184 protein-coding genes, 1 tRNA gene and 12 pseudogenes (2 of these 197 cut by a window edge) are annotated in these 230,686 nt (G+C 58.4%); 108 read left to right on the top strand and 89 right to left on the bottom strand.

The window, feature by feature from the left end; all coding sequences use genetic code 11:
* The 4 genes from ACA051_RS15580 to ACA051_RS15565 all read right to left on the bottom strand — a co-directional run.
* Positions 1-23, bottom strand: the 5' portion of a protein-coding gene (locus ACA051_RS15580; protein ID WP_497302911.1) for a (R)-mandelonitrile lyase. 475 nt of this gene lie to the left of the window's left edge; 23 of the gene's 498 nt are visible here — the first part of the coding sequence; its start codon is at positions 21-23; its stop codon lies beyond the left edge, outside the window.
* Positions 24-101: 78 nt separating this feature from the next.
* Positions 102-590: a cyclophilin-like fold protein gene (locus tag ACA051_RS15575; RefSeq protein ID WP_497370745.1), complete on the bottom strand. Its 489-nt coding sequence runs from the start codon at positions 588-590 to the stop codon at positions 102-104.
* 24 nt (positions 591-614) lie between these two features.
* Complete coding sequence (locus tag ACA051_RS15570; RefSeq protein ID WP_497375575.1) at positions 615-1,745, bottom strand: MFS transporter; 1,131 nt, start codon at positions 1,743-1,745, stop codon at positions 615-617.
* A 123-nt stretch (positions 1,746-1,868) separates the two neighbouring features.
* Positions 1,869-2,897 (bottom strand): alpha/beta hydrolase, encoded by a 1,029-nt coding sequence (locus tag ACA051_RS15565; protein ID WP_497370743.1) that lies wholly within the window; start codon positions 2,895-2,897, stop codon positions 1,869-1,871.
* 181 nt (positions 2,898-3,078) lie between these two features.
* Here ACA051_RS15565 and ACA051_RS15560 point away from each other — a divergent pair, with 181 nt between their 5' ends.
* A complete protein-coding gene (locus ACA051_RS15560; protein WP_497370741.1) occupies positions 3,079-4,008 on the top strand; it encodes a LysR family transcriptional regulator in 930 nt (309 codons plus the stop codon).
* Positions 4,009-4,726: 718 nt separating this feature from the next.
* Here ACA051_RS15560 and ACA051_RS15555 read toward each other — a convergent pair.
* Positions 4,727-4,868 (bottom strand): annotated as a pseudogene (locus tag ACA051_RS15555) (IS3 family transposase); the annotation flags it as partial.
* 1,330 nt (positions 4,869-6,198) lie between these two features.
* Between ACA051_RS15555 and ACA051_RS15550 the strand changes: the two are divergent.
* The 9 genes and pseudogenes from ACA051_RS15550 to ACA051_RS15510 all read left to right on the top strand — a co-directional run.
* Positions 6,199-6,726, top strand: a pseudogene (locus ACA051_RS15550) (methyl-accepting chemotaxis protein); the annotation flags it as partial.
* Positions 6,727-7,011: 285 nt separating this feature from the next.
* The gene (locus tag ACA051_RS15545; RefSeq protein ID WP_497302903.1) at positions 7,012-7,476 is read left to right on the top strand and encodes a thiol-disulfide oxidoreductase DCC family protein; all 465 of its coding nucleotides are present in this window, start codon (positions 7,012-7,014) and stop codon (positions 7,474-7,476) included.
* Positions 7,477-7,620: 144 nt separating this feature from the next.
* On the top strand, positions 7,621-8,181 hold the full coding sequence (folE, locus tag ACA051_RS15540) for a GTP cyclohydrolase I FolE (RefSeq protein ID WP_497302901.1): 561 nt from the start codon (positions 7,621-7,623) through the stop codon (positions 8,179-8,181).
* A 35-nt stretch (positions 8,182-8,216) separates the two neighbouring features.
* The gene (locus ACA051_RS15535; protein ID WP_497302899.1) at positions 8,217-8,927 is read left to right on the top strand and encodes an SDR family NAD(P)-dependent oxidoreductase; all 711 of its coding nucleotides are present in this window, start codon (positions 8,217-8,219) and stop codon (positions 8,925-8,927) included.
* 14 nt (positions 8,928-8,941) lie between these two features.
* Positions 8,942-9,247 carry a DUF6482 family protein gene (locus ACA051_RS15530; protein ID WP_497370739.1) on the top strand — a complete coding sequence of 102 codons (306 nt, stop codon included), beginning with the start codon at positions 8,942-8,944 and terminating at the stop codon, positions 9,245-9,247.
* A 25-nt stretch (positions 9,248-9,272) separates the two neighbouring features.
* A complete protein-coding gene (locus ACA051_RS15525) occupies positions 9,273-10,811 on the top strand; it encodes a cryptochrome/photolyase family protein (RefSeq protein ID WP_497302896.1) in 1,539 nt (512 codons plus the stop codon).
* Entirely contained in the window at positions 10,808-10,921 is a 114-nt protein-coding gene (locus ACA051_RS15520) for a DUF2256 domain-containing protein (RefSeq protein WP_497302894.1), read from the top strand. The genes ACA051_RS15525 and ACA051_RS15520 overlap by 4 nt, the downstream gene beginning before the upstream one ends.
* A gap of 653 nt (positions 10,922-11,574) precedes the next feature.
* On the top strand, positions 11,575-12,033 hold the full coding sequence (locus ACA051_RS15515; RefSeq protein ID WP_497370737.1) for a hemerythrin domain-containing protein: 459 nt from the start codon (positions 11,575-11,577) through the stop codon (positions 12,031-12,033).
* A gap of 80 nt (positions 12,034-12,113) precedes the next feature.
* Positions 12,114-12,566 carry a PAS domain-containing protein gene (locus ACA051_RS15510; protein WP_497302889.1) on the top strand — a complete coding sequence of 151 codons (453 nt, stop codon included), beginning with the start codon at positions 12,114-12,116 and terminating at the stop codon, positions 12,564-12,566.
* Between the two features lie 661 nt (positions 12,567-13,227).
* Here the strand turns inward: ACA051_RS15510 and ACA051_RS15505 are convergent.
* Both ACA051_RS15505 and ACA051_RS15500 read right to left on the bottom strand, forming a co-directional pair.
* Positions 13,228-14,446, bottom strand: a pseudogene (locus ACA051_RS15505) (IS3 family transposase).
* Between the two features lie 160 nt (positions 14,447-14,606).
* On the bottom strand, positions 14,607-15,728 hold the full coding sequence (locus ACA051_RS15500; RefSeq protein ID WP_497370735.1) for a formylglycine-generating enzyme family protein: 1,122 nt from the start codon (positions 15,726-15,728) through the stop codon (positions 14,607-14,609).
* A gap of 183 nt (positions 15,729-15,911) precedes the next feature.
* Here ACA051_RS15500 and ACA051_RS15495 point away from each other — a divergent pair, with 183 nt between their 5' ends.
* Complete coding sequence (locus ACA051_RS15495; protein ID WP_497370733.1) at positions 15,912-18,398, top strand: arylsulfatase; 2,487 nt, start codon at positions 15,912-15,914, stop codon at positions 18,396-18,398.
* Positions 18,399-18,699: 301 nt separating this feature from the next.
* Here the strand turns inward: ACA051_RS15495 and ACA051_RS15490 are convergent, their stop codons facing one another.
* Positions 18,700-19,311: a dTMP kinase gene (locus tag ACA051_RS15490; RefSeq protein WP_497370731.1), complete on the bottom strand. Its 612-nt coding sequence runs from the start codon at positions 19,309-19,311 to the stop codon at positions 18,700-18,702.
* Between the two features lie 106 nt (positions 19,312-19,417).
* Between ACA051_RS15490 and ACA051_RS15485 the strand changes: the two genes are divergently transcribed.
* Together ACA051_RS15485 and ACA051_RS15480 are read left to right on the top strand one after the other, a co-directional pair.
* Positions 19,418-19,555, top strand: coding sequence for a hypothetical protein (locus ACA051_RS15485; RefSeq protein WP_497302881.1), 138 nt, complete (start codon positions 19,418-19,420; stop codon positions 19,553-19,555).
* Between the two features lie 43 nt (positions 19,556-19,598).
* Positions 19,599-19,748 (top strand): annotated as a pseudogene (locus ACA051_RS15480) (DoxX family membrane protein); the annotation flags it as partial.
* On the opposite strand, the gene ACA051_RS15475 reads toward ACA051_RS15480, so the two are convergent.
* On the bottom strand, positions 19,696-20,508 hold the full coding sequence (locus tag ACA051_RS15475) for a PAS domain-containing protein (RefSeq protein ID WP_497302879.1): 813 nt from the start codon (positions 20,506-20,508) through the stop codon (positions 19,696-19,698). The pseudogene ACA051_RS15480 and the gene ACA051_RS15475 sit on opposite strands and share 53 nt — an antisense overlap.
* A 290-nt stretch (positions 20,509-20,798) precedes the next feature.
* Between ACA051_RS15475 and ACA051_RS15470 the strand changes: the two genes are divergently transcribed.
* The 4 genes from ACA051_RS15470 to ACA051_RS15455 all read left to right on the top strand — a co-directional run bounded on the left by ACA051_RS15470 (position 20,799) and on the right by ACA051_RS15455 (position 24,835).
* Positions 20,799-21,725: a 4-hydroxyproline epimerase gene (locus ACA051_RS15470; protein WP_497302878.1), complete on the top strand. Its 927-nt coding sequence runs from the start codon at positions 20,799-20,801 to the stop codon at positions 21,723-21,725.
* A gap of 60 nt (positions 21,726-21,785) precedes the next feature.
* Complete coding sequence (locus ACA051_RS15465) at positions 21,786-22,733, top strand: dihydrodipicolinate synthase family protein (RefSeq protein WP_497302877.1); 948 nt, start codon at positions 21,786-21,788, stop codon at positions 22,731-22,733.
* Between the two features lie 26 nt (positions 22,734-22,759).
* Entirely contained in the window at positions 22,760-24,046 is a 1,287-nt protein-coding gene (locus tag ACA051_RS15460; RefSeq protein WP_497370729.1) for an NAD(P)/FAD-dependent oxidoreductase, read from the top strand.
* A gap of 144 nt (positions 24,047-24,190) precedes the next feature.
* Positions 24,191-24,835 carry an MliC family protein gene (locus ACA051_RS15455; protein ID WP_497302873.1) on the top strand — a complete coding sequence of 215 codons (645 nt, stop codon included), beginning with the start codon at positions 24,191-24,193 and terminating at the stop codon, positions 24,833-24,835.
* Positions 24,836-24,846: 11 nt separating this feature from the next.
* Here the strand turns inward: ACA051_RS15455 and nirD are convergent, their stop codons facing one another.
* The 11 genes from nirD to ACA051_RS15400 all read right to left on the bottom strand — a co-directional run bounded on the left by nirD (position 24,847) and on the right by ACA051_RS15400 (position 38,017).
* Positions 24,847-25,224 (bottom strand): nitrite reductase small subunit NirD, encoded by a 378-nt coding sequence (gene nirD / locus ACA051_RS15450; RefSeq protein WP_497302872.1) that lies wholly within the window; start codon positions 25,222-25,224, stop codon positions 24,847-24,849.
* Entirely contained in the window at positions 25,224-27,785 is a 2,562-nt protein-coding gene (gene nirB, locus ACA051_RS15445; protein WP_497370727.1) for a nitrite reductase large subunit NirB, read from the bottom strand. The genes nirD and nirB overlap by 1 nt, the downstream gene beginning before the upstream one ends.
* A gap of 349 nt (positions 27,786-28,134) precedes the next feature.
* The gene (locus ACA051_RS15440) at positions 28,135-29,475 is read right to left on the bottom strand and encodes a glutamine synthetase family protein (RefSeq protein ID WP_497370725.1); all 1,341 of its coding nucleotides are present in this window, start codon (positions 29,473-29,475) and stop codon (positions 28,135-28,137) included.
* 20 nt (positions 29,476-29,495) lie between these two features.
* A complete protein-coding gene (locus ACA051_RS15435; protein ID WP_497302867.1) occupies positions 29,496-30,050 on the bottom strand; it encodes a helix-turn-helix domain-containing protein in 555 nt (184 codons plus the stop codon).
* Positions 30,051-30,075: 25 nt separating this feature from the next.
* The gene (locus ACA051_RS15430; RefSeq protein WP_497370723.1) at positions 30,076-31,365 is read right to left on the bottom strand and encodes an NAD(P)/FAD-dependent oxidoreductase; all 1,290 of its coding nucleotides are present in this window, start codon (positions 31,363-31,365) and stop codon (positions 30,076-30,078) included.
* 68 nt (positions 31,366-31,433) lie between these two features.
* Positions 31,434-32,618 carry a patatin-like phospholipase family protein gene (locus tag ACA051_RS15425; protein ID WP_497302863.1) on the bottom strand — a complete coding sequence of 395 codons (1,185 nt, stop codon included), beginning with the start codon at positions 32,616-32,618 and terminating at the stop codon, positions 31,434-31,436.
* Between the two features lie 101 nt (positions 32,619-32,719).
* Entirely contained in the window at positions 32,720-33,184 is a 465-nt protein-coding gene (locus tag ACA051_RS15420) for a MaoC family dehydratase (protein ID WP_497370721.1), read from the bottom strand.
* Positions 33,185-33,205: 21 nt separating this feature from the next.
* Positions 33,206-33,937 (bottom strand): hypothetical protein, encoded by a 732-nt coding sequence (locus ACA051_RS15415; RefSeq protein ID WP_497370719.1) that lies wholly within the window; start codon positions 33,935-33,937, stop codon positions 33,206-33,208.
* Positions 33,934-35,022, bottom strand: coding sequence for an AI-2E family transporter (locus tag ACA051_RS15410; protein WP_497302857.1), 1,089 nt, complete (start codon positions 35,020-35,022; stop codon positions 33,934-33,936). The genes ACA051_RS15415 and ACA051_RS15410 overlap by 4 nt, the downstream gene beginning before the upstream one ends.
* Positions 35,023-35,100: 78 nt before the next feature.
* Positions 35,101-35,736 carry a response regulator transcription factor gene (locus tag ACA051_RS15405; protein WP_497370717.1) on the bottom strand — a complete coding sequence of 212 codons (636 nt, stop codon included), beginning with the start codon at positions 35,734-35,736 and terminating at the stop codon, positions 35,101-35,103.
* 4 nt (positions 35,737-35,740) lie between these two features.
* Entirely contained in the window at positions 35,741-38,017 is a 2,277-nt protein-coding gene (locus tag ACA051_RS15400) for a PAS domain-containing sensor histidine kinase (protein WP_497370715.1), read from the bottom strand.
* A gap of 230 nt (positions 38,018-38,247) precedes the next feature.
* On the opposite strand from ACA051_RS15400, the gene ACA051_RS15395 reads away from it, so the two are divergent.
* From ACA051_RS15395 to phaR, 6 genes are all read left to right on the top strand, one after another.
* Positions 38,248-39,870, top strand: coding sequence for an acyl-CoA synthetase (locus tag ACA051_RS15395; RefSeq protein ID WP_010460312.1), 1,623 nt, complete (start codon positions 38,248-38,250; stop codon positions 39,868-39,870).
* Between the two features lie 114 nt (positions 39,871-39,984).
* A complete protein-coding gene (locus ACA051_RS15390; RefSeq protein ID WP_109631221.1) occupies positions 39,985-40,311 on the top strand; it encodes a DUF485 domain-containing protein in 327 nt (108 codons plus the stop codon).
* Positions 40,311-41,981 carry a cation acetate symporter gene (locus tag ACA051_RS15385; protein ID WP_497370713.1) on the top strand — a complete coding sequence of 557 codons (1,671 nt, stop codon included), beginning with the start codon at positions 40,311-40,313 and terminating at the stop codon, positions 41,979-41,981. The genes ACA051_RS15390 and ACA051_RS15385 overlap by 1 nt, the downstream gene beginning before the upstream one ends.
* A gap of 63 nt (positions 41,982-42,044) precedes the next feature.
* Positions 42,045-43,817 (top strand): acyl-CoA dehydrogenase C-terminal domain-containing protein, encoded by a 1,773-nt coding sequence (locus ACA051_RS15380; protein WP_497370711.1) that lies wholly within the window; start codon positions 42,045-42,047, stop codon positions 43,815-43,817.
* A gap of 128 nt (positions 43,818-43,945) precedes the next feature.
* Complete coding sequence (locus ACA051_RS15375) at positions 43,946-45,214, top strand: OprD family porin (protein WP_497370709.1); 1,269 nt, start codon at positions 43,946-43,948, stop codon at positions 45,212-45,214.
* A gap of 232 nt (positions 45,215-45,446) precedes the next feature.
* Positions 45,447-45,995, top strand: a complete 549-nt coding sequence (phaR, locus tag ACA051_RS15370) for a polyhydroxyalkanoate synthesis repressor PhaR (RefSeq protein WP_497302847.1) — start codon at positions 45,447-45,449, stop codon at positions 45,993-45,995.
* 38 nt (positions 45,996-46,033) lie between these two features.
* Here phaR and phaP read toward each other — a convergent pair whose 3' ends face one another.
* Complete coding sequence (gene phaP / locus ACA051_RS15365; protein ID WP_497302845.1) at positions 46,034-46,603, bottom strand: TIGR01841 family phasin; 570 nt, start codon at positions 46,601-46,603, stop codon at positions 46,034-46,036.
* 243 nt (positions 46,604-46,846) lie between these two features.
* On the opposite strand from phaP, the gene ACA051_RS15360 reads away from it, so the two are divergent.
* Entirely contained in the window at positions 46,847-49,303 is a 2,457-nt protein-coding gene (locus ACA051_RS15360; protein WP_497370707.1) for a DUF3141 domain-containing protein, read from the top strand.
* Positions 49,304-49,497: 194 nt separating this feature from the next.
* Here ACA051_RS15360 and ACA051_RS15355 read toward each other — a convergent pair whose 3' ends face one another.
* A complete protein-coding gene (locus ACA051_RS15355) occupies positions 49,498-50,535 on the bottom strand; it encodes an AraC family transcriptional regulator (protein ID WP_497302842.1) in 1,038 nt (345 codons plus the stop codon).
* A 281-nt stretch (positions 50,536-50,816) separates the two neighbouring features.
* On the opposite strand from ACA051_RS15355, the gene phbB reads away from it, so the two are divergent.
* The 5 genes from phbB (at position 50,817) to ACA051_RS15330 (ending at position 56,791) form a co-directional block, all read left to right on the top strand.
* Positions 50,817-51,563 carry an acetoacetyl-CoA reductase gene (phbB, locus tag ACA051_RS15350; protein ID WP_497302840.1) on the top strand — a complete coding sequence of 249 codons (747 nt, stop codon included), beginning with the start codon at positions 50,817-50,819 and terminating at the stop codon, positions 51,561-51,563.
* Positions 51,564-51,620: 57 nt separating this feature from the next.
* A complete protein-coding gene (locus ACA051_RS15345; protein WP_497370705.1) occupies positions 51,621-52,799 on the top strand; it encodes an acetyl-CoA C-acetyltransferase in 1,179 nt (392 codons plus the stop codon).
* Positions 52,800-52,901: 102 nt separating this feature from the next.
* Positions 52,902-54,605: a class I poly(R)-hydroxyalkanoic acid synthase gene (gene phaC / locus ACA051_RS15340; protein ID WP_497302837.1), complete on the top strand. Its 1,704-nt coding sequence runs from the start codon at positions 52,902-52,904 to the stop codon at positions 54,603-54,605.
* 144 nt (positions 54,606-54,749) lie between these two features.
* Complete coding sequence (locus tag ACA051_RS15335) at positions 54,750-55,403, top strand: hydrolase (RefSeq protein ID WP_497310604.1); 654 nt, start codon at positions 54,750-54,752, stop codon at positions 55,401-55,403.
* A gap of 65 nt (positions 55,404-55,468) precedes the next feature.
* Positions 55,469-56,791 carry an OprD family porin gene (locus tag ACA051_RS15330; RefSeq protein WP_497370703.1) on the top strand — a complete coding sequence of 441 codons (1,323 nt, stop codon included), beginning with the start codon at positions 55,469-55,471 and terminating at the stop codon, positions 56,789-56,791.
* 55 nt (positions 56,792-56,846) lie between these two features.
* Here the strand turns inward: ACA051_RS15330 and ACA051_RS15325 are convergent.
* From ACA051_RS15325 to fdnG, 7 genes are all read right to left on the bottom strand, one after another.
* A tRNA-Sec gene (locus tag ACA051_RS15325) sits at positions 56,847-56,942 on the bottom strand.
* Between the two features lie 6 nt (positions 56,943-56,948).
* The gene (gene selB, locus ACA051_RS15320; RefSeq protein ID WP_497370701.1) at positions 56,949-58,856 is read right to left on the bottom strand and encodes a selenocysteine-specific translation elongation factor; all 1,908 of its coding nucleotides are present in this window, start codon (positions 58,854-58,856) and stop codon (positions 56,949-56,951) included.
* Complete coding sequence (gene selA / locus ACA051_RS15315; RefSeq protein ID WP_497370699.1) at positions 58,853-60,274, bottom strand: L-seryl-tRNA(Sec) selenium transferase; 1,422 nt, start codon at positions 60,272-60,274, stop codon at positions 58,853-58,855. Before selA ends, selB begins: the two co-directional genes overlap by 4 nt.
* A 50-nt stretch (positions 60,275-60,324) precedes the next feature.
* Positions 60,325-61,251: a formate dehydrogenase accessory protein FdhE gene (gene fdhE, locus ACA051_RS15310; protein WP_497370697.1), complete on the bottom strand. Its 927-nt coding sequence runs from the start codon at positions 61,249-61,251 to the stop codon at positions 60,325-60,327.
* A 4-nt stretch (positions 61,252-61,255) separates the two neighbouring features.
* Complete coding sequence (locus ACA051_RS15305; protein WP_497370695.1) at positions 61,256-61,909, bottom strand: formate dehydrogenase subunit gamma; 654 nt, start codon at positions 61,907-61,909, stop codon at positions 61,256-61,258.
* Complete coding sequence (gene fdxH, locus ACA051_RS15300) at positions 61,906-62,841, bottom strand: formate dehydrogenase subunit beta (RefSeq protein WP_497370693.1); 936 nt, start codon at positions 62,839-62,841, stop codon at positions 61,906-61,908. Before fdxH ends, ACA051_RS15305 begins: the two co-directional genes overlap by 4 nt.
* Positions 62,842-65,907: a formate dehydrogenase-N subunit alpha gene (gene fdnG, locus ACA051_RS15295; protein WP_497370691.1), complete on the bottom strand. Its 3,066-nt coding sequence runs from the start codon at positions 65,905-65,907 to the stop codon at positions 62,842-62,844.
* Positions 65,908-66,217: 310 nt separating this feature from the next.
* Here fdnG and ACA051_RS15290 point away from each other — a divergent pair, with 310 nt between their 5' ends.
* The 4 genes and pseudogenes from ACA051_RS15290 to ACA051_RS15275 all read left to right on the top strand — a co-directional run bounded on the left by ACA051_RS15290 (position 66,218) and on the right by ACA051_RS15275 (position 69,598).
* Positions 66,218-67,372: a MalY/PatB family protein gene (locus ACA051_RS15290; RefSeq protein ID WP_497302823.1), complete on the top strand. Its 1,155-nt coding sequence runs from the start codon at positions 66,218-66,220 to the stop codon at positions 67,370-67,372.
* A 133-nt stretch (positions 67,373-67,505) separates the two neighbouring features.
* Positions 67,506-67,721 (top strand): annotated as a pseudogene (locus ACA051_RS15285) (hypothetical protein); the annotation flags it as partial.
* A 45-nt stretch (positions 67,722-67,766) separates the two neighbouring features.
* The gene (locus ACA051_RS15280; RefSeq protein ID WP_497302821.1) at positions 67,767-69,110 is read left to right on the top strand and encodes a cation:proton antiporter; all 1,344 of its coding nucleotides are present in this window, start codon (positions 67,767-67,769) and stop codon (positions 69,108-69,110) included.
* Positions 69,111-69,301: 191 nt separating this feature from the next.
* Positions 69,302-69,598 (top strand): hypothetical protein, encoded by a 297-nt coding sequence (locus ACA051_RS15275; protein ID WP_497375573.1) that lies wholly within the window; start codon positions 69,302-69,304, stop codon positions 69,596-69,598.
* A 49-nt stretch (positions 69,599-69,647) separates the two neighbouring features.
* Here ACA051_RS15275 and ACA051_RS15270 read toward each other — a convergent pair whose 3' ends face one another.
* Positions 69,648-70,184, bottom strand: coding sequence for a hypothetical protein (locus ACA051_RS15270; RefSeq protein WP_497302819.1), 537 nt, complete (start codon positions 70,182-70,184; stop codon positions 69,648-69,650).
* A 151-nt stretch (positions 70,185-70,335) separates the two neighbouring features.
* Between ACA051_RS15270 and ACA051_RS15265 the strand changes: the two genes are divergently transcribed.
* Positions 70,336-70,569 carry a hypothetical protein gene (locus ACA051_RS15265; protein ID WP_497302817.1) on the top strand — a complete coding sequence of 78 codons (234 nt, stop codon included), beginning with the start codon at positions 70,336-70,338 and terminating at the stop codon, positions 70,567-70,569.
* A 12-nt stretch (positions 70,570-70,581) separates the two neighbouring features.
* Here ACA051_RS15265 and ACA051_RS15260 read toward each other — a convergent pair whose 3' ends face one another.
* The gene (locus ACA051_RS15260) at positions 70,582-72,504 is read right to left on the bottom strand and encodes a hybrid sensor histidine kinase/response regulator (RefSeq protein WP_497370689.1); all 1,923 of its coding nucleotides are present in this window, start codon (positions 72,502-72,504) and stop codon (positions 70,582-70,584) included.
* 146 nt (positions 72,505-72,650) lie between these two features.
* Here ACA051_RS15260 and ACA051_RS15255 point away from each other — a divergent pair.
* Positions 72,651-72,833: pseudogene (locus ACA051_RS15255) on the top strand (hypothetical protein); the annotation flags it as partial.
* Positions 72,834-72,952: 119 nt separating this feature from the next.
* Here the strand turns inward: ACA051_RS15255 and ACA051_RS15250 are convergent.
* From ACA051_RS15250 to ACA051_RS15240, 3 genes are all read right to left on the bottom strand, one after another.
* Positions 72,953-73,855, bottom strand: coding sequence for a zeta toxin family protein (locus tag ACA051_RS15250; protein WP_497310515.1), 903 nt, complete (start codon positions 73,853-73,855; stop codon positions 72,953-72,955).
* 128 nt (positions 73,856-73,983) lie between these two features.
* Entirely contained in the window at positions 73,984-76,263 is a 2,280-nt protein-coding gene (locus tag ACA051_RS15245) for an ATP-dependent DNA helicase (protein ID WP_497370687.1), read from the bottom strand.
* Complete coding sequence (locus tag ACA051_RS15240) at positions 76,260-77,927, bottom strand: VRR-NUC domain-containing protein (protein ID WP_497370685.1); 1,668 nt, start codon at positions 77,925-77,927, stop codon at positions 76,260-76,262. The genes ACA051_RS15245 and ACA051_RS15240 overlap by 4 nt, the downstream gene beginning before the upstream one ends.
* Positions 77,928-78,098: 171 nt before the next feature.
* Here ACA051_RS15240 and ACA051_RS15235 point away from each other — a divergent pair, with 171 nt between their 5' ends.
* On the top strand, positions 78,099-78,323 hold the full coding sequence (locus ACA051_RS15235) for a YgdI/YgdR family lipoprotein (protein WP_497310512.1): 225 nt from the start codon (positions 78,099-78,101) through the stop codon (positions 78,321-78,323).
* Positions 78,324-78,433: 110 nt separating this feature from the next.
* Here the strand turns inward: ACA051_RS15235 and ACA051_RS15230 are convergent, their stop codons facing one another.
* The 14 genes and pseudogenes from ACA051_RS15230 to ACA051_RS15165 form a co-directional block, all read right to left on the bottom strand.
* Positions 78,434-80,287, bottom strand: a complete 1,854-nt coding sequence (locus ACA051_RS15230; protein WP_497370683.1) for a polyurethane esterase — start codon at positions 80,285-80,287, stop codon at positions 78,434-78,436.
* A gap of 96 nt (positions 80,288-80,383) precedes the next feature.
* Complete coding sequence (locus tag ACA051_RS15225) at positions 80,384-82,072, bottom strand: polyurethane esterase (protein WP_497370681.1); 1,689 nt, start codon at positions 82,070-82,072, stop codon at positions 80,384-80,386.
* A 24-nt stretch (positions 82,073-82,096) separates the two neighbouring features.
* On the bottom strand, positions 82,097-85,144 hold the full coding sequence (locus ACA051_RS15220; RefSeq protein ID WP_497370679.1) for an autotransporter domain-containing protein: 3,048 nt from the start codon (positions 85,142-85,144) through the stop codon (positions 82,097-82,099).
* Between the two features lie 221 nt (positions 85,145-85,365).
* Complete coding sequence (gene eprS / locus ACA051_RS15215; RefSeq protein ID WP_497370677.1) at positions 85,366-88,323, bottom strand: autotransporter serine peptidase EprS; 2,958 nt, start codon at positions 88,321-88,323, stop codon at positions 85,366-85,368.
* 191 nt (positions 88,324-88,514) lie between these two features.
* Entirely contained in the window at positions 88,515-89,897 is a 1,383-nt protein-coding gene (locus ACA051_RS15210) for a TolC family outer membrane protein (protein WP_497370675.1), read from the bottom strand.
* 2 nt (positions 89,898-89,899) lie between these two features.
* Positions 89,900-91,249: an HlyD family type I secretion periplasmic adaptor subunit gene (locus ACA051_RS15205; RefSeq protein ID WP_497310507.1), complete on the bottom strand. Its 1,350-nt coding sequence runs from the start codon at positions 91,247-91,249 to the stop codon at positions 89,900-89,902.
* A complete protein-coding gene (locus ACA051_RS15200; protein ID WP_497310506.1) occupies positions 91,246-93,021 on the bottom strand; it encodes a type I secretion system permease/ATPase in 1,776 nt (591 codons plus the stop codon). Before ACA051_RS15200 ends, ACA051_RS15205 begins: the two co-directional genes overlap by 4 nt.
* A gap of 210 nt (positions 93,022-93,231) precedes the next feature.
* Positions 93,232-93,654 (bottom strand): AprI/Inh family metalloprotease inhibitor, encoded by a 423-nt coding sequence (locus tag ACA051_RS15195; protein WP_497370673.1) that lies wholly within the window; start codon positions 93,652-93,654, stop codon positions 93,232-93,234.
* 75 nt (positions 93,655-93,729) lie between these two features.
* Entirely contained in the window at positions 93,730-95,187 is a 1,458-nt protein-coding gene (locus ACA051_RS15190; protein WP_403097716.1) for a serralysin family metalloprotease, read from the bottom strand.
* A gap of 568 nt (positions 95,188-95,755) precedes the next feature.
* Positions 95,756-96,203: pseudogene (locus ACA051_RS15185) on the bottom strand (REP-associated tyrosine transposase).
* 92 nt (positions 96,204-96,295) lie between these two features.
* Positions 96,296-97,381 (bottom strand): polyamine ABC transporter substrate-binding protein, encoded by a 1,086-nt coding sequence (locus tag ACA051_RS15180; protein ID WP_497370671.1) that lies wholly within the window; start codon positions 97,379-97,381, stop codon positions 96,296-96,298.
* 67 nt (positions 97,382-97,448) lie between these two features.
* Positions 97,449-97,790 carry a cupin domain-containing protein gene (locus tag ACA051_RS15175; RefSeq protein ID WP_497310504.1) on the bottom strand — a complete coding sequence of 114 codons (342 nt, stop codon included), beginning with the start codon at positions 97,788-97,790 and terminating at the stop codon, positions 97,449-97,451.
* Positions 97,791-97,833: 43 nt separating this feature from the next.
* On the bottom strand, positions 97,834-99,240 hold the full coding sequence (locus ACA051_RS15170) for an NAD(P)/FAD-dependent oxidoreductase (protein WP_497310503.1): 1,407 nt from the start codon (positions 99,238-99,240) through the stop codon (positions 97,834-97,836).
* Positions 99,241-99,290: 50 nt separating this feature from the next.
* A complete protein-coding gene (locus ACA051_RS15165; RefSeq protein WP_497310502.1) occupies positions 99,291-100,106 on the bottom strand; it encodes a helix-turn-helix domain-containing protein in 816 nt (271 codons plus the stop codon).
* 263 nt (positions 100,107-100,369) lie between these two features.
* Between ACA051_RS15165 and ACA051_RS15160 the strand changes: the two genes are divergently transcribed.
* Positions 100,370-100,645 (top strand): DUF1652 domain-containing protein, encoded by a 276-nt coding sequence (locus ACA051_RS15160; RefSeq protein WP_219094110.1) that lies wholly within the window; start codon positions 100,370-100,372, stop codon positions 100,643-100,645.
* Positions 100,646-100,702: 57 nt separating this feature from the next.
* Here ACA051_RS15160 and ACA051_RS15155 read toward each other — a convergent pair whose 3' ends face one another.
* Complete coding sequence (locus ACA051_RS15155) at positions 100,703-103,177, bottom strand: UvrD-helicase domain-containing protein (protein ID WP_497370669.1); 2,475 nt, start codon at positions 103,175-103,177, stop codon at positions 100,703-100,705.
* 279 nt (positions 103,178-103,456) lie between these two features.
* On the opposite strand from ACA051_RS15155, the gene ACA051_RS15150 reads away from it, so the two are divergent.
* Complete coding sequence (locus tag ACA051_RS15150; protein WP_497370667.1) at positions 103,457-104,152, top strand: pirin family protein; 696 nt, start codon at positions 103,457-103,459, stop codon at positions 104,150-104,152.
* A gap of 186 nt (positions 104,153-104,338) precedes the next feature.
* On the opposite strand, the gene pgm is transcribed toward ACA051_RS15150, so the two are convergent.
* From pgm to ACA051_RS15130, 4 genes are all read right to left on the bottom strand, one after another.
* Positions 104,339-105,985, bottom strand: coding sequence for a phosphoglucomutase (alpha-D-glucose-1,6-bisphosphate-dependent) (gene pgm / locus ACA051_RS15145; RefSeq protein WP_497370665.1), 1,647 nt, complete (start codon positions 105,983-105,985; stop codon positions 104,339-104,341).
* A 120-nt stretch (positions 105,986-106,105) separates the two neighbouring features.
* Positions 106,106-107,506 (bottom strand): aminotransferase-like domain-containing protein, encoded by a 1,401-nt coding sequence (locus ACA051_RS15140; RefSeq protein ID WP_497310499.1) that lies wholly within the window; start codon positions 107,504-107,506, stop codon positions 106,106-106,108.
* A 67-nt stretch (positions 107,507-107,573) separates the two neighbouring features.
* A complete protein-coding gene (locus tag ACA051_RS15135; protein WP_497375571.1) occupies positions 107,574-109,046 on the bottom strand; it encodes a hypothetical protein in 1,473 nt (490 codons plus the stop codon).
* 556 nt (positions 109,047-109,602) lie between these two features.
* Positions 109,603-110,625 (bottom strand): zinc-dependent alcohol dehydrogenase family protein, encoded by a 1,023-nt coding sequence (locus tag ACA051_RS15130; protein ID WP_497310497.1) that lies wholly within the window; start codon positions 110,623-110,625, stop codon positions 109,603-109,605.
* Positions 110,626-110,894: 269 nt separating this feature from the next.
* On the opposite strand from ACA051_RS15130, the gene ACA051_RS15125 reads away from it, so the two are divergent.
* Positions 110,895-111,809: a LysR family transcriptional regulator gene (locus tag ACA051_RS15125; RefSeq protein ID WP_461982098.1), complete on the top strand. Its 915-nt coding sequence runs from the start codon at positions 110,895-110,897 to the stop codon at positions 111,807-111,809.
* A 256-nt stretch (positions 111,810-112,065) separates the two neighbouring features.
* Here ACA051_RS15125 and ACA051_RS15120 read toward each other — a convergent pair.
* The 3 genes and pseudogenes from ACA051_RS15120 to ACA051_RS15110 form a co-directional block, all read right to left on the bottom strand.
* A pseudogene (locus ACA051_RS15120) lies at positions 112,066-112,289 on the bottom strand (IS66 family transposase); the annotation flags it as partial.
* A 16-nt stretch (positions 112,290-112,305) separates the two neighbouring features.
* On the bottom strand, positions 112,306-113,676 hold the full coding sequence (locus ACA051_RS15115; protein WP_497375569.1) for a heavy metal sensor histidine kinase: 1,371 nt from the start codon (positions 113,674-113,676) through the stop codon (positions 112,306-112,308).
* The gene (locus ACA051_RS15110; protein WP_283184464.1) at positions 113,673-114,344 is read right to left on the bottom strand and encodes a heavy metal response regulator transcription factor; all 672 of its coding nucleotides are present in this window, start codon (positions 114,342-114,344) and stop codon (positions 113,673-113,675) included. The genes ACA051_RS15115 and ACA051_RS15110 overlap by 4 nt, the downstream gene beginning before the upstream one ends.
* A gap of 150 nt (positions 114,345-114,494) precedes the next feature.
* On the opposite strand from ACA051_RS15110, the gene ACA051_RS15105 reads away from it, so the two are divergent.
* The 7 genes and pseudogenes from ACA051_RS15105 (at position 114,495) to ACA051_RS15075 (ending at position 123,678) form a co-directional block, all read left to right on the top strand.
* On the top strand, positions 114,495-114,998 hold the full coding sequence (locus ACA051_RS15105; RefSeq protein WP_497370663.1) for a GlcG/HbpS family heme-binding protein: 504 nt from the start codon (positions 114,495-114,497) through the stop codon (positions 114,996-114,998).
* Between the two features lie 10 nt (positions 114,999-115,008).
* On the top strand, positions 115,009-115,419 hold the full coding sequence (gene uraH / locus ACA051_RS15100; protein ID WP_497370661.1) for a hydroxyisourate hydrolase: 411 nt from the start codon (positions 115,009-115,011) through the stop codon (positions 115,417-115,419).
* A gap of 769 nt (positions 115,420-116,188) precedes the next feature.
* Positions 116,189-116,914, top strand: a pseudogene (locus ACA051_RS15095) (PAS domain-containing protein); the annotation flags it as partial.
* Positions 116,915-116,995: 81 nt separating this feature from the next.
* The gene (locus ACA051_RS15090; RefSeq protein ID WP_497310599.1) at positions 116,996-117,505 is read left to right on the top strand and encodes a methyl-accepting chemotaxis protein; all 510 of its coding nucleotides are present in this window, start codon (positions 116,996-116,998) and stop codon (positions 117,503-117,505) included.
* A 303-nt stretch (positions 117,506-117,808) separates the two neighbouring features.
* Positions 117,809-119,062, top strand: a complete 1,254-nt coding sequence (gene mexE, locus ACA051_RS15085) for a multidrug efflux RND transporter periplasmic adaptor subunit MexE (RefSeq protein WP_497310495.1) — start codon at positions 117,809-117,811, stop codon at positions 119,060-119,062.
* Positions 119,063-119,077: 15 nt separating this feature from the next.
* Positions 119,078-122,260, top strand: coding sequence for an efflux RND transporter permease subunit (locus ACA051_RS15080; RefSeq protein ID WP_497375485.1), 3,183 nt, complete (start codon positions 119,078-119,080; stop codon positions 122,258-122,260).
* Complete coding sequence (locus ACA051_RS15075) at positions 122,257-123,678, top strand: efflux transporter outer membrane subunit (protein WP_497299010.1); 1,422 nt, start codon at positions 122,257-122,259, stop codon at positions 123,676-123,678. Before ACA051_RS15080 ends, ACA051_RS15075 begins: the two co-directional genes overlap by 4 nt.
* 204 nt (positions 123,679-123,882) lie before the next feature.
* Here ACA051_RS15075 and ACA051_RS15070 read toward each other — a convergent pair.
* Positions 123,883-123,993, bottom strand: a pseudogene (locus ACA051_RS15070) (HlyD family secretion protein); the annotation flags it as partial.
* A gap of 229 nt (positions 123,994-124,222) precedes the next feature.
* On the opposite strand from ACA051_RS15070, the gene ACA051_RS15065 reads away from it, so the two are divergent.
* The 3 genes from ACA051_RS15065 (at position 124,223) to ACA051_RS15055 (ending at position 128,575) form a co-directional block, all read left to right on the top strand.
* A complete protein-coding gene (locus tag ACA051_RS15065) occupies positions 124,223-125,278 on the top strand; it encodes a tetratricopeptide repeat protein (protein ID WP_497375483.1) in 1,056 nt (351 codons plus the stop codon).
* A 127-nt stretch (positions 125,279-125,405) separates the two neighbouring features.
* The gene (locus ACA051_RS15060; protein ID WP_497310491.1) at positions 125,406-126,908 is read left to right on the top strand and encodes an ATPase domain-containing protein; all 1,503 of its coding nucleotides are present in this window, start codon (positions 125,406-125,408) and stop codon (positions 126,906-126,908) included.
* A 14-nt stretch (positions 126,909-126,922) separates the two neighbouring features.
* The gene (locus ACA051_RS15055; RefSeq protein WP_497310598.1) at positions 126,923-128,575 is read left to right on the top strand and encodes an ATP-binding protein; all 1,653 of its coding nucleotides are present in this window, start codon (positions 126,923-126,925) and stop codon (positions 128,573-128,575) included.
* Between the two features lie 30 nt (positions 128,576-128,605).
* Here ACA051_RS15055 and ACA051_RS15050 read toward each other — a convergent pair whose 3' ends face one another.
* The 5 genes from ACA051_RS15050 to ACA051_RS15030 form a co-directional block, all read right to left on the bottom strand.
* On the bottom strand, positions 128,606-128,983 hold the full coding sequence (locus ACA051_RS15050) for a response regulator (RefSeq protein ID WP_059405185.1): 378 nt from the start codon (positions 128,981-128,983) through the stop codon (positions 128,606-128,608).
* Positions 128,984-129,060: 77 nt separating this feature from the next.
* Positions 129,061-130,242: a hybrid sensor histidine kinase/response regulator gene (locus tag ACA051_RS15045; RefSeq protein ID WP_497310490.1), complete on the bottom strand. Its 1,182-nt coding sequence runs from the start codon at positions 130,240-130,242 to the stop codon at positions 129,061-129,063.
* Entirely contained in the window at positions 130,236-130,829 is a 594-nt protein-coding gene (locus tag ACA051_RS15040; protein ID WP_497375481.1) for a chemotaxis protein CheB, read from the bottom strand. The genes ACA051_RS15045 and ACA051_RS15040 overlap by 7 nt, the downstream gene beginning before the upstream one ends.
* Positions 130,826-131,659 (bottom strand): CheR family methyltransferase, encoded by an 834-nt coding sequence (locus ACA051_RS15035; protein WP_497310488.1) that lies wholly within the window; start codon positions 131,657-131,659, stop codon positions 130,826-130,828. The genes ACA051_RS15040 and ACA051_RS15035 overlap by 4 nt, the downstream gene beginning before the upstream one ends.
* The gene (locus tag ACA051_RS15030) at positions 131,659-135,150 is read right to left on the bottom strand and encodes a response regulator (protein ID WP_497310487.1); all 3,492 of its coding nucleotides are present in this window, start codon (positions 135,148-135,150) and stop codon (positions 131,659-131,661) included. The genes ACA051_RS15035 and ACA051_RS15030 overlap by 1 nt, the downstream gene beginning before the upstream one ends.
* A gap of 258 nt (positions 135,151-135,408) precedes the next feature.
* On the opposite strand from ACA051_RS15030, the gene ACA051_RS15025 reads away from it, so the two are divergent.
* The 25 genes and pseudogenes from ACA051_RS15025 (at position 135,409) to ACA051_RS14905 (ending at position 166,525) form a co-directional block, all read left to right on the top strand.
* Positions 135,409-135,768 (top strand): response regulator, encoded by a 360-nt coding sequence (locus ACA051_RS15025; RefSeq protein WP_149660337.1) that lies wholly within the window; start codon positions 135,409-135,411, stop codon positions 135,766-135,768.
* A 115-nt stretch (positions 135,769-135,883) separates the two neighbouring features.
* Positions 135,884-139,798 (top strand): M35 family metalloendopeptidase, encoded by a 3,915-nt coding sequence (locus ACA051_RS15020; protein WP_497375479.1) that lies wholly within the window; start codon positions 135,884-135,886, stop codon positions 139,796-139,798.
* A gap of 161 nt (positions 139,799-139,959) precedes the next feature.
* Positions 139,960-141,252 (top strand): glycosyltransferase, encoded by a 1,293-nt coding sequence (locus ACA051_RS15015; RefSeq protein ID WP_497375477.1) that lies wholly within the window; start codon positions 139,960-139,962, stop codon positions 141,250-141,252.
* 150 nt (positions 141,253-141,402) lie between these two features.
* On the top strand, positions 141,403-142,269 hold the full coding sequence (locus tag ACA051_RS15010) for a phosphatidylinositol-specific phospholipase C domain-containing protein (protein ID WP_497375475.1): 867 nt from the start codon (positions 141,403-141,405) through the stop codon (positions 142,267-142,269).
* A 188-nt stretch (positions 142,270-142,457) separates the two neighbouring features.
* A pseudogene (locus ACA051_RS15005) lies at positions 142,458-143,343 on the top strand (phosphatidylinositol-specific phospholipase C domain-containing protein).
* Positions 143,344-143,424: 81 nt separating this feature from the next.
* Positions 143,425-144,330: a helix-turn-helix domain-containing protein gene (locus tag ACA051_RS15000; protein WP_497310482.1), complete on the top strand. Its 906-nt coding sequence runs from the start codon at positions 143,425-143,427 to the stop codon at positions 144,328-144,330.
* 228 nt (positions 144,331-144,558) lie between these two features.
* Positions 144,559-145,869 (top strand): ABC transporter substrate-binding protein, encoded by a 1,311-nt coding sequence (locus ACA051_RS14995; protein ID WP_497310481.1) that lies wholly within the window; start codon positions 144,559-144,561, stop codon positions 145,867-145,869.
* 255 nt (positions 145,870-146,124) lie between these two features.
* Positions 146,125-147,024, top strand: coding sequence for a carbohydrate ABC transporter permease (locus ACA051_RS14990; RefSeq protein ID WP_497375567.1), 900 nt, complete (start codon positions 146,125-146,127; stop codon positions 147,022-147,024).
* Positions 147,025-147,034: 10 nt separating this feature from the next.
* Positions 147,035-147,865, top strand: a complete 831-nt coding sequence (locus tag ACA051_RS14985; RefSeq protein WP_462010068.1) for a carbohydrate ABC transporter permease — start codon at positions 147,035-147,037, stop codon at positions 147,863-147,865.
* 126 nt (positions 147,866-147,991) lie between these two features.
* Positions 147,992-149,095, top strand: a complete 1,104-nt coding sequence (locus ACA051_RS14980; RefSeq protein ID WP_497310479.1) for an ABC transporter ATP-binding protein — start codon at positions 147,992-147,994, stop codon at positions 149,093-149,095.
* 15 nt (positions 149,096-149,110) lie between these two features.
* On the top strand, positions 149,111-150,583 hold the full coding sequence (locus tag ACA051_RS14975) for a mannitol dehydrogenase family protein (protein ID WP_497375473.1): 1,473 nt from the start codon (positions 149,111-149,113) through the stop codon (positions 150,581-150,583).
* Between the two features lie 155 nt (positions 150,584-150,738).
* On the top strand, positions 150,739-152,235 hold the full coding sequence (gene xylB / locus ACA051_RS14970) for a xylulokinase (RefSeq protein WP_497375471.1): 1,497 nt from the start codon (positions 150,739-150,741) through the stop codon (positions 152,233-152,235).
* A 13-nt stretch (positions 152,236-152,248) separates the two neighbouring features.
* Positions 152,249-153,193 carry a carbohydrate kinase family protein gene (locus ACA051_RS14965; RefSeq protein ID WP_497310476.1) on the top strand — a complete coding sequence of 315 codons (945 nt, stop codon included), beginning with the start codon at positions 152,249-152,251 and terminating at the stop codon, positions 153,191-153,193.
* A 367-nt stretch (positions 153,194-153,560) separates the two neighbouring features.
* Positions 153,561-155,615, top strand: coding sequence for a type VI secretion system Vgr family protein (locus tag ACA051_RS14960; RefSeq protein ID WP_497375469.1), 2,055 nt, complete (start codon positions 153,561-153,563; stop codon positions 155,613-155,615).
* Complete coding sequence (locus tag ACA051_RS14955) at positions 155,606-156,469, top strand: DUF4123 domain-containing protein (protein ID WP_497375467.1); 864 nt, start codon at positions 155,606-155,608, stop codon at positions 156,467-156,469. Before ACA051_RS14960 ends, ACA051_RS14955 begins: the two co-directional genes overlap by 10 nt.
* Before the next feature lie 36 nt (positions 156,470-156,505).
* Positions 156,506-159,751: a hypothetical protein gene (locus tag ACA051_RS14950; RefSeq protein WP_497375465.1), complete on the top strand. Its 3,246-nt coding sequence runs from the start codon at positions 156,506-156,508 to the stop codon at positions 159,749-159,751.
* 19 nt (positions 159,752-159,770) lie between these two features.
* A complete protein-coding gene (locus tag ACA051_RS14945; protein WP_497375565.1) occupies positions 159,771-160,745 on the top strand; it encodes a tetratricopeptide repeat protein in 975 nt (324 codons plus the stop codon).
* Between the two features lie 322 nt (positions 160,746-161,067).
* Positions 161,068-161,655 carry a hypothetical protein gene (locus ACA051_RS14940; protein WP_497375463.1) on the top strand — a complete coding sequence of 196 codons (588 nt, stop codon included), beginning with the start codon at positions 161,068-161,070 and terminating at the stop codon, positions 161,653-161,655.
* 75 nt (positions 161,656-161,730) lie between these two features.
* Complete coding sequence (locus tag ACA051_RS14935) at positions 161,731-162,255, top strand: hypothetical protein (protein WP_497375461.1); 525 nt, start codon at positions 161,731-161,733, stop codon at positions 162,253-162,255.
* 134 nt (positions 162,256-162,389) lie between these two features.
* Positions 162,390-162,752 carry a hypothetical protein gene (locus tag ACA051_RS14930; RefSeq protein ID WP_497375459.1) on the top strand — a complete coding sequence of 121 codons (363 nt, stop codon included), beginning with the start codon at positions 162,390-162,392 and terminating at the stop codon, positions 162,750-162,752.
* Positions 162,745-163,617, top strand: coding sequence for a hypothetical protein (locus ACA051_RS14925; protein ID WP_497375457.1), 873 nt, complete (start codon positions 162,745-162,747; stop codon positions 163,615-163,617). The genes ACA051_RS14930 and ACA051_RS14925 overlap by 8 nt, the downstream gene beginning before the upstream one ends.
* Before the next feature lie 10 nt (positions 163,618-163,627).
* On the top strand, positions 163,628-164,617 hold the full coding sequence (locus tag ACA051_RS14920; RefSeq protein WP_497375455.1) for a phospholipase effector Tle1 domain-containing protein: 990 nt from the start codon (positions 163,628-163,630) through the stop codon (positions 164,615-164,617).
* Positions 164,610-165,263, top strand: coding sequence for a DUF2931 family protein (locus ACA051_RS14915; protein ID WP_497375453.1), 654 nt, complete (start codon positions 164,610-164,612; stop codon positions 165,261-165,263). The genes ACA051_RS14920 and ACA051_RS14915 overlap by 8 nt, the downstream gene beginning before the upstream one ends.
* A 17-nt stretch (positions 165,264-165,280) precedes the next feature.
* A pseudogene (locus ACA051_RS14910) lies at positions 165,281-165,934 on the top strand (DUF2931 family protein).
* A gap of 57 nt (positions 165,935-165,991) precedes the next feature.
* On the top strand, positions 165,992-166,525 hold the full coding sequence (locus tag ACA051_RS14905; protein ID WP_497375451.1) for a hypothetical protein: 534 nt from the start codon (positions 165,992-165,994) through the stop codon (positions 166,523-166,525).
* 75 nt (positions 166,526-166,600) lie between these two features.
* On the opposite strand, the gene ACA051_RS14900 is transcribed toward ACA051_RS14905, so the two are convergent.
* On the bottom strand, positions 166,601-166,897 hold the full coding sequence (locus ACA051_RS14900; protein ID WP_497310471.1) for a hypothetical protein: 297 nt from the start codon (positions 166,895-166,897) through the stop codon (positions 166,601-166,603).
* A 508-nt stretch (positions 166,898-167,405) separates the two neighbouring features.
* On the opposite strand from ACA051_RS14900, the gene ACA051_RS14895 reads away from it, so the two are divergent.
* Both ACA051_RS14895 and ACA051_RS14890 read left to right on the top strand, forming a co-directional pair.
* The gene (locus ACA051_RS14895) at positions 167,406-167,672 is read left to right on the top strand and encodes a DUF2790 domain-containing protein (protein ID WP_497310470.1); all 267 of its coding nucleotides are present in this window, start codon (positions 167,406-167,408) and stop codon (positions 167,670-167,672) included.
* A 90-nt stretch (positions 167,673-167,762) separates the two neighbouring features.
* Positions 167,763-168,158 (top strand): hypothetical protein, encoded by a 396-nt coding sequence (locus ACA051_RS14890; protein ID WP_497310469.1) that lies wholly within the window; start codon positions 167,763-167,765, stop codon positions 168,156-168,158.
* On the opposite strand, the gene ACA051_RS14885 is transcribed toward ACA051_RS14890, so the two are convergent.
* Positions 168,155-168,430: a DUF1652 domain-containing protein gene (locus tag ACA051_RS14885; RefSeq protein ID WP_497310468.1), complete on the bottom strand. Its 276-nt coding sequence runs from the start codon at positions 168,428-168,430 to the stop codon at positions 168,155-168,157. The two genes, ACA051_RS14890 and ACA051_RS14885, sit on opposite strands and share 4 nt — an antisense overlap.
* A gap of 382 nt (positions 168,431-168,812) precedes the next feature.
* On the opposite strand from ACA051_RS14885, the gene eco reads away from it, so the two are divergent.
* Together eco and ACA051_RS14875 are read left to right on the top strand one after the other, a co-directional pair.
* Positions 168,813-169,295 carry a serine protease inhibitor ecotin gene (gene eco / locus ACA051_RS14880; RefSeq protein WP_497310467.1) on the top strand — a complete coding sequence of 161 codons (483 nt, stop codon included), beginning with the start codon at positions 168,813-168,815 and terminating at the stop codon, positions 169,293-169,295.
* Between the two features lie 48 nt (positions 169,296-169,343).
* The gene (locus tag ACA051_RS14875; RefSeq protein WP_497375449.1) at positions 169,344-169,679 is read left to right on the top strand and encodes a DUF2834 domain-containing protein; all 336 of its coding nucleotides are present in this window, start codon (positions 169,344-169,346) and stop codon (positions 169,677-169,679) included.
* 118 nt (positions 169,680-169,797) lie between these two features.
* On the opposite strand, the gene ACA051_RS14870 is transcribed toward ACA051_RS14875, so the two are convergent.
* Together ACA051_RS14870 and ACA051_RS14865 are read right to left on the bottom strand one after the other, a co-directional pair.
* Positions 169,798-170,721, bottom strand: coding sequence for a magnesium transporter CorA family protein (locus tag ACA051_RS14870; protein WP_497310465.1), 924 nt, complete (start codon positions 170,719-170,721; stop codon positions 169,798-169,800).
* 7 nt (positions 170,722-170,728) lie between these two features.
* Positions 170,729-172,303, bottom strand: coding sequence for a RimK family ATP-grasp domain-containing protein (locus ACA051_RS14865; RefSeq protein WP_497310464.1), 1,575 nt, complete (start codon positions 172,301-172,303; stop codon positions 170,729-170,731).
* Positions 172,304-172,395: 92 nt separating this feature from the next.
* On the opposite strand from ACA051_RS14865, the gene rimI reads away from it, so the two are divergent.
* On the top strand, positions 172,396-173,493 hold the full coding sequence (gene rimI, locus ACA051_RS14860; protein ID WP_497310463.1) for a ribosomal protein S18-alanine N-acetyltransferase: 1,098 nt from the start codon (positions 172,396-172,398) through the stop codon (positions 173,491-173,493).
* A gap of 118 nt (positions 173,494-173,611) precedes the next feature.
* Here rimI and ACA051_RS14855 read toward each other — a convergent pair whose 3' ends face one another.
* Positions 173,612-174,763, bottom strand: a complete 1,152-nt coding sequence (locus tag ACA051_RS14855; protein ID WP_497375447.1) for a PQQ-dependent sugar dehydrogenase — start codon at positions 174,761-174,763, stop codon at positions 173,612-173,614.
* Between the two features lie 51 nt (positions 174,764-174,814).
* The gene (locus ACA051_RS14850) at positions 174,815-175,162 is read right to left on the bottom strand and encodes a hypothetical protein (protein WP_497310461.1); all 348 of its coding nucleotides are present in this window, start codon (positions 175,160-175,162) and stop codon (positions 174,815-174,817) included.
* Positions 175,163-175,353: 191 nt separating this feature from the next.
* On the opposite strand from ACA051_RS14850, the gene ku reads away from it, so the two are divergent.
* Positions 175,354-176,202, top strand: coding sequence for a non-homologous end joining protein Ku (gene ku, locus ACA051_RS14845; RefSeq protein WP_497375445.1), 849 nt, complete (start codon positions 175,354-175,356; stop codon positions 176,200-176,202).
* 120 nt (positions 176,203-176,322) lie between these two features.
* Here the strand turns inward: ku and lpxO are convergent, their stop codons facing one another.
* A complete protein-coding gene (lpxO, locus tag ACA051_RS14840; protein ID WP_497310459.1) occupies positions 176,323-177,222 on the bottom strand; it encodes a lipid A hydroxylase LpxO in 900 nt (299 codons plus the stop codon).
* A gap of 495 nt (positions 177,223-177,717) precedes the next feature.
* Between lpxO and ACA051_RS14835 the strand changes: the two genes are divergently transcribed.
* Both ACA051_RS14835 and ACA051_RS14830 read left to right on the top strand, forming a co-directional pair.
* Positions 177,718-179,307, top strand: coding sequence for an ABC-F family ATPase (locus ACA051_RS14835; RefSeq protein WP_140668786.1), 1,590 nt, complete (start codon positions 177,718-177,720; stop codon positions 179,305-179,307).
* Between the two features lie 264 nt (positions 179,308-179,571).
* The gene (locus ACA051_RS14830; RefSeq protein WP_497375443.1) at positions 179,572-180,759 is read left to right on the top strand and encodes an MFS transporter; all 1,188 of its coding nucleotides are present in this window, start codon (positions 179,572-179,574) and stop codon (positions 180,757-180,759) included.
* 89 nt (positions 180,760-180,848) lie between these two features.
* On the opposite strand, the gene ACA051_RS14825 is transcribed toward ACA051_RS14830, so the two are convergent.
* Entirely contained in the window at positions 180,849-181,886 is a 1,038-nt protein-coding gene (locus ACA051_RS14825) for an alpha/beta hydrolase family protein (RefSeq protein WP_497375441.1), read from the bottom strand.
* A 168-nt stretch (positions 181,887-182,054) separates the two neighbouring features.
* Positions 182,055-182,666: an FMN-dependent NADH-azoreductase gene (locus tag ACA051_RS14820; protein WP_077747806.1), complete on the bottom strand. Its 612-nt coding sequence runs from the start codon at positions 182,664-182,666 to the stop codon at positions 182,055-182,057.
* 130 nt (positions 182,667-182,796) lie between these two features.
* On the opposite strand from ACA051_RS14820, the gene ACA051_RS14815 reads away from it, so the two are divergent.
* Both ACA051_RS14815 and ACA051_RS14810 read left to right on the top strand, forming a co-directional pair.
* Positions 182,797-183,705, top strand: coding sequence for a LysR substrate-binding domain-containing protein (locus ACA051_RS14815; protein ID WP_109630931.1), 909 nt, complete (start codon positions 182,797-182,799; stop codon positions 183,703-183,705).
* Positions 183,702-184,061, top strand: coding sequence for an MmcQ/YjbR family DNA-binding protein (locus ACA051_RS14810; RefSeq protein WP_497310457.1), 360 nt, complete (start codon positions 183,702-183,704; stop codon positions 184,059-184,061). The genes ACA051_RS14815 and ACA051_RS14810 overlap by 4 nt, the downstream gene beginning before the upstream one ends.
* An 11-nt stretch (positions 184,062-184,072) precedes the next feature.
* Here ACA051_RS14810 and ACA051_RS14805 read toward each other — a convergent pair whose 3' ends face one another.
* Positions 184,073-184,504, bottom strand: a complete 432-nt coding sequence (locus tag ACA051_RS14805; protein WP_497375439.1) for a DUF1294 domain-containing protein — start codon at positions 184,502-184,504, stop codon at positions 184,073-184,075.
* Positions 184,501-185,331 (bottom strand): undecaprenyl-diphosphate phosphatase, encoded by an 831-nt coding sequence (locus ACA051_RS14800; protein ID WP_497310455.1) that lies wholly within the window; start codon positions 185,329-185,331, stop codon positions 184,501-184,503. The genes ACA051_RS14805 and ACA051_RS14800 overlap by 4 nt, the downstream gene beginning before the upstream one ends.
* 291 nt (positions 185,332-185,622) lie before the next feature.
* Here ACA051_RS14800 and ACA051_RS14795 point away from each other — a divergent pair, with 291 nt between their 5' ends.
* The 9 genes from ACA051_RS14795 to fapF all read left to right on the top strand — a co-directional run bounded on the left by ACA051_RS14795 (position 185,623) and on the right by fapF (position 194,162).
* Positions 185,623-187,257 carry a methyl-accepting chemotaxis protein gene (locus tag ACA051_RS14795; protein ID WP_497375437.1) on the top strand — a complete coding sequence of 545 codons (1,635 nt, stop codon included), beginning with the start codon at positions 185,623-185,625 and terminating at the stop codon, positions 187,255-187,257.
* Between the two features lie 135 nt (positions 187,258-187,392).
* Positions 187,393-187,956 (top strand): nicotinamide riboside transporter PnuC, encoded by a 564-nt coding sequence (gene pnuC, locus ACA051_RS14790; RefSeq protein ID WP_497310453.1) that lies wholly within the window; start codon positions 187,393-187,395, stop codon positions 187,954-187,956.
* The gene (locus ACA051_RS14785) at positions 187,953-188,477 is read left to right on the top strand and encodes an AAA family ATPase (RefSeq protein WP_497375563.1); all 525 of its coding nucleotides are present in this window, start codon (positions 187,953-187,955) and stop codon (positions 188,475-188,477) included. The genes pnuC and ACA051_RS14785 overlap by 4 nt, the downstream gene beginning before the upstream one ends.
* A gap of 331 nt (positions 188,478-188,808) precedes the next feature.
* Positions 188,809-189,246 (top strand): functional amyloid chaperone FapA, encoded by a 438-nt coding sequence (fapA, locus tag ACA051_RS14780; RefSeq protein ID WP_497310452.1) that lies wholly within the window; start codon positions 188,809-188,811, stop codon positions 189,244-189,246.
* A 1-nt stretch (position 189,247) separates the two neighbouring features.
* Positions 189,248-189,820: a fibril amyloid subunit FapB gene (gene fapB / locus ACA051_RS14775; protein WP_497375435.1), complete on the top strand. Its 573-nt coding sequence runs from the start codon at positions 189,248-189,250 to the stop codon at positions 189,818-189,820.
* A 52-nt stretch (positions 189,821-189,872) separates the two neighbouring features.
* Positions 189,873-191,300: an amyloid-like fimbrin subunit FapC gene (gene fapC / locus ACA051_RS14770; RefSeq protein ID WP_497375433.1), complete on the top strand. Its 1,428-nt coding sequence runs from the start codon at positions 189,873-189,875 to the stop codon at positions 191,298-191,300.
* Positions 191,301-191,362: 62 nt separating this feature from the next.
* Positions 191,363-192,043, top strand: coding sequence for a fibril amyloid maturation endopeptidase FapD (gene fapD, locus ACA051_RS14765; protein WP_497375431.1), 681 nt, complete (start codon positions 191,363-191,365; stop codon positions 192,041-192,043).
* Between the two features lie 33 nt (positions 192,044-192,076).
* The gene (gene fapE / locus ACA051_RS14760) at positions 192,077-192,835 is read left to right on the top strand and encodes a fibril amyloid subunit FapE (protein ID WP_497375429.1); all 759 of its coding nucleotides are present in this window, start codon (positions 192,077-192,079) and stop codon (positions 192,833-192,835) included.
* A 46-nt stretch (positions 192,836-192,881) separates the two neighbouring features.
* Positions 192,882-194,162, top strand: a complete 1,281-nt coding sequence (gene fapF / locus ACA051_RS14755) for a fibril amyloid transporter FapF (RefSeq protein ID WP_497310447.1) — start codon at positions 192,882-192,884, stop codon at positions 194,160-194,162.
* A gap of 172 nt (positions 194,163-194,334) precedes the next feature.
* On the opposite strand, the gene ACA051_RS14750 is transcribed toward fapF, so the two are convergent.
* The gene (locus ACA051_RS14750; RefSeq protein ID WP_497310446.1) at positions 194,335-195,660 is read right to left on the bottom strand and encodes a sigma-54 dependent transcriptional regulator; all 1,326 of its coding nucleotides are present in this window, start codon (positions 195,658-195,660) and stop codon (positions 194,335-194,337) included.
* Between the two features lie 342 nt (positions 195,661-196,002).
* Between ACA051_RS14750 and ACA051_RS14745 the strand changes: the two genes are divergently transcribed.
* The 3 genes from ACA051_RS14745 (at position 196,003) to nhaB (ending at position 199,415) form a co-directional block, all read left to right on the top strand.
* Entirely contained in the window at positions 196,003-196,269 is a 267-nt protein-coding gene (locus ACA051_RS14745; protein ID WP_497310445.1) for a hypothetical protein, read from the top strand.
* A gap of 276 nt (positions 196,270-196,545) precedes the next feature.
* Complete coding sequence (locus tag ACA051_RS14740) at positions 196,546-197,835, top strand: NHL repeat-containing protein (protein WP_497375427.1); 1,290 nt, start codon at positions 196,546-196,548, stop codon at positions 197,833-197,835.
* A gap of 77 nt (positions 197,836-197,912) precedes the next feature.
* Positions 197,913-199,415 (top strand): sodium/proton antiporter NhaB, encoded by a 1,503-nt coding sequence (gene nhaB / locus ACA051_RS14735; RefSeq protein ID WP_497310443.1) that lies wholly within the window; start codon positions 197,913-197,915, stop codon positions 199,413-199,415.
* Between the two features lie 98 nt (positions 199,416-199,513).
* Here the strand turns inward: nhaB and ACA051_RS14730 are convergent, their stop codons facing one another.
* The 3 genes from ACA051_RS14730 to gnd are packed head-to-tail and all read right to left on the bottom strand — an operon-like array spanning position 199,514 to position 202,835.
* On the bottom strand, positions 199,514-200,338 hold the full coding sequence (locus ACA051_RS14730) for an HAD family hydrolase (RefSeq protein WP_497310442.1): 825 nt from the start codon (positions 200,336-200,338) through the stop codon (positions 199,514-199,516).
* On the bottom strand, positions 200,335-201,858 hold the full coding sequence (gene zwf, locus ACA051_RS14725) for a glucose-6-phosphate dehydrogenase (RefSeq protein WP_497375425.1): 1,524 nt from the start codon (positions 201,856-201,858) through the stop codon (positions 200,335-200,337). The genes ACA051_RS14730 and zwf overlap by 4 nt, the downstream gene beginning before the upstream one ends.
* Positions 201,855-202,835, bottom strand: a complete 981-nt coding sequence (gene gnd / locus ACA051_RS14720; RefSeq protein WP_497310440.1) for a phosphogluconate dehydrogenase (NAD(+)-dependent, decarboxylating) — start codon at positions 202,833-202,835, stop codon at positions 201,855-201,857. The genes zwf and gnd overlap by 4 nt, the downstream gene beginning before the upstream one ends.
* A gap of 272 nt (positions 202,836-203,107) precedes the next feature.
* On the opposite strand from gnd, the gene ACA051_RS14715 reads away from it, so the two are divergent.
* The 4 genes from ACA051_RS14715 to ACA051_RS14700 all read left to right on the top strand — a co-directional run bounded on the left by ACA051_RS14715 (position 203,108) and on the right by ACA051_RS14700 (position 208,112).
* Positions 203,108-203,290, top strand: coding sequence for a DUF6026 family protein (locus ACA051_RS14715; protein ID WP_077747795.1), 183 nt, complete (start codon positions 203,108-203,110; stop codon positions 203,288-203,290).
* A gap of 203 nt (positions 203,291-203,493) precedes the next feature.
* Complete coding sequence (locus ACA051_RS14710) at positions 203,494-205,239, top strand: phosphoethanolamine transferase CptA (protein ID WP_497375423.1); 1,746 nt, start codon at positions 203,494-203,496, stop codon at positions 205,237-205,239.
* A 327-nt stretch (positions 205,240-205,566) separates the two neighbouring features.
* Entirely contained in the window at positions 205,567-207,804 is a 2,238-nt protein-coding gene (locus ACA051_RS14705) for a TonB-dependent siderophore receptor (RefSeq protein WP_497310438.1), read from the top strand.
* A gap of 98 nt (positions 207,805-207,902) precedes the next feature.
* Positions 207,903-208,112 carry a hypothetical protein gene (locus ACA051_RS14700; RefSeq protein WP_094467355.1) on the top strand — a complete coding sequence of 70 codons (210 nt, stop codon included), beginning with the start codon at positions 207,903-207,905 and terminating at the stop codon, positions 208,110-208,112.
* A gap of 56 nt (positions 208,113-208,168) precedes the next feature.
* On the opposite strand, the gene chrA is transcribed toward ACA051_RS14700, so the two are convergent.
* From chrA to ACA051_RS14670, 6 genes are all read right to left on the bottom strand, one after another.
* Complete coding sequence (gene chrA, locus ACA051_RS14695; protein ID WP_497375421.1) at positions 208,169-209,377, bottom strand: chromate efflux transporter; 1,209 nt, start codon at positions 209,375-209,377, stop codon at positions 208,169-208,171.
* A gap of 6 nt (positions 209,378-209,383) precedes the next feature.
* On the bottom strand, positions 209,384-209,875 hold the full coding sequence (locus ACA051_RS14690; RefSeq protein WP_497310597.1) for a GNAT family N-acetyltransferase: 492 nt from the start codon (positions 209,873-209,875) through the stop codon (positions 209,384-209,386).
* Positions 209,876-209,977: 102 nt separating this feature from the next.
* Positions 209,978-210,559, bottom strand: coding sequence for a DinB family protein (locus ACA051_RS14685; RefSeq protein ID WP_497375419.1), 582 nt, complete (start codon positions 210,557-210,559; stop codon positions 209,978-209,980).
* Positions 210,560-210,577: 18 nt separating this feature from the next.
* Positions 210,578-211,696, bottom strand: coding sequence for a cell division protein ZapE (gene zapE, locus ACA051_RS14680; RefSeq protein WP_497310435.1), 1,119 nt, complete (start codon positions 211,694-211,696; stop codon positions 210,578-210,580).
* A gap of 27 nt (positions 211,697-211,723) precedes the next feature.
* Complete coding sequence (locus tag ACA051_RS14675; protein WP_131058650.1) at positions 211,724-212,065, bottom strand: nuclear transport factor 2 family protein; 342 nt, start codon at positions 212,063-212,065, stop codon at positions 211,724-211,726.
* Positions 212,066-212,117: 52 nt separating this feature from the next.
* Entirely contained in the window at positions 212,118-212,834 is a 717-nt protein-coding gene (locus tag ACA051_RS14670) for a helix-turn-helix transcriptional regulator (RefSeq protein WP_497375417.1), read from the bottom strand.
* A 201-nt stretch (positions 212,835-213,035) separates the two neighbouring features.
* Between ACA051_RS14670 and ACA051_RS14665 the strand changes: the two genes are divergently transcribed.
* Entirely contained in the window at positions 213,036-214,088 is a 1,053-nt protein-coding gene (locus ACA051_RS14665) for an aldo/keto reductase (protein WP_497310433.1), read from the top strand.
* A gap of 101 nt (positions 214,089-214,189) precedes the next feature.
* On the opposite strand, the gene speB is transcribed toward ACA051_RS14665, so the two are convergent.
* A complete protein-coding gene (speB, locus tag ACA051_RS14660; RefSeq protein ID WP_497310432.1) occupies positions 214,190-215,149 on the bottom strand; it encodes an agmatinase in 960 nt (319 codons plus the stop codon).
* On the bottom strand, positions 215,116-216,255 hold the full coding sequence (locus ACA051_RS14655; protein WP_497375415.1) for a polyamine ABC transporter substrate-binding protein: 1,140 nt from the start codon (positions 216,253-216,255) through the stop codon (positions 215,116-215,118). Before ACA051_RS14655 ends, speB begins: the two co-directional genes overlap by 34 nt.
* Positions 216,256-216,356: 101 nt before the next feature.
* On the opposite strand from ACA051_RS14655, the gene ACA051_RS14650 reads away from it, so the two are divergent.
* The 3 genes from ACA051_RS14650 (at position 216,357) to ACA051_RS14640 (ending at position 219,469) form a co-directional block, all read left to right on the top strand.
* Positions 216,357-217,250, top strand: a complete 894-nt coding sequence (locus ACA051_RS14650) for a LysR family transcriptional regulator (RefSeq protein ID WP_497310430.1) — start codon at positions 216,357-216,359, stop codon at positions 217,248-217,250.
* Between the two features lie 215 nt (positions 217,251-217,465).
* A complete protein-coding gene (locus tag ACA051_RS14645; RefSeq protein WP_497310429.1) occupies positions 217,466-218,932 on the top strand; it encodes a nucleobase:cation symporter-2 family protein in 1,467 nt (488 codons plus the stop codon).
* 66 nt (positions 218,933-218,998) lie between these two features.
* A complete protein-coding gene (locus ACA051_RS14640) occupies positions 218,999-219,469 on the top strand; it encodes an LEA/WHy family protein (protein WP_497375413.1) in 471 nt (156 codons plus the stop codon).
* 137 nt (positions 219,470-219,606) lie between these two features.
* Here ACA051_RS14640 and ACA051_RS14635 read toward each other — a convergent pair whose 3' ends face one another.
* The gene (locus ACA051_RS14635; protein WP_497375411.1) at positions 219,607-220,530 is read right to left on the bottom strand and encodes a carbon-nitrogen hydrolase family protein; all 924 of its coding nucleotides are present in this window, start codon (positions 220,528-220,530) and stop codon (positions 219,607-219,609) included.
* Between the two features lie 85 nt (positions 220,531-220,615).
* On the opposite strand from ACA051_RS14635, the gene ACA051_RS14630 reads away from it, so the two are divergent.
* Positions 220,616-221,524: a LysR family transcriptional regulator gene (locus ACA051_RS14630; RefSeq protein ID WP_497375409.1), complete on the top strand. Its 909-nt coding sequence runs from the start codon at positions 220,616-220,618 to the stop codon at positions 221,522-221,524.
* Between the two features lie 8 nt (positions 221,525-221,532).
* Here the strand turns inward: ACA051_RS14630 and ACA051_RS14625 are convergent, their stop codons facing one another.
* Positions 221,533-221,784, bottom strand: a complete 252-nt coding sequence (locus ACA051_RS14625; protein ID WP_461960113.1) for a hypothetical protein — start codon at positions 221,782-221,784, stop codon at positions 221,533-221,535.
* A 164-nt stretch (positions 221,785-221,948) separates the two neighbouring features.
* Here ACA051_RS14625 and ACA051_RS14620 point away from each other — a divergent pair, with 164 nt between their 5' ends.
* Positions 221,949-222,266: an ElaB/YgaM/YqjD family protein gene (locus ACA051_RS14620; protein WP_497310425.1), complete on the top strand. Its 318-nt coding sequence runs from the start codon at positions 221,949-221,951 to the stop codon at positions 222,264-222,266.
* Between the two features lie 96 nt (positions 222,267-222,362).
* On the opposite strand, the gene ACA051_RS14615 is transcribed toward ACA051_RS14620, so the two are convergent.
* Positions 222,363-223,403 carry an Ldh family oxidoreductase gene (locus ACA051_RS14615; protein ID WP_497375406.1) on the bottom strand — a complete coding sequence of 347 codons (1,041 nt, stop codon included), beginning with the start codon at positions 223,401-223,403 and terminating at the stop codon, positions 222,363-222,365.
* Positions 223,404-223,630: 227 nt separating this feature from the next.
* Here ACA051_RS14615 and ACA051_RS14610 point away from each other — a divergent pair, with 227 nt between their 5' ends.
* Both ACA051_RS14610 and ACA051_RS14605 read left to right on the top strand, forming a co-directional pair.
* The gene (locus tag ACA051_RS14610) at positions 223,631-228,466 is read left to right on the top strand and encodes a dermonecrotic toxin domain-containing protein (protein ID WP_497375404.1); all 4,836 of its coding nucleotides are present in this window, start codon (positions 223,631-223,633) and stop codon (positions 228,464-228,466) included.
* A gap of 96 nt (positions 228,467-228,562) precedes the next feature.
* A complete protein-coding gene (locus ACA051_RS14605) occupies positions 228,563-229,564 on the top strand; it encodes a FecR family protein (RefSeq protein WP_497375402.1) in 1,002 nt (333 codons plus the stop codon).
* A 57-nt stretch (positions 229,565-229,621) separates the two neighbouring features.
* On the opposite strand, the gene pvdQ is transcribed toward ACA051_RS14605, so the two are convergent.
* Positions 229,622-230,686: the end of a bifunctional acylase PvdQ gene (pvdQ, locus tag ACA051_RS14600; RefSeq protein ID WP_497375400.1), read on the bottom strand. The gene runs 1,281 nt beyond the window's last position; the window shows 1,065 of its 2,346 coding nt (coding positions 1,282-2,346); its start codon lies off the right edge, out of view — the gene reads right to left on this strand; it ends in the stop codon at positions 229,622-229,624.

The raw sequence follows: 230,686 nt of genomic DNA, 5'->3' as shown, positions 1-230,686 counted from the left end.
AAGGTAGAGCGTGTGGGCGTCATGGAAAACTCCTGTGTCACGTTTAAGTGGGGCTGACGTGCAGCACTTGAGCAGTGCTGGTCGTGCTAACCATGGCAGCCCTAGTCAACGGAAAACGTCACCTGAACATCGTCGCGGCCCAGGGACTCGGCCAGGCCTGCCGGGTTGTTGATGCGGCCGAGACGGGAATAGGAGTAAGACGAGGTGAAGGTTTTATAAAAGACCACCAAGGTGTCTGCACCGTACAAGAGCAAATCGCCGCTGTGGATGGTTCCGGGCCGGGAGGCTTGGGTGGGCAACGGATGCTGCAAGTTGGCGTACTTTTCGTTGTTATGCAGCTCGGTCATGTCCAGGCTGAGCGGCAATCGGGCGACAAGCTCCCGAGTGGTCGGGTTATCTTCAAGGGATATGCCGAAACGCTGTTGGCCGACGGTCATCCACATCGTGGTTTTCTCCATGCTTGTTGACGGGCCTGCGATAGCCGTCGCAGCCGCGAGGGGTAAAACCGATAGGGTCAATGGCATCAATGCCGCCAACCAGAAGCCCTTCCAGCCTTGGGAGTAATCGGTGCCTAGACTGCGCGTATGCATGGCCTTGCTCCGTCGAATGGAGGGTCACCGGGTGTGCGACACCGGCGAACGGGAGGTTAGAAACGTCAATAAGGCGGCTAGCATCAGCAGCGCTGCGCTGGCGATGAAAGTGCTCTGGTAGCCGAGAGTGTCAAACAGTACGCCACCCACGGTGGAGCCCAATGCGATGGCCAACTGCACGATTGCCACCATCAGTCCTCCGCCCGCCTCGGCGTGGCGTGGCAAGGTGTGCGCGATCCAACTCCACCAGCCCACTGGCGCTGCCGTTGCGATAAATCCCCAGAGCCCCAGTAACACCGCCACGGCGATCACCCCAGTGCCAGCAGGAATCAGCGTCAAAGCAATCACGGCCATCAGCAGTGAAATCGTACTCAGGGTGCCGTAGAGGCTGCGTCTCAGCACTGCGCCGATCATCGTCGTGCCAAAAAAGCCAGCCACGCCGAGCGCCAATAGCAGCAAGGAAAGCGTCGGCACGTTGACCAGGGTGACTGTTTCCAGAAACGGGCGCAGGTAAGTGAACAGCGTGAACTGGCCCATGAAAAACAGGCCGCTGGCGGCCATGCCCAGCGCCACCGTGCGATTCTTCAGCAGTTTGAAAACATTGCCTGCACCTGGCGAGCGCTCCTGCGTTGGCATACTTGGCAGGCTGATCCATTGCCAGACCAGGGCGATCAGCGCCACCGGAACCAGACAGAGAAATGCGCCACGCCAACCTAAGACCGATCCCAGATAACTGCCCAGCGGCGCAGCCACCACCGTTGCCAGGGCGTTGCCGCCGTTGAAAACCGCCAACGCCCTGGGCACCTGCGTGGCCGGAACCAAGCGCATCGCGGTGGCTGCCGACATCGACCAGAAGCCGCCGATCACCATGCCAATCAGGGCCCGCCCGACCATGTAGGTCAGGTAGTTCGGGGCGAGTGCCACAACGGCGCCCGACACTGCCATCAAACCGGTCAGCGCCAACAGCAGGGTCTTTCTGTTGACGCTGCCGGCGATCCAACTGATGGATAGGCTGGCCAACACAGCAAACGCGCCGGAGATGGCCAGCCCCTGGCCTACCAAGCCCTGGCTCACCTGCAGGTCGTCTGCCAACGGCGTCAACAGGCTGACGGGCATGAACTCCGATGCGATCAGCGCGAACACGCACAATGTCATCGCATAAACGCCGCCCCAGCTACTGGCACGCGTGCCTGTTTCAATGGCGGAGGTAGCGCCCAATTGGGTGTCAGCGCAAGTGTTGTTCATCGTAGATCGAATAGCCTCTGTGGAGCTTGCCGGTTACTTCAGGTGGGTTTGGAAGAACTGGGTCAGCTTGGCGAAAGGGATCAGGTTTACCCGGTCATACAGATCGACATGGCCGGCGTTAGGCACAATGACCAACTCTTTAGGTTCACCCGCCAGGCGGAACGCCTCTTCGCTGAACTCGCGGGAGTGGGCGTTTTCACCTGCGACAAACAGCATCGGGCGGGGCGAAATACTCTCGATATCTACGAATGGGTAGAAATTCATGAACTTGGTGTTGCTGCTCAGCGTCGGGCGGGTGATCTGTTGCGGCGAGGAGCTTGTTGGAGTGAATTCGCCACGCGGGGTGCGGTAGAAGTCAAAGAACTCGCGCTGAATGGGGTGGGTATCGGTATTGAGCTCCTGCACAGTGCCGCCGGTGTATTCGATCTTGCCGCCCGTGAATTCCACATAACGCTGCTCGGCCGCAGCTGCGATGACCTGCTTGCGCTGCTCAAGGGTTTGCGAATGCTTGAGACCGTTGCGGTTGGCGGCGCCCATGTCGTACATGCTGACAGTGGCGATGGCTTTCATGCGCGGGTCGATCTTGGCCGCGCTGATCACAAAGCTACCGCTGCCACAGATACCCAGCACGCCGATGCGCTGACGGTCGATAAAGTGCCGCGTTCCGAGATAATCCACAGCGGCGCTGAAGTCCTCGGCGTACATGTCCGGCAGCACCGCATTGCGTGGGCTGCCTTCGCTTTCGCCCCAGAACGACAAATCCAGCGCCAGTGTAACGAAGCCCTGTTCCGCGAGTTTTTGCGCATACAGGTTAGAGCTTTGCTCCTTTACCGCGCCCATGGGGTGGCCAACGATAATGGCCGGGCTGCGGGCAGCGTTGGCCAGACCTTTAGGGATGAAGAGATTGCCCACCACATTGAGCTCGTACTGATTTTTGAAGCTGACCATTTGCACGGTCACCTCGTCACTTTTGAAGAAGTTATCTGCACCGTTGGACATATCGGCTCCTGACGCGGTGAATGAACTGAGCAGAAACCCGAGCATTACGAGAAGTCTTTTCATGGGGCGTCCTTTTCAGAGGAAAGCTAACGGCGACGCAGGCAGTTAGCACGAGGCTTGGCCCTCTTTCACACAGAGGGACTGGGATGCCAGCTATTGTTGCTGCATAACTAGATTTTGATTAGCTAATGAGTACTTAATGCGGATATAAGAAGCCCTAATTAATCTCACGAGTGCCATCGCTATGGCTAAACATAATTTCAACGATTTGCTGTCCTTTGTGACCGTGGCGCGCGTGGGCAGCTTTACCCGCGCTGCGGTGCAACTTGGGGTGACCCAATCGGCAGTAAGCCAGGTGGTTTCGGCCCTGGAAGCACGTCTAAAAATTCGCTTGCTTACCCGCACCACGCGTAGCGTTTCTCTGACTACGGCGGGTGAGCGGTTGCTGGAAGCGGTGGGCCATCGCTTTGATGAAATCGAAGCCGAACTGGAAGCCTTGACCGAGCTGCGCGACAAACCGGCCGGCACAGTGCGGATTACCTGCGGTGACAACATCATCAAGACCACGCTGCTTCCCAAGCCGACGCCGCTGCTGCAGATGTACCCGGATATCAAGCTGGAATTCGATATCAACTATGGCTTTCGCGATATCGTCGCTGACCGCTTCGATGCTGGCGTGCGCTTTAGTGACACGGTGGCCCAAGACATGATTGCCGTGCCCATTGGCCCGGCTATACGAATGGCCGTAGTGGCGGCGCCAAGCTATTTCGCCAAAAACCCTGTCCCTGAACACCCTCGCGATCTGGCAGCACATCGCTGCATCGACATACGTTTCCCCACCTATGACGGCATGGACGCGTGGGAATTCGAGCGCCAGGGCAAGAAGCTGAAAGTTCGGGTAAACGGCCAATTGCTATTTAACTCCACCACCCATATCGCCGATGCAGCCGTGAGCGGGCTGGGCATCGCTTACCTGCCCGAGGACGAGTTCGCCTCACAACTGGCTCAAGGGCGCCTGGTTCGGGTACTGGAAGACTGGTGTGAGCCTTTCGGAGGTTTTCACCTGTACTACCCCAGCCGCCGGCAACCCTCCCCGGCTTTTTCGCTAGTCGTTGATGCACTGCGGGTGGATCGGTTGCCACCAGATGACACAGTGACTTCAAGGGATGCGTGACCACGACGAGTCGGGCGAGCACGGAGAAACGCCTCGCGTCAAAATTGAAAGTCGGTTTAATGGCTATGGGATGCTACGAGCAGACGAAGACTGGTAGTCACGCGAGATCCAGACTGTTCGAAACCACCACACTGGACGATGGCAGCAAGCGATACAGGGTTGTTGATCTTGTCGAGGGAGGGTCAGCCAGCAAGCATGGCGTGTTCAAGCTCAGGGCAGAGGCAGACGCTGTTTGTTCGATTCTGAATGCCTAGCATCCACGACAGACAGGTGTAGGTCGTGCTTCCCCGAGCTCCTGATCCACTCGTTCGGAAACCGGGCGCCTGATGACTATGCAGGAGTGAATGCCTATAGCGCAGTCACGGATTCCCGTTCCGAAAGGACGCTTTGAAGCCGCTCAAGGTTAAGCCGCTGACACTCTCCCTCGGCTTCTTCTCGGGTCTGATAGGTAGTCTTCAGCCGAAGCTTCTCCTCATTGTCATAGAGGTTAAAGCCTATAGGTGCAGTCTGGCAGTAGAAGCGCGATCCGTTACGCATTGATCCCGTTTCCGTTGGGATTGCAGGGACAACAACAAATCTCGACATCCTCTCCAAGCACCTCCTCACTATTAGCGGCTATGAGCCACCATCGCAAGCGACCGCAGTCAATTTCCGATGAGAAGCACGACCGGACATGAGTCGATTGAAGCATCGTAAAAAAGGTTCACCGTCGCTTTTAAGCATACGAGCCCGGGTTCTCGCTGACCAATCCCAGTTCCCTCATCGGGCCACATCGCTTTTTACGAGCCGATCCGTTCGCCGTCTTGGTGCATCACCGAAACCAGACTGCTACTGCCAGCAGCGCTTCGACTTTGCGAGAAGCAATAAACCTATACAAAATTAAATTCGTGTATAGGTTTTCAGCGATGTGTGTCACTCTGCCATCAGCCAGCTATCACCAGCTGCTCGCGCTCGTGCCTCGCCAGGCTGTCGTCACTTTCAAATCGGCGGTAGAGGCACACAAGCAGCCCTTGACATGGATAGCAAAATGGAACCACCAAGTCCTGCCCTTACAGGGTCTATCTAAGAGCTCAGCCCATGAAAAACTCAATCTCACTAGCCTCGCGCATAGGGCTTGGCTTCGCCGTAATTGTGTCGTTGCTCATACTAATCACCGCCGTGGGCATTCAACGTGTGGGTTTTATCGATTCCACCCTGGAAGACGTAAGCAAAAATGCGGCAAAGATTCAACGCTACGCTATTAACTTTCGCGGAAGCGTGCACAACCGGGCCATTGCTATTCGGGACGCAGTGTTGGTGGATAGTGAACAAGACTTAAACGTCCACCTCAATGAAGTTATCAATCTAGAACAGGCTTACTCCGATTCAGCCATACCAATGGATCAGCTATTCGCAATTGCAGGAATAACATCGCAGGAGCAACAGTTGTTACGGGCGATTAAAGACATTGAAAAGCAAACGCTAGCTTCTACTAAATCGGTAATTGCCCTGCGTCGCGCCGGGGATATTTCTGGTGCACAGGCTTTGCTGCTGCGCCAAACCTCCGGTGAATACAGCGAGTGGTTGAAACGAGTGAATGCATTGATTGACTATGAAGAAGCCTCAATCAAAAGCCAACTCAGTGCGGTACAAGCCACCGCTAGTGAGTTTCGCGGACTGATGCTCATGGCCACCGGGATAGCGCTGCTGCTGAGCATCATCCTGGCAATCTCTATTATTCGCTTCGTCAAGTCAACGCTGGGTGCTGATCCGACTCAGGTTGCACAGGCCATCCAACGGTTGGCCGCGGGCGATTTGCAACAAACGATTGATACCGATTATCCGAACAGTGTGATGGGCGTTTTGAAAACCGCCCTCAGCCGCTTGGCTGACACCATCAGTGAAGTACGCATTGCTGCTCAAGAGGTCAACAATTCATCCAGGCATATGTTGACCACATCGTCTGCCAATAACAGCCAAATCAGCCTGCAGACCCACGAAGCCGAGCAGGTGGCAACAGCAATCACGCAAATGGCGGCAACGGTCAATGAAGTTTCGAGCTATGCATCTCAAGCAGCGGACGCAACGCGTCTAGCCGATGCTGAAGTTGTAAGCGGTAATCGCGTCGTTGCGGACACCACTCTCGCTATTGAACAATTAGCCAACACACTTGTTGAAACTACCAATACCGTAGAACAGGTGTCCAAGCGTAGTGAAGAGATTGAAATAGTGATCGAGGTAATCAATTCAATTGCCACGCAAACTAACCTGTTGGCGCTGAACGCGGCCATCGAAGCGGCCCGAGCAGGTGAGCATGGCCGAGGGTTTGCAGTTGTGGCCGATGAAGTACGCTCTCTAGCTAATCGAACTCAGGAGTCGACGCGGGAAATTCGCGAAATGATAGGCACCTTGCAGAGCGGTACTGAAACTGCTGCACAAACCATGCGTAATAGTTGCGAACTGGTAAGCCACACCGTTGCGCAAACCCGCAACGCCCAGACGGCGTTAGCTAAAATTAGCCAGCAAGTCGGCGCTATAAACCACATGAATGCCCAAATCGCCAGCGCTTCTATCCAGCAAAGCGTCGTGGCCGAAGACGTTGCGCAAAATATCACGCGCATCCATAGCTCAACGGTGCAATCGGCAACTGGCTCTCGTGAAGTTGCTACGGCCAGCCAGGAGTTAGCGCTGCTTGCTGATCGTCTTACCCAGAAGGTCGCATTTTTCAGCGTGACTTAGGCGAGCCCGCAGGCTCAGTAATACAAGAACGATTCTATAAAGCCCGCTTACGGAGCGAGTCTTGAGGTCAGCGAGGTGGTCATGAAAGGCTCGCGCCCCTATGTAGATGATCTCTTGGCGATGGTTTGATCATGTTGATCCCAAGCGATAAGCGCGACCAAGAATACAGGCAAACCATCCCCGGGATTGAGCGTAACGACCAATCTCACGGCAAAAGGATAGAACCCATTGTCAGTCCTTTTCTTTCAGCATATCTTGTAAAAAACCTATACAAGGTCGCTTGAAATGTCCAATAAAAAGGATTGGCCACTGACGCTGTACTTTGACGGTCAATGTCCGCTGTGTGCGCGCGAAATCAAGATCCTGCATCGACACGCCGCAGAGAGTCGACTGCTATTTATTGACATCAGCAGCGGTGCGTTCGACGCCAAGGCACTCGGGTTCACGTTCGAGCAAATGCAGTCCTCGCTGCACGCCCGTTTCGCCGATGGCCGCTGGGTAACCGGCCTGGACGCCACCCTGTGGAGCTGGCGAGCCGCTGGTTTGGGGTTTTGGGCAGCGCCACTGACATGGCGTGCCATCCGACCGCTTCTTGCTTTAGGTTATCGCCTCTTCTGCCGCTTACGCCCCCATTTGGCGTGGCTTCCTCACCCTGATGGCCGCCGTCGCTGTGTCGATGACCGTTGCGGGGTGCCGGAGTCAAAACCCGCACCTGACGAGCGGCCCACTTTGAAAACAAAGCAGACCTAGAAAGCTTCGCTTTGTCATGGCCGGACGAAGAAGCTGGGTCATAGCTGATCTGGTGAACAACGTTTTTTCTGGTTAGCAGCAGGCACTCCCCTACTGCCAAGGATTGCCGCCACATTAAGCGCAGCATGTCTGCGAGGAGTCTAAATGAACCCATCAATAGCCGAGCATTACCGGGAAATTCTCGTCGCCGTAGGCGAGAACCCTGAGCGTGAAGGACTGCTGGACACGCCCAAGCGCGCAGCCAAAGCGATGCAGTACCTGTGCAACGGCTACACGATGAATCTGGAGGAAGTCATCAACGGCGCACTGTTCGAATCGCTAAACGACGAAATGGTCATCGTGCGTGACATCGAACTGTATTCATTGTGCGAGCACCACATGCTGCCCTTCATCGGCAAAGCTCATGTCGCGTATATCCCCACAGGAAGGGTATTGGGCCTGTCCAAGGTCGCACGAGTGGTCGATATGTTTGCCCGCCGCTTACAGATTCAGGAAAACCTCACCAAACAAATTGCCGACGCCCTTCAGCACATGACCGATGCCGCCGGTGTGGCTGTGGTTATTGAAGCAAAGCACATGTGCATGATGATGCGAGGCGTGGAGAAGCAAAACTCTGTGATGACGACCTCAGTGATGCTCGGGGCCTTTCGCGAGTCATCTGCTACGCGTCTAGAGTTCCTGCAACTGATTGGGCGACGCAGTTAAGGCCCAAAATCCGCAAAAGGTGTGGGAGAGGCGAAATGAACAGTTCCTTTGAGATGAACTCACTCGGCTACGGCTACCGTGCCTTGGTGATAGGCGCCAGTGGAGCGCTCGGCGCGGCGTTTTGTGAGTTGCTCAACGAAGATCCAAGATGCTCGGTTGTTCGTGAACTGGGGCGCAACAGTGCTCCAGGATTGGATCTGGAAAAGCCCGACAGTATCGCCAGGGCGGCCGCCGAACTAGCTGAAGAAGCCCCGTACCAGTTGATTTTACATGCTGCCGGTCTGCTTCATCGCGAAGACATCAAGCCTGAAAAAAGTTACACCTCTATTGAAGCGGATGCGCTTCAGGCGATATTCCAAGTCAACACACTCGGGCCTGCACTGGTTTTGCGTCACTTCCTGCCCTTGCTTGACCCTCGTGGTGCGATGGCAGTGCTCTCCGCCAAGGTGGGAAGCATCGGTGATAACCGTTTGGGCGGCTGGTATGCCTATCGCGCCTCCAAGGCAGCGTTGAACATGTTGATTAAAACGGCTGCGATTGAACTAGCCCGAACACGCCCTCAGACCCGCTTGCTGACTCTTCATCCAGGTACGGTCATCTCGGGCCTGTCCCAACCCTTTAAAGGCGCTTCTGCCGCCAGGCCCGCAAGCCTCGCTGCCCGCGAATTGTTATCACTGATTGACCGTTTGGCACCTGCCGACAGCGGCAATTTCTTTGCTTATAACGGAGAACGCCTACCGTGGTAGGCAGGGAGTGAACCTTGAATCTGCAAGCGTTGACCGAACGGGCCGCGAATGGCGAAGTACGAGAGTTGGAGCTGCTGTCTCTGGAAGGCGGTGTTTATCTGGCGCGAGTAGGGCTGGATCACGGCCAGTTCACGCTGCTGGACGATACAGCGAAGCCTATGCACCTTCGCTCCATCAATCACCTGCGTGAGCTGTTACAGCTTGTGCCGCCTTTCCCCTGCGTGCTTGTGCAGCAGTGCGTCCATGACGAGATGTGCGGTTCACGTGCAGAGCCCATTGGGCCGTTACGCATTCCTTTTTCGCTGACTGCGCCTTGGTGAGTCACCTTCCGTTGGACTCTGTCGAATGAACAAGACTCACCGACTATGCCTGGTCTTGGGCGACCAGTTGTCTTTTGACCTGGCCTCATTGAAGGGGCTGGACAGCGAGCGCGATACGGTTTTGCTGGTCGAAGTGATGGAGGAAGCCAGCCATGTGCCCCATCACCCGCAAAAAATCGCACTGATCTTCAGTGCGATGCGCCATTTTGCTGAGGCGTTGCAGCAGCGTGGCATCCGCGTGCAATACGTCACGCTCGATGATCCGCAAAATAGCGGATCGGTACCGGAAGAGTTACGGCGCTGGCAATCACTGCTGCAACCGGATGAGTTGCACCTGACAGAATGCGGTGACTGGCGCCTGGAGCAGTCGCTGAAAGATTGTGGCTTGGCGATCCAGTGGCATACCGATACCCGTTTTCTCTGCACCCGACTCGAGTTTGCGTCCTGGGCCGAAGGCAAAAAGCAGCTGCGCATGGAGTTCTTCTACCGCGAGATGCGACGCAAGAGTGGCTTGTTGCTCAACGGCGATGGTAGCCCGGTCGGCGGCGCCTGGAACTTTGATGCCGAAAATCGCAAGGCACTGTCTAAAGGGGTTAGAGCCCCCTCACCCCTCCGTTTTTCGGCCGATGCAATCACCCAGGACGTGCTGGCGCTAGTCGCAAAAAACTTTTCCAGCCACTACGGCGCCCTCGACACCTTTGACTACCCGGTGACTCACGCCGATGCCCAAGCTCTGTGGGACTACTTCCTCGACTGGGGGCTGGCAGCCTTCGGCGACTACCAGGATGCGATGGCCAGTGATGAACCTTTCCTGTTCCATGCGCGGATCAGCGCCGCGCTGAATATTGGCCTGCTGGATCTGCGTCAATTGTGCAGCGACGTCGAGGCTGCGTATTGGTCGGACAGAATTCCATTAAACGCCGCCGAAGGCTTTATCCGTCAACTCATTGGCTGGCGTGAATATGTACGGGGCGTCTACTGGCTGAAAATGCCCGACTACGCCGGCGGCAATCTGTTTGGCAACAGCAGACCGCTTCCAGAGTTCTATTGGACGGGCGACACTAAGATGAATTGCATGGGCCAAGCGATCGGCCAAAGTTTGAAACATGCCTATGCCCACCACATCCAGCGGCTGATGGTGACCGGCAACTTTGCACTGCTGGCCGGCATCGCGCCGAGCCAGATTTGCGACTGGTACCTGGCGATCTACTTGGACGCGTTCGACTGGGTCGAACTGCCCAATACGTTGGGCATGGTCATGCACGCCGATGGTGGTTACCTGGGCTCCAAGCCTTACTGCGCCAGTGGCCAATATATAAAGCGCATGTCCGACTACTGCCGTAATTGTGCGTACAAAGTCAGTGAAAGCACGACGGACGACGCCTGCCCTTTCAATTCGCTTTACTGGCATTTTCTAATGCGTCACGGCGACTTTTTGCGCCGCAATCAGCGCATGGGCATGGTATACAAAAACCTCGATCGCATGACTGAATCCAAGCAGCAGGCGCTCTGGGATCGTGGCCAGATACTGCTTGCCAAACTGGATGCCGGGGAGTCGTTTTGAAGAAGAGTGTACTCCCGGTTAAAACCTGTACAGTCTGCAGATTGCCCTTCGCCTGGCGCAAGAAATGGGTGCGCTGCTGGGCTCAGATGCGCTTGGTAAATGCCTATTGAGAATTCATAGCCTACCACTGCAAAAGCACGTCTTTAGTCGCTACAGGTTCAACCGTCGGCACTAAAATTCAGCTTCAACTCGCGTCTGGTAGATGGTCTTCAGTCGCAGCTTCTCCACATTGTCATAGAGATTAAAAGCTCTGGTCGTGGTCTCGCAGTAGAAACTCGTTCCGTTTCGCATGGATCCCATTTCCGTTCGAATTGCCGGGACAACAACAATTCTCGATATCATCTTCACGCCCTCTCCAAGCCCCCTTCACTATTAGTGGCCATAACCCACCATCGCAAACGACCGTTGTCAATTTCCGATGAGGAGCACGAGCGGACATGCGTTAATTGGAAGCTTCGTAAAAAGGCTCGGGATCTACCTTATGGGCGGCACTGCTCTCTCCCTCCGTATCCGCTGGCCGACATCCGAAAGATCAAAATGGTGCATATGATTATTCATTTAATATTTAATTTTTCCAAAGGGCGCCAAATTTTCGGGGATGAGAGCTCTGTGCTCGCCTATACTAAAATTGTTAAATCATGCTGGTGAGCTCGACAAACAAGGCATTGATAAATATGGATATTTAAGAATATTGGTTACCTTGGAGGTTGCTGGTTAAGAAATATTTCTCTGTGATGGTTCGGCGTCGTGACGAGGTTTTGATATGAACGTCTTGTTGAAAGAACTTCAGGCCTATCATCATGAGGCGGCTATAAAAATCGCTCAAATCAAAGAGTTGCTGAGGGAGATGAGGCGTGAATCCGATGGTGCTGCTGACTGCAAGCTGTTGTTCAATATGCTGGAAACCATGCATGGAGATGCAGAACAACAACACCATGAAAATGAAGAACTTATTCGGCTGGCTTTGCTAGGGACTGATGCACCGATCCACCACCGGGTCAAGGATATCGAGCGAGATCATCAAGCATTTGGGCGAATTGCTGGACAGTTGAAGATGTTGGAGGACACAACTCAGGAAACGAGAGTAATTGCTGACACTATCGATGACTTTATCAAAAAATATTTCGATCATATGGACTCGGAGGAAAATATTTTCTTTCCGTTGGCAGATAAGTGGCTGTCAGACGAGCAGTGGCAGGAAATAAAGCGTCAGTGGCATTAATTGGGTCTTACCGTAGACCTTAAAAATTTAGCTACTACTCAACCGCTAAAAATGAGATGTCACTCACTGGGGCTCTGAAAATGATCGACGCAGAACTGCTGAAACTGGTGGTTGAAGCATCCAACGATGGCATCGTGGTAGCAGAGCAGGAAGGCGACGAAAACATCCTGATCTATGCTAACGCCGCCTTTCAGCGCCTGACGGGGTACAGCGTTGACGACATCCTGTACCAGGATTGCCGCTTCCTGCAGGGTGATGACCGTAACCAAGCTGGTTTGACAGTCATCCGCGAGGCGTTAAGGAATCAGCTCCCCTGTCGCCAAGTCATTCGCAACTATCGCAAGGACGGCAGCGCCTTCTGGAACGAACTGTCGATCACCCCAGTGTTCAACGACACCGATCAACTCACCTACTTCATCGGTATCCAGAAGGACGTCAGCGTCGAAGTTGAGGCCAAGGAACGAGTGCGTGAACTGGAAGCTGAAGTCGCACAACTGAAGACCCAACTGGCTCAATTTCAATCTAAAGCCTAGATGGATCCGCACTTGATGGGTTAACGATCCAGTATCCACTCGTAAAAACGTCCCTGTTTCTGAACCAGGGACTGGTGAGTTCTCAAGCAACGTGCCAACCCAACCCCCTCGCAATGTTCCGCTAGAACTCGTGCACTGCCGTAATCGTAATCAGATGGTGCACAAGGTCATGACCCATTCCAGCTATCCGGCGATATGCCAATGGCCCGGCTTTTCGCCGAGTTTGGTGTATGCCGATGCCCTACGTCATCGAAAGACAAGCGTGGTGCTTAAGGATGGCTGGGCTGCACGGATGTTCTGGTATAGAACCTCCTGAAAGTAATCGCTCAACTTGAGTATTCGAGCCCGCCAACTGATGGCATTACTGGGCTGAAAGACCATTTTTCGTCTGTCTTTCGCAGAAAACAAACACCCTGAAAAAGTCGGGGGCGTTTGTTGGGCGGGCCTTCAGCCCATTTTCACACAGTCTGTCGAAGGGCCCTTTCTTGTACTCAAACCAAACTCACTTAATAAGCCAAGACTCGACGATGTCCGAGCCGCGTCCGGCTTCCCAGACCTTTTGCTACGCTGACCTCTTTCATGGAGGATTCGCGATGCCAAATTCAGACCTGCTCCCTTCCCTGCTGGACTTGCCCCTGCAAAACCGGACACCAACTCCCCGTTAAATTGATGCCACTGCCAAGCGCCTGAACTCCCTCGGTGAGCGATAGTTCAAGGCGCTATGCGGATGCTGCTCGTTGTAATGTTCGAAGGCAATTGCCAGGTTACGCAGCGCCGTTTCTCGATCCGGCTTGGGCATGTGCGCCACGTAATCACGCTTGATCGTCTTCACGAAGCTCTCGGCCATGCCGTTGCTCTTCGGGCTGCGCACAGGTGTGGTCACCGGCTGCAAGCCGATCTGTCGAGCAAACAGGCGTGTCTGTTCGGCGGTGTACGCCGAACTGTTGTCGCTGAGTCATTGCACCGGCGTGACGGGCAGTTGATTGCCGAAGCGCTTCTCCACGCTTTCCAGCATTAAGTCGCGGATATCATCGCCGCTGTACCCGGTCGGGCTCGCGACCCAGCCGATGGCCTCGCGATCACAGCAGTCCAAGGCAAAGGTCACGCTCAGTTTCGCGCCGTCCTCGCAACGGAACTCAAAGCCGTCCGAGCACCAACGTGTATCGCTGGTTTGCACCGCAATACGGCCTTCGTGCCGACGCGGCACGCCGGGCTGTTTGATCCGGCGTTCAAGCAGCAGGTTGTGATCACGCATCACCCGGTAGACCCGCTTCACGTGGATCGCGGGTAGCAACTGGGTTTCACGTGCGCGACGCAGTAATCCCCAGACACGACGGTAGCCATAGCTGGGTAGTTCGCTGACCTGTTGCTGGATTTCGGCCACCAACTCAGCGTCGTTCACAGGCCTGCTTCGCCGTGTCTTGGCGATACCGATTGCTTGATTCGAACCGTTAATTACGAGCGCGCCACACCGAGACATTCGCTGACCAGCTTCACTGGTCGTCCCCCGGCAACAAGGGTGAGTGCGCAATCCATTTTCGCGACCGGGCGATCTCCACGGCCTCTTTGAGGATTTCTGCTTCCATTGTTTTCTTGCCCAGCATCCGTTGCAGTTCACGGATCTGCTTGAGCGCATCGCTCAGCTCGGAGGCAGGCACCACGGCTTCGCCCGCGCTGACCGCCGACAGGCAGCCGTCCTGGTAAAGCTTGCGCCACTGGAACAGCTGGTTGGCATTGATGCCATTGCGCCGAGCCACCACCGAAACGCTTTGCCCTGGCTCAAGACTCTCGCGAACCATGGCCAGTTTTTGCTCTGGGCTCCAGCGGCGCCGCCGCTCCTGGCCCAAAAGCTCCCCACTCTTATCGTTGCTGTTAGTCATAAACATAACCGTTTGCCTATCCCTTATCGTAAGGGGGAAACGGTGTCCTGTCTTTCATGGGGCTCGTTCACAAAGATAAGAAAATGGAACCTGTCGGTCCAATGGCAGGATCTAAAACGCCACAGGTATTGCACTCGGATACGTGCTTGATCGCCGCGAGTTACCTTCTGCGATGTTGCTCCCACTGCTCATTGCTCATCGCCAGGCGAAAGCCCAGATGCGACATGGAGTTCATGGGATCTGCGCCCTGCCTTGCGCTGGTTCGAAAGCTCGTGCAGTAGCTGTCGCTACACAAAAATGATCCGCCACGAACGACACGCTGTGGCGCATTGGCCGTCACCCCGAGTTCGGGGTCATAGCTGTCGGAAGGTCCTTCCGGGTTGACTACTGCTTCACCTACCCCTTGTCGATTGAGCCCAACGCGAAACGCGTCGGCACGATACCAGTCGGCGACCCACTGCCAGACGTTCCCGGACATATCGTAGAGCCCATAGGCGTTAGGTCTGTAACTGCCTACCGGCTTGGTGCCAATCTTGAATGTGTTACTGGCCCCGGTCACGGGAAACGGTTGAACCTCATCCCAGGTGTTGGCCATCTTCTCCCCGCCTGGCGAGAAGTCATTGCCCCACGCATAAGTTGCTTGTTCCAGGCCGCCTCGTGCGGCGTATTCCCACTCGGCCTCAGTCAGCAGGCGTTTGTGAGCCCATGCGGCATACGCCTGTACATCTTCACGCGAGACCTGAACCACCGGATGGTTGTCCTTGCCCTCGATGTCACTGTCCGGCCCCAACGGATGACGCCAGTCAGCCCCTGGGACAAATGCCCACCATTGGCTGAAATCACTGAGCGGGATCGGTCTGTCCGTGCCCACAAAAACCAATGCACCTGGCACCATGACACTGTCATCTGGCTCAGGCGTTCCCGGCGGCAGTTGTACTTTCAGATCTTCCCATTTGGGTTTGCGTTCAGCGGTGGTGACATAATGGGTTTCAGCAATGAAACGGGCGAAATCGGCGTTGGTAACGTCGTAGCGGTCGATCCAGTACCCGTCGAGTCTGACCTTGTGCGCAGGCCCCTCGTTGGGACGTGCCTGCTTATGATCGCTCCCCATCAAAAATTCGCCGGCAGGAAGCCAGACCATTTCCAAGGGGCCATTTTTTCCATCCCCCAGCGTCAACGGCACGGGGCCGCGAATGTTCTGGTACACAGCAAATGCCAGGCCGGCCGACAGGATCCCGGCGCAGACGATGGCGATACCCAAACGCCGTTTACTGATAAGCATGTGTGCTCCCCTTGATTTCAGGCAATGCGGCCATTGCCGAACCTTCCTGACATCAAGATCAGGTATAGACAGCACTACTCCAATGTCAACGCCCGCTCGCGAGAACGATGAGATGGACTGGCGAGTGAAAAAATCGGTTCTACACTTCGGGCTTGGGGTTTCGGGGGATTACGGGAGCTGGCCATGGCCATTGCACACTGGAATCAATCTTTATGCCTGCGCCTACGCATCAGTTCAGGGCTGGCAGTCTCCTTGCTGGCCTGTGCTTGCGCCAATGCAGCGACACAGGAAGTCACCGGTACGCCCGGTTCCCCCAGCGCGACCACAACCATCGACGGGCGATACCTCCCCAATCCTCCAGACGCGTTTCGAGGCGTTATCAACCTCGACGCCGAGAGCTCGACACCCTATTGGTCGCCCACCGTCGTTCCGCCCAAAGACGCGCCGAATATCTTGTTGATCATCACCGACGACGTCGGCTTCGGCGCGCCGAGCACATTCGGTGGGATCATCCCGACGCCGGCCATGGATCGCGTGGCGGCGGCCGGGTTGCGCTTCACGCAATTCAATTCGACGGCGCTGTGCTCGCCGACACGCGCCGCCTTGATTACCGGGCGCAATCACCATTCCGTCGGTTTCGGCGTCATCACCGAAATTTCCACGGGCTATCCCGGCTACAACAGCGTCATTACCAAGGACAAGGTGACCATTGGCAAAATCCTCAAGGACAACGGCTATGCCACCTCGTGGTTCGGCAAAAACCACAACACCCCGTCCTTCCAGATCAGCCAGGCCGGCCCGTTTGATCAGTGGCCCATTGGCATGGGCTTTGATTATTTCTACGGGTTCATGGGGGGCGAAACCAACCAGTGGCAACCGGGCAATCTGATGCGCAACACCACCCCGATCCATCCTTACGTCGGCAAACCGGGTTGGAACCTGATCACCGCGATGGCGGATGACGCCGTCGGCTACGTCAATCAATTGAACGCGCTCGATCCGAAGAAGCCGTTCTTTCTTTATTACGCACCCGGTGGCACCCACGCGCCGCATCACCCAACGCCCGAATGGATTGACAAATTCAAGGGCAAATTCGACATGGGCTGGAATGCCACACGCGAGCAGATCTTCGCCAATCAGAAGCGCCTCGGCGTCATCCCTCAGGAAGCCAAGCTCACGCCATGGCCGGATTCACTGAAGAAGTGGGACGAACTGCCTGCGGAGGAGAAAAAACTGTATGCCCACCAAATGGAAGTCTATGCGGCCTATCTCGCGTACACCGACCATGAAATCGGCCGGGTAATCCAGGCGGTCGAGGACATCGGCAAGCTCGATAACACGCTGATCATCTACATCAGCGGCGACAACGGCGGTAGCGCCGAAGGCACCCCCAACGGCACTCCGAATGAGATGACCACCTTCAACGGTATCAACGTGCCGGTGGCCGACCAGATGAAGTATCTGGACGTCTGGGGTTCGGATCAGACCTATCCGCATATGGCGGTGGGCTGGACCTGGGCCATGGACACCCCCTTCAAGTGGACCAAGCAAATTGCATCGCATTTTGGCGGCACCCGCCAGGGCATGGCCATCTCCTGGCCGAACCGGATCAAGGATGTCGGCGGCATCCGTAACCAGTTCCACCACGTCATTGATATCGAGCCGACGATCCTTGAAGCCACAGGCATTGATGCACCGCTCCAGGTAGACGGCATTGCGCAGAAACCCATCGAAGGCACGAGCTTGGCTTACCTCTTCGACAAGCAAAATACCGAAAAGCCTTCTACTCGTACCACGCAGTATTTCGAGATGTTTGGAATGCGCGCGCTTTATCACGAGGGCTGGATGGCATCAACGACGCCCTACCGCGCACCTTGGGACATCACCGTTCAACCACCCAAGGACATCGTCAATGGCGTCAAATGGGAGCTGTACGACATCTCCAAGGATTGGACTCAGAACGACGATGTAGCCGCTGCCAACCCTCAAAAGCTGAAGGAGCTGCAGGACTTGTTCTGGGTGGAATCGAACAAGTATCAGGTGCTGCCGCTCGACGCATCCGGTTTTACCCGCGTTGTTGCGCAGCGGCCGAGCATCGTGGCCGGACGCACCGAGTTCAACTACTTGTCGCCAGTGACCGGGATACTTCCAGGCAACGAGCCCAATGTGTTGAACAAGTCCTACGTCATTACCGCTGACATCACTGTTCCGGACAATGGCGGCGACGGTGTGTTGGTGACCGACGGCGGCCGGTTCGGGGGTTATGCCCTCTACCTTCTGAAAGGTAAGCCGGTGTTCAGTTACAACCTGGAAGGCGTGGCGCGATTCCGTTGGGAAGGCACCGAGGCACTCACGCCCGGCAAGCACAGCATCAGTTTCAATTTCAAATACGCCGGGCCGGGATTCGGTAAAGGCGGCACCGGCGTGCTGTCGGTGGACGGCAAGCAACTGGCTAGCCATACGATCCCCCACAGCGTTCCATTCGTCTTTGGCGTCGATGAGAGTTTTGATGTCGGCTCCGACACCGGTACCCCCGTCGATGACAAGGATTACCAGGTTCCGTTCGCGTTTACCGGCTCGCTGCACAAACTCACCGTCAAGCTCGAACCACCGCAGTTGAATGTGGCGGGCCAGCAAGCAGCTCAGAACAAAATCGGCAACAAGGACTAGGAACAATCAAGCGGGTCAACTCACACGAGACGACCCGCGATTGCTCTGCCGCTGATTGAGAAGCCCTCGATAGCCGTAGACCCGCCCGTCAGATGCTCAATCCAAAAGCAAGCTGCCTTGGCGACGACTGTGTTGTCGCAATTGCGCATTCCACACCACTACTCTTTTACCTGCCAGCCCCTCGTCTGGCATCCAGATCAAAGCGTCAGCCGGCTACCGCTGCGGCGATAAATCACCCCGTCGATGGATCTACGGCTTTCTCAACCGCATCAAGGCCGGCGCAGCGAACTTCGCCTGCAGGTCATCGAAGGACTTTATAGATCTCAGCAATCACCTGCATCGTTGCGTCTGCTATCGTTCCTTCATTGCGGCATAAAACCCAGCCGTGATCTGCAATCGCTCGCTCGAACGCTTCGGTACAAGCGACATGTTCTTCCAGCTTATGGATCACAGTACTGCTCAGCCCACGCCGTCGTGCCGCCGCCCTCGCCCATGAAATTTCAGGGGCGGTGACAACCCCGACATGCAGGTCTGGCACTTGCACGTTTCGATTGATGTTCAACTGTAGAATCTCTGCAAACGGGACTATCCGGCGAAACGCGGCATCAGACGGGTACCAGCGATCAATCAAGATGATGCTGCCTGGTGGCTGTTTAGCCAGCACGTGCTGGGAAATCCAGGTACGGCTATCAGCAAAGCGCTCACAAACCTCCAACTCCAAATCCCGGGTGGGATTTCTGACGAGTCTGTTAACGAGGGCCATTGTTTCACCCCTATAGGGATCGCTTTTTTTCTCGCAAAGTCGGATCACCTTTTTGTTGTCAGCCCTCAGTCCTTTCGTAACGGCCTCCAACAGTGTGGTTTTGCCGGCGCCCTTGGGCCCATCTAGAGAAACAAACAGCGGACGATTCATTCTTCACATAACGATTGATATACGGTTTTATTTGCCCTGTTGGTTCGCTGGAACCGCTTGGCGCGAGTAAGCGAATCGAGTGGAGGGCCCTTATGAACAGACATTTATGAGCACTCTAACCTGGTTTCTGCCTGCTTCGATATCGCCTTGGAACAGGCTGCGTGGCGTCTGGCACAAATCCGTGCTCTATGACATGGCCAACGAGATCGTCGCTGAAGAACTGGCGGACTTCTCGCATGGCTGACCACGATGCCGTCACTCTCCAAGTAAACAAAAGCAAGTGCGCCATGATCGACTCACGCACCGCCCCGTATGCCGCACTCGTTATGCGCCTGGCCCTAGGCGTCATGTTCATTGCTCAGGGCCTGACCAAAGTCTTCGTGTTCACTCCACCAGGCCTTTTCGAATCCGTCGGTTTTCCGGGCTTTCTCGCCTACTCTGCCGATACTGGCGCGGCGTGAACCCGGTCAATGCCTTGAACTGCCGAGTGAACGCACTGTGGTCCGTGTAGCCGCACTGCAGTGCGACTTCCGTGATGGGGACCTCGGTGTTCAGCAGACGGTGCGCATGTTCCAGCCGAACCTTTTGAATCATCTGCCGCGGCGTCAGGTGGAACACTCGCTTGCAATACCGTTCCAGTTGCGCCACTGAAATGCCGGCGATCCGCGTCAGTTCACCCAAGGTGATACGGCGGTTGAAATGCGCGCGAATGTATTCATCCACCGCTGCCAGGCGCTGATAGGCCGGGTGCGTATCACTGGCCGATTGCAGGTCAACCGAAATTCCCGCCAGGCCCATGATCTCACCGCTGCGGTTGTATAACGGGCGTTTATGCGTCAGGCACCAACCGGGCTCTCGACTCCCGTATAAGTGCAACTCCAGTTGGTCTTCCAGGACAAAGCCTTGCTCCAGTACACGACGATCCTGTTCGGTGTAACCAGGCCCCAGTTGTGCTGGAAAGACTTCGGCGCTGGTTTTTCCAAGCAGCGGTTGCAACTGTTTCAAACCGCAGCGCTGGACCAGTGTGCTATTGGCCATGACATAACGCGCCTTCATGTCCTTGATAAAGATCGCGGCATTGGGGATCACGTCCAGCATCGGCAACAGAAGTGCCACGCCCGCGAGTAACTCTTCGAGAGTATCGGGGCGATTCAGGTCGTTTCCTTGGCACAGGATCGCCAATGCGTTCTGCGTCATGACGCTTGTTCTCCCACTCTGCGGACAAGCAAAAATCCTCCCTTGCGCCCTCTCCGCTCCGCAGCTGGCCTTCACTGGCCGGTCACTTCGGAGCCGATGCCGAGGCGCGCGCAAGCAGATTGCCCCAAGGTTTACCCCTGTGTCGAGGCCCTCGGCATTGTGCCGATTTCGTCATTTGCAGCCATGGAAAACATCAATCGCAATCGCCCCTGACGCGTTCACTCTATCGGCAGGTTCGGTGGCCTGGTGGTGGCAACCGGCGGACCGGCACACTTCGAAAGGATAGGTAGATGAAACGAGTGCATGTCATCGACTCCCACACCGGCGGCGAACCGACTCGCCTGGTGATGAGTGGTTTCCCCCAACTGCCCTGCCAGACCATGATCGAGAAGCGTGATGCCCTGCGCGATCAGCATGACCACTGGCGCAGGGCTTGCCTGCTGGAGCCCCGTGGCAACGATGTGCTGGTCGGCGCGCTGTATTGCGAGCCGGTCTCGCCGGATGCCACTTGCGGCGTGATTTTCTTCAACAATGCCGGCTACCTCGGCATGTGCGGTCACGGCACCATCGGCCTGGTCAACTCATTGCATTACCTGGGGCATATTGCTCCCGGTGTACACAAGATCGACACGCCAGTCGGCCCGGTCAGCGCCACGCTGCATGACGACGGCTCGGTGACCCTGCGCAATGTGCCCGCCTACCGCTACCGCCAACAGGTGCCGGTCGACGTCCCCGGACACGGCCGCGTCTACGGCGATATCGCCTGGGGTGGCAACTGGTTCTTTCTGGTGTCCGACCACGGGCACGTGTTGCAACTCGACAACGTCGAAGCCCTGACCGAGTACACCTGGGCGATGCTCAAGGCTCTGGAAGCCCAAGGCATCCATGGCGAGGACGGCGCCGCCATCGACCATGTCGAGCTGTTTGCCGACGACGACCAGGCTGACAGCCGCAACTTCGTCATGTGCCCGGGCAAGGCCTACGATCGCTCGCCCTGCGGCACCGGCACCAGCGCCAAACTGGCATGCCTGGCGGCGGATGGAAAGCTGGCCGCCGGTGAGCCGTGGGTACAAGCCAGCATCACCGCCAGCCAATTCGTCGGCAGTTACGAATGGGAAGGCGAGCGTGTCCGCCCGTTCATTACCGGCCAGGCCTTCATGACCGCCGACAGCACGCTGCTGATCGACGAACAGGATCCCTTCGCGTGGGGCATTTGAGCGAACACGCTGCACTTCCCTCTCAAACACATTGAATGAACGCTGCAAGGAGTGACAACAATGAGCGCCAACATCTTCACGGGCTGCATGCCTGCACTGATGACCCCCTGCACTGCCGAGCGCAAACCCGACTTCGACGCGCTGGTGGCCAAAGGTCGCGAACTGATTGATATCGGCATGAGTGCTGTCGTGTATTGCGGTTCCATGGGTGACTGGCCCTTGCTCACTGAGGCCGAGCGCCAGGAAGGCGTGGCGCGTCTGGTTGCCGCCGGTGTTCCGACCATTGTCGGGACCGGCGCCGTCAACAGCCGTGAAGCGATTTCCCACGCGGCGCATGCGGCCAAGGTCGGCGCCCAGGGCCTGATGGTGATCCCTCGCGTCCTCTCCCGGGGTGCCTCGCCGGCCGCGCAAAAAGCTCACTTCGCGGCGATCCTGGAGGCTGCTCCAAATCTGCCGGCGGTGATCTATAACAGTCCTTACTATGGCTTCGCCACCCGTGCGGATCTGTTCTTCGAACTGCGCCGCGAACACTCGAACCTGATCGGCTTCAAGGAGTTCGGCGGTGCTGCCGACCTGCGCTACGCTGCCGAAAACATCACGTCCAAGGACGATGACGTCACCCTGATGGTCGGTGTCGATACGCAGGTGGTCCATGGCTTCGTCAACTGCAACGCCACCGGCGCGATCACCGGCATCGGCAACGCACTGCCGCGCGAAGTCCTGCAATTGGTGGCCCTGAGCAAGCAGGCGGCCAAGGGAGACGCCAAGGCCCGCCGCTTGGCCAGAGAGCTGGAATCTGCGCTGCATGTGCTGTCGTCCTTCGATGAGGGCTGCGACCTGGTGCTCTATTACAAACACCTGATGGTGCTCAATGGCGACCAGGAATACACCCTGCACTTCAACGAATCCGATGCGCTCAGCGATGCCCAGCGTCATTACGCCGAGCACCAGTACGCGTTGTTCCGCCAGTGGTACAAAAACTGGTCGGCAGAGCAGAACGTCGACTGATCCCACCCCTCTCGGCGGCCCGAAAAATGTCTGACTCCCCCGACACACACAACCCGCACGACAACGCGGACATTGCCGTGGTCGGCGCCGGCATTGTCGGCGTTGCCTGCGCTTTGCGGCTGGCACGCCAAGGTCTGCGAGTGGTGGTCATCGACCAGCAAGAGCCTGGCCGGGGCGCCTCGTTCGGGAACGCCGGGCATCTGGCGACCGAACAGGTGTTTCCAATCGCCGACCTGTCCATCCTCAAACGCCTGCCCGCCATGCTCATGGACCCGATGGGCCCGTTGCGCCTGGACTGGAAATACCTGCCGCGCGCCCTGCCCTGGTTCACGCGGCTGTTGCTGAACCTGCGCCCGGCGCCCTTCCAACGGACCGTCGCCGGCCTGCGCGCACTCAACGAAAGCAGCCTGGGCGCCTGGCACCGACTGCTGGAGGACATTGCCCGCCCCGATCTGCTGCGCGAGGACGGCTCGTTGCTGGTGTTCGAGCGCCCCGACTCGCATCCGGCGATCAAAGCGCTACAGGCCCGGATGCGCCATCAACACGTCCCGGTCGACTATTGGCAGGCCAAGGCGGTGCGCGAGGCCGCACCACAACTCACCGAGCGAATTCAGGGCGGTCTGTTTTTCCCGCGCACCGGGCATTTCCTCGACCCCTACCAAGTGGTCTGCGAACTGGTGCATGCCGCCAAAGCCAGCGGCGTGCATTTCCTCAAGCAACAGGTTCTGGGTGCACACCTGCATGAGAACGGCGTCTCGCTCATCACCGACCAGGGGCGTTTCACCGCCCGCCAGACCCTGATCGCCTGCGGTGCCCACTCCGCGAAGCTGACAGCAGCGCTGACCGGCAAAAAAGTACCGCTGGATACCGAGCGCGGCTATCACCTGATGTTGCCCCATGAACACGGGCGGTTGCCGTTCGCCGTCACCTCGCTGGAGCGCAAGTTCATCATGACCCCGATGGCCGATGGACTGCGCTTGGCTGGCACCGTCGAGTTCGCCGGCCTCGACCGCGCTCCGGTCATGGAGCGTGCCTGGCAGCTGCACCGGCTGAGTAAAGACCTGTTCAAGCGCGACTTGAACGCTGAGGCGGCGACGCCTTGGATGGGGTTTCGCCCTTCCTTGCCGGACTCGCTGCCGATCATCGATCGGGTGTGCGGCGGCAAGGTTTTGCTCGCCTTCGGTCACCAACACCTGGGCCTGACGCAGGCTGCGGTCACTGCCGAGCTCATCGCCCAACTCGCTTCGCCGGCAACCGCCAACCAATCCCATGGATTACCTGCCATCGAACCCTACAGACTGGATCGATTCTGAAGAACGCCCGCCGCCAGGCGGGTGTGGCAACTTTTGAACACTGACTTACACTGCGATACACCCAATGCAAACCAAATAACTGTTCAACGGATCGCCAGGTCCAAGGCAATCCGGGCATCCCGTCATGATCTGGGTAAAGCCAACATGAAAACGGTCACGGCCCATTTCACCTGTCTACTCGCTGCCAGCCTGTGCGTGGCGGCGAGCACCTGCGCACAGGCTGCGTCCCCTCCCGGCATCGACTGCGCCAAGACCAGGGCCTCCGTCGAAAAGCTCATCTGTCGCGATCAACAACTGACGCAGATGGATATCGAACTGACGCGTCTTTATCGCCTGGCGCTCACGGATCAACACTCCGTTCCGCCCCCGGACAAAGTGATCATTGACCAGCAATTCTGGATCGACGCCCGCAACGGATGTACCACCGGGCCGGAACTCAAGGCGTGCATCATCCGAAGTTATGCCGAGCGTGCGCACCAGCTACGCCAGGGCTCGGCCATTGTCAGAACCAAGGACCCAGACCGACTCACCGAAGGCCCGCTGGCGTTTCGTTGCACTGGCTTTAACACGCTGATTACCGCCACCTTCTTCAGTACGCAGCCGGGTGTCGTGTACCTGAAATGGGCGAACACCGCGATCACCCTGAACCAGGTACAGAGTGATTCTGGAGCCCGATACACCGGCAAGGATTACCAGGGCAATTACAGCTTCTGGCAAGACGGCAACGCGGTGCTTTTCCAGAAGCCCGGCTCAAGGGAAATGAGTTGCACGGTCGAGCCGGCTGGATAATTGAACCGTCCTCAAACCATCCCTATTTCCACCACCCCACCATTCAACCGAACCGGCCAGACCCGCAAACGCTGTTGCGGGTACTCCAGGCAACTGCCGTCCTCAAGCCTGAAATGCTGCTTGTAGATCGGTGAGGCCACCACCAGATCGCCCTTGATGCTGCCAACCAAACCGCGACCGATGACATTTGCCCCTGATTGCGGGTCGTGGTTGTCGATGGCGTAGAGGGTCTGCCCCTCAACACCCGGCAGGTAGAACAGCGCCACTTGCGCGCCGTCGAACCAGACGACGACGCCGGAGTTGCTGACCAGGTCCTGTTGCTCGCATACGGTTTGCCAGGCGTCGGTGTTTTCCAGGGAAGCGATGCCTCGGGTAGTGGACTGGCTCATCAGGCAATCTCCTCGGTGACAGGGATAAGGTTGAGTTCGGCGGCCATGATCGGACGCCGTTGACCGCGCTCCTGGACGAAGTGGATGTCCGGGTCCGGGCGTTTATCGTTGACGAAGGTGCGGAAACGCTTGAGTTTTTCCGGGTCCTTGAGGGCGTTGGCCCACTCGCATTCGTAGCGGTCGACCACCAACTGCATCTGCGATTCGAGCTCTTCACCCAGGCCAAGGCTGTCGTGAATGATCACGTCCTTGAGGAAACCGAGGCCGCCTTCCAGGCTTTCACGCCATACCGAGGTGCGCTGCAATTTGTCGGCGGTGCGGATGTAGAACATCAGGAAGCGGTCGATGTAACGGATCAGGGTTTCATCGTCGAGGTCGGTGGCGAACAGCTCGGCGTGACGCGGGCGCATGCCGCCGTTGCCGGCGATGTAAAGGTTCCAGCCTTTCTCCGTGGCGATCACGCCGACGTCTTTGCTCTGGGCTTCGGCGCACTCACGGGTGCAACCGGACACTGCGAATTTAAGTTTGTGCGGCGAACGCAGGCCCTTGTAGCGGTCCTCGATGGCCAGCGCCATTTTCACGCTGTCCTGCACGCCATAACGGCACCAAGTGCTGCCGACGCAGGACTTTACCGTGCGGGTCGATTTGCCGTAGGCGTGCCCGGTTTCGAAACCCGCTTCGATCAGCTCGGCCCAGATGTCCGGCAACTCGTGCAACTGCGCGCCGAACAGGTCGATGCGCTGGCCGCCGGTGATTTTGGTGTAGAGGTCGTATTTCTTCGCCACCACGCCGATGGCGATCAGTTTGTCGGCGGTGATCTCGCCACCGGGGATGCGCGGCACCACCGAATAGGTGCCGTTTTTCTGCATGTTGGCCATGAAGGTGTCGTTGGTGTCCTGCAGCGGTACCAGCGAGGCGTCCATGATTGGCTGGTTCCAGCACGATGCGAGGATCGAGCCCACCGCCGGCTTGCACATGTCGCAACCGGTATGGCCACGGCCATGTTTGGCCAGCAGTTCTTCGAAGGTGATGACGCCTTCAACCCGTACCAATGCGTAAAGCTCCTGACGGGTATAGGCAAAGTGTTCGCACAGGCTCTTATCGACGCTGACGCCACGGGCCATCAGCTCATGCTCGAACACCTGCTTGAGCAACCCGGCACAACCGCCGCAGCCGGTGCAGGCCTTGGTTTGCGACTTGAGCAGGCCGAGGTCGGTGCAGCCACCGTCGATGGCCGAGCAGATGGAGCCCTTGGTGACGTTGTGGCACGAGCACACCGTGGCCGACTCGGGCAACGCGCCCGGGCCCAGGGTCGGCGCGCCTTCGGACGAGGGCAGAATCAGGCTGGCGGGTTCCGCCGGCAAGGCAATCGCGTTCTGCATGTATTGCAGCAGCGTGTCGTAATAGCTGTTGTCACCAACGAGCACTGCGCCGAGCACGTGTTTGCCGGTCGCATCCACTACCAATCGGCGGTAGCTGGCGGTGGTTTCGTCGATGAACTGATAACTGCGCGAGCCCGGTGTGCTGCCGTGGGCGTCGCCGATGGAACCGACGTCGACGCCCAGCAGCTTGAGCTTGGTCGACATGTCCGCGCCCAAGAACGGCTCGGCCGCTTCGTTGCACAGCCGTGCGGCAACACCGCGCGCCATCTGGTAGCCCGGGGCGACCAGGCCAAAAATGCTGCCATTCCACGCAGCGCATTCACCGATGGCGTAGATGTGCGGATCGCTGCTCAGGCAGTGGTCGTCGACCACCACGCCGCCACGCGGGCCGACTTCCAGCGAGCACTGGCGGGCCAAGGCATCTTGTGCGCGGATCCCGGCGGAAAACACGATCAGGTCGGCCTCGAGAAATTCGTCATTGGCGAAATTCATCCGGTAGCGATATTCCTCGCCAGGGCTGATCGATTGAGTGCCACGCGACAGGTGCACGCTGACGCCGAGGCGTTCGATTTGGGCCTTGAGCGCACGACCGCCCTGCTCGTCCAGCTGAACCGGCATCAGGCGCGGGGCGAATTCCACCACATGGGCTTCCAGGCCCAGGCTTTTCAGGGCGTTGGCGGCTTCCAGCCCGAGCAAGCCACCGCCGACCACCACGCCACGTCGGGCATTGGACGCGGCAGCACGGATCGCATCAAGGTCTTCAAGGGTGCGATACACCAGGCGCGAATCACCCTCGGCGCCTTCGATCGGCGGCACAAACGGGTAGGACCCGGTGGCCAGTACCAATTTGTCGTAGGCGACGCAGCCTTGCGCGGTGATCACCTGGCGCCGGGCGCGGTCGATTTCCAGGACCGGCACACCCAAATGCAAGGTCACGCCCGGGGTCTGGTACAGCGAGGCGTCACTCAAGGCGAGCGATTCGGCGTCACGGCCGGTGAAGTATTCGGAAAGGTGCACGCGATCGTAGGCACGCATCGGCTCCTCGCTGAAGACGTGCAGCCGATAGTGATCAAGCGCCCCGCGCTCGATCAGCTGTTCGACACAATGATGTCCGACCATGCCATTACCGATCACGATCAGCGTTTGCAGCGTGTTCAACGCGGCCACATTGGAATTCATAAGAAGCACCCGGCTAAGCCCATCACGGTTCAAAAAGCAAAAAAAAACGCCTGAAACCTTGCGGTTCCAGGCGTCTTTGCCTGTTCTTTTGCGGTGTTGAAACCAGACGTCTCTGCCTGACCCCACCGATGTTGCCCACGAATCGATCGTCGTTGACCGAGGGGGCTGCCCACTCGATTGCGTTCACGGTGGGCCTGATCGATGTAATGCAGCGATTGTGCCAAACGCTGAATGTCAGTGTTTTACCGCTCCTTCCAGGGTTTTACGAAGATGAACGCTGCGGTTTCTGCCTTGGCTTAGTGCATGCCGCCGCACGAAAGCTTTATTAAAGTGCATTGGCACGCTTGGCTTACAGATACCAGCGATACTCCCGCGCACTGATCTCCTGCATGAACGCCAGATGATCCTGGCGCTTATTCTCGCAATACACGTCCACGAACTCCGCGCCCAACCCTTTGCGCAGGTGAGGTTGATGCTGCATGGCGCGCACCGCTTCGAGCATCTCCAGCGGGAAGTCGACCCCACTGTTGCGGTCTTCATTGAGCGGCTGGATCGGTTCGTTGCCCGCTTCCAGGCCATGTTCGAGTCCCACCAGAATCGCCGCCAACACCAAGTACGGGTTGGCATCGGCACCGGCCAGGCGGTATTCGATGCGCAGGTTTTTCGCATCCGATTCCGGAATGCGCAGGCACGCATCGCGATCCTCGAAGCCCCAGCTCGCCCGGGTGGCGATGTTGGTTGTGCCGCCCAAACGGCGAAAGGCGTTCTGGTTCGGCGCGAAGATCGGCATGCAATGCGGCAGCAATTCCAGACAGCCGGCCACGGCATGGCGCAGTGATTGCTGCTGGTTCGCTGCGAGGAGGTTATTGCCGGCGGCGTCATACAGGCTGACGTGCACATGCATACCGCTGCCCGGGTGCTGCAAGTAAGGCTTGGCCATGAAGCTGGTGCGGTAACCGTGTTTCAGGGCGACACCACGGGTGCTGCGACAAAACAAGGCCGCCCAGTCCGCTGCGCGCAAACCATCATCAAGATGGCCGAAATTGATTTCGAACTGGCCCGGGCCGAGCTCGGCGGTGATCACCGTGGTATCGATGCCTTGCGCCCGCGACACCTCGACCATCTCATCAAGCACCGGCGCAAAGCGTGACAGGCGCTCGATGTGCATGTTCGGCTGATCGTCGGCATCGTCCGTCAGGTCATCCCGGGGGAATTGCGGCAGCCCGTCGCGCAGTTTTTTATCGAACAGATAGAACTCCAGTTCGAACGCCACCACCGGATGAATGCCTTTGCCGGCGAGCCTGTCCAGCACCTGCGCCAGGACCTGCCGCGGCTCGAATACGATCGGGTTCTCGGTGCCGTCCGAGGTGATCAGCATTTGCCCCAGCGGTTGTGCTTCCCAGCTGACTGGTTTGAGCGTTCCGGGCACCAAGCGGCGCAGCGCATCCGGGTCACCGTCGTTAAAGCAGTAGTCGCCAATCTTGAACAACCCGCCTTGCACGCCCAGCAGCACACAGTTTTGCGGCAGTTTCAGCGCGCTGCCGGCTGCGACCTTTTCCAGCATGTCCACAGGGTAGCGCTTACCGTAGAAGTGCCCCGGAATGTCCAGGGAAATCAGGTCGACATAACGTACATCAGGGTAGCGTTGGCGAAAGGCGCGCACCTCGGCCAGCAGATCAGCGTCCATCATGGTAGGTCCTATTGTGGTTATCAGGTGTAGACCCAGAGCACTCGCGTGAGCTGCTCGGTGAGGTTGCCGTAACGGCAACGGGTATGGCTGTCGAACTGAAAGCTGTCGCCAGCGTGCAAGGTGACGGCATCGTCATCGCCCAACCACAGCGTCAACTCGCCTTCGAGCACGTAGCCGCCCTGCTCCGAGCTGTCACTCAAGTGCCGCTCGCCACTGCTTGCGCCGGCTTCGAGGTGACTTTCGAGCATGGAAAACGAAGCGCGCATCTTCGGCGACACCAGAATGTCGGTGATGCCATTGGCGTAATACAGCGTGCGGCGTTCATCTGGCCGGGTGACCCACGGCAGTTCCTTGGGTTTGGGCAGGCTGTAGAAATAGGTGGTCGGCACGCCCAGGGTTTCGCTGATCGCCGTCAGGTCGGCCACGGTGGGCCGTGACAAGCCGCGTTCGACCTGCGAGAGAAAGCCGACGGAACGACCGATCTGGTCGGCCAGGTCCTTCAAGGTGTACTTCTTGTGCTTGCGCAGATCGTGGATAAGGATCGCCAGCGCAGCGATTTCTTCTTGCTTGTTCATGCCTGGAATTCCGCCAAGTGATTCATCAAATGCTGTCGCGCAGTCGATACCACGCCTTGCCGATGGCTTCCAGCGGCGCCGCCAGGTATTTACCGCCCGGGAAGCTGCCGTTACTCAAGCCCTGATACAACGCCAGTTCATCGCTCTGGGCGAGAATTGCGTCGGACACGGCGCGGGCGGCGGCCAACGTCGGAAGCACACCATGCCCGGAATACCCCTGGAGCCAGTAGCGATCACCGCTGCGACCGATATCCGGGGTTCGTTTGAGCGTCAGGTCGATATGCCCGCCCCAGGCGAACTCCAGCTTCACGCCTTTGAGCTGCGGGAAAACCCGTTCCAGAAACGGCCGGGTCGCGCTGGCAATGTCCTTGGGCATACCGCCCAGATACGTGCAGCCACCGCCGAACAGCAGACGGTTGTCCGGCGTGCGACGGAAGTAGTCGAGGACGAATTGGTTGTCGGTGACGCAAACATTGCTCGGCAACAACGCCGTGACCTGCTCGGCCGTCAGCGGCGCGGTGGCGACTTGATAAGTGCCCACCGGCAACACACAACTGGCCAGTTGCGGGTCGAGCTCGTCGAGATAGGCATTGCAGGCCAGCACCAGCACATCCGCGCGAATCGATCCGCGTTCGGTGTTTACCAGGAACTGACCGCCCTGCTCTCGATAACTCAACGCCTTGCTTTGCTCATGGATACGGCCGCCCGCCCGTTCGATGGCGGCAGCGAGGCCGAGGGCCAGTTTCAGCGGGTTCAGATGCCCGCCCTCGGGGTCATAAAGGCCTGCCTGGTAGCGCTCGCTGGCCACCCACTCCGGCAACTGTTCACGGCGGATGAACTGCAAGCCGTTGTGGCCCCACTTGTGACTGGCTTCGTGCTGCCACTCGGTCAGCTGACTGACCCGACGGGGCATGACCGAGGTCCACAAGTGGCCGGCGCGGTAATCACAGTCGAAACCATGGCGAGCCGGCAACTCACGCAGCTCTTGCGCGGCCCAGCGCATGCCGTCCCACAACCGTCGCGCACGCTCGTAGCCCAACGCTGCTTCCAGAGGCGGCATGTCGCACGACCAGCCGAGAATCGCCTGCCCACCATTGCGCCCCGACGCGGCCCAAGCCACGCGGCTGGCTTCCAGCAGCGTCACGCGCTTGCCGGCCAAGGCCAGGCGCAACGCAGTATGCAGGCCGCTGAAACCGGCACCGATGATCACAACCTCAGTGGTTTGCTCGCCGGCAAGCGCCGGTCGGGTGGTCAGGTGATCAGCGCAACTGTGGGCGTAGTAGCTGGCGACATGCTGCGTGGACTGCTGAAACATACAAGCCTCATGAAATTATGTTTTTATAATTTCATGAAAAAATACAGTATTAATTTCACGCTGGCAACTCAGGTGTGCGGCGATTTATGCCACGGATAGCCTTTCGCGCTAAGTTGAAAGGCGTAATCGAACAGACGCTTCATGTATTCGCCATCGAATTTCTGGTTGCGAGGACAAATAAAATCAGCGCCGATGTGCGCCAGATTGAAGTCTGCGCCATCCTGCTGGGCGATCCGGTAAATGTGATTCAGGTCGCTGATCCCCTGAGTCTGGATCAAGGTGCTGATGGCTCGCCCGCCGATGCTCAAGGTCCGGCGCTTGGTGCCGGACCACTGAGGTTCCAGTTTGCCGTTGCGGATGACATAAAAATGCCGGTCCCGGCGGATGCGCGCGCCGGCCACGCTGTTCAGCGCCATCACAGTGCCCGGCGGATAAAGGAACACTTGAGTGAGGACGCCTCCGTCCACGTGCATTTCCTGAAACTCTTTGCCGTCGACCTCCACATCGATCATGACCGGTGAAACGGCGCCGGGAATGCTCATCGACGCGATCATGATGTTGCGAAACAGGTGCAGCGCGCCTGGAGCCCCGCTGGAAGCAATCGCGCCCATGTTCCAGGTGACGGGCCGCCCGGCATCGAGGTCGGTAGTGCCGATCATCAGCAGTCGTCCTTTGGCGTATTGCGCGGCGATGGCCGCGAGAACGTCGGCGGTGATGTATTTGGCAATAAGGCGCGCCAGGGGCTTGCTGTCCGCGATGCCGTCGCTGGCCAGGCGGGTCAGCACACTTCGCGCATGGAACACATCTTTCGGACCAATTGCGCTGCAGATCCCCAGGATGATCGGGTCGTACTCAGGCCCCAGGTAAGCGAACGGTGCGACCAGGGCGCCCGCGCTGATGCCGGTGACGACTTTGAAAGCAGGTCGGCTCCCATGCAAGCTCCAGCCGGCGATGATGCCCGCCGCGAAGGTGCCGGCGTCGCCGCCCCCCGAAATGGCCAGATAGTAGGCCAGTGGCAGCGCGTCGGCCGGCAAGTCTGTGTCGGCGAGCGCCTCGACCTCTCGATCGTTTGCCAGGCTGGCATCCCGGATGAACGACGTCAGGTCCCGGTCCAGCCAGTAGCGCGCATTCGGGATGCCCGGGATGACCGCTTGTTCCGTCAGCTCTTGCGGCACCGCATCACGGCGTTGCAGGCACCCTTCACGCAACATGTTCATCGTTGAGGCGCTGGGCCTGGGCAGAAATGGTTTCACAACGCCTCCTCCGGTCGCTGCCATCGACAGAGCTCGCTCGACTGACTGGGTGAAAACCGGCCTCCGCCATCATGCGCGCGCCCTAAACCCATGACTACTTTTCAGTCAGGCGGCGGTCTCCTGAAGACCAGCAGTTTGCCGGTGGCTCGCTGCACCACCTTGTCATTCTGATTGAGGGTTTCCATGAACATCGTCACCACGCCCCGGTCGGGCTTGGAACTCGACGGGTCGATGGCCTGCACGGTGCATTGCAGGCGCAGCACGTCATCGGGGTAAGTCGGCGTCGGCCAGCTCAGCTCGATGCCCAACCCGATGATGCCATCCGCCAACGGCACGCTGTCCACCAGCAACTTCATGGTCAGGGCGGCGGTGTTCCAGCCGCTGGCGGCCAGGCCGCGGAACAGGCTCAGCTCGGCGGCTTCAGGATCGAGGTGAAACGGTTGCGGGTCGTACTCCTGGGCGAAGGCCAGCATCGACGCGCGATGGACACGCAGTCTGTCGCTTTCGAATTGCTGACCCAGGCTCAGGTCATCGAGGTAAAGTTTTTCCCAGGAATGTACGGTCATGATTCATCCCTCCGCAGTGCATCAGGAATAGCCGATTTCGCTGAGATCGATGGCCACCAGCAAGGCATCCATGTCGGCCTGGCCGTCCTTCCCGCGTCGGTAGGCACGACGCTTGCCGGGCATGCGCAGCCCGTCAGCCTCGATGTAGTCAGACACATACTGGGCGGCAGGCATGCCCCCACTGACGTCTACGTTGTAGTCGTGTCGCCGCAGCAGGAAGTCTTCGCTGAAGTAGAAATCCTGTAGGGCGCTGTGCGTGGCGATGTGGTCAGGGAAGTGCACCCGCAAGCGGCGCCAGTGCTGTGCGCCTTCTTGCCAGGGTTCGATTTCCTCGGTCAGCACACCCGGCCACGTGAACAGAAAAGGCATGGTCAGGTAGGACCAGAGCGCATAACCGTTGAAGTACGCGCGATGCAGTGGATCCCAGGGCGTGTTTTCGTCGTGGTCGCGGAAGGACTCCCGGGGCGTCTGGCGCTCGGCAATCACTTTGCCGTCTGCGGTTTCAATGGCGATTCTGTCGGGAGTGTAGGCCGTCCGCTTGTCGGGCCCGCCGAAGGGGGTCACCGAGGCTTTCTGCTCGTGCAGCCAAACAGTCATCTGGCGAGGTGCGCTGTCCTGGGTCAACCCTTTCGCGCCCCAGAGCGAACCACCGGTCACGAGGGTGGCGCGCATGGTGTTTAAGCTGTTCCAGCGGTCCAGACCACCATGGGCGATCAGTACCTGATCCAGCAGTTGATGATCCTGCGCATTCACAGTGGAGGCCCTCCTCCTTCCGACGGTCGATCCTGCACCCACTGCCAGAATAATTGATAGCCGACGGCAAGGACCACCGGGCCGATGAACAGCCCGATGATGCCACTGGTGACCATACCGCCCAAGGCGCCAATCAGCACCACCGGCATCGGCACATCGACACCGCGCCCCAGCAACAAGGGTTTGAGGACGTTGTCCACCAGGCCGGCAATGAACACATAGATGGAGAAAATGATGGTCACGGTGCTGGCGCCTTCGGTGGCAAAGACGAAGGCAATTACCGGCAGCGTAATCAGCGTCACCGGCAACTGCATGATGCCGAGCAGCAGCACCGCCAAAGCGAGCAGACCGGCACCGGGGATGCCCTTGAAGACAAAACCGAGCCCCACCAGCAGCATCTGGATGAACGCGATGCCGACCACGCCCAGCGCTACCGCACGGATGGTGGCGGTGCAGAGTTCGGCGATTTTCGGGCCCCGGGCCGGGTCGCTGACGCGCGAGGCGATCTGTACCGCAGCGCGGCTGCCGCTTTCACCATGGGCCATGAAAATCCCGGCAATGATCAAGGCGAAGATGAACGTCAGGAAACCCATGCCGACGCCCGCGAGTTTGCCCAACAGGCCCAGGCTGACGTGTTTGATCTGCGGTACGTATTTGGCGGTCAGGTCGGGGAGATTGGTTGAGGCCTGCAGCCATAAATCAGAGAGTGGCTGGCCCACCAGCGGCCAACTGGCGACTGACTCGGCCGGCGGCGGAATGTGAAAGCCTCCGCCCTTGACGATTTCCATCGCCCGTTCGACCGAGTCGGCAATCGAGGTGCCCAGCAGGTAGATCGGCACCATCAGGATGACGATGGCGGTCAGAATGATCAGCGTCGCCACGTGCCCTGGCTTGTGCGTCCCCCGCAGCCGCTCTTGCAGCGGATAGAGGGTGATTGCCAGGATCAGCGACCACAGCATCAAGTCGCGGAACGGGCTGAATATTTCGAAACAGAAAAGCACCAGAACGGCAATCAACCCGGCACGAATCAGCACATCAAGCAGGGTGCGGGTGAGCGTTTTTTCGGTAAAGGGCGTGGGCTCCACGGGTGCCTCCTTGCAGATCACTGCAACGGTTGCGGATCGGTTAGCCCAGCATAGACGCTGAATACCCGGCGCGAGGCCTCAACGCAGTTTCAGTGGATCGACCAGTCCGGCGGCAATGGCCATGCCCACCAGGTCCGGCAGGGTGTTGGCCTGCATGCGCTTCATCACCCGCGAGCGATACAGGTCGACGGTTTTTGCGCTGACGCCCAGTTGCTCGGCGATTTCCCGGGTGGTGTAACCCTGCACCAGCGGCAGCAAGACATCGCGCTCGCGGGGGGTCAGTGTCAGCAAACGGGCTTGCAAGGCGTCATTGCCCTCATTACCCGAACGGTTCGCCGCGCAGTTGCTCAGCGCCTGCTGCACGCTGTCCAGCAACAACTGCTCGTTATAGGGTTTTTCGATGAAGTCATGGGCGCCGGCCTTGAACGCGCGCACCACGATGGGCACATCGGCGTGGCCGCTGACGAAGATAATCGGCAGGTTCAGCTCCCGAGCGCGCATTTCTTCCTGCACGTTCAACCCGCCCATGCCGGGCATGCGCACGTCAAGCAGCACGCAGGCGTCGAGCGTGGCATCACAGGCACTGAGGAACTCTACGCCACTGGTAAACGGCAAGGCCTTGAGCCCGACCGATTCCAGCAACCAGACCGTTGAATCGAGCATGCCCTGGTCATCGTCGACCACATACACCACGTGCTCCGTCACACCTGCCATTGCATTATTCCTGTTGTTGTTTTGTTGGGCCGGCAAGCGGCAAGCGGCAACCCATCAGCAGCCCGACCGGTTGGCGCCGGGCCTGCAATTCACCGCCGAAACCTTCGATGATGCTGCGGCTCATGGACAAGCCAAGACCCAGGCCATCGGCCTTGCTGGTATAGAACGGGGTAAATATCTGCTCCAGTTCGGGCTCGCTGACGCCCGGTCCCTGGTCTTGCACACGGATTTCCACGGTGGCACCACCGCCCTGCTCCGCCGTCATCACGATCAGCGAGGGCTGCCCCGGATGTTGTTCGCGGTTGGCGTCGATGGCATTGCGCAACAGATTGAGCAGCACCTGCTCGAGCAGCACCCGGTCGGCATAAACGGGCGGCAGATTATCCGGCAGTCGATCCTCGATTGTCACTTGGCAATTGCTCGCTTCCCAGGCACACAAACGCACGGCTTCACGGGCGACATCGGTAAAGTTCAGCGCCTGCATGCGCCGCTGGCCCTTGCGCAGAAACGCCCGTAACCGTTTGATCACTTCCGAGGCATGGGTGGCGTGCTGGGTGATGCGCTGCAACCCTTGCGCCACTCGTTCGGCGGCCTGGGGATTGGAATCGAGCGTCTGTAAATAGCGTTGGCTGGCATTGGCGTAATTGACCACGGCGGCCAATGGCTGGTTGATTTCGTGGGCAATGCCCGAGGCCAGTTCCCCCAGCGTGACCAACCGTGCGGTGTGGGCCAATTCGTCTTGATGACGTCGCTGTTGCACCTCGCGCAATTCGCGCTCGGTCATGTCCCGCGCCACCAATGAGTAATAGCGCTCGCCGCCGGCCGAACGGTGCGCCAGCAACACCAGCGACACCGGCACCGAAGTGCCGCCACCGGGCGGCTGCAAGCGTGCATCGGTGCTCCACACGCCGTCGCGTTCGGCGCTGCTCCAGCCGTCACGTTGCAGGCGCGTCAGGTCAGCGCTGGCAAACAGCTGCGCCAGGGCCGGCATCGGTTGTTGCTCGTCGATGCCGAGGATGCGCCGCGCGGCCGGGTTGAGGTAAGTGACTTGCCCGTCAGGGTCGATGAACAACACCGGATCGGTGTTGGCCTCGACCACTTCCGCCAGGCGCCGCTTGTTCTCTTCGGCCTGCACCCGGGCCGTGATGTCCCGCGACACGCTGACCACTTCGACCACCGCGCCGGTGTAGGTTTCACGGATCGCCCGACTGGCAGTTTCAAACCACAGGTAATGCCCGGCACGGTGGCGAATGCGGTACGTCATGGTGTGATAACCGTCCTGCTCCAGCGCGTCCCGCGCACGCTGCACCAGGTTGGCGAGGTCCTGGCCGTGGAACAGGCCTTGGGCCATTTGTCCGCGCAATTCTTCGGGCCAGTAGCCAAGCAATGTCCAGGATGCCGGCGAGGCATCGAGAAAACGTCCGTCAGGGGTGTGCCGGGAAATCAGGTCGGTGGTGTTCTCGATGATCAGCCGGTACAACCGGCGTGCCGTGGCCGCTTCGCGTTCGGCCAGCACTTGTACCGTGGCGTCGCGGCAACGGGCGAGCACGCGGTTGTCCTGGGGATCGGGAATAAACGTCCAGATCAGAATCTGCGCCTCGAACTGAGCTTCGACCCCTTCGATGGCGCGTTGCTGGTCAAGGCAGGCACGCACCAACACGCGGTGATTGACCGGCAAAAAGCCCAGCACCTCGGTCAGCGGCTTTTCCGCGAGCAAGGCCAGCAGCGCCGCATTGAACTCCAGCGGCCGCCCCTGCGCATCGAGCAACAGACTCGGTTGTGGGTCGTGCCCCAACAGCGGCGACCCCCGCAGCATGCCGTTGACGCTGCTGAGCAAGGTGGTCAACAAATCCTGCACCCAACCCAGCCAGTCCAGGCTCACACCGTCGCAGACTTCCACCAGCAACAGGCCTGCCTGCCCCGCCTGCAAGGTCAGATCAAACACCTGGCCATGGCTGATCGCGGCACGGCGCAATCGGCCGGACAGCCAGCAATCGAGTTGCCGGACCTGGGCCAGGTCCAGGCGTCCGGTCTCGCCCAGCCGATCAAAAAGCGGTTGATCGCTGGCCAGCGACGGATCGCCCAGGCCAGGCGGGAAATGCTGGGCGGCACCTTCGTGGCTGTAAATTCGCGCAGTGGGTTGCCAGCTCAGGTAAACCGCCCGGCGCACCTCGGGACATTCCTGCAACGCACGGCACAACGCATCCGCCCGAGCGGCCAGGGACACGCCCTCGCGCTGGAGGCGCAACCAGCTGTGCAATCGAACGGGAGTCAGGGTCATCACAGGTCCGCGTTGTCGGGGGAGCCAAGAATATACCGGCGCTAGAGGTATCGCCGCATTCATTTGGAGGAGGAAGAATCAAATATAGTACATATACTATACTGCGTAGGTTGTACTTCCATGTGCGTGGCAGACTGTTATATAAAGCAGGCCGGACATAAAGGATGACCTCAGCGGCTACGCTGAACAGGTCATCCATAGAGCTAACAATCAGCCACCGAGTACCCGTCATGTCGATCTATGAACAAGGGCTAGGCCCTTCGGCTGTTAATCACATTGCCTTGTCTCCGCTCAGCTTCATCGAGCGCACTGCCAGCGTTTACCCCCACTACCCGGCCGTCATCCACGGTTCGATCCGTCGTACCTGGGCGCAAACCTACACCCGCTGCCGGCGTCTGGCCTCAGCGCTGGCCGGTCGCGGCATCGGCAAGAACGACACGGTGGCGGTGATGCTGCCCAACATTCCTGAGATGCTTGAAGTGCATTTCGGCGTGCCGATGATCGGTGCGGTACTCAACCCGCTCAATGTGCGCCTGGATGCCGAAGCCATTGCCTTCATGCTGCAGCACGGTGAAGCCAAGGTGCTGATCACCGACCGCGAATTCCATGACGTGATTCACGCGGCCATCGGCATGCTCGATCACCCGCCGCTGGTCATCGACGTCAATGACCCGGAGTACGGCGAAGGCAAGGCCGTCAGCGATCTGGACTATGAAGCGCTACTGGCCGAAGGCGACCCGGATTACGCTTGGCAATGGCCGGACAACGAGTGGCAAGCCATCTCGCTGAACTACACGTCCGGCACCACCGGCAACCCCAAAGGCGTGGTTTATCACCATCGCGGCGCGTACCTGAACTCACTGGGCAACCAGATGACCTGGGCCATGGGCAACCATCCGGTCTACCTCTGGACCCTGCCGATGTTCCACTGCAACGGTTGGTGTTATCCGTGGATCATCACTGCAATGGCCGGTGTGCATGTGTTCCTGCGCCGGGTCGATCCGCAGAAAATCCTCACGCTGATCCGCGAGCATCAGATCACTCACCTGTGTGCCGCGCCTATCGTGCTCAATGCACTGGTCAACATGCCGGAATCGGCGAAAGCGGCCATCGACCACCCGGTCAACGCCATGGTTGCCGGCGCTGCACCGCCCGCCAAAGTCATCGGCGCCGTGGAAGAAATGGGCATCAAGGTCACCCATGTCTATGGCCTGACCGAAACCTACGGTCCGGTGACGCTCTGCGCCTGGCATGCCGAATGGGATGAGTTACCGCTGGACGAACGGGCGCAAATCAAGTCCCGTCAGGGCGTGCGCTACCCGACACTTGAAGGCGTGATGGTCGGTGACTCGAAGACGCTGGAACCCACCCCGCGGGACGGTCAGACCATCGGTGAGATTTTCATGCGCGGCAACACCGTGATGAAGGGCTATCTGAAAAACCCGACCGCCACGGCCGAAGCGTTCGAAGGCGGCTGGTTCCACACCGGTGACCTGGCGGTGTGTCATCCCAACGGTTATGTCGAGATCAAGGATCGACTCAAGGACATCATCATTTCCGGCGGCGAGAACATTTCCACCATCGAACTGGAAGGCGTGCTGTATCGCCATCCGGGTGTGATGGAAGCGGCTGTGGTCGCCCGTCCCGATGAAAAATGGGGTGAAACGCCTTGTGCCTTCATCACCTTGAAGGCGGACCACCAGGACGTTCGCGAGGCCGACATCATCAGTTTCTGCCGCGAGCATCTGGCGGGTTTCAAAGTCCCGCGCACGGTGATCTTCACCCTGTTGCCGAAAACGTCCACCGGCAAGATCCAGAAGTACGTCCTGCGCGACAGGGCTAAAGCGCTCTAACCCGAACCGACGTTTTACCCACCCGGCGGCAGGTGTTTTACCTGCCGCTTCGGGCTCGTGCACGCCGAATTCTGCCCCGTCAAAACGCCTATAACAACAAATGTGGAGCCACCCATGATCGACATCCATTCAACCGATACCCAACGTTGTGAACGCATTCGGACCAATCCGAAGTTCCTGCAATTAGTCAGCAGCCGTTCGCGTCTGGCCTGGTCGTTGAGTGCCGCCGTGCTGGGCACTTACTACGGGTTCATGCTGGTGGTGGCGTTTGCCCCGCAATGGCTGCATGCGCCGCTCGCCGAACATCGGATGTTGACCCTGGGCATGCCGGTGGGCGCGGCGATCATCATTTTTTCCTGGCTGCTGACCGGTTGGTACGTCTACCGCGCCAACACACGTTTCGATGCACTGGGCGCCGCCATTCTTGAGGAGAGCAAGTGATGAACCTGCTTCGTAAGCTCATCCTCGCCGCTGCCGGTCTGTTGCCGGCCTCCATCGTCCTCGCGGCCCCGACAATGGGCGCAGTGGAAAAACAACCGCTGAACCTGCATGCGATCGGCATGTTCTTCGTCTTCGTGCTGGGCACGCTGGCGATTACCTGGTGGGCCGCACGGCAAACCAAATCGACGTCGGACTTCTACACCGCGGGCGGTGGCATCACCGGGTTTCAGAACGGTCTGGCAATTGCCGGTGACTACATGTCCGCCGCCACACTGCTGGGGCTGTCCAGCCTGGTGTTCGCCAAGGGCTACGATGGTTTCATCTACACCATCGGCTTCTTCGTCGGCTGGCCGATCATTACCTTCCTGATGGCCGAGCGTCTGCGCAACCTGGGCCGCTACACCTTCGCCGACATCGTTTCCTATCGACTGGACCAGAACAAGGTGCGGATTTTCGCCGCGTTCGGGTCGCTGACGGTGGTGTGCTGCTACCTGATCGTGCAGATGGTCGGGGCCGGTCAGTTGATCAAATTGCTGTTCGGTCTCGACTACCCGGTCGCGGTGGTGATCGTCGGTGCGTTGATGCTGGTCTACGTGATCTTCGGCGGCATGATCGCCACTACGTGGGTGCAGATCATCAAGGCTGTGCTGTTGCTCGCCGGCGGCACCACCCTGGCGGTCATGGCCATGTCGCAGTTCGGTTTCAGCTACGAAACCCTGGCCGACAAAGCTGTCCAGGCCCATGCCAGCGGCTGGAACATCATGGGCCCAGGCTCGATGCTCGCCGACCCGATCAACACCGCGTCGATGTCGTTGGGCCTGGTGTTCGGGATTGCCGGTCTGCCGCACATCCTGATGCGTTTCTTCACCGTGCCGAACGCCAAGGAAGCGCGTAAATCGGTGTTCTACGCCACAGGCTTTATCGGTTTCTTCTTCCTGGTTGTCTGCACCCTGGGCTTTGCCGCGATGGTGATCATCGGCACCGACCCGCAGTACTACGTCAACGGTGAAGTCGGCGGCGCCTTGATCGGCGGCGGCAATATGGTCGCCATGCACCTGGCCAAAGCGGTGGGCGGCAACCTGTTCTTCGGTTTCCTCTCGGCCGTGGCCTTCGCCACCATTCTGGCGGTGGTCTCCGGGCTGGCCCTGGCGGGCGCCTCGGCGATTTCCCATGACCTCTACGCCACCGTGTTCAAGAAAGGCAAGGCCAGCCAGAAACAGGAAATGCGTGTGACGCGCATGGCCACCGTGGGCCTGGGCATCATCGCGATTCTGCTGGGCATTCTGTTCGAGAAGATGAACGTCGCATTCCTCGTGGGCCTGACCTTTGGCATCGCCGCGTCGACCAACTTCCCGGTGCTGATCATGGCCATGTACTGGAAAGGCCTGACCACCAAAGGCGCGATCCTCGGCGGTTTCGCCGGGCTGATCTGCGCACTGGTGCTGGTGATCCTGTCGCCAGCGGTCTGGGTCACCGTGCTCGGTCACGCTCACTCGATCTTCCCCTACGACCACCCGGCGCTGTTCTCCATGCCGCTGGCGTTCTTCGTGATCGTGGTGGTGTCTAAGCTCGACCGCAGCGTGCGCGCCGACAAGGAGCGTGATGCCTACGCCGACCAGTTCGTTCGCGCCCAGACCGGCCTCGGCGCCGCCAGCGCTTCCGCTCATTGATTGAAAGGGCACGGCCTGCCGTTACGGCGCCGTGCCCATCGCACACCTTTTGAGGTTCACGCTATGCCCGAATTCAACGCCCCGCTGCGCGACATGCGCTTTGTGCTGCATGAAGTGTTCGACGCCCCGGCCCTGTGGGCGCGCTTGCCGGCCCTGGCCGACACGGTCGACGCTGCCACCGCCGATGCCATTCTTGAGGAAGCGGCGAAAGTCACTTCGCACCTGATTGCGCCGTTGAATCGCAGCGGCGACGAAGAAGGCGCCCAGTGGCTCGATGGCCAGGTCAGCACGCCGATCGGCTTCAAACAGGCCTACGCCACCTACATCGAAGGCGGCTGGGTGGGCCTGTCCGGTAACGCCGATTTCGGCGGCATGGGTATGCCGAAGATGCTCGCCGTGCAGTTCGAAGAAATGCTCTACGGCGCCAACTCAAGCTTCGCCCTGTATTCGGCGTTGAGCTCCGGCGCCTGCCTGGCACTGGACGCCCACGCCAGCGCGACCCTGAAAAACCTCTACCTGCCGCCGATGTACGAAGGCCGCTGGGCCGGTTCCATGTGCTTGACCGAAGCGCATGCTGGCACTGATCTGGGGATCATCCGCACCCGCGCCGAACCCCGGGCCGACGGCAGTTTCAGCATCACCGGCAGCAAGATCTTCATCACCGGTGGCGATCAGGACCTGACCGAAAACATCGTCCATCTGGTGCTGGCCAAACTGCCGGATGCGCCGGCCGGGCCGAAAGGCATCTCACTGTTCGTCGTGCCCAAGGTGCTGGTCAAAGCCGACGGTTCCCTCGGCGACGCCAACGCCGTGAGCTGCGGTTCGATCGAACACAAGATGGGCATCAAGGCCTCTGCCACCTGCGTGATGAATTTCGACGGTGCCAGCGGTTGGCTAGTCGGTGAAGCCAACAAAGGCCTGGCGGCGATGTTCACCATGATGAACTACGAGCGCCTGTCCATCGGCATTCAGGGCATCGGCTGTGCGCAAGCGTCCTATCAGAGCGCCGTGGCTTACGCCCGTGAACGTGTGCAGAGCCGCGCACCGACCGGCGCGATTGCCCCGGACAAAGTGGCTGATCCGATCATCGTCCACCCCGATGTGCGCCGTATGCTGTTGAGCAGGAAGGCCATGACCGAAGGTGGCCGTGCGTTCGCCAGTTATGTCGGGCAGCAACTGGACCTGGCGAAGTTTTCCGATGACGCCAAGGAGCGCGACAGTGCCCAGACGTTGGTCGCGCTGCTGACGCCAGTGGCCAAGGCGTTCTTCACCGACACCGGACTGGAAAGCTGCATCAACGGCCAACAAGTGTTCGGCGGTCATGGTTACATCCGCGAATGGGGCCAGGAGCAGTTGGTCCGTGACGTGCGCATCGCGCAGATCTACGAAGGCACCAACGGCATTCAGGCGCTGGACCTGCTTGGTCGCAAAGTGCTGGCTGACAGCGGTGCCGCGCTGCGCCAGTTCACCGGTGAAATCCGTCATTTCGCCCATCAGCCCGACGCGCCCTACTCCGTGCAACTGTTCGATGCGGTGCAGCGTCTGGAAAACCTGAGCGACTGGCTGCAAGACCAGGCCGCGACCAATCGCAATGAAATCGGCGCCGCTTCGGTCGAGTATTTGCACCTGTTCGGTTACGTCGCCTACGCCTGGCTCTGGGCGCGCATGGCGCAGGTCGCGAAGAAAAAACTCAGCGAAGACCCCAAGTTCTATGGCGCGAAGATCGCCACCGCTGATTTCTACATCCGCCGCCTGCTACCACGCACTTTGAGCCTGGAGCATTCCATTCTCGCCGGCAGTGCCTCGTTGTATGGCCTGAGCGCCGAACAGTTCTAACGATTGAACCGCACGCGGCGCCACGCTCCTCTCGATTCGGCGTCCGCGTTTTTTATTGATAAGCCCTCGTCCACCTGACGAGGGCCGCGGGACCTGTCTTTCCATAATAAAAACAAAGGGGCTTCACCATGGACCGCAACACCCGAACCCTCGCTACCCGCCTGTTGCTGGCCGGCGGCGTCATCAGCCTCTCGGCCCCCGCCGCTGCTGACTTTGTCAAAGACAGTAAGGCCAGCCTTGAGCTGCGCAACTTCTATTTCAACCGTGACTATCGCCAGGACAACGCCGCTCAATCCAAACAAGAGGAATGGGCCCAGGGTTTCCTGCTGCGCTATGAATCGGGCTTCACTGAAGGTTTGATCGGCGTGGGTTTCGATGCCATTGGCCTGGTCGGCGTCAAGCTCGATTCCAGCCCTGATCGCGCAGGTTCCGGCCTGCTCAAACGCCACCGCGACACGAGCAAAGGGGCGCAGGACGAGTACGGCGAACTGGGCCTGACCGCCAAAGTGCGCGCCTCCAAAAGCACCCTGAAACTCGGCACGTTGCTGCCGAAACTGCCGACGGTACTGGCCAACGATTCACGGCTGTTGCCACAAACCTTCAAGGGCGGTCAGTTGACCTCGCTGGAGATTGAAGGCTTGACCGTGGATGCCGGGCGGCTGACCCAGGTCAATCAGCGTGACTCCTCGGACTACGAGGACATGGGCATCACCCGGACCGGCGCCAAGGGCATCACTACGCGGCATCTCGACAGCGACAGCTTTGATTTCGCCAGCCTGAACTACAAATGGACCAGCAACCTCGCCACCGGCTACAGCTACGGCCACCTCGACAATTTCTACAGTCAGCACCTGGTGAACCTGACCTACGTGATGCCGGTGACGACGGGACAATCGTTCAAGACGGATCTGCGATTCGCCCGTTCCACGGATGATGGCGGCAGCAATGTCGACAACAACGCGATTGGCGCGATGTTCACCTACAGCCTCGGCGGGCATGCGTTGGGCCTCGGTTATCAAGGCATGAGCGGCGACACCGGCTACGCCTACGTCAACGGCACCGATGCGTTTCTGGTCAACTTCGTGCAGATCGGTGACTTCGCCAGCAAGGACGAAAAGTCCTGGCAGGCGCGTTACGACTACAACTTTGCGGCTATGGGCGTGCCGGGCCTGACCTTCATGACGCGCTATATCACTGGCGACAACATCGACCTGGGCGGCAACCGTCCCGAAGGCAAGGAATGGGAGCGTGATACCGACATTGGTTATGTCGTGCAGAGCGGTCCGCTGAAGAATGTCGGGGTGAAATGGCGTAATGCGACGGTGCGTTCGACCAACTTCGGCAGTGATCTGGATGAGAATCGCTTGATTGTCAGCTACACCCTGCCGATCTGGTAAACCCGTTCAGGTTTCACAAAGGGGGGGACTCGCTTGGCGGCGCAGTCCTCTTTTTTATTGTGGATTTTCGCTGTGATGACGGGCCTCATCGCGGGCAAGCCCGCTCCCACAGGGATCTTCAGTGTCCCCAGATCCCTGTGGGAGCGGGCTTGCCCGCGATGAGGCCTCAGAAGCACCGAAGATATTGCTCCCGACCTACCCCATCCCGCGGCAGTGGCCATAGTAGGTTAAGATGCCTGCAAACCAGGCCCGCCGCGAGACGCCCCGCATGACTGATACCACCCCCCGCCTGATCAAGAAGTACCCCAATCGCCGACTCTACGACACCCACACCAGCAGTCATTTGACGCTGGCGGACATCCGTCAGTTGGTCGTCGATAAAGTTGCGTTTCAGGTGGTCGATGCCAAGAGCGGCGAAGACTTGACGCGCAGTATCCTGCTGCAAGTGATTCTGGAAGCCGAAAGCGGCGGTGAGCCGATCTTCACCAGCGAGATGCTGATGGGGATTATCCAGTTCTACGGTCCGTATCAGGGTGTGCTCGGCAGCTACCTGGACAAAAGCATCCAGACCGTCATCGACATCCAGTCGCAGACCGGCGCGCAGTCGTCCGAAGCCTGGAGCGATTTCATGCATCAACAGGCCCCGGTCATGCAGGACCTGATGCGCCAGTATGTCGACCAGTCCAAGGCCTTGTACCTCAATACCCAGAACCTGTTCGGCATGTTTGGCGCCAAGCCCGGCACCGATAACGGGCCGAAAAAAAATGGCGATGGGGAGTAAACCCATCGCCATTTTTTGTGCCGCTGGCCTGAAATGACTTACTTGTTGCCGCTGGTGGCCTTGGTGCCCGCTTCTGGCGCTGCTTTGGTGGCAGCGGCAGTGGCGGCGTCAAAATTGCTCTGAGCCACATCGGCAGCCTGTTTCACCGCTTTCTGTGCGCTTTCAAACACCGTGCCGGCATTCGCCAGGCCCGACTTGAACGCCGCCACGACAGGCTCGGAGCCGGCCGGTGCATTCTTGCTGATCGCGTCAACAAACTCATTGACCTGCTGGGTGCCTGCCTCGACCTGACTCGACGTCAGTTTGGCGATGTCCGACTGCGTGCCCACGATCAGCGCTTGAACCTGACGATTGAACTCGGCCAGACGTTCGGTCTGGACGCTCGGCTGGGTGAACGACGCCTGCAAATCGGCAAAACCTTGTGGATCACGGACGGCCAGCAGCTTGCGCACGCCCTCGAAGTGCTCTTCGGTGGAGTCGCGCAGTGCCTTGAACTGCAACTGGCTCAGCTGTTCAACGCTGGCGAAGACTTTGCCGCTGATCTGCTGCAAAAGATCGAGGTTGGCTTTCTGAGCGGTTTGCAGTTTTTCCGAATTGAAAAAAGACATGCTTGAATCTCCTGGTACTGGAAGGCCCGAATGGACCAGAGGACGCGATAGCGATCCTGCCAGACATCGCGCTAGCCTTGATATTGCAGCGCACAAAACTATTTGGCAACGCCTATTTTGTGCAGCGCACAATAAAGTTCACTTCCTTGACCGTTATTCCCTATACGCTCGTGACAATCGAACGGCCGGCTTGGCTGCTATTAGTCAGGGCAACGTTCCCACGCGTGGCGTCAGGAGTTCACAATGGGTCAGGAAGAAAATATTGCGCTGCAAGATGAAGGGCTTTCGACTCTGTCCGGTTTGTTCGAGCACCTGAACCATCTGCAGCGCCTCAACACCCACAACGTGCTTGACGCCGTGCAACAGCGCCAGGCCAAAACCTACGCACCATCAAGCCTTGAACAACTGAGACAGCCGACCCCCGCTGACTGGCAGGAATACTTCACCGACCTTGGCCAACGCAGCGTGCTGTTCTGGGACACCTTGCGTCAGCGCGGCGACAACACCCTGGCTCACGAACGCGCCGGGTATCCGCTGCTGCTCAAGTTCAATCATGAAACGCTGATCGCCGGCGAAGACCTGCCGCGCCCGGTCAACTACTCGCTGCTGCAGATCCTCGCGGGCCCCGGACAACAGCTCGACAGCCAAAAGCAGCCGGTGATCATCATTGACCCGCGCGGCGGCCACGGTTCGGGGATTGGCGGTTTCAAACAGGACTCGGTGATCGGCGAAAGCCTGCGCGCCGGTCACCCGACCTATTTCATCTCATTCAGCCATTCACCACGTCCGGGGCAAACCCTGGCGGACATCGTTGAAGCCCAGGCGCGGTTTATCGAAGAGGTCAGCGCGCGACATCCCGCCAGCGCCAAACCCGTGGTGATCGGCAACTGCCAGGCGGGCTGGGCCTTGATGGGCCTGGCGGCGACCCGCCCGGAACTGCCGGGGCTGATCATCGTCAATGGCGCGCCTTTGTCGTACTGGGCGGGCGTCAATGGGCGCAATCCGATGCGCTATACCGGCGGTTTGCTGGGCGGCGGCTGGATGGCACGCCTGGGCAGCGACCTGGGCAATGACCGTTTCGACGGCACCTGGCTGGTGAGCAATTTCGAAAGCCTCGACCCGGCCAACACCTGGTGGGGCAAGTACTACCACCTGTTCAGCGAAGTCGACAGCGAGGCTCCGCGCTTCCTGGATTTCGAACGCTGGTGGGGCAGCCCGACCCTGCTCAATGGCGAGGAAATCGAGATGATTGTCGATGACCTGTTCATCGGCAATCAGCTGTCCGGCGGCCTCGGTCGCAAAAGCAGCGGGCTTGATCTCAAGCTGATCGAAGTGCCGGTGGTGGTGTTCTGCTCCTATGGCGACAACATCACCTCGCCACAACAAGCGCTGGACTGGATCACCGACGTCTATCCCAGCGATCTCGCCCTGCAAAATGCCGGTCGCACCATCGTTTACCTGCGGCACGCGAGCATCGGTCATCTGGGCATTTTTGTGTCGGGTGAAGTGGCGCGGCGTGAACACCGTGAGTTGTTGGGCGCCGTCGACGCGATCAATGAATTGCCGGGCGGGCTCTATGAAATGCTCATCGAGGACCTGCCGGAATATTCGCAATCGCCCTACGCCGTGCGTTTCGAGCGACGACGTATCGCCGACATTCACGGTGACGTGCAGCCGCCCCGTGACGACGATCGCGAATTCGCGCTGGTCGAGCGTGCCTCTGATTTCAACAACACGCTTTACGACGGATTTGTACGGCCGTGGTTGCGCCAGTTGATCAACGAGCCGACCGCCGAGCTGATGCGCAAGGCCCACCCGTTCCACCAGCAACAGGTGATGTGGAACAGTTTGAATCCGGCACTCTGGTGGCTGCCAGGCAGTGCCGCCCATGTGAGCAAGGATCGACACCCGGCAAGCCCGTCCAATCCATTGCTGGCTTGGCAGGCATTGTTTTCCAACCAGATACAGGACGCCTTGAACGGCTATCGGGACCTACGTGATGCCGCTCAGGAAATGAGTTTTTACGGCGTGTATGGCGCGCTCATAAGCCTCACCGGCAATGCACCGGCACGCAATCTCCAAGCGCACGCCGAGCAGCACGATAAAGTCCTGATCGAACGCCTTCAGGACGCCCTGCCCCTCGGCGGCTTGATGGAAGCCTTGATCCGGATCCTGTTCCTGCTGGGCCGCGATAGCGACGAACCAGGCAAGCAAAGCGTCGAGAAATTACAGGTGCTGCTGCAGGACTACAGTGCCGAGCCGCTGGACCTGCGCGAAACCCTGCGCCTGCAAAAACTGTTGGTCGCCACCCACCCGCAGGAAAGCCTGAACAGCTTGCCCCTGATGCTGGCCGAGGTCGAAGAACGCCAGCAGGTGCTGGCGGCCGTTGCCAATCTGCTGCCGGAGTTGCTGACCAGCGGCGCAGACAACCCGTTCTGGTGTGAGCTTCACACGCTGCTCGATGTGCCGCTGCCGGGTTTCAGCCTGACTCAACCTCCGGGTGAAGCCGATGTTGTCGAGGAGAAAGCCCCGGCGGCGACCCCGGAGCCGATCAAGCCGAAAACTCCGGTCGTCGTGCCAGAGCCCGTCAAACAAAAGGCCGCAGTGGTCGTCGCTGAGCCGATTGCACCGGTAGCACCGACAAAAACGCGCAAACCCGCCAAGGGCAAAAAAGGCACGAAGAAACCTCCTGCACCATGATGAGCAACTTGTGGGAGCGAGCTTTTTTGGCGAGGGAGCTTGCTCCCGCCGGCCGATCCGCGTCCGGGCGAAGCAGTCGCAAAGCTTTTGGGGCCGCTTCGCGACCCAGCGGGAGCAAGCTCCCTCGCCACAAAAGCTTGCCCCCACAGCGGATTCGTTGCTCGCAAAAGGTTCAAGCGCCGTCGAGCACCGCGTCACACCGGCGCGGCTTCCTCGATCTCAAACGATTCATCGGAGCGGTACTGCCCCGGCGTCATGCCAAACCAACGGCTACAGGCTTTGTTGAAGCTGCTGTGGTCATGAAAACCAAGGAGGTACGCGACATGCTTCATGTTGAAGTGAGAGTGGCGCAGGTAGAAATCGGCCAGTTGTCGGCGTACCGCGTTCAGCACGTCCTTGAATTGCGTCCCTTCCTTTTCCAGCGCCCGTTGCAGCGTGCGCTTGCTGATGTTCAACGCCGCTGCGATCGACTCCATGTCGCACTGCCCATGGTCCTGACTCAAGCGCTCGGTGATCAGCGCACGAATTCTGCCGACAATGCAAAAACCAAACAGCAGGTCCAGTTGAGCCTCGGCAAAACTGTCATGCAGCACTGCCAACGCTTCGTTGGCCATGCTCAACGGCCGCATCAGCTCCTGCCCGTCAAACAAAATACTGTCGTAAGGCGCGTCGAAACGCAGATCGCAGCCAAACAGCCGTCGATGCTCGGTGGTGTCTTCGGGTTCGGGATAGGTGAATTCGACGCTCAAGGGTTGCGGTGCGTTGCCGCCCGACAGCTTGCGGCAGAAACCCAGCAATGACGCCAATCCGGCGTCGGTGTACTGGCGCGGTTTGTCCGAACCCTGTTGCTGATGGTCAAGCCCGGACAGTCGGTAATGTTGCTGTTCGGCGGTAAAGAAAAGGCTGAACCCGGTGCCGATCAACGGACTGAAACGGACCAGGCGTTCAAGGGCTTTTTTCAGGTTCAAGCTGGACATCATCGTGTAGCCGATGATCTGAAAGCTGCCGGGGTGGAAGCTTCCATAGGCCCTTAAGCCAATGTCTGGGTCGCCCGAGGCCTCCGCGGCCAGTTCCCATAGTCGATAGATGGTATTGCGCTCGCAAAACGCTCCTGGTTGGTCCGCGAGATTACTGTCTAGTCCAGCCTCCTGACACAGACTGGCAACATCCAGTCCTTGAGCCGAGAGCGTATTTACCAGCACGCTGGCATAGCCTGAACTCATTCTATACATGGCGTCCTCAATGACCTGTGGAACCGAACATCCTGTCCGGAGCCATGACTGATCTGCGGTGAATCTAAGACTAACGGATGCGTCAGTTACCAATATTGACCCCAGTATAGGTAATTCTCACCTTTAGCCATTATTTGCGACCATTCGTCGCGCGGATGCAACTAATCCGGACATGGCACCGTTGGACACCAGCCCGTCACCTTCCAACACTTCCGCATCCCCCGCCAATACCGAACAATCCCCCCATCTTGCAGCGCAAAACAAATAAAGGAACGAAGCTTATGAAGTCGCTTGGTCGTATTGCGTTGGTCACGGGTGGTATGGGTGGGATTGGCACGGCGATCAGCCAGCGCCTGTACAAGGAAGGATTCAAAGTCATCGTCGGTTGCAGCGCTGATTCCGCCCGCAAGAACGACTGGATTGCCGGTCAACTGGCGGCGGGTTATCAGTTCGAATGCATCTACGGCGACATCACCGATTGGGAGTCGACGCGCAAGGCCTTCGAGATGGCGCGGGAACAATTCGGCCCGATCGACGTGCTGGTCAATAACGCCGGCATCACTCGTGATGCCTCCTTTCGCAAACTCACCCCCGAAGACTGGAACGCCGTGATCGGCACCAACCTGACAGGCCTGTTCAACACCACCAAGCAGGTGATTGAAGGGATGTTGGCCAAGGGCTGGGGACGGGTGATCAATATCTCCTCGATCAACGGTCAACGCGGCCAGTTCGGCCAGACCAACTACAGCGCTGCCAAGGCCGGCATCCATGGCTTCACCATGGCCCTGGCACGGGAAGTGTCCGGCAAGGGCGTGACCGTCAACACCGTCTCCCCGGGTTACATCCAGACCAGCATGACCGCGGCCATCCGCCCGGACATCCTCGACACCATGATCGCAGCCACCCCCGTCGGGCGCCTCGGCCAACCCGAAGAAATCGCCTCGATCGTCGCCTGGCTGGCTTCCGATGAATCGGGATACAGCACCGGCGCCGACTTCTCGGTGAACGGCGGCATGAACATGCAGTAGACCGACCAGGGCAGGGACGCCCTGCTCCCGCTGGACAAAATCTTAATGAGGTCACGCATGAACGAAGTCGTAATCGTTGCCGCTACTCGTACCGCCATCGGCAGTTTTCAAGGCGCCTTGTCCGCTATTCCGGCCACTGAGCTCGGTGCCGCAGTGATCCGCCGTCTGCTGGAAGAGACCGGCCTGGATGCCGCGCAAATTGATGAAGTGATCCTCGGTCAGGTGCTCACCGCAGGCTCGGGGCAAAACCCGGCACGCCAGACTGCAATCAAGGCCGGACTGCCGTTTACCACCCCTGCCCTGACCCTGAACAAGGTCTGCGGCTCGGGCCTCAAGGCCGTGCAACTGGCGGTCCAGGCGATCCGCTGCGGCGACGCCGAGTTGGTGATTGCCGGCGGTCAGGAAAACATGAGCCTGGCGCCGTATGTGCTGCCCAAGGTACGCACCGGTTTGCGCCTGGGTCATGCGCAATTGCAAGACAGCGTGATTCAGGACGGTTTGTGGGACGCCTTCAACGACTACCACATGGGCATCACCGCTGAGAATCTGGCCACTCAGTACAGCCTCAGCCGCGAAGATCAGGACGCCTTCGCCGCCGCCTCGCAACAGAAAGCCGCCGCCGCCATCGAAGCGGGCTACTTCAAGGGTCAAATCACCCCGATCCTGATCCCTCAGCGCAAGGGCGATCCGCTGGTGTTCGATACGGATGAACAACCGCGCCCGGGCGGCACGCTGCAAGCACTGAGCAACCTCAAACCGGCGTTCCAGAAAGACGGCAGCGTGACCGCCGGCAATTCGTCGACCCTCAACGATGGCGCCGCCGTGTTGCTGCTGGCCAGCGCCGCCAAGGCCAAGGCCCTCGGTTTGCCAGTGCTGGCGCGCATCAAGGCTTACGCCAGTGCGGGCGTGGACCCGTCGATCATGGGCATCGGCCCGGTCCCGGCCACTCGTCTGGTGCTGGAGAAAGCCGGCTGGAGCCTGGAAGACCTCGACCTGATCGAAGCCAACGAAGCGTTCGCCGCGCAATCACTGGCGGTCGGCAAGGAACTGGGTTGGGACACCAGCAAGGTCAACGTCAACGGTGGCGCGATTGCGCTGGGTCATCCGATCGGCGCGTCAGGCGCGCGGATTCTGGTGTCGCTGGTGCACGAACTGATTCGCCGTGACGGCAAGAAAGGCTTGGCCACGTTGTGCATCGGTGGCGGCCAAGGCGTCAGCCTGGTCATCGAACGATAAAAATAAGAAACACAGGACTGCTTGCTTGACTGCTGACGCGGTGCCGAATTCCGGCACCGCGGTTTTTTTCTGCCCGGTTTTCCGATGTGGGCAAGGAGTTCCATGGACAATAACGCGCACACCTTCAACACCTTCTGGTCAGGCCAGGTCCCGTTCATTGCCTCCTTTGCAGTGCAACAATTACGCCTGTGGGTCAGCACCAATCCATGGTTCACCGGCCAGGAATACGAGGAGTGGTTCGACCTGCCGCGCACAACCCTGGAAAGCCTGCAAGCCGAGTATCAAATCCAATGGGGTGATCTGGGCCAGCGTCTGCTGACAGGCCAGCCGTTTTCCTTTGAAGATCGACGTTTTGCCAGCGGCAACTGGAGCACACCGCTGTTCGGCTCCCTCGCGGCGTTCTACTTACTCAACGCCGGTTTTCTGCTGAAGCTGCTCGATAAACTGCCGATCAAAGACAAGAAACCCCGCCAGCGTCTGCTGTACCTGGTGGAGCAAGCGATTGCCGCCGGAGCCCCCAGCAACTTTTTGGCCAGCAACCCCGACGCCTTGCAACGCGTCGTCGACACTCAGGGCGGCAGCCTGTTCACCGGCCTGTTGCACCTGGCCAGCGACCTGCAAGAAGGCAAGATGCGCCAGTGCGACAGCGGCGCTTTCAAGGTCGGCGTCGATCTGGCCAACACCCCTGGCGAAGTGGTGTTCGAGAACGAACTGTTCCAGCTGATTCAGTACTACCCGCAAAGCGAAACACAGTACCGGCGCCCGGTGTTCATCGTCCCGCCGTCGATCAACAAGTACTACATCCTCGACCTGCGCCCGGACAACTCGATGGTTCGGCATCTGTTGGAACAAGGCCACCCGGTGTTCCTGATGTCGTGGCGCAACTTCGATCAGGCGCACGCCGCCACCACTTGGGATGACCTGATCGACACCGGCATCATCAAAGGCCTGCAAGTGACCCGCGAGATCAGCGGCGAACAACGCCCCAATTGCGTGGGTTTCTGCATCGGCGGCACGCTGTTGAGCTCGGCGCTGGCCGTACTGGCGGCGCGCGGCGACAAGGACATCGGCAGCGTGAGCCTGTTGACCACGTTCCTCGATTACCTCGACACCGGCCCCATCGACATCTTCGTCGACGAACAACTGGTGGCCTACCGCGAACGCACCATCGGCGGCCAGGAGGGCCCCATCGGCCTGTTCAAGGGCGAAGACATGGGCAACACCTTCTCGCTGCTGCGCCCCAACGATTTGTGGTGGAACTACAACGTCGACAAATACCTCAAGGGCCAAAAGCCGATCCCCCTCGACCTGCTGTTCTGGAACAACGACAGCACCAACCTTCCGGGGCCGATGTACTGCTGGTATTTGCGCCACACCTACCTGCAGAACGACCTGAAATCCGGTGAGCTGGACTGTTGCGGGGTCAAACTCAACCTGCGCGCCATCGATGCACCCGCGTACATCCTCGCCACCCATGACGATCACATCGTGCCGTGGCGCAGCGCTTACGCCAGCACCCAATTGCTTTCCGGGACCAAACGCTTTGTGCTGGGTGCCTCAGGGCACATCGCCGGGGTGATCAACCCGCCAGCCAGGGAAAAACGCCATTACTGGACCAACAATCGGGTTTCGAAGGAGCCCGACACCTGGTTCATGAATGCCCAGGAGCATGCCGGTAGCTGGTGGAATGACTGGTTCGTCTGGCTGGCAGACCAGTCCGGCGAGCGCCAGCCTTCCGTGCTGCACACCGGTAACGCGCAATACCCGGCGCTGGAATCCGCGCCCGGGCGTTATGTGATGCAATGACCGACGGCCCCGCGCACTGACCGGTATTGCGCGGGGCCGTTCTTCGCGCGGCCTCGCAAAAACCCAAACACAGCACATCGACTCAATATCCCCGCCAGAATCTGCGTAACCATGGCCTCCTCACTCACCCGTAAGGACCTCGCCATGGCCATCGCCAAAGCTGTTCCCGGCAAAACCCTGCTGACCCCGACCGACCACACCCTGATCATGATCGACCACCAGTCGCAGATGTCCTTTGCGACCAAGTCGATCGACGCCGTCACCTTGCGCAACAACGCCGCCCTCGTGGCCAAGGCTGCGCGGGGCTTCAAGGTCTCGACCATCCTGACCACCGTTGCGGAGAAGAGCTTTTCCGGGCCGATCTTCGACGAAATCAAATCGGTGTTCCCGGAACACAACGTCATCGACCGCACCAGCATGAACACCTGGGAAGACGAGCGCATCGCGGTCGAAGTCAACAGGTTCGGCAAACAGAAAATCGTCCTCGCCGGCCTGTGGACCTCGGTGTGCATCGTCGGCCCGGCGCTGTCGGCCATCGACCAGGGTTTCGAGGTCTACGTGATTGCCGATGCCTGTGGCGACGTCAGCACCGAAGCCCATGAAATGGCCATGCAGCGCATGATCCAGATCGGCGCCCGTCCAATGACCTCGCTGCAATACCTGCTGGAACTGCAGCGCGACTGGGCACGTACCGAAACCTATGAAGAAACCGTGAAAACCTCGATTGCCAACGGTGGCTCCTACGGTCTTGGCCTGATCTACGCCAAAACCATGTTCGGTGCCTCGGAAGGCCATTAAGCGGTTTTCCTCTAAAAGCGAGCGGCTGCGCACTTTGCGCAGTCGCCGCTGCGTGGTGATTGACGATGAAGTTTGGCAAGCAAGACCTTCGCATCGGACTGCCCTTTTGGTTGTCGGTGCTATTCGTCGGAACCGCCTTGGCGGATGAACCCGCACAAGGGTTCCTGGACGGCGCGACGGTTGACGTGCTCAGCCGCAACTTCTACCTCAACAGCGACTACCGGTCCCCTTCGCCGACAGGTAAAAGCTATAAAGCCGAGTGGGCTCAAGGCTTTATCAGCGCTTTTGAATCTGGATTCACACCTGGCACGCTCGGCTTTGGCCTGGATGCCCATGCTTTTCTGGGATTGAAACTGGATGGCGGCAAGGGACATTCCGGGACCGGATTGCTGCCCGTGAATGATGACGGCCGTAGCGAAGACAGCTATTCCAGTGGCGGTGGCGCGCTGAAAATCAGAGCCTCCCGAACCACCTTGGCCTTCGGCGAAATGATGGTGGAAACCCCAGTGTTCGACACCGCGGACAAACGCCTGCAACCGGAATACGCCACAGGTTTTCTGTTGAACAGCCGCGAAATCGATGACGTGAATCTGCTGGCCGGGCATTTCACCGCGTTCAAAAACCAGGACAGTTCTTCGAGCAAAGGCAACTTCTACGGCTACGGCGCCAACACCGAAGCCGGCGGCATAACGTTTCTGGGCGCTGACTTGTTCACCCAACGCCCCGTCGGCGGCGCGCTCTATGCCTCAGAACTCACCGAAACCTGGCATCAGTACTACGCCAACTTGCACCTGATGCAGCCCGGAGTCTTCCTCGACGCCAATCTCTACCACACGCGAGACACCGGCAAAGCGCTGGCCGGCGCCATCGACACCACTGCGTTCAGCCTGTCGGGCAAGTACACCGTCGATGCCCATGCCTTCACCCTGGCCTATCAAAAAATCAATGGCGACACGCCGTTCGATTTTGTCGGCGGCGACTCGATCTACCTCGCCAACTCGATCAAGTACGCCGACTTCAACGGCGCCCACGAACGCTCATGGCAGGCACGCTACGACCTCGATTTGAGCACCTTCGGCATACCCGGCCTGAATTTCATGACGCGTTACGTCATGGGCAGCCAGATCGACGGCACCCATGCGCCCAAGGGTGGCGCCTACAACCCTTTCGATGCGTCCATTGGCGAATACGTGCCGCAACAAGGCGATGGCGGCCGGCATTGGGAGCGCGACATCGACCTGCGCTATATCGTGCAGTCCGGCGCGGCCAAGGGATTATTTCTGCAACTGTCCCATGTGTCGCATCGGGCCAATACGGCGCAGGCGGGCGATGATATTGATCGGGTGTACGTGGTCATCCAGTACCCGCTGAGCTTCGGGCATCCGTGAAGGGAATGTGATGCAGTGACCACCGCTCCCACAGGGATAGGGGGTGTTTGGGAAATGGCGGAAGGCAGCCGGAGTCGAACCTGCCCGGGAACGGATGCCGTCCCCAACCGGGTTTGAAGCCCGGCCGCGCCACCGGGCGCGATTGCCTTCCTTGAAGTCAGTTTCCTGATGGCTGGGCCAGGGCATTGTCGAGACGCAAATGGCGCTTGTCGCCAAAGCGTCGGGTCAGGCCCAGCCGGTCGAAGTATTCGAGAATCTGGATGCTGCGCTTACGGCCAAGACCCACTGCATCGCGAAACGCCGCGACCTGAATCACCGGGTCCTGCGCGGCCAGTGGCACAAGCATAGCCGCCAATCGGCGGATGATTGCATCGGTGTAGAACAGGTCGCGGACCACTTGATGCACCAGCCCCAACCTCGCCATTTTGCGCAGCAGCAAACGCACAGTCACTTCGTCATGACCAAGATCGCGCACCCAAGGCGCATTGAACCCGGCCTGTTCGAACAACGGTTGCAGCTGTTGCCACAACGCTTCGTCCTCTTCGCTCAAACGCACCTGATGTTCGGGCAAATGCAGCCACGGCCCGCTGGCAAGCATGGCGCCGCTGGCCAGTAACTCGTCGAGCAGGCTGATGAACGTGGGCCGAGCCAGCGCGGTGCCGGCGAAGCGACGCAGGCGATCCCGGTCTGGCCCCATCTGATCCGGTTCGAGTTGATGGAAGCGTGCCAGATGCTCCAACAACGGCGCTTTCAGGGACTCCCAACGGTCAGCGCTGAACAGCAACGGACCTTGGCGCGTATCGATCAAGCGAATATCGGCGGGCAGGACCCAGGCGTCACGCGGCCGGTTGAACTGACGCTCCAGACGTTGCGGGTCAAGCCCGGATTCGCTGTTCAGCAGTAACGCAGGCAGCACGTCTTCCAGATCGTTGCGGGTGGCAAGTGCCTGGAGCTGCGCCAATCGCTCGGGACTGCGACGGTGTCGGGTTGGTGCGAACGGGTCGAGCACCCGGCCACCGCCGAGGGTTCGTCGGGCGCTCTGGTCACGCAGAATCAACGGATCGCCCTTCACCGCCTGCACCGGCGCATTCAGCAGGATTTGCGCGAACATCCGTTCACCCGGCGCAACGCTGGAACCTTCCAGCAGCGCCACGCGCCCCGTGACGTCCTGGGTCCCCAAATGAACATGCACCGGCTGAAAATGCTCGAATGCCCTGGCTTCGCTGACCAGCAACTGCAGGTCGATGTCCAGGCGCTGATTCGGTGCATACAGCCACTCGGACACCAGCCAGTGGCCACGGTGAATCTGCTCCAGTGCCAAGCGCTCGGCACTCAGGTTCAGCGCGACTCGCTGACCCGCCAACCCGCTGTCTGCAGCCTGGTTTTGCGCATGCAAGCCACGCACCCGCACGATTTTGCCCAACGGACCGAGCATCAGCGTATCGCCCACGGCGACTTGCCCGGACAGCGCCGTGCCGGTCACCACGATACCGGCGCCGGCCACGCTGAACGCACGATCAATCGCCAGACGAAAGCCGCCACGGGTGCTGCGTTGGAGCACATCACGCTGCGCATCCAGCAAGGCCAGACGCAGTGTCTCGATACCCTCCCCGGTCACGTTCGACAGCGCAATCTGCCGCGCGCCGGCATACGGTCCGGGCGCGAGCAAGCTTTCGATTTGTTCTCGGACGGCCTGCACCCGGCCCGGATCGACCCGGTCACATTTGCTGATCGCCACCAAGGCCCGAGGGATACCCAGCAGTTCGACGATTGCCAGATGTTCGCGGGTCTGGGGCATGACGCCGTCATCCGCAGCGACCACCAGCAATACCAGATCAATGCCCTGGGCCCCGGCCAGCATGTTGTGGGTGAAACGTTCATGACCGGGCACGTCGATAAACCCGGTCAGTGCGGCGCCCGGTTCTAGCGCCGCGTAGAGATAACCGAGGTCGATGGTCATGCCACGTTCACGTTCTTCGCGCCGACGGTCGCCGGCCTGTCCGGTCAAGGCCTGGAGCAACGCCGTCTTGCCGTGGTCGATGTGCCCGGCAGTGCCCACGATCACCTGGGCACCTGCAACTGATCGAGTTGCGCCAGCCACGCGGTTTCATCGTCCAGTTGGCGCAGATCCAGCCACAACGCGTCGTCGTCAATCCGGCCCAGCACCGGGATGGCCAATTGACGAAGCGCCGCTTCAAGGGCCAGTAATTGCCGTCCACGCAATCGTTTAGAAACATTTGGCCGCAGACATAAAGCGGCACTCGGCAGACGAGCCACCGGTTGGCTGCCGCTGCCGATCATGCCCAGCGCCGCCACCACGCTGACGCTCCAGCCATCGCCCACGGCCTGCGCCAATGACGGTTGCAGGCGTTCGGCTTGAGCAAGGATGTCGGCTTGCGGTCGGGTCAACAGGCGCAGACTCGGCAGCCGTTCGGCCAGTTGGTCGGGATTGCGGTACAGCCCCAAAACCGCTTCGAGCGCCGCCAAGGTCAGCTTGTCGACCCGCAACGCACGCTTGAGCGGGTTCTTTTTGATCTTCGCGATCAGGTCTTTGCGGCCGACGATCAACCCGGCCTGGGGACCGCCCAGTAACTTGTCGCCGCTGAAGGTGACGATGTCCGCGCCATCGATCAATGCCTGGCGCACCGTGGGTTCGGCGGGCAGCCCCCAACGGGTCAGGTCCAGCAAACTGCCGCTGCCGAGGTCTTCGAGCAGTGGCAGCCCGTGTTTGTGCGCCAGTTCAGCCAACTCGGCCGTCGGCACTCGGGCGGTGAAGCCTTCAATGGCGTAATTGCTCGCATGCACCCGCATTACCAGCCCACTGCGCGGGCCAATCGCCGCTTCGTAATCCCGGGCATGGGTGCGGTTGGTGGTGCCGACTTCGTGCAGTTTGACTCCGGCCCGGGCCATGATGTCGGGAATGCGGAAGGCGCCGCCGATTTCAATCAGTTCGCCCCGGGAAATGATCCCTTCCTTGCGCGCGCCCAGGCTGTTGAGCGTCAGCAGCACGGCGGCGGCGTTGTTGTTGACCACGGTTACCGCTTCGGCGCCGGTCAGTTCGCGGATCAGGCCTTCGATCAGGTCGTCACGGTCGCCGCGCTTGCCGCTTTGCAGGTCGAATTCCAGATTGAGCGGGTAGCGAGCGGCCATTTGCACCGCTTCGATGGCCTCCTCGGGCAACAAGGCGCGACCGAGGTTGGTGTGCAGCACCGTCCCAGTCAGGTTGAACACCCGGCGCACGTGGCTGCGATGCTGAAGGGCCAGGCGTTCGCCCACTCTGCCGGCCAAGACGTCGGGGGTGATTTCAACGGCGTCGAGCTGGTTAGAAAGCACCGGTTCGCGCACGTCATCCAGCAGTTGCCGCAGAGTGGCCAGCAGCGCGTCACGCCCATAGCGCTCGGCCAAAGGCAGGCACGCCGGATGGCGCAGCAAGCTGTCGATGGAAGGCAGCCGCAAGGCTGGGCTGGCGGATCTGGCAGGCATCAGGCGCTCCCGCAATCGGTGACTGTCGCGCCTGAGTGTAGCCGTTGTGCTTAATCGCCTCCCGGAGCGAGCAGAAGATTCGGCGCCGGGCGCACGTAACCTTCCTGTTCCAGACGCATGTCCAGTATCAGGCTGGTCAGGTCAGTTGAAAGTGCTTCGGCCTCTGCGTCGTTTTCCAGGTACAGCAGTTTCAGGTAGCTGTGGCAGCCGGGGCAGGTTTCGGCGCGCAACGGCGCCTGATTGGCGGCATGGCGGTCGTCATCGAGGCTGACGTATTCCAGGCCTTTGCTTTGCTCGCAATACACGCATTTGACCCGCACCACGTGCCATTCGCAGGCGCACAACGAGCACACCAGATAACGCAAACCGTTGTGTTTGCCGCGATGACGAATGACCCCGGCCATGGCCGGCGAACCACAGGCCGGGCATTGGCTGAGGCTGTCGCCGGGTTTCAGTGCAAGGCCTGGCGTGTTCAGCAGCCAATGACTGAAAGCCGCCTGCAACGCCGCGCCGAGAAACGGCACCAGCGCCGCCGGCAGCAGCGAATATTGGCCGCTGACCAAGGCAATCGCCCAGGCTTTGCGTTGTCCGTTATTGGCGTTGCGCAAGGTTGTGACAGCGTTCTCGACGGCAGAGTGTGGCGGTGGCGGGTATCGCTGCAACAAGGCGTCGAGATACGGCAACCAGATGTCCTCGCGCACCAGACTGTCGGCGGCGAACGGTGGCAAACCGTGCTGCTGGCACATCCGCAGGCGCTCGGGGTCGAGCGGCGCAGCATTGGGTGGATCGTCAAACAGGCTCTGCTGAACACGGCAAAGGTCGACCACCAATCGCAGGTAATCGGCCAGTGGATGCCCGTCCGCCAGTTTTTCCAGGCGCAGCGCCCGCAACGCGAACAGGTTGTTCGGTGGCAGGTGCAGGAACGGCGGTGAACCCGCCGCCGCTTCGATCTCTCCAGGCTCGAGGATTGTTGCCAAGGGGTTATCCTTTTTTGCTGATCGGACGCTCAGGATGCTCGTCCCGGGTCACGTCCCGATACCAGAGTTCATGGTGCTTCTTTGCCCAGGCGCGGCTGACCCCGCCATGCACCATGGCGCTGACCGAGCCTTTGATCCAGAGGCCGGCATAGATGTGGATGATGATGCTCAACACCAGCACAAAACCGGCCAAGGCATGCAGCAGCATCGCCCAGCGAATCGAGGTGATGCCGAAATACTCGCTGAAATACGCACGCCAGATCACCAGGCCGCTGAACAGCAACACCAGCATGCACAGCAGCAAGGTCCAGAACAGCAACTTCTGCCCCGGGTTGTACTTGCCAACCGGTGGCACGCCCTCCTCCTCATTGCGGATTACCCGCCCGACGCGCCGGAGCCACAACCGGTCATTGCTGATAAAGAAGTTCGCCCGAAAGAACTGGATCACCAGGCCGAGGAACAGCACAAACATCACCACGCCCATGAACGGGTGCAGGATGCGCGTCCACGGCCCGCCGCCGAACAGGTGGCTGAGCCAGAACAGCGCCGGATGAAACAGCGCCAGGCCCGACAGCGCGGCCATGAAAAACAGGATCGCCACCAGCCAGTGATTGGTGCGCTGGTTCGCGGTATAGCGCAGGATCTGTCTGCGGATCATGGTCTGTCCTCCCCACGCGGATCAAAGGTGTGCACCGACGGATCGACCTCATGCACCGAAGGATCCTTGAGCGGCGGCAATTCATCCTCCTCGACCAACTGCGGCCCCACGCGCACGTAATGGAAGAACCCGGCCAGTACCGCCAGGCCCATGGCTAATAACCCCAAGGGTTTGCTTACGCCTTTCCACAATTCCACCAGCGGGCTGATTGTCGGGCTGCTCGGCAAACCGGCGTAGAGCGTCGGCGTGTCCGCGTGATGCAGCACGTACATGACGTGCGTACCGCCCACGCCCTCGGGGTCGTACAGACCGGCGTGTTCAAAGCCACGACTTTTCAGGTCGACGATGCGTTCGGCGGCGTGTTCCTTCATGTCTTCCTTACTGCCGAAAACAATCGCGCCGGTCGGGCAGGTCTTCACGCAGGCCGGCTCCAGCCCCACTTCCACCCGATCCGAGCACAGCGTGCATTTGTAGGCCTTATGATCCTTTTGCGAGATCCGTGGAATGTTGAATGGGCAGCCGGTGATGCAATAGCCGCAGCCGATGCAATGGTCCTGATCGAAATCGACGATGCCATTGGCGTGCTTGATGATCGCCCCCGGGCTCGGGCACGCCGCCAGGCAACCGGGCTCGGCACAGTGCATGCAGCCGTCCTTGCGGATCAGCCATTCGAGGTTGCCGGCGTCGGTTTCATGCTCGGTGAAGCGCATCAAGGTCCAGGTTTCTGCGCTCAGGTCCTGAGGGTTGTCGTAGGTGCCGAGGTTGTGGCCGACCTCGTCGCGCAGCTCGTTCCATTCCGAGCAGGCGACCTGACAGGCCTTGCAGCCGATGCACTTGGTAGTGTCGATCAGCTTGGCCACTTCTTCCTGATTGCGTACCGACGACGGCACGGTGGTGGTGGCCGAACGGGCGATGATGTCTTGGCTGGCCATTTAGACTTTCTCCACGTTGACCAGGAATGACTTGGATTCCGGGGTCTGAGTGTTGCCATCGCCGAGGAACGGCACCAGGGTGTTGGTCAAGTAACCGTGGCGCGTGAGGCCGGTAAAACCCCAGTGCAGCGGGATACCGATCTGGTGCACCACTTGATTGTTGACCTGCAGCGGACGAATCCGCTTGGTCACCACCGCCACGGCTTCGATATGCCCGCGCTTGGAGCTGACCCGGACCCGGTCGCCGGCCACAATGCCTTTCTCCTTCGCCAGCACTTCACCGATCTCGACGAATTGCTCGGGTTGGGAAATCGCGTTGAGCTTGCAATGCTTGCTCCAGAAGTGGAAATGCTCGGTCAGCCGGTAGCTTGTCGCCGCATAGGGATAGTCTTTGGCCACGCCGAGGGAATCCCACACCGAATCGAAGATCCGTGCCGCCGGGTTGCTGGTGGCTTTCTTGTTTTCCGGGTGCAGCGGGTTGATGCCGATCGGCGTTTCGAACGGCTCATAGTGCTCGGGGAATGGACCCTCGTTCATCTTGTCGACGGCGAAAAACCGCGCGATGCCTTCTGGGTTCATGATGAACGGATTCATCCCGGCTTCCGGCGGCGAGTCGGCCTTGAAGTCCGGCACATCGGTGCCGCCCCAGGCTTTGCCGTTCCACCACACCAGGCGCTTTTTCTCATCCCATGGCTTGCCTTGCGGGTCGGCCGAAGCGCGGTTGTAGAGAATCCGCCGGTTGGCCGGCCAGGCCCAGGCCCAGCCCAGATGTTGATGCATGCCGTAAGGGTCGCTGTTGTCGCGCCGTGCCATCTGATTGCCCGTCTCGGTCCAGCTGCCGCAGAAAATCCAGCAGCCGGACGCGGTGCTGCCGTCGTCCTTGAGCTGGCCGAAACCGGCGAGTTGCGCGTTGCTCTTGATCGTTGCGCCGGTGGCGTCGGTGAAATCGGTAATGGCATAGCCATTGATTTCTCGCGCCAGTTCTTCCGGCGAGGGTTCGTCGGCGATCTTGTACGGCCATGACAGTTTGAGGATCGGGTCGGGATAAGCGCCGCCGTTGGCTTGATAGCGCTGGCGCAGCCGCAGGAACAGCTCGCTCATGATCTGCACGTCGGTGCGTGCCTCGCCCGGGCCGTCGGCGCCCTTCCAGTGCCATTGCAGCCAGCGGCTGCTGTTGACCAGCGAGCCGTCCTCTTCGGCGAAACAGGTGGTGGGCAGGCGAATCACTTCGGTCTGGATACCGGCGGTTTCCACATCGTTGTACGGACCGACATTGCGCCAGAACTCCGAGGTTTCGGTGGACAGCGGGTCCATCACCACCAGCCATTTCAGCTTGGCCAGTGCCGCCATCACGCGGTTTTTGTCGGGCAACGCCGCGATGGGGTTGAAGCCCTGGCAGAGGTAGCCGTTGACCTTGCCCTGGCCCATCAGGTCGAACACTTTGAGGATGTCGTAGTTGGGAATGTCCAGCTTCGGCAAGTAGTCGTAGGCCCAGTTGTTCTCGAGCGTGGCGTTGTCGCGGTACCAGGCTTTCATCAGGCTGACGTGGAATTTGCTGTAATTCTGCCAATAGGACAGCTGCCCGGGACGCAACGGCATTTGCGTGCGCTTGGTGATGTAGGCGGTGTAATCCTGCTCAGCGTCGCCCGGCAGGGTCAGGTAGCCCGGCAATGAGTTGGACAGCAGCCCGAGGTCGGTCAGGCCCTGGATGTTGGAGTGCCCGCGCAAGGCATTGACGCCCCCGCCCGGCATGCCGACGTTGCCCAACAGCAGCTGCACCATCGCCGCGCTGCGGATGATTTGCGAGCCGATCGAGTGCTGTGTCCAGCCGAGCGCATAAAGAATCGTCATGGTCTTGCCCGGTTGCGAGCACGTGGCGATTTCTTCCCAGATCTTCTGCATGGCATCGACTGGCATGCCGCAGATCTGGCTGGCCAACTGGATGTTGTAGCGGCTGTAATGCTGCTTCATCAGCTGGTACACGCAATGCGGGTCTTGCAGGCTCGGGTCGGTTTTGACGAAACCGTCCTCGCCCAGCTCGTACCCCCAGCCGGATTTGTCGGTGTAGCTGCGCTTGGCGGCGTCGTAACCGCTGAAGATGCCGTCCTCGAAGCCATACCCCGCTTTGACGATAAACGACACGTCGGTGTAATTGCGCACGTACTCGTGCTGGATTTTGTCCTCGGTCAGCAGGTAATTGATCAGCCCGCCCATGAAGGCGATGTCGGTGCCGGTGCGAATCGGCGCGTAATAGTCGGCCACCGAGGCGGTCCGGGTAAAACGCGGATCGACCACGATCAGCCGCGCCTTGTTGTGCGCCTTGGCTTCGGTCACCCATTTGAAACCGCACGGGTGCGCTTCTGCTGCGTTGCCGCCCATCACCAGGATCAGATTCGCGTTGGCGATATCGGTCCAGGTATTGGTCATGGCACCACGGCCGTACGTCGGGGCAAGACTTGCCACCGTCGGACCGTGTCAGACACGCGCCTGGTTATCAAACGCCAGCATGCCGAGACTGCGAATGACCTTGTGGGTGATGTAACCCGCTTCGTTGGACGCCGCCGAGGCCGCGAGGAAACCGGTGGTCAGCCAGCGGTTTACCGTTTGGCCCTGGTCATTCTTCTCGATGAAGTGGGCATCGCGGTCGGCCTTCATCAGGTCGGCAACGCGATCCATCGCCTCATCCCAGGAGATGCGCGTCCATTCGGTGCTGCCGGGCTTGCGCACCTGCGGATATTGCAGGCGCCCGGGGCTATGAATGAAGTCCAGCAGGCCCGCGCCTTTGGGGCACAGGGTGCCGCGGTTGACCGGGTGATCGGCATCACCTTCGATGTGGATGATGCTTTGCGCGACGTTCTTGGCGGTATCGCCCTGGCTGTACATGATCAACCCGCAGCCGACCGAGCAGTACGGGCAGGTGTTGCGGGTTTCATGGGTGTGGGCGAGTTTGAAATGGCGTACCTGCTCGGCGAAGGCAGGCGCGGGAAGCATGCCCAGCGCGCCGAGGCTCGAGCCCGCAAGGCCGATACCGGCGACCTTGAAGAACTGACGACGGTTGAGGTCCATCGTGCACTCCTGATCAGGTGGATACCCGGTACTTTTGCCGGGTTTTTCTGGACGATCACGGTGGCGGTAGCGTGGGTACCGACACTTGAAACGTTAGCCAATGGGAGAACTGACTGCATGAAAACCGACCATCGGGCAATCCGGATGTCAGCCATCACACCAAACCTGTGGGAGCGAGCCTGCTCGCGATAGCGGCGGTTCTACTTGCATAGATGTTAAATGACCCACCGCCATCGCGAGCAGGCTCGCTCCCACAGGGCTTGGCGATTATCATGGGCGCCATATTCAACCGGCCTTTATGAGACTGAGCATGACCTTCGATTTTGATCAGGTGTTTGACCGCCACAACACCGGCAGTACCAAGTGGAGCCGCTACCCGGCCGACGTGTTGCCGATGTGGGTCGCCGACATGGACTTCGCCGCGCCGCCGGTCATCCTTGAAGCCCTGCGTAAACGCCTGGAACACCCGATGGTCGGCTATAGCGTGCCTCAGGACGATTTGCGCGCCGCCATCGTGGCCGACCTCTGGAACAAATACGCCTGGCGCGTACTGCCGGAGGAACTGATCTTCCTGCCGGGCGTGGAGTCGGGCTTCAACATGGCGCTGAAGGCGCTGGTCGAGCCGCAACAGAACGTCGTGGTTCAGGTGCCGAACTACCCGCCGCTGCGTCATGCACCAGGTCATTGGGGCTTGAACAAGGTTGAACTGGAATTCGACGCGTTGGGTGACGGCACGTATGACACGCCGCTCACAACCTTGAGCAAGGCACTGACCGGCGGCGGCGCGCTGCTGCTGAGCAACCCGCATAACCCGCTGGGCAAGGTTTTCCCACGGGAAGAACTGCAAGCGCTGGCCGACATCTGCCTGGAACACAACGCGTGGATCATCTCCGACGAGATTCATGCCGAACTGTGCTTCGACGACCGCGTGCACATTCCCACAGCATCGCTCAGCCCGCAGATCGCCAAGCGCACCATCACCTTGATGTCGGCGAGCAAGGCTTACAACATCGCGGGGCTGAAAACCTCCTTCATGATTATTCAAGACTCGGCGTTGCGTGCGCGGGTCAATCATGCCCGTTGCGGCATGGTCGACAGCGTCAACCCGCTGGGCATGGAAGCAACGCGCGTGGCCTACAGCGAAGGCGGCCCGTGGCTGGCGGGATTGAAGGCGTACCTGCAAGGCAATCGGGATTATCTGGTGGAAGCGGTTCGCACGCGTTTGCCGGGTGTAATGATGAACATCCCGCAGGGGACGTATCTGGCGTGGCTCGATTGCTCGGCGCTGGGGCTGGACAACCCGCAGCAGTTCTTCCTCGACCAGGCCAAAGTCGGCCTCAGCCCCGGCCTGGATTTCGGCGACAACGCCCGCCAGTTCGTGCGCCTGAACTTCGGCTGCCCACGGGCGTTGCTGGAAGAAGGTTTGGCGCGAATGGAGCGCAGCTTGGTCAACCTCAAGGCCTGACACCTCCGGATCAACACCGCAAATCCCCTGTGGCAACGAGTCTGCTCACGAAGGCGACGTGTCAGTAATGAATATGTCGACTGACACACTGTTTTTCCGACCAGGCTCGCTCCAAAAGGGGATTTTGGTGGATTCGGTTGCGGTACTGGGCGCGGCGTCCCTTTACTCGACGTTCTTGATATTTTTTGGCCTGCCGACGTTCATGCACGAGCGCAAGGAACAAGGCCTGCTGAACGCGGCGTGCGTCTGGGGTCTCGGGCTTCTGGTATTGGTGACTATTCTGGTAGAGATGATTGTGCTGTGGTTCAACGTGCTGACGCCTGAGTACCTGCGCGCGACGGTCGGTTGATCCAAAGCGGCCCAAAAACGCGGTCCCCCCCAGCGAGAACTGAGCATGAGTTTCATTTTATGGGTGGCCGTGTTGGGTGCCGTGCTCCTGACGCTGGCGCTGACCTCGTCCTACCTGCGATGGATGCCGGTGACCACGTCTGCGGTGTGCCTGGTGCTGGGCGCAGCCATCGGGCCGGCCGGGTTCGGGCTGTTGAAGCTGGACACCGCTGACGCTTCGATCTGGATGGAGCACCTGACGGAAGTCGCGGTGCTCTTTTCATTGTTTGTCTGCGGCCTGAAATTGCGCTCGCCGCTCAAGCATAAAAACTGGCGGATCGCGTTCGGCCTGGCCGGCCCGGTCATGCTGTTGACCATTGTCGGCGTCTGCTTGTTGCTGCATTACGCGCTGCAACTGTCGTGGGGCGTGTCAGTGCTGATCGGCTCGATCCTGGCCCCCACCGATCCGGTGCTCGCCGCGCTGGTCCAGGTCAACGACGCGCGGGATGACGACAGCGTGCGGTTTGGCCTCTCAGGTGAAGCCGGGCTCAATGACGGAATTGCGTTTCCGTTCGTGATCCTCGGCCTGCTCCTGCTGCAACACGAGGGTAACCCCGGCTGGTTTGGCGACTGGGTGCTACGCAGCCTGATCTGGGCTGTACCGGCCGGTTTGCTGACAGGTTACTGGATGGGACGCGGCATCGGGCGCCTGACCTTGGCACTGCGGATCAAGAACGATGACAGCACGTTGTCCCCGAACGATTACCTCGCGCTCGCCTTGATTGCCTTGGCGTATGTCGGGGCCGAGTCTATCCACGCCTATGGGTTTCTATCGGTGTTCGCCGCTGGCCTCGGATTGCGGCAAGAGGAAGTCAGCACCTCGGGCAATGCCGAGCTCCCGGCCGAGCATTTGGTCCAGACCGTTGTCGGTCACCAGAACGTCGAACTGCAACACGCGGTGCATGGCGATACCGACAACCTTGAAAACCCCCAGGTCGCCGCGGGCATCATGATGGGTGACATGCTCGCCTTTGGCAGTCTCGTGGAGCGGGCCATGGAAGTGTTTCTGGTGACGCTGCTTGGCGTCGTGCTGATCGCTCACTGGGACTGGCGCGCGCTGCTGGTCGGCGGGGTGTTGTTTTGCCTGATTCGCCCTTTGAGTGTCGCCGTGATGCCGTGGGGCCGATTGCTCGATTGGCGGCAACGAATGTTGATCGGCTGGTTCGGCATCCGCGGCATCGGCAGTCTGTATTACTTGTTCTACGCCTTGAATCACGGGCTCGGCCAGTCGGTGTCGACGCTGTGTATGGACCTTACCTTGTCCGTGGTCGCCTTGAGCATTCTGATCCACGGCATCAGCACGCAACCCACCCTCGCCCGCTATGAAAGGCGTAAGAAACAGGTTATTTGATTTTTTGCCTGCGTATTTAAGGGTGATTCGAACGAATTTTCGCTTTAAAAAATTTGAAATCCCTGTGCAACCCGATAGTCACAACCTTAATTCCGCCTGTTTTTTTCTGCACGTCGGAACCCGACAGGTTCGGTTCCACTGTGGCAACGATGCCGTTTAAAAGGGACCTCAAGCAAATTAAGGTGCCGGTCATGATTCACTGTTCAACCCCCGATCAAATCAAAGCCTGCCGGGCGTTCGCCTTGGAATGCAATCGCCAGATGTTTGAGGAAGCCCAGTCGCTGAGCCGCGGCGCCTTTGAAATGCTTGAGGTCTGCCCTATGGACCTGGAACGGTTTGAGCGCTATCAGGCGATGCGCAGGAAGGCTGATCTAAAGTTTCAGGAAGCGATCGAGCATTTGCGCTTGCTCAACGCGGATTTCCCACCAATCCCGATGTCCGTGAACAACTCCCACCGGTTGCGCCAGCAGCTCGAAGACCGGGCCTGAACTCGAATCAATAGACGCCCGGCGGTTGCCGGGCGTTGTAGTCTGCGGTTCAGCCGCCGGGGTTGGTGATCTGGATGTAAACCGCATAACTGCCCAGCAACACCCAGAACGTCGCGAAGATCCACGGCGTGCGCACCGAAAACAACAACGATTTGCGATACCCCTTGTGGGACGATTCCATTTCACTGAACAGCGGTGAGTCATCGTAAGCCAGCCCCATCAGTGGCTCGCTGCGCAACAACTCACTCTGCTTGAAGTGCCAGTGATCGATGATGTCGTAGGCCGCACGAATACCCGGCCAGGCGTTCAGCGAACTGAGCAGGCCCAGCAGCGCGAGGAACGGCGGCACCACCAGGGTGAAGAGTTTTCCCCACTCGGGATTGAGGTTGGACATGCAGGATGCAAAGGCAATCACCAGAAACGATTGCGCCGCCAGGTAAGCGTCGGTTCGATTGGCCAGGATGCTGGTTTCGTACTGGATTTCCCGACGGTAGAAATCCAGGCGCTCCTTGGGTGAACCGAACATCTTGGCGTTGTGTTCGCCGAGGGCGTCTTCGGCCGGTGGCTCGGTCAGTATTCTTGGCACGGAAGTCACACGAGGATAGGGAAAGCGTTTAGAAGAAAGCTGCCTGGACAAAGTTCATCCGGATTTCAACGCCGTGTTGATGCAAATCGCTCGAACGGTGGCTTGCCTTCGTGGTCCTTCATGTACAAATGCTGACTTTCAAGGAACGCGGATGGATTCTCTCGATTGGGTGCAATGGCCGGCGATGCTGGTCACGGTGTTGGCGGCGTGGTTGATCGGGTCGCAAAAACCATCGCGCAGGGTGTGGGGCTTCAGCTTCTTTATTGCCAGCAATATTTTGTGGGTGATTTGGGGTTACCAGACCCAAGCCTACGCACTGATCGTGTTGCAGTTTTGCCTGTGTGCCATGAACTTGCGCGGCTTCAAGAAGAACGCGGACGGTTGAGCGTAACCCCGGTCACTTCATGGCCAGGGCTATGACTTCCACCAGATTGAGTTGGGTGAAGGGTTTGGACAGGCGCGGGAGTTCGATCGCGAAGCCTTCCAGGCGGTCGGCATAACCCGTGGCGAGGATAATCGGCAGCCCTGGTTTCAAGGTTCGGAGGACCCTCGCCAGTTGCGCACCATTCATTTGTGGCATCGCCATGTCGGTAATGACCAGGTCAATGTCCTGCTCGAGTTCGAACAGCTCAAGCGCTTGTGCGCCGGACACCGCACTGATCACCCGGTGGCCAAGGTCCTCAAGCAACAGGCCGGTACTGGTCAACACCAGGCTGTCATCGTCCACGATCAATACGCACAATTGATCCACTGACGGTGCTTGCACCTCCGCTGCAGCGGGTTTGTTGACCGAAGCAGACGTGGCGACCGGTATCCACAGTTCGGCAGTCGTGCCTATGTCCTTCTGGCTCTTGAGAACGAATCGCCCGCCCAATTGCTCGATAAAGCCATGCACCATCGACAACCCCAGCCCCGTGCCTTTGCCCACCCCTTTTGTGGTGAAGAACGGGTCCATGGCCGAGGCCAGGGTGGTCTCATCCATGCCCTCTCCCGTATCGGCGACACTCAGGCACACATAGCGGCCGGGCTCCAGCAATAACGTTGATTGATCGCAGACTTCTTCCGTCCGGGTGCCGATGACGATTTTGCCGCCGTTGGGCATGGCATCCCGGGCATTGGTGGCGAGGTTCAGCACGGCCAGTTCGAGTTGATTGACATCGGCCATGACCGGAACGAGATCGGGGGGAAAACGGGTTTCGAGCTGTACGGAAGGTCCGAGGGCGCTGCGCAACAGGCCGCTGATCCCTTCTATCAGCGCGGGTATCTCGACGGATTCGGACTTGAGCTCCTGACGTCGGGCGAAAGCCAGCATGCGTTGAGTCAGGGACACACCACGCAAGGCACCCTGGGTCGCGTTGTCCACCAATCGAGTGACTTTCGGATTGTCTCCCACGCGTTTACGGACGATTTCCAGGTTGCCAAGGATGACGGTCAGCAGATTATTAAAATCGTGGGCGATCCCGCCACTGAGTTGGCCGATGGCCTGCATCTTCTGCGCCTGGAACAGCGCTTCACGGGTTTGTTCCAAAACCTTCTGTGCTTGTGTGGCCTCGGTGATGTCCCGGGTAATTTTGGCAAAGCCCAGCAACGTGCCCGTCTCCCCCCAGATCGGATCGACCACGACATGGGCAAAGAACCGCGTCCCGTCCTTGCGCACGCGCCAGGCCTTGTTTTCGAAGCGACCCTCTCGTGTCGCCGTCTCCAACGCGCGTTGCGGCTCCCCGGCTTCGCGGTCTTCGGGGGTATAGAAGATCGAAAAATGCTGGCCAATGACTTCTTCGGGCCGGTAACCCTTGATGCGCTGGGCGCCTTGATTCCAGTTGGTCAGGCGTCCGTCCGGGGCGAGCATGTAGATGGCGTAGTCTGTGACGCTTTGAACCAGTAACCGAAACTGCTGCTCGCTTTGCTTGAGGGTCTCTTCGGCCATTTTGCGGTCGGTGAGGTCCCGGGTGATTTTGGCGAAACCCAACAGCTTGCCCGCCGGGTCGCGAATCGGATCGATCACCACGTGGCACCAAAAGTGCGTGCCGTCCTTGCGAACCCGCCAGCCTTCGCCTTCGAAACGACCTTCGCGGATCGCCGTGTCCAGTGCACGCCGGGGCAGACCGATAGCGCGATCTTCTTCGGTATAAAATCGCGAAAAGTGCTGACCGAGGATCTCCGCCTCCTCATACCCCTTGAAACGTTTGGCGCCCGCGTTCCAGCTGGTGATGATGCCATCGGGATCAATCATGTAGATCGCATAGTCCACCACAGAATCAATCAGCAGGCGAAAGCGCATTTCCTCGATGGAGTTGGTTTTGGACTGGTTATCACTCATCGATCACACCTGCGATTATTGTTTTGTGGAGTATGCGACAAACCGTGGGTTTGGTAAGCCAGAAAACGGTCGAGCACTGGAGCGTAGCGTTCAGACCACCTATTCTCGACGCCAAACGCCATTCCTGGCCCATTCAAGGCGCCCCGATGATCCTGATTCTGTTGCCCACGTCAGACTACGATCCCACTGAAAGCAGCGTTCCATGGCAAGCCATGCGCCAGGCCGGCATCGAGGTGCGCTTTGCGTCACCCGAGGGATTGCCGGCCTACGCCGACTCGCGCCTGGTGGACATCGGCTTCGGCCTATTGAACCCGTTGCTGATGACGCGCAGCTGGGCGTGATTCGGCGGAACAGCCACTACGAGGTTTCGTCGTCCGAGATGGCCAGTTGCTGACCGCTCGCTGGCCGGGAGACTGCCATCGCTTCGCTGCCGAGTGGGTTCGCCTGCTTATCGGTACACGTATTTGACGATGTAGGCGTACAGGTCGTTGTAAACAACGTCAGGGACAAGCTGGGCGTACGTCTGGGTTTTGAGTAACGCCAAGTGGCATTCTTTTACCATCTCGTCCCGTTCTATCAGGGTGTGGACATGATTATTGATGATGCTGGCATAGGCGCTGTACACCGTGGGCGCCGTGGATGGCGTCGCGCCAGCGGTTGTGGAGTAAGTGATATGAGCACGCGAGATGCGCTCTTTCAGCGCCCCGAACCCGCGTTCATAAATAGTGATTTGTGAACGGTCGACCGCCTTGGACGCGGTTTCGAAGGCCAGGATGACCGCTTGCACATTCCTCATGGAAGCCTCCAGCGTCGGTAGCGTGACAAACCTTTCCAGCTCGCGGTTTTCCAGGCTTTTGAAGGCTCTTTTGATGCTCGATACGTGAGTGAACTCCAGCGTGCAGCCAACGATATGCGTTTCGAACTGATAGCCGGACGCCGTCGCCAGTGGCGGAAATGTCGCGAAATCGATGCTGTCGAACGCACACTCCATGATGATGTTGTATTTGAGCGTGAAGGCTTCGGTGAAAATCCTGGCGCAGAGCTCTCGGACGAAAGCTTCGGTATGTTCATACGCATGCAGGACGCCGAGCTTGATCATCTCCGCGTATTGAGGGTGCTTTTGTCGGTATTCGGGCAGGTAGAGACGAACATATTTGTCGTAGCGCCGGGTCGGCAGGAGTGTGTTTTCCAGAAGGAAGGTTTTACCCGAGCCTTCAAGCCCGGCGACCACCAGGATTTTGGGCGTTTCCTCGGCCGTGATACCGCGAAACAGTGTGGTTTTGATTGCATTGAACGCGGCAGTGACCTGCTCAGAAGTGTAGGTGTAGTTGAAGTTCGGTGCGGAAGACATGCCTTGATTTCCTTATCAAAGAGCTGGCTGAAAGTGATTGCCTGCCCCTTGAATAAAGCGCTGTTTCACCGTTTGTTCAAATGCGTGTTTCTTTCAAGATATATCTTTGTTTTAAAAGGTAAAAGGTCCTACGTAACAAAGGTCAAATGTGCCTGCTCGACCGACCACCAACGCGGCAGCAAGTGTTTGACCTTGCTGTCGCCGAACCGGTCATCAATCAACATCACCACCCCTTGATCCTGCTGAGTGCGGATCACCCTTCCTGCCGCCTGCACCACTTTCTGCACCCCGGGATACAGGTAGGTGTAGTCATAACCGGCGCCGAAAATCGCCGCCATTCGATGCTTCATCTGTTCGTTGACCGGATTGAGTTGCGCCAGCCCCAGGGTGGCAATGAACGCGCCGATCAGGCGTGCGCCGGGCAAGTCGATACCTTCACCGAACGCTCCGCCCAACACCGCAAAACCAATACCTTGGCTATGCACGGTGAACTGATCGAGAAAGGCCTGGCGTTGCCCTTCCGTCATTCCCCTGGACTGCGACCACAGGGTGATCTGCGGGTGTCGCTCGGCCAGTAACTGCGCCACTTGCTGCAAATAATCAAAGCTGCTGAAAAATGCCAGGTAGTTGCCGGGGCGTTGGCTGAATTGCCGGGCGATCAGTTCGACAATCGGTTCGAGGGACGCCTGACGGTGGACGAATCGGGTCGATATCTGGCTGACGATGTGCACTTTCAACTGGTCGGCATGGAACGGTGATTCGACATCGATCCACACCGTATCCGGCGGCGTACCCAGCAGGTCCGCGTAATAATGCCGAGGACTGAGCGTCGCGGAAAACAGCACCGTGCTGCGCGCAGCCGTCAGGCGTGGGCGGATGAAACCGGCCGGCACCACGTTGCGCAGGCACAGTTGCGACAGGTGTTGTTTGCGCTCAAGGTCACGCTTGCTGATGTCGAACAGAAACTGCTCATCGAAGAGTTCGGCCACCCGGCAAAACTGCAGCATATCGAAGTAAAAACTCTGTAGGGCGCTGTCCAGGCCCTGTGGATAATCGTTGAGATAATCGCCGATGCTCGCGCTGCACGACGACAGCGCCAGGAGGAGTTTTTCCGGTGCCTTGTCGTATGCCTGATACGGCGCCAATTGCAGATTATGCAGGGCATTCCACTCGCGATTTACCCGCTGCAACGGTTTTTTCAGGGCGTCCGGTGCGGTTTTTCGTACCCCATTGAGGGTCGACTGATCGAGCGTGGCGCTGTACATCTGCCGGCCGCGTTCCACCAGGTTGTGCGCCTCATCCACCAACACCGCGACTTTCCAGTTATTGGCCTGGGCCAACCCGAACAGCAACGCACTGAAATCGAAATAGTAGTTGTAGTCGGCGACCACCACGTCTGCCCAGCGTGCCATTTCCTGGCTCAGGTAATAAGGGCAGACTTCATGCGCCAATGCCACTTGGCGCAATGCGTCCTGATTCAACAGGCGGAGTTCACTGGCGGCCTGGCGGGCGGCCGGCAAACGGTCGTAAAAACCTTGGGCCAACGGGCAGGATTCACCGTGACAGGCTTTGTCCGGGTGCTCGCAGGCCTTGTCCCGGGCGATCATCTCCAGCACCCGCAGCGGCGGCGCAGCGGCGCTATCAAGGATCACTTGCGCGGCATCCAGCGCCAGTTTGCGCCCCGGTGTTTTCGCCGTGAGAAAGAACACCTTGTCCAATTGCTGCGGCGCCAGGGCCTTGAGCATCGGAAACAGCGTGCCCACGGTCTTGCCGATGCCGGTCGGCGCCTGAGCCATCAGGCATCGACCGGTGCTGACCGCCTTGAACACCGATTCCGCCAAGTGCCGTTGCCCCGGACGAAAGTCGTCATGGGGAAACGCCAATTGCTGTGCCGCGTGATTGCGCGCGTCGCGATGGGCCATTTCCTGCTCGGCCCATTGCAGGAACAGCGCGCAATGATGCTCGAAGAACGACTGCAGCTCCCCGGCGCTGAAGGCCTCGACCAGGCAGGTTTCCTTTTCGCTGACGATGTCGAAGTACACCAGCGCCAGATTGATCTGCGCCAGCTCCAGCTTCTGGCACATCAGCCATCCGTAGACCTTCGCTTGTGCCCAGTGCAATTTCCGGTGGTTGGCCGGTTGCTTGCTCAGGTCGCCGCGATAGGTTTTGACTTCTTCCAGGCAGTTTTGCGCCGGGTCGTAGCCGTCCGCCCTGCCCTTGACCTTCAACGTTTTAAACAGGCCTTCCAGGGCGACTTCACTTTGATAACCCTCGCTTCGACGCGAGGCCACGGTGCGATGCCCGACGATGCCCTCCAGTGCGGTCGGCGACGGCGTGAAACGCAGGTCGAGGTCGCCGACCTTGGCGGTGAATTCACACAGCGCCCGCACCGCAATGCTGTAGCTCAAGCGCTCTGCTCCGCCCATTGCACGTAGCAGACGGCGATCGGCATCTGGTGTTCGTGACAGAACTCCAGCCAGCGTAATTGGTTGTCTTGCAGGCGATCGCCGGGGCCTTTGACTTCGATCATGCGGTAGGTCTTGTGCTGCGGCCAGAACTGGATCAGGTCGGGCATGCCGGCCCTGTTGGCCTTGATGTCCAGCAACAGGCGATTGAACCAGTGTTTGAGGTGTTCGGCGGGCAGGCAGTCAAGCGCCTGATCCAGCAATTCTTCGCTCAGCGCGCCCCAGAACACGAAAGGTGACTGCACGCCCCACTTGGCGACGTAACGTTCACGGATGGTCTGGATATAACGCCCGTCCTCGAGTTCGGCCAGACAGGCCTGAAACTCATCTGCTCGACGTGCATGGAAGTCTTCGTTGAGCAGGTCCACCGGCCCGCGCTGGAACGGGTGGAAAAACGCCCCCGGCAACGGAGCAAAAATCGCCGGCCAGCACAACAGGCCAAACAGCGAGTTGATCAGACTGTTCTCGACGTAATGCACCGGCGCCAAATCCTCCGCCAGGTGCGCCTGAACATGAAATTCGACCGACAGCGCCGGATCGGTCCTGGACAACTGAAGGTCCAGGCGCAGCATTTCACGGGGAGATGGGCGCTTCATTGCCGGGCCGCCCAGTTTACGCCGCAGCCTGGGCAACACACGCAGCACATGCTGATGCTCGGTGGCGCTTTCCGGTTGTTGCTCAGCTTGAGTGGCCAGATGCAAGGCCAACTGATATTCACCACAGCGTTCCAGCACACGAATCAGCCGCACCCGAGCGCCGGGATAGGCGCAGTCGCGGTAAATCGTCAGCGCCGTGGAAAAATCCGTGATGCGTTCGCAGTACTGACCGATCTGGAACAACAGCTTGCCGCGACGGCGTTGCAACCACGGGTTGTCGAGCGCCAGCCCGTTGATCTGCTCGACAATATCTGCCACCGCCTCGCCGGCCTCGAAACGTTGCTGGCATTGGTGCAGGAACAGGCAGGCGTCCACGTCTTCACGGCTGCGCAGGCCCCGGGATTCGGCACAGAATTCGACTTTTTCATAGGTAAAGATGCCGAGGTCGGCCAGCACGAACTCCGACCAGTCCTGATACAGGTTGCCGAAGAACATCAGCCGCAAGCGATCGCACAGGTCCATGATGGTCAGCGTGAACAGCCGGTCGTTCAGTTGCGGGCACCATTGCGCGAAGCTTTGCGCCTCGCAGAACTGCTCGCTCAGGGTCGCCAGCCATTCGGTCTTCTTGCCTTTGGGTTGCTCGATGGCGGCACCGAAGCAGTAAAGAATCTCGGCCTTGAGCAGAACGTCGAACAGTTCCTCGATCTGTAGCGGCGATTGCGCAGAGATCCAGCCTGACGCCAGCAATGGCTCGGCAGCACTGGCAATGTCGCCAATCTCGACGTAACTCAATTTGCCAGCCCTGAAATGCAGGCCCTTGCGCATCACCATCCTGACCAGCAGCGCCCGCGACTCACGAGGTTGTCGACGGAAATCGCGGATGAAGACCTGCTCCTCGACGCTCAGTACATCGGCATAGCGATGCTCAAGCCAATCAAGCACTTGCATGAAGTTGTTCAGGTAATAGAACGGGTCGTCGAGAGGATTTGCAGTCACTGGAGAAAGGGCCATGGCGTGCGAGTACTGGTTATGCGTACAGATACCAGCTACAGCGACTCCGGTGCAAACGGAAAAGGATAAGCGGCGGCGCTATTTGGCTATTTTCAGGTGGCCATCGAACTTTCTGCCAATCCACGGCACCAACCGGCATAGCGGCTTTTTTTATGCAGTTGAGAGGTGGGTATGAATATCAAGACTCTGGGTTTGCCCTTGGCAGCGGCGGCCTTCCTGGCCCTGGCCGGTTGCTCCACGCCAACAGTCGTGACGTTGCAGAACGGCACCCAGTATTTGACCAAGGACATGCCGAAAACCAAGACCAAGGACGGGTTTTACGAATTTGAGGATATTTCCGGCGCGAAAGTGAAGGTCAATGCCGACGACGTGGCGACGGTTCGCGAGGAAGACTGAAAACCGGGTTATCGTTCTTCGCGGGCAAGCCTCGCTCCTAAAAGGAATCGCACAACCCTGTAGGAGCGAGGCTTGCCCGCGAAGAGGCCCTTACCGGCGGCAAATCAACGTCAGGCGATTACGATCCCGGAGCCAGACAAACTCTCCAGCCCAACCCCCACCAACGTCACCGAATCCCCACCAAATGTCAGCAGCGTATCCTGCCCCACCGCCGTGGCATGAGCCCGATAGTCATCATTCGGCACGACCCCCTGAACCCCGAGAAATACCAGCTTGTCGTTCGCCTGATACCCCACCACCCGGTCCTGACCAAACGCACCGCTGAACAGGAACGTATCAATCCCGCCCCCCGATTCCATCAGGTCATTCCCCGCCCCGCCCACCAACACATCGTTGCCCTTGCCGCCGATCAAATGATCGTTGCCGTCCAGACCAAACAGCCAGTCGCCCGTCGCATGCGCCTTGAGCGTATCGGCCCCCGCGCCGCCCTTCACCGATGACGCGTATGACGTCAGGTTGTTGCCGACGGCAAGTCCATTGGCCGTCACGCTGTGCGTCACGTCATCCTTGAACAACCCCCACAAGAACCCCGGTTCCTTGGTGACAATGCTGCCGATGTCCCGGGTGATGCTGATGCCGCCATTGGCATCACGAACATAGAGGTTGCCGGCACCGTCATTGGCAAAGTCGACATTCTTCACCGACTGCTGCAAGTCCAGCACGTTGTTGCCCTTGCCCCCCAACAGGATGTTGTAGCCGCCGCCGTCACGGAAGGTGTCGTTACCCTCACGGCCCTCCAGGTAGTCGTTGCCCTTGCCGCCCTGAATCAGGTCGTTGCCGTCGCTGCCGATGATGAAGGTGCTGCCCTTGTGGGTTTCGGCGTTGCGATTGAGGTCCTGAATCCAGGTGTTGGCGCGCGCCGGGTCCGAGAGGTTCGCGACGATGATCGTCGAGTCCTTGCTGGTGAGGTCGTAGAACTTCGATTCGATCACCCGGTTCATGCCGTCGCCATAAGCGGTCGGCAAGTGCGAGATCCAGGTCGGGATGTTGAGGATGGAGAACGGCAGCACATTCCACACGGTCGAGGCGTAGTGGTCGTTGAAGCTGACGATGTTATCGGTCGCCGAGGCCTTGGCGGCATCGTGCACACCCACCGACGACAGGTTGAAGGATGAACCGTCGAGGGCCCGAAACACCGGGTCGTTTTCATAGCCGACGTTGAGCACTTTGTCGGTGCTGCTCTGGGTCGGGGACGCGTAGGCGATGTAGTTGGAATCCTTGTAGAACCCGGACCACTTGTCCGTGCTCAAGTCCGCCAGGCTGTTGACCGCCAGCCCGCCGAGGCTGTGGCCGCTGACCAGCACGTTTTTACCTGACAGGCCATTGGCCTGGGCAAATGCCATGACGTCGCCGAGCAGATTGCCGAAGGCTTCGCCCACATAGTTTTTCGCATAATCCTTGGGACCGAAGGCCGCCAGAAGATCGTTGATCACGTCGCCGATGGAGTCGCCGATCAAGGTTTCTCGCGGCCCGCTGGTGCCGCGAAAGGCGATGCCGATTTCGGTGAGATGGCCTTGAGCATCGTACTTCCCGAGGATCTCGACCTGCGCGCTGGTGTACCCGGCCTTCTCGCCGAAGAACGTTCCGCGAGCGTCGACCTTGCCGTCATAACCCAGTTGCGAGGCCGTGATGGGCGTCCAGCCGGCTTTTTGCACGGCCTCCAGCGCAGCTTTTTCCGAATCGGGGTTCCAGGGAATGCCGGGGATCACGCCCTGGGAATCGGTGCCACCCAGCAGCGCGGTGACCAAAGTCGCCGGCAAGCCCAGGCCGAAGCCGTTGTGCTGGTAACCGGTGGCAAAGCCATTGTCGAGGTTGTGATAGGAATACAGCGTGATCGCCATTGCGTCGGTAAACAACGCTTTGGAATCGGCTGTGCCGAAGTTTTTGTAGTCATACACACCCATTGGTATTGCCTCTCTTTTGTTGGAATTGTCAGAGATAGCTCACAACCAGGACGCCTCGTTCACGAGGTGCCCCGGAGCATTTAGTGCATGCAGCTTTTACGCAAACGTGATGCCTGAAGCCGACAGGCTGTCCAGTCCCACTCCCACCAGGGTCACGGCAAAATCGCCCACCTTCAGAACCGTGTCATGGCCCGACTGCGAAGCGTGTTGCTTGTAGTCATACCCCTGCCCCGCGCCCTGAACACCCAGGAACACCAGCTTGTCGTTGCCCTGGTAGCCATTGATCGCGTCAAAACCGAAGGCGCCGCTGAACAGGAAGGTGTTGTTGCCACCCGAACCCTGCATCACGTCGTTGCCCGCGCCACCGACGAAGGTCACCTGGCTTTTGTCGCTGCGCAGCAGGTCGTCGCCGGCATGACCGAACAACCAGTCGCCGTCGACGCTGGCCGCCAGTGTGTTGCCGTAGGCGTCACCGTTGAGCGAGTGGTTGTAGTGGGTCAATTCACTGCCATTGAGCAAGCCATTGGCGGTGACGCTGTAAGTCACCTCCTTGCTCCCCCACCATGACCCCGACTCCTTACTCACCAGCGCGCCGATGTCGCGGGTCATGCTGATGCCGCCATAGGCATCGCGCACGTACAGGGTGCCGTCGCCGTCGTTGGCAACGCTGAAGTTCTGCAACGGCTTCTGCAATTCGAAGGTGTTGCTGCCCTTGCCGCCCAGCAGAAGGTTGTAACCGCCGTCATCGCGGAACCGGTCGTTGCCGTCGCGGCCTTCGATGAAATCATTGCCGGCACCGCCCTTAAGCAGGTCGTTGCTGTCGGTGCCGATGATGAAGGTGCTGCCGGTATGGGGTTCGCCGCTGCGACCGAGGTCCTCGACCCAGGTTTTGCCCCGGGACGATTCCGCCAGGTTGGAGACGATCAGCGTCGAGTACTTGTCGGTGAGGTCATAGAAACGCGAGTCGATCACCCGGTTCAAACCGTCGGCATAGCCCAACGAGCCATGGGCCGACCAGTTCAGCGGATTGAGGATGCTGAACGGCACCAGGTTCTGTGCGGTGGAGGCGTATTGGTCATTGAAGTTGACGATGTTGTTGGTCGCCGACTCCTGATGCCCATCGTGCTTGCCCAGCGAACCTGTGCTGAACGTGGTGCCGTCGAGCACCCGGAACACCGGATCGTTCTCGTAGCCGATGTTCAACACGTTGTTGCCGGTCGCGCTCTGGGTCGGTGAGGCGAACGCGATGTAGTTGGCGTCCTTGAAGAAACCGCCCCAGTTGTTGCCGCTCAACTCGGCCAGGCTGTTGACCCCCAACCCGCCCAGGCTATGGCCGCTGACCGTGACGTCCTTGGCGCTCAGGCCATGGGCGATGGAAAACGCGGCAACGTCCTTGAGCAAGGTGTCGAAGGCGTTTTTCGCGTAGTTCGTCGCGTAATCCACCGGGCCGATGGCGGCCAGCAGGTTGTTTTTCATGTCGCCGAAGGTGTCGCTGTACCCCAGGCCTCCGGTGCCCCGGAAGGCAATGCCGATACCGATCAGCTTGCCCGCCGTGTCGTACTTGCCGAGCACTTCGGCTTCGGCGCTGGTGAAGCCGTCCTTCTCGCCAAAGAAGGTGCCCTGAGCACCGACCTTGCCTTGATAACCCAGCTGCGCAGCGCCAATCGGCGCCCACGCGGTGGCCGGCAGCGGCTGACCGGTTGGCGTGTACGCATACAGCGTCAGGGCGATGGCGTCGCTGTACAACGCCTTGCCATCCGCATTTTTGTAATCGAACAGTCCCATGTCGTTTGCTTCCTTTGCGTTGAATCAGAACTGCCAGTCGAGCGTCAGCCCCACACCGTGGTCCTTCTCGCTGGAGCCCAGCAGTCCGTTGTAGTCCAGGCTCACCCGCACATCCCGAGCCACTACCAGACCGGCCCGCGCACCCACGACGGCAGCGTTACGATCCAGAGACACGCTCTGCACGCTGAACCCGGTGTTGCCGTTCACGAAAGCCAGGTGATCTTCAGAACCGGTGTTGCTCAGGTTGTGCTGCCAGCCCAGAGTGCCGGACAGTTCCAGTTGCTGTTTGTCAGACAGGGCAATGGCTTTGCTCGCCCGCAAACCGAGGGTCGAGAGCACGGCGTCGCGGTTGTCTTCGCCACCCTTGAGCGCCGCGGCATCACCTTTCTCGGAGAAGCTGTCGCTGTTGAGGTGCACGTAAGCCAGGTTGGCGAACGGTTCCAGGGCCAGCGGTTGCAGGTCCAGGCGATACGCCGCTTCGGTAAACAGTTGGGCGGTGGTCGCATCGCGCTTGGATTTCTGTTTGCCGCTGACGTCACCGAATTGCAGGTCACGTTTCACATCGATGCGATGCCAGCTGTAAGCGCCGCCGACGCTCAAGCGCAGTGCATCGATTTCATGGCCCAGGTAGGCACCCAAGTGATAGCTGTCGACCGAGGCTGACGAATGCGTGCCATCGCCCATGCTCAACGAACTGTCGCTATACCCGGTGACGAAACCGAGCCGCGTATCTTCAGTGATCAGACCGTCGACACCGGCCAGCAAGCCGCCGATGGAGCTGGTGGAACTGGAGTTGTCATGCCCGCCGTCGCTCTTGCCCCAGGCGCCGAGGACTTTGACCCAGGCGTTGCTGCGGTCATCGGTCGGTGCCGCCGCATCGAACAGATCACGCTCACGCAGGCGTTCGCCGACGGCATCGCGCAGGTAACGGCTGTCGTTGATCAGCAACGTGCCGATCGCCGGGTGAATCTCACCGGACAGTTGCTGGAAGGCTTGTTGCGCGACCGCTGCGGTCGGCGACAGCAACAGGGTTTCATAGAGCGGATTACCCGCGCCCAGTTGCTCGGCAGCGGCAGCGACGGCGCGTTGGTTCGGGGTCTGGCCGACGCTGGCGAAGGACGCTGCGTTGCGCTCTACCGCCAACTGGATGCCAGTGGCCGAGTAGTCAAGGGCGCCACCGATGAACAGGTAGTTCGGCAGGACTGCGCCAAACCGCCCTTCGATCCCGCCGGCCGCTTGCAGAATGTTGTATTGATTGCCGAGCAGGGATTGCACTTCGCTGGTGGTCAGCAAGGTCGGGCTGTTTTCCAGGGACAGGCTGACGGTCGCGCCGTCGATCACGGCTTTACCGCCCGCGATGATCTGGTCGCTGCTGGTGGGCGACAACTCCACGGCGTAGGTCGAGCCGGGCTCAAAAGTCACGTCGCCCGCCACCTGCAAGGTGCCGATGGAATTGCCGGGCGCCACGGTGCCGCCGCTTTTCGCGGTCAGTGCGCCGATGCGGCCATTACCGCCGAGCATCCCGCTGTCGTTGACGGTGACCGCCGAGAGCAGCGAGCCGTTGATTGCCAATCGGCCCTGATTGACCAGGGTCGGACCGGCGTAAGTGTTGGCGCCGGTCAGCACCAGCGTGCCGATGCCCTGCTTGGTCAGGCCGCCATGGCCGGAAATGTCGTTGCGCCACACATCCAGTCCGCAATGCACGTCATTGCACACGCGTTCGGTGGGTTTGCCCGCATCGATAATCGCGCCGATGCCTGGCAAGTCCGCGACAAACTGGCTCGAACCGTAGGCCCCCTGGATGCGGAATTCCTCGGGAATGTCTTGCTCGGTGACCAACATCGCCGGGCCATCGATGCCTTTGCGCAGGTTGATCATGCCCCAGCCGTACAGCGAGTCGACACCCGGTGCGCCCATGTCGGTGGCCGTGGTACGCAGCACGCTGGCGACCTGGGCGCCGGTCATGTACGGAAAGCGTTCCATCAGCACGGCCACCGCACCCGCGACGTGCGGTGCCGCCATGGAAGTCCCGTTTTTGTTGGCGTAGCCCACGGTCAGGTCATTGGCATTGGTGCCGCCGATGACGGCGCTGAAGATCTTGCTGCCCGGTGCCGACACGCAGAAACTCGCGGTGTAGCCGCAGCGCGACGAGAAGGTGCTGATGTTGTAGAGGTCCGGGCTGTTGAGGTCCGGGTTCTTCTGCAAGGCTGCGACGGTCATCCAGTTCGGTGCGATTTCGGGGACGAAATAACCGAGGCCGGCGATGGCGTCCGGGTTATTGAGGTTGTAGTCGTTGCCGGCGGCGAAGATCGTCACGATGCCGCTGCGAGCGGCCGCGATCGCACCGTCATAGGCGCCGCCCTGGCGTGTGCCGAGGATGGGCTGGATCTCATTGAACTGCAGTCGCGCGTCCTGCACGGTGAAGTGCGGATACGCCGGGTCGCGGCCGCCCAGGTCGAAGCGATCGGTGATGCCGATGCCCCAACTGTTGTTGATGATCCGCGCACCGCTGGCGATCAACGCATCCCAACCGGCCTTGTACACCGCACCGTCGTTACCGAGGATGATGCCGTCTTCAGGGCCCGGATCGCCGTTGTCGGCGCTGATGATCTGCGCGTTGTACGCCACGCCGTGCATCGGGTTGCCGTCACGGCTGCCCGCCGCGATCCCGCCGACGTGCGTGCCGTGGGAGCCGAGCTTGCCGTCGTAGCCGACCGTGGGCGAACCGTCATACCGAAACGCATCGCCGGCTTTGACCGGGATGTACGGATCGGTGTATTCGCGGATGCCACTGGTGACCAGGGTGACGACTTTGTTGGCACCGGAAAACTCCGGATGCTGGGCGTAAACCGGTTGATCGAAGATCCCCAGTTTCACGCCTTTGCCGCTGTAACCGGCGGCGTAGGCGTCCTGTGCATTGATGGCGCCCAGGCCCCAGTCAGCGTTGAACTCAGCGCTGCGCCAACTGTTGGGATCGCCTGCTTTACCGTTTTCCACGTAGGGCGCCGCTTGCGCGGTGCCTACTGAAGCCAATGCACAAAGCAAGGCAAGGTTGTTGTACTTCTTATTCATCCAGCTACCGTCCTTAGTTGTGTTGCGAAAATCCCTGTGCTTTGAGAAGCACACTTTTATGTTGTGAAGCACTTCTCCTGTAGCAGCTGCCGAAGGCTGCGTCCGGCTGCGAAGCAGTCGTAAAATCAGGCACTGCGGTCCGTCAGATACACCGTGCATGCAGGGTTTACGACTGCTGCGCAGCCGAACGCAGCCTTCGGCAGCTGCTACAAGGGTTCACTTTAAAACTGCCAATTGAGGCTCAGCCCTACGCCATGGCTCTTCTCGCGGCTGGCCAGCTGGCCGGTGTAATCGAGGTTCACGCGAATGTCCCGGCTCAGGGCCAGGCTGGCATGGGCGCCTACCAGCGCTGCATCACGCACCATGGGCGAGCTCTCCACCGAGAACGACGTGCTGCCGCTGGCAAATGCCAGGTGTTCTTCGGCATCGGTGTTACTCAGGTTGTGCTGCCAGCCGAGGCTCGCGCCCAGTTCAAGCTGCTGCTGGCCGGACAGGTTCACGGTTTTCGACGCGCGCACGCCCAACGTGCTGAGCACCGCCTCACGCGTGTCGCCACGGCTTTTCAGTGCGGCGCCATCACCTTTCTCTGTGAAACCTTCGGTATCGAGGTGCACGTAGGCCAGGTTGGCAAAGGGTTCGAGCGCGAGCGGTTGCAGGTTCAGGCGATACGCCGCTTCGCCGAACACTTGAGTGGTGCCGGCATCGACCTTGGCTTTCTGCTTGGCGCTGACGTCGCCGTACTGCAGGTCACGTTTGACGTCGGCGCGATGCCAGCTGTAGGCACCGCCGGCACTCAGGCGCCAGGCACCCAGTTCGCGGCCGGCATAAGCGCCCAAGTGATAGCTATCGACCTTGGCCGATGAATGAGTGCCCGAGCCCATGCTCACCGAACTATCGCTGTAACCCGTGACCAGGCCGATCCGGGTTTGCTCGTCAATCGCGCCATCGACACCGGCGAGCAAGCCGCCAATCGAGGTGGTGTAACCGGCGGTGTCGTGGCGATCATCGGTCTTGCCCCAGGCCCCCAGCGTCTTGATCCAGCCATTGCGTTGAGCGCCTTTGGCATCAACCAGTCGCTCACCGACGGCATCACGCAGGTAACGACTGTCGTTGATCAGCACCGAACCCAGCGCCGGATAGATTTCCCCCGACAACTGCTGGAAGGCCTGCTGTGCGGACGTCGCGGTGGGCGACAGCAACAGACTTTCGTACACCGCATTTCCCGCCCCAAGCCCTTCCACGGCAGAGGCGACGGCGCGTTGGTTCGGCGTCTGGCCGACGCTGGCGAACGTCGTGTCGTTACGCTCCACACTCAGTTGAATGCCGGTGGCGGCGTAATCGAGGCTGCCGCCGATGAACAGATAGTTGGGCAGCACCGCGCCGAACTGACCTTGAACACCACCGGCCGCTTGCAGAATGTTGTACTGATGACCAAGCAGGCTTTGCACTTGTCGGGTGCTGAGCAGGGTCGGGCTGTTTTCCAGCGACAGGCTGACCGTCGCGCCGCTGACCGTGGCCGTGCCGCCCGCGATGATTCGGTCGCTATCGGTCGGCGACAGCTCCACCGCGTAGGTCGAGCCGGGCGCAAACGTGACGTCGCCGGCGACCTGCAAGGTGCCAATGGAATTGCCCGGCGCAACCGTTGCGCCGCGATTGGCCGTCAGGGCGCCAACACGTCCCGACCCACCCAGCGTGCCGCTGTCATTGACGGTCACGCTGGATGCCAACGAACCGTTGACCGACAGCAGGCCGCCATTCACCGTGGTCGACCCGCGCCAGGTGTTGTCGCCGGTCAGCATCAATCGTCCGGCACCGGATTTGATCAGGCTACCTTCGTACAGTCGAGTGGTGGCGGCAAGATCGCGCGCCATGCCGACAGCGTAATCCGTCTGATCCTGCAGACTGGCACCGGCCGGCACGCCGCTCTCCCAGCCTTTGGTCCTCAATGTCTGTTGCCAGGTACTGCGTTCGGCCGCGTCTTCGCCCTGGCGCTGGATCAGCGCGTTGTCCGAGATGTCGTTGCTCCAGACATCGCTCTGCCCTGCCCCCAGATTGGCGTCGAAACGCCCGAGCAATTGCCCCGGTCCGCGCATCGCCCGTTCAAGGTTGGCCACGCCCCAGCCGACGCGGGTATTGGGCGCCTGGGTGACGGAACCATCGAGTTGGGTAGCGGTTGTCAACAGGGTTTCCAGCGCCTGCTGGTTGGTCATGTACGGATAGCGTTCCATCACCAGCGCCAACGCGCCGGTGGCATGTGGCGCGGACATGGAGGTACCGGATTTGATCGCATAACCGGCGCCCGGGATGGTGCTGTCGATCTTCGCGCCGGGGGTGGTGATGCACCAATACTTGGCGATCCCGCACTGGTTGTACTTCTGCTGATTACTTTGATCCAGCCCCGACACCGCCAGCCAGTGACCTCCCAGGTCCGGCTGGAAATACGGCAAGGCCGAACGCACGCTGGCATTCGGGTAACCGCTGTTGCCGGCGCTGAACACGTTGATCACACCGCGTCGGGAAACGTCAGCCGCCGCATCGAGCCAGGTGCCTTTGTTCCAGTGCTGGGCGTAAGCAGCGTGCAGATCGTCGAGGGTGCGATAGCTGACGTCCGGCGGCTGGCTGCCCCAACTGTTGTTGATCGCCCGCACGCCAGCGTCGGCCAAGGCGTTATAGACCGCTTTGAAGTAGCGCGGATCAGGGTTGGGACCGAACAGAAAGCTGTCGTTCTTGTTGGTATTGCCGACGTAGACCTGCGCGTTGTACGCCACACCGTGCATGCCGGTGCCATCGCGGGACGCACCGATGGTGCCGGCGACGTGGGTGCCGTGGGAGTCGTTGTTGGCGTTGAGGGTGCCGTCTACATTGAACAGGGAGCCGTCGACGTAGCTGCCGCTGGCCAGTACCGCGTGGTAACGGTGGGTGGCGAATTCGGGATGGGAGGCATCGAAGCCTGAATCGAGCTCGCCGATTTTCACACCCTTGCCGGTGATGCCGGCGGCGTAGGCTTGGTCGGCCTGCATGCGGGCCAGTCCCCAGTCACGCTGAAACTCCACCGAGCGCCAACTGGCCGCATCGCCCAAGGTACCGTTTTCCTGATAAAGCGCCTGGGCCGAGCCTGGCGCTACTGAAATCCAGAGCAATAGCGTGCCGACCGACATCGGCTTGATCTGTACGTCCATGTTCAACTTCTCGCTTTTTTGGCGTTTTTAGAATTCTGGTTGGGTGTTGCTTTCTTCAGGCTGTCGCTGTTCCTGTGGCGAGGGAGCTTGTCGGAACGCCGCATCGTCCCGTTCGGTTGCGAAGCAACCGCCATCAAGGGCCGCTTCGCAGCCCAGCGGGAGCAAGCTCCCTCGCCACAGGTGGTGTTACGTCAGAAAATTACTGGGGCCTTGGGCCTTGGGCCTTGGCCGAATGCCTCGTCCACCTTGGCCAGATCCTGCTCATTCAGTGTTCCGGCGTAGTAATGCAACTTGGTCCAGGCCATCAGGTAGTCGTACCTTGCCTGAGCCAAATCCCGGCGGGTGGTAAATAGTTGTTGTTCGGCATTCAATGCATCCAGGTTCACCCGCTCACCGCCCAGGATGCTTTGCTTGGTCGAAACCACCAGCGCTTCCGCCGATGTCAGGGCTTTCTGATAAGCGCGCAACTTGTTCACCCCCGACAGGCAGGCACTGAATTGCCGACGCAACTCGATCAGGGTTTCCCGGGTCTTGCCATCGAGTTCGTACTCGGCCTGTTCCATGGTCCGGCTGGCCTGACGGGTCGACGCCGACACCCCGCCGCCGGCGTACAACGGCACGCTGACTTCAATGCCGATGGTGTTGGTGTCGTAACGTTGGTTGTAGGTGTTGCCGCTTTCCGATTCGTTCTGGCGCACCGAAGCGTAGGCACTGACTTTCGGCAGGTGTCCGGCGCGGTTGCGTTCGACTTCATACCGCGCGACTTCCACCGCCTGACGCTGGGAGGCCAGGTTCGGGTTGTTGGCCACGGCCATCTCGTGCCAGGTGTCGTAGTTGGCCGGCAGTAGGCTGAAGGTCTGGAAGTTCTGGTCCAGCGGTGCCAGGTCCGTGATGTCGACGGCCGGCACGCCAATCAGCGCACCCAGTTCACGCAAGGACGCGTCCTGCTCGTTGCGGGCCTCGATTTCCTCGGCGGTTGCCAGTTCGTAGCGAGACTCGGCCTCAAGAATATCGGTGCGCGTGCCCTCGCCCTGGCGGAACATCTGCTCGTTCTGCTGGAACTGCTGCTCGAAGGCTTTCTTCTTCGCCTGCGCGATGTCGATCTGATCCTGAGCGAACAACGCATGGGTGTAGTTTTCCAGCACCCGAACCAGCAATTCCTGGCTCTTGCCGCGGAAGGCTTCGTCGGCAAACAGCGATTGCGCCACGCCTTTGCGATACGCCGCGTAGGCTTCGTAATCGAGCAATGGCTGTTGCAGGGTCAGGTTCGAGCCGTAGCTGCCGTAGTTGCGGTCCTCAGTGAAGTCCGGCCGACCTTCATTGATTTGGGTAACCTTGGAGGTGTTCCGCCCCTTGTTGTAGGTGTAACCAATCCTGGGCAACAGCCCTGACCGACCAATGATGCGGTTCTCCAAGCCGGCATCGCGTTCCTTCATGGCGCCAAGGAACACCGGATCATTGCGCAACGCTTGCTCGTAGATCTCGAACGGCCCCATGGAGGCCATCACACTGTTGCACGTCAGCAACGCCAGGGTGGCTGCGAGCATTGAAAGCTTATTCATACAGCCGAACATCCTTATTCCTCGGTCAACGCGGAGCCTGCCCGGTCGAGCAGCGGTTTGAACAAATAGTTGAGGAGTGAACGTTCACCGGTACGCACGAACATTTCCGCCGGCATGCCGGGCTTGATCACCAGACCGTTGAGTTTTTCCATGGCCTGGTCGCTGACGCTGCTGCGCAGCACGTAGTACGGCGCGCCGGTTTTCTCGTCGACCATCTGATCGGCGGAAATCAGGCTGACTTCGCCAGGCACGCGGGGTGTGCGGCTTTGGTTGAACGCCGTGAACAGAATGTCCACCGGCAAGTGGGTGCCGACCTTGTCGATCAGGTTGATCGGCAAGTGCCCTTCCACTTCCAGGCGGGTGCCTTGCGGCACAATCTCCAGCAAGGTTTCGCCCTGGCGAACCACCGCACCTTCGGTGTGAACCCCAAGGTTGACCGCGATGCCGTCGGCGGTGGCGATGATTTCGCTGTGTTGCAGATCGAACCCGGCGGAAGTCAGTTGCTCTTCCAGGGTCACGCTTTTGAGTTGCGCGTCGGCCAATTGCGTGCGGACTTCTTTCTGGTATTCCTCGATGTGCTGTTGCAGCTTCAGGCGCGACTCGAGGATGCCCTGTTCGACCCGGCCGCTTTCACCGCTGTTTTCCGCCAATTGTTGCTGCACCTGCGACAGCTGCCGCTGAAACTCCATCAAGCGGTTGCGCGGGATGTAGCCGTTGTCAGCCAGGGGCTGAAGATTGCTCAGTTGTTGTTGCAGCGAACTGGCCTGAGCCGTCAGGTCCGTGCGCGCGCGGCGCATGCCGGCCAATTGCGCGCTGGCACCTTCGATGCTTGCGCGCAAACCCGCCTGCTCACGGGAAAACGCTTCGCGGCGGCTGCTGAACAATTGCCGTTGGCCTTCGAGCACCAGGGCCAGGCGTGGGTCGGGATCGTTGCTCAGTTCAGCGGGAAAATTCACTTGCTTGAGGTTGTCCCGTTCGCTCTGCCAACGCGCCAGGCTGGCCCAGGCCATGCGGTATTGCGCTTGCAGCGATTGCACATCGGCCGCGACCTGGGTCTGGTCGAGCTGGAACAGCGGCTGGCCCTGCTTTACCACCTGGCCCTCGCGCACCAGAATCCGGCTGACCACGCCGTTGCTCATCGATTGCACGGCTTTGCGCTTGCCCGAGACCACGACCGTGCCTTGCACCGGAATACCTTGGTCGAGCGGCGCAAGGCTGGCCCAGGTGAAGAAACTACCGGCACCTACGACCGCCAGAATCCAGCCCATGCGGGCGAAGAATCGCGCATCACGCTCAGGGCGTTCGGCGATGTAATCGTGTTCCATCGTCGCTTCGTTTTCAGTGTTCATGCGATCGCTGGTCATACACCAGAATTCCTTGTCGTAGGCTGATACTGGCGACTCATGTTGACCCCGCCCGGTGCTTGCGCCGGTTTTTCACGTGGCTGGTCCTGGGCGCCGGAGAGTGCCTTGAGCACTTCCTGGCTGGGGCCAAAGGCCTGCAAACGACCGTCGTTGAGCACCAGCAATTTGTCGGCCTGGGCCAGCGCCGAGGACCGATGGGTCACCAGAATCACGCTGGTGCCCTGGGCCTTCATCTGCGCAATGGCGCCGGCCAGTGCCGCTTCGCCTACGGTGTCGAGGTTGGAATTGGGTTCATCGAGCACCACCAGGCTAGGCTTGCCGTACAGCGCGCGGGCCAATGCCACCCGTTGCTTCTGGCCGCCAGACAAACCGCTGCCGTCCTCGCCCAGCACCGTGTCGTAGCCCTGCGGCATGCGCAGGATCAGCTCATGGACGCCCGCCTGTTGCGCCGCTTCGACGACTTTTTGCGGATCCGCTTCGCGAAACCGGGCGATGTTTTCGGCGATGCTGCCGCTGAACAATTCGATGTCCTGGGGCAAGTAACCGATGTAAGGACCGAGGTCGTCGCGGTTCCAGCGATGGATGTCCGCGCCATCAAGCCGCACGGTGCCGCCGAGGGTTGGCCAGACGCCGACCAATACCCGGGCCAGGGTCGATTTGCCGGAGCCGGAGGCGCCGAGCACGCCCAATACTTCGCCGGCACCCAGGCTGAAGTTGACCATGTGCAGGGTCGCCGCACGTTGCCCCGGAGGGCCGGCGCTGACTTGTTCGAAGGTGATCTGCCCCTTCGGCGCTGGCAGCGCCATGGCTTCGTCACTCGGTGGAAAGGCTTGCAGCAGCGAATCAAGACGACGGTACGCGAGCTTGGCGCCGCTCCACTGTTTCCACACCGCGATCAGTTGGTCGATAGGGCTCAGGACGCGACCCATCAGGATCGAACCGGCGATCATCATCCCGGCGGTCATGTCGCCCTTGATCACCAGCAAGGCGCCCAGGCCCAGGACCAGGGATTGCAGGCACAGGCGCAAGGTTTTGCTCAGGGAGCTGATGATGGCGCCGGTGTCGCTGGCCTGATTCTGCAGGCCGAGGAAACGCGAGTGCACCTGGAACCAGCGCTTGCGCAACACGCCGAGCATGCCCATGGCCTGAATGGTTTCGGCATTGTGCAGGTGGCTGGTGGCCAGTTGGCTGGACTTCTGGGAAAACCCTGCGGCTTCACCCAAGGGCTTTTTGGTCATCGCCTCGTTGAGGCACGCGAGGCCAATCAGCACCACCGCGCCCACGGTTGCGAACACACCGAGCCAGACGTTGAACAGGTAGATCACGAAGAGGTAGACCGGAAACCACGGCGCGTCGAAGAAGGCAAACAACGCAGGACCGGTGACGAATTGGCGAATGTGGGTCAGATCGCCAAGGGACTGACCAGCATTGCCCTCGCCCTTGAGCAGGTTGCGCTCGAACGCGGCCTGATACACCCGCAGGTTGAAACGGCGCTCCAGTTGGCTGCCGATGCGGATGACGATGAAGCTGCGCACGATCTCGAGCAAACCGATGAAGGCGAAAAATCCGACCACCATCAGTGACAACATGGCCAGGGTGGTTTCGTTTTGCGAAGACAGCACGCGGTCGTAGACCTGGAGCATGTAAATCGACGGGACCAGCATCAATACGTTAATTAACGCGGTGAAAAAACCGACGCTGATCAGGATGCTTTTATAGTCGCCCAGTGCCTTGAACAACGGTGCGGTGGCTGGGGCCTTCGCCATCTTCATTGATTTTTCCTGAGATGATATTCCTCGCCCGGTTTTGGCGAGATGTCAATTAACTGTCCGCACACGGGTCGAGACATTCTTTGCCAGTCAGCGCTTACAAATGAATAACAACTTTTTATATTTTATTAAAAGTCAGGTTATTGATCTGACGCTTATAACGGCAACTACGCGCTTTATATTCAACACTTGCGTCGGCTCGGTACTTTTCGCTTAAAGCGCAGCGCGCTTGAGCGTAATGATCAGACCCGACTTCAATGTGCTTTGATAAAGCCCTTCATGCTGTCGGCTGAAAAACACAATTCTTGAGCCTTCATCACCGGTGATAGCGATGCCGTCCGGTTCCGGGAACCAGCCAATCGCAGGCTTTTGCAGCCAGGCACCGAGGCATCCAGCGCCCTCACCCAGTGTCTGCGTTGGCTGAAAGTCGATGACGCATACGTTGGACGGTTTGTCTTGCGGCGTCTGGGACTCTGGTGAGTCATCTTTGGCGTTCAGGGTCGCCTGCCATTTGCCGGCCAGTTCCGAGGGGTCTGGTAATTTCAGGCTGCTCGCCATGGCTGTCTCTCCAAAGAAAATCATCAACGTCGCCAGGAGCCACGCGGTTGTTCGGTGGGTAAAAGCGTTGTGAACCATCGCTTGTTTTACTCCGGCTTGGGGCGGTTGACACAGAGGGCGGCGCATCGGCACCACCCTCCTTATTGCGTTACATCACGCAGCGATGTCCGAGAACGCCGCCTGGCCAACAGTGCTGACCAGGAAATCGGCCACGCCATGCCCGGAGAAGTCCACCGCCAATTGGCTGTTACCGCCCGAAGAGGTCAACACGGCATCGCCTGCCGCACCCGTGAACGAACTCACGAAGTGCAGGCCCGCGCCTTTGGTGATGCCGGTCAGGTCAATCTTGTCCAGACCACTGACAAAATCGAGGATCTGATCAGCTACACCCGGCTTGGAGTCGCTGCTGGCCGCGAACACAAAAGTGTCCGAACCGGTACCGCCCCACAGTTTGTCCGCACCGCCCGCGCCGAAGAGGATGTCGTTGCCGGCACCGCCCTTCAGCTCGTTGGACACGCCATTACCGATCAGCAGGTCGTTACCCGAACCGCCAATCGCGTTCTCGATGGTTGCACCTTTGGCAATGGACACGTTGCCAACCATGCCGCCAACGTCGGAGAACGAGGCCTCATTGAGGTTGATCTTCTGGTTCTGGGTAAAACCAGAGAAGTCCAGCGTGTCTTTGCCGCCCGCATCCCACACCGAAAACACGACCTTGTCAGACGACGAGGACGCGCTCAGGAAATCGCGACCGGCATTGGAGTTGAAACCGTAGGTGGTGTCACCGGTGCGGGTGGTAGTGTTGGCACCGTAGAGCTTCTGGATGGCGGCAATATCGTCCAGCAGCGGACCGGACGCATAGGCTTCGACGCCGCCCTTGCTGAAGTTCTGGTCGGTGTTGCTTTCACTCCAGTAGCTCATGAGGCTGTAACCGCGGGTGTCTTCCGCGTAGGTCGCGTCGTTGTAGGTCGGCGCACCTTCACCGGCGTTGTAGTCGCCGGGGTGAGCCAGGCCCAGGGAGTGACCGATTTCGTGGGTCAGGGTTTGACGACCGTAGTTGTTCAGGTCCGGCGTCTTGTTGGGTGTGTAGCTGCTGTTGGTCAGGTACCAGGAAGTACCGTCATAACCCGCACCGGTGCCAGGCAGGTAGGCGAATGCCGCTGCGCCGTCCTGGCCGCCGCTGTAGTTGCCGAAGGTCATGTGACCATCGCCGCCCGTGGCTTTCTCTGTAAAAGTGACTTTAGCCACGTCGGCCCAGGATTGCATGGCGAGCACGGCCTGGGCTTTCTGTTGAGCGCTGAACTGACTGAAGCCGGTAATCCCGTGCTTGTTCATGGTGCTCGACGACGCCGAGGTCAGGAACGTGTAGGTCAGTTCGATTTTGCCGCTGCCGTCCTTGTCCTGGTAGGCAGCGCCGTCGCGCAGCAATTGGGTCGCTGCCTCGTCGACGGAGTAGGAAGGTTTGCCATTGACCGTGAGATTGCCACCCCGGTCATACTGATGGCTGAAGCTGTCGATCTGGTTGTACGCGGAACTGGGCGCAGCCAATGCTTGCAATGGCGAAAAGGCCTGTTCGGCAAGATCAATAGCGTTGTTTTTAACTTTCGACATAAACACACTTCCTTGTTTAGCAATGGAACAGTTTTTGTCAGATAGCGACAATCTCTGGCGAGATCGTCCTATCACTCGCCCAATGAAGGCGAAAGAAAACTGACACAATTCGAAATCAAACGTCTACATTTTTTTTGACGTCAAATTGTTCTGCCCCGGCAAGTACCCGGAAACAATGCCTGCGCTGTCGAAATATAGTTTGAAGTTGAGGATTTCGGACTAATTGTCTGACAATTTCATATTTAAATATTAAATATGGGTAAGTTGTTTTTTGCCGAAGGCGTCTCACTTTTTCGGACTTATCAATATGAGTGCCAGTGAATTGATATCAGGCGGAGTTATATTGAATATGACATTTTGGCGACTGCTTCGCAGCCGAACGCAGCCTCGCGCTGCTCGGCAGCGGCTACAAAGATTGCGGTGTATACGGATCGTGTAGCAGCTGCCGAGGCTGCGAGGCAGTCGTCAGATATCGCGCCACCACCTACAAGGTTTCGTGCACGCAAAACCTGTAGCAGCTGCCGAGCAGCGCGAGGCTGCGTTCGGCTGCGAAGCAGTCGTCAGGCACTCATAACCAACACGCATCCCACAGCGGATAATCATGAACCCGCGTCACTAGCCCCGCGCGTATCGGATTGGCGACGACATACCGAGCAAGATCTTTCACGTTCTCCTCCCGCCGTACAGCGCGATCATGATACCCCTTTTGCCATAACCGCCCTCGCCGCCCCAATGCCTGATTGACCGCCAAACTGCTCCGAGATTTTATTCGGCACATCAGCTCCGCCAGTGTCTTGTCGTGCATCTGCACCAGGCAGTGCATATGATCCGGCATCACAACCCACGTTAAAAAATCGGCCCTGCCGTCTCCTTGGGCCTCACGCAACCAACCTACCCAACCGCCAATCAGCAAAAAACGGCTGCCGTTGGTCAACGACAGCCGTTAGCAGATAAATACGTCCTGACTCAGTGAAACGACCGGTACGTAGCAGGCCCGCATTTGAACAAACAGGCATTCCATTGCCTCCAGATCCATTGAAAGAAGGCTCGGAATCTACAGCGTCGCCATCAACCCCGACCCGCCGCAATATCTACAAAACATGAACCCTCAACTCCCCGTCCGAATCTTGTTCCACACCCGCGTCCGAATCCGGTCAATGTTCAGCGGCATCGCTTCCAGCGCGAACAGCTTGCCCATCATTTCCGGGCTCGGATAAACCTTGGTGTCGTTCCTGATGGCCGGGTCGATCAGGCTGTCAGCTTGTTGGTTGCCGTTCGCGTAGTGCACGTAGTTACTGATGCTGGCCATGACGTCCGGGCGCAGCAGGTAGTTCATGAGTGCGTAGCCGGCTTTTTCGTCCGGGGCGTCGGCGGGCATGGCGACCATGTCGAACCAGATGGCAGCACCTTCCTTGGGAATGGCATAGCCGATGTCGACGCCATTCTTGGCTTCTTTGGCGCGATTTTCGGCTTGGAGGATGTCGCCGGAGAAGCCGACGGCCACGCAGATGTCACCGTTGGCCAGGTCGCTGGTGTATTTGGATGAGTGGAAATAGCTGACGTAGGGCCGGACTTTCATCAGCAGCGCTTCAGCTTTTTTGTAGTCTTCCGGGTTCTTGCTGTGGTGCGGTAGCCCCAGGTAGTTCAGCGCGGCTGGCAGCAGTTCGGGGCCGTTGTCGAGGATGGCGACGCCGCACTTTTGCAGCTTGGCCATGTTCTCTGGCTTGAAGATCAGGTCCCAGGAATCCACGGGCGCGTTGTCGCCCAGCACGGCCTTGACCTTGGCGATGTTGTAGCCGATGCCGGTGCTGCCCCACAGGTATGGGAAACCGTGCTCGTTGCCCGGGTCGTTGTTCTGCAACGCCGTGAGCAATACCGGGTTGAGGTTTTTCCAGTTCGGTAGCTGGCTCTTGTCGAGCTTTTTCAGCGCACCGCCCTGAATCTGCCGTGCCATGAAGTGGTTGGACGGGAATACCACGTCGTACCCGGATTTGCCGGTCATCAGCTTGCCGTCCAGAGTTTCGTTGCTGTCGTAGACGTCGTAGCTGAAGGCGATGCCGGTTTCTTTCTGGAAGTTTTTCGTGGTATCCGGAGCGATGTAGTCCGACCAGTTATAGATCTTGACGGTCTCGGCGGCGTGGCTGAGCGAAGCGACGAGCGCAAGGGGTACTAGGGTCAGTGTCTTTCGGATCATGAGTCGATTCCTGTATGAGCTGTTGTGCTTTTTATTGGAGGGCTGGCAGGTAATCAAAAGATCAAAATCAAAAAATCAAAACGTAGGTCTTGCGCACGGTTTCCTGGATGTCCCAGATGCCGAGGCTGTTGGCCGGCAACATCAGTGCATCGCCGGCTTCGATGTAGAGGGTTTCACCGTCGTCTGGGGTAAAAGTGCAGCGCCCCTGTATGAAGTGACAGAATTCCTGCGCAACGATCTGCCTGCGCCAGCGGCCGGGCGTGCATTCCCAGACGCCGGTTTCGACGCCGTCGTCGCGTTCGACGCTGGTGGTCGAAGCCATCGCCACCGGCGCTCCCAACGGCACGGCGACGGGGTTCGACGCTTCCAGTTCCAGTGTTGCGGTGTTCTTGAATTGCGTAATGCCCATAGGAGTACCTGTCGATTGAACCTAAAGATGAAGAACGCGCCGTTTACTGCATGAAACCTTCCATGAACCCCGCCACCTTGCTCGCCAGTTTGCGGCGCCAGGGAGCCGTAGCCGGGTTGGCCAGGGTCTGGTCTTCGTGGACAAAGCTGCGGATGATCGCGTTGTAACCCAGCCAGCGGCAGGGCTCCGGCTCCCAGGTCCGGAGCGTGTCCAGACCGCCTTGGGGCATGACCCATGGCTGGTGAACCAGTTCGGTATCGCGCTCAAGAATCAGATCCGCCAGGGTTCGGCCGCCCAGGTTGCTGGCGCCGACGCCCTCGCCGCCATAACCGCCGGACAAGGCAATGCCGCTGGCGTGATCGCAGAGCATGTGCGGTTTGAAGTGCCGGGACATGCCCAGGTTGCCGCCCCACGCGTGGGTAATCTGCACGTTCTTGAGTTGCGGGAAGAGTTCGCCGAACAGGTAGCGCCGCAACTCCACTTCGCTGGTGGTCAGGTCAAAGTCATGGCGCAATTTGCCGGCAAACTGATAGCCGCCCCGGGCGCCGAAGACCAGGCGGTTGTCAGCCGTGCGCTGGCCGTAGGTGACCTGTCGACTGCTTTCGCTGAACGCCTGGCCGCGGCTCAGACCGATTTCGTCCCAGGTCGCGGCAGACAGTGGTTCGGTGGCGACAATCAGGCTTTGCACCGGTAACTGATAGCGGCCAAGTGGTGGCAACGTGACCGAATAACCTTCTACCGCCGGCACGATCCAGCGGCTGCGGACCTGAGCCTTGGCCGTGCGCAAACTCCCCGACTGCCAATGCGTGACTGCGCTGTTTTCGTAGATTTTGACACCCATGCGTTCGACCGTTTCTGCCAGACCTCGCACCAACTTTGCCGGGTGAATGGTCGCAACGTGCGGTGCATAGATACCGCCATAAGGCTTCGCAACTCTGATCTGTTGCGCCAGCTGTTCGGGGCTGAGCCAGCGATAATCGCTTTCGGTCAGACCCTGGCGGTAAAGCTTGTCGAGGTAGCCCCGCAGGCTCGCTTCCTGCTCGGGATAGCGCGCGGCGCAGTACAGCACCCCGCCTTTGCGATAATCGCAGTCGATACCCTCACGTTCGATGATAATCTCGACTTCATCAGGGATGCTGTGCAGCAGATCGAAAGAGGCGCGACGCTGGTCCGGCGGCAAACCGGCCAACAGACGGTCCTCGCCCAGCAAGTTACCCATCAGCCAGCCGCCGTTTCTGCCCGACGCACCAAAACCGGCGGTTTGCGCTTCGATGATGGCAATGTCCAGGCCTGGCGCCAGACGTTTGAGGTAATACGCGGTCCACAGCCCGGTATACCCCGCGCCGATGATGGCCACGTCGACGTCCAGATCGTGTTCAAGCGCAGGACGCGCCAACAGGGGCTCGTCGAGTTGATCCATCCACAAACTGATAGTGCGCCACGCCGACATGCCAGACTCCGCCACTCAAACTTCGATGGCGTCGATCCTAGTGCGTAGGCTCAGGGACTGTCGTGCGCGCGTGCACGCAAAGAAATTTGTTTGACGTAAGCCTTGGGCGACAGCCCTGTGTGCTGACGGAAACAACTGTAGAACGCCGACAACGAGTTGAAGCCGGCAGCAAACGCCAGCTCATCAATGCGCAACGGTGGCATGGTGGCGTCCAGCGCTGCGAGCAAATGCTGCAGCCGCGCCTGGTTGACGTAGCGATAGAAGCTCTGACCCAACACTTGATTCAGCAGATAGGAAATCTGATTACGGCTGTACCCGCACTCCTGCGCGACCCGTTGCAGGTCGAGCTCGGGGTCCAGATAAGGCTGCTGGCGCTGGAAATATTGTTGCAGGTCGTCAGCCATGAAACTCAACTGGCGCGGTGAAAGCCCGAGCCGGCTGGCGGCCGGGCGCAAGTTCGCAGCGGTGTTGCTTTGCGGTTGTTCGCGCACCAGGGACGCGTATTCGTTGACCCGCCAGATCAACCCGTCGCGCACCGTTATTGCTTCACTGGAACGAAACGACACCAGCCCTTCGCCGCCGCGCAAGGTCATCTGGTACTGGATGAACGCGGTGTTGCCGTCCAGCCGTATGCGATCGGAATGCTCCAGCGCTTCATCCGGGTTACGCGGCATGCTGCCGCGCACGTACTCGCGCAACTCATCCAGGCCCATGATCCGGTTCTGAAAAAAGTCGTTGTACTGAATATCCGGGTGATAAAGCGCCATGACACCGTCCAGATCCCGGTGTTTCCAGCACAAGTGGTAGCGCATGACCGTCTCGCCCGTGACCTGGGTTTGCAGCGGGCCATCATCATCGGCGTGCATAAAGGACTCGACGAAAAAAAACCGAGCTTGCCGAAGTTCGGCCACGGCTTCAATGACCAGACCGAATCGCCGTAACGCCACGCAAGGCCCGGCACGTGATCCACATCAAAAAAACGGTAGCAATCGCCAAACGGACTGAAAAAAATCACATGGTTTTCACATCTGGATGCTACTTTTAAAGGCAGTCACCGGTTGAGCCATTGAAGGCTCTTCCCTCCTAACATGAGCTAAAGGAAGCGCTCGATGAAGAAGGCGGGCAACACATGAATAAAGGGTCTTTCAGCAAAGTTACGTTTCCAAACGCCTGCCAGCTGATGCGCTGGCATTTTCATCCCATGGGATTCGAGGCGAGCATGGATGCACCGGGCAGCATGATTGCCCGTCTGTTTGACCGCGCCAGTGGCGAGACCATGATCGCCATTGCAGGCATTCCTTGCGCAACCGTGATGAATGCCGCGGACGTAGAACGAATAATCGAAGCAGTGGAAGACGAACTTGAGTGTTTCATTCCTCCCGTGGCCCTCAAGAGCTATGCCTGAAGGTCAACCACCCAACAAAAAGCCCACATTATGTGGGCTTTTTTTGTGGGCTCGGGTTCAGGCCGGTGTCTGACCTTGACGGTGATCAGAAAAGAACGGCTTGTCCTTGCCAATTCGGTCAGACGCCTTGGGCATATTCGCCGCCTGAGTGTCCTGCCCATCGACATACCAGTAGCAATGACTCACCGCCCGAGTAATGCCGACGTAAGCCAGTCGCAGGATTTCGTCTTTCTGTGCGTTGTCGTAAGGCTCATTGTCGCCCGCCTTGCCAAGTCCCGCTATTCGATAGACCTGGTTCTTGTAAGGAGAACTGGTCAGGTGCTGGCAATCACCGAGCAAGAACACTGCGTCGGCCTGCAAACCCTTGGCGCTGTGATACGTCAGCTGTTTGATGCGCCGAGCTTCATACGGCAAGCTAGAATCCACATTAACTACAGACTGAATATGCTGTTCAATCAATAACTTATCGCTGCTTTTTCGATAAAGCATCAAGATGGAGTCACCTTGTCGGTAATGCTGGATCAGGCGTTGAGCCATGCCCTGATCGTCGCGATCCATGATGTTCACCGGCAACAGCGCCTTGGGTTCACCGCTAGCCTTGGCCTTCTTTCCTGCAATCGACGGCGCTGCGCGGACGATATGCTCGGCCGCATCAATGATGTGCTGATGACTGCGGTAGTTGTCGCTGAGCATCACTTTCGTCGTGCTCGGTGACGGAAATTCCTTGTTGAACTCCATGAAATACGTCGGAGAACTGCCGCGCCAGCCATAAATGGACTGCCAGTCATCGCCGACGCAGAGCAAGGACGAACGTTGCGCGCCTCGCCCCACATGCATCGCCGGGCCGCGACTGCGGATCTCGGCGAGGCTGGCACGGATCCAGGAGACAATCTGCGGCGATACGTCCTGAAATTCGTCGATCATCAGATGCGACAAAGGCCTTAGCAGCTCATCGCTGAGCAGCTTCAGGTTTTCCGGGGAATGCTCGCTGAACAAGGCAAACATCCGGTTGTAGGTCATCACCGGTGGCTTTTGATCAAGCAAATGATCTTCCAGGGCGCGCCAGAACAGGCTCAGAGCCTCGAAGAAGTAACGGTCCGGGTCATCCTTGGCGAAACTCATCTGGCCAACGGCATTCGGAACATCCAGGCCCAGGTTTTCGATAAACCCGGCGGCAGCCACAAAACAGTCCAGCAAGGGGGCCGATCCCAGCTCCCCTTTGACCTTGTAATCGAAGCCTGGCCCGGCGCTGGCATCGCCTGCAAGGGAAGCCAATATGCGCTTTGAAGATTCGTAACTATCCAGCCATATCAATGGTTTACGACAGAAAGCTTGAAACAGGGTTCGCTTCACCGCCCATTCCGCGCGAACCGTTAACTTGGCATTCGGACGGCTGACTTGTGGATTTTCCCGGGGGTCAAATCCGAGCACTACCCAGGCATCCAGCGTCGGGATGTAGCCGTGACAATGGAAGGTCGCACCATTGATGTCGAATGCGTGCCGATTGGGCTCGATACCTTTGATTGGCCAGGCGCCAGCGCGAAACCACAGGTCTTCAATCGTGTCGCAGAGCTCCTCGTCACGCTTGGCTGCCAACTCGGTCACCGCCATGCGTTTCTGCACATCGGGGTGATCGCGCTCAAGCTCCTTGAGCTGCAAGGCGTGATGGGACAACGGCTTGATCAGCTCGCGAAAACGCTCATCACGGGTGTGCAGGCTGTGAAAACAGGCATTGAGTTGCTGCCGCTGGGCGTCGTTGATGCGCAGGTCGAAGGGATTGCTGTCGACTTCCTCATCGCTGTTTTGCGCGCGATTGCTGAGGTTTTCGAACGCTTGCAGACGCTCGAAGCCCGGCAGGCTGCGAACCATGGGCAGGATCCGCGAGTGGAAGGTACGCACCAGATCCCGCGCCTCTTTAAGGCTCAGCGCCCGGCCCCACAATGCAAAGAGTTCGATCAGCTTATTAATGAAGTCTTTGCGCGACTCGCGGGTGAAGGTCACCACGGTCATAGAGCTCAACTCGAACCCCAGGTAATGAGTCAGCAGCAGGATACGCAATACCAGCGTCGTCGACTTGCCCGCGCCGGCCCCGGCGATTACCGACGTCGAAGGCGTTTCGCTGAAAATCATCTTCCACTGGGCGGCGCTTGGTTGGGCGTGAGGTGGCAGCAGTCGGGCGACATCGGCCTTGATGCGCTTCTTCAGCTCGGCGCTCAAGGGCAGGCGCCAATCGTCGAACAAGTTGTCGTCGACATTAGGCGGTCGGTGCTCGGTCGAGCGCGAGTCACGGATCAAAAGAACCTGCCGGCCTTCTTCCAACCCCTCGGCTTTCCCTTCCTTATAGCCGTAATCCACCCCGGCGCTGTGGCCGCTGCGAAAACCGTCGGCTTGCCCGTGCAGCCACGACGCACGGTGCTGCGCACGCAGGCGCGTAAGGCCATGACCAAAGAACCGGGCGGCCAGACGCTTGAGCAGTGGCATCTCGGCCAGGGGACGAAGTTCGGGAGGAAGATCGGGGGTGTGTTGCGGCACGCGGACTGACTCCAGGGTGTGAGGCTGTTGAGGGCTATGGTGTCCGTATTTGCCGTTGAGTTCTAGTGAAATGCTTACAGGTCATTGGCTTATACGATGAAGTGAAGGCTGGGTGAGAATATTTCGAGGTTATTTGATATCAACTTAATCGATCATATTGAGGCATTTTTTACGCTTTTTATCGATTGGTGCCTGATAGATGATGCCCGCCATCAACCACCGGTTCTCGTTTCGTGGCTCGGCGCTCTGCCCCATGACGAACCTTTTCAGGAGACGATCATGCTTGAACTCAGACCTTTCAACTCCCTGGGCGGCGCCCACCATGGCTGGTTGGATGCGCATCACCACTTTTCGTTCGCCGAGTACCACGACCCGAAACGCATGAATTGGGGCAACCTGCGGGTATGGAACGACGACGTGATCGCCTCGGGCACCGGATTTCCAAAACACCCGCACCGGGACATGGAAATCATCACCTACGTTCGTGAAGGTGCAATTACCCACGAAGACAACCTTGGCAACAAGGGTCGTACCGAAGCGGGCGACGTTCAGGTCATGAGCGCTGGCACCGGGATCGCTCACAGCGAATACAACCTGGAAGCGGGCGAAACCAAGATCTTTCAGATCTGGATCATCCCGAACGAATCCGGTCTGGCCCCCTCTTGGGGCGCCAAGCCTTTCCCGAAAGGCCAACGTGAAGGCTTCGTGACTTTGGCCAGCGGCAAGGCGGGTGATGATCAAAGCCTGCGAATCCGTGCCGATGCGCGGCTGGTGGCCGCCAACCTGAAGGCCGGTGAGTCCGCCGAATATCGCCTGGACAGCGGCCGTCGGGCCTACCTGGTTCCGGCTACCGGGGTCATTGAAGTCAATGGCTTGCTTGCACAAGCTCGAGACGGTGTTGCCGTAGCGGATGAGCAGGTTTTGCGGGTTACCGCGATCGAGGACAGTGAAATCGTGTTGGTGGATCTGGCTTGATCGGGTAAATGCAGGGCAAAAAAAGGGGCGACCGTTGATGGTCGCCCCTTTTTACATCTGAATCTTGAGTGGCCGTGCTGGCGTCTTCGCGGGCAAGCCTCGCTCCTACAGGATAGATATCGCCCACAATCATGTGATCGACTCCGCCCTTGTAGGAGCGAGGCTTGCCCGCGAAGGTTCCCTCAATTACTTCGCGGAAATAGCGCCATCCACCAGGGTCTGAGCTTCTGCAACCAACTGCTTGAGGTGCTCATCACTCACAAAGCTCTCAGCGTAGATCTTGTAAATGTCTTCAGTCCCCGAAGGCCGTGCCGCGAACCAGCCGTTCTCGGTCATGACTTTCAAACCACCGATGGCCTGGTCGTTGCCCGGCGCGTGACTGAGGATGCTCTGGATCGCTTCGCCCGCCAGCTGGGTCGAGGTGACCTGATCCGGTGACAGCTTGCTCAACAAAGCTTTCTGTTCAGGGTTGGCTTTGGCGTCGACGCGCACCGAGAACGGTTCGCCGAGCTCGTCGGTCAACGCACGGTAGGCCTGGCTCGGGTCGCGACCGGTGCGAGCGGTCATTTCTGCCGCCAGCAATGCCGGAATCAAGCCGTCCTTGTCGGTGCACCAGACACCGCCGTCCTTGCGCAGGAAAGAGGCGCCGGCGCTTTCTTCGCCGCCAAAGCCCAGTGACCCGTCGAACAGACCGTCAGCAAACCATTTGAAACCGACCGGCACTTCGTACAGGCGACGACCCAGGCGCTTCGCCACGCGATCGATCAAGCCGCTGCTGACCACGGTTTTACCCACAGCAGCGTCGGCGCGCCACTGCGGACGGTTCTGGAACAGGTAGTCGATAGAGACGGCGAGGTAGCTGTTCGGTGCCAGCAGACCACCGGACGGGGTCACGATGCCATGGCGATCGTGATCCGGGTCGCAGGCAAACGCTACGTCAAAGCGCTCTTTCAGGCCGATCAGGCCTTGCATGGCATAGCTCGACGATGGGTCCATGCGGATTTGCCCGTCCCAGTCGACCGTCATGAAGCGGAACGTCGGATCGACCTGTTTGTTCACCACTTCCAGGTCCAGACGGTAGTGCTCGGCAATCGCCGACCAGTAGCGCACCCCTGCTCCGCCCAGCGGATCGACACCCAGACGCAGCTTGGCATCACGGATGGCGTCGAAGTCGATTACGTTGATCAGGTCAGCGACGTAGGTGTTGAGGTAATCATGACGATGGGTCGTGCTGGCCTTCAGCGCCTGCTCGTAGCTGATGCGTTTGACTCCGGCCAGCTTGTTGCCCAGCAGCTCATTGGCCTTGGCTTCGATCCACTTGGTGATGTGGGTATCGGCCGGTCCACCGTTGGTGGGGTTGTATTTGTAGCCACCGCTTTGCGGCGGATTGTGCGACGGGGTAATGACGATACCGTCCGCAAGTCCCGAAGTACGGCCGCGGTTGTAGCAAAGAATCGCGTGAGAAATCGCCGGGGTCGGCGTGTATTCATCACCCTCGGCGATCATCACGGTGACGCCGTTCGCGGCCAGCACTTCCAGGGCGCTGGCGCCGGCCGGGGTGGACAGTGCGTGGGTGTCGATGCCGACAAACAGCGGACCATCGATGCCCTGGGCTTCGCGGTACAGGCAGATCGCCTGACTGATCGCCAGAACGTGCCATTCGTTGAAACTCAGGTCGAACGAGCTGCCTCGGTGTCCGGACGTGCCGAAGGCTACGCGTTGGGTAGAGATGGCGGCATCAGGCTGGCCGGTGTAATAGGCCGTTACCAGTCGCGGGATGTCGACCAACAATTCTGCCGGTGCCGGTTTGCCCGCAAAAGGACTGAGTGTCATGCAAAACCTCTGAAATAGAGTGGTTCAGGAATAGGAACGCAGTTTACTGGCAGTTTGACCGCAGCGCGACGTTAACGATCCCGAGCGAAATGTTATCAATCGCCAAAGCCCCGCCCCTGCTCAATCAATCGATTCCAGGCGCAAGGCATCGCCCAGCAAACCCATTGCGGCCGCGAGGTCGTGGTCGCCACCGAAGGTATGGCTCAGGCGCAAGTGTTGCGCGTGCAGCCCCTGGAGACTGAACAGTTCCCCTGGCGCGATGACCACCTGGTGTCTGAGCAGTCGTTGGAACACCCGACGTACATCAACCTGACGCAACGACTGCACCCAGATCGTCGCACCGCCCAAGGGCTCGACGAAGTGCAAGGCATCCCCCAGTCGCTCCTGCAACAACTGGGTCATGTGCACCTTGCGATCCTTGAGCAGGCGCCGCAACACCAGCAAATGCTGATCGATTCGCCCATTGCCGTATAGCCGTGCGATGGCTTTCTGGCGAATAGGTGACAACCGGAATGACCGCAACAGGAAATGCCGCTGCAGTTCGATGCTCAATTGCCGCGAGAGCAGATAACCATAAGGCGCTTCCGGCCCGATGGATTTTTCGAAGGTGGAGAAAACGATCAGCCGATCCGGGTTCAGCAGATCGCGAAACCGCAGGCCGTCGGGCTCGAATTCGAGTTCGCCATAACAATCATTTTCCAAGACCCAACTGCCATGACGCTCCAATAGCTCAGCGATTGACTGCTTGTTGCTGTGGGAGGCGACGCTGCCGCGCGGCATGTTGAGCCCGGAGGAAAGCATCACCAGCCGCACCGGCTCGGTCTCCAGCAGTTGCTTTAGTTGCTCAAGGTCCAGGCAGCCATTGGCCTGCAAAGGCAATTCGATGACCTGGACGTCAGCGTCCTGGAGCAAGCGCAGAATCGTCCAGTCGCAAGGCGATTCAACGATGACCGTGGCATCCTTGAGACACAGCACGGCGATCAGTATCTCCAGGACGCCGCGCAAATCGGCGCCGATGTAGACATCATCGGCGTGCCAGCAGCGTGCCGGGGACGAGGTATAACGTGCGGCCAGGGCGGCGCGCAGTTCCAGTTCACCGCACGGTTGTGAAGTCGTTTGCGGTTGACGCGGATACTGACGCAGCAATTCCCTTTCAAGCAGCAATAACGGGCTGTCGAGGGGCTGCAGCAACGCCGGTTCATCCGCGCTCAACACCAGCATCCCCGGCCGCCTGGCGTTTACATAAACCGTCTCGAGCAGGTCATTGCCGCTGCTGAGAGGACGAATGGACGACACGGGCAGCGCGTAATAGCCGGATTTGGCGACCGAATACACCCGCCCTTCCTTTTCCAGCAACGAATAGGCGTATTGAATAGTCGAAATCGATACGCTCAAACGGTCCGCCAATTGCCTTAATGAAGGGAGGCGGACTCGAGTGTCGCTGACGGGTTCGTTGATGAGGTTAGTCAGGTAACGGTAAACCGCCTGATAGGCGAAGTCGGTTTCGCGTGGTCCTTTCATGGGCAATGACCGAACACGCCACGCGCCCTGTGGGGTGGGTGGATGAACGCGGTGACCCCGAGCATTTTCAACGACCCGTTGACCGTTCGCCGTCTGCGGCGTTGCCCGCGTCGAGGTCCAGCGCCTGCTCATTCGCATCACCGACTTCCGGCCCCTCGCCCCTCGCCACCGGCCCCATCCGGTAAAGCGTGCCGGTCAAGTTGACGGGCAACCCGCTGACGTCGACCATCCATTGCAGCACCTGCTCGGGCGCCGGCTTGCCCTGCATCGCCCGGTGCAGATCGGGTAACGCGACGAGCATGCCGGGATGACATTGACGTAGAAAACGCTCAAGCGAGGCTCCATTCTCGACAAAGGGCGCGAACAGCAAGCACACCAGTTGAGCCTCGCTCAAGCCGAGGCTTTTCTGGGCCTCGGCCGCCGCCAATTCACGCTGGTCGGACATTGCCGTCGGGTGGCCGAACGTCTCCATTGCCTGCTCGCAAAAGCGCTCGGGAAGTTGTTTGCGACGCATCATGACCAAAGCCTGCTGCACGTATTCAGCAACGCCCGCTTCATAGGTACGGCCGTGAACAAAACAGGCCTCCAGTCCCCGAACGTGCGCGGAAATCGAAAGGCTGACACATTCATTATCGCTAAGCTGTGCGGCCAGTTCGTCAGGCTGAAACCCGAGGAAATCGGTGAGCAGTGGCCAGCGATCTTCCAGATTACTGACCAGCATGTCGTGAATATCGATGAAGGTCGTGCGCCGACACGCCTCAAATGATTCGGCCGGCCGCCACTCGGCCTGGCCATGTTCAGGATAAAACTCGCGGTAGCAATCACTGCCCAGTTCATCCAGTCGTGCGAACAGCTCCTCGTAACCGGATTCAGGGCAAATCGATGCCTTGAGACCGGCCTTTTGCGCCGCTCGGGTCAATCCATCCATGAACTGCTTTTGCTGACGAGGCGTATCGCTGCTGACAAACGCATCGACACCTCGGTCCCAACGGCAGACTTGCCCATAAAACTCGCCCGCTGCCAGGTACCCGTCATCCCACAGATGGAGCGGTCCGTTCCAGGTTCGCCGGTGACCAACCATCAACAGATTGAGACGATTCGACTCGCGGCCTGCATCGGAAACCGGCACCAGGTGGTTGAATGGCAGGACTTCCCGGTTATCGACCATCACCACTTCGACCCGAGGATCGTCGTAGAGAAACAACGCACTGCAACTGCGATGGATGTTTTCAAGAGTCGTCGAGCTTGCGCCGTTCGCGCGCAAGGTCGCGACTCGCAGCTGAAACGTCGCAGGTGCCCGGCCGGCGATGCTCAATTGTGCGGCGCGCAGCAATGCAAGCGTGTAGCAACTGTCGCGGGTCCCGGACTGGATCGCCAATACCTTGTATTCGCCGATACGGTCCATGCCACCTGCGGCGACCACCAGACGCTGAATCATCAACTGCAATGCCGTGCGCTCGGCGCGCGAAAAAAAACTCAGCAATCGCTGCAATACTTGCTGATAAACATAGTTCATTGCCTGTTCATGGGTATGGGTCATCATTGCTTACCTGTTACGCATAGGTTCGATGTCACGCAAACAACTGTATGCATTGCACAAACGGCTGCCTGACATGATTAAAGTGTTGCGCTTGATATCAAATGCTAACACTTAGTTTTGAGTAATTATTTGAAATGAATCGAGCTTACTTGTAATCCCATCCGTTCGCGATTGCAGCAAAGCCCCGCTGCGCAAGCGCTCTGCGACCGCGCGAGGGGTCCTAGGAAATGTCCGACAGCGTCCCACAGACAAGTAGCACGAAAAATAAAGAAAGAAGTCGCCATTAATTTTTCGGCAATTGATCGATCACACGTTATTTGTTGAGTTTGTATTGCCGGAGCGCGCAGAAAAGTATCTATCCAATACCCAGCCATAGCTCATTCCTTGAGATGAAAGTAATCATTCAATTATCGGGGCTTACAGGGTGATTAGAAGATACAGATTGAGAGCAAAAACCAGTTCAGTTGCTGAACTGACTCGTCGTAGATTGGGGGGGCTCGGTTTTTCGGAGGGAAAATACAAAAGTCCGTGCAAGCACGGACTTTTTTCAGCGGTGTTACGCAGGTTCGACCTGGAGCGCAACCCGTTCGCGACACGGGCATTCGTCCATGTAGCGGTGCGCCTCGACAAACTCGGAAAACGGGAAGACCCGAGTCTTGAGTGGCAGCAGCACGCGGTCAGCGGTCAGCTGGTTGATGTCGCGCAAGGCACGTTGCAGTGCGACCTGGTCCTGGATGATGCCCAACTCCGGCTTGCCGGTGAAGTTGCCGATGCAGTGAACGAAGAACTGAATGTTCTTCTGAAACGCTGCGCAGGCCGGGAACGGCGTCTGGTTACCGCCTTGCAGGCCGTACAGCACCAGGCTGCCACGAGGCGCAAGCACATCGCCGAGCAGTGACATCTGCGGACCGCCGAGGCCATCGAACACCACGTCGACACCGCGGTTGTCGGTGATTTTGTTGATCCGCAGGAGCAGATCTTCTTCCTCGGTGACGATGACTTTTTCGGCACCCAGCGACAACAGGTATTCACGTTCTTCAGCGGTCTTGGTGGCGGCAATTACCCGCACACCCAATGCCTTGCCCAGTTGCACAAAGGACGGACCGGCACAGTGGCTCGCGTCGGTCACCAGGGCAAATTGCCCGGGTTTGACCCGCGCCAGATCGACATAAGCGAAGTAGGCGATCAACAGCGGCGTGTAGTGCACGCTGGCTTCGATCGGGCTGAGCACATCCGGATAGCGGGTCAATGCCGAACGAGGCAGAACGATCTGCTCGCCGTAGACCGGATAGTCGTTGGGGCTTTCAGCCGGGAAGCTGGCGACCTTGTCACCGACTGCCAGGTCATCGACACCCTCGCCGACCGCCGTGACGACGCCGGACATTTCATGGCCAAGGCCAGAAGGCAGGCGAGCGTGAGATGAGGCCAGGTTCTGGCGCCAGAGAATATCGTACCAGCTGATGCCAATCGCCTCGACGCGCACCTGCACTTCGCCCGGCGCAGGGAGAGCGGCCGCATGCTCTTCGCATTTGAGCACCTCGGCTGGACCAAACTTGTGAAAACGAATCGTGCGGGACATCGCAAACCTCGTCAAAGAAACCTCTAATGCCCTGAACTCTATCTGGGCTTTCTACCCAAGACTATCAGTGGCTATTAATAGTCGACATGCCTGTCATTGATTCCGCAGCATCCATTGGATCAACGGTTGTCGTAAAAATCTGCAGTAGCCGTTCAAGGGAAACTGAATTATTCGGTGCAGAGTAGCAGCCTTTCCCCGTAAGATTCATGCCGGCCATTGTTCTCATATGGCCGCTCTCGTCAAGCTTGATGACTCTGCCAGGACTCCAGATGAATCGTAATGACCTGCGTCGTGTCGACCTGAACCTGTTGATCGTTTTCGAAACACTGATGCACGAACGCAGTGTGACCCGCGCTGCGGAGAAATTGTTCCTCGGCCAGCCGGCGATCAGTGCGGCGCTCTCGCGCCTGCGCGGGCTGTTCGATGATCCGTTGTTCGTGCGTACCGGGCGCAGCATGGAGCCTTCCGCCCGAGCGGTGGAAATCTTCGCCCTGCTCTCTCCTGCCCTGGATTCGATTTCCACCGCGGTCAGCCGCGCGGCGGAGTTCGACCCAGCGACCAGTACGGCGGTGTTCCGCATTGGCCTGTCGGACGATGTCGAGTTCGCGCTGTTGCCGATGCTGCTCAAGCGTTTGCGTGCGGAGTCGCCGGGGATCGTATTGGTGGTGCGTCGGGCCAACTACATCCTGATGCCGAGCCTGTTGGCCTCGGGGGAGATTTCAATCGGCGTCAGTTACACCGCCGACCTGCCAGCCAACGCCAAGCGCAAAGTACTGCGCCGCAGCATGCCGAAGTTGTTGCGCGCCGATACGGTGCCGGGGCCATTGAGCCTGGATGACTTCTGCGCCCGCCCCCATGCACTGGTGTCGTTTGCCGGTGACCTGAGCGGCTTTATAGATGAAGAACTGGAAAAGCTCGGGCGCAAGCGCCATGTAGTGCTTGCGGTGCCGCAGTTCAACGGGCTCAGCACGCTCATCAGCGGGACCGATATCGTCGCGACGGTGCCGGACTACACCGCTGACGCGTTGACGGCGGCTGGCGGTGTGCGGGCTGAAGATCCGCCCCTGCCGGTGCGTAGCTTTGAATTGCACATGGCGTGGCGTGGTTCGCAGGATAATGACCCGGGTGAGCGTTGGCTGCGGTCGCGGATTCAGATGTTCTTTGGGGACCCGGACAGCCTCTGATAAAACTAGCTAAATGGCCATAAGAGCCGCGAAATACTTGGCCTTGTCGACTCTGAAACCTTCCATCGCCATCCGTCAAGATCCGCTTTATTCCACCGCATCTGGGGGCTAGTCATGGCATTTGTTGTAATTAAAAAAAAGATGCCCCCTGCCATGAGTGCGAACCTACAGAGCGGCGCTAGAGGTAAACTCAGTGACGCTCGCGCAAGGTCGCTGACCGAGTCTGGCAAGTACACCGATGGCGAGGTACCTGCAGTGCTGCCCGTTCTCCGCTGCGCAGTGATCCTGCGAAGAGCCAGTTCTTGCGCCCTAACGCCCAAGGTCGGATCTGGTCTCTACCCAATTATTGTCAATGGGTACGGCGCCATCATCGAGATAGCGCGACAGCGCCGTACAGCGTTTGAGGCTGTAATCCAGAGCTTTACTGATCGCCGAGCCGTCGTGCACGATCTGGTGCTGGGCGATCATCCAGGCATGCAGTATCTTCGGTTCGAGTTCAGGCATTTACAAAGGGAAACTCCAAGTGAAAGCTCGTACCTGCTTCAGTGCTATCAACGGTTACACAACCGCCATGCACTTGCATAATCGAACGAACAATGGCCAATCCCAGCCCCCCAGAGTCGTCGGGCTGATTACGTGATGGGTCGCACCGGTAAAAGCGCTCAAACAATCGTGGTAGATGTTCTGCTGCAATCGGCTCGCCGTGGTTATGCACCGTGATTTCGAGCCTATCCCCCGAAATCTTGCTGCTGACGGTCACTGCTGACGCGGGAGTTGCGTAGCGCAGCGCATTGGCTAGCAAGTTAGCCAATGCTCGACGGATCAAACCTGGATCCCCCAGCAACTGATCCTGGGCCTGGTTTATCAGTTGCACATCTCGCTCTTGCGCCACTCCTTCGAAATACTCACATAGTTGCTCAATGAGATCGTGCAGGTTGATTTGCTCGAATTTTGCGCAGGCGTTTGGCTGCTCGGTGCGAGCGAGAAACAGCATGCTGTCGATCATTCGCGCCAGCCTTTCATACTCTTCCTGATTGGAAACCAGCAAATTCTGATAGTCCTCGATAGAGCGACTGCGCCTCAAAGCTTGCTGGGTATGCCCCATCAGGTTGCCAAGCGGGGTTCGCATCTCATGGGCGAGGTCCTCCGAGAAGCGTGAAAGCTGGGCGAATCCGTCCTCAAGGCGTGCAAGCATCTGGTTGAGGGCACCACAGAGCAGTTTGAGCTCATTCAGTTCATTGAACTCATCCAACCGCAGATGCAGATGCTGCACATCGATTCCGGCAGCGCGCTTGGCCAGCAGGCGCACAGGGCGCAAGCCTCGTTGACTCACCCACCAGCCGAATACGAAAGCCAACAGCGCTCCGAGTGACATGGCCAGCCAAAGCTTGAGTCGGTAAACCCCCATCATCTGCTCGCGCTCCCCCAACAACTTGCCAGCGATCAGGGTCAAGCGGCGATCACCCTGCATGACATCCTGCCAGGCAAGCCGCACTGACGCGGAAGCGTGACCGTCAACGAGGCGAGCATGGGGCGCAGCTGGCAACTTTGGAAAAGTCATACCCACCGGGTTGATTTCGATCAACACCTTGCCGGTGTCATCGACAATCCATAGCAGACTGTCGCGATTGCCCAACATGTTTTCGTAGAGCTTGGGCCGACCTCGCAGTTGCTCGATGCTGTCGCTATCGCTGATCAATGCTTGCATTCGCTCCAGTCGCCCCAGTAAGGCCTGGTCATCGCGCCAGGCAATCTCTCGCTGTAAAGACTGATAAAGATAAAAACCAATCGAGCCCAGTAGCAATGCGCTGACCAATGCGAACATGATCGCCAGGCGCAGGCTAAGGGTGTGCGGAAACAGATTCAGGATTGCACCTCAAGCATGTAACCGATACCACGCACTGTATGTATCAACTTAAGTGAGTATGGATCGTCAACCTTGGCCCGCAGTCGACGGATGGCGACATCCACCACATTGGTGTCACTGTCGAAGTTCATCTGCCAGATTTGGGAGGCAATCAGCGAACGCGATAGCACCTCCCCTTCACGACTAAGCAGCAGATGCAGTAGGGCGAACTCCTTGTTGGTCAGGGTGAGGCGCTCTCCGTTGCGCGTTACCTTGCGTCGTAACAAGTCCAGGCTCAGGTCGCCAGCCACAAAATGCTCAACCTCGCGAGGCGGGCCGCGGCGCAGCAAAGTGCGTACCCGTGCCAACAACTCGGCATAGGAAAAGGGTTTCACCAGATAATCATCGGCCCCCAACTCCAGCCCTTTGACCCGATCATCAACCGAATCACGTGCGGTGAGAAACAATACTGGGGTCTGCCACTTACGCCGGATGATTTGCAGCAATTGCCAGCCATCCAACCCCGGCAGCATGACATCCAGAATGATCAGATCGAACTCACTCTCCTGCGCCAAATGCTGGCCGTCCAGCCCGTCAAGGGCGATCTCTACCGCATAGCCCGATTCAGTCAGGGCTTTGCGCAGGTAATCCGCCATTTTCGTTTCATCTTCAACCACCAGGATACGCATTTTTTCCTCCAGGACTGGAGCACAGGCTAGCCCGCTTCGCTGTTTTCTCACATTACATATTGGTAATCAGGGGGCAATCATTCTGACGGGGCGGGCTGGTCATGATGTCTGGCAATGACTCAGAAAGACTCAACCAACCAAGGAAACACCATGCGTACAAGCCTATCGACTTCATTGCTGATCACGCTCGCAATGAGCTCTGCGTTCGCCGTTGCAGCCCCGGATCAGGTTGCGCAACGCAAGGACGTGTCACTCGCAATGGCCAACGATTTGCTAACGGCGGCGCTGACGGCCTGTCACGCCGATGGCCGCTCAGCCGTTGCCGCAGTTGTTGACCGTGGCGGCAATCTGGTTGCTGTGCAACGCGATGACAATGTCGGCCCGCACAACACGTCAGCCGCACAACGTAAAGCTTATACCGCCCTGTCGACCAAGACTTCGACGCGGCAGTTGGCGGAGCGTGCGCGCAGTACTCCGGATGCTGAAAACCTCAACACCCTTGATGAGTTGTTGCTGCTGGGTGGAGGCGTGCCATTGAAGTTCGATGACCAGGTCATCGGCGCCATCGGTGTGGCCGGTGCGGGTGGCGCTGTACACGATGAACGTTGTGCGGAGGTCGCCATCAACAAAGTTTTACCTGCCGTTAAAAACTAAGGACATCACCATGACTGTATTGAAAAGTTTCTTCGCTGGCGCTGTATTGAGTGCCCTTTCAGCCCTTGCATCAGCGGCAACAAATCCATTGAGCGTGCATGTACTTAACTTGCAGGATGGCCTGCCCTCCCCTGGAGTCAACGTCACGTTGGAAAAACAGGATGGGAAAAACTGGGGCATGCTCAACAGCGCGGCAACCAACGAGCAAGGTCGTATCACCGGGCTGTATCCGGAAGGCCGGAGTCTGGAGAAAGGTACCTACCGTGTCACCTTCAAGACTGGTGAGTGGTTCAAGGCGCACAAAACGTCCAGCTTCTTTCCGGAGGTACCGGTCATTTTTGAGGTGGACGGTACCGTTCCTCACTATCACATCCCGTTGCTTCTCAGCCCTTACGGCTTCTCCACATACCGAGGAAATTGATCGTTAAGCGATACCAAATGGATACCGCCCGAAGGTGAAGACAGCCGCCCCTAGTCAAAAGGGCGGCACTGTCGCTTAACTTTTCGGCATCAAAATCTTCAGCGATGACCTGGCCGACTCCTTAGAGTTGGTTCACGTTTTAGGGGGTAATGCCGGCGACAACTCCTTTCTGATCCTTGACCATGAATTGTGGGCCACTCATCAAAAGCCCTGGTTGGCCATGCTGAGAAAAGGGCATGCGGTCCATTTCACGGCGGAAAGAATGGCACCCATCCTCAGTCTGTTGCTCGGCGTACTTGATACAAACCTATACAAGATAATGTCATGCGCATAAGGCTGATCAGAAGGCGGTGATGCTTTACTTTGACGATGAATGCCCGCTCTGCGCTCGATAAATCAACGTCCTGCGCAGAGGCGCTAATGAGCCCCAACCGCTCTATTTGTCGGCGTCCGTTGTGATGGGCTGGAACCCGCAACATGGAGCTCGCGCGCCGCAAGCTTTAGGTGCTTCGGCCACTAAAATGACTTGAGGCGCAATCCGTGCGCCCCTTTCGGTCGGATATCGAGTGCTCTGCCGATTATGCGACAGCTGCGTAAACCGATAGTCAATTGCCGGTGCTCAATCCCCTACCCGATCAGCGCAATACCCGCGATCAACATGCATTCCTCGTGTTTAACCTCAAATTATCTTGTACAAAACCATATCTTTGTATAGGTTTTGCCTTAACTTGATGAAAGGGCCAAGCAGTCCATATCCACTGAGGTACGTATGTTCAACTCGCAAATCAAAAAAGAACTGGCCGCCAGCCAGCAGCGCTTGGCTGACTGCGAAGCCACCCTCGCAGCATTAGGTGGCTCCATGGCACTGATTGAGTTCCAACCTGATGGCGCGATCCTCGGCGCCAATAACAATTTCCTGAGAGTAATGGGCTATCGCCTTGAGGAAATTCACTCCCGGCATCACCGCTTATTCTGTACGCCGAAATACGCCAACAGCGTCGCGTATCAAGGTTTTTGGTCACGCCTGAGTAATGGTGAGTTCATAAACGACCGCTTCCTGCGCCTGGACAAACAAGGGCGTGAGATCTGGCTGGAGGCTAGTTACAACCCTGTTTGCGACGCCTCTGGACGGGTGATCAAAGTCGTCAAGATTGCTACTGATGTAACTGCCCGCGTGCAGAAGGAACAAGAGCAGGAGAGCCAAATCAAAGCGATTAACCGTTCCATGGCAACCATTGAGTTCAACCGGCAGGGTGAAGTCATCAGCGCCAACGAAAACTTCCTTGCAGTGATGGGGTACCGCCTCGATGAGATTGTTGGCAAGCACCATCGTCTGTTCTGTGAGCGTAGCGAAAGTGAATCCAACGAGTATCGCCAGTTCTGGGAGCGCCTGAATCACGGCGAATTTTTCTCCGGTAACTTCAAGCGCCTCAACAACCAAGGACAAACCGTCTGGTTACGTGCGACTTACAATCCGGTGTTCGACGCCAGCGGCAGCCTTTACAAAGTAGTTAAGTTTGCGAGCGATATCACGGCTCAGGTTCTCCAGCAGGAAACTGAGTCACGAGCAGCACGCATGGCCTATGAGACTTCATTGAAAACCGACGAGACAGCACACGAAGGCGCCCGAGTGGTGCAAGAGACAGTGGATCTCATGCAAAGCCTGGCTGGCGAATTGAATCACGCAGCCGAAGGTATCAATGATGTCAGTCAGCAGTCGGAAGTAATCAGCAACATCGTGCAGACCATCCATGGCATCGCCGAACAAACGAATCTTCTAGCGCTAAACGCAGCCATCGAAGCGGCTCGTGCCGGAGAGCAGGGTCGAGGTTTTGCGGTGGTCGCTGACGAAGTGCGCAATCTGGCTTCGCGCACAAGCCAAGCCACCATCAAGATTGTCGAGGTGGTGCAGCACAATCGTGAATTGGCCCGGGGGGCAGTGGCCAGGATGGAGGCGAGTAAAGGCAAGGCAGAACAAGGAGTCAAATTAGCCGGTGAGGCTGGTCAAGTGATCCTGGATATTCAGGATAGTGCTCGCCAAGTCGTACACGCGATCAGCAATCTCTCGTCGACATTAGCACGATGATTCAGCCTGCGGCATGTGCAAAATCTTGGCTAGATCGACACATTGATAGCTATTGAAAAATGGGTTTTGAATGAACGAAAAATCATCACCAGTCCCTCTTGGTAGTGCCCAGTCCTTTGCGCAGGCTGCAACACAGAATTGTCATGAACCCGATTGATTGCTCCTCGACGCAAGGCGCATGCTAGAGGGCTAGCCTCAGACTTATATCATTCCGAATGATAGTTACCTTCGCTTCATTCGATTCGTGCGATACCACCCCGCCGCTCATCATCCGCCCATCTCAATACATTGGCGGATGCATCCATGGAACAGTCACTCAAACATTTGCGCTTCCCATTGGCCATGTTGGCCGTACTGGTGATGAGCGCCTGCGGCAAGGCTCCGGAGTCTGCCGCTACCATGCCCGCGGCCAAAGTCAGCGTCGCCAAAGTGCTGGAACAACCGGTCAACGAGTGGGACGAATTCACCGGGCGCCTTGAAGCGCCAGAAACCGTAGAAATTCGCCCACGGGTCTCCGGCCAGATTGATGACGTGGCCTTCACTGAAGGTGCATTGGTCAAAAAAGGCGACTTGCTGTTCCAAATTGATCCACGCCCTTTCCAGGCCGAGGTCCGCCGCCTCGAAGCACTGGTTGCCCAAGGTCGCGCCAACGCCACCCGCAGCGAAAATGAAGCCCAGCGTGGCGAACGCCTGCGTACCAGCAACGCGATCTCCGCCGAACTGGCCGATTCGCGCACCAGTGCAGCTCAAGAAGCCCGCGCCGCCGTCGGAGCCCTCCAGGCCCAACTGGACCTGGCCAAACTGAACCTGAGTTTCACCCGAGTCACCGCGCCTATCAGCGGCCGCGTCAGCCGTGCAGAAATCACCGCGGGCAACCTGGTGACTGCCGACACCACCGCGCTGACCAGCGTCGTTTCCACCGACAAGGTCTACGCCTACTTCGACGCCGACGAACGCGTGTTCCTCAAATACACCCAGCTCGCTCGCCAGGGCAAACGCGGTGCAACCACTCCGGTTTACCTCGGTCTGTCCAACGAAGACGGCAATCCGCACCAGGGCGTGATGAACTTCGTCGACAACCAGGTCAACCCGAAAACCGGCACCATCCGCGGTCGCGCGGTCTTTGATAACGCAGACGGACAGTACACCCCAGGCTTGTATGCGCGCTTGAAACTGGTCGGCAGCGGCACCTACTCCGCCGTGCTGATCAACGACGAAGCGGTCGGTACCGACCTGGGCAAGAAATTCGTGCTGGTGATGGATGCCGACAACAAAACGGCCTATCGCTCCGTCGAGCTGGGGCCGAAGATCGAAGGTTTGCGCATCGTGCGCAGCGGCCTGAACAAGGACGACACCGTCATCGTCAAGGGTCTGCAACGGGTTCGCCCTGGCTCGCCGGTCACCCCTGAAGTGATCCCGATGGCCAGCGAACAAACCCTTGCGGCACTCGCACAACAACGACAAGCGCTGGAAGCCAGCAACCTGCCCCAAGTCGCACCTGCCAAGGTCGCGCCGGGTTCGGTTGTGAAACTGGCTGCTGCGACTCCACGCGGTTAAGGGACGACAACTTCGATGAATTTTTCCCAATTCTTCATTTCACGGCCGATCTTCGCAGCGGTACTTTCGCTGTTGATCCTGATCGCCGGTGCCATCTCGCTGTTCCAGTTGCCGATCAGCGAATACCCGGAAGTGGTACCACCGACCGTTGTGGTCCGTGCAAACTTCCCCGGCGCCAACCCAAAAGTCATCGGTGAAACCGTGGCCGCTCCCTTGGAGCAAGCCATTACCGGCGTCGAGAACATGCTGTACATGTCCTCGCAGTCCACTGCTGATGGCAAGATCACCCTGACCATCACCTTTGCCCTGGGCACCGACCTGGACAACGCACAGGTGCAGGTCCAGAACCGCGTGACCCGGACCGAGCCGAAACTTCCAGAAGAAGTGACGCGCATCGGTATCACCGTCGACAAGGCATCGCCCGACCTGACCATGGTTGTGCACTTGACCTCGCCGGACAAGCGCTACGACATGCTCTACCTGTCCAACTACGCCTTGCTCAACATCAAGGATGAGCTGGCGCGTCTGGGCGGTGTCGGTGATGTGCAGTTGTTCGGTATGGGCGACTACTCGCTGCGGGTCTGGCTCGATCCGAACAAGACCGCTTCACGTAACCTGACTGCCACCGACGTGGTGACGGCGATTCGTGAACAGAACCGTCAAGTCGCTGCCGGTGCGCTGGGTGCGCCCCCTGCCCCGAATGCCACGGCGTTCCAACTGTCGGTCAACACCCAAGGTCGCCTGGTTTCCGAAGAAGAGTTCGAGAACATCATCGTTCGCTCCGGCGACAACGGTGAAATCACGCGCCTGAAAGACATTGCTCGCATTGAGTTGGGTTCCAGCCAATACGCCCTGCGTTCGTTGCTGAACAACCAGCCAGCGGTGGCGATCCCGATCTTCCAGCGCCCTGGTTCCAACGCGATCGAGATCTCCAACGAAGTTCGCGACAAAATGGCCGAACTGAAGAAAAACTTCCCGGAAGGCATGGACTTCAGCATCGTCTATGACCCGACGATCTTCGTGCGCGGCTCCATCGAAGCAGTGGTTCACACCCTCTTCGAAGCACTGATTCTCGTGGTTCTGGTAGTGATCCTGTTCCTGCAAACCTGGCGCGCTTCGATCATTCCGTTGGTGGCAGTGCCGGTTTCGCTGATCGGTACGTTTGCCGTGATGCACCTGTTCGGCTTCTCGCTGAACGCCCTGTCACTGTTCGGCCTGGTATTGGCCATCGGTATCGTGGTGGACGACGCCATCGTGGTAGTGGAGAACGTGGAAAGGCACATCGAGCTGGGAGAATCGCCCGTAGAAGCCACCAAGAAAGCCATGCGAGAGGTGACCGGGCCGATCATCGCGACGGCGCTGGTGCTGTGTGCGGTATTTATCCCGGCGGCGTTCATTTCCGGACTCACCGGCCAGTTCTACAAACAGTTTGCCCTCACCATTGCCATCTCGACCGTGATCTCGGCGTTCAACTCGCTGACACTGTCCCCTGCCCTGGCGGCCGTGCTGCTCAAGAGCCACGATGCGCCGAAAGATCGCTTTACCAAAGTGCTTGATAAACTATTGGGCGGCTGGCTGTTCCGTCCGTTCAACCGGTTCTTCGAACGCGCCAGCCATGGCTATGTCGGCACCGTAGCCCGGGTTATCCGCAGCAGCGGTATTGCCCTGCTGTTGTACGCAGGGCTGATGGTGCTGACCTTCTTCGGTTTCGCCCACACCCCGACCGGTTTCGTACCTGGCCAGGACAAGCAATACCTGGTGGCCTTCGCACAACTGCCGGACGCCTCGAGCCTGGACCGTACCGAAGACGTGATCAAGCGCATGTCCGAACTGGCCCTGAAACAGCCTGGCGTGGAAAGTGCGGTGGCGTTCCCTGGCCTGTCGATCAACGGCTTCACCAACAGTCCTAACGCCGGCATCGTGTTCGTGACCCTGAAACCGTTCGACGAGCGCAAAGACCCGAGCATGTCGGCCGGTGCGATTGCCGGTGCGTTGAACGGCCAGTTCGCCGGGATCCAGGAAGCCTACATGGCGATCTTCCCGCCGCCGCCGGTGCAGGGTCTGGGCACTATCGGTGGTTTCCGCCTGCAGATCGAAGACAAGGGCAACCTCGGCTACGACGAGCTGTACAAAGAAACCATGAACATCATTACCAAGAGCCACAACGTGCCGGAACTGGCTGCGCTGTTCACCAGCTACACCGTGAACGTGCCACAGGTCGATGCCGCCATCGACCGGGAAAAAGCCAAGACCCATGGCGTGGCCGTCAGCGACATCTTCGACACCCTGCAAATCTACCTGGGTTCGCTGTATGCCAACGACTTCAACCGTTTCGGCCGCACCTACCAGGTCAACGTCCAGGCTGAACAGCAGTTCCGTCTGGAACCGGATCAGATCGGTCAGCTGAAAGTGCGTAACAACAAAGGCGAGATGATCCCGCTGGCGACCTTCATCAAGGTCAGCGACACCTCGGGTCCGGACCGCGTGATGCACTACAACGGCTTCATCACCGCTGAAATCAACGGTGCGGCAGCCCCAGGCTACAGCTCCGGCCAGGCTCAGACAGCGATCGAGAAACTGCTCAAGGAAGAACTTCCAAACGGCATGACCTACGAGTGGACCGACCTGACCTACCAGCAGATTCTGTCCGGCAACACCGCGCTGTTCGTGTTCCCGCTCTGCGTACTGCTGGCGTTCCTGGTGCTCGCGGCCCAATACGAAAGCTGGAGCCTGCCACTGGCGGTGATCCTGATCGTACCGATGACCCTGCTGTCGGCCATCACCGGTGTGATTGCTTCGGGAGGCGACAACAACATCTTCACCCAGATCGGCTTGATCGTACTGGTGGGACTTGCGTGTAAGAACGCGATTCTGATCGTCGAGTTTGCCAAGGATAAACAGCAGGATGAAGGCCTCAGCCCGCTCGCCGCGGTGCTCGAAGCTTGCCGTCTGCGCCTGCGTCCGATCCTCATGACCTCCTTCGCGTTCATCATGGGTGTTGTGCCTCTGGTCTTCTCCAGCGGTGCCGGTGCCGAAATGCGTCACGCCATGGGTGTAGCGGTGTTCTCCGGGATGCTCGGGGTGACCTTCTTCGGTCTGTTGCTGACGCCCGTGTTCTACGTATTGATTCGTAACTTTGTGGAGCGCGGTGAAAAGCGCAAAGCGGCCAAGGCCCTGAAACTGGAGGCGCAACAATGAGCCTGAAAGCCTTCCTGCCGAGCCTTCTGGTGCTGGCCCTGAGTGCCTGTGCCGTCGGCCCGGACTACAAGACCCCAGCCACTGAGCCAGCGAACATCACCACCGCCACCGATGGCGCTGCCGGTCAAAAAAACTTCGACCGCTCGCGTTTCGAAGGCATCTGGTGGCAGCAGTTCGAAGACCCGACCCTCAACCAGTTGGTGACTCAATCGCTGCAAGGCAACCGTGATTTGCGCGTAGCCTTCGCCCGCTGGAAAGCGGCTCGGGCGATTCGCGATGACGTCAGCAATGACGCCATGCCCACCATCACCAGCCGCGCCAGCAGTGATTTGGGCAAGGGTCAGATTCCGGGCCAGACCACCAAACGGGTCAACAGCGAACGTTACGACCTCGGCCTGGACATGGCGTGGGAGATCGACCTGTTTGGGCGTATCCAGCGCAACTTGGAATCCGCCGATGCCGAACAGCAGGCCCTCGAAGCCGATTTGTACCAACTGCAAGTCACCATGATTGCCGAACTGGTGGATTCTTATGGCCAATTGCGCGGCGCGCAATTGCGCGAAAAGATTGCCCTGGCCAACCTGAACAACCAGCAGGAGTCGCGCAAGATCACCGAAAGCCTGCGTGATGCCGGCGTCGGCGATCAACTGGACGTGGAGCGTGCCGATGCACGCCTCGCCTCGGTCGAAGCCAGCGTGCCGCAGTTGCAGGCCGAACAGGTTCGGCAGAAAAACCGTATCGCCACCCTGCTGGGTGAGCGTCCGGACAAACTGACCGTCGACCTGAGTCCAAAAGACTTGCCGGCGATCGCAAAGGCGTTGCCGATCGGCGATCCGGGTGAATTGCTGCAACGTCGCCCGGACATCCTCAGCGCCGAACGCAAACTGGCTTCCTCCACCGCCCGTATCGGCGTCGCAAAGGCTGATTTGTTCCCTCGGGTCAGCCTCAGCGGCTTCCTTGGCTTTACTGCAGGGCGTGGTTCGCAGATCGGTTCTGCGGCGGCCAATGCCTGGGCGCTTGGCCCGAGCATTACTTGGGCTGCGTTCGATCTGGGCAGCGTGCGAGCCCGTCTGCGCGGCGCCGATGCCGATGCCGAAGGCGCGCTGGCGACCTACGAGCAGCAAGTGCTGCTGGCGCTGGAAGAATCGGAAAACGCGTTCAGCGACTACGGAAAACGTCAGCAACGGCTGATCTCACTGATTCGTCAAAGCGAAGCGAGCCGTTCAGCCGCGGACCTGGCCGAGATTCGCTACCGCGAAGGCACCGTGGACTTCCTCGTCCTGCTGGATGCCCAACGCGAGCGCCTGGCGGCCGAAGATACCCAGGCATCGGCCGAAACTGACCTGTATCGCGGCATTGTCGCGATCTACAAAGCCCTTGGCGGTGGCTGGCAACCAGAGACAGTCGCCAGCAAGTAAGTTTTTAAAGAGCTCCTTTGGTTGGCCGCAACCAACCAATTTTTTAGCCCTGCGCCTCATTCGGTCGCGGGGCTTTTTTTTCTTTTTCAGAAGGCGGAGTGAACCTCTGTGGGAGCGAGCCTGCTCGCGATAGCGGTGGGTCAGTCACCATCATCGTTGAATGTTCATCCGTCATCGCGAGCAGGTTCGCTCCCACAAGGGGGGTTAGGGTTGGTTTTGAACTCTTTGGTTTTCCATGACGGTGACAGTGGTCCCGGCACTCAGGTGGTTTTTTTCGACATCGTCAGCATCAATCTGAATCCGCACCGGCACCCTTGCCCGGGGTTGATTATCGCCTTGAAGTACTGGAGCAGCGGTTGCATGGGAATACTCTTCGGGTCATCTCCAGCAAGCGTAGTCACTGCTTCACGGCTTCGACGGGTTTCAATGTCGACGCGACCTGTAGGGAAAATCGCCGACTTTGAACTGAGTCAGGGTTTGACTCACACGCCCGGCTGACCGAAGCTGACAACTTTGCAAAAGCCGCCAGCCCCCGGATTCCTGCATGCCCCAGTCCCGCCGCTACTTGCTCATCAGCCTCTGTGTCCTGTTCGCCTTCGCTCTTGCCTGGTTTTTCTTGCGCAGCACGACACCCGTGGTACCGGAAGCCATCAAGCGCGGCTACAGCGAAGCGCTGACCCAGGCGCGCGCCGGGCAACCGGGGGCCGCACGGGTGCTTTACCAGCAACTGGGCCGCCCTGACCTGTCGCCCAAGCGCCGTGTCTGGCTGCATGCCGAACTGCCGAATTACCCGAGCCCGCAAGCCCTGAAACTGGCGGATGCAGACCTGCAAAACCCTTCGGCCGACGTGCGCATCGCAGCGATCAAAAGCATTGGCGGACTGGTGCCCAGTGGGCAGCGCAGTCTGCTGATCGGACCGTTGCTCGATGACAGCGAACAAAGCGTCCGGTCTGCCGCGATCAACGCGCTGTTGGGTTTATCGCCGGATGACCTGGGCTTGTATTTCGGGCCGTTGCAGCAAGCCATCGATGCCTGGGAACGGGACCTGAAAAGCCTGCCGGAAAGCGCCGAAACCCAATACCAACTGGCCCGTTTGCATGTGCACAATGCCGAACTCAAAGAAGCGCAGCAGGCGCTGGAACGCACACTGCAACTGAACCCAGGCAATCTGCCAGCGCTGGTGATGCAAATCGAAGTACTGGATAAGCAAGGCCAGAGCGACGCAGCCCGGCAATTGCTGGCGAAACAGTTGAAGGCTCAACCCGACTCGGCCTACCTGCAACACGCCTTGGGGCTTTGGTTGCTGCATCACGGGCAAAGCGAGTTCGCCCTGCTTGGTCTGTCCAAAGCGGTCGAGATCGAACCGAACAACAAGGACTATCGCTACGACCTGGCGACTACGCTGCACGGTGAGCAAGAGCTGGAAGCGGCGCAAAAACAGCTGCAGGAAATCGTCCAGCGCCACCCGGCCGATCGCAAGGCGCGGGTACTGCTGATCAATTACTGGAAAGAAAGCGGACAATTACAGAACGTGCAGATCCTTCTGGCGCAGCTGGAACAGCTCAACCCCGATGATCCGGCGTTGCAGCAAGGCTTGTAACGTCACCTTCTGGCAGGTCAACAAAAAGGTTGAACCGTCACCACGGCAAAAGGTCAAGTGATCAGGCAGTCCATTCAGGCACTTCAGGCCTGCTGCCTCGCTTCCCCTAGTCATGAGAGGGTTTTTTTTGTCTGCATCTAACGAGTTGTTCAGTGCAAAAGCCGCCACCGGCATCGAAGGTCTGGATGACATCCTGGCCGGTGGATTGTCCCGCGGCCATGTGTTTTTGCTGGAGGGTGAACCCGGCACCGGCAAAACCACCGTCGCTTTGCATTTTCTGTTGGCTGGCGCCCGTGCCGGCGAGCGCTCGTTGTACATCACGCTTTCAGAAACCGAGCGCGAACTGCGCCAAGGGGCTTTGTCCCACGGTTGGGAGCTGGATGAAAACATTCACATCTTCGAACTGACCCCGCCAGAAAGCCTGCTCAATGCCGAGCATCAGCAAAGCCTCCTGTATTCCTCGGACCTTGAGCTGGGCGAAGCGACCAAACAGATTTTCGAAGTGGTCGAACGGGTCAAGCCGACCCGTGTGGTCCTCGACAGCCTCTCCGAAATCCGCTTGCTGGCCCAGAGCTCGTTGCGTTATCGCCGGCAGATTCTGGCGATCAAGCACTACTTCGTGCGCTACGACGCCACCGTGCTATTGCTCGATGACCTGACCACCGAATCCCTCGATAAAACCGTGCACAGTGTGGCGCACGGGGTGGTTCGCCTGGAAGAACTGACGCCCAACTACGGCGCCGAGCGCCGGCGGATCCGTGTCGTCAAGTACCGCGGTCAAAAGTACCGTGGCGGTTTTCATGACTTCACGATTATGGGCGACGGCGTTCACGTCTTCCCTCGTCTGGTTGCGGCGGAACACCGCGGCGGTTATGTTCGCCAACAATTGACCAGCGGCATCAAGGAAATGGACGCCCTGCTCGGCGGCGGCATCGAGACCGGTTCGAGCACGCTGATTCTTGGCCCGGCCGGCACCGGCAAGTCGCTGATCTCGATGATCTTCGCCGCAGCGGCCGTCGCCCGGGGTGAAAAAGCCGCGCTGTTTATCTTCGATGAAGAGCTGGGACTGCTGTTCGAGCGCATGAAAAACATGGGCATCGACCTGCAGGCGCTGCAAGACACCGGCAACCTGCTGATCGAGCAAGTCGACGCCGCCGAACTGTCTCCCGGCGAGTTCTCGCACCGGGTTCGTCGTTGCGTCGATGAGCGCAGTATCAAAACCGTGGTGATCGACAGCATCAACGGCTATCAGGCCGCAATGCCCGAGGAAAACGCGCTGGTACTGCACATGCACGAGTTGCTGCTGTACCTCAATCGCCGAGGCGCCGCGACGTTCATGACCGTGGCCCAACATGGGCTGGTCGGGGACATGCAGGCCCCGGTCGACATTACTTATCTGGCTGACACGGTGATTCTGTTGCGCTACTTCGAAGCCGTGGGCAAGGTTCGCCGGGCCGTTTCAATTATCAAGAAACGCACCGGTAGCCACGAATCGACCATTCGCGAATACCGCATCTGCAGCACGGGCATGACCATCGGTGAGCCTTTGGATGCGTTCCAGGGTGTATTGCGCGGCATGCCGACCTATCTGGGCGCCAGCCAGCCACTCCTCAAGGATGATGACCGGTGAGTGTTGTCGAGGCGATGTCCGAGCGCACGATCATTCTCGCGCCGCTGGGACGTGACAGCCAGATTGCGCTGATGATGCTTAACGAGGCGGGATTCGAAGGTCTAGTGACCCGGGATCTGGTCACGCTGTGCAGCGAGCTGGCGCAAGGTGCCGGCCTGCTGGTGATTTCTTCGGAAGCCTTGCTGGGTTGTGATCTCGAACCGCTGCTGAGCCTGATCGAGGAACAACCGGCCTGGTCAGACCTGCCAATTGTACTGCTGACCCACCACGGCGGCCCGGAGCAGAACCCCGCGTCACGTCTCGGCCCGCAATTGGGCAACGTAACCTTCCTCGAGCGTCCGTTTCATCCGGTGACGTTGATCAGCCTGGTCACTACCGCGTTGCGTGGGCGACGAAGGCAGTATGAAGCCAGGGACCGGTTGATTGACCTGAGCCAAAGCGAACTGCGCCTGCAAAATACGCTGGAAACCCTCGAACAACAGGTCGAGGAACGTACCGCCCAACTGCGTCACAACGAAGAAGCCCTCAGACAGTCGCAGAAAATGGAGGCAGTCGGCCAACTCACCGGCGGTATCGCCCACGACTTCAACAACATGTTGACCGGTATCATTGGCAGCCTTGAGTTGCTGCGCCGACGCCTGGCCCGTGGTCGCACCGACGACCTGGACGGCCTGATTGATCTGGGGGTGACCTCGGCCAATCGCGCGGCAGGTCTGACCCATCGTCTGCTGGCGTTTTCCCGACGCCAGTCGCTGGATTCCAAACCCGTGAAAATGAACACCCTGGTGGCGTCCATGGGCGAACTCTTGCAGCGCAGCATCAACGAAAGCATTCAACTGGACATGCAGTTGAGCGAGAGCTTGTGGGTGGCCGAGGCCGACCCCAACCAACTCGAAAGCGCCCTCCTCAACCTTGTGCTGAACGCCCGCGATGCCATGCCCGAAGGCGGAAAACTGGTGGTCAAGACCTCGAATCAACACTTGGACAAGGGGTTCACGCAAGTCCAAAGCAACCTGCAACCGGGTGATTACGTCGTGCTGCGCGTGACCGACACCGGCTGCGGCATGCCGGAAAGCACCATCAGCAGGGCCTTTGATCCGTTCTTCACGACCAAACCGATCGGCCAGGGCACCGGTTTGGGATTATCGATGATTTACGGTTTCAGCAAGCAATCCCACGGCCACGTCACCATCGAGAGTGAAGTGGGTAACGGCACGACGGTGAGTCTGTATTTGCCGCGCTACAACGGTGATCTGGTTGAGGACACCCTGGTCGATATCGCACACGCGCCTTACGCTCAGGACGGTGAAACCGTGCTGATCGTCGAGGACGATCCGGCGGTGCGCGTGCTGGTCAGTGCAGTGCTGAGTGAGTTGGGCTACGCCTTCGTCGAAGCCGGCGATGCCGACAGCGCGGTGCCGATCCTCGACTCCGGCCAGCGTATCGATCTGTTGATCAGCGATGTGGGCCTGCCTGGAATGAACGGCCGGCAACTGGCGGAAATCGGTCGGCAGTACCGGCCTGATCTGAAAGTGTTGTTCATTACCGGTTATGCCGAGCACGCGGCGGTGCGCGGTGGATTCCTTGACCCTGGCATGCAGATGATCACCAAGCCGTTCACCTTCGACCTGTTGACGGCCAAGGTGCGGGAGATGATCCGAATCTGAAAGCCCCCATGACGGGGGCTTCGGGGCCATTTACGACAGCATTTCCTGCATCAGCTCTTGCAACACATCCAGATCGAACGGTTTGCCGAGGATCGGCGCCTTGCGCGTGATCGGGCTGTCGGTCTCGCGGATTTCCTGCGGATAACCGCTGATAAAAATCACTTTGAGCTCAGGTCGCAGCTTTACGGCAGGCTCGGCGATCTGCACGCCGGAAATCCCGCCAGGCAGGCGAAAGTCAGTGATCATCATGTCCAGGTGCGGCTTGCTCGCCAGTATTTCGAAGGCCTGCTCGCCGTTTTCGGCCTGCAGCACCCGGTAACCCTCACCCGACAAGTAAGCGGACAATACCATCAGAATCGAGGGGTCATCCTCGACAATGAGTACTACATCTTGTGCATCTTCACTCATGGGAAGCCTTTGTTCGGTCAATAGCTGCTGATACGACCATGGGGTCGATCAGAGGTTGCGTTTATCCGGCTGTTTTCCTACAGCGGCAGACAAACGCGAAATAAGGCGCCCTCGTTGATCTTGCTCTCGACGGCGATGGAGCCGCCATGGGCGGCGACGATCTGCTCGGAAATAAACAGCCCCAGTCCCAGCCCCGCGACCACGGTCTTGGCTGACACCCGTTCGAACTGTTGAAAAATACGCTTCTGGTTTTCTTCACTGATACCGATCCCGCGATCCTGCACTTCGACCCGTGCCTGACCCTCGTGACTGTAGACCCTCACATCGATCCGGCTCTTGCCACCATAACGCAAGGCGTTGGTCAGCAGATTTGAAATCACTTGCTCGATACGAAATTCGTCCCAGTTGCCGACCACTGGCTGCTCGGCGCTAAAGGCAACGGAACACTCGGCGGCGTCGACCTGCGGCGCGAAGTTTTGCAACAGGTTGCTGACCAATTGCACGAGGTCGAATCGGGTCGAGCGGATCGACAACTTGCCGGTGCGAATGCGTGACACATCCAGCATGTCTTCAATCAGACGGATCAGGCTTTTGATCTGGCGCTCGTCACGGTCGACCATGGCGTGCATCTTGTCGAGGGTGAACGCCGACGCGTTGTCCCGGGCCAGGTGCATCTTGCGCAACTGGGTTTCGAGGATCAGGCCATTCAGCGGCGTGCGCACTTCATGGGCGACGATCGACATGAAGTCATCACGCATGCGCACCGCTTGTTCCAGCTCATTCTGGGTGGTCTGCAATTGCTTGAGCAGCGCTTCCTGTTCGCGGCGAGCCTGCTCCAGCTCTTCGACTTGTTGCTTCATCGCCTTGCTTTGGCGGTACAGGTCAACGAAGACGTTGACCTTGCTTTTGACGGCGTGAATATCCAGTGGCTTGTGCAGGAAGTCCACGGCCCCGCTTTCGTAACCCTTGAACGCGTAGTTCAGCTCGCGGCCGGCGGCACTGACAAACACGATCGGGATGTTCTTGGTTTTCTCCGTGCCGCGCATTAACTCGGCCAGTTCAAAGCCGTTCATACCCGGCATCTGCACGTCGAGAATGGCCATGGCGAATTCGTGTTGCAGCAGCAACGACAAGGCTTCGTCTGCGGACAAGGCTTTGTAGACTATGCGGTCTTCACGCTTGATCAGTGCCTCGAGCGCCAGCAGGTTCTCCGGCAGATCGTCGACAATCAGCAATTTGGCTTGAATGTTACTTAGCATGCTATTCGTTCCAGCTCGACAAGCAGACGGCCGATGCCGCGTATAGGGAGAATGTGGTCCGGGTGATGCAAATCCAGCGCTGCCCGAGGCATGGTCGCGACCTGGGCTTCGTCCGGGTCCTGCACGATGGTCAGGCCACCGCGATGTTTGACCTGGGCCAGCCCTCGTGCGCCATCACGGTTCGCGCCAGTCAGCAGCACGGCCGCCAGGCTTGAACCATAGGCATCGGCAGCCGACTCGAACAGAAAATCAATGGAGGGACGCGAGTAATGCACGCGATCCTCCAGGCTCAAGGAAAAGCTGCGGTCCTGCTCCACTGACAAGTGATAACCCGGCGTGGCGAAATAAAGGGTTCCAGCTTCCACGTGGGTTTTGTCGCCGGCTTCCTCGACAGGCATCGAAACCCGGCGGGCAAAGACTTCGACCAGCTGGCTGCGGCGCTCGTCAGGCAGGTGCAGCACTACGATAATCGGCAGTACGAACCCTTCACGCAACGGACTGAGAATGTTGAGTAATGCCTCCACGCCACCGGCCGAAGCGCCAATAACGATAGCTTCTATCGAAGGCAAATCCGCTGCATTGTTCATGATTTACGGTAAATCCGTTCTTGTTTGACCAAGGGTACAAACTGGTTGCCGAAGGCCGAAAAATCCGGGGTTTCCTTACTGCCCAGGACCAGGAATCCGCGATGGCAAAGGGACTCATGAAACAGCCCGAACGCACGATCCTGGAGCTTTTTATTGAAATAAATCAAAACATTACGACACGAAATCAATTGAGTTTCTGAAAAGACGCTGTCCGTCGCCAAGCTGTGATCGGCGAAGGTCACGTTCTCACACAATGTCTTGTCGAAAATCGCGTAGCCATACGCCGCTGTGTAGTAGTCGGCGAACGAACGCTGGCCACCGGCCTGCTGATAGTTATGAGTGTAGGCACGGACATTCTCCATGGAGAAAATCCCCTGCTTGGCCTTCTCCAGCGAGCGCGGGTTGATGTCGGTGGCGTAAATGATCGTGCGATCGAGCAAGCCTTCTTCGCGCAGCAGAATCGCCATCGAATAGACTTCTTCGCCCGTGCTGCAACCGGCGATCCAGATCTTGATCGACGGATAGGTTTTGAGCAGTGGCACCACTTCCTTGCGGATTGCCAGGAAATGCGAAGGATCGCGAAACATCTCGCTGACCGGAATCGTCAGCAATTGCAGCAACTGCATGAACGCGGTCGGATCGTGCAGCACCTTTTCTTGCAGGGCTGAAATGGTATTGCACTCGAATTGCACCAACGCATGATTGACCCGGCGCTTGATCGAAGCGCCGGAATAATCGCGAAAGTCGTAGCTGTACTTGAGGTAGATCGCCTCGATCAACAACCGCAACTCGATTTCGCTGTTTCGCGCCACTGTATTAATGCGTTCCACTAAATGCGTTCCATCTTCGGTAACCACACGCGAATCAGCGAAAACAGGCGATCCAGGTCGATAGGCTTGGCCAGGTAATCGTTGGAGCCGGCTTGCAGGCAGCGCTCCTGATCGTCCTTCATGGCCTTGGCCGTCACCGCAATGATTGGCAGCTTGCGCCAGCGCGGGTCCTTGCGGATCTCGATGGTGGCTTCGAAGCCATCCATCTCCGGCATCATCACGTCCATCAACACCAGATCGATGTCCTCGACTTCATTCAACCTTTCAATCGCCTCACGGCCGTTCCGGCCGATGACCACGACTGCACCCTTTTGCTCCAAAGCGCTGGTCAGGGCAAAGATGTTGCGCACATCGTCGTCCACCAGCAGCACTTTGCGGCCCTCGAAGACCTTGTCGCGGCTGCGCGCGGTCTTGAGCATCCGTTGGCGTTCATGGGACAGCCTGGATTCGACTTTGTGCAGAAAAAGTGTGACCTCATCCAGCAAACGCTCGGGTGAGCGAGCGCCTTTGATAATGATCGAACGCGAGTACTTGCGCAGTTCAGCCTCTTCGTCCCGGGTCAGGTTGCGTCCGGTGTAAACGATCACCGGCGGGAACGAGCAAATATCTTCGGTGGACATGCGCTTGAGCAGGTCGTTGCCGAGCATGTCCGGCAGCTTCAGGTCGATGATCATGCAATCGAAAACGGTCGTGCGCAGCAGGTCAAGCGCTTCCTGGGCGAAGCCGACGGCGGTGATCTCGATGTCTTCGTCGCCGATCAGGCGAGCAATGCTGTCGCGTTGCAAATCATCGTCTTCGACCAGCAGCACCCGCTTGACCTTCTGGGTCAGCTTGGCTTCGAGGCGGGCAAACACGTCCTTGAGTTCTTCGCGAGTGGTCGGCTTGACCGCATAACCGATCGCGCCCATGTGCATGGCCGCCTCGACCCGATCCTCCACCGAAATCACATGAACCGGAATATGGCGGGTTCCGGCATGTTCTTTCAGACGCTGCAATACGGTCAGCCCGGAATGATCCGGCAGGCGCATGTCCAGCAGAATGGCGTCGGGAATGAACTCTTTGGCCAGGTCGTAGCCTTCATCGGCCCCGTGGGCGACCAGGCACTGGTAACCCAGTTCGTGGGCCAGATCGTAGAGAATGTTTGCAAAGTTCGGCTCATCTTCCACCACCAGGATGCAACGGGTGGTGAATGGCGCCTTGCTGCGATCATCGTCGAAACGCGGAATGTCGACTTCGGCGATCAGCGGCACCCGCGCGGGCGTTGCCACTCTCGGTTTTGCGGCGACCGGGGTAGCCTGCATCGGCGCGACCGGCGCATCAACCGGTTCTACGTATTGCTGCGGCAGCACCAGGGTGAACACACTGCCCTGCCCCGGCTCGCTGGTGACGCTGATCGAACCGCCCAACAACGCCGCCAGGTCCCTGGAAATCGACAAGCCCAGACCCGTGCCGCCATAACGGCGATTGGTGGTGCCGTCGGCCTGGCGGAAGGCTTCGAAAATGCTTTCCTGCTGGTCGGCGGCGATGCCGATCCCGGAATCGCGGACGATAAAGGCAATGCTGTCGTTTAGCTGGGACGCCACCGTGAGGCTGACGGTGCCCTTTTCGGTAAATTTCACCGCGTTCGATAGCAGGTTCTTGATGACTTGCTCCAGACGCTGGCGGTCGGTGAACAGCATCATCGGCGAACCGGGCTGCAAGTCGACTTCAAACTTCAACTTCTTGTCAGAGGCCATCGGCTCGAACATCCCGCGCAGTCCGTCCACCAGACGCGCAACGCTGGTGTTCTCGGCGTGCATTTCCAGCTTGCCGGCCTCGACCTTGGAAATATCAAGAATGTCATTGATCAGATTGAGCAAGTCATTGCCGGCGGAATAGATCGACTCGGCGAACTTCACCTGCTCGGCGCTGAGGTTTTCCTGAGGGTTTTCTGCCAGCAACTTGGCCAGGATCAGCGAACTGTTCAACGGCGTGCGCAGCTCGTGGGACATGTTGGCGAGGAATTCGGACTTGTACTTGCTCGAGCGCTGTAACTCTTCGGCGCGCTCTTCAAGCTGCGCCTGGGCTTGATTGAGCTCGGTGTTTTTCAAGTCCATCGCATCACGCTGGTCGGCCAGGATTTGCGCCTGATCGGCAAGTTGTTCGTTGGTCTGCTCCAATTCGACTTGCTGGGTTTCCAGGTGAGCCTGAGACTCCTTGAGAATCCGCGACTGCTCTTCGAGCTCTTCGTTGGCGGTCTTGAGTTCTTCCTGCTGAACTTGCAGCTCTTCGTTGAGTTGCTGGGTTTCAGCGAGTACTTCCTGCAAACGTTGACGATAACGTGCAGCCTCGATTGACGTTCCGATGTTGCCGGCAATCAGTTCAAGCAACTCGATGTCCCGGTCGTCCAAGGGGCGCAGGAAGCCCAGTTCGATCACGCCGTTGACCCGCTCATCGTCGCTGGTGGGCACCACGAGCACGCTATGCGGCAGGCCTTCGCCCAGGCCGGAGCTGACTTTGAAGTAGTCGTTTGGCACCTGATCGAGTCGGATCAGGCGAGCCTGTTGCGCCACCTGCCCGACAATCCCTTCATCACTGTAAATCTGCTGGTTGCGCTCTTCCTGCTCGCGAGAAAAACCGTATGACGCCACACGCTTGAGGCCACCGTGTTCTTCACGCACATAAATAGCGGCGACGGCGGAGCCCAGATATTGCGCGCAGAACTGCAGGATGTTGCGCCCCAACAGGTTGAGGGACAGTTGCCCCAACACCTGCTCGGCCAGTTCGGTCTGGCCGTTGCGCAGCCACGCTTGCTGTTCCAGGCGCCAGGCGCTGGCCTGTTGCGCGGCGAGGTTGGCGCTGTAATTCTGAGAAAGGTTGAGTAAGTCACGACGGCCGATATACGCCAGCAATCCGCTGATACCAAGGATGAACAACAGGTAGAGGGAGATGCTCCAGATCGTGGTGCGGCGCACGTCCTCGTTGCGCGTGGTTCGCAACTGCTGCTCCATGTCGATCACGTCTTCGAATTGCTTGCGGATCTCATCGGTCAGCCGCTTGCCGCGCCCGGCCCTGACGGCACTGCGATAATCGCCGCTGGCGCGCTGCAGATCGATCATTGATTGCGCGTAGGTGGCCCACTCCACCTGCAAGGCCTGAAGCCGGCGCAGACGGTCGGTTTGCACCGGGTTGTCGGCGGTGAGTTCAATCAAGGTATTGAGCGCGACCGCGATTCTCGGCTTGGCCGTCTCGTAGGGATCGAGGAAATGCTCGTCGCCACTGAGTAGAAAGCCACGCATCCCGGTTTCCAGATCAACGGTCAGCTTCACCGCTTCATTGGCGTTATTGATCACCCGGTCGGTGTGTTCGACCCACTGGATCACCGACAGCAGGTAAGTGATCAGCGAAACAAAGAACACCGCACTGAGCACACCGACACCCAACGGCAGGCTGATGTTGCGGCTCAGGAGTTTACGGAATCGTTGCTCATCAACCGAAGACGCAGAGGTCATGGGAAGGCCTTGTCGAACTGTTCAAAACCAAGGAGTTTGCCCCAAAACGGGCACATTGATCCAATTTTCTGACGCGTACTCGGGCAAATCCCCGCATTTAGCTGCTCTTGTTCAAAGGAGCGGTTATCCTGCCGACTCTTGTACAGCTATTCTTTTTTGCACAACGCTGGGAACTTGTCGGGATCTGCCACTTACTCATGCTAGAGCCCGGCGATTTCGATCGACCTGCGACCCTGAATTTAACTTGAGAGCCCCCTTATGTCCTCCGACCCGTCCATCATCCTGGTAGTAGAAGACGATGCCATCGTGCGCATGCTGATCGTCGATGTACTGGAGGAACTGGAGTTCAAGGTCCTTGAGGCCGATGGCAGCGAAAAGGCGCTGGAATTTCTCAACGATGAAGATCAATACATCGATTTGATGATGACCGATGTGGGTTTGCCGGTGATGGACGGCCGAGAACTGGCGACACAGGCGCGGATGCTGCGCCCTGAGCTGCCGATCCTGTTTGCCAGCGGTTATGCCGAGAGCATCGATGTGCCGGCAGGCATGCAGGTGATCGGCAAGCCGTTTTCCATTGATCAGTTGCGGGACAAGGTTAAAGGCATGCTTGCTTAATAATTCACTACCTCCCCTTAGACGCTATTTCTCTCCCAAATAGTTTGCCGTAACAACGGCAAACTTTCGCCGCCCATTAATAACTCTGCTTCACTGGCGCATTCTTGATCATTCAATGCGCCTCGCCGTCTTGTTGAAACAAACCATCACACTACCGACCTTGCTTCTTAATTTCGACCGAAAGAGGATTGCAGCCGACTATCGAATCACGCCAAATAACGGAATATTTATGGCCAGCATTACACCCTCATTTGCACCAATACTTGAACAACTGACAACAGTAAATCGCGCTGAAAAAGAGGATTTCAGTCGTGCATTGGAAATTGTGATCCATGGTGCAGAGGATCATCAGGAAGTTGATCTTTCTAGCGTGCAAATCCCACACCGCAGTGGCTCTTCGTTCGATGACATCTACGACCCGGGAAGAGCGTTACTGGAAAGCCTGGTGAACACCCCAGACTTTTCAATGCTCAGCGAAACCCTCGCGATATTTGACACGGAGTCTCGCCTTCGAGTGAGCGCTCAGGGCGACCTGGAAGTACGTCGCCACACCCCATGGAAAAGTGTGAAAGACGAATTCCGGTACTTTCCCAACCTCGAAAAATCGTTGTCATTGATCGGCGAAGTCGCGGCACTGGCAGGTGGTTATATTTACTTTAATGACCCTGTCAGCGTTGAACAATGGCTGAACTTTCATCAGTTCGACATCCCCAAGACTGTCGGTGAAACAAAAAACCTTGTTGGTTTCTTGCACCTCGACTTGCCCGTACCATCTCCGATTGGTAACTACTGGCATGCTCTCTCCAACGCCGAAAATTCTCCGTTTTCGCTAAGCACCGCTGAACGTGAGCGGGTGTTGGCGCTCACCCATCAGGCGTTCAAGCATCCTCATGAAATACTGGAAGAGCTCGCCCGACCTGTAATTGCAGGCAAACCGATTGAAGAGGTGCAAGCGGGAGCCGATTACTTGCTGGACCAGATTCTGGAGACCGAGCGTGCGATCGAATGGGCGCGCGAATACCATGCCGTCGTTGGCTGGTATGGCAGCCTTGAAGATCAACCTGTGCGTAAAGAACACCTTCAGTCGTTGCTATTGGCAGCGATCATCCTCGGATTTGATTCATCGGCTGGCCAAATACGCAATCAGATTGCGGGCTATGACCTTTATCAGCCTGGCAACGTTGATCGCAGCCCCCTCGAAATACGCGCAGACCTTGAGGACCATCTCCTCCGTTTGAACAAAGGCGCGGGTCTTGCGACGCCGCTGGCATCATTGGTTCTGCTCGCGGGGATCGCGCCTGAATTTACCGTCAGGGACCTCCCCGAATCCTTGCGCCTGGGCACACCGGCCTGGGTCACACTGAGTCAGGCGGTGGCGCTGGCCGAACTCAATGCCCCCGGCTCATCGCGCTTGATGAGTTACGCTCAGTTGCTGGACTTCGCCGCACTTGAGCCTGTGACACCCGAACTCGCACTACTGCACAGCGTTGTGACCGTTAACCCGATTATCAATTGGGCGGCTATTAACGGCGTCGTTTCGCCTGATGCACAGGGCAATTACGTTGAGCCCGTTTTGCAGGAAGCGACCTCTGCTTTCAAACACTATATAGGCGACTTCGACAACGTTATCGGTGCACTGAGCAGTCCTCTTCCCTCGCGGCAGGCGCTAGCGCGCGCTCAGTTGCAGAAAGAGCTTCCAGGGTGCGACTTTCTCGACAAGAAAATCTTTGTACAGGAAGGCAAGGGATTTTATGGCAGTCGGGGATCTTCGTTAATGATGTCCATGGTCGACTTGCACATGTCTGATGAACTGGCAACGGGCGAGTGGGATCGCAGAGGAACGAGTGTCTACACTTCGTTCCCGCAGGTGACAACCTTGTATCCGGTGAGCGAGCTGCTTGAGCCAGCCTTCAATGCTTACTACGAACAACTGGAAACCGGTGTCGTCGCGAACATCAAACTGGCACTGTCGCAGTTGCCTCAACTTGATCGAATTGCACTTCAGGCGGGTGAAATCAGCTTCTATACCCTGCGTAAACCGGTAGCGACCTTGCACAACATGTCGGGCAGCTCGGTCGGCCTGGTGGGCGTCAATACCAAACCAGGGCAACTTAAAGAAACACAGACCGACAAAGACGCCGCCACCTGCCGATACGCAATAGTGCTATGTGCGACTTACCAGGGGCAGCTCAGATGTTATGAACTCTTCACGCTGCGTGGTGAATGTCGAAAAAACCCGGCACTCGGACGCATTCTTGTTGAGTCAGGCACGATCCATTCGCCTTCAAGAGTGGACTTCAAGGGGAGCATGACTGACCCGACTCCAGCGATCAGCCCCCTTTTACTGCCCATCGATTTCAATGCTTACAGCCAAGGTATTGAACCCGTAGCCGGTGTTTCCAGTCGCGCGGTGATTGAAAAACTCGGCGTGTTGCCTGCCCCGTTGCCACTTGCGCTCTCGAGAAGCAGCCCCTACCAGAGTTTTTGCAGTGAGCCATTCAAGGCGATCGCTTCCTTCATCTTCAAACACCGCCCCATGGCCAGTTACGAAGAGTTGTATCGCAACGCCGAAGGTAGAACGGAGCTGGAGCTTGAACGCGAGAAGGCGGAGCGCATTGGCACGTTCATCATCGACCTGGTTGTCCCCTTCAAAAAGTGCATTGAAGACCTCTCATCAGATGACAAAACACGCCAGGCCGAAGGTGCCGTCGGGTGCATCATTGATGGGCTCGCCCTCCTCGGAACGGTGGTCGGTGTCGCCGGGAAGTTTGCCAGTGCTGCCGCCAAAACAGCTTCCCTGACCTCAAGAACTGCTCACTTGGCCAGAATCGGTGCCGTCGCGACGTTCTCTATCTTCAATCCTTTGGACGGAACGCCCCGGTTACTGTTCGGCGGTGCCCGCCTGCTTAAAAAGGGTTTGCTGAGACTAAGTACACAAGGCGCAGCTGCATTGGAGAATGCGACGTTTCAACTGCATCGATTGACGGGCAGCGCGCGATCCTACGACCTTCTCAAGGCAGTGAATCGCAAGGATTTCGGACTCGGCACATGGCGACCGCTCGGCGACGCGGGCGAAGCGGTCCCAATATGGGCAATTCGCGATAGAAACCAGTGGTTCGGTCTTAATCTGCGCACTGGCGAGCCATGGGGGCCGGCCCTGAAGAACTTCCGGATCACCAATGATTTTGTGCAAGTGCCCGGTTTGCATCGGGTCTTGCCTAATAGTTATGCGCGACACGTCATCACCAAGGCGCTGCCCATTGCGTCCAGCAAAATCGACGTTGCAATTGACCTACTGAGTAAGCGAATTCCTGACCGAGACAACACGTTAGTTCTAAAGGCGCTTTTTGGTTCCGACTCTAGAGAGGTGACCGAATGGTATTTGGACGGCCTCAAGGTCATGAAAGACGATCTCAAATCCATCTCGATTAATAATTTCATGGTGGATAGCTCTGGTACGGGTGATGTAATGGCCGGGCTCTATCCTGACAGCTACCGCGCGTGGCAAGCGGCGACGAAGGCCGATCAAGTGCATGAACAATTTATCGTCTTTTATAGCAACATTCTTAATCGTTACTACCGTCACATGAATTACGACGACAGTGGGATTGCTGACATAGTGGTGCATGAAATATCCCATGGCGGGCCGGGCACCCTGGACTTTTTCTACGCAGACAAAAGTTTAGACAAAGCCGTGATGCTGGGTGACATGGAAGTATCCGAATTGCTCAATCTGGCCAAGGGTGGCGAGTACGTCGCTCCCTCCAGCAGATTTGCCGGTAACGATGTCGGGGTACTTCGCAATCCAACCAAGAACGATCTCGTGCCCTTCATCAAAGAGGCACCCGGCGTGCACAACGCCGACTCCCAGGCTTTGGTGACCGCCCTACTGAGTCAATCGGTCACCCATCCTTCAAAGTTCCAAACCAATATCGCCCAACTGCGCACTGCATTGAATCGAAGCGCAAACCAACGCGTTACCGGACCTGTGCGGATAAACCTCAGCACGTTTTCCATAGCCGTGAAGTAAACTCTCGCGCGGCCTGCCCACAACCAGATGGCAGGCCGCCTTTGTATGGCAGAACAATTCCATCGACGTCGTATCGCGATGATCCTGTGCGGCGAGGTATGGTTTAATCGCGCGTCTCTCGCATCACCCTGCCCACCGCCCGAGTCAAGGAAATACCGTTCATGAATCAGCCCCGCGCAACCAAAGTCCTCGTCATTGGTTACGTCTGGCCCGAGCCTCGATCATCGGCCGCCAGTGGGCATGTGATGCAGATTCTGGATACGTTTCTGCAACAAGGCTGGGACATTACTTTCAGCAGCCCGGCCGGCACCGGTGAACATCGGGCTGACCTGACGGCACTGGGCATTCGCGAAGTGCCGATCGAGTTGAACAACAGCAGTTTCGACGACTTCGTCAGCCAACTCGCCCCGGATATCGTGCTGTTTGACCAGTTCATGATGGAAGAGCAGTTCGGCTGGCGTGTAGAGAAGCACTGCCCTGATGCCTTGCGAGTGCTTGAAACGTCGGATCTGCAAAGCCTGCGGCACGCCCGGCATCAGCGTCTCAAGGATCGCTTGAAGGCCAGTGAAGACAACAATGATTTCAGCGACCTGTTCGCACCGGCATTGCGCGAAGAGTTCGAACTGATGGCCGATACCGATCTGGCCAAACGGGAAGTTGCCGCGTTGTATCGTTGCGACTTGAGCCTGATGATCTCTGAAGTGGAAATCGAGTTGCTGGTCGAGCAGTTCAAGATGCCGCGCAACTTGCTGCACTGGTGCCCGTTGATGGTCGAACCGCCGAGCTTGCCGCCGGCCGTGTTTGAAGATCGGTCGCACTTTCTCAGCATCGGTAACTTTCGACATGCGCCGAACTGGGATGCGGTGCTCTGGATGAAAACAGCCATCTGGCCGTTGATCCGCGAACAGCTGCCCAGCGCTCAGTTGCACATCTACGGCGCTTACACGCCGCCCAAGGCCACTGCGCTGCATAACCCGGCCCAGGGTTTCCATGTCATGAACTGGGCGGAAGACGCCTTGCAAGTGATGTCGGCGGCGCGTGTGTGTCTGGCTCCGCTAAGATTCGGCGCCGGCATCAAAGGCAAGATCGTCGACGCCATGCTGTGTGGCACGCCCACCGTCACAACACCTATCGGTGCCGAAGCGATGCATGGCGAACATCCCTGGCCTGGCGCCGTGACCCGGACGGCACGGGAGTTCGCCGATGACGCAGTGCGGCTTTACAAGGATGACGCGCTCTGGGCCGACGCCCAATCCAAGGGGCAGACGTTGCTGACTGATCGTTATCGGCAGTCGGAGCATGGCCCGGCATTGATCGAAAAGTTATTGTACTGCCAACAACATCTCATACAACTTAGAAGCGATAACTTTACCGGCAGCATGTTGCGCCATCACCACCACAAAAGTACGCAATACATGGCGCAGTGGATTGAAGCAAAGAATCGAACCATTTAGACATCACGCACTATTTATACACACTTCACATTGCCACGACTATTGACCACACCAACAACCCACCCTTATAACTAACACACCGGATTAAGGTCTGGCCAACTTATCCGGCACAACCTATTAAACTTATAAATCAATGCAAGGACGCATTAAATGAATAACATTGTTCAAAATAATCTGACACCTAATAACTGGATGTCCGGCACTCCGGCCATTGACACGTTGTCGCTCTGTGAATTGACCCTGCCGGGCACCCATAACGCAGGCAGCGACTGGAAAGCGTCCTGGCCACTGATTCCAGGCCCCCATTGGCTGGCATGTCAGCACCAATCGTTTTATTCCCAGCTGTGCCACGGTTCCCGAGCATTGGATATCCGACTCGTGTTCGACGCCAAGGCACCGGGCCTCGGCAAATTCCGAATGCATCACAACGGCAACCGCAATAATCGCACCTTGGGAAACTTGATAACCGATGTGAGGCAATTTCTTGAGGAGAACCCCGATGAATTTATTATCCTGGATTTCCACGAACTGCAAGGGGATGCGTTTGATTTCACTTTTTTCAACAACATGATGATCCATCTAATGGGTCACCAGATAATCCCCCCTCAAAACCGGTCTCTGAGTCTGCGCCAACTCAAACAAATCAGTTCTGAACAAAGGATTCTGGTCGCGGCGACAGGGCACTGGGAGCTTGATCGAAACGTGTTCCTTGGGCAAATTGAACACAAATGGTCTGGCAGCGGTATCACGAGTGCCGCCGACTTGAAAAAACACATTACGAGTGTGCTGACATACCCGCCAGGCACGTGGGCACCGTGGTCACTGTCCGCGACCAGTTACAGCGCCCTCGGCGGCCCCGTGGATATACATAAAGAGCTTGATGCGTGGTTCGACCCGGAAAAAAGCGATTGGGCGGCAAAGTGCAACATCATCAACGTCGACTTCATTGAAGAATCGCGAATTGTTTCATATTGCCGAACCGCAAACTTGCATAAAGCCAACAAGCGAACCAATTAGTCGGCCCGCCATTAAATGGCTATATATGTGTAACTATTTCCGTGGATGGCAATCCTGTTGCGCACTTCTATGCTGGGTCATGAAAGCCTTTCACGCAGGGCGATCAACACAGATGTGGCTTGCAGCCAGCTCTGATACATAAACTTCGTCGCCCCACGGAGTGGGCACCTCAACGACAAGGAACTGTCATGACCCATAACACAGCAGGTGCGTTAGACAAAAAAATGGATGAGTAACGTCCTGGATATCCATCGACTAAAGCTGACCGAACTTGTCTGGCCCGGCGCCCATAACGCCGGCATGGATAAACAGGTGCCCAATTATGATGTGGTTATCGGCAACTGGACGACGTGTCAAAACGGTTCATTTGCCTGGCAACTGTCCAACGGCGCCCGGGCCTTTGATATCCGCCTGGGCTACACCGAGGGCACAGACCAGTCGATCTTCTATTTTCATCACAACGGATACCAGTCCCATCGAGTCCTCAATGAACTGATGACAGACGTATCAGCGTTCCTTGACCGTAATCCGGATGAGTTCATCGTGCTGGATTTCCACCAACTCGCAGACGGGGCCAAACCTTTTGACTACCAGAAACTCAATGATCTTTTGGTGAGTCGACTCGGACAGCGAGTGATCCCCCCCGACGACTCCACAAAAACCATCGGCGAACTCAAGCGGATCAGTACTCGTCGCCGGGTGGTGTTGGCGGCGCCCGGACGGCGGGAACTGGATGAGGACTACTTCTGGCCGCCCATCCCACACAAGTGGATCAACAAAAGGTTTACCGACACCGAGGATCTGAAAACCCATATTTCCAGCACGCTAGAAGACGGGCCTTACGAAACGTTCCTGTGGTCGTTATCGGCCACCAGCTACGCGTTTCTGGGAGGGCCTCAAGACATCAAAAACCAGATCAATGATTGGTTCAATCCCACCCGGGACTGGGTAACGCGCTGCTGCATCATCAATACCGACTTTTTCGACGAGTCAGAGATCGTTCGTTATTGCTGGACCGCCACCAGCATGAAAGCGGTTTACGGCGACGCCTTGCATGATCGGGCACAGGCCTGAAGCCCGGAGCGTTGCACGCTGGCATTACAGGCCTGGAAAGAGGCATGATCAGGGCGCAATGACAATAAAAAGCGCCCTGACATGACCCGAACCGTTAGAGTCACCGATCCTTCCTACGAACTGATGGACGACCACAACGGGTTGTCGATCATCTATCGCCAGCATGGATTCCCCTGCCCTTTGGTGCGTTGGCATTTCCACAAGGAATACGAACTGCACCTGATCGTCGCCAGTTCCGGCAAGGTGTTCATTGGCGATTACATCGGCAACTTCTACCCGGAAACCCTGTTCCTGACCGGCCCGAATCTGCCCCATAACTGGATCAGCCAGGTGGCCGAAGACGAGGTAGTGCCCAAGCGCGACATGCTGGTCAACTTCACGGATGAATTGTTCGAGAGCGGTCATCAGGTATTCGCGGAACTCAAGACCCTGGCGCCACTGCTGGAGCGCGCTCAGTACGGCATCGAATTTCGTTGCAAGCGCACCATCCGCCAGGCCATGACGTTGATGCAACGCATCGCTGACACTAAAGGCGTCACCCGGCTCGGGCACTTTTTCATTCTGCTGGAGCTGCTCGCGGCTTCTGACGATTTTCAGTTGCTGTCGGGTGCCACCACGCCGCAACTGGCGGATGAACACAACATTGATCGCACCAACCGAGCGGTGGATTACATTTTTGCGCATTACGCCCGGGACCTGCCGCTCGAGGAAGTTGCCGAGCACCTGGGCATGAAGCCTACTTATTTCAGCCGGGTGTTCAAACAGGCTACTGGGCGCTGTTTCATTGAGTTCGTCAATCGCCTGCGCATCAGCAAATCCTGCGAGTTGCTGGCCGATGGCGACAAACCGGTGACCGATGTGTGTTTCGAATCGGGCTTCAACAATATTTCCAACTTCAATCGGCGTTTCCAGCAGCTCAAGGGCATGACGCCTTCGCATTACCGGCGACTGGCGGTGCAGCGGTTGACTGAGCAGAATCTGGGTTAAACACTCAAAAACCTGTACAGAATCAATACGGACATGCGGCAAGAAAGCCGCTATCTGCGCCTCGCACCCAAAACATCAGTGCAAAATAGTATCGGTTTTTGTGCGACGGATGATTTGTCACATCCTCAATTGAAGGCTGTAATCAGTGCACATTCTTCCTGCCTTCGGAAGACACAAAAACAATAACTGTCCTTCTGTCCCCCATCGGGCGCAGAAAAGGAGTGCACGATGCAACCTTCTGTAAAAGCTCTGCTTGCCCTTACCTGCATGACCCTCAGCAGCGTCAGCCTCGGCGCTCAGACCCTGACCATCGCCACCGTCAATAACAGCGACATGATCCGCATGCAAAAGCTCTCGAAGACCTTCGAGGCCGAGCACCCGGACATCAAGCTCAATTGGGTGGTGCTGGAAGAAAACGTCCTGCGCCAACGCCTGACCACTGACATCGCCACTCAGGGCGGGCAGTTCGACGTGCTGACCATTGGCATGTACGAAGCCGCACTCTGGGGTGCCAAGGGCTGGCTGGAGCCGATGAAGGATTTGCCGGCCACCTACGCCCTCGACGATGTCTTCCCTTCGGTGCGTGAAGGCCTTTCGGTCAAGGGCTCGCTCTACGCCCTGCCGTTTTACGCGGAGAGTTCCATCACCTATTACCGCACCGACCTGTTCAAGGACGCCGGGCTGACCATGCCCGAGCACCCGACCTGGACCCAGATCGGCGAATTCGCCAGCAAACTGACCAATAAAGACAAAGAACAGTACGGCATCTGCCTGCGTGGCAAGGCCGGTTGGGGCGAGAACATGGCGCTGATCACCACCGTCGCCAATGCCTATGGGGCGCGCTGGTTTGATGAGCAGTGGAAGCCGGAATTCAGTGGCCCTGAGTGGAAAAACGCCCTGAACTTCTACGTCGAGACGATGAAGAAATCCGGCCCACCAGGAGCTTCCAGCAACGGTTTCAACGAGAACCTGGCGCTGTTCAACAGCGGCAAGTGCGCGATCTGGGTGGACGCCAGCGTTGCCGGTTCCTTCGTCACCGACAAGACCCAAAGCAAGGTCAGCGAGCACGTTGGCTTCACTTATGCGCCGCATGAGACCACGGACAAAGGCTCGGCCTGGCTCTATTCCTGGGCGCTGGCGATTCCGACCAGTTCCAAGGCCAAGGACGCGGCGAAAACCTTCAGTGCCTGGGCCACTTCCAAGGAATACGGCGCACTGGTCGCTGAAAAAGACGGCATTGCCAATGTGCCGCCCGGCACTCGGGCCTCGACCTACAGCGAGGCTTACATGAGCGCCGCGCCGTTTGCCAAGGTGACGCTGGAATCGCTGAAAGCCGCGGACCCGAGCAAACCGACTCTAAAACCGGTGCCCTACATCGGCATCCAGTTGGTGACCATTCCTGAATTCCAGGGCATCGGCACCCAGGTCGGCAAGTCGTTCTCGGCGGCGCTGATCGGCCAGACCACGGTCGACCAGGCGCTTACGGCTGCCCAGCAAACCACCGAACGTGAGATGAAGCGCGCCGGTTATCCCAAGTAGCTAACGGCGCGGCGGGGGCAACGGTTCTGGTTTGTCCGGACACCGAGTGGCCTCCATCGCGGGCAAGCCACGTTCCCACAGGTTTGACGCACTCTATGTAGGAGCGAGGCTTGCCCGCGAAGGCGGTGTTCTAGCCGTTGAAGATGCATCGGATGTACCGGACTCTTCGCGGGCAAGCCTCGCTCCTACCGGTGATCTTCACTTGTCTGTCCTAATCGGTTAAATGCCATGAATATTTCAACTGCCAAAGCTCACATGGACATCCCCCAACCGGTACGTAAAAGCCGGTTGGCCAATCCCAGCTGGTTTCTGGTCAGTCCCTCGGTGGCGTTGTTGCTGCTGTGGATGATCGTGCCGCTGGGCATGACCCTCTACTTTTCGATGATCCGCTACAACCTGCTCAACCCCGGCGAGAACGAGTTCGTCGGGCTGGAGAACTTCACCTACTTCCTGACCGACTCCGGGTTCATGCCCGGCGCCACCAACACCTTGCTGTTGGTGGGCAGCGTGCTGCTGATCAGCGTAGTGCTGGGCGTGCTGATCAGCGCCTTGCTGGAAGCCAGTGAATTTCTCGGTCGCGGTATCGTGCGGGTCATGCTGATCTCGCCATTCTTCATCATGCCCACCGTCGGTGCGCTGATCTGGAAGAACCTCATTTTCCACCCGGTGTCGGGGATTCTCGCCTACGTCTGGAAGCTGTTCGGCGCGCAACCGGTGGACTGGCTGGCGCACTACCCGCTGTTGTCAATCATCATCATTGTCTCCTGGCAATGGCTGCCCTTCGCGATTCTGATCTTGATGACCGCCATGCAGTCCCTCGACCAGGAACAGAAAGAAGCCGCGCGCCTCGACGGGGCGGGGCCGATCGCGATTTTCTGGCACCTGACCCTGCCGCACCTGGCCCGCCCGATTGCGGTGGTGGTGATGATCGAAACCATCTTTCTGCTCTCGGTGTTCGCCGAAATCTTCACCACCACCAACGGCGGTCCCGGTTATGCCTCGACCAACCTCGCGTACCTGATCTACAACCAGGCGCTGGTGCAGTTCGATGTCGGCATGGCGTCCGCCGGAGGCTTGATCGCGGTGGTGATCGCCAACATCGCGGCCATCGTGCTGGTGCGCATGATCGGCAAAAACCTGACAGACAAAGCCTGAGGCCTGCGCCATGACTCTTCAACAATCCCGTCGCCTGCAAAGCCTGCTGCTCGGCACCCTGGCCTGGGCCATCGCGATCCTGATCTTCTTCCCGATCTTCTGGATGGTGCTGACCAGTTTCAAAACCGAAATCGACGCCTTCGCCACGCCGCCGCAGTTCATCTTCACGCCGACGCTGGAGAACTACCTGCACATCAACGAGCGCAGCGATTACTTCAGTTTTGCCTGGAACTCGGTGGTGATTTCGTTCAGCGCCACGGCTCTGAGCCTGCTGATCGCAGTGCCAGCGGCGTACTCGATGGCGTTCTACGAAACCCAACGCACCAAAGGCACGCTGCTGTGGATGCTGTCCACCAAGATGCTGCCGCCGGTGGGCGTGCTGATGCCGATCTACCTGTTGGCCAAGAGCTTCGGCCTGCTCGATACGCGCATCGCGCTGATCGTGATCTACACGCTTATCAACCTGCCGATTGTGGTCTGGATGATTTACACCTACTTCAAGGACATCCCCAAAGACATCCTCGAAGCCGCGCGTCTCGATGGCGCCACGCTGTGGCAGGAAATGGTCCGGGTGCTGCTGCCGATCGCCAAGGGCGGTTTGGCCTCCACCGTTTTGCTGTCGCTGATCCTGTGCTGGAACGAGGCGTTCTGGTCGCTGAACCTGACCTCGTCGAAAGCTGCGCCACTGACTGCGCTGATCGCCTCCTACTCAAGTCCCGAAGGTCTGTTCTGGGCCAAGTTGTCGGCGGTGTCGACCCTGGCCTGCGCGCCGATCCTGATTTTCGGCTGGATCAGCCAGAAACAACTGGTCCGCGGCCTGTCGTTCGGCGCCGTGAAATGAATCCGATCCTTGTAGGAGCCAGGCTTGCCGGCGAAGGCGTCCTTCAAATCGCTTTCGCCGGCAAGCCGTGCTCCTACAAAAGCCCGCCCGGCTCAACTGAATAACAACACGTGGAGGCCCATCATCATGGCCAACCTGAAAATCAAGAATCTGCAAAAAGGCTTCGAAGGCTTTTCCATCATTAAAGGCATCGACCTGGAAGTGAACGACAAGGAATTCGTGGTCTTCGTCGGCCCGTCGGGCTGCGGTAAATCCACGCTACTGCGGTTGATCGCCGGCCTGGAAGAAGTCAGCGGCGGTACCATCGAACTCGATGGCCGCGACATCACCGAAGTCAGCCCAGCCAAGCGTGACCTGGCGATGGTGTTCCAGACCTATGCCCTGTACCCGCACATGACCGTGAAAAAGAACATGTCGTTCGCCCTTGATCTGGCCGGCGTACCGAAGGCTGAAGTTGAGAAGAAAGTCGGCGAAGCGGCGCGCATCCTTGAGCTGGGGCCGATGCTGGAGCGCAAGCCGAAGCAACTGTCTGGCGGCCAGCGTCAACGGGTGGCCATCGGCCGCGCCATCGTGCGCAACCCGAAAATCTTCCTGTTCGACGAACCGCTGTCCAACCTCGACGCCGCGCTTCGCGTGCAAATGCGCCTGGAACTGCTGCGACTGCACAAAGACCTGCAAGCCACGATGATTTACGTGACCCACGACCAGGTCGAAGCGATGACCATGGCCGACAAAGTGGTCGTCCTCAACGGCGGCAAAATCGAGCAAGTCGGCTCGCCGCTGGACTTGTACCACCAGCCGGCCAACCTGTTTGTTGCCGGGTTCCTCGGCACACCAAAAATGGGTTTCCTCAAGGGGAAAGTCACCCGCATCGACAGCCAAAGCTGTGAAGTCCTGCTGGACGCTGGCACCCGCATCACCCTGCCATTGAGCGGCGCCAACCTGAGCGTCGGCGGTGCCGTAACCCTGGGAATCCGTCCGGAACACTTGAACCTGGCACAAACCGGCGACTGCACGCTGCAAGTTACCGCCGACGTCAGCGAACGCCTGGGCAGCGACACCTTCTGCCACGTCGTGACCGCTTCCGGCGAAGCGCTGACCATGCGCGTTCGTGGCGACCTGGCCAGCCGTTATGGCGAAGCCTTGAGCCTGCACCTGGACGCCGACCACTGCCATCTATTCGATGCCGACGGCGTGGCGCTGACCCGCCCGCTGCGTGCAGCGGCCTGATTTAGAGAGCCTTTGATGAAACTCAATAAACAGAACCTCAACCGCCTCGCACCCGAGGTGGTCCTGCCCGCCTACGCGCTGAGCGATACGCGCCAAGGCATTGCACACATCGGCGTCGGCGGTTTTCACCGTGCTCATCAGGCGTATTACACCGACGCGCTGATGAACACCGGCGAAGCCTCGGACTGGGCGATTTGCGGGGTCGGCCTGCGCACCGAAGACCGCCGCGCCCGGGACGATCTGAAAGAGCAGGATTACCTCTTCACCCTGTTCGAACTGGGCGACACCGCTGACACCGAAGTCCGGATCATCGGCGCCATCCGCGACATGCTGCTGGCTGAAGACGGCGCGCAGGTGTTGATCGACAAACTCGCCAGCCCGGAGATCCGCATCGTCTCGTTGACCATCACTGAAGGCGGTTATTGCATCGACGACAGCAACGGCGAGTTCATGGCGCACTTGCCACAAATCCAGCACGACCTGGCCAACCCGAATGCGCCGAAAACCGTGTTCGGCTTTCTCTGCGCCGCGCTCGCCAAACGTCGCGCCGCCGGCACGCCGGCCTTCACCTTGATGTCCTGCGATAACCTGCCGCACAACGGCGCGGTCACCCGTAAGGCGTTACTTGCGTTCGCCGCCCTGCGCGATGCCGATCTGCGGGACTGGATCGCCAGCAATGTCAGTTTTCCGAACGCGATGGTCGACCGCATTACCCCGATGACCAGCACTGAGCATCGGCTGCAACTGGCCGACAAACATGCGCTTGACGATGCCTGGCCGGTAGTCTGCGAACCCTTTGTGCAGTGGGTACTGGAAGACAAGTTCGTCAACGGGCGTCCGGCCTGGGAGAAGGTCGGCGTGCAATTCACCGACGACGTCACGCCGTATGAAGAGATGAAGATCAAACTGCTCAACGGCAGTCATCTGGCCCTGACGTATCTGGGGTTCCTGAAGGGTTATCGCTTCGTGCACGAGACCATGAATGACCCGCTTTTTGTGCGCTACATGCGTGCCTACATGGATCTGGACGTCACCCCGCAACTGTCGCCCGTGCCCGGGATTGATCTGACGGATTACAAGAACACGCTGGTGGCGCGTTTCTCCAATCAGGCGATTGCCGATCAGCTGGAGCGGGTGTGTTCGGACGGTTCGTCGAAGTTTCCCAAGTTCACGGTGCCTACCATTAACCGTTTGATTGCCGATGGCCAGGACACCAGGCGGGCCGCATTGGTGGTGGCAGCCTGGGCTTTGTATTTGAAGGGGGTGGATGAGAACGGGGATGCCTACTCGATTCCCGATCCGCGGGCGACGTTCTGCCAGGCCTTGGTGGCGGATGATGCGTTGATCACCCAGCGTTTGCTGGGGGTAGAGGAGATTTTTGGTACGGCGATTCCCCGTTCGCCGGAGTTTGTGGCGGCGTTTGAATGGTGCTGCAACAGCTTGCGGGAAGTGGGTGTGACGCGGACGTTGGAGCGGGTGTTGGCGTAAGTGCGGCGGTGGATTGACTGCCGTCATCGCGAGCAAGCCTCGCTCCTACAGATCCGGGATCAACCATCTGATCCTCGCTCGACACTAACCTGTAGGAGCGAGGCTTGCCCGCGAATGGCTTCACCAAGATCGACCTGACACACCAAGGATCTACCATGGAAAACCAACAACTCTTCCTCGGCATCGACTGCGGCACCCAAGGCACCAAAGCCGTGATCCTCGACGCCCACAGTGGCCAGGTCCTGGGCCAGGGCGCGGCCGTGCACGGCTTGATCAGCGGCGCCAACGGTCGTCGCGAGCAAGACACCCGTCAGTGGCTGGAAGCGTTCACCCTGGCGACCCGCCAAGCGTTACTCGCGGCAAACGTCGACGGTCAGGACATCCTCGGCATCGGTGTCTCCGGCCAGCAACACGGCCTGGTGCTGCTTGATGACCAGGGCCAAGTGCTGCGTCCGGCCAAGCTTTGGTGCGACACCGAGTCCACCCCGGAAAACGATCGTCTGCTGGCTCACCTCGGTGGAGAAAAGGGCTCACTGGAACGCCTCGGTGTGGTCATCGCGCCGGGCTACACCGTTTCCAAACTGCTGTGGACCAAAGAACAGCACCCGGACATTTTTGCCCGGATCGCCCGCATCCTCCTGCCCCACGACTACCTGAACCACTGGCTCACCGGCCGCAGTTGCAGCGAGTACGGCGACGCGTCAGGCACCGGGTATTTCAACGTGCGGACCCGCCAATGGGATTTGCAGTTGCTGCGCGACATCGACCCAACCGGACGCCTGCAAGCTGCGTTGCCCGAGCTGATCGACGCCCATCAAGCCGTCGGCACGATCCTGCCAAGCATCGCCGAACACCTGGGCATCAACCCGCAAGCGCTGGTCTCCAGCGGGGGTGGCGACAACATGATGGGCGCTATCGGCACCGGCAACATCAAGCCCGGCGCCATCACCATGAGCCTCGGCTCTTCGGGGACGGTGTACGCCTATGCTGACCAGCCGAAAGTCAGCCCGGATGCGTCGGTCGCGACATTCTGTTCTTCCAGCGGCGGCTGGCTGCCGCTGATCTGCACCATGAACCTAACCAACGCCACGGGGGTCATTCGCGAGCTGTTCGACCTTGATATCGAGCAGTTCAACGAACTCGTGGCACAAGCGCCCATCGGCGCCGACGGCGTGTGCATGTTGCCGTTCCTCAACGGCGAGCGCGTCCCCGCCCTGCCCCATGCCAGCGGCAGCCTGCTCGGCCTGACCATGACCAACCTGACCCAGGCCAACCTGTGCCGCGCTGTCGTCGAGGGCACGACCTTCGGTTTGCGTTATGGACTGGACCTGCTGCGCCAGAATGGCTTACAAAGCCGCAGCATTTGCCTGATCGGCGGCGGCTCGAAGAGTCCGGTGTGGCGCCAAATCGTCGCCGACATCATGAACACGCCGGTGATCTGCACCGAGCAGAGCGAAGCGGCGGCTCTCGGCGCGGCGATACAAGCAGCGTGGTGCAAGTCCTGGGCAAACGGCAACGAGGACAGTCTGGCGGACCTCTGCGAGCGCTGCGTGAAGCTCGACCCGGCCAGTGAAACCTTGCCGATTGCGCAAAATGTGGCGGCCTGTCAGCAGGCCTATGAACGCTATCAACAACATGTCGCAACCCTTTAAAGAGCGAACAACTATGTATCTGGTGTGTGGCGAAGCGCTGTTCGATTTCTTCAGTGAAGACGACGCCAGCGGCCTGGCTTCAAAAGTGAACTTCAAGGCGATTGCCGGCGGTTCGCCGTTCAACGTGGCGGTTGGTTTGCGTCGGTTGGGTGTGGAGGCGGCGCTGTTTGCCGGGTTGTCCACCGACTACCTTGGCCGACGCCTGCAGCAAGTGCTGCAGGATGAAGGTGTACTCCCGGACTTCCTCGTGGATTTCGCCGCACCGACCACGCTGGCCATGGTCGCCGTCGGTGCCAATGGTTCGCCCCACTACAGCTTTCGTGGTGAAGGTTGCGCGGATCGGCAGCTCAAACCTGAGCATTTGCCTGAGCTGGGCCCGCAAGTGCGCGGTTTGCACATTGGCTCGTTTTCCTTGGTGGTGCAGCCGATTGCCGACACGCTGCTGGCGTTGGTGCAGCGCGAAAGTGGTAAACGCCTGATCAGCCTTGATCCGAATGTGCGACTCAATCCTGAGCCGAATATCGACCTGTGGCGCTCGCGGATTGCGACGCTGGTTGAGTTGGCCGACTTGATCAAAGTCAGCGATGAAGACTTGAGCCTGTTGTACCCCGAGCAAGATCCGCAGCGGGTGATTGAAGGTTGGCTGCAGCATCGCTGTCAGTTGGTGTTCCTGACCCGGGGTGGTGAGGGGGCGACGGTGTTCAGCCGCAACCATGGTTCATGGTCGGTGCCGGCGAGCGCGGTGAAAATCGCCGATACCGTGGGCGCGGGTGATACGTTTCAGGCGGCGTTGATTACCTGGCTGACCGAGCAGCAGCTGGATTCGGTTGGGGGTGTGCAATCGCTTGAGCGCGGGCAAATCGACGGGATGTTGAAATTTGCGGTGCAGGCAGCGGCGCTGACATGCAGCAAGACCGGGCCGGATTTGCCGTATCGGCAGCAGTTGGAAATGCGCTGAATGTGAAGCCCTGCAACATAGAATCTCCCACATTGGATCGACAGTGAACTCGGGTTTTGTGCTCGACAACGATCCACTGTAGGAGCGAGCCTGCTCGCGATGGCGGTGCAACACACACCGCCAATCTCAGGGGCGCCACTCCAAAAGTCTGAAAATGACTGTCAATTCACGGTCGCCGCAAGGGTATGACGCTGTCATGTCCAGGAACGGATGACGCAACATCCCCCGCATTCATTGGCCGATACCGTGTATCTAAGGGTTTTCCCGATAGCCCAACGCATCCACGCCTACGGCATTTGCGCCTTGAACGAGGCGGTTTAATGCTGCACCATCCGCACCAGCTTATTCAAAGGACGGAATTCAAGGCATGCTGGACGCGAACGCAACCCATATTTCCCTGACGCTGGAAGGCGTTTCCGTTGACCTGCAAGTGCTCAGCTTCGTCGGTCGCGAAACCCTCAATCAGCCGTTCTGTTTCGACATCGAACTGGTCAGCGCCCGCCCTGACCTTAAACTCGAAGAGTTGCTGCACAAGCCTGGCTCCCTGACCTTCGGCGCCACCGGCAAGGGCATCATCCACGGTCTGGTCTATCGCATCGAGCAAGGCGACTCCGGCAAAAGCCTGACGCGCTACAGCATCAGCCTGGTTCCGCAACTCGCTTACCTGCGTCACAACCATGACCAGCAGATTTTCCAGCATTTAAGTGTGCCGAAGATCATCGCCCAGATACTTGAGGCGCGCGGCATCCTGGCCGATGCCTACAGTTTTCAGCTCGGCGCGATCTACCCCGAGCGCGATTACTGCGTGCAGTACGACGAGTCCGACCTGCACTTCATCCAGCGACTGTGTGAAGAGGAAGGCATTCACTTCCACTTCCAGCACAGCGCCAGCGGCCACAAACTCGTCTTCGGCGATGACCAGACAGTGTTCCGCAAGCTCTCGCCTGTGGCCTACCAGCAAGACTCCGGCATGGCCGCCACGAAACCGGTGATCAAGCGTTTCAACCTTCGCCTTGAAACCCGCACCTCCCGCGTCAGCCGCCGCGATTACGACTTCGAAAAACCAAGCATCCTGCCCGAAGGCGCCGCCAAGAGCACCTTCGCGCCGGACCTCGAAGACTACGACTACCCCGGCCGTTTCCTGACCCGTGAGCGCGGCAAACAACTGGCGACCCGCGCACTGGAACGCCATCGCAGCGATTACCAACTGGCCGAAGGCAAAGGTGACGAACCCACTCTGGTCAGCGGCCACTTCATGGCCCTGAGCGAGCACCCGCGCGCCGAATGGAACGACCTCTGGCTGTTGCTCGAAGTCGTGCACGAAGGCAAGCAACCGCAGGTGCTCGGCAAAAACGTCACCAGCGACGTCACCCACAACAAAGACGATTTCCATCAGGGCTACCGCAACCGGTTCCTCGCCACGCCGTGGGACGCGCACTTCCGCCCTGCCCTCGAACACCCGAAACCGAAAGTCCTGGGCAGCCAGACTGCCATCGTCACCGGCCCGCCCGGCGAAGAAATCCACTGCGACGAGTACGGCCGCGTCAAAGTGCAATTCCACTGGGACCGCGACGGCCAGGCCAACGACAACACCAGTTGCTGGCTGCGCGTCGCCACCGGCTGGGCCGGCAGTGCCTACGGCGGCATCGCCATCCCGCGCGTCGGCATTGAAGTCCTCGTCACCTTCCTCGAAGGCGACCCCGACCAACCGCTGATCACCGGCTGCCTGTTCCACAAGGAAAACGTCGTCCCCTACGACCTGCCGGCAAACAAGACCCGCAGCACCTTCAAAACCCTGAGTTCACCGGGCGGCAAGGGTTACAACGAGTTTCGTATCGAAGACAAGAAAGGTGCGGAACAGATTTATCTGCACGCCCAGCGCGATTGGGATGAAAACATCGAGCACGACCAGAAGATCCGCATCGGCAATGAACGCCATGACACGGTCGAGGCCAATGTTTTAAGCGAATTCAAGGTTGAAGAGCACCGCATCACCCATCTCGACCGCAAGACCGAAGCGCGGGCGGATGATCACCTGACGGTGGCGGTGACCCAGCATTTGAAAGTGGGGACAGCGCAGTTTGTCGAGGCTGGGCAAGAGATTCATTACCACGCTGGCGAGAAGGTGGTGGTTGAAGGCGGGATGGAACTGACGGCCAAGGCTGGCGGGAGTTTCGTCAAGGTTGATGCGGGGGGTGTGACGATTAGTGGGGCTGAGGTGAAGGTGAATACCGGGGGCTCGCCTGGGGTGGGTACGCCTGCTGCGCCGTTGTTGCCGGGGCCGATGAAGGTGGCGGATGCGGATAGAGCGGGCAAAGTCCCGATCCCGTTGCCCAAACGCTTGAATGAATCCGGCATCACCCCTTTGTGCGGCAAACAGAGCAACGGCGCTTGCAGCCGTAAGGATTGCACATGCATGTAAAAGCGTTGAACGCCCTCCTCGCCGAACCCCGTCATGCGTTCGAGCAACTTCCAAGAGAATCATCCAGCCAAGCGCTGTGTTTCGTCATCGACCGCACTCGCCAGCCTGAAGCCATCAGCCGCCTCTACCGGGTCGGCGAGCCAATGAATTCTCAAGGGTTGTTCATCGGCACCGATTTCGCCGAGATCGCCGCTGACGGCCCCTTGTGGCTCACCGCGCCTTGGGGCAGCCGACTGGCAGTCGAAGCCGCAGCGCTTTGCGCAGAAAACTTTGCCGGCATCGCCCTGACCACTGACGACCCGGTCAAGGCCTTGGCCCATGCACGCTGGCTGCTACGCGCCAATGACGGTTCCGGTGGCCAAAGCCTGCTGAGCTATCACAAGCCAAGCCTGTGGGCTGCACTGGCCTACTCCGCCAGCGAAACCGCCCACCAGCTCTTCGGCCCGTGGCAACACGTCTACACCCCTGCCCCAATCCATTTCGGAGCCCACAACGGCAACTGGTTGAGCTGGCGCCCAGTCTCGGAACTCGAATGGCTGGGTGACGTCTCAACGTTCAACCTGCCAGAACATGCGCCGAAGATCCAAGAGCGACTGGGTTGGGTCTACTGGGTCGATGAGCAATACGCCGCATTCGGCGAACCGACTGACGAAGAGCTGCCCAACATCACGGCAAACCTTGATGTATTGGTTGCTCATAACATCTACGAAGGCCGGCATTTGCTCAAACTGGCCGACATCGCCAACGGCCCGCTGCTCGAAACGCAGCCCCGGGCCATGGCCATCCTGCAATCCAGGGAAGAGTCGTTCATCAAGGTTGAACAGCTGAAGCAACTCGCCACCAGCGCCGCCTGATGAACCCATCCGCGTAACGAATGAATGGAAGCATTTATGGAATCCAATACCAGTGCTGTACCTACTGCACCAACAGCCGAAGAAATCTGTGCGAAGCCGCCCCGGGATCTCGGTGAACAGCCCGATGCACCTGATGAAACGCCCGGCTCACATGACAAAGTAAAAACGCCGTGTTCAACATCCTACGGCAGCGCGATTTACGACACCGAAAATGAATCGTTCTGGCTACTGCCGGAACGCACGACTTCGGCGCTTAAAGAAGCGGCCAATGACCTGGATCAAAAAGTAAGTTCAAGCAAGTCTGCCGAAGAGCGCAAAAAAGGCCTCTACAGCACAGGGTTGCTTGAATACTTCCTAGAACCCAAATTGGGCAACTTTCTCGCGGGCGAAGAGCAAGCGCGAATGCTCGAGATTGAAGCGCAATACCCAAGCATCAGTGACCTGGACGCCACGTTGCTGGAGGCGCAGCAACAGAGAAAGACTGCAACACCACCGGCTCCGGCTCCCTCGACGCCTCTAACCCGACTTGAACAGGATGACATCAAAAAATCCGAGTGGATGGCAGCGCAACAAGACGCAACGCGGGTGCACGGTGTTTATGCTGAATGGCAAAAGTTGAAGCGCACCGCCATCGTCGCCGCTAAAGAAAAGGGTTACGCCTACGAAAGTGGAAGTCTGTACTCCCCTGAATCCATTGCAGCGCGCGAGGGCGTTCAGAAATACCTCAAAGCTCGAGAAACCTTACTCAAAGAAAAAGACCTGGCCACATTAGGCTCGGCTGAACTCGCGCCGCTGCTGGCTGAAGACAAAAAGCGACTAGACGAGGTCGCGACTTGCGGGGCGAATAACCAACTCCCTCTTTGTACGTACGTGCGCGATCAGGAAGCACAGCGCTTAAAAAGAAAAGCGATCTATGTTGCTTACCTTGAGTCCATTACCAGTGTTGCTCAATACGGAATTGCCTTACCCGAATTCGCCCTGATTCCCGCGAGCGGTGCTTTGGTCGAAGGCGGCGTAGACCTGTTCAAACAATACCTGGCGCTTGAGAAAAAGCAGACAGAGGTCAACGAACGCCTTAGCAAAAAATATAAAGGCTGGATCGAAGCAAGCGGCCGACAGGCCGAAGCGCCGGCCAACCTTGTTTCCCTCGAGCGCGCCGAATGGGACCGCCTGCAGGCAGATAAAGAAAAGTTACGACTGCAAGCCGAGAAAAACATGGAAACCGCACCTGTTCGTCGGCATCTGTTGTGGGAGCCCGAACAGTTCCAGGCCAAGCCGATGGATAGGCTGGTCAAGGATGGTTTTCCGCTTCATGAAATGAGCATGCTGGATGACCTCAAGAAACCGTTGACTTACCTGAGCATGTATTCGCTTCCAAGACTTCAAGCCACCGTCAAGAACGACTGGAAAAAGGTCGGCGCCAAAGTCAAAGACTTGACCAAGCGCCCAGGTAACAGCACAGGCAAAGCCGCCACCGACAGTGAATTGAATTTGTTCGGCCAATGGCTCGAACAGGAAGGCGCTCTGCGGATAAAGGACCAGGAAAGCGACTGGTTTTCCCCCGACGGCTGGTTCGAGATCGAAAAGTTTTACACCTTTCTGCAAACCAAGAATTACAAAGTCACTGCCCTTGATAGTGCCGGCAGCCGCAAGGAATGGGGAGTACGCCTGCAACAGGTGTTGTTCAAAGACAACGTGCGCAAGACCTTTCGCATTTTTGATATCAGCCCCCAAGCGCAACTGGTTCGCTGCCTAACGTCGTCATCCACTGAGATCATTCACGGGTCAACAAAAGTCGAAGGCCCCGCTTTTAGCCTGGCGGAAGGATTTAAAGCCTCGGCCAAAGCGTCATTCGGCGTCGACCTCGCCCGTGGTGAAGTCGAACTGTTTAAAGTCGATCTGCCTGAACGCACCAAAGCCAAAGAAATCACGTTTACCTATCTAGACGGCCATAGCGTCCAGCAAACACTCAATCTGGGCCGGTTTTCGTTGTATCTCGGCGCCAAGGCCTGGGGCTATGCCGGCGCCTCGCTGCTGCTTTCCTCCGAGATAGCGCTGGACGTTGGCAACGCGGGATTCCATTTGGCTCCGCCAGAACCCGTGGTACGGACCGGAGACAAGCGCGATTTCGTCCACACCGAAACCAGCGATCAAATCAAGGGAGCCCCGGCAAAGCTGCAGGTGCAGAACGGAGGCAAAGCAGCCTTCAATTTATTCGCTGGTTTGCAATCTGGAATCATGGTGACCGGCGCCTTGAACTGGGCCCCGCCTTCCGAAGTCGCCCTGCTGCAAAGGGCCCCTACATCAGGGTCCAAAGACTCAATGAAGACCAACGAGTGGTTCAGCCTCGCTCGTTTGACCGCAGAACTCAATGTGGCCGCAGGTTTGGGAGCAAAGGGCGAAGCGAGTATTTCGTTGCATGACGGCCGGTTGATTTTGGTACTGAAGGCTTCGTTGGTAGCCGGCCCTGGTGTGGGTGGGGCTTTCAAATTCGAAGTGGGTTACGACGCAGTGACAGAGTTGATCAACTTGTTCCGTCGAGAGCTGTATAAGAACAAGCAGAACCCGTTTATTTCTGTTGATGACAAGGCATTTACTTTGATGTCGAACCTGAATGCTTTGGCTGTTTGTGGGTTTGATGTAGGGATGGTGTATTTGCAGGGAATTGATTTCGTCATGTCACTCTATGAATCGCTAACCGCCACAGGTAAAGGTGGGCCAATTGCAGACACCATTATAAATTATGAAAATCGGGCAGAACTTGAGGAATGGTGTGTGAATGCTATTCCAAGTGCTTTGGGCCCTTTGTTATTTACACTGATCAGTCCGCCAAATAGCTTTGCCGTCACACTTACAAACAGCACAGGTGACTCATCAGATAAAGAGGCGACACGTCAATACAATGAAGACCAATCACATCTACTTCAACAGAGGGCGATTGAACAAATTTTTGGCTGGATTCTAAATCGAGCCAAAAAACAAAATTCATTAGATAAAGCTCAAAGCCACTTTGAAGAAATTTGTGTCTGCATGAATCGTTTTGGAGTTAAATCTACAGAATCCGGACAGGTGTATTGCGAGAGTCGCTTAGCCCTTGATAATTTTATGGCAGAAGCTGTCCTTCGATTAACTGAACGTGATGGAGATGAAATGCGCGCCGACTATAGATCTCATGTGAAAACACTTGGAGCGAACAAAGACGGATACTGCCAGCGTAGTCAATATTTCGGGCGCACTTATATCCCGTCCGGCAAGACAACTTATAATGGTCCGTCCCACTAATTACAGAGAAGAAAAGAATATGCTATCGAGAGTACTTCTGACGCTTATTATTTTATTAGTGAATACTAGCTATGCATCCGCCCAGCTGAGTCCCGAACAAAAGATTGCAAAAGACAAAGGGCTAGAGCTTTACAATCAACTTAAAGCCATATCTGCAGTTCCATTTCTTACTGTTGCCGCCGAAGCTGGCGATCACGAAGCGCAATATTTTCTAGCAGAATCTTTGAGAACCAAAAATCACTATATGACAACTCAAGCCAAGCACTGGTATGAGGCCGCTGCTGGTCAAGGTGATCTTTACGCAATGATTCAACTTGGTCGTAACAAAAACGATATTTGTGATATAAAAAATGACTGCCCTACCAATCAAACAAAATCAATTGACTGGTTGAATCAAGCCCGAGACCTAGCAAAACCTAAAGCGGACGATGGAGACGCTGAGGCTATGTTCGTTATGTACGAGCTTACGCTAGAGAATGAATGGCTTGAAAAATCGGCCTCCGCAGGCTTTGCGCTTGCACAATATTGGATGGCCGTGGGTTACAAGCAAGGTAATGGATTTTCTCTACCATGGAAACGTACTGAAGCAACTGAAAAATGGTTCAAAGCATCAGCAGAAGGCGGTTACCCTAAATCGATGATGGAGTATGCGGCGATTTTGTACGAAAAGTCAGATTTGAACGGCTTTCGCCATTGGAATGAACAAGCAGCGCTAGCAGGCTATGCAACTACAGTTTACGGTTATGGGTCCGACCTCGCTCATGAACCAGACAAATATGGCTTTCCATTCGACATAATCAAAGGTTATGCACTCGTATACTCCCTAAAAGAGCTAGATGGTGGTGGCGGATTACAATCTAGAGTAGAAAGTAAGCTCCCGAAAATTGCTGCAAAAATGACACCCGCGCAAATAATGGAGGCCGAAGAGTTCGCCAAAAAATGGAAAGCCACACACCCTCCACTGTCATTTTTCCCTGATAAATTGAGCCGTTAACATTAATGAGTATTAACTTAGCATGCGTGCTATTAGTTGCCACCATTTCAAGTAGTGCATTCGCGCAACTATCCCCGGAGCAACAATCAGCAAAATCGCGAGGTTTAGTTCTCTACAATCAATACAAAATTGTTTCGGCTATCCCGGTCCTGACCGTTGCCGCTGAGGCAGGGGATCACGAGGCACAATATTACCTTGGCGAATCACTCCGAAATTGACGGAACTGCCACTGGGGTTCAGCATTAAAGGTGAAGCGTCTTATGTGCCTCGTACGGGTGAGATGTGTTCGGTACCTGCGAAGAAAGGCAGGAACTATCCGGGGTTGACGTTTTTTGAACAGAAGCTGAGTGATAGTGCGCAAACGGCGCAGTTTGAAATTCCGCTGAACACCATTGAAGGTGGTTGTCCTTTGGTATTGGCTAGTTTCGGCTATGAGGTAGACGCGAAGTATGGGGCTGCCCGGCTTAATATAGGTAGGGACTACACGGGAATTTCGTTTCAGAATGGAATTTTAGATGGTCTAAATCCTCCTTCCCCCACGACACTCCAGAAACAATGCGAGTGGTTGTTCCGTACAGTGGGGCCCAATCGTTACATAGCTAAAATTCTAAAATGTAAATCTGTGGCAACACCTGAACAAAAGAGTGGTTCAGTTGCAGAAGGTCCACTGCAACGTACTCAGTTAGCAGGAAAGACGGTTAAAGTAGCATTCGCTATTTCAAGAGAAGAAAGGCCGGCCGTAGGTGATAACTGGGTGAAGTTTCCGTCTGGATGGAGGCGATGCATGGGGGAAAGCATCGAAGACCTCTATGCGTTTTGTAATGGGAACACCACCAGTTTCAAACCCTTCAAAATGCCGGATGGACGTGATTGCACCGTCTACCCCAACTGCACCGAACAAGGGAAATAGAATGCTTTCTCGAGATTTTTTGACCGAACTTGTTCGAGTAGCGGCCATCGGTTTAGGGACGCTTGGGGCTACAGGGTGTCTGTCGCACAACAAGATAGCTTCACACTGATAACTGAACTGCCACCCGGATTCAGCATTAAAGGCGAAGCTTCCTATGTGCCTCGTACGGGAGAGAGTTGTACAGTCCCTCCTCGAGCAGGCAGAAGCTATCCAGGTTTAAAATTCTTTGAGCAAAAACTAAATAACGCAGCTCAGACAGCGCATTTCGAAGTGCCACTGACCAGCAATGAAGTTGGCTGCCCGCTGGTGATTGATACCTTCTCATATGAGGTTGACGCCAAATATGGTGCTGATTTTCGCAATGTAGGTAGGGCCCATACAGGGGTTTCGTTTCGAGATGGAAGCGCAGAAAGTCCAAGCCCTCCTCCAGTCCTAATCTTGCAGAAACAGTGCGAATGGTTCTTTCGCACCGCAGGACCAAAACGCTACATCGTAAAACTTCTGAAATGTAGATCTATAGAAACTCCGGACCAAGTAACTGATACAGATGATAAAGGTCCCTTGCAACGTGCTCAGTTTGCAGGAAAGACACCAGCATAAACGGACGATACGGCACCTCTTCATTGGATATTGGTGGGGACGGTGGTGGAATATCTATCCGAGAACCAGCTTCCTCGGACGGACCAAAAATCGAGTCAACTAGTAATACCGAATTCCGAGGCCTGTGTACTTGGATGTTCCAGCTCAGTGTTGCAAGAATTCAAAAAGACGGTATTTCGAAAATCTTGTCATGTAGCGCTGCAAATAACGACTGGACAGTCCCTGCTGATTATTTCGCTCGCAGCAAACCCGGCGGTGCGGTGCAAAAGTCCACACTAAAAGACAGCGAAGTAAAATTAACGTTTCGGCTCTCTGATGAAGAAGAACCCAGCAAAGATAATCGGTGGGTAAAAACTCCAAACGGTTGGAAGCCATGTCAAGGCACGGAAACGTCAAAGCGTTGCCAAACGCCGCCAACCTTTAAAACTTTCAAGCTGAACGGACGTGAGTGCACCGTCTACCCGAACTGCACAGAGCAAGGAGCATTGAATGAGTAGCAATTTTTTTTCAGGCGGCGTGAAGTCTGTATTTTTTCTTGCTCTTCCATTGATGGGTGCCTGTAACTGGGCTGGGCAGATGGCACGGGACGGTGCGGAGGAAGCAACCAGTAACTACGGTTCAGAATCTTTTATTTTAGTCGCAACAACACCTGCCAATTTTGGATTTATATCAAAAGCACAGTACGCGCCACGTGCAGGGCAGAATTGTAAAACCTACTCGCCTGGCTTGGGTGGAGAAGTCACCAGACATCAGCAAAAAACTGATCGGATCGACGTTAAAAACATCGAACAAACTGAACGCTTCGAGATACCACTTGAGTATCACATCGCAGGGTGTGTCATGGATTTGGTGCGTGTAGATACCAGCATAAACGGACGATATGGCACCTCGTCATTAGATATAGGTGGAGATGGGGGTGGATTTTCTATAAGGAATTTGCCAGACGGAAACCCTTCAAATACATCTAACTCTCCCGAAGTTAACTTCCATGGAGTGTGCAACTGGTTGTTCCAATTGAGCGTGGCAAGAATTAAGAAGGACGGCATCTCAAAAATATTGTCATGCAGCGCTGCAGATGAGCAATGGAATGTGTCGGAAGATCGTTTCAGCAAAAGCAAGCCCGGCGGGGCTTTAAACCGTAATGTTCTGCCGGGAAAAATTATTCATCTTGTAATGCGCTACTCACCCGAAGAAAAACCCGCATTTGAAGAAAAATGGAAAAAATTTCCGAATGGATGGAAACCATGCCTAGGCAAGGGCATTAACGATACATACGGATTCTGTCGCGGAAACACTAAGGATTTCAGGACCTTCACTATGGATGGTCGTGAGTGCACTATTTATCCTGGTTGCACAAATTAAGGAGCGGGGAATGGATCTCAGGGAAAGACAATCGCTTAGCGACCAAAAACGCATATGCCCTGCAATCGGAGAGTGGATCAGCTTCCGACTCGTGGATGAATTTGGTAGCGCCAAACCCTATGCAGGTTTGGCATATGAATTATTCGATAGCTTTACTTGGAAACCACAGACTGATGTATCTATTAATTTTATCGGTGTTTACGACACAGTCGCGGCTATTGCCAATCCGGCGCTAGGCGACTGGAATGGCAATAATGCTTACAACCCTGGTATCAATATCTATCTGGCACCAGATATAGCTAAGAAGATCGTCCAGTTAGTTGCTCGAAATGAGCGCCGTTATAATTTTGCTCTCAATAGTGCTGGAGCGGCAGATATTGTTTTGCCAGGCGTGCATTCAGACCTTGGTGGCGGCTATTTACCAAAAGCGATTGAGCGGATACTGCTCAGCAAGCCGCGAAAAAGCGAGATTGAAGAAAAAACATCGTTCGCCGAAGCCAACAGTTACAAACTTGCCCTGCAGGACTTGAGACGACTTCAAGACCAATTGTCCCAATATAACCTTTCGCTCGAGGTCAGGACTTGGGAGGTTCCGTTTCGGAGTACTGAAAAGGGCAATCAAAAAGATATGAAACACATTTATGCAGCAGTCAGCAGCCAGCGCGAAGTGCGTAGTGATCTGTCCTTGATCTACTTTCGAATCATGCGCGAATTGGCAGTGGAAAATGATGTGCCATTTGACGAAATTGACGAAGGCACGTCGCGACTTACATTACCAACAGAACTCGTTTCAATCTCAGAGAAGCTGATGGCATACGCGCAAGGGAAAAACAATACAACAGGACTGAGCCCCCAAGAGGAGGAGTTGCTATATCGTCGCTATATTCATTTGTCCGACAACTGGAACGCAGCGAAAAACCTAGATAATAGCGACTTGAATATAGTTTTCATTAATAGACCCGACGAAAACTCTGTGCGCACGGTGCATCCGAATGAGTAACTCTTTACGTATCGCCATTGTGGTATTTCTGCTCAGTGGCTGCACATTTGCCAATAGTGAATCATTACCTTACAAGGCATGGCGCTTGGGCTTTTCAGCGCCTAACTATATGGAAGTCTGGATTGAAACAGCGGACGTTATCGATATGCAAGGACAAGTCTATCGACGCGCCATGAGTGGAAATGCGGCGATACAGACACCTCCTAACAATACAGGCGACCCTAGAGGGTGGCCTGAAAGACCAGGTATAGGTAAAGGTAAAAATGTCACGGGAGCGGACTTGCCTAAAAAGATCTATGTCCGATGGCAATCGCTGGTCGAGCCTCAAACCTACAAAATGGTAATCGAGATACCCGAGTCGACCAGGGAGATCATGCGCAAGGGCGAAAAGGCTTTTTGTGCGGCGGATGGAAAATGGATAACAGACTACCGCAAGGCATTGGTTATCAATTTGGCACCTGGAGGTGTCGCGAAAGTCTGGGTACTAGGTTCCTGTCTGACTCCAATCGAGGTGACGCGAGTAAAAGCCGAGATTGATCCGCGTGGTCCATACGAGGGGGAGTCTGGAGGTAAACATCGCCCGCTTTCGGCAGTCTCCAAAGCCTATGTCGAAAAATTTGGTGTGCCATATGACTCTTGGAAATGACCAGCCACAACATCCTAATGTGTAAATTTGTTCATATTGCCATCGTGGCATTGTTGCTCAGCGGCTGCACATTTGCCAATAGCGAGCCCTTACCCTACGACGCTTGGCGCTTGGGCTTCTATGCGCCTAGCTATATGGAGGTCTGGATCGAAACAGCTGACGTCGTAGATATGCAGGGTAACGTTTATAGACGCGCCATGAGTGGAAACGCTGAAATGCTCAAGCCCTCGAACAATACCGGTGACCCTAAAGGCTGGCCTGCAAGACCAGGCTGGGGGAAAGGCAAATATGTAATGCGGGCGGACCTGCCGAAAGTAATCTAGGTCCGTTGGCAATCGTTGGTCGAGCCCAAAACCTACAAAATGGCTATCGATATTCCTGAGTCAACCAGATAGATCATGCGAAAGGGTGAAAAGGCTTTCTGTGCCGCCGATGGGAAATGGATTACGGGTTACCGCAAGGCAATTGTTGTAAGTCTGGCCCCTGGCGGCATCGCCAAAGTCTGGGTAGTCGGCCCGTGCTTGACGCCAATTGAGGTTACGCGAGTACAGGCCGAAGTTGATCCTCGAGGGCCATATGAAGGGGAGTCCGGGGGAAAACACCGCCCTCTGTCAGCTTTTTCAAAAGCCTATGTCGAAAAATTCGGTGTTCCGTATGGCTCTTGGGAATAACGGCACTGCCCGGTACTTCAAGCATTGCTCCAATGCGAATACTGAGCCTGATATTAAGTGAAAAAAGCGTGCTGGTGTTTAATCGCGGCGCTGCTGGCGAATCCCGCATTTGCTGAGGTACAGCGGTCAATTCTCAACTGTCCGTTGTCCGATGGCACAGGTATCTCCTTGCTGGCAGAGGTAAACGCTGATGGCCAGCGTCTACTCGTAAATCTCGATCAAAAAACGTCGAATGCATTCACCGACATGCCTGACTCCGACTTTGTCGGGGAAGTCGTCATGGCCAAGTGCGCGTCCTCTAGTCTGATATTTGTCATAGACTACGGTTCCCCCTATTTGAAGGGCGTCGTTTTACGCAAAAATCCGGTCAGTCATTCAATCGAGCGAATCGATTTTGCCGAGAAAGCCCTGCCCCGTTATCTTTATTTGGGGCAACATCAGATGAGGCTGGTCATTCCAAATATCGGGAATGAAGTCTCCACGAAGTTTTTGGTTTATGACTATGTCGCGGGCAAAGGTCAGCCGGACGAGGCTGCCGGTAGTGACGTCGTACCTAATGGCCGTGGCTTCAAGGTCGTACACCTCAAGTAGGCATCAAATAGATAAAACACCCTGCCATAACAAATCCAGCGCCTACGGGCGCTGGATTGTTTGGAGTTTCAGAGGTCAAACAGGCGCCTTCCACCCCATCATCCGCTGCTGAGCCACCTGCAACAGATCAAAACCATCCTGAGTCAGCAGATAAAGCGCATGGGTAATGTGCGGGATATCTTGAACATCCCCGTGCTTGAAGCATTGGCAGTGAAGGGTTTCAAGTAACTGGCTGGCGGCCCGGACCCGCTGTAAGGCGGCTTCGAGAATGTCTTGGGGATTGGCTTCGGTGTCAATCACCAAAGGACTTGAATCGGTAACGTTGCTGTTGATTGAACGGTAGCGATCGGGAAACGGGTTTAGCGTAGGCATAGTAATTACTCGGGTATTAATTAGTAATCGCCAGCACCGTGACCAAACGGTGGGAGGCGGCTGTGTACAGGCTTGGTCAACCGACAACACCCAATCGGCTCGCCCTAAGGCGTCCCGCACACAGCCACCATTGCAACGCACCACGAGGACGTAGAAGTCCGCGGCGCGAATCATGGCACATATATGTGCGGTGTTATCAGGTGACCAAACCTGTCCGCTGATTTTGCAGCGAGCCCAAACAGTAAACGCCGCACCCCATCCGGCGAAAGTCGACAAGGCGTCTGACCTTGTAGGACCAAGCCGAAGATCCCGTAGATCGTTTCCCACGTGAAACCTCTGACAGAAACACCCTCGCGACAGGCGGCGCTCAGCCGGGTTAACCATCCGTTAACCCCGCGGTCCAAAACTTTACTGGACCGCACGCCCTCAGGTTCCTCTGACGCCCAGTGCGGCAGGTTCGACGCTCAATCCGTCGGGCTGACTCAATGTCTGCACTGGAGATTGCCACATGAACATCCGCACCCTGCTGATCACTTCCGCCCTCGCCTGCACCGCATTTACCGGTTTTGCGCTGGCCAACGACATGTCGTCCTCACAAGCCACCCCCTATCACTACGGTATGCCGTTGAACATCGGCAAAGTGGTTGCCCTGACTGAGCCGAACACACCGGAATGCAAAGTGATCACGGCCCAAATGAAGTACATCGATACATCAGGTAAACCTGAAGAAATCAGCTATCAGAAGCTTTCCGACGCGTGCAGTTATCAGAACTGACTGAAAGGTCTGATTTAATACTTTGCGGTATTCCTGTGAGGGGTTCTGGCGCTATGCTCAGCGCTTCCCTCACTGCCGCAAGGATTCGCCATGCAGTTATCGTTTCGCACCGTGTCGACCTTCACTTCCCTTTTGTGTTTATTGCTGGCCCTGGCCTGGGGTTTGATGCCGGACGATTTGCTGGCGATCTGGAGTATTGAGTATTCGTCAGCGGCAGGTTTTGTGGCGCGGCGCAGTGCGGTGCTGTTCGCCGCGTTGGGTGTGATGTTTTATCTGGTTAGAAACGAGGCGCCGTCCGACACTCGCAATGCGCTGAGCACCGGGTTCACCGTGGGTTGTTTTGGATTGGCGATACTAGGTTTCGGCGAATGGCTCAATGGCCATGCCGGGCCAGGTATTTTGCTGGCAGTGGTGGTTGAATCAGCGCTGGGACTGGGGTTTGTCCAGGCCCGGCGCGTGTCAGCAGAACTCGAAACCGTGGGTTAAAGCGCTTTCTTATCCAGGTGCAGAGGCTGAGCATCGACCTGGGACCGGCGAATCATGTCAGAGCGTAACTCGGTGATCAGGTCGTTGATTTCACGGCAACCATTCAGGTGCTTGGCATTGATCCCGGTCACCACCAGATCGAGGTGATCGGTCTGACGGTCTGAATACACCTTGATGGTCATCGACAGGTCCGGCGACAGCGTGCATTGACAACGTTTGGGCAGAAAACTGCTTTCAATGATGTTGCGTAGTTCCAAGGCAGAAAGAAACATGGCGACCCTCTCCTGATTGTGAAACTGCCAAAAAATTCAACGTCGGTCCGTGCTGAAATCTCCCGCGTTTCTTCCTTATGCAGGGTTTCTACTCTTCAAGCACCAGACCTCCTCGCCTTCTGAGCTGACTCGTTAATGTCCGGCCAACTTAAGATCTGCTTGAGCATAAAACATGCCGCAAATTTCGCCGTGCAGTTCATCGGTAATTCAATGATTTAACGGACATGCCTGAAAATGGCTTCATGCAATCTGCAAGAAAGGGCAGCTTCAGCCCTGCAATTTGCATACATCCCCGAGCAGGTTTGCATTGGTGGCTGTCGACAGTAAGAATGCGCCTGTCAATCCAGTATCCGCTGACCCTACTCACACGCAAGGAGGCAACATGGGTTCTTTGACCTGCATCACTACCGTCGGGCTGATTGTTGCCACTCTTTCGAGCTTGGCCCATGCGGCGAAGCTCGAAACCGTCGCGCCGTTTCCCAAACCCGAGAGCGGTTTTACCCGCCAAGTCATTCATGTAGCGCCGCAACCGCAGGAAGAAAACTTCCAGGTCGAGGTGCTGGCTGGCAAGACGCTGACGGTGGACTGCAATCGCCAACGCCTGGGCGGTATCCTTGAGGAAAAAAACCTTGAAGGCTGGGGTTATCCCTTTTACCGTCTGGAAAAAGTCATTGGCCCTATGAGCACGATGATGGCCTGCCCAGACGGCAAGAGTAAAAAGGAGTTCGTACCGGTGGTCGGTGACGGCTTCATGCTTCGCTACAACAGCAAGTTGCCGATCGTGCTCTATGTGCCCAAGGACGTCGAGGTCCGCTATCGGATCTGGTCGGCGTCGAGCAAGGTCGAGAAAGCTGTTCAGGAGTAACCAAGACGCCCGCTGCCCCCTCTGCTGATCATCCCAAGGAAGGAAACCATGAAGTCTGTCGCCCTGCCCCTCATTGCCTTGATCGCCTTTGCCGGCTACACCGTTTCCGTGATGCTTCAGGCGGAGCAGTCGTTGATCGACTTTGGTATCGGTTTGATGTCTAGCCCGGATACTGCGCAGGTGGTGATTGATCTTTATCTGCTGGCGACACTTGCGGGCGTCTGGATGTACCAGGATGCGCGCAAGCGTGGGCAGTCGGGGTTGTCGGTGATCCCGTATCTGCTGATCACGGCGGTTTTCGTGTCTGTGGGGCCGTTGTTGTACCTCGTGGTCCGGGAGCTCAAAAATCGTAGGAATTGCGGTGATGCACGCCAGCAAGTTTGATCCAAAGTAGTGTTGTGATGCTGATAGAGCTTGGCAGGCAAGCCTCGCTCCTACATTGGAATGCATTCCCCTGTAGGAGCGAGGCTTGCCCGCGAAGGCGGCCTGACAGTCGACATCGTTATTTCGCCAGCCGCCTGAGCCCAAGTACCATCGCCCCCGCCCCAATCATCATCGCCGTCAGAAACAACGGATACGAAACCCACCACGGTGTGCCCGCCGTCATCATGCTGAACTCGGACATGCCGCCAATACTCGCAATCAGGTTCAGCGGCAAAAACACCACGTTGATTAACGTCAGTTTGCGCAGCAGGTTGTTCATGCTGTTGTTCATCAGGTTGCCCCGGGCGTCGATCAGCCCGGAGAACACCGTGGAGTAGATCTCCGCCTGTTTGTAGCACTGGTTGTTTTCGATGATCAGGTCGTCGATCAGGCCGATGGCTTCGGCGCTGAAGTGCTCCTTGGCCGCGTGGTTGCGCAGCCGCGTCAGCACCGCGCCGTTGCTGTGAATCGCGTTGATGTAATAGATCAGGCTTTCGCTGAGGTTGAACATCTGAATCAGGTGCTGGTTCTGCATCGAGGCGTTGAATTTCTGCTGCAACTCCCGGGCAACCAGCTTGATCACCTTCAGGTGACCCAAATAGTGATGGATGTTGTTGAACAGCAGATCGAGCAGCACATCCAGCGGCGTGTTCAACCGCTGCCGGGTGCCGAGCCCGTGCAGCGGCGCATCGTCGGTGGCGATCACCAGTAAGCGCTGCGCAGAAAACAATAGGCCACAGGACGACACTTCAAAAGCCAGGCTGCCGGCGCCGGAGTAATTCTCCGGGCGCTTCCAGATCAGGAACAGGTTGTCGGGGTGGAACTCGATGCGCGACACCTCATCGGGGTCCAGGGCCGAGGCCAGGGCGTGCTCATCAAGCTTGAAGTGGCTGTGCAACAAATCCCGCTCGGCGGCATCGGGGTTGCTGAACAGCATCACCTCGGCATCCAGACGTTCTACCGACTGCAGCGCCCCGTTGGCCAGTTGAAAGCTTCTGATCATCGGCCGTTCACCAGGCCTGGCCGCGACGTTTCAGTTCCAGGCGACGGACGAACTCTTCCAGTACCAGCGAATACAAATCGTCCTGCAAGTACGCATCTTCAATGCCGGCGTCCATGTTCGGGTTGTCGTTGACTTCGATCACCACCACCTTGTCGCCAGACTGCTTGAGGTCCACGCCGTAGAGGCCGTCGCCGATCAGGTTGGCGGTTTTCACGGCCAGGTCCACCACGGCGCGCGGGGCTTCATGGACCGCCAGGGTGCGGCATTCGCCGTTGATGTCCTGGCCCTTGGCCTTGTGGTTGTAGATTTGCCAATGGCCCTTGGACATGAAGTATTGGCAGGCGAAGATCGGTTTGCGGTTGAGTACGCCGATGCGCCAGTCGTATTCGGTGTAGAAAAATTCCTGAGCCAGCAACAGCACCGAATGTTCGAACAGTTCGGCGGTCGCTTCAAGCAAGGCTTGCTGGCTTTCGACCTTGATCACGCCCCGGGAAAAACAGCCGTCGGGGATCTTCAGCACCAAGGGAAAGCCCAGGCGTTCGCCGACCCGTTCAAAATCTTCCGGTCGCTCCTTGTAGAGGATTTCAGTGGCGGGCATGCCGAGTTGATGGCTCTTGAGCAGGTCAGTCAGGTAGACCTTATTGGTACAGCGCAGGATCGACGCCGGATCGTCCATCACCACCAGCCCTTCGCTCTCGGCTTTTTTGGCAAATCGATAGGTGTGGTTGTCGACGCTTGTGGTCTCGCGGATCAGCAGGCCGTCGTATTCGGCAATGCGTGCGTAGTCCTTGCGCTCGATCAGCTCGACGTCAATGCCCAAGGTCTTGCCGACGCGCACGAAATTATCCAGTGCCTTCGCGTTGGAGGGCGGCAAAGCTTCTTGCGGGTCATGCAGGATAGCCAGGTCATAACGGGCCAGCCGTCGGGAGCGCGGCACACGCCAGATCTTGCGACTGAAACTGTCCAGGGAGTTGGCGAATTGATCTTCCTGATCTTCGCGCAACTTATGCAAGGCCCCGGACTTAATGCCTTCGATGTGCCAACCATTTGTTCGCCGGAACTCAACTAACAAGATCGGACATGGAAACACTTCAAACAACTGACGCGCCAGGTCCTGCAAGGGTTCTATATTGGTTTTGCCGAAGTACAACGTCAGGGTAAAGCCTTCGGTGTCGCTGTAGAGGTGGTTGCTGAGGGCTTTTTCCAGCGGTTTATCCAGGTCATCAAGGGCCAGGCCGTACAGGGATTTCTTGGTCAGCTCACTGATGGTCCGCACCGACGGAATGACCTTGTGTCCCCGCGCTTCAGCCAACAACGAGCAGTAATAGCCGTGCCCCAGATACTTGTAGCTGCGGCACAGGTTGATCACCTGAACCCGCTTGCCCTGTTCGTTGTCCCGCGTCTGCTCGAGGTATTCCTGGGCGGTGACGATGTCCTCGCTGGGGAAATACGAGGCCCAGTCTTCCTTGCGTTCGACGATGATAATCAACTGACTTGAAGTTCTGCCTGCGTCATTTAAATAAGTTGCTGCCGGCAAAGTTTGCTCGGATACTTCGCGCCAATGACCTTGTACCGCTGACATAGTGATTGATCCGTTGGAGAACAAGACCTTTCCTATTAAGCACGAACTTTTTCGAAAGTCCCGTTTCGTTACGCAACTTTTACGGCGGTCATATGAACACTGTCTTTCGCTTGGCGGTAGTTGACGACTTACCCGCACTGCTGGAACTCGAACAGCAATGTTTCACCACGGACCGGCTCAACAGTCGCAGCTTTCTGTGGATGATCACTCGGGCGCACGGGCAGCTGTTGGTGGCCCAGCATGGAGAGCAACTGGTTGGTTATGCGGTGGTGCTGTTTCACCGGGGCACTTCGCTGGCGCGGCTTTACTCGATTGCGATTGCGGCCGAGGTGCGCGGCAGCGGACTGGGTAAACAGTTGCTCGAACGCATCGAATCCTGCGCCCTTGAACATGATTGCGCCTACTTGCGGCTTGAAGTGCGGATCGACAACCCCGCGGCGATTGCCTTGTATGAGCGCAATGGTTACCGGCGTTTCGCGCTGATCCATGATTATTACCAGGACCATGCCGATGCGCTGCGCCTGGAAAAGCGCATTCTTGAACATCGTGATTCGCGCAACATCCAGGTCCCGTGGTACCGGCAGACCACCGATTTCACCTGCGGCCCGGCCTGCCTGTTGATGGCCATGGGGGCGCTGCAAGGTGATCGATGCCTGGAGCGTCGCGAAGAACTGCAAATCTGGCGTGAGGCGACGACGGTGTTCATGACCGCAGGCCATGGCGGCTGCAGCCCTCAAGGCCTGGCGCTGGCGGCATGGCGCCGGGGTTTTCGGGTGCGTCTGCAACTGAGCATGGAAGGGCCGCTGTTTCTCGATGGCGTGCGCGATGAGCATAAAAAAGACGTAATGCGTTTGGTGCACGACGAATTCACCACGCAGCTACTCGAGACGGATGTGGAACGAGTGATCGGCGGCCCGCTGAACCTCCCTCGGCTACTGGACGATGGCGGACAACCGCTGGTGCTGATCAGCAGCTATCGGCTGACCCGCTCCAAGGCGCCGCATTGGGTGATCGTCACCGATTGCGATGACGAATTTGTCTACCTGCACGATCCGGATGTGGACCACAGCCAACATCGCCAGCCGATGGACTGCCAGCATTTGCCGGTCAGCCACGGGGAGTTCGACAAGATGTGCAGCTTTGGCCGGGGCAAGTTGCGGGCAGCGGTGATTATCTACTGCCGAAAATAGACCTGTGGCGAGGGAGCTTGCTCCCGCTGGGTGCGAAGCGCCCCATTCAAGCGACTGCTCCGCAGTCGGACGGGAGCAAGCTCCCTCGCCACAAAATCCCCAGAGAGGTCGAATCGGGTTACTTCAGGCCGATTTTGTACAGCCCGCCGTCGTCCTCATCGGTCAGCACATACAAGTAGCCATCCGGCCCCTGTCGCACATCGCGGATGCGTTTGTTGAGTTCGCCGAGCAAGCGCTCTTCGTGAACCACTTTGTCGCCATCAAACTGTAAGCGGATCAACTCCTGACTCACCAGCGCACCAATGAACACGTTGTGCTGCCAGACCTTGAAGCGATCAGCGTCGTAGAAGGCCATGCCGCTTAGGCCGGGGGACTTTTCCCAGACATGGTGCGGCCCCACGGTGCCTTCAGCGGTCTTGCCCTTGGCTTCCGGGATCGGTTGGCCGGAATAGTTGATGCCGTGGGTCGCCAGCGGCCAGCCGTAATTCTTGCCGCGTTCGATGATGTTGATTTCATCCCCTCCCTGCGGGCCATGCTCGTTTTCCCAGAGCACGCCAGTCCATGGATTGAGCGCCGCGCCTTGTGGATTGCGCTGACCATAGGACCAGATTTCCGGGCGCACGCCGGACTGACCGACAAAGGGGTTGTCGTCCGGCACCTTGCCGTCAGGGTAGATCCGCACGACCTTGCCTTGCAGCTTGTCGAGGTCCTGAGCGGTCGGCCGATCATTGTTTTCGCCCAAGGTGATAAACAGATAGCCGTCTCGATCAAACACCAAGCGTGAGCCGAAGTGGTTGCTGACCGACAGCTTGGGCTCCTGGCGGAAAATCACTTTGAAGTCCTTGAGGGTTTTCAGGTCCTCGGACAATTGGCCTCGCCCGACCGCCGTGCCGGCCTTATCGCCCGAACCACCGCCCTCGGCGTAAGCCAGATAAACCGTGCGGTCCTGCTTGAAGTCGGGCGACAGCACCACGTCCAGCAAGCCGCCCTGCCCCTTGGCCCAGACCTTTGGCACGCCATTGATCGGTGCCGAAAGCTTGCCATCGTAATCGACCACCCGCAGGTTGCCGGGCCGTTCGGTGACCAGCATGCCCTTGCGATCGGGCAGGAACGCCAGCGACCACGGATGCTCCAGCCCCTTGGCAACTTGCCAGACCTCAAGGGTGCCCTGCTCGCTTTTCATATCCTGGGGCGGTGCCGCAAGAACGGGTGCCGTGGCGCAGATCAGTACGCTGGCGCAGAAGGTGGCCAAGAGGGTTTTACGCAACATGCACGATTCCTTTTGTCGTTCGAATGGCTGGCAAGAACGCTGTCCTGCCGTTCAACGGTTGTTGGTGTCTGCATCTCGATGAGGCGGATTGGGAATGAACTTGGGCGGGCTGGCGGGAGCGGTTCGGTCCTGGGGATAGCGATTGCCGATGCCGCCGTTATCAAGGGTCGGTGGACGGGGCACCGGGACAGTATTTGGCCCGCGAATGACCGGGGCTGCGGGTTGTGTGCCTTGCATGCTATTGGGATTGGCCCGGCGGATAGGGCTGTTGTAGGGGTTACTGGAATTGCCCGTGGGGCTCTGGGCCAGCAGCATTAACGAAGGTGGCGATGCCTGGGCCAGCTGACTCATCAGGCCACTGAATGCCAGTACGGTGCAGGCGAGCACGAATCTGTTCATGGGAGGCCTCTGGGCCAGCGTGGATAGAATCTTCGATAGCACGCTACGCCCGGGGTTCGGATTTGTTAACTAAAACCTCTTTCATAAGATGTAACACCAGTTGACGGCCCAGCAGGACCGGGCCGCAGCGCGCTGAAACTTTTACGCCGCGCCGCGGGTCACCTGATCACATCACTCGCGAGTAGACGACCATGGCACGGGCAATCTGGAAAGGCGCAATCAGTTTCGGGCTGGTGCATATCCCTGTGGCGCTGGTTTCGGCGACGTCTTCTCAAGGGGTGGATTTCGACTGGCTCGACAGTCGCAGCATGGACCCGGTGGGTTACAAACGCGTCAACAAGGTCACCGGCAAGGAAGTCACCAAGGAGCACATCGTCAAAGGTGTGCAGTACGAAAAAGGCCGTTACGTGGTGCTCAGCGAGGAGGAAATCAAGTCGGCGCACCCGTTGTCCACGCAGACCATCGACATCTTTTCCTTTGTCGACGCCGAACAGATCCCCCTGCAAAACATCGACACGCCCTACTACCTGGCGCCGGATAAACGCGGTGGCAAGGTCTATGCGCTGTTGCGCGACACCCTCAGCAAAACCAATAAAGTCGCCCTCGCCCACGTAGTGCTGCATACCCGCCAGCACCTGGCGGCGCTGATGCCGCTGGAATCGGCGATGGTGCTGGTAATGCTGCGTTGGCCGGCGGAAGTGCGCAGTCTGGATACTCTGGAGTTAGGCACTGAAGTGACCAAACCCGAACTGGCCAAGGGCGAACTCGATATGGCCAAACGTCTGGTGCAGGACATGAGCGCAGACTGGAAACCTGAGGATTACCGCGACAGTTTTGAAGACAAGATCATGGCGCTGGTCGAGAGGAAGGCGAACGAAGGCAAGATCGAGGATGTGGAAACGGCGACGGGTGAAGAGGAACGCAAGACGGCTGATGTGATTGATTTGACTGAGTTGCTTAAACGTAGTCTGGGTGGCAAGAGTGCCGGCAAGGCCAAACCGGCGGCGAACAAAAAAGCCACGAAGACGTCTCGTGGCTGATTGTTGTATTTGCAGTGAGTCTAACGGCCCCTTCGCGAGCAAGCCCGCTCCCACATTAGATCGCGGTCTACTGTGGGAGCGGGCTTGCTCGCGAAGGGACCATACGCTGCAACACACCATTCAGATCAATACAAAGACCGCCAGCAACCCACCAAAAATCGCCCACTTCTCAAGGTAGTAAAGTTTGCGATTACGCTTCTTCAGCGCCTTGCCCCGCAGCCGAATCGAGTAGATTTTGGCAAACAGGCGGTTAATACCACCGGTCTTGTCCCCCGCATCATTCGGCGCGCCCGCCGCTGACATCACGTTACGGCTGAACCAGCCATTGAACGCCGCCGCCCAGCGATACTTCATCGGCCGCTCGACGTCGCAGAACAGAATGATGCGGTTCTGCTGGGTGGTGTTTTCGGCATAGTGAATGAAGGTCTCGTCGAACATCACCGCTTCACCGTCGCGCCAGTGGTAGTTCTCACCATCAACGTTGATGTAGCAACCGGCATCGTTGGGCGTTTCCAGGCCCAGGTGATAACGGTAAGAGCCGGCGTAGGGGTCGCGGTGGCGGACCAGTTTGGAACCCGGTGGCAACTCGGCGAACATCGCGGCTTTGATCGACCCGATGCTTTGCACCAACTCAGTGGTGCGCGGGCAGAGTTTCGTTGCCGAAGGATGGCTGTCGCCGTACCACTTCAGATAGAAACGCTTCCACCCGGTCTTGAAAAATGAATTGAAACCGACGTCATCGTATTGGTTCGAGCGCTTGATCTCCCCGGCCCGGAGCAGGTTCTGGCCTTCCTCGCGAATTTCTTCCCAATGCGCCTGCAACGGACTCAGGTCCGGGAAATCGGCCGGATCGAGATAAGGCTTGTTGGGGATTTTCGAGAACAGATAAAGGAAGCAATTGATCGGCGCCAGAAAAGACGAGTGATCGCTCAGTTGGCGGCCCAACTTGTGGCGCACCCGCCCACGCAGGTGGACGTAGGCAATGGATACAACGTAAATAGCGGCAATGATCAGTTTCACAGAAATCGTCACACGTCAGAAATGAACAAACTGCGTCCCCCGCCCACCCAGCGGCCCAGGGATTTTGCACAGCGTCTGAATACGAAAAAGCGGTCCAGGTGGCGCGTCCTTGAGCCTCTGATGAGGGTCGGCGTCAGGTGAAAAGTGGCATATTAGTCTCATTTTGTAACCAATAGTTAACCTTCAAATGTGAAAATCTGTCCGTTGATGCCACCAAAGCGCCCGTGCGGCCTCAACGCCCTATCGTTTAAAGAGCCAGACCAGTACAATCGCCGCCAAACATTACGCGCCCCCCTTGGTTGATGACGGGAATGAACCCCGTCTCAGCGCACTTCGACTCGGGCCAAGCGCTCCAACTGCTGCTGTCCACTTATTGCCAGATGGACCTTCCGCTTCTGACCGGGATGCATTTCCCGTGGTTCGGATACCGGAAACGGGTACTGAATCGGTACTGCCGCAACCCTAGCTACTCTGAATGCTTCGCAGGAAAAACCTTTGATCTCTACAGCTAACATCACGATGCAGTTCGGCGCCAAGCCGCTATTCGAAAACGTTTCGGTCAAATTCGCCGCGGGCAACCGCTACGGTCTGATCGGCGCCAACGGTTGCGGCAAGTCGACCTTCATGAAAATCCTCGGTGGCGACCTTGAGCCGTCCGGCGGCCAGGTCATGCTCGAACCGAACGTGCGTCTGGGTAAATTGCGCCAGGACCAGTTCGCCTACGAAGAATTCACCGTCATCGACACCGTGATCATGGGTCACGAAGAGCTGTGGAAGGTTAAAGCCGAGCGCGACCGTATCTACTCGCTGCCGGAAATGACTGAAGAAGACGGCATGGCCGTGGCCGAACTGGAAACCGAGTTCGCCGAAATGGACGGCTACACCGCCGAATCCCGTGCCGGTGAATTGCTGCTGGGCCTGGGTATCGGCATCGAGCAGCACTTCGGCCCGATGAGCGAAGTGTCCCCGGGCTGGAAACTGCGCGTATTGCTGGCTCAAGCGCTGTTCTCCGATCCTGAAGTGCTGTTGCTCGACGAACCGACCAACCACCTGGACATCAACACCATCCGCTGGCTGGAAAACATTCTGACCCAGCGCTCCAGCCTGATGATCATCATCTCTCACGACCGTCACTTCCTGAACAGCGTGTGCACTCACATGGCTGACCTCGATTACGGCGAGTTGCGTCTGTTCCCGGGCAATTACGACGAGTACATGACCGTGGCGACCCAGTCCCGCGAGCAACTGCTGTCGGACAACGCCAAGAAGAAAGCGCAGATTTCCGAGCTGCAATCGTTCGTCAGCCGCTTCTCGGCCAACGCCTCGAAAGCCAAGCAGGCTACTTCCCGCGCCAAGGCGATCGACAAGATCCAACTGGCCGAGGTCAAGCCTTCGAGCCGTGTGAGCCCGTTCATCCGCTTCGAACAAACCAAGAAGCTGCACCGCCAGGCGGTCATCGTCGAGCGCATGGCCAAAGGCTTCGACGGCAAGCCGCTGTTCAAGGACTTCAGCTTCCAGGTTGAAGCTGGCGAACGCGTCGCGATCATCGGCCCGAACGGTATCGGTAAAACCACCCTGCTGCGCACCCTGGTCAACGAACTGACCCCGGATGCCGGCACCGTGAAGTGGACCGACGCCGCAGAACTGGGCTACTACGCCCAGGACCACGCGCACGACTTCGAAGACGACTGCAACCTGTTCGACTGGATGGGCCAGTGGACCCAGGGCGGCGAGCAAATCGTTCGCGGCACCCTCGGCCGCATGCTGTTCTCCAACGACGAGATCCTCAAGTCGGTCAAGGTCATCTCCGGTGGTGAGCAAGGTCGCATGCTGTTCGGCAAGCTGATCCTGCAAAAGCCGAACGTGCTGATCATGGACGAACCGACCAACCACTTGGACATGGAATCCATCGAGGCGCTGAACCTGGCGCTGGAAAACTACCCGGGCACGCTGATCTTCGTCAGCCACGACCGCGAGTTCGTATCGTCCCTGGCCACCCGCATCATCGAGTTGAGCCCTAGCGGCGTGATCGACTTCAGCGGTACTTATGATGACTACCTGCGTAGCCAGGGCGTTGTGTTCTAAGCGTTCGCTATAAATGAAAAGCCCTGTCCTTGTGACGGGGCTTTTTGCATTTCAGGGTTGTAGGAATGCGTTGGTACTGAGGGCCTCTTCGCGAGCAAGCCCGCTCCCACAGGGGACGCATTTCAAGGTGGGAGCGGGCTTGCTCGCGAAGAGGCCCTCAATAGCACAGCAAAATTCGAGGCCCGATATAGTTAGCCTGCTTCCTTTTATTTCCCACCCAAGCCATGATGCAGCTCTCCCACCGCCGCCCGCGAACGAGCCGTCATGTCTGTGCAGCAACTGCCAACGCAAAGCTCCATGGCGATCACCCAGCAGATCGTCTCCATCGTTTTCTATACGTTTATTGCCTTCCTTTGCATCGGCCTGCCGATTGCGGTGATACCTGGCTATGTCCATGAACAGCTGGGTTTCAGCGCGATCATCGCGGGGCTGACCATTGGCTCCCAATACCTGGCCACCCTGCTCAGCCGCCCGATGGCCGGGCGCATGTCAGACACCATCGGCACCAAACGGGCGATTGTTTACGGCCTGTCGGGGATTGTGCTGAGCGGTATGCTGACGTTGATTTCAACCTTGCTGCAAAGCTTTCCACTGCTGAGCCTGTTGATCCTGATCGCCGGACGCTTGTTGCTCGGCATCGCCCAGGGCTTGATTGGCGTGGGCACGATCAGTTGGTGCATGGGCCAGGTCGGTGCGGAGCACACCGCGCGCTCGATTTCGTGGAACGGCATTGCGTCTTACGGTGCCATTGCGATCGGCGCGCCGCTGGGCGTGGTGATGGTCGCCGAGTACGGTTTTGCCAGCCTGGGGATCGCGCTGTCACTGCTGGCCCTGGCCGCCTTGTTGCTGATCCGCAATAAACCCTCGGTGCCGGTGATTCGCGGCGAGCGCCTGCCGTTCTGGGCGGTGTTCGGACGCATCGCGCCATTCGGTGCCAGCCTGAGCCTGGCCTCCATCGGTTACGGCACCCTGACGACCTTTATCACCTTGTATTACGTCAGCCGTGGCTGGAGCGGCGCGGCCTATTGTCTGACGGTTTTCGGGATCTGCTTTATTTTGTCGCGCTTGCTGTTTATCTCAGCGATCAGCCGTTTCGGCGGCTTCACCTCGGCGATTGCCTGCATGAGCGTTGAAACGGTGGGCTTGGTGCTGCTGTGGCTCGCACCCTCCACCGCCTATGCGCTGATCGGCGCGGGGCTGGCCGGGTTCGGGCTGTCGCTGGTGTATCCCGCACTGGGGGTTGAAGCGATCAAACAAGTGCCCAACTCCAGTCGCGGCGCGGGTTTGAGTGCTTATGCGGTGTTTTTCGATCTGGCACTGGCAATTGCCGGGCCGTTGATGGGCGCGGTAGCGTTGAACCTGGGGTATTCGTGGATTTTCTTTAGTGCGGCGCTGTTGTCGGTGACCGGGCTCGGCGTGACCTTATTACTCAAACGCCGCGCAACAAGCTGACGCCGCTATCCACTGCGGGAGCCTGCTCGCGATGGCGGTAGAACATTCACCGCTATCGCGAGGAGGCTCCCACAGGGGTGGCGGGGAAATTACTGATCCGCGGTCTGCATCCCGGCCCGAGTCGGCTTTCCCAGTGCATGCGAGAAGAACCGCCCGGCTTCGGACACCATGTTGCGATGGATGTCTTCGCGGTCGACGCCGTCGGCATCGGTGCACAGAGCCGGCATGGCGGCGATCTGCTCTTCGTTGCACGGCGCCATGAACACGAAGTGCCCTGCCCCCGCCAGCAATTTGAAGTCCGGTGCGATTGGCAGTTTGCGCGCCAGGGCGGCGGCGTTTTTGTCGAACGCCACCAGTTTGTCGCCATCGCCGCTGTAGAGCAGCACTGGCACATGTACGTCAGCCAGGGTGTGGCGGCCGAATTTCAGGCTCAGCGGCGCCATCAGCAGCAAGGCATGCACGCGCGGGTCCGCCACGGGTTGCAAGTCATCACGGTCGACAATCAGCTCGCCTTGGGTGTTGCAGGCATCGCGGTCGTCCGGGCGTTCCTGGCAGTAACGGCGCAGACGATCCAGGTCAGGCGTTGCGCCGGACAGGATCAACGCGGTCTCGCCGCCCGCCGAATAACCGATCACGCCGACCTGTTCGGCATTGACGAAAGGCGCGAGCATACGGTCGCCCAGGGTCGCGGTAATGGCTTCGGAAATCTGGATGGGCCGGCCGTAAAGGTTACTCAACGTACCGAGGCGGCTGTGGTCTTTGGAGTTGTCGCCGGGATGGATCACCGCCACCACCACAAACCCTTTACGTGCCAGCGAGGTGGCGAGGTCGTGCAACGCCAGCGGGGTTCCGGTGTTGCCGTGAGACAGCATCAGCATCGGGAAACGGCCCATGGCGACGCGGGTGTCCTCGCCTGCCTCGACTGTGTAACCCTCGATTTTGCTGGTATGTTCCCGGTCGCTCGAGGGATAGAACGCGATGGCGCGCATCGGCTGCAAATCCAAGGGGTCGAGAAAACTCATCTCATGGAAGCCGACGCTCCAGTGAGGATGCGGCGCAGGCGCGGCGTGCACTGAATTCAGGCTGCTGAGCAGGCATATCAGAAACGTTGCACAAAGACGCACCATGGGATGCCCCACCTTGTCACTGAACCGGAGTCGGTAACCCTCGACTGCATAACCCGGGCCACAATCTGTAATGACCAGAAACAAAAAACTCCGTATCTGGCACTTGCGTGATCAGAATACAGAGTTTTTGGGGTGGTGCTTGAGCTGTTTGAGCTCTTTACGCAAGTCTTACGCGGCGGCGAACAGTTGCTCGCTGATTTGCGTGTGAGCATCGCTCATGGCTTTGGTGCGCACTTCGTCACCGTAGGCCAGGCCATGGGCGCGAACAAACTCAATGTCGGTGATGCCGATGAAGCCGAACAGCACCTTCAAGTACTCTTCGTGCGCAACGCCAGTCGCCTGACCGGCATGCAGACCGCCGGACGTCGAGACGATCACGACTTTCTTGCCACCGCACAGGCCTTCAGGGCCGGCTTCGGTGTAGCGGAAGGTTTGACCGGCAACGGCGATGCGGTCGATCCAGGCTTTGAGTTGGGTCGGAATGGTGAAGTTGTACATCGGCGCTGCAATAACAACGGCGTCGGCGGCGAGGAATTCGGCCAGGGTGGTGGCGCTCAGTTCGGCTTCGTGCTGTTGCGCGGCGTTGCGAAGTTCAGCGGTGGTGCCGGCGGCAACCAGGGTGGTGGCGGAGAAATGGCTGATGGCATCGGCGGCCAGGTCGCGGTAGGTCACCACCGCGGTTGGCTCGGCGGCTTGCCAGGCTTTGACGACTTCGCTGCTCAGCAGACGGGAAGCCGAGTTGTCACCAAGAATGCTCGAATCGATATGCAACAGTTTCATAAGGGATCTCCAGGTGAGGATCGCCACCGGGCGATCTGATGGGGAGGATCCTACAGATGAAACCAATAGCTGATTAGCCCGCAACAATGCGATAGTTCGTCCCACTGATAGAACAATCGGATTTCCAATCATGCAAGACCTCAACGACCTCTACTATTTCGCCAAGGTGGTCGAAGCCGGCGGCTTCGCCGCAGCCGGGCGTTTGCTGGGAATTCCCAAGTCCCGGTTGTCGCGACGCATTGCCGAGCTGGAAGAACGCCTCGGCGCACGCCTGCTGCAACGTACCACCCGGCAGCTCAAGTTGACGGCGGTGGGTGAACGTTACCTGCGGCACTGTCAGGCGATGCTGCTGGAAGCCGAGATGGCCGATGAAGCCGTGGCCAGTATGTCCAGCGAACCCCGAGGACGCTTGCGGGTGTCCTGCCCCGTCGGGCTGGCCCACGAAATGCTGCCGACGGTGATCAGTCGATTCCTCGAAAAACACCCCCAGGTACAACTGGAAGTCATGCTGCTCAATCGCCGGGTCGACCTGGTGACCGAAGGCGTCGATGTCGCCCTGCGTGTCCGTGAGTTGGGCGATGAAGATCCGCTGCTGGTGACCCGTCGCTTGCGCCAGGCGCAGATGGCGATGGTCGCCAGCCCGGCCTTCCTGCACGGCCGTGAGATCAACCATCCCGAAGACCTGAAAACCTTGCCGGTGCTCGGCGCGCTGGAAGCCGACCGCATGGTGCACATTCGCATGCTCGATCAGCAGGGCAAAAGCTACGACTTGAGCCTGGAAGCTCGATTGGGCATCGACGATTTCATCGTGCGCAAGGCCTGCACGCTCGCCGGCCAGGGGTTCACCATGCTGCCGATGATGTACTGCGAACAGGAACTGGAAAATGGTTCGCTGGTGCAGCTACTGCCCGACTGGTCGTTGCCTGGCGGCTGGCTGCAAGCGGTCTACCCTCATCGGCGCGGGGTGATGCCGGCCGTGCGGGCCTGGATCGACCATCTGATCGAATCATTCAATGCCTGTGGGGACCGATTGATATGAAGGCTGGACGCATGAGCGAAGAGGACGTCGCGCAATTCTGTCTCGCGCTGCCCGGCGCGCGGGAAGACTACAAATGGGGAGGCGTTCGAGTGTTTTCGATTGCCGGGAACAAGATGTTCGCCTTGCAGAACCTGCGCGGCGACTCCTTGGCGTTCAAGGTCGACAAGGATCTGTTTCTCGGGCATTGCGACCGCCCGGGCATTCACCCGGCGCCGTACCTGGCGCGGGCTCAGTGGATCATCATGCAAACGCCCTACCCGCTGGGCCCCGAGGAACTGCAGGCGTTGCTGAAACGTTCCCACCAATTGGTGGTGAGCAAGCTACCCAAGCGCACCCAGGTCAGCTTGCTGCTTTAAAATCCTTTCTTTTAGAACAATGCAAACAGATGGGCGCCGAGGAACAGCTGGTCGATCCAGAACACCTGGTGCATCAGCACAATGAGCCAGAACACCAGCTGAAACGAGACCTTGCGGGTCTTGTGCCGAAACACTTGCTGGGCCAGCAAGGCACCCGGCCAACCGCCCGCCAGCTCCACCGCGTGCAACACGTTCTCCGGTGTCCGCCAGCTGTCGGCGCGAGCCTTGCGCTTGTCGCTCCAGTACAGAAAGAACGCCAGCACGCTGACGATACCGTAGGCCGCCAGCGGAATCAGCGATACCCCCTGCAGCCACAACGACATCGAGCCCGTCAGCGGCAGCGCGCACAGGATCGCCAACACCAGCAGTTTCAGCCGAGGATGCTGGACCCGCTCGCCCCCGGACCTGCGTCCGGGGTTGTTGCGCGCGCTGCAGTCATTCATGGGCGTGCGGCGGCCCAATCGACCCAACCGAACTGCCAGGTGGCCAGGATGAACAGGCCGAACGCGATGCGATACCAGGCGAACGCCGCGTAGCTGTGAGTGCCGATGAACACCAGCAAGCCTCTGACGGCAATCATCGCGAAGATGAACGCGGTGACGAACCCGATCGCGAACACCGGAAGATCAGCCGGCACGAACAGGTCGCGGTATTTGTAGCCTGAATACACCGCCGCACCGACCATGGTCGGCATCGCCAGGAAGAACGAGAACTCGGTGGCCGTCTTGCGCGACAGCCCGAACAACAAGCCGCCAATGATGGTCGAGCCAGAACGCGAGGTCCCGGGAATCATGGCCAGGCACTGGGCGAAACCGACTTTCAAGGCGTCTTTCCAGGTGATTTCGTCGACCGTGTGGGCATGCACTTCGTGCTGACGCTGCTCCGCCCACAACATCACGACCCCACCCACGACCAAGGCCGTGGCTACGGTGATCGGGTTGAACAGGTATTCGTGGATCAGATCGGCAAAAATCACCCCCAACACCACTGCGGGCAGGAAAGCGATCAACAGGTTTGCGGTAAAACGCCGGGCGTTTGGTTGTGTCGGCAAGCCGACGACCACGTCGAAGATCTTGCGGCGAAACTCCCACACCACCGCAAGGATCGCCCCGAGCTGGATAATGATATTGAAGGCCATGGCGCGCTCGCCACCAAAGTTGAGCAAGTCCGCCACAATGATTTGGTGGCCGGTACTGGAAATGGGCAAAAACTCCGTCAGCCCTTCTACAACGCCTAGAATCAATGCCTGCAAGGCGGTCCAAAGTTCCATCAATCCCCCAAAGGCGATGCGCCAAGGCATGCCCCATTAGTTTTTTTTAAGCGTTCATCGCGCCAAGCGTAGCTGAAGTCCCGCGCGCAAAGGATCCAGACGGAGCGGTAAAAATTCCGTGAAAAATCAACTTGGATTCAGGTTTTTCCGCGCGGGGCCGAAATCCTATCAGACAAGCCCGGATAACGCTGCCGCGTAATGAGACTTGGGTCGCATATGCCCGACCGGCAAAGCATGGTTGGATGCTGGCAATCGTTTATTACAAGAAAAAGAAATCGGAGTGACAGCGTTATGAACACCTTGCGCAGTGTGTCGATCAGCCGACGCTTGTGGCTCATCTTGGTCGTGTCGGTGGTGATGTTACTGACTTTGGGCGTGTTGATGCTCAAGCAGATCCATAGCGACCTTTACCAAGCAAAAGCCCAGAAAACCCAGCACGTGGTGCAGACCGCCAGCGGCATTCTGACTTACTACCACGGCCTGGAAACCGCCGGCACGCTCACCCGCGATGCCGCTCAGAAGCAGGCGCTGACCACCGTGCGCGGGCTGCGTTATGACCAGAACGACTATTTCTGGATCAACGATCTGACGCCAGTGATGGTGATGCACCCCGCCAACCCAAAACTCGATGGGCAGAACCTCTCGGCAATACGCGACCCGGACGGTTTTGCACTGTTCAACGAAATGGTGGCCGTCGCCAAGGCGAAAGGCGCTGGCACGGTCAACTACCGCTGGCCTAAGCCGGGCGCCAGCGACCCGGTCGGAAAAACCTCCTACGTCAAATTGTTCGAACCTTGGGGCTGGGTGATCGGCTCCGGCGTGTACATCGATGACATGCAGGCCGAGTTCTATGGCCAGGTCTGGAAAGCGTCTTTTGTCGGCCTGGTGATTGCGCTGATCATGGCGTTGCTGGTGATCATGATCGCTCGCAGCATCGTGCGTCCGCTGCAGGCCACGGTGAACGCCATGGCCAATATCGCCAGCGGTGAAAGCGACCTGACCCGCAACCTCGACACCCATGGCCAGGATGAAGTCACTCAGTTGGCCCGGCATTTCAATGCCTTCACCGCCAAACTGCGCCTGGTCATCAGTGAGTTGCAAGTGTCCGCCAGTGCCCTGGGACAGTCGTCCAGAGAACTGGGCAACGACGCCACCCAGGCCCAGCAACGCAGTCAGCAACAGTCCCAGCAAATGGAGCTGGTGGCGACCGCGATCAACGAAGTGACTTATGGCGTGCAGGACGTGGCCAAGAATGCCGAGCATGCGGCCAGCGAAATGCGCGATGCCGAATCCCAGGCGCAGCAGGGGCAGATCAACATTGATGGCAGCTTGCAGCAGATCGACAAACTGTCCGGCACCATCGATCAAGCCGTGGAAGTGATTCGCACCCTGGCGGCTGAAAGCACCCAGATTGGCAGTGTCCTGGAGGTGATCCGCTCCATCGCCGAGCAAACCAACCTGCTGGCCCTCAACGCCGCCATCGAGGCCGCCCGTGCGGGTGAGCAAGGTCGAGGCTTTGCGGTGGTGGCCGATGAAGTGCGCCTGTTGGCCCAGCGTACCCAGAAGTCCACGGCGGAAATCCAGTCGATGATCGAACGCCTGCAAACGCACTCCGAAGCGGCGGTCAAAGTGATCGGCGACAGCAGCCGAGCCTCGCAACTGACCATCGAACAGGCCGGTCTGGCCGGCGCCAGCCTGAATGCAATCGGCCAGGCGCTGCGCAACCTCAACGGGCTGAACGCATCGATCGCCAGTGCGACCCTGCAACAAGCCCATGTGGTGGAAGACATCAATCAGAATGTCACCCAGGCCGCGGGGTTATCCCACAGCACCGCACTGGCAGCGGAGCAGTCGAGCGTGGCCAGTGTGCGGCTCAAGGACTTGAGCGAGCAGTTGAACGGCCTGCTCAAACAGTTCCGGGTGTAACAACACCCTTGTAGCAGCTGCCGAACGCAGCCTCGCGCTGCTCGGCAGCTGCTACAGACCGCGTGAGCCGGTTCTACTTGGCGTCGCCTGCCGGTACAATCCGCCACCCTCTTTCGTTTTCCCCAAGGAACCTCCATGTCCGGGCTTGAACTGTTTGCCGCCACCCTCGGCGTGATTGCCGTCTGGTTGACGGTCAAACAGAACCCTTGGTGCTGGCCCATCGGCCTGGTCATGGTGCTGCTTTATAGCTGGATCTTTTTTGAAGTGAAGCTGTATTCGGACATGCTCCTGCAAGTGATCTACGCCGCTCTACAGCTCTACGGCTGGTGGCAATGGACCCGCGCGGGTGAGGCGAATACCGGCCGGCAGGTCAGCCGGCTCGATGGGAAATCGATAGCATTGGGCCTTGCGGCCGGCGCCCTCGGCAGTCTGCTGCTGGGCGCCGCCATGGCGCACTGGACAGATGCCGCCCAGCCGTGGCTTGACGCCGCGCTGACCGGGTTCAGCCTTGTGGCGCAGTTATGGATGGCGCAAAAACGCGTGCAATGCTGGCCGTTGTGGATCGCCGTCGATGTGATTTTCGTCGGGCTGTTCATTTATAAAGACATGTACTTGACCGCCGCCCTCTATGCACTGTTCCTGCTGCTGGCCGTTCAAGGTTGGCGTGAATGGCGCGCCGACCCGGCCTTGCGCGCATGAAGGTGCTGGTGCTCGCGGGCCCGGAATCCAGCGGTAAAAGCTGGCTTTCAGGCGAGATTCACGCCAATTTTGGCGGCATATTGGTCGGTGAGTACGTTCGGCACTTTATCGAAAGCGAAGCCCGCGAAACCCGCTACGATGACATTTCATCGATTGCGCATGGCCAGCTGACGTGGGAAGACGAAGCACGTGCCAGGCAACCGTCACTGCTGATTCTCGATACGCACCTCTTGAGTAATATCCTTTGGAGTCGCACCTTGTTTGGCACTTGCCCGACATGGATAGAGCAAGCATTGCTGGCACGGCACTACGACCTGCATTTGCTGCTGAGCCCTGAAACTGTGCCTTGGCATGACGACGGGCAGCGTTGCCAACCGCAACTGGCAGAGCGCCAGGCGTTTTTCCAGGCCAGCCGTGAATGGCTTGACCTGCACCGCCAACCTTGTCAGGTACTGCAAGGTGACTGGAAACAGCGCAAGGACGCGGCATTCGAAGCAGTGACGCGCTTGCTCAACGCCTGACCCGCAGTACCCCGCCCTGCCGCAACTGTCCACTCCTGAAACACCCATTCCTGCGCAAACCCGCGTGCTAAAGCACCCCGAGTGTTCCAGCCAGAAAGTGTTAAGCCACTGATACAACCAGCCTTCAACGCCCCTGACGAGCAATGCCGCCCGCATCGGCCGCGCTTTGGCGTGGCTCTGTCTCAGTGGCGTTACAAAATTTTTTTGACTACCTCGACAATTAAATCCAACCCACTGTTTATAAAAGAAAACCAGAAAGCGGCACACCTTCTGCTCTCTACCTCGTAACGCTGATAAGGGCCAGCGTTCACTTACAGAAGGAATTGCCGCCGTGGGGAAATTTGATAAGCGCATCTTTAGCTTCCTGCTGATCGGATGCGCACTGGGCTCAAGTGTCTGCCTGCCTGTACAGGCTGAAAACGGCATCATTCTTATCAAACGTGATGTCCAGCCGCGCAACGCAACTATTCCACCGTTGATTCCCGACCCTAACCCCACGACCGTCAACGCCAACCCGTCCAGACAAATCCTCCAGCAAACAAACGAGTTGAGCGACGGCGACTTTGCCAACGTTGCCAGTGGTGCAGGCATCAACCGCCTGGTCACTCAGAACACCAACAACCTGGGCGGCAACATCAGCAACCAGAGCCAACTTTCCAACCTCCCTGCCGGACGTTCGGGAAATGCGGGCAACGGTATTGCCAATATGGTCAATTCAAACGTCCAGCAAGGCCTGGGTGCTCTGAAAATCATGACGGGAGACCGTTAAGATGAATCGTTCGCTGCTGATGATCGCCATGTTTTGCAGTGCATCGACCTTTGCCCAACCTCCCGTCATCAACAACGCCAGCATCGACGGTTCGGGCATGCAGTACCAAGGCAACCTCACAGTCAACCAGGCGGCGGGCGATTTTCAGCAACAGGCCAACGCCCGGGCCATCGCCATTGGTACCAACGCCAGTGCGACCACTCAGATTCGCCAGCGTTTGCGCACACAAGTCGACCCCAGAATTGATGCCCAGTCCAACATACAGGGCGACTCCTTCAGCCACGGCAACGGCGTACTGGGTGTCAACCAGAGCACGGGCGCGAGCAACCAGCAAGCCAACGCACTGCGTATCAGCATCAGTACGCAGCCGCAAAGTATCGACGACAGCGTCCTCATGCAACAGAACGTGGCGCTGCTCAACAACTCCGATCCAACTGACTCTGCACCAGGCTTTCGCCAGGTCACTACCAGTGACCAGGCTTTCACCGGTAGCCGTGGGGTGATCCAGTTGAATCAGAGCGCCGGGGTGGGAAACCGAACGGCCAACACCCTGAGCGTACGGGTCGCGGATTGACCCAAAAAGGTAGGAAACAACACTTAACCTAAAATAAGTACGGAGAATCACCATGAAACCTTCGATGGCACTAAAGCCTCTGGTTTTCGCAATTGCTGCGGTCATGGCTGTAGCTGTACAAGCTGGGCAAAACGATCGGCGTGGCAACCACCATGGCCATCACAACGGCGGCCAACAAACCCCTCCTGCAAGAATGGTCCCTATCAACGCGACTGCCGAAGCAACGGACAGGCAGACCAGTGCCGACAACAGCATCTGGAATGAAGGGACACAAAACTCAGCCGAGATGAGCAGTTCGGCCTCTGGCTCGAGCGGTAACGTCGGTGTCAACGTGGCGGCCGGTGCCGGCAACCAGCAAGACAACGCCGCCGCCATCGCAAACGCTGCCTCCGACAACGCCGCGATCGACAACAGCTTTGTGTTCGGCATGGCCACTGCCACCGCTGACGTCAGGCAAGTCAGCAGAAATAACCGCGTCGACAACTTTGGCGCTACCAACTCTGCCGTTATGAGCGGATCCGGCGGCGGCAGCAGCGGCAATATGGGTGTCAACATTGCTGGCGGCGATCTGAACCAGCAGAAAAACACCATGGCAATTGCCAACACCAATGCCCCACTCGGCAACGCAACCGCCACCGCCTCCGCCAATCAAAACGGTCCTGGCCTGGTTGTGAATAACAACGCCGATCGGACTTATCGTGTGGATACCATCACCGTTACCAATACGGCGAGCGGCAGTTTCTCTAAAGATAAGTCGTTTGAGGCGAGCGGCAGTCAAAGCGCTTCTTCCAGCTGGAACAAAGCCGGTTCCAAAAGCTATGACGCCAGCGGTTCAAAAAGCGTTGATATAAGCGGTTCTCACAGCAGTAATGCGAGCGGTTCCAACAGCAGCAATGCCAGCGGTTCCAACAGCAGCAGTGCAAGCGGTTCTTCGAGTGCTTCGTTGAATGCTTCGTTGAACGCTACGTTGGACGCTACTGCGGCGGCTTCCAACTCCTCTACCGTCAATAACGGCTGGGGCGACCGCACTCGCAGCAGTTCTTCCGACGCATCGTTTAACGCATCGCTCGACGCAACGCTTGATGCATCGATAGACAAGTCGTATGACAGATCGCACGAATCCTCGTACGACAAATCGCGCGATTCTTCCTACGACAGGTCTCGCGATTCGTCGTTCGAAAAATCCTACGACAAGTCGTACACGAAGTCGTCTGACTCCTCGTACGAAAAATCGGGCAGTAAATCGTCCGAGTCTGAGTACGCAAAAGCGAAAAGCTACAGTGAAAGCAGCTCTTATGATTTGAGCAACACCTACTCTTATCAAGTGCTGACTCCAACTGGCTGGGCCAACCCTGTGACCAACACTGCAACCCTGAGCGGTTCGGTGAATGGCGGCAGTGGCAACCTGGGCGTCAACGTGGCGGCTGGTGTGGGTAACCAACAAAGCAACTCGTTGGCCATCTCCAACCAATCGTTCTAAATGCTGTCTCTGGAGGCCCCCTTACGGGGGCCTTTTTCAACACCACCAGAGGGCGTCCCACCATGCGCATTATCGCCTTGGCAGTTTTGCTTTGCGTGGCCAGCGTGATCGAGGCTGCACAAATGCCGCTGTCCATCCTTCCGGGCGGCGCGTTGGTGTACAAGCCGATCCAGAGCGTTCGCGAGCGCAAATTCGCCGACCTGGTACAACAGAAAACCGACTTCAGTTGCGGCGCAGCTGCGCTGGCAACGATCTTGCGTCAGGCCTATTGGCTGGACGTGAATGAAGAACAGATTATCGAAGGCATGCTGGCAAACTCCGATCAAGATCTTGTCCGTGTCCAGGGCTTCTCGATGCTGGACATGAAGCGTTACGTGGAAAGTATCGGCATGCGGGCCCGCGGCTACCGGGTATCGCCGGAAACGTTGAGCGACATCAGAATTCCGGTGGTGGTCCTCATGGATATCCGTGGCTACAAACACTTTGTGGTCATGCAAAGAGTCCATCAGGGCTGGGTCTACATCGGAGATCCGGTACTCGGCCATAAACGTTACAAAGTCGACGATTTCATCAAAGGCTGGAACGGCATCATCTTTGCCGTCATTGGCCAGGGCTACGACAAAACCAATGCGTTGCTCGACCCGCCCATGCCGCTGACCGCCAGGAACCGCGTCAATGTCTTCAGCCCGGTGCAAGACGCAGAGTTGATGGATTTTGGATTCATCCAAAGCGACTTCTTCTAATAACAAGGGAGCACGACGCTCCGGGAGCATCTTATGAAGACTCCAATCTGGCTGGCCGTGGTCTGCCTGGCCGCCAGCCTGCCGACCCAGGCGCAGACGTTCAAACCCATTGAACTTAAGGATCAGGAGTTGGCAACCCTGCGTGGCCGCTATGTCATGCCGGGACGGATCATCAGTTTCGGCATTGCCATGACCAGCACTTGGCAAAATGCCAATGGTGAAGTGATCGGGGCAACGTCCTCGATGCAAATTCAACAATCGACTATCAAGCCGCAGTTCTATGTGTCGATGATCGATGAAAAAGGTAATGGATCAACGCGTTCGCAAGGCTCCAGTACGGGCACCGGTACCGGTACCGTCACTGGCGGCAGCGGCCTCAATACCACCGAAGGCGTCACTCAAGTCGTGCGGGCTGCCGGCGACAACAATACGGCCTACAACAACGTTGATATCAACGTCACAAAGGCCAACCAGGCGCCAGCAACGCAACAGCAGGGCCAGGCACTGGCCTCAGGCTCGACGCTGGTCGGCGCCAATGGCGCGGGCTCGCTCAGCGTTTCCTCGACCGGTACGGGTGTGCAATTCAACATCGTGGCCAACAACAACCAGGGCAGTACCGTACAACGCCTGGCCCAGGGTGGGCTGATGCAGAATACGACGTTGCTCGGCAGCAGCAACCAGGTCCGCAACGTCACGTCCTTCAATGTCGTGTTGCGTGACAACGTGCCGACAGCGGGATCGGTGAGCGGCAATCTGGACCAGCTCAAAGGTCTTCGCACTCTCGGATTCTGATCTACGCTCAGTCTCATCAGATGTAGTCAGAAGGGACGGCTAACCAATGCAACGATCTTTAACGTTCAGAGCTTTCGTATGTTTGAGTAGCCTGGCCCCGGCCACAATGCTATACGCAGCACCGGACCCCCAGGTCGAAATCCTAAAACAAGAACTCATGGAGTTGAAACAGCGTTACGAGGCACAACAGAACGCGCTGATGGTACTTGAGCAACGCGTTCGCCAAGTCGAAGAAGCACCGGCGACACCAGCTCCCAAACGCCTGACCAAATCCCCCGCAGAACCGACCAGGGGTGGCCAGGCCGTGGCCGCTGGTGCGCCGGGAACCACAGGCAGTTCATATGGCCAATCGCTCAAGGACGATTCGGAGCCTGCGCAAAGCGTTTCCAACCTGTATGACGAAGCCAGCGGCTTCTTCGGTGGCGGCAAGTTCAGCGTCGAAACCGGCCTGACCTACACGCACTACGATACCCGCGCCTTAACGCTCAACGGCTTCCTTGCACTGGACTCGATTTTTCTCGGCAACATCAACCTCGACCGCATCAAGGCCGACAACTGGACCCTGGACCTGACCGCCCGCTACAACGTGGCACAGCGCTGGCAGTTCGACATTAACGTCCCCGTGGTCTATCGCGAATCGACGTATTCCTCCGGTGGCGCTGGTGGCGCAGGCCCGGTGACGTCTGACGCAACCGTTACTCGCGACCCGACCATCGGCGATGTGAACGTTGGCGTTGCCTACAAGTTTCTGGATGAGTCGGCCAACCTGCCCGACGCGGTCGCAACTCTGCGCGTCAAGGCACCGACCGGGGATGACCCTTACGGCATCAAACTGGTCGAAGATCCGAACAACGACAACCTCGCGGTACCCGAGGACTTGCCTACCGGCAATGGTGTTTGGTCGATCACACCGGGCATCTCGCTGGTCAAGACCTTCGACCCTGCCGTGCTGTTCGGCAGCCTGTCCTACACCTACAACGTGCAGGACTCTTTCAGCGACATCAGCCCTCAGGTCGGCTCCAAGGTGAAAGGGGACGTTAAGCTGGGCGATTCCTGGCAGATCGGCGCCGGCATTGCCTTCGCGCTGAACGAGAAGATGAGTATGTCGTTCTCGTTCACCGATCAGTTCGCCCGCAAGAGCAAGATCAGGCCGGACGGTGGTGATTGGCAGTCGATATCCAACAGTGATTACAACTCGGCCAACTTCAACATCGGCATGACCCTGGCCGCCACCGATAACCTGACGATCGTTCCCAACCTGGCCATCGGCCTGACCGACGACTCGCCAGACTTTTCCTTCAGCCTGAAATTCCCGTACTACTTCTGATCCACAACAACAAAGCCCCGCTGCGACTTCAATCCCAGCGGGGCTTTGTGTATGTGTGTGTTGAACAGCAAAAGATCGCAGCCTCGTTTCACTCGACAGCTCCTACAGGATGAACGCATTCCAATGTAGGAGCTGTCGAGTGAAACGAGGCTGCGAGCTTTTAACCTTGCGTCTAACGGATCTGATGCTTGTGCAACAAACGGTAGAAGGTCGGCCTGGATATCCCCAGCACCTTGGCGGCATTGCTCAAATTATCGCTGTGGCGGTTGAGTACATCGCACAAGGCTTGGCGCTCAGCGCGGGTCTTGTAGTCTTCCAGCGTGCCCATCGGCGCGGGAATGGTGTGCTGGCTGATCAGCCCAAGGTCTCGCGCTTCGATCTGCCGGCCTTCGGCCAGTACCAGCCCGCGACGTACCCGGTTGGCCAACTCGCGAACATTGCCTGGCCAGTCATGCTTGCCCATGGCAATCAAGGCATCGTCGCTGAAGCTGCGGGGGCGTCGGCCGGTTTCATGGCTGTAGAAGTGGGAAAAGTGGTTGGCCAACATCGATAAGTCACCATGGCGCTCACGCAGGGGCGCGGTGACGACTTGCAGTACATTGAGGCGGTAGTACAAATCCTCACGAAAGCTTTTTTTCTCGACCGCAGCTTCAAGGTCGACGTGAGTCGCCGCCAACACCCGCACGTCCACCGGAATCGGCTGGCTGCCGCCGACATGCTCGATGTGTTTTTCCTGCAGGAAACGCAGCAGATTGGCTTGCAACTCGAGTGGCAGGTCACCGATCTCATCGAGAAACAGTGTGCCGCCATTCGCCGCCTCGATTCGACCGACCTTGCGTTGGTGGGCGCCGGTAAAGGCACCTTTCTCGTGGCCGAACAGCTCGGACTGGATCAAGTGTTCGGGAATTGCCCCGCAATTGATCGCCACGAAAGGTTTGCTGTGACGCTGGGATTGTCGATGGAGCGTGCGGGCGACCAGTTCTTTACCAGTGCCGCTTTCACCACGAATCAATACCGGAGACTCCGTGGGCGCCAGCTTGCTCAGTAATTTGCGCAGCTCGCGAATCGGCTTGCTGTCGCCAAGCAGCTCGTGCTCAGGCTGATCGATATGAATCGTGCCCTGCCCACGCAGGCGCGCCATGCCGAACGCCCGGCCCAGCGTGACTTGCACCCGGGAGACGTCAAACGGCAAGGTATGGAAGTCAAAAAACCATTCGCAAACAAAATCCCCGACATTTTGCAGGCGCAGGACTTCCTGGTTGAGTACGGCGATCCACTCGGTACCGCTGCGGCTGATCAGTTCTTTGACGGCTTCCGGGCGTTCCAGATGAAAGGGTTGTAATCGCAGAAGGCCAACGTCGCACGTCCGGTCGGCGGCGTTCTCCAGGGAACAGCTGTCAACATCCCAGCCCACAGAGCGAAGACCCGGCAACAGACGATGGCAGTCGTCACAGGGATCAACTACTAACAGACGTCGTAACGCAGGCGTTTCGATCATGACTGTTCCTTGACGCCAAACTTTAGGAAATAGTATTAAAAACAGTCGTTTGGCGGATCTGGCTGTAACATTAGCAAGAATTTGACGCACCCTTGTACCGTTTGATTATAGGGACGTCGCGTTATTAGTTATAAGAACAAGTTTGTTAGTTACCTAACGAGTTCAACCTTTCATTCAGCTTTCAAAAATCGACCCTGCACTGAGTATATGAAAGAAAGTTGAAATTTCTTTTGATTGTGTGTGACCTGACCCCCGGTTGAGGGCATCAGTACAAGTAACCAGCCGAACGGTAAGCCCAACCGACGGCCTGTCACTTGATTGGGCATATAGAGAGAAGATCCCATGACCGCCCCGCTCCGTATCAACGAAGCTCTTTTGATTGCCAACCGCGCATTCCAACCTTTTCAATGCGTGGCCTGGGCCCCACAAGACGGCAATGGCGAACTCTGCCTGACCATCATCGACCGCACCATTACCCACATCGGCCGCGCACAGATTCCGTGCAGTGCCTACACAGACCCGACGCAACTTGAACTTCGACTGGAGCAAGCTCGCGCCGAATTGAGCGAGGAAGGTTACACGCTGCAATCGTGGTCGATGCCGCACTAAGGACGTTGGCGGATGACTTAAGTGTCATCCGCCTGTTCTCCTTTCTTTTATCGGACTCCTTTCGGTAGTCACTGCGCCCCCCCCATTCCAACTTGACCGCCACGAATTACTTGGCAGGCTTGTCAGTGGTTCGAAAAGACACTGTTCTGGCACAAAGCGACCCTCCACCTGTTAGTTGTGACAGTTGTGCAATCGAGCGTTCAGGGATTGAATATTTGCACACGCAGTTGCCCACCCGGTCCCCGGGTTCCGGTCAGCTCGCAAGGAGATGCGCGCATGCCCCACCAGACTGCTTTTGCCCGACCTGCAGCGCAGTACTCGGCGGGCCACCTCGATAAAACCTTCGCCTCCAATGGCAAAACCCAGGTGTATTTCGCCGGCAGTACGTCGAGCATCGCCAACGGCGTGGCGATCGATTCGAGCGGTCGCGTACTGGTGGCGGCGAAAGTCGGCACTCGAAGCGGCCATTGCTTTGGCCTGGCTCGCTTGCTTGAAGACGGTTCGGCAGACCTGGCATTCGGCACTCATGGCAGCGTCATCGGGCAATTTCAACGCGGTCATGAGGCCATGGCGGGTAAAGTCCTCATATTGGACGACGGGAACATCCTGGTCGCCGGCTTGCACTATGAAGACGCTCACCGAACGCTGCCGGCCTTGGCGCTGTTCGACGCGCAAGGTCACCCGGTGAGGGACTTTGGCGACAACGGATACTGCGTCATACGCCTGCCGGGGAATCTGTCGCAGGGCGTGCGCGACGCCTGGCTCCCTCCCGGCGTGCCGGGGGCCGAAGTCTGCGACGTCCAGGTACAGGCTGACGGCCGAATCCTGCTGCTGGCCAATCACCCTTTCGAACTGGCCGATCACGTGGGCCTGCTAATTCGCCTCACCGACACTGGCGAGCTCGATACCTCCTTCAACGGCCGCGGCTTTGTCATGGTCAGGCATTTGCTGATGAACACCTGGCTCAGCAGCCTGATGGTGCAGCGGGACGGTCGGATAATGGTCGGCGGATCGATCAACTTCCCTGAGGAAGGCTTGCTGGCGCGCTACCTCCCCGACGGCAGCCTGGATGACCACTTCGCCGTGGATGGTTTCATGACCTTCAATGTCTCGGGTCACAGCGCTCAGGTCAGCCAGATCGTCGAGCAGGAAAATGGCGATTGGCATTGTTTTGGCAGCAGCCGCGACCCGATGCATTGCCTGGCGCTGACACTGCACAGCAACGGTCGCCCGAACGCTCATTGCAACGGGGGCCAGCCACACCTGCTGAAAATCGGCCGCAGCGGCTGCCAGTGGAACGCCGCCCAACTCCAGCCGGACGGTCGCGTGCTGGCGGTTGGCGCCACGATTGGCGGCGTCGAAACCGACTTTCTGCTGGCCCGGTATTTACCTGGCGGACAACTCGATCCTGGCTTTGCCGAGGGCACTTGCTGGGTTCGCACCCGTCTGGGCCGCAGCCTGGACACCGCCACGTCAGTGGCCGTTCAGGCGGATGGAGGCATTGTCGTAGGCGGTTATTCGCTGGACGGCAACTACCGGGCGGTTGTGGTCCGCTATCTCGGTTAGGCCAACGACTTTTCCCACACTTGATCTTCCCTTCGGCTTACGGCAAGTTGCGCGCTTCTTAATACAAGGAGTAGCCGATGTCCGGTTCAATGGCCCAGGCTTTCACGCACAACTTTCTAGGCCACTCACCCCGCTGGTACAAGGCGAGCATTGTCGGCTTCCTGATTCTCAACGCCCTGGTGTTGTGGACAGTCGGTCCGGTGGCGGCCGGTTGGCTGCTGGTGCTGGAGTTCATCTTCACCCTGGCCATGGCGCTCAAATGTTATCCGCTGATGCCGGGCGGGTTGCTGCTGATTGAAGCGCTACTGCTGAAAATGACCACGCCCCAGGCACTCTATAACGAACTGGTACACAACTTTCCGGTCATCCTGCTGCTGATGTTCATGGTGGCGGGCATCTACTTCATGAAAGACCTGCTGCTGTTTCTGTTCTCGCGCCTATTGCTGGGGGTTCGTTCCAAGCCTCTGCTGGCCTTAATGTTCTGCTTTCTCTCGGCGTTCCTGTCGGCGTTCCTCGATGCTCTGACGGTGACGGCGGTGATCATCAGTGCCGCCGTAGGCTTTTATTCGGTGTATCACCGCGTCGCCTCGGGCAATGATCCGCGTCAGGACAGTGAGTTCAGTGATGACCAGCACCTGCCCAAACTGCACCATGACGACCTCGAACAGTTCCGTGCTTTCCTGCGCAGCCTGCTGATGCACGGCGCCGTGGGCACGGCATTGGGCGGCGTCTGCACGCTGGTTGGCGAGCCGCAGAACCTGTTGATCGGCCATGAAATGGGCTGGCACTTCGCCGAGTTTTTCCTGAAAGTTGCCCCGGTGTCGCTGCCGGTGCTGGCAGCGGGCCTGGTGACGTGCGTGCTGCTGGAGAAACTGCGCTGGTTCGGTTACGGCACGCTGCTGCCGGACAACGTGCGCGCGGTGCTGTCCAACTATGCGGCCGAAGACAACGCTGAACGCACTGCACGCCAACGCGCAGCCTTGCTGGTGCAAGGCGCCGCGGCGTTGATCCTGATTGCAGGGCTGGCGCTTCATATCGCTGAAGTCGGCCTGATCGGCTTGATGGTAATCGTGCTGATCACTTCCTTCACCGGCATTACCGACGAGCACCGCATCGGCAACGCGTTCAAGGACGCCATGCCATTCACAGCGTTGCTGGTGGTGTTTTTTGCGGTGGTGGCGGTTATTCACGATCAGCAGCTGTTCACGCCGCTGATCCAGTGGGTGCTGGCGCTGCCGGCCGATCAGCAGCCGGGCATGTTGTTCATTGCCAACGGTTTGCTGTCGGCCATCAGCGATAACGTGTTTGTGGCGACCATTTACATCACCGAAGTGAAACAGGCGTTCATCTCCGGGCACATGAGCCGTGAGCACTTCGAAACGCTGGCCATTGCGATCAATACCGGCACTAACCTGCCGAGCGTGGCGACGCCTAATGGCCAGGCGGCGTTTCTGTTTTTGCTGACGTCGGCGATTGCGCCGCTGATTCGCCTGTCGTATGGGCGGATGGTGTGGATGGCGTTGCCGTATACGGTGGTAATGGGTGTGCTGGGTTGGTACGCCGTCAGTTTCTGGCTTTGAGTTAGCAGGTTTGACGCCTTCGCGGGCAAGCCTCGCTCCTACAGGTCAACGGTGGATCTGTAGGAGCGAGGCTTGCCCGCGAAGAACGATAACGCGGTTTAACCCGCGTTGAGGATATACCGCTCGATCGCCTGGGCCGCGCCGTCTTCGGTATTGGGACCTGTCATCACGTCGGCCTGGCGCTTCACCGCCTCTTCCGCCTGCCCCATGGCAATCGACAACCCGGCACGATGAAACATCGCCGGGTCATTGCCGCCATCGCCCATCGCGGCAGTCTGCTCCAGCGGCACACCCAGAAACTCCGCCAGTGTCGCCAGTGCGGCGCCCTTGTTGGCCTGCATCGCCGTCACGTCCAGATACACCGGTTGCGACCGAGAGACTTGTGCCTGGCCTTCCACTTTCGGCAGCAACTGCGCTTCCAGTTCGATCAACAGTTGCGTGTTGTTGCTGGTGGCGACGATCTTGTCGATGCGCGTCAGGTACGGCTCGAAACTCTCGACCACCACCGGCGGATAGCCGAGGCCGTGCTGCTCGCGCGGGACCATCGGCCCGTTCGGGTCCTTCAGCAACCAGTCACCGCCACTGAATACCCAGATTTCAACCTCCGGCTGATCGGCAAACAGCGCCAACGCCGTCAGCGCAGCCGTGGCCGGCAAATAATGCGCAACCAGCAAGCTGCCGTCCGGATGGACGATCGTGCCGCCATTGAATGCCGCCGTCGGCAGGTCGACACCGAGGGCTTCGATCTGCTGCAGCATGGCTTTCGGTGGACGCCCAGTAGCCAGGCTGAACAGCACGCCTGCCTCACGTAACGAACGGACAGCCTCGATGGTGCGCTGACTGAGGCTGTGATCGGGCAGCAGCAACGTGCCGTCCATGTCGCTCAATAGAAAACGGATGGGTTGTGGCGTGACGTCACTCATCCGAGGCTGTGCCAGACGCGACCGTCGCGGACCAGCAGTTCATCAGCCGCCTGCGGGCCGTTCTCGCCCGCCGGATAGCGCTGCACGCTCGCGTCCTGCTGCCATGCGTCGAGGAATGGCTGCACGGCGCGCCAGCCGTTCTCGATGTTGTCGGCGCGCTGGAACAGCGTCTGATCACCGGTCAGGCAATCGTAGATCAGCGTTTCGTAGCCGGTGGACGGCTGCATCTCAAAGAAATCCTTGTAGGCAAAACCCAATTCGATGTTGGCCATTTTCAGGGCCGGCCCGGGCCGCTTGGCCAACAGGTCGAACCACATGCCTTCGTTGGGCTGAATCTGAATCCGCAGGTAGGTCGGTTGCAGCTCATCGACCTCGGTATCGCGGAACTGCGCGTAGGGTGCAGGCTTGAAGCAGATGACGATCTCGGTGTCACGCACGCTCATGCGCTTGCCGGTGCGCAGGTAGAACGGCACGCCGACCCAGCGCCAGTTGTCGATCATGACTTTGAGCGCGACGTAGGTTTCGGTGTTGCTGTCGGGCGCGACGTTGGCTTCCTCGCGATAACCCGCCAAGGATTTGCCATCGAGTTCGCCGGCCGCGTATTGGCCACGCACCGAGTTGGCCCGCGCCTCCTCCGTGGACCACGGACGTATCGCGCCGACCACTTTGGCTTTCTCGCCACGGACCGCGTCAGCACCAAAGGCTGCCGGCGGTTCCATCGCCACCATCGCCAGCAACTGGAACAGGTGATTGGGCACCATGTCCCGCAAGGCGCCGGTGTGTTCATAAAAACTGCCACGGGTTTCTACGCCGACGGTTTCGGCGGCAGTGATCTGTACGTGGTCGATGTAATGGTTGTTCCAGAACGCTTCGAACAGGCTGTTGGAGAACCGGCTGATCAAAATGTTCTGCACGGTTTCCTTGCCCAGGTAGTGATCGATCCGGTAGATCTGGTTTTCCGACATGACCTTGAGCAAACAGGCGTTCAACGCTTCAGCGGTGTGCAGGTCGGAGCCGAACGGTTTTTCGATCACCACCCTTCTGAACGCTTCGGGCGTCTCTTGCAGCAAGCCGGCGGCGCCGAGGCGGCGCACCACTTCACTGAAGAACCGTGGCGCGGTGGCCAGATAGAACACCGCGTTGCCCGTGCCGCTGGCGGCGATTTTCGCCGCCAGCGCCTGATAAGTGCTGTCGTCCAGGAAATCGCCTTGGACGTAGCTGATGCCTTTGGCCAGTTTGGCCCACAGCGTCGGGTCAAGGGCTTCGTCGCCTTTGCCGACTTTGCTGGCCGCTTCGGTGCGGATGAAATCTTCGAGCTTCTGCGCAAAGGCTTCATCACTGATGGCGTTGTGGTCAACACCGATGATCCGCAGTCCATCGCCAAGCAGACCGTCGCGACTCAGGTTGTACAGCGCCGGCATCAGCAAGCGCTTGACCAGGTCACCATGGGCACCGAACAAAAACAGCGTGGTCGGCGGTGCGGGTTCTGCCTTGGATTTATTGCGGATCAGACGGGTCATTTTTTCGAAGTCTCCACATGGCCGCCGAAGCCGAAGCGCTGGGCCGAGAGAATTTTGTCGCCAAAGGTGCCTTGGCCGCGCGAACGGTAGCGCGAGAACAGCGAGTTCGACAGCACCGGTACGGGCACCGATTGCTCCATGGCGGCTTCGATGGTCCAGCGGCCTTCACCGCTGTCAGCCACTGCACCTTCGTACCCGTCGAGTTTCGGATCGCTGGCCAGTGCGTCGGCGGTCAGGTCGAGCAACCACGACGACACAACGCTGCCACGGCGCCAGACTTCGGCGATGTCGGCCACGTTCAGGTCAAAACGCTGATCTTCCGGCAGGTTGGTGCTGGCCTTGGTCTTGAGGATGTCGAAGCCTTCGGCGAAGGCCTGCATCATTCCGTACTCGATGCCGTTGTGGATCATCTTCACGAAATGGCCAGAGCCTGCAGGGCCGGCGTGGATGTAACCGCGCTCGGCGCGATCATCTTCCGACTTGCGGTCCTTGGTGCGCGGGATATCGCCCATGCCAGGGGCCAGGCTGTCGAACAGCGGGTCAAGGCGTTTCACCACCTCGGCTTCGCCGCCGATCATCATGCAGTACCCGCGCTCCAGGCCCCAGACGCCGCCGGACGTGCCGACGTCGATGTAGTGCAGGCCTTTCTCCGACAGGGTTTTCGCCCGGCGGATGTCGTCCTTATAGAAGGTGTTGCCGCCGTCGATGATGGTGTCGCCGGCTTCGAGCAAGGTGCTCAGGGTGTCGATGGTGTCTTCGGTCGGTGCGCCGGCCGGCAGCATGACCCACACCGCACGTGGCTTGGCCAGGCCTGCGACCAGCGCCGGCAGGTCGATGACGCCCTTGGCGCCTTCTGCGGCCAAGGTGTCGACGAAGGCGGTATTACGGTCGTAAACAACGGTGGTATGCCCGTTGAGCATCAGGCGACGCGCAATATTTCCGCCCATGCGGCCCAGTCCAATAATCCCGAGTTGCATGTGCTGATGCTCCCTACTACAAATAATGTGTGTCAAAGGTTATAGCCCAACGCGACTAATGTGGGTTAGTCCAGAGCGTTGGCGTGAAGTTTCCGGGCATTGTGCCCGATCCTGACTGATAACGTCGAAAATCGAACCCAAGACACAACGACCATGAAAAATAAAAAAGTTCCCTTCGGGGGCAAAAGAAATCAAAATCGGCGCCGATAGTAATTCAGCACCCGATGTCGGGGCGGTTTTACAGTTGATGCACGCCATTTGCGAGGTGAGCAATGGGCACAGTACAAGCAGCACGGCCAGCACAAACCCTTTACGTCACGATCCGTCGTGATGAATTGCGCCAGTTGAAAGAAGAGCGCGACCTGTTGAAGCAGGAGCTCGCGCAGCTGCGCTTACTCACACAAAGCTCTTCGGCTCAGCCCTTGCCCGTCACTGCGCGCGCGCCTCACGCCTGATCTCTACGCTTGATTCGGAAACAGCCCCCTGCTGTTTCCGACACCGCCTCCCGCCTTGCCGTTTGCGGCAACTCACAAAGTTTTCACATCGAAGTGTTGATACTCCGGCTCATTATGGCCGCTCGGTATCCGCGCGGCTTTCGTTCGTCGGCAACATGGAAGACTCCCGACGGGTCGACGTGATTTCCTGGCTGGAGCGATGAATGACTGTGTTTAAACGCAGCACTACGACTGCGAAAGGTTTCGATTGGGCAGGATTTCTCTGGTTGTTCCTGTTCTTCTGGTATTTTTCCGGCATTACCCAACTGCTGATCCAACTGACGGGCACCTCGGGTTTCACCGGGTTCCGCCAGGCCTTTGTAATGAGCGCCATCTGGCTCGCGCCGATGCTGCTGTTCCCTAGACAGACACGCGTCATGGCCGCGTTGATCGGCGTGGTGCTGTGGGCCTGTTCGATGGCCAGCCTGGGTTACTTCTTCATCTATCAGCAGGAGTTTTCCCAGAGCGTCATCTTCATCATGTTCGAATCGAACATCTCTGAAGCGGGCGAGTACATGACCCAGTATTTCGCCTGGTGGATGGTGGCGGCGTTCCTCGCCCACACCCTGTTCGCGTATTTCCTGTGGACGCGCTTGCGCCCGGTGTACATGCCCCGCGGTCGAGCGCTGGTTGCCGCCACCGCCATTCTGGTGGCCGTGGTCGGTTACCCGCTGATCAAGCAGACCGCGCGCACCGGCAGCCTGGCCGGTGGCTTCGAGAAATTCGAAACCCGCATCGAGCCGGCGGTGCCTTGGCAGATGGCGGTGGCGTATCACCGTTACCTCGACACCCTGGCCGGCATGCAAGACATGCTCGACAGCGCGAGCAAGATTCCACCGCTCAAGAACCTCAAGGACACGATGGCCAACCAGCCGGCGACCCTGGTGCTGGTGATCGGCGAGTCCACCAACCGTCAGCGCATGAGCCTCTACGGCTACCCGCGTGAAACCACGCCGGAACTGGACAAGCTCAAGGATCAGATGGCGGTCTTCGACAACGTCATCACCCCGCGCCCTTACACCATCGAGGCGTTGCAGCAGGTGCTGACTTTCGCCGACGAAGAAAACCCGGACCTTTACCTGTCCACGCCGTCCCTGGTCAGCATGATGAAACAGGCGGGTTACAAGACCTTCTGGATCACCAACCAGCAAACCATGACCAAGCGCAACACCATGCTCACGACGTTCTCCGAACAGGCCGACGAGCAGGTGTACCTGAACAACAACCGCAACCAGAACGCCGCGCAGTACGACGGCGACGTCATCGCGCCGTTCAACAAGGCCCTGGCAGACGCCGCGCCGCGCAAGCTGATCGTGGTGCATTTGCTCGGTACGCACATGAGCTATCAGTACCGGTACCCGCCGACCTTCAACAAGTTCACCGATCGCAAGGGTGTACCGGACGGCGTGCGTGATGACCAGGTGCCGACGTACAACAGCTATGACAACGCCGTGCGGTACAACGACTTCGTGGTGTCGAGCCTGATCAAGGACTATGCGAAGTCCGATCCGAACGGCTTCCTGATGTACCTTTCGGACCACGGCGAAGATGTCTTCGACTCCGCGGGCCACAGCACGCTGGGGCGCAACGAAGCTAAGCCGACGGCGCCGATGTACACCATTCCGTTCATGGCCTGGGCTTCGCCGAAATGGCGTGAAACCCATGATTGGAGTTTTGCCGGTGACCTGGGGCGGCCTTACAGCAGCTCGCACCTGATCCACACCTGGGCTGACTTGGCGGGCCTGAGTTTCGATGAACTGGACCGCAGCAAGAGTCTGGTCAGCGACAGCTTCACGCCGCGTCCGCTGATGATCGGCAATCCGTATGAGCGTCAGTCGCGTCCGCTGATCGACTTCAGCCTGATGAAACCGAAAAGCACGCCGACCGATCCTGCAGTCGCACAGAAATGATGTCCTGAGAGACCGGCTCCGATCTTTCAATACGGAGAGGAACCTGTGGGAGCGAGCTGTGGCGAGGGGATTTATCGAAACGTCGCACCGCCCCGCTGGGTGGCGCAGCCGCCCCAAAATCCTGGGCCTGCTTCGCAGTCCAGCGGGGATGTATCCCCTCGCCACAGCTCACTCCCACAGGGGATTGCGCCAGCCCGCTGTTCCCGCACGTTAGCTCCCCGAAACATCTTAAAATAACAATAATTCTCGTTTAGACCTAAATCCCCCCTCCACCCTTCGTCTTTGAACAAACGGAATTTTTCCCTCGAAGACAAGGAGTCGGCTGCGATGTTCGCGCCTATCACCCGTTCCATGACCTTTACCTTGGGCCTATGCAGTGCTGCCCTGAGCCCCGACCTGCTGGCTGAAACCGTCCCGGATCAAGAACCGAGCCGCACCCTTGAACTGGGCGCCACCAACGTGACCGCCCAGGGCTTGGGCAGCACCACCGAAAACACCGAGTCGTACACCACCGGTGCCATGAGCACCGCGACGCGGCTGAACCTGTCGATCAAGGAAACGCCGCAATCGGTGTCCGTGGTCACGCGCCAGCAAATGGACGATTTCAAACTCGGCACGCTCTCCGAAGCCATGAGCCAGACCACCGGCGTGGTGGTTCAGCACAACGACTCGGACCGCGTCAGCTATTCGTCCCGCGGTTACTCGATCAACAATTTCCAGATCGACGGGATGCTCAACACCTTCAGCTACATGAAGTCCGATTCCGACACCATCATCTACGACCGTATCGAAGTGGTTCGCGGCGCGACGGGCCTGACCACGGGCGCCGGCGATCCTTCTGCGACGATCAACATGGTGCGCAAACGACCGACCGCACAATGGGCGGCCCAGACCGGTGTCAGCGGCGGCAGCTATGACGATTACTACAGTTATGTCGACGTCGGCGGACCACTGGCCTTCGACGGGCGCCTTCGCGCTCGCGGTGTGCTGGCCTATCGCGACAGCGGTTCCTACCGAGACAAATACGAGCTGCAACGGGAAGTCGGCTACGGGATTGTCGAAGCCGACCTGACCGACGACACCGTGCTGGCCGTGGGTTACGACTATCAGGACAAGCAGGTGCAAGGCACCTCCTGGGGCACCGTGCCCTACTGGAATGCTGACGGCAGCAAAGCCAACCTCGGACGCTCCACCAACATGGCCACACCGTGGAGCTCCTGGCCGCTGAAGGACAAGACCGCGTTTGCCACGCTGGACCAGCAACTGGGCGCCGGCTGGCACCTCAAGGCGGCCTACACCCACCGCGAGAGTGACACCGACGGCAAGATCTACTACGGCGGTGGCGGCTTCCCCGAGGCGGATCGCAGCGGCATGACAGCCAACGTCAGCCACATGGTTGGCACGCAAAAAATGAAGGCCTATGACTTCAACGTGTCGGGGCCTTATTCGCTGTTCGGGCGTGAGCACGAAATGATGATCGGCTATGGCGAAGCCGAACGCGGCGAAGACAACCCTTACACCATTGACGGCGCACGGTCGCCGGATTACGAGAAAGTCCCCGACTGGAAGTACATGGGCGGCATTCCCAAATTCCCGGACACCGTCACCGGCCTGAAAGGCTCCGATGAAAGCACCCGGCAAAAGGCCGGTTACCTGGCCACGCGCTTGACCCTGACCGACGACCTGCACGCGGTACTTGGCAGTCGCTATGGCAGCTGGGAGATCTCGAAAAACACCTACAAATACGACAGCAACCTGCAACGGACCGGTGTCGAAGCCATCAGCCAGCAGCACAACGACATCTGGACGCCGTATGCCGGGCTGCTTTACGACCTCACGCCTGAATACACCGTGTACGTCAGCTACACCGATATTTTCAAGCCACAGGACGACCGCGACAGCAATCGCAAATACCTCGAACCGGTGGTCGGCAGCAACTATGAACTGGGGCTCAAGGGCAGCCTGCTGGAAGAGCGACTTAACCTCGCCACCGCAGTGTTCTGGAGCAAGCAGGACAACGTCGCCGAACGCGACGACTCGGTGCCACCGGACCCGGTCACCGGTGAAGAGTTCTTCAAATCAGGGGGTAAAGGCAACAAGGTCCAGGGCTTCGAAGCCGAGGTCTCCGGCGAGGTCATGGCAGGCTGGAACATGACGGCCGGCTACACCTACACCCACTCGGCCAATGGCGAGAAGCAGCGCAACAACACCGCCCAGCCGTTGAACATGTTCCGCTTCTCCACGGCTTATCGCTTGCCCGGCGACTGGCAGGCACTGACCGTGGGCGGCGCCGTGAACTGGCAAAGCGATGTCTACCGCGCCGCCAGACGCCCGGTCGGCCGTGGCGCCGATGGCGAGATCATCACCGCCAGCACCAACATCCGCCAGGAGGCGTACACCGTGGTCAAGCTGATGTCGCGGTATGAGTTCGACAAGCACCTGTCCGCTTCTCTGAACGTCGACAACCTGTTCGACAAAAAGTATTACGACAACGTCGGGTTCTATAACGGCGTCTATTGGGGCGACCCTCGCACAGTCACGCTGAGCCTGGACTGGAAGCTCTGACGCGGTTAATTCCCAATTTACGGAATCGGCGGATAATGGCTCGGCAGCATTGCTTCATGGACGAAAGAGCACCCTATATCCGTAGTGGGAGGCACACCATGAAACGTACCGCGTTGATCCTCGCCAGTCTGATGATGTTCGGTTCGACCGCAGCCTTTGCCGAAGGCGGCGCCGAGCGCATGAGGTATTACTTCGAAACCCTGCACCTCAAACAACAGCAAGCTAACGGCATCGAAACCAGGACTATTGAACTAAGGGTTCCGAACGATCAAACCGCACAAGTGACGGAAACCTATCGGCCGAAATAAACGCTGGCAAACGGGCGTCCTGATGGGCGCCCCTTTTTATGCCCGCTCGAAAGGTTTCATGCGCCCAGCAGCACACCGCAAATCCCGCCCAGCAGCACCAGCAACCACGGAGGGCATCGCCAGAACAGCAGCGCGATCAACGCCAGAACCGCCAACAGAACATCCAGCGGGCTGAGGATCGAAGTGGTCCACAATGGCTGATACAACGCGGCCAACAATAACCCGACCACCCCGGCATTCACCCCGGCCAGCGCCGCTTGCACCCGGCCATTACCGCGCAAGCGCTGCCAGAACGGCAGGACGCCGATCACCAACAGCAGCGACGGCAGGAAAATCGCCAAGACGCCCACCAGCGCACCACTCCAGCCGCTGATGGACGCGCCGAGAAAAGCCGCGAACGTGAACAACGGCCCCGGCATCGCTTGCGCGGCGGCGTAACCGGCGAGAAACACGTCATTGCCCAGCAATCCCGTGCTCACCACCTGACTTTGCAACAGCGGCAATACGACATGACCGCCGCCGAACACTAGCGCCCCCGTGCGGTAGAAGCTGTCGAACAAGCGGGTCAGCGAGTCCGGCCAGTGATGCGCGATTAGCGGCAAACCCAGCAGCAAAGCCACGAACAATCCAATCGCCAGCCAGCTTGCCCGTCGACTGACCCGAATCGACAGGCCCTCCCTTTGCGCTGCATTTGTGTTGTTCAGCAAAGCCAGGCCGATCACCGCGGCCACGACCATCACCGTCAACTGCCCGCCAGTCGTTGGCCAGAGCAACACCCCGGCAGCCGCCACCAGCATGATGCCCACTTGCACCGGACCTCGGCATAACGTGCGGGCCATTCCCCACACGGCCTGGGCAACCACGGCGACGGCGACAATTTTCAGCCCGTGAATCAAACCTGCCGGCAACGCCCAGCCACCGTGGGAGATGCCCAATGCCAGCAGCGTCAGGATCAGCGCCGAGGGCAAGGTAAACCCTACCCACGCCGCCAATGCCCCCGAATAGCCGGCACGGGACAAACCCAGCGCCATGCCCACCTGACTGCTCGCCGGGCCCGGCAAAAACTGGCACAGGGCAATCAATTCGGCGTAAGCGGCTTCGCTCAACCAGCGCCGACGCGCCACGAACTCGCTACGAAAATAACCCAGATGCGCGACAGGACCGCCAAACGAGGTCAGCCCCAGGCGCAGGAAGATCAGGAAAATCACCCACGGTTTGTCTGTTGTCACGGGTGCCCTGCCCTGCGCGTCATCGAGGCTGTTCATGTGGCGTTAAAGGTCCTTGGTCCAGAACAGCATTCGGCCATGGGCCGGGTCGAACATGCCGGGGGCAAATCCGAACTTGCCATAAGACGCCTGCGCGACGGCATTGCCCTCGAGGACTTCCAGAGTGATCTTGCAGCAGCCGCGTTGACGGGCAATATCTTCAACCTTTTGCAGCATTTTCTGACTCAGCCCCAGACCGCGAAACTTGGGCACCACCGACACATCGTGCACGTTGACCAGCGGCCGACAGGCAAACGTCGAGAAACCTTCAAAGCAATTGACCAGCCCGGCCGGCGCGCCCCCGACAAACGCCAGTACGCTGAACGCATGAGGACGCTTGGCCAGTTCCCCCGGCAGTTGTCGCAGGATGTCTTCGGGCAATGGCTGCCCGCCGCCCATCGGGTCTTCGGCGTAGGCATTGAGCACCACACCGATCGCCTCGGCATGCAGCGCATTGGTGTAGCTGGCCTGAAGTACCAGAATTTCTGCGGATTCCATTCCCATCGTCAACGTCCCGTCAAGTTGTCTCGGCGCGTCGCTCGCGCCGGGAGGTCGACGGACATTATCGCGAGGCGCAATCGGCGACAACCCGAACCTCTCTCAAACACCCCAAATCAGCGTTTCGGTCCAGCCCAATTCAGCAAAATCCCCGGCCCTCAGGTGCGATTCACCAACGCAGAAAAACTCGTCCAGTTGCGGCGGCTTGACCGAGGTGTCGCTGAGCATCGCGTGAACCTGACCGCGATGATGAATCTGGTGCTCGAACAGATGCGACAGCAGGCGCAAACGGCTGTCATGTTGCGGCGTGTCCCGGGCGATGGTCACGATTCGCCCCAGATCGGCGTCGCGCAATTGTTCGCAGTAAGCAATCAGGCGACGATCGACATGCGCTTGTTCACGCTGCAGATCGGCGGCCGCCGCGAACGGTTCGTCCTCGGTGAAAAACACATAACAATCAGGATGCGGACCGTCCCCACGCCGTTCCCGCTCCAGCGCATCCACGTAAAACCAGTCGCACGTCAGGATGTGGTTGAGGGTGGCGATGAGGCTGGGGAAGAAGCTCACTCGCGGTGCTGCCAGTTCCGCCGGGCTCAACTGATTCCAGGCTTTGGCGAGTCGGTAATTGGCCCAGGCATTCTGATACGCCATGGTCAGCAAATGATGAGACAGGGGCTGATTCATGTTCGCGGCTCCCGACAATTAGGCTTCGGCGAAACGTTGCAGCTGCATTTCCTGTAAACGGCTTAACGTGCGGCGGAACGGGAATTCCAGGTAACCCTCGGTGTACAACGCCGTCATCGGCACCTGCGCTTCGAGGTACAGCGGCACCTTGCGGTCGTAGCACTCGTCCACCAGCGCAATGAAACGCCGGACACCGTCGTCATGCACCGACAATTGCGGCAGCTCGCGATCACCGGCGGCGACCCGTTCGGCACCGTCTTCCGTGCCTCGGGCGATGCGTCCTTCGCGTTTCTGTGCGCTCAAATTTGGCACGTCGCTCAACAGAATAGCGCTGAAGGTGTCGCACAGCGCCATGAAGTCCATCGCGGCGAACGGTTGCTCGCACAGGTCGGCATAGCGACACCAGAGTACTGTCGAACTGGCCTGCACCACATTGATCGAGCGGAAACCGACCGTGATCGGATCGCTGGACGTGGGCTGGCCTGCGGTCAACGCGTTGAACACTTCAGCGAGCGCGCTGGGCTGCCCGGGCGCCGCTACCCAATACCGTTGCAGACCCGCCCCGGGATGCAGGCGATGGTCTTCGCCGCCGTCCACCGCGATTACTTGCATGTGCTTTTTGATCGCCTCGATGGCGGGCACGAAGCGGTCGCGGTTGAAGCCATCGGCGTACAGCTGGTCCGGCGGTTGATTGGAGGTGCAGACCACCACCACGCCCTGCTCGAACATCACCTGAAACAAACGCCCGAGAATGATCGCGTCACCGATGTCGTTGACGAACAACTCATCGAAACACAGCACCCGCACTTCGTGGCTCAACTCACGGGCCAGCGCCTGCAACGGGTCGGCAGTGCCGGTCAGCTGGAACGAGCGCTGATGCACCCAACCCATAAAGTGGTGAAAGTGTTGGCGTCGGGCCGGGACCTTGAGGTTTTGGTAGAACTGATCCATCAACCAGGTCTTGCCCCGTCCGACCGGGCCCCAAAGGTAAACGCCAGTGATCGGCGTGCGCCCTTCATGCAAGGCTTCGTGGCATTTTTGCAGCGCCCACACGGCATGTTCCTGGGCTTCGTCCTGGACGAAGCCCTTCTGTTCGATGGCGTGTTGCCAGGCGCTTAAGGGAGAGTCGACATTCATGCGCGGCAGTATGCCATGCGCTCGGGTTTACAGAGAGATGTCCAGTCGGGCGATCTTGCCCTGCTCGTTGAGGCGGAACATGTAGCGCAGTTCCAGCGGACTGCCGGGAAAGGTTCCGGAAATCAGGTTGTGCACCAGCACTTTGCCGGTGCGCAATTGAACGTCGAGCACTTCGACCCGTGGTTCATACCGTTGCGCGGTATCTTGCATCCATTGGGCGATGGCTTGCGTGCCGATCCGGTGCTGGCCCTCATCGAACACGTTGGCATCCTCGGCAAAAAAGCTGCCGACCCGCGAGGTGTCGCGGGCGTTGGCGGCTGCAATGTAGGCGGCGATGGCGGGCGCCAGTGAAGAGGCTGGATTGGACATGGGTGCGGCTCCTTGTTGATTGATTCTGGAGCCATGCTAGAACAGGTCTGTGTCAGTTCTTGTCAGGAGTGAAACGCCCGGCTTCATCCAGTTGCATGTGCTTGCGCCAGGTACGCAACAGGTCGCTGCGCCGCCCCGGATAGCGCTCGCCCTGCTCATGGGCGGCGGAGATGCGATCGGTGCGAAAGGTGCGGTAGGCACTGCGTAACTCACACCAGGCGACAATGATCCGCACCTCATTGAGAAAACCCAGCGCCAGTGGCCAGATCAGCCGCTGACTGGGCACCTGCTGAGCGTCCGCATAATCGATGTTCAGCTTGGACTGATCGCGGATGGCCTGGCGAAACACGTTCAACGGCACGGCATTTTGCGGATATCCATAGCCGCGCGGGCCCGGCAGCATCGTCGGGTTGCGCAATGCATCCTGAGCTTCAGGCGCCAACACGGCAGCAATCTTGGCCAAGGCATCGGCCGCGGCTTTGCTCAAGACCTCGTCGCCACGCTGATCGACGTAACGCAATCCAAGAACGATGGCTTCGGTTTCGTCGGCATTGAGCATCAAAGGTGGCAGGAACAACCCGCTGCGCAACACATAGCCGACCCCTGCTTCGCCGAAGATCGGTGCGCCCAGCGCCGTCAGCTCGGCGATGTCGCGGTACAGCGTGCGTTCGGAAACCTGTAATTCCCCGGCGAGCGTCGCGGCCGTGGCCGGACGACTTTTGCCTCGCAGCACTTGCAACAACGTGAGTAAACGAGTGGTACGCGACACGATCGGCAGGCTCTTTCCTGAAAAGTCGTCGGAGCTTAGCAGAGGCTGCTGTCAGAAACTGGCAGGAGATCATTGCCCGGCGGTCGGCTCTTTTGCAGAGGATGAAAAAGCGCCTTGACGGGCCATATTACTCGCATCATATTAAATACATGTTGCTAAACATTTAAATTACCCCCGGCGTCGTTCTTCAGGAGTTACCTCATGCATTACAAAGTCTTCGGCCGCAAAACCGGCTTGCGGGTTTCGGAACTGGCGCTGGGCGCCGGTAACTTCGGCACTGGCTGGGGGCATGGCGCTGAGCGTGACGAAGCCAAGCGCATTTTCGACGGTTACCTGGAAGCCGGCGGCAACTTTATCGACACCGCCAACGGTTATCAGGCCGGCCAGTCGGAAGCCATGCTCAGCGAATTCATCGCGCCGGAACGCGATCGCCTGGTCATCGCCACCAAATACACCATGGGCACCACACCGGCCGCAGGCATTTCCCACACCGGCAACAACCGCAAGAACATGGTCCGCGCCGTGGAAGAAAGCCTTAAACGGCTCAACACCGATCACATCGACCTGTTTTGGGCGCACATCAGTGACGGCGTGACGCCGATGGAAGAGATCCTGCGTGGCTTCGACGACCTGGTGCGTGCCGGCAAGATTCACTACGCCGGGCTGTCGAACTTCCCGGCCTGGCGCATTGCTCGCGCCGATGTCTTGGCCGAAGTCCTTGGCTTTGCGCCGATTGCAGCGATTCAGGCCGAATACAGCCTGGCCGAACGCACCGCCGAACGTGAGTTGTTGCCGATGGCCGAAGCGCTCGGGCTGGCGGCTACGATTTGGTCGCCGTTGGGTGGCGGGTTTCTCACGGGCAAGTACCGCAGCAATGATGACAATAACCGCGCCGCTAAACTCGGCATGCTGATCCACACCGAGAAAAGCGCCCACGAAACAGCCCTGCTCGACACCTTGCTCGCGGTGGCGGCAGAGCTTAACGCCACGCCGACCCACGTGGCCATTGCCTGGCTGCGGGAGAAGGCCACGCGTTCGACGACGGCGCTGATTCCGATTCTCGGTTCGCGGACTCGTGAGCAACTGGATGCGACATTGGGCGCGTTGACCGTGCAATTGAGCCCGGATCAATTGTCGCGGCTTGATGGGGTCAGCGACGTGCCGAAGGGTGTGCCACATGAAACGATTGCCGGTTCGGCGGCGCGGTTTACCGGCGGTGAAACCCTCGACCTGCCAATCATTCCTGTGGCCTGAAAAAGCTTCGCGGGCAAGCCTCGCTCCTACAGAATTGCGGCGAACACAAAGTCTGTGAACGCCACAAATCTGTAGGAGCGAGGCTTGCCCGCGAAGACGTCTTACCGGTCTATTTTGTGCCTGGCCGCATACAGGCACAGCATCTCCATCGCCAATGTCGCCGCTGCCAGTGAGGTAATGTCCGCGTGGTCGTAGGCCGGCGCCACTTCCACCACGTCCATCCCCACCAGATTGATCCCGCGCAACCCGCCGAGAATCTCCAGCGCCTGCACCGTGCTCAAACCACCACACACCGGCGTTCCGGTGCCCGGTGCAAACGCCGGGTCGAGGCAATCGATATCGAACGTCAGGTACACCGGGTTATCCCCCACCCGCGCACGGATCGCCTCGACAATCGCCTCACACCCTTGCCGATGCACCTGCCGCGCATCCAGCACCGCAAAGCCCTGGTGATCATCATTGGTGGTGCGCAAACCGATCTGCACCGAACGTGCCGGATCCACCAGGCCTTCCTTGGCCGCGTGCCAGAACATCGTCCCGTGGTCGACGCGCTTGCCCTCTTCGTCCGGCCAAGTGTCGCTGTGGGCGTCGAAGTGAATCAGCGACAGCGGACCATGTTTGCGCGCATGGGCCTTGAGCAGCGGGTAACTGATGAAATGGTCACCGCCGAACGTCAGCATCGCGCAACCGCCGTTCAGGATGTGCTCGGCGTGGGCCTCGATGCTTTCCGGCACCGAGTGCGGCGAGCCGTAATCGAAGGCGCAATCACCGTAGTCAATGACCGCCAGATGATCGAACGGGTCAAACGTCCATGGCCAGTGACGTTCCCAGGCGATGCCGGTCGACGCAGCGCGAATGCCGCGCGGGCCGAAACGCGCGCCGGGGCGGTTGCTGGTGGCGGTGTCGAACGGCACACCGCTGACCACTACGTCGACGCCGCGCAAATCACGGCTGTAGCGACGACGCATGAAACTGGTGATACCGGCGTAGGTACTTTCGGCGGCAGTACCAAAGAGGCTGTCGCGGGTCATGGCCTGATCGTTTTGCATCGGGACGTCCATGGTGATCTCCTATTATTTTGGCGGCTACGGAAAGTGGTCCACAGGCGAGTGCGCGAGCGCATGTCCTTGAGGCTCATGCTGCGGTCGGCGTACAGCCGTTCGCGGGTGTCGGCCAGGGGGTAGATGTCCGGGTCGGTCCGCACGGCTTCGTCCACCAGCGGCGTCGCTGCCTGGTTGGCCGTGGCAAAGAACAGCGTGTTGGTCAGCGCCGCCACGGATTCGGGGCGCAACATGAATTCGATGAACGCCCGGGCTGCCTCGGGGTGCGGCGCGTCCTTGGGAATCGCCAGGTTGTCCTGCCAGACCAGCGTGCCTTCCTTCGGAATCCGGTAGGCCACCTCGAACGGTTTGTTGGCCTTGCGCGCCTGATCAGCGGCCATGCTGGCGTCGCCGTTGTAGGTCAAGGCCAGGCACACGCTGCCATTGGCCAGGTCGCTGATCTGCCGCCCGGTGGCGACGTACAGCACATTGGGCTGCAGCTGATGCAACAACGCCTCGGCGGCTGTCAGATCTGCCTTGTCTGTGCTGTAGGGATCTTTACCGAGATAGTGCAACGCCAGGCCAATCACTTCCTGTGGTGAGTCGAGAATCGCAATCCCGCAGTCCTTCAGCTTGCTGGCGTATTGCGGCTTGAACAGCAGATCGAGGCTGTTGAGCGGCGCATCCGGCAAACGTTTTTGCACCGCTTCGACGTTAAGCCCCAACCCCAGCGTGCCCCAGGTATAGGGCACGCCATAACGATTGCCGGGGTCGACGGCCGCCAGTTTTTCCAGCAGGTCCGGATCGAGGTTGGCGTAGCCCTTGAGCCCTTCGTGAGGAATTTCCTTCAGCGCACCGGCCGCCAGCCCACGGGCCAACACGCTGGAGGACGGCACCACCACGTCATAACCGCTGCCGCCGGTAAGCAGTTTGGTTTCCAGCACTTCCGAGGAGTCGAACGTGTCGTAACGCACGTGGATGCCGGTTTCTTTTTCGAAGCGCTGCAAGGTTTCAGGCGCCACGTAATCGGCCCAACTATAGAGGTTGAGGGTCTTCTCCTCAGCCTGGGCCGACGCGGCCATGGCGAGAAACAGCGCGGGTAAACACAGCTTGGATAGAGGAGCCATGACAAACACCTGACCAGAGGAAGTGGTTGCAGCGTGCGCGCTCGGATACATTGGCGAAATATCAAGTTTGTTAACCTGACTTTATTACGGAGTAATGTTTGATGCTTGGTCAACTCCACGACCTCGACCTGCAACTGCTGCGCTTGTTTGTCCGCGTAGTCGAGTGCGGCGGTTTCAGCGCGGCGCAAGGTGAATTGGGTTTGAGCCAGTCGAGCATCAGCCAGCAAATGGCAAAACTCGAAACCCGGCTCGGCTATCGCTTGTGCAGTCGCGGCAAGGGTGGATTCCGGATCACGCCCAAGGGCGAACAGTTGCTGAGCGCAACGCGCGGGCTGTTTGAATCCATCGAAGCGTTCCGTCATCAATCCAACGGCGTGGCGGGTCGCTTGATCGGTGAAGTGCGTCTGGGCTTGTCGGAAGCCCTTGATCAATCGGTGCTGAAAAAAGTCGCCGATGCGATCCGACGGTTTCGCGAGCGGGACGAATCGGTGCGCATCGAGTTGATGAGCGCCATGCCCGGCGACATGGAACGCTTGCTCCTGCAACAACGGCTGGACCTGGCGATCGGCTATTTCTCCCAAGTGCAAAGCGCGTTTGACTACCGCGAACTGTTTACCGAAACCCAACACTTGTATTGCGCCCCCGGGCATCCGCTGTTCACCGACGATGCGCCAGACGATCGGGCGTTGCAGGCGTGCGACCGGGTCGATCATCCCTATCGTTTTCTGCGCAGTGACGAGCCGTTTCAAGGCAAATTATGTTCGGCACGGTCCGAGCAGGTCGAAGGCACCCTCGCCTTCATCCTTTCCGGCAAGCATGTCGGCTATTTACCCGAACACTTTGCCCGCAGCTGGGAAGACAAAGACTTACTGCGCGCCGTGCGCCGGGATGACATGAGTTTTGATGTGGCGTTTCATCTGGCGCGTCATCGCGCCCAGGTGCCGGGGGATGCACAGAAAGCCTTTGAAGAGGATCTGCTCGCCGCGTTTGCATGAAAACGCACGGACCTGTGGCGAGGGAGCTTGCTCCCGCTGGGCCGCGAAGCGGACCCCAAATCGGCTGACGCGGTGTTGAGTCTGTATTGCGACTGCTGCGCGGCCGAGCGGGAGCAAGCTCCCTCGCCACATCTCCGTGCGTATCGTTTGCCCTCGGTGCGCGCTGCTGGCATCCTGCGCCTCCATTTTTTGACCTGGCCCCTGGCGCTTTCCTCGTGACCTCATCCGAACACGCAAAACCCCAGCCCCGCTCCGATCTGATCTACGGCCTTAACGATCGCCCACACCTTAGCGCCACGGTCTTCGCCGCCCTGCAACATGTACTGGCCAGTTTTGTCGGCATCATCACGCCCACCCTGATCATGGGCGGTGCCCTTGGCCTGCAAAGCGAAATCCCGTACCTGATCAGCATGGCGCTGTTTGTCTCGGGCCTGGGCACGTTTGTTCAGGCGCGTCGGTTTGGCCCGATCGGTTCCGGCCTGTTGTGCCTGCAAGGCACCAGTTTCTCGTTCATCAGCGTGATTCTCAGCGCCGGGTTCATGGTCAAGGCCCGGGGTGGCGGCACCGATGAAATCCTCTCGACGATCTTCGGTGTGTGCTTTTTCGCCGCGTTTATCGAGGTGGTGTTGAGCCAGTTCATCGGCAAGCTGCGGATGCTGATCACCCCCGTGGTGACCGGCACCATCATTACCCTCATGGGCCTGTCGCTGATCAAAGTCGCCATGACCGACATCGCTGGCGGCTTCGGCGCAGCGGACCTTGGCGCGGCCAGTCATCTGGCGTTGGCGGCTCTGGTGCTCGGCACGATTGTGGTGTTGAACCGGGTCGATGTGCCGTTCTTGCGCCTCGGCGCGATTGTCATCGGCCTGACCCTCGGTTATGTCGTGGCGTGGTTGATGGGCGATGTCAATTTCGCCAGCCTGCCTGACGTACCGCTGATGAGCGTGCCGGTGCCGTTCAAGTACGGCTTCAATTTCGATTGGGTGGCGTTTGTGCCGGTGGCCGTGATTTTCCTGGTGTCGCCGCTGGAAGCCGCCGGGGACCTGACCGCCAACTCGATGATTTCCCGGCAACCGGTCAAGGGGCCGATCTACATCCGCCGGATCAAGTCCGGCCTGCTGGCTGATGGCCTCAACTCAGCCATGGCGGCGGTGTTCAACAGCATGCCGATGGTGACCTTTGCACAAAACAACGGCGTGATTCAGCTCACCGGCGTGGCCAGCCGCTACGTGGCTTTTTTCATTGCGGGCCTGCTGGTGCTGCTGGGGTTGTTCCCGATGATCGGCGCGGTGCTGCAATTGATGCCCAAACCGGTGCTCGGCGGCGCAGAGCTGGTGATGTTCGGCACCGTGGCGGTGGCCGGCATCAAGATCCTCGCCGAAGCCGGTCTGCATCGGCGCAACATGCTGATCGTGGCAATTTCCATCGGCATGGGGCTGGGGGTCGCAGCGGTGCCGGAAGTGCTGCGCGAGCTGCCAAAGGCGCTGCACAACATCTTCGAATCACCGATTACCGTCGGTGCGTTGTGCGCTATCGTGCTGAACATCTTCCTGCCCGAGGAGTTCATCGAGCTGGAAGAGGATGATTTCGATCCGGAAGCTTCGATCTTGCAGGTCATGGAAAACCCCGATGTCCCGGCCAAGGGTGAACCTGCACGGCCTGCGGCGGTCGCACACAGTTGAACCGCTAGAAAGGCTCGAGGGCTGAGCCGGTGGCGGGTCAGCCCTTTTCTTTATGAGAGCGTTTACATGCGCAGCGTCCACGCCATCATCCTTTCCCTGCTGTTGCTCTCCCTGAGCGCCTGCGCCCTCTTCCCCCATCGCGACCCGTTGAACATCAATGTCGTCGGGATCGAGCCGCTGCAAAGCCAGGACATGGAAGTGCGCTTTGCCGTGAAAATCCGCGTGCAGAACCCCAACGAAACGGCGATCGACTACAACGGCGTGGCGCTGGATCTGGAGGTCAATGGCCAACCGCTGGCCTCCGGGGTCAGCGATCAGTCGGGCACGATTGCACGCTTTTCCGAAACCGTGCTGAGCGTGCCGGTGAGCGTTTCGGCGTTCTCGGTGTTACGCCAGACCCTGGGGCTGAGCCAGACACAAACGCTGAACAACCTGCCTTACGTGCTGCGCGGCAAATTGGCCGGCGGCTTGTTTGGCACGAAGCGTTTCGTGGACACCGGCAAACTGAGCTTGCCGGGGACAGCCGGAACTCGGTAGTACCGACAATGAGTATCCCCTGTAGGAGCGAGCCTGCTCGCGAAGACGGAGTGTCAGTCAATACATGTGTTTTCTGACACACCGCATTCGCGAGCAGGCTCGCTCCTACAGGGGTGATGCTGTTCAACCAGTGACGGTTATGCAGTGAAGCGAACGCCAGGCCTGGCGCGTTCATCGACGGTCAGCTCGAACACATCCGGGCGCGCGTAGTGACCGACGACATCGAAGTCATACCGCGCGCGGACCAAATCGTCGGTGTCTATTTCAGCGGTGAGCAACCCGACCCCGTCACGCAACGGACCCGCCAGAATGTCACCCATGGGCCCGACGATCACACTGCCGCCCGCAATCAGCGGCCGATCCGCCGGCCAGTTGGCGATCTCCACGCCCAAGGCTTGCGGTGAGTCCTGAACCTGGCAAGCGCTGACCACAAAACAACGGCCTTCATGGGCGATGTGGCGCATGCTGACCTGCCACATCTCCCGCTCGTCCACCGTCGGCGCGCACCAGACCTCGATGCCTTTGGCGTACATCGCAGTGCGCAGCAGCGGCATCATGTTTTCCCAGCACACCACCGCGCCAATCCGCCCGACCTGGCTGTCGATCACCGGCAACGTCGAGCCATCGCCCTTGCCCCAGATCAATCGCTCGGTGCCGGTCGGCATCAGTTTGCGGTGTTTGGCGACCAGCCCGGCCTGCGGATCAAACAACAGCGCCGTGCAATGCAACGTGCTCCCGGCGCGCTCAATGACGCCGATCACCAGGTTGGCCCCGGTGCGGGCCGACAATCCGGCCAGTGCTTCAGTTTCGGCGCCGGGCACGTCGATGGCGTTGGCAAAATACCGGGCAAACGCTTCACGGCCTGCTGGCAACCGGTAGCCCAGTTGAGTGCCAAACGCCTCGCCCTTGGGGTAACCACCCAACAACGCTTCCGGCATGACCACCAGCGCGGCACCGGATTCGATAATCGCGTTTTCCCACGCAAGAATCTGTTCAAGGGTTTCGGCCTTGCCGCCGGGCGAGGCGCCGATTTGCAACGCTGCAACAATAGACTTGGGCATGGCGGTCACTCCGAAAGCAATGAGGTGTTGCTCATTCTGATGCGTCACCGGATCATGAATAAAGCCCGATTCACTGCTGAATGATATGAGCCAAATGAATATCACCACCGTTGACCTCAACCTGCTCAAAGTCTTCGAAGCGCTGAATGAAGAGTCCAGCGCCAGCCGTGCGGCGTTGCGCCTGGGCGTGACGCAATCGGCCGTCAGCGCGGCGCTGCGGCGGCTGCGCGAGTTGTACGGCGATCAATTGTTCGTGCGCACCGGCCGTGGCCTGGCCCCGACGCTCAAGGCCAATCAGTTGAAACCGGTGGTGAGCGATGCGCTGAACAAATGCCGTCAGAGCCTGGCAATGGTCGATCCGGCGGCCAATCATTACGACGGACGTTCGGTCACGGTGGGTTTGTCGGATGATTTCGAGGTGGCCTACGGTCGGCGATTGATCGAAGCCATTGCGCGCAGTGCGCCGAAATTGCGCCTGATCTTTCGGCAAACCCACAGCCAGATCGTCGCCCAGGCATTGATGGAGCGCAGCATTGATCTGGCGATCACCGCGGGCGGGTTCAGCGAGCGGTTGCTCAGTCGCCAGGTGCTGGGTGAAGGCGGTTATCTGTGCCTGGTGGACCCACTTAGCCTGGCCCCAGGGCAACAGACCCTCACGCTTGGGGAGTTCGTCGCCCGCGAGCACATTCTGGTGTCATCCGGCGGTTTCATCGGGATCACCGATGAGGGGCTGGCGGCGCTGGGACTGAGTCGGCGAGTGTATGCCTCGACGACGCACTTTGCGGCGTTGCCACACTTGCTCAAGGGCAGTCAGGCGGTGGCGACCATTCCGGCCCACGCTGCTCAAAGCATTGCGGCGCTCTGCGGTCTGGCGCTGCTGCCCTGCCCTTTGGCGTTACCGCGCTACCCGATCGAACTTGGCTGGCGCACCAACACGCAGCTCGATCCGGTGGTGTTAAAAGTACGCGAAGCCATTGTCGCGAGTGTTGCCTGAGGCGGGCCTTACTTGGCTGCCATCAAACGGTTCACTTCGCTGCGCACCATGTTGGCGAATTCCGGGGGCGACATACCATCGAGTTCGGCGCGGACCCATTCAGCCCATTTGCCTTTGCGCTTGGCACGCTCGCCAAACAACCGCGCGGCTTCGCCCTTGGATTTGCCAAGGTTGCTTTGCCAGAGGTCGAACAGGCGGGATTTCTCATCTTCAAGCGCGGCGCGCTCAGCCAGGGATTTGTCGGCCAGATTGAAGCTCATGGGAGTTACCTGCTGCGTAAAATAGGCGACATCTTACACTGTAGGACGAAATGTCCGACTCAGGATTTTTCCTCGCCCCCCGGACAATGCACAAATTCGCTGCAACTTTTTCAGTCGCCGCAGACTCCATTGTTCACTGCCCATTTACCTGCAAGGAGTACCCAATGGCCCGGAAAACTGCCGCACAAGTTGCCGAAGACCAGATCAAGGATCAGGCATTCAGCGAACTTCAAGCCCTGATCGAAGAGTCGGAAAAACTGCTCAAAAGCAGCGCTTCACTGGTGGGTGAGGAAGCAGAGACCCTTCGCGGGCAAATCGCCCAGAAACTTCAGCAGGCCCGGGACTCGGTCAGCAGTGTGCGTGACCGCACCAAACCGGTGGTCGACGCGACCGAGACCTACATCGGTGGCCATCCATGGCAAACCGTGGCCATCTCAGCCGGGTTCGGCCTGGTGGTCGGGTTGTTGCTGGGCCGCCGTTAAACAGAATCACATCGAACCTGTAGGAGCCAAGCTTGCCGGCGAAGGCGTATTTGAAATCGTCTTCGCCGGAAAGCCTGGCGCCTACAAAAAAGCGTTTCAGAGCCCTGCCAGTTCTCGCAGGTTTTCCAGCGTCTGCGCATTCAGCTGGATGCCTTGAGCGTTGGACTGAGCACGCTGGTGATGACGTCGATCACCCGGCAGGCGCTTGAGCCCCACGCCGTGCATCTGACGGACCAGTTCCTGGCTGCGTTCGGCGAAATTCTGCCCGGCCGCCTTGCTCGGGTCGATCACGATCAACAGTTGGCCGGTCCACGGTGTTTTGGCCCCGGGATGATTCTTCCAATCGAACTCGAAGGAAAAATTGCCGCCGGTCAGGGCCGCTGCCAACAGCTCTACCATCATCGACAACGCTGAACCCTTGTGCCCACCAAACGGCAGCAATGCGCCACCCTCAAGGATCGCCTTCGGGTCCTGGGTCGGCTGGCCAAGGCTGTCCACGCCCATGCCCGACGGCAAGCGTTCACCTTTTTGCGCAGCAATCTGCACATCGCCATGGGCAATGGCGCTGGTCGCCAGGTCAAAGACAATCGGATCACCGTCAGCCCGGGGCGCGGCGAAGGCAATCGGGTTAGTGCCGAACAGCGGCCGATCGGCGCCGTGGGGCACCACGCACGTCATGCTGTTCACTACGCTCAACGCCACTAGCCCTTCATAGGCAAACGGCTCGACATCCGGCCACAGTGCCGCGAAATGATGGGAATTGCGGATCGCCAGCACCGCAATCCCGGCGCTGCGGGTTTTTTCCACCAGCAGAGCCCGGGCGGCCGCAAGCGCGGGTTGGGCAAAACCGTTAGCCGCGTCGACCCGGACAAACCCCGAGGCAACGTCCTCGACCACGGGCACGGCCTGGCCATTGACCCAACCGCTCTTGAGTGTCGAGACATAACCTGGAATACGAAACACGCCATGGCTGTGGGCGCCATCGCGTTCAGCGCCGGCGCAGTTCAGCGCCAGGGTCTTGGCGACATCGGCGGAGGTACCGTGACGCAGGAAAATTTGCTCAAGCAATACAACGAGCGCGTCGAAATCGAGCGATGGGGTGGTCGAACTGACGGCCACTTCGGGCGTTGCGGTCATCTGAAGCTCCAGTTTTATTATTGAATACGGGCACCAGGGGAAACGAGGTTGCTCGGCAACCAACAGCAGACGTCGATTAAGCGCTGTTTTACCGGCGTTCTGTCAAGTCTCGAGCGCCTGTTCCGCTCAAGCAATATGTACCGCACCGAAGCACTCCGCTGACCTTAGTGTTTTTCCTCAACCAATAGCCTGCGATGGCCGCTGATTGCAGCCAATGAGGAAAAACCATGACTGAACCCGTAGAGCCCTATTTTTTCGAAGAAGCAGAACGCGCAGCCAATGCCAGGCAACGCGGCGAGCGCGAAAACGCGCTGAACTTCACCCTCGATGACCTTAAATGGTTGAAGCACGTCTATCTGGCCACCAACGCTGCCCGTATCGCGCAAAAAGATTCCATGCACGTCTGCCAACTATTGCTGAAGGTGACGGGCAAAACGGATATTCCATTGGCCGGCGCCTTTGCCATGAGTCGGCCCAATGAGGGAGAGGTCACGCTCTACACACCGTGGAAGGGCTTGATCAAGTTGGCGGACATGGCCAGCCTCAAAAGCAAACTCAAACAATGGCTGGTGCAGGCCGATGGCAAGCGCGAGCTATTGCGCTTTCTCTCCATCGAACAACGCAGTGCTCTAGCCCTCGCCACCGCTCCCGACATTGCCACGAAAGACATCGAAGGCGCGGTGTTCCAGGACCAGCAACTGACCCTCGATCACAATCAGGAACAGAACATCAAGGCGATGAAGGCTGAGCTGCTGAAGACGCCAACCCTGCAATCGATGCTGGACGACACCCTCAAGCACGCGTTGCACAAGGCATTCCCCACGCTGGACCAGCGCCTGACCCGGCTCAAGAGTTTCGTGAAGACAATTTCCGCCTTCGACGGCAACGAAGACCTGCACACGATTTCCTCGATCCCCCTGAGCGATGCACTTCTGCACGTTTACCTGACCAATCAGTGGCCAGCCGGCGATTCAAGGGTCTTCGCCAATCCCGAGCACAGCGTGAGCAGCGACGCGGATAACCGGGCGTGGGCAAGCGCGGTGAAAGAAATCGCGCAGAGCTTCACGCCGCATTTGCACAGCCTGCTCGCCTTGTTCTGGAACACGCCCATGAGCACAGGCCTCTCCCGCTTGGCGTTTTTCACCGAGGGTTTGCGGGACACCTTTCACCTGAAGCTCCTGCTCCAGCGCCAGAACGGCATTTTAACCACGCTGGAATACCTGCGACTGATGAACGTCAGCCTCCCGCCTGACGCGCACGATCAACTTCGCATCGAGAAAATACGGGTGACCGCCCCCTTCAAGCATTTTGCGGAGCTGGCCTCTATCTTGATGATCGGGGGCACCAACACCCTGAGCTTTCTGTACTCCCCTTCCCGAGGCATCGAAGCGACGAGCAATCTGCCGGAGGTCAAGAAAATCGTGCTGGAAATGATGAAAACCGAAGGGCATGAAGACACCTTGCTCAATTTCATGTCGCTGGATGAACGCGCCACCTTTCTTGCATTGGAGCCGGTTGAGCGCCTGATTGATGGCAAACCGGTGATCGGCCCGGTGTTCAAACAGTTGATGGCCGACATCGTTGGCAAGCAACGGGACAACCTATCCCATGCGCTGAGCCGCTTGCGCGAAAGTGAAGGTACGCTCGACCCCCATGCCTTGCTCGACAGCGCATTGGATATCCGGGGATTGATCGATCACCGTCTTCTCGCTCCCGACCCTTCAGGGCGCTGGAGTACACGCGTGGATCGGCGCGGCGGCGCGCAACCAGCCATCGTGCGCGCCGAGTCGGCCAAAGAGGAGCTGTCGCTGCTCAACTCCGTCGAGCAGGCGCTCGATCAACTCCTGGAAAAACACCCGGGCATCTCCACGGCAACTCGCACGATCGCCGACGCGGAGCGCGTCCTTGGGTCCTCCGTGGCGAGTTTGCAATCGACATTTACTCACACGCTGTCAACCGCATTGCGCAGTGAACTGAAGCTGCGGGCCGTGTCGCGCACGTTGGGTACGACGGAACAGGCGATCATCAAAACCGTGCTCGATAGCCCGATACACCTGCAAAGAGCGGCATTGAACGGTTTTTTACCGGATGTATTTTCCCTGGCACTGAAAGCCGGCGAGGCGACGGAGCCGTTGAAACTGGCCAGTTGTTTTGTGCTGACTGAACGAGGCGGCCTGGACCCTGTGCATTCGGGCAAGGCGATTTTGTGGACACCCGCGTTGGGCTTTGAAGCCTTCAAGGGGTTGACGCCGTTGCTGACCGAATTCGGTGAACGCCTTACCGACGTCAACCATCGCTCAATGCTGCTGGAGAACCTTGGCCGCACCGAGCGTTTGCCTGGCCAGACTTACACGCTGGCGCCGCTGCAGCGGGTCTACGGGCACTTCCTTGATTATCTGCAAAAGCCGTATGTGCACCTGGACCAGGCGTGCCTGACCGATGCGCTGGCAACAAAGCTCTCCGCGACGCCTCTGACCAGCCTCCTGGATCTCGTTTCGCTGCGTAAGCCAATGACAGGGCTCGACCGTGCCATCGACATAGCGCGGTCACTGACGACCCGACAAAAGCTGCCCGCATGGCTGGCCCAGGCGTCCGTGAAAGACCTGATAGTGCACGCCGAACTGCTTCAGCAATACCTCGACAACGTTAAAGACGACCAGGATTACCTGACCGGCATACGGTCACTGCAACGCACGGCACACCATGAACTTGAAAAACAACTCAAGGCAGACACCTTCAACATCGACCCAGACAACGTCCAGGTGCAAATCAGTGCGCGCCCGACATCAGCGGCCCGCACTCAAACACTGACCGACTTTGCCTTGACTCACCTCAAGCAGCTGGATCAGCTCCATTTCAAACTGGTATCGCTTGATAGCACCGTGATTCCCGAGGGCATGGACGAACGCTACATCAAAGATCTGATACGAGACCTCAATCCGGGTGAGCATCATCAGAAAATAGTGAGCGAGGCCCTGGCTGACACCCCGGGGAACGCAGACCGCAGGAGGCGCTTCTACACACAATTGCCCTGGCAGTTGATGCACTACGCCCACGCGGAAAAACTGCAGGAGCGTCTGAGCGACACCGGGTTTGATCTGATCCGGCAAGTCATGGACATGCCTGACGCCCTCGCCCGTGCAGCGGTCGACGGTGCCCACGCGTTCATCCGCCCGCTTGAGTTCCTCGGTATCAAGCTGGGCCAATCGATCAAAGTGCCCGGTGTCTATCTGATCGGCTCGACGACGGATCACACCGCCCCCCAGGTGCTGATTGCGCCTCACAGCCCCCTGCACGGAGTGAAAGAATATGAAAATGAAGCCCAACTGCTCACAGAACTGAAGACCCGCGGACCGTTGCTCGACTGGTTACTCCTGAATCTGCAGAACCCTGACCGGACGCTGCTGGAAACCCGGATGGCGACCACCCATCAACGCGTTGCCAGAGCCTCGTCGTCGAGCACCACCACGCTGGCCTCCAATCCGATCAAGGGGAACCTGTTCAAACACCTGCTAAATGACAACGCCGCCTTGCTGGGCCGTTTGCTCGGTTGCCAGTCCGATGACCGAAAACAGGGCGAATGGGCAACCATCAAGCAGGTGCTGGGCGAAGACCTGCACGAAGCCTGGTCGTTTTTCATGGGCAAACTCGCCTACCCGGAAACGGTGTGGCGCAGTTACCGCGACATCAAACAATCCGCCGAAGACCTTCAAACCCATAAATGGGGCGCCGCCATAAAAGCGTTCATCAGCGGCATGGCCGAACTCTCCACACTGCGCCAAACACTGGGGGATCAAACGCTGCTGTCTTCGACACCCGCCCCGCCGGCGCCGGAAAAACCCGATAACCGGCTCAAATGGCAGGACATCGATGTCACCGGCCCCGAGCGCACGAAACTCAAGCGCCACGAAAGCATCAATGTCGACCTGGGTTCGCTGACATCAGACGCAACGCTTGGGCTTTACACCCACCCGTCGACAAAACAGCACTACGGGCCGGTTGAAGGAAAGGTGTTTCCGGTCATCAAGCGCGGCAACCACTGGCGCATCGGCGACACACACACGCTGGGCCCTCGTCTGCGCCAGAACGAATCGAAGCAATGGCTGCTTGATGAGCGAGAGGCGCTTCGCTTCAGTCTGTTCGGACGATTGAAGACCGCAAGATCGGTTTTTGAAGGCATGAACGTCGATGCCGTAGGCATGTCGCGTATCCGTCGACTGTTTCCGCAGAAGGCCCGTCAGATTAACGAAGCGCTGGACCTGGCAACGACCTATGCCTGGAACAGCTATCGAAACCTGCAACTGCTCAAGTCCTCCGACGACACCGTCACGCCCGTGCACCAACTCATCATGGCTTTCCTCGGTGTGCAGCTCGTGCTGCCCGCCCATGTCGAGCAGATTGAAAAAGTCATCGGCGACGTTTTCGCAGCACTGCTGGAGCCATCACTGAGAAAACCGAAGTCCAGCCGATTTGCCGTCGGCAGGGTGACCGAAGGCGCACAAAACACATTTGCCTTCATCGTGGCGAGAGACACAAACCGAAGAATTCACCTTGCAGAAAAATTCTTCAATCCCCAATTCGACCACTACCGCCACCACCTGACCGACACGGCCTTCCCTATCCACACCCATGCCCGAGCAGTGACCTTGATTCATGAGCTGTCGCACATGGCCTGTAAAACCGAGGACATTTCTTATCTCGATCCCGGCAGACCGTTCACCGACTTGATCGGAACAGCCACTCCGCTCGCCACTGAACTCAAAAGCGCCTTGTCCGACATGCAGAAAACGGCACTTTCGATCCAGACCCCGTATACCCGGCTGTTCATGACCCTGGATCCTGATACCGGTGCGTGGGAAGATCCGGGCAGTACTTCTTTTGAAGAATCCGATCGGGTAAAGGACCATATTCTGGCGTTGACCGGCGCAGAAAACCTGAGCGGAGCCCGCGAAACGTTCAAGAAAAACCCACTGATCAGGCTGGACGTACAGTTGAGTAACGCCGACAGCGTGGCCTGGCTGGTCAGTCATTTGGGCCGTGAACTGCACGTCAGCACGCCCTGACGTCAAAAATAATTCTCATTTGATGGTTAATTGCCATGACGGCTGTTCTCGCAGACTTCCCCTCAAGGTTAGAATGCACGAAATCAGGATGAGTCAATGACCGACAATTCTCTCTCGCAAGCCGAATATGACGCCATCACCGATGCCGCTGCGCACTGGTGCATGCTTCTGCACGCCGTCGACTGCACCGCCGAAGAGCGGATCGCCTTCGAACATTGGCGTGATGTTCATCCGCTGCATGCGTTCGAGTACGAAGCCATGCTGGAGATCTGGGAAGTCGCGGGGGATTTGCCGCGTCCCGAAGCCGTCACATCGGTGGCTCGCTTCAAACCGGCCACGCCTTGGCGCACGGTCGGCATCGCCGCCGCCGTGTGCGCCCTGGCGTTGCCGCTGGCGGCTTACAGTGGCTGGAACATGGGCTGGCTACCGAATTCGTATCAGCATTTCGAAGCGAGTGACACGGTCCGCCAGGTCACCCTGAGCGATGGCAGCCAGGTGGAACTGAACCTGGGCAGCGAGCTGACCTTCAGCAACTACAAGGATCAGCGCCGGGTCACGCTGGAGAAAGGCGAGGCCTTCTTCAGCGTCAGCCACGACCTGGCTCATCCTTTTATTGTCAGGGCTGCGGACGGCAGGATTCGCGTCACCGGGACCAAATTCAACGTCTGGATGTATGAGGATCAGGTACGAGTGAACCTGATTGAAGGCTCGGTGCTGGTCAGCAGCAACAATGACCTTTCGGGTGATGGCTTGCGCCTGGAACCGGCGATGCAGGCGCGCTATAAACATGGCGACTTCACCCCGCAAATCAATCAGACCTACCCCAACGACAATGCCTTGGCCTGGCGCAGTGGCAAACTGGTGCTCGATGATCTGGCGCTGAACGACGCCCTGCCGTTGATCAACCGTTACCTGAGCAAACCGATCATGGTCGCTGATCACAGCACCGGCTCGATTCGTGTGGGCGGCATCTACAACATCAAGGAACTGAACAACCTGGTGGCTTCCCTGCCCAAGGTGCTGCCGGTCTACCTGACCCGTAACAAGGAAGGTAATACGGTGCTCAATTCGATCCCGCAACAAACCCCTAAAAGCTGAAAAGGCCGCACCCCTCAAGGGGATGCGGCCTTCTTTATTGCTTGAACCGCCCTCTTCTTACTGAGCGGCCACCTTCCCGGCTTTTTCATCCTGCTCGCGGATCGTCTGCGCCTGGTACTGTGGATCTGCCGTGATCTGCTGCTCGGTAAACGGCAACAGGCTCAGTTGCTTCTTCGAAAAGGCAACGGTCTGATCCCGTGAATACTTCGACGTCGGGTCGCTGGACAATGAGAACGCCAGCAGCCCCTGGGCGTGCGGCCCTTTGTCATCAAAGGTCACCACTTGCAAATAGCTGGTGCCGCTGATGACTTCGAGTTTGCCATCACTTCTCGGCACACTCTGGATGGCGTTGTACACGCCCAGCGTGCCTGGCCCGCCATGGATCGGTGTCTGTTGGCCGCCGCTGCTGACCACCTGAATATCGCCCCAGCGGCTGTCGTCCTTGAGCCCCAGTTTTTTGACCTGTTCCACCGACGCCAGCATCGCCTCGCGAATCGCTTTGGTGGCCTGCGGATTTTCGAGCGCCAAGCCACGGGGCGTGTGCTGCGGATCTTTCGGATCGAACGCCACTCGCCAGATGTCCGGGACTTGCTGCAACGGCTCCATCACGTTCTGGAAGTGTACAAACCCGAGCCCGCTGTCCAGATTCGCACTGCGGTCCCACACCTTGAGACTGGCACACAACGGTGCGAGCGTTGCCGCATCGGCGCCCAGATCGCTGGCGCAAAACTGCAGCAAGTCCGGCATCACCTGCCCGGCCTGGTAAACCTGATCGTCCATCACCATCCGTTGCAGATCCGCCGGCGAGACCGGGCCGGCCTTGCTCAGCGAGCTCAAGCGGTCCAGGGCGAACCGCGAGCGCAGCCCCAGCGGCTGGCCTTCCTGGCTGATCAGGGGCGAGAAACCGGTGAGCGGTTGCGCCGGGTTGGCCATCCACGCTGAATCGTTGGAGTGTTGTACGTAGTCTTTACGCAGCAGTTGCGGCAACTTGTCCGCCGCATAAATACCTTTTTGCGCCGCGTTCGGGTCGATGTCCCAGGCACAGGCGCTGTTGGAACCGTCGAGCACGATCATCTGCAACCCGACGCGCGGATCGCTGCACTTGGCCAGTTTGTCGGCACT

It is taken from the genome of Pseudomonas sp. LBUM1669 (assembly GCF_059695705.1).
This window is presented reverse-complemented; position numbering and strand designations above follow the sequence as displayed.

Bases quoted from the DNA above. Each gene is read 5' to 3' on its own strand.
- ACA051_RS14955 (WP_497375467.1), top strand. From the start codon at position 155,606: ATGCATGTAAAAGCGTTGAACGCCCTCCTCGCCGAACCCCGTCATGCG.
- phaP (WP_497302845.1), bottom strand. From the start codon at position 46,603: ATGTCTTTTTTCAATTCGGAAAAACTGCAAACCGCTCAGAAAGCCAAC.
- ACA051_RS14875 (WP_497375449.1), top strand. From the start codon at position 169,344: ATGAAGTCTGTCGCCCTGCCCCTCATTGCCTTGATCGCCTTTGCCGGC.
- selA (WP_497370699.1), bottom strand. From the start codon at position 60,274: ATGCCTGCCAGATCCGCCAGCCCAGCCTTGCGGCTGCCTTCCATCGAC.
- ACA051_RS14865 (WP_497310464.1), bottom strand. From the start codon at position 172,303: ATGTCAGCGGTACAAGGTCATTGGCGCGAAGTATCCGAGCAAACTTTG.
- fdxH (WP_497370693.1), bottom strand. From the start codon at position 62,841: ATGGCCAGCCAAGACATCATCGCCCGTTCGGCCACCACCACCGTGCCG.
- ACA051_RS14930 (WP_497375459.1), top strand. From the start codon at position 162,390: ATGTTCCAGCTCAGTGTTGCAAGAATTCAAAAAGACGGTATTTCGAAA.
- ACA051_RS15225 (WP_497370681.1), bottom strand. From the start codon at position 82,072: ATGGGACTGTTCGATTACAAAAATGCGGATGGCAAGGCGTTGTACAGC.
- ACA051_RS15080 (WP_497375485.1), top strand. From the start codon at position 119,078: ATGAATTTTTCCCAATTCTTCATTTCACGGCCGATCTTCGCAGCGGTA.
- fapF (WP_497310447.1), top strand. From the start codon at position 192,882: ATGCAACGATCTTTAACGTTCAGAGCTTTCGTATGTTTGAGTAGCCTG.
- ACA051_RS14800 (WP_497310455.1), bottom strand. From the start codon at position 185,331: ATGGAACTTTGGACCGCCTTGCAGGCATTGATTCTAGGCGTTGTAGAA.
- folE (WP_497302901.1), top strand. From the start codon at position 7,621: ATGAACCCATCAATAGCCGAGCATTACCGGGAAATTCTCGTCGCCGTA.
- ACA051_RS14895 (WP_497310470.1), top strand. From the start codon at position 167,406: ATGAACATCCGCACCCTGCTGATCACTTCCGCCCTCGCCTGCACCGCA.
- ACA051_RS14990 (WP_497375567.1), top strand. From the start codon at position 146,125: ATGGACATCCCCCAACCGGTACGTAAAAGCCGGTTGGCCAATCCCAGC.
- ACA051_RS15465 (WP_497302877.1), top strand. From the start codon at position 21,786: ATGAGCGCCAACATCTTCACGGGCTGCATGCCTGCACTGATGACCCCC.
- pnuC (WP_497310453.1), top strand. From the start codon at position 187,393: ATGTCCGGGCTTGAACTGTTTGCCGCCACCCTCGGCGTGATTGCCGTC.
- ACA051_RS15435 (WP_497302867.1), bottom strand. From the start codon at position 30,050: ATGAACAAGCAAGAAGAAATCGCTGCGCTGGCGATCCTTATCCACGAT.
- ACA051_RS15240 (WP_497370685.1), bottom strand. From the start codon at position 77,927: ATGGCCCTTTCTCCAGTGACTGCAAATCCTCTCGACGACCCGTTCTAT.
- ACA051_RS15065 (WP_497375483.1), top strand. From the start codon at position 124,223: ATGCCCCAGTCCCGCCGCTACTTGCTCATCAGCCTCTGTGTCCTGTTC.
- ACA051_RS15050 (WP_059405185.1), bottom strand. From the start codon at position 128,983: ATGAGTGAAGATGCACAAGATGTAGTACTCATTGTCGAGGATGACCCC.
- ACA051_RS15175 (WP_497310504.1), bottom strand. From the start codon at position 97,790: ATGGGCATTACGCAATTCAAGAACACCGCAACACTGGAACTGGAAGCG.
- ACA051_RS15485 (WP_497302881.1), top strand. From the start codon at position 19,418: ATGAGCACTCTAACCTGGTTTCTGCCTGCTTCGATATCGCCTTGGAAC.
- fapD (WP_497375431.1), top strand. From the start codon at position 191,363: ATGCGCATTATCGCCTTGGCAGTTTTGCTTTGCGTGGCCAGCGTGATC.
- uraH (WP_497370661.1), top strand. From the start codon at position 115,009: ATGACTGTATTGAAAAGTTTCTTCGCTGGCGCTGTATTGAGTGCCCTT.
- eco (WP_497310467.1), top strand. From the start codon at position 168,813: ATGGGTTCTTTGACCTGCATCACTACCGTCGGGCTGATTGTTGCCACT.
- ACA051_RS15170 (WP_497310503.1), bottom strand. From the start codon at position 99,240: ATGTCGGCGTGGCGCACTATCAGTTTGTGGATGGATCAACTCGACGAG.
- ACA051_RS14925 (WP_497375457.1), top strand. From the start codon at position 162,745: ATGAGTAGCAATTTTTTTTCAGGCGGCGTGAAGTCTGTATTTTTTCTT.
- phaR (WP_497302847.1), top strand. From the start codon at position 45,447: ATGCCTGCAAACCAGGCCCGCCGCGAGACGCCCCGCATGACTGATACC.
- speB (WP_497310432.1), bottom strand. From the start codon at position 215,149: ATGGACGTCCCGATGCAAAACGATCAGGCCATGACCCGCGACAGCCTC.
- ACA051_RS15150 (WP_497370667.1), top strand. From the start codon at position 103,457: ATGCTTGAACTCAGACCTTTCAACTCCCTGGGCGGCGCCCACCATGGC.
- ACA051_RS14745 (WP_497310445.1), top strand. From the start codon at position 196,003: ATGACCGCCCCGCTCCGTATCAACGAAGCTCTTTTGATTGCCAACCGC.
- ACA051_RS15345 (WP_497370705.1), top strand. From the start codon at position 51,621: ATGAACGAAGTCGTAATCGTTGCCGCTACTCGTACCGCCATCGGCAGT.
- ACA051_RS15275 (WP_497375573.1), top strand. From the start codon at position 69,302: ATGATTCACTGTTCAACCCCCGATCAAATCAAAGCCTGCCGGGCGTTC.
- ACA051_RS14675 (WP_131058650.1), bottom strand. From the start codon at position 212,065: ATGTCCAATCCAGCCTCTTCACTGGCGCCCGCCATCGCCGCCTACATT.
- nirD (WP_497302872.1), bottom strand. From the start codon at position 25,224: ATGAGCCAGTCCACTACCCGAGGCATCGCTTCCCTGGAAAACACCGAC.
- fapE (WP_497375429.1), top strand. From the start codon at position 192,077: ATGAAGACTCCAATCTGGCTGGCCGTGGTCTGCCTGGCCGCCAGCCTG.
- ACA051_RS15015 (WP_497375477.1), top strand. From the start codon at position 139,960: ATGAATCAGCCCCGCGCAACCAAAGTCCTCGTCATTGGTTACGTCTGG.
- pgm (WP_497370665.1), bottom strand. From the start codon at position 105,985: ATGACACTCAGTCCTTTTGCGGGCAAACCGGCACCGGCAGAATTGTTG.
- ACA051_RS14625 (WP_461960113.1), bottom strand. From the start codon at position 221,784: ATGAGCTTCAATCTGGCCGACAAATCCCTGGCTGAGCGCGCCGCGCTT.
- ACA051_RS15475 (WP_497302879.1), bottom strand. From the start codon at position 20,508: ATGACGCAGAACGCATTGGCGATCCTGTGCCAAGGAAACGACCTGAAT.
- ACA051_RS15560 (WP_497370741.1), top strand. From the start codon at position 3,079: ATGGCTAAACATAATTTCAACGATTTGCTGTCCTTTGTGACCGTGGCG.
- ACA051_RS15280 (WP_497302821.1), top strand. From the start codon at position 67,767: ATGAGTTTCATTTTATGGGTGGCCGTGTTGGGTGCCGTGCTCCTGACG.
- ACA051_RS15110 (WP_283184464.1), bottom strand. From the start codon at position 114,344: ATGCGTATCCTGGTGGTTGAAGATGAAACGAAAATGGCGGATTACCTG.
- ACA051_RS14650 (WP_497310430.1), top strand. From the start codon at position 216,357: ATGCTTGGTCAACTCCACGACCTCGACCTGCAACTGCTGCGCTTGTTT.
- ACA051_RS15140 (WP_497310499.1), bottom strand. From the start codon at position 107,506: ATGAAAGGACCACGCGAAACCGACTTCGCCTATCAGGCGGTTTACCGT.
- ACA051_RS15045 (WP_497310490.1), bottom strand. From the start codon at position 130,242: ATGCTAAGTAACATTCAAGCCAAATTGCTGATTGTCGACGATCTGCCG.
- ACA051_RS15260 (WP_497370689.1), bottom strand. From the start codon at position 72,504: ATGAGTGATAACCAGTCCAAAACCAACTCCATCGAGGAAATGCGCTTT.
- ACA051_RS15230 (WP_497370683.1), bottom strand. From the start codon at position 80,287: ATGGGTGTGTATGACTACAAAAACTTCGGCACAGCCGATTCCAAAGCG.
- ACA051_RS15090 (WP_497310599.1), top strand. From the start codon at position 116,996: ATGGCCTATGAGACTTCATTGAAAACCGACGAGACAGCACACGAAGGC.
- ACA051_RS14920 (WP_497375455.1), top strand. From the start codon at position 163,628: ATGGATCTCAGGGAAAGACAATCGCTTAGCGACCAAAAACGCATATGC.
- ACA051_RS15030 (WP_497310487.1), bottom strand. From the start codon at position 135,150: ATGACCTCTGCGTCTTCGGTTGATGAGCAACGATTCCGTAAACTCCTG.
- ACA051_RS14685 (WP_497375419.1), bottom strand. From the start codon at position 210,559: ATGAATCAGCCCCTGTCTCATCATTTGCTGACCATGGCGTATCAGAAT.
- ACA051_RS14810 (WP_497310457.1), top strand. From the start codon at position 183,702: ATGAAGGCTGGACGCATGAGCGAAGAGGACGTCGCGCAATTCTGTCTC.
- ACA051_RS14740 (WP_497375427.1), top strand. From the start codon at position 196,546: ATGCCCCACCAGACTGCTTTTGCCCGACCTGCAGCGCAGTACTCGGCG.
- nirB (WP_497370727.1), bottom strand. From the start codon at position 27,785: ATGAATTCCAATGTGGCCGCGTTGAACACGCTGCAAACGCTGATCGTG.
- ACA051_RS15355 (WP_497302842.1), bottom strand. From the start codon at position 50,535: ATGTATAGAATGAGTTCAGGCTATGCCAGCGTGCTGGTAAATACGCTC.
- ACA051_RS14855 (WP_497375447.1), bottom strand. From the start codon at position 174,763: ATGTTGCGTAAAACCCTCTTGGCCACCTTCTGCGCCAGCGTACTGATC.
- ACA051_RS15405 (WP_497370717.1), bottom strand. From the start codon at position 35,736: ATGGCAGGTGTGACGGAGCACGTGGTGTATGTGGTCGACGATGACCAG.
- ACA051_RS15135 (WP_497375571.1), bottom strand. From the start codon at position 109,046: ATGACCCATACCCATGAACAGGCAATGAACTATGTTTATCAGCAAGTA.
- ACA051_RS14915 (WP_497375453.1), top strand. From the start codon at position 164,610: ATGAGTAACTCTTTACGTATCGCCATTGTGGTATTTCTGCTCAGTGGC.
- ACA051_RS15460 (WP_497370729.1), top strand. From the start codon at position 22,760: ATGTCTGACTCCCCCGACACACACAACCCGCACGACAACGCGGACATT.
- ACA051_RS15575 (WP_497370745.1), bottom strand. From the start codon at position 590: ATGCATACGCGCAGTCTAGGCACCGATTACTCCCAAGGCTGGAAGGGC.
- ACA051_RS15190 (WP_403097716.1), bottom strand. From the start codon at position 95,187: ATGTCGAAAGTTAAAAACAACGCTATTGATCTTGCCGAACAGGCCTTT.
- ACA051_RS15390 (WP_109631221.1), top strand. From the start codon at position 39,985: ATGATCGACATCCATTCAACCGATACCCAACGTTGTGAACGCATTCGG.
- ACA051_RS14900 (WP_497310471.1), bottom strand. From the start codon at position 166,897: ATGCCTACGCTAAACCCGTTTCCCGATCGCTACCGTTCAATCAACAGC.
- ACA051_RS14960 (WP_497375469.1), top strand. From the start codon at position 153,561: ATGCTGGACGCGAACGCAACCCATATTTCCCTGACGCTGGAAGGCGTT.
- gnd (WP_497310440.1), bottom strand. From the start codon at position 202,835: ATGCAACTCGGGATTATTGGACTGGGCCGCATGGGCGGAAATATTGCG.
- ACA051_RS15250 (WP_497310515.1), bottom strand. From the start codon at position 73,855: ATGTCTTCCGCACCGAACTTCAACTACACCTACACTTCTGAGCAGGTC.
- ACA051_RS15380 (WP_497370711.1), top strand. From the start codon at position 42,045: ATGCCCGAATTCAACGCCCCGCTGCGCGACATGCGCTTTGTGCTGCAT.
- ACA051_RS15360 (WP_497370707.1), top strand. From the start codon at position 46,847: ATGGGTCAGGAAGAAAATATTGCGCTGCAAGATGAAGGGCTTTCGACT.
- ACA051_RS15165 (WP_497310502.1), bottom strand. From the start codon at position 100,106: ATGCACGCCGATGATGATGGCCCGCTGCAAACCCAGGTCACGGGCGAG.
- ACA051_RS15020 (WP_497375479.1), top strand. From the start codon at position 135,884: ATGCGCCTCGCCGTCTTGTTGAAACAAACCATCACACTACCGACCTTG.
- ACA051_RS15565 (WP_497370743.1), bottom strand. From the start codon at position 2,897: ATGAAAAGACTTCTCGTAATGCTCGGGTTTCTGCTCAGTTCATTCACC.
- ACA051_RS14795 (WP_497375437.1), top strand. From the start codon at position 185,623: ATGAACACCTTGCGCAGTGTGTCGATCAGCCGACGCTTGTGGCTCATC.
- ACA051_RS15420 (WP_497370721.1), bottom strand. From the start codon at position 33,184: ATGACCGTACATTCCTGGGAAAAACTTTACCTCGATGACCTGAGCCTG.
- ACA051_RS15335 (WP_497310604.1), top strand. From the start codon at position 54,750: ATGGCCATCGCCAAAGCTGTTCCCGGCAAAACCCTGCTGACCCCGACC.
- ACA051_RS15545 (WP_497302903.1), top strand. From the start codon at position 7,012: ATGTCCAATAAAAAGGATTGGCCACTGACGCTGTACTTTGACGGTCAA.
- ACA051_RS14945 (WP_497375565.1), top strand. From the start codon at position 159,771: ATGCTATCGAGAGTACTTCTGACGCTTATTATTTTATTAGTGAATACT.
- ACA051_RS14820 (WP_077747806.1), bottom strand. From the start codon at position 182,666: ATGAAACTGTTGCATATCGATTCGAGCATTCTTGGTGACAACTCGGCT.
- ACA051_RS14850 (WP_497310461.1), bottom strand. From the start codon at position 175,162: ATGAACAGATTCGTGCTCGCCTGCACCGTACTGGCATTCAGTGGCCTG.
- ACA051_RS14655 (WP_497375415.1), bottom strand. From the start codon at position 216,255: ATGGCTCCTCTATCCAAGCTGTGTTTACCCGCGCTGTTTCTCGCCATG.
- ACA051_RS14785 (WP_497375563.1), top strand. From the start codon at position 187,953: ATGAAGGTGCTGGTGCTCGCGGGCCCGGAATCCAGCGGTAAAAGCTGG.
- ACA051_RS14730 (WP_497310442.1), bottom strand. From the start codon at position 200,338: ATGAGTGACGTCACGCCACAACCCATCCGTTTTCTATTGAGCGACATG.
- ACA051_RS15210 (WP_497370675.1), bottom strand. From the start codon at position 89,897: ATGTTCGGCTGTATGAATAAGCTTTCAATGCTCGCAGCCACCCTGGCG.
- phaC (WP_497302837.1), top strand. From the start codon at position 52,902: ATGGACAATAACGCGCACACCTTCAACACCTTCTGGTCAGGCCAGGTC.
- ACA051_RS14950 (WP_497375465.1), top strand. From the start codon at position 156,506: ATGGAATCCAATACCAGTGCTGTACCTACTGCACCAACAGCCGAAGAA.
- ACA051_RS15130 (WP_497310497.1), bottom strand. From the start codon at position 110,625: ATGTCCCGCACGATTCGTTTTCACAAGTTTGGTCCAGCCGAGGTGCTC.
- ACA051_RS14635 (WP_497375411.1), bottom strand. From the start codon at position 220,530: ATGCCCAAGTCTATTGTTGCAGCGTTGCAAATCGGCGCCTCGCCCGGC.
- ACA051_RS15180 (WP_497370671.1), bottom strand. From the start codon at position 97,381: ATGATCCGAAAGACACTGACCCTAGTACCCCTTGCGCTCGTCGCTTCG.
- ACA051_RS14830 (WP_497375443.1), top strand. From the start codon at position 179,572: ATGTCTGTGCAGCAACTGCCAACGCAAAGCTCCATGGCGATCACCCAG.
- ACA051_RS15265 (WP_497302817.1), top strand. From the start codon at position 70,336: ATGGATTCTCTCGATTGGGTGCAATGGCCGGCGATGCTGGTCACGGTG.
- ACA051_RS15330 (WP_497370703.1), top strand. From the start codon at position 55,469: ATGAAGTTTGGCAAGCAAGACCTTCGCATCGGACTGCCCTTTTGGTTG.
- ACA051_RS14825 (WP_497375441.1), bottom strand. From the start codon at position 181,886: ATGGTGCGTCTTTGTGCAACGTTTCTGATATGCCTGCTCAGCAGCCTG.
- ACA051_RS14665 (WP_497310433.1), top strand. From the start codon at position 213,036: ATGCATTACAAAGTCTTCGGCCGCAAAACCGGCTTGCGGGTTTCGGAA.
- ACA051_RS14805 (WP_497375439.1), bottom strand. From the start codon at position 184,504: ATGAATGACTGCAGCGCGCGCAACAACCCCGGACGCAGGTCCGGGGGC.
- ACA051_RS14705 (WP_497310438.1), top strand. From the start codon at position 205,567: ATGTTCGCGCCTATCACCCGTTCCATGACCTTTACCTTGGGCCTATGC.
- zwf (WP_497375425.1), bottom strand. From the start codon at position 201,858: ATGACCCGTCTGATCCGCAATAAATCCAAGGCAGAACCCGCACCGCCG.
- fapB (WP_497375435.1), top strand. From the start codon at position 189,248: ATGAATCGTTCGCTGCTGATGATCGCCATGTTTTGCAGTGCATCGACC.
- ACA051_RS14985 (WP_462010068.1), top strand. From the start codon at position 147,035: ATGACTCTTCAACAATCCCGTCGCCTGCAAAGCCTGCTGCTCGGCACC.
- ACA051_RS15200 (WP_497310506.1), bottom strand. From the start codon at position 93,021: ATGAAGATGGCGAAGGCCCCAGCCACCGCACCGTTGTTCAAGGCACTG.
- ACA051_RS15440 (WP_497370725.1), bottom strand. From the start codon at position 29,475: ATGATGGACGCTGATCTGCTGGCCGAGGTGCGCGCCTTTCGCCAACGC.
- ACA051_RS14690 (WP_497310597.1), bottom strand. From the start codon at position 209,875: ATGGAATCCGCAGAAATTCTGGTACTTCAGGCCAGCTACACCAATGCG.
- ACA051_RS14640 (WP_497375413.1), top strand. From the start codon at position 218,999: ATGCGCAGCGTCCACGCCATCATCCTTTCCCTGCTGTTGCTCTCCCTG.
- nhaB (WP_497310443.1), top strand. From the start codon at position 197,913: ATGTCCGGTTCAATGGCCCAGGCTTTCACGCACAACTTTCTAGGCCAC.
- ACA051_RS15125 (WP_461982098.1), top strand. From the start codon at position 110,895: ATGAATCGTAATGACCTGCGTCGTGTCGACCTGAACCTGTTGATCGTT.
- ACA051_RS14885 (WP_497310468.1), bottom strand. From the start codon at position 168,430: ATGTTTCTTTCTGCCTTGGAACTACGCAACATCATTGAAAGCAGTTTT.
- ACA051_RS14700 (WP_094467355.1), top strand. From the start codon at position 207,903: ATGAAACGTACCGCGTTGATCCTCGCCAGTCTGATGATGTTCGGTTCG.
- fapC (WP_497375433.1), top strand. From the start codon at position 189,873: ATGAAACCTTCGATGGCACTAAAGCCTCTGGTTTTCGCAATTGCTGCG.
- ACA051_RS15025 (WP_149660337.1), top strand. From the start codon at position 135,409: ATGTCCTCCGACCCGTCCATCATCCTGGTAGTAGAAGACGATGCCATC.
- ACA051_RS15235 (WP_497310512.1), top strand. From the start codon at position 78,099: ATGAATATCAAGACTCTGGGTTTGCCCTTGGCAGCGGCGGCCTTCCTG.
- ACA051_RS15395 (WP_010460312.1), top strand. From the start codon at position 38,248: ATGTCGATCTATGAACAAGGGCTAGGCCCTTCGGCTGTTAATCACATT.
- ACA051_RS14615 (WP_497375406.1), bottom strand. From the start codon at position 223,403: ATGACCGCAACGCCCGAAGTGGCCGTCAGTTCGACCACCCCATCGCTC.
- ACA051_RS15160 (WP_219094110.1), top strand. From the start codon at position 100,370: ATGAATAAAGGGTCTTTCAGCAAAGTTACGTTTCCAAACGCCTGCCAG.
- ACA051_RS15515 (WP_497370737.1), top strand. From the start codon at position 11,575: ATGAACGTCTTGTTGAAAGAACTTCAGGCCTATCATCATGAGGCGGCT.
- ACA051_RS15500 (WP_497370735.1), bottom strand. From the start codon at position 15,728: ATGCTTATCAGTAAACGGCGTTTGGGTATCGCCATCGTCTGCGCCGGG.
- ACA051_RS14975 (WP_497375473.1), top strand. From the start codon at position 149,111: ATGAAACTCAATAAACAGAACCTCAACCGCCTCGCACCCGAGGTGGTC.
- ACA051_RS14710 (WP_497375423.1), top strand. From the start codon at position 203,494: ATGACTGTGTTTAAACGCAGCACTACGACTGCGAAAGGTTTCGATTGG.
- ACA051_RS15570 (WP_497375575.1), bottom strand. From the start codon at position 1,745: ATGACATTGTGCGTGTTCGCGCTGATCGCATCGGAGTTCATGCCCGTC.
- ACA051_RS14750 (WP_497310446.1), bottom strand. From the start codon at position 195,660: ATGATCGAAACGCCTGCGTTACGACGTCTGTTAGTAGTTGATCCCTGT.
- ACA051_RS14965 (WP_497310476.1), top strand. From the start codon at position 152,249: ATGTATCTGGTGTGTGGCGAAGCGCTGTTCGATTTCTTCAGTGAAGAC.
- ACA051_RS14870 (WP_497310465.1), bottom strand. From the start codon at position 170,721: ATGATCAGAAGCTTTCAACTGGCCAACGGGGCGCTGCAGTCGGTAGAA.
- ACA051_RS15490 (WP_497370731.1), bottom strand. From the start codon at position 19,311: ATGAATCGTCCGCTGTTTGTTTCTCTAGATGGGCCCAAGGGCGCCGGC.
- ACA051_RS14715 (WP_077747795.1), top strand. From the start codon at position 203,108: ATGGGCACAGTACAAGCAGCACGGCCAGCACAAACCCTTTACGTCACG.
- ACA051_RS14610 (WP_497375404.1), top strand. From the start codon at position 223,631: ATGACTGAACCCGTAGAGCCCTATTTTTTCGAAGAAGCAGAACGCGCA.
- ACA051_RS15040 (WP_497375481.1), bottom strand. From the start codon at position 130,829: ATGAACAATGCAGCGGATTTGCCTTCGATAGAAGCTATCGTTATTGGC.
- ACA051_RS15195 (WP_497370673.1), bottom strand. From the start codon at position 93,654: ATGGTTCACAACGCTTTTACCCACCGAACAACCGCGTGGCTCCTGGCG.
- ACA051_RS15290 (WP_497302823.1), top strand. From the start codon at position 66,218: ATGACCTTCGATTTTGATCAGGTGTTTGACCGCCACAACACCGGCAGT.
- ACA051_RS15510 (WP_497302889.1), top strand. From the start codon at position 12,114: ATGATCGACGCAGAACTGCTGAAACTGGTGGTTGAAGCATCCAACGAT.
- chrA (WP_497375421.1), bottom strand. From the start codon at position 209,377: ATGAACAGCCTCGATGACGCGCAGGGCAGGGCACCCGTGACAACAGAC.
- ACA051_RS15305 (WP_497370695.1), bottom strand. From the start codon at position 61,909: ATGATCCGCAGACAGATCCTGCGCTATACCGCGAACCAGCGCACCAAT.
- xylB (WP_497375471.1), top strand. From the start codon at position 150,739: ATGGAAAACCAACAACTCTTCCTCGGCATCGACTGCGGCACCCAAGGC.
- ACA051_RS15525 (WP_497302896.1), top strand. From the start codon at position 9,273: ATGAACAAGACTCACCGACTATGCCTGGTCTTGGGCGACCAGTTGTCT.
- phbB (WP_497302840.1), top strand. From the start codon at position 50,817: ATGAAGTCGCTTGGTCGTATTGCGTTGGTCACGGGTGGTATGGGTGGG.
- ACA051_RS15495 (WP_497370733.1), top strand. From the start codon at position 15,912: ATGGCCATTGCACACTGGAATCAATCTTTATGCCTGCGCCTACGCATC.
- ACA051_RS15055 (WP_497310598.1), top strand. From the start codon at position 126,923: ATGTCCGAGCGCACGATCATTCTCGCGCCGCTGGGACGTGACAGCCAG.
- ACA051_RS15205 (WP_497310507.1), bottom strand. From the start codon at position 91,249: ATGACCAGCGATCGCATGAACACTGAAAACGAAGCGACGATGGAACAC.
- ACA051_RS15105 (WP_497370663.1), top strand. From the start codon at position 114,495: ATGCGTACAAGCCTATCGACTTCATTGCTGATCACGCTCGCAATGAGC.
- ACA051_RS15010 (WP_497375475.1), top strand. From the start codon at position 141,403: ATGAATAACATTGTTCAAAATAATCTGACACCTAATAACTGGATGTCC.
- ACA051_RS15430 (WP_497370723.1), bottom strand. From the start codon at position 31,365: ATGTTTCAGCAGTCCACGCAGCATGTCGCCAGCTACTACGCCCACAGT.
- ACA051_RS15455 (WP_497302873.1), top strand. From the start codon at position 24,191: ATGAAAACGGTCACGGCCCATTTCACCTGTCTACTCGCTGCCAGCCTG.
- zapE (WP_497310435.1), bottom strand. From the start codon at position 211,696: ATGAATGTCGACTCTCCCTTAAGCGCCTGGCAACACGCCATCGAACAG.
- ku (WP_497375445.1), top strand. From the start codon at position 175,354: ATGGCACGGGCAATCTGGAAAGGCGCAATCAGTTTCGGGCTGGTGCAT.
- ACA051_RS15075 (WP_497299010.1), top strand. From the start codon at position 122,257: ATGAGCCTGAAAGCCTTCCTGCCGAGCCTTCTGGTGCTGGCCCTGAGT.
- ACA051_RS15000 (WP_497310482.1), top strand. From the start codon at position 143,425: ATGACCCGAACCGTTAGAGTCACCGATCCTTCCTACGAACTGATGGAC.
- ACA051_RS14995 (WP_497310481.1), top strand. From the start codon at position 144,559: ATGCAACCTTCTGTAAAAGCTCTGCTTGCCCTTACCTGCATGACCCTC.
- mexE (WP_497310495.1), top strand. From the start codon at position 117,809: ATGGAACAGTCACTCAAACATTTGCGCTTCCCATTGGCCATGTTGGCC.
- ACA051_RS15400 (WP_497370715.1), bottom strand. From the start codon at position 38,017: ATGACCCTGACTCCCGTTCGATTGCACAGCTGGTTGCGCCTCCAGCGC.
- ACA051_RS15220 (WP_497370679.1), bottom strand. From the start codon at position 85,144: ATGAATAAGAAGTACAACAACCTTGCCTTGCTTTGTGCATTGGCTTCA.
- ACA051_RS14620 (WP_497310425.1), top strand. From the start codon at position 221,949: ATGGCCCGGAAAACTGCCGCACAAGTTGCCGAAGACCAGATCAAGGAT.
- ACA051_RS15375 (WP_497370709.1), top strand. From the start codon at position 43,946: ATGGACCGCAACACCCGAACCCTCGCTACCCGCCTGTTGCTGGCCGGC.
- ACA051_RS14815 (WP_109630931.1), top strand. From the start codon at position 182,797: ATGCAAGACCTCAACGACCTCTACTATTTCGCCAAGGTGGTCGAAGCC.
- ACA051_RS14630 (WP_497375409.1), top strand. From the start codon at position 220,616: ATGAGCCAAATGAATATCACCACCGTTGACCTCAACCTGCTCAAAGTC.
- ACA051_RS14890 (WP_497310469.1), top strand. From the start codon at position 167,763: ATGCAGTTATCGTTTCGCACCGTGTCGACCTTCACTTCCCTTTTGTGT.
- eprS (WP_497370677.1), bottom strand. From the start codon at position 88,323: ATGGACGTACAGATCAAGCCGATGTCGGTCGGCACGCTATTGCTCTGG.
- ACA051_RS15535 (WP_497302899.1), top strand. From the start codon at position 8,217: ATGAACAGTTCCTTTGAGATGAACTCACTCGGCTACGGCTACCGTGCC.
- rimI (WP_497310463.1), top strand. From the start codon at position 172,396: ATGAACACTGTCTTTCGCTTGGCGGTAGTTGACGACTTACCCGCACTG.
- ACA051_RS15385 (WP_497370713.1), top strand. From the start codon at position 40,311: ATGAACCTGCTTCGTAAGCTCATCCTCGCCGCTGCCGGTCTGTTGCCG.
- ACA051_RS14605 (WP_497375402.1), top strand. From the start codon at position 228,563: ATGACCGACAATTCTCTCTCGCAAGCCGAATATGACGCCATCACCGAT.
- ACA051_RS14980 (WP_497310479.1), top strand. From the start codon at position 147,992: ATGGCCAACCTGAAAATCAAGAATCTGCAAAAAGGCTTCGAAGGCTTT.
- ACA051_RS15470 (WP_497302878.1), top strand. From the start codon at position 20,799: ATGAAACGAGTGCATGTCATCGACTCCCACACCGGCGGCGAACCGACT.